The organism is Sphingomonas jatrophae, assembly GCF_900113315.1.
GTDB classification, from domain to species: Bacteria; Pseudomonadota; Alphaproteobacteria; order Sphingomonadales; family Sphingomonadaceae; genus Sphingomonas_P; species Sphingomonas_P jatrophae.
On record NZ_FOZG01000003.1, the window covers coordinates 573,093 to 749,797 of the forward strand.

General features: G+C 68.8%; 152 protein-coding genes, 4 tRNA genes and 1 rRNA gene (1 of these 157 only partly in view). 85 read left to right on the top strand and 72 right to left on the bottom strand.

From position 1 onward, the window contains the following. From miaB to BM360_RS18290, 6 genes are all read left to right on the top strand, one after another. A protein-coding gene (miaB, locus tag BM360_RS18265; RefSeq protein WP_093316985.1) for a tRNA (N6-isopentenyl adenosine(37)-C2)-methylthiotransferase MiaB crosses the window boundary here: on the top strand, window positions 1-439 show its end. 878 nt of this gene lie to the left of the window's left edge; only the last 439 of its 1,317 coding nucleotides appear in the window; the start codon falls outside the window, past its left edge; its stop codon occupies window positions 437-439. 103 nt (window positions 440-542) lie between these two features. Then, window positions 543-1,541 (top strand): PhoH family protein, encoded by a 999-nt coding sequence (locus BM360_RS18270; protein WP_093316988.1) that lies wholly within the window; start codon window positions 543-545, stop codon window positions 1,539-1,541. Further along, window positions 1,534-2,046, top strand: a complete 513-nt coding sequence (gene ybeY / locus BM360_RS18275; RefSeq protein WP_093316990.1) for an rRNA maturation RNase YbeY — start codon at window positions 1,534-1,536, stop codon at window positions 2,044-2,046. The genes BM360_RS18270 and ybeY overlap by 8 nt, the downstream gene beginning before the upstream one ends. Window positions 2,047-2,081: 35 nt before the next feature. After that, a complete protein-coding gene (locus BM360_RS18280; protein ID WP_278247478.1) occupies window positions 2,082-2,603 on the top strand; it encodes an antibiotic biosynthesis monooxygenase in 522 nt (173 codons plus the stop codon). Between the two features lie 78 nt (window positions 2,604-2,681). Next, window positions 2,682-3,572 (top strand): hemolysin family protein, encoded by an 891-nt coding sequence (locus BM360_RS18285; RefSeq protein WP_093316994.1) that lies wholly within the window; start codon window positions 2,682-2,684, stop codon window positions 3,570-3,572. A gap of 54 nt (window positions 3,573-3,626) precedes the next feature. Further along, the gene (locus BM360_RS18290; protein ID WP_093316997.1) at window positions 3,627-4,982 is read left to right on the top strand and encodes a PQQ-dependent sugar dehydrogenase; all 1,356 of its coding nucleotides are present in this window, start codon (window positions 3,627-3,629) and stop codon (window positions 4,980-4,982) included. Between the two features lie 21 nt (window positions 4,983-5,003). Here the strand turns inward: BM360_RS18290 and BM360_RS18295 are convergent, their stop codons facing one another. After that, window positions 5,004-9,638: an NAD-glutamate dehydrogenase domain-containing protein gene (locus tag BM360_RS18295; protein ID WP_093317001.1), complete on the bottom strand. Its 4,635-nt coding sequence runs from the start codon at window positions 9,636-9,638 to the stop codon at window positions 5,004-5,006. 123 nt (window positions 9,639-9,761) lie between these two features. Next, entirely contained in the window at window positions 9,762-11,009 is a 1,248-nt protein-coding gene (locus BM360_RS18300) for a PAS domain-containing protein (protein WP_093317003.1), read from the bottom strand. A gap of 125 nt (window positions 11,010-11,134) precedes the next feature. On the opposite strand from BM360_RS18300, the gene BM360_RS18305 reads away from it, so the two are divergent. The 3 genes from BM360_RS18305 (at window position 11,135) to BM360_RS19815 (ending at window position 13,090) form a co-directional block, all read left to right on the top strand. Further along, a tRNA-Thr gene (locus BM360_RS18305) sits at window positions 11,135-11,210 on the top strand. Window positions 11,211-11,740: 530 nt separating this feature from the next. After that, on the top strand, window positions 11,741-12,214 hold the full coding sequence (locus BM360_RS19810) for an ATP-binding protein (protein ID WP_207544654.1): 474 nt from the start codon (window positions 11,741-11,743) through the stop codon (window positions 12,212-12,214). Between the two features lie 81 nt (window positions 12,215-12,295). Beyond that, a complete protein-coding gene (locus BM360_RS19815; protein WP_278247479.1) occupies window positions 12,296-13,090 on the top strand; it encodes an ATP-binding protein in 795 nt (264 codons plus the stop codon). Window positions 13,091-13,238: 148 nt separating this feature from the next. Here the strand turns inward: BM360_RS19815 and BM360_RS18315 are convergent, their stop codons facing one another. The 13 genes from BM360_RS18315 to BM360_RS18365 all read right to left on the bottom strand — a co-directional run bounded on the left by BM360_RS18315 (window position 13,239) and on the right by BM360_RS18365 (window position 19,926). Next, complete coding sequence (locus BM360_RS18315; RefSeq protein ID WP_093317006.1) at window positions 13,239-14,198, bottom strand: L,D-transpeptidase; 960 nt, start codon at window positions 14,196-14,198, stop codon at window positions 13,239-13,241. 31 nt (window positions 14,199-14,229) lie between these two features. Then, entirely contained in the window at window positions 14,230-14,718 is a 489-nt protein-coding gene (locus tag BM360_RS18320) for a hypothetical protein (protein WP_242653565.1), read from the bottom strand. 107 nt (window positions 14,719-14,825) lie between these two features. Then, complete coding sequence (locus BM360_RS19705) at window positions 14,826-14,981, bottom strand: hypothetical protein (RefSeq protein ID WP_165611367.1); 156 nt, start codon at window positions 14,979-14,981, stop codon at window positions 14,826-14,828. 112 nt (window positions 14,982-15,093) lie between these two features. Continuing rightward, window positions 15,094-15,375, bottom strand: a complete 282-nt coding sequence (locus tag BM360_RS18325; RefSeq protein ID WP_093317009.1) for a hypothetical protein — start codon at window positions 15,373-15,375, stop codon at window positions 15,094-15,096. 14 nt (window positions 15,376-15,389) lie between these two features. Beyond that, entirely contained in the window at window positions 15,390-15,632 is a 243-nt protein-coding gene (locus BM360_RS18330) for a hypothetical protein (protein WP_093317012.1), read from the bottom strand. Further along, window positions 15,574-15,933 carry a hypothetical protein gene (locus BM360_RS19400; RefSeq protein WP_131819300.1) on the bottom strand — a complete coding sequence of 120 codons (360 nt, stop codon included), beginning with the start codon at window positions 15,931-15,933 and terminating at the stop codon, window positions 15,574-15,576. The genes BM360_RS18330 and BM360_RS19400 overlap by 59 nt, the downstream gene beginning before the upstream one ends. Then, window positions 15,930-16,334 carry a hypothetical protein gene (locus tag BM360_RS19710; protein WP_093317015.1) on the bottom strand — a complete coding sequence of 135 codons (405 nt, stop codon included), beginning with the start codon at window positions 16,332-16,334 and terminating at the stop codon, window positions 15,930-15,932. Before BM360_RS19710 ends, BM360_RS19400 begins: the two co-directional genes overlap by 4 nt. Next, window positions 16,331-16,720, bottom strand: coding sequence for a hypothetical protein (locus BM360_RS19715; RefSeq protein ID WP_093317017.1), 390 nt, complete (start codon window positions 16,718-16,720; stop codon window positions 16,331-16,333). Before BM360_RS19715 ends, BM360_RS19710 begins: the two co-directional genes overlap by 4 nt. After that, the gene (locus tag BM360_RS18345; protein ID WP_093317020.1) at window positions 16,720-16,962 is read right to left on the bottom strand and encodes a hypothetical protein; all 243 of its coding nucleotides are present in this window, start codon (window positions 16,960-16,962) and stop codon (window positions 16,720-16,722) included. The genes BM360_RS19715 and BM360_RS18345 overlap by 1 nt, the downstream gene beginning before the upstream one ends. Before the next feature lie 3 nt (window positions 16,963-16,965). Beyond that, entirely contained in the window at window positions 16,966-17,211 is a 246-nt protein-coding gene (locus tag BM360_RS18350) for a hypothetical protein (RefSeq protein ID WP_093317023.1), read from the bottom strand. Window positions 17,212-17,525: 314 nt separating this feature from the next. Next, window positions 17,526-17,678, bottom strand: coding sequence for a hypothetical protein (locus tag BM360_RS19720; RefSeq protein ID WP_165611368.1), 153 nt, complete (start codon window positions 17,676-17,678; stop codon window positions 17,526-17,528). A 119-nt stretch (window positions 17,679-17,797) separates the two neighbouring features. Beyond that, window positions 17,798-18,556 (bottom strand): SDR family oxidoreductase, encoded by a 759-nt coding sequence (locus BM360_RS20150; protein ID WP_093317029.1) that lies wholly within the window; start codon window positions 18,554-18,556, stop codon window positions 17,798-17,800. Window positions 18,557-18,579: 23 nt separating this feature from the next. Next, window positions 18,580-19,926 carry an FAD-binding oxidoreductase gene (locus tag BM360_RS18365; protein ID WP_093317032.1) on the bottom strand — a complete coding sequence of 449 codons (1,347 nt, stop codon included), beginning with the start codon at window positions 19,924-19,926 and terminating at the stop codon, window positions 18,580-18,582. Window positions 19,927-20,549: 623 nt separating this feature from the next. Between BM360_RS18365 and BM360_RS18375 the strand changes: the two genes are divergently transcribed. Continuing rightward, complete coding sequence (locus BM360_RS18375; protein ID WP_093317038.1) at window positions 20,550-23,045, top strand: calcium-binding protein; 2,496 nt, start codon at window positions 20,550-20,552, stop codon at window positions 23,043-23,045. 153 nt (window positions 23,046-23,198) lie between these two features. On the opposite strand, the gene BM360_RS18380 is transcribed toward BM360_RS18375, so the two are convergent. The 5 genes from BM360_RS18380 to BM360_RS18405 all read right to left on the bottom strand — a co-directional run bounded on the left by BM360_RS18380 (window position 23,199) and on the right by BM360_RS18405 (window position 29,981). After that, window positions 23,199-24,041, bottom strand: coding sequence for a hypothetical protein (locus tag BM360_RS18380; protein WP_093317041.1), 843 nt, complete (start codon window positions 24,039-24,041; stop codon window positions 23,199-23,201). Continuing rightward, window positions 24,032-25,882, bottom strand: a complete 1,851-nt coding sequence (locus tag BM360_RS18385; protein WP_131819301.1) for a hypothetical protein — start codon at window positions 25,880-25,882, stop codon at window positions 24,032-24,034. Before BM360_RS18385 ends, BM360_RS18380 begins: the two co-directional genes overlap by 10 nt. A 1,439-nt stretch (window positions 25,883-27,321) precedes the next feature. After that, the gene (locus BM360_RS18395) at window positions 27,322-28,818 is read right to left on the bottom strand and encodes a DUF389 domain-containing protein (protein WP_242653566.1); all 1,497 of its coding nucleotides are present in this window, start codon (window positions 28,816-28,818) and stop codon (window positions 27,322-27,324) included. A gap of 95 nt (window positions 28,819-28,913) precedes the next feature. Then, entirely contained in the window at window positions 28,914-29,327 is a 414-nt protein-coding gene (locus tag BM360_RS18400) for a BLUF domain-containing protein (RefSeq protein WP_165611369.1), read from the bottom strand. Between the two features lie 99 nt (window positions 29,328-29,426). Then, window positions 29,427-29,981 (bottom strand): hypothetical protein, encoded by a 555-nt coding sequence (locus BM360_RS18405; RefSeq protein WP_207544645.1) that lies wholly within the window; start codon window positions 29,979-29,981, stop codon window positions 29,427-29,429. A 120-nt stretch (window positions 29,982-30,101) separates the two neighbouring features. On the opposite strand from BM360_RS18405, the gene BM360_RS18410 reads away from it, so the two are divergent. Further along, window positions 30,102-30,767: a response regulator gene (locus BM360_RS18410; protein ID WP_093317455.1), complete on the top strand. Its 666-nt coding sequence runs from the start codon at window positions 30,102-30,104 to the stop codon at window positions 30,765-30,767. Then, complete coding sequence (locus tag BM360_RS18415; RefSeq protein ID WP_093317056.1) at window positions 30,764-32,119, top strand: sensor histidine kinase; 1,356 nt, start codon at window positions 30,764-30,766, stop codon at window positions 32,117-32,119. The genes BM360_RS18410 and BM360_RS18415 overlap by 4 nt, the downstream gene beginning before the upstream one ends. Before the next feature lie 51 nt (window positions 32,120-32,170). On the opposite strand, the gene BM360_RS18420 is transcribed toward BM360_RS18415, so the two are convergent. From BM360_RS18420 to BM360_RS18435, 4 genes are all read right to left on the bottom strand, one after another. Further along, window positions 32,171-32,623, bottom strand: a complete 453-nt coding sequence (locus BM360_RS18420) for a response regulator (protein WP_093317059.1) — start codon at window positions 32,621-32,623, stop codon at window positions 32,171-32,173. Beyond that, the gene (locus BM360_RS18425) at window positions 32,623-33,723 is read right to left on the bottom strand and encodes a PAS domain-containing protein (RefSeq protein ID WP_093317062.1); all 1,101 of its coding nucleotides are present in this window, start codon (window positions 33,721-33,723) and stop codon (window positions 32,623-32,625) included. Before BM360_RS18425 ends, BM360_RS18420 begins: the two co-directional genes overlap by 1 nt. A gap of 101 nt (window positions 33,724-33,824) precedes the next feature. Further along, complete coding sequence (locus BM360_RS18430; RefSeq protein WP_093317066.1) at window positions 33,825-34,082, bottom strand: hypothetical protein; 258 nt, start codon at window positions 34,080-34,082, stop codon at window positions 33,825-33,827. Between the two features lie 6 nt (window positions 34,083-34,088). Continuing rightward, on the bottom strand, window positions 34,089-34,865 hold the full coding sequence (locus tag BM360_RS18435) for a transglutaminase-like domain-containing protein (RefSeq protein WP_093317069.1): 777 nt from the start codon (window positions 34,863-34,865) through the stop codon (window positions 34,089-34,091). A gap of 224 nt (window positions 34,866-35,089) precedes the next feature. Here BM360_RS18435 and BM360_RS18440 point away from each other — a divergent pair, with 224 nt between their 5' ends. The 17 genes from BM360_RS18440 (at window position 35,090) to BM360_RS18520 (ending at window position 68,404) form a co-directional block, all read left to right on the top strand. Next, window positions 35,090-36,373 carry an extracellular solute-binding protein gene (locus BM360_RS18440; RefSeq protein ID WP_165611370.1) on the top strand — a complete coding sequence of 428 codons (1,284 nt, stop codon included), beginning with the start codon at window positions 35,090-35,092 and terminating at the stop codon, window positions 36,371-36,373. Next, entirely contained in the window at window positions 36,370-37,263 is an 894-nt protein-coding gene (locus BM360_RS18445) for a carbohydrate ABC transporter permease (RefSeq protein ID WP_093317076.1), read from the top strand. Before BM360_RS18440 ends, BM360_RS18445 begins: the two co-directional genes overlap by 4 nt. Continuing rightward, entirely contained in the window at window positions 37,263-38,138 is an 876-nt protein-coding gene (locus BM360_RS18450) for a carbohydrate ABC transporter permease (protein WP_093317079.1), read from the top strand. The genes BM360_RS18445 and BM360_RS18450 overlap by 1 nt, the downstream gene beginning before the upstream one ends. Window positions 38,139-38,140: 2 nt before the next feature. Then, window positions 38,141-38,431, top strand: a complete 291-nt coding sequence (locus BM360_RS18455) for a hypothetical protein (protein ID WP_093317081.1) — start codon at window positions 38,141-38,143, stop codon at window positions 38,429-38,431. Further along, window positions 38,428-39,132: a polysaccharide deacetylase family protein gene (locus BM360_RS18460; protein WP_093317084.1), complete on the top strand. Its 705-nt coding sequence runs from the start codon at window positions 38,428-38,430 to the stop codon at window positions 39,130-39,132. The genes BM360_RS18455 and BM360_RS18460 overlap by 4 nt, the downstream gene beginning before the upstream one ends. Window positions 39,133-39,266: 134 nt before the next feature. Beyond that, complete coding sequence (locus tag BM360_RS18465; RefSeq protein WP_242653586.1) at window positions 39,267-42,092, top strand: TonB-dependent receptor domain-containing protein; 2,826 nt, start codon at window positions 39,267-39,269, stop codon at window positions 42,090-42,092. Between the two features lie 2 nt (window positions 42,093-42,094). Continuing rightward, window positions 42,095-43,153, top strand: a complete 1,059-nt coding sequence (locus BM360_RS18470; RefSeq protein ID WP_093317089.1) for an ABC transporter ATP-binding protein — start codon at window positions 42,095-42,097, stop codon at window positions 43,151-43,153. Window positions 43,154-43,208: 55 nt separating this feature from the next. Then, a complete protein-coding gene (locus tag BM360_RS18475; protein ID WP_093317091.1) occupies window positions 43,209-44,714 on the top strand; it encodes a YcaO-like family protein in 1,506 nt (501 codons plus the stop codon). 172 nt (window positions 44,715-44,886) lie between these two features. Beyond that, complete coding sequence (locus tag BM360_RS18480) at window positions 44,887-45,264, top strand: RcnB family protein (RefSeq protein WP_093317095.1); 378 nt, start codon at window positions 44,887-44,889, stop codon at window positions 45,262-45,264. 69 nt (window positions 45,265-45,333) lie between these two features. Further along, window positions 45,334-46,050: a response regulator gene (locus BM360_RS18485; protein WP_093317098.1), complete on the top strand. Its 717-nt coding sequence runs from the start codon at window positions 45,334-45,336 to the stop codon at window positions 46,048-46,050. Further along, the gene (locus tag BM360_RS18490; protein WP_093317100.1) at window positions 46,047-47,396 is read left to right on the top strand and encodes a sensor histidine kinase; all 1,350 of its coding nucleotides are present in this window, start codon (window positions 46,047-46,049) and stop codon (window positions 47,394-47,396) included. Before BM360_RS18485 ends, BM360_RS18490 begins: the two co-directional genes overlap by 4 nt. Window positions 47,397-47,627: 231 nt before the next feature. Continuing rightward, window positions 47,628-58,907 carry an Ig-like domain-containing protein gene (locus BM360_RS18495; protein WP_131819302.1) on the top strand — a complete coding sequence of 3,760 codons (11,280 nt, stop codon included), beginning with the start codon at window positions 47,628-47,630 and terminating at the stop codon, window positions 58,905-58,907. A 113-nt stretch (window positions 58,908-59,020) separates the two neighbouring features. Beyond that, on the top strand, window positions 59,021-59,716 hold the full coding sequence (locus BM360_RS18500) for a DUF2490 domain-containing protein (protein ID WP_093317107.1): 696 nt from the start codon (window positions 59,021-59,023) through the stop codon (window positions 59,714-59,716). A gap of 107 nt (window positions 59,717-59,823) precedes the next feature. After that, window positions 59,824-62,169: a TonB-dependent receptor gene (locus BM360_RS18505; protein WP_242653567.1), complete on the top strand. Its 2,346-nt coding sequence runs from the start codon at window positions 59,824-59,826 to the stop codon at window positions 62,167-62,169. Between the two features lie 237 nt (window positions 62,170-62,406). Further along, the gene (locus BM360_RS18510; protein WP_093317110.1) at window positions 62,407-65,775 is read left to right on the top strand and encodes a VPS10 domain-containing protein; all 3,369 of its coding nucleotides are present in this window, start codon (window positions 62,407-62,409) and stop codon (window positions 65,773-65,775) included. A 68-nt stretch (window positions 65,776-65,843) separates the two neighbouring features. Next, window positions 65,844-67,874, top strand: coding sequence for a TonB-dependent receptor (locus tag BM360_RS18515; RefSeq protein WP_093317112.1), 2,031 nt, complete (start codon window positions 65,844-65,846; stop codon window positions 67,872-67,874). A gap of 5 nt (window positions 67,875-67,879) precedes the next feature. Next, window positions 67,880-68,404, top strand: coding sequence for a PepSY-associated TM helix domain-containing protein (locus BM360_RS18520; protein WP_093317114.1), 525 nt, complete (start codon window positions 67,880-67,882; stop codon window positions 68,402-68,404). Between the two features lie 98 nt (window positions 68,405-68,502). Here the strand turns inward: BM360_RS18520 and BM360_RS18525 are convergent, their stop codons facing one another. After that, window positions 68,503-69,933, bottom strand: coding sequence for a hypothetical protein (locus BM360_RS18525; RefSeq protein WP_131819303.1), 1,431 nt, complete (start codon window positions 69,931-69,933; stop codon window positions 68,503-68,505). Window positions 69,934-69,977: 44 nt separating this feature from the next. On the opposite strand from BM360_RS18525, the gene BM360_RS18530 reads away from it, so the two are divergent. Next, entirely contained in the window at window positions 69,978-70,394 is a 417-nt protein-coding gene (locus BM360_RS18530) for a MerR family DNA-binding protein (protein WP_093317120.1), read from the top strand. Window positions 70,395-70,404: 10 nt separating this feature from the next. Here BM360_RS18530 and BM360_RS18535 read toward each other — a convergent pair whose 3' ends face one another. Next, on the bottom strand, window positions 70,405-70,719 hold the full coding sequence (locus BM360_RS18535) for a hypothetical protein (protein WP_131819304.1): 315 nt from the start codon (window positions 70,717-70,719) through the stop codon (window positions 70,405-70,407). 52 nt (window positions 70,720-70,771) lie between these two features. Next, window positions 70,772-71,590, bottom strand: a complete 819-nt coding sequence (locus BM360_RS18540; protein WP_093317125.1) for a ferredoxin--NADP reductase — start codon at window positions 71,588-71,590, stop codon at window positions 70,772-70,774. A 333-nt stretch (window positions 71,591-71,923) separates the two neighbouring features. Here BM360_RS18540 and BM360_RS18545 point away from each other — a divergent pair, with 333 nt between their 5' ends. After that, window positions 71,924-72,577: a Crp/Fnr family transcriptional regulator gene (locus tag BM360_RS18545; protein ID WP_093317127.1), complete on the top strand. Its 654-nt coding sequence runs from the start codon at window positions 71,924-71,926 to the stop codon at window positions 72,575-72,577. Here the strand turns inward: BM360_RS18545 and mobA are convergent. Together mobA and fdhD are read right to left on the bottom strand one after the other, a co-directional pair. Continuing rightward, the gene (gene mobA / locus BM360_RS18550) at window positions 72,574-73,101 is read right to left on the bottom strand and encodes a molybdenum cofactor guanylyltransferase (RefSeq protein WP_093317130.1); all 528 of its coding nucleotides are present in this window, start codon (window positions 73,099-73,101) and stop codon (window positions 72,574-72,576) included. The genes BM360_RS18545 and mobA overlap by 4 nt on opposite strands. Further along, window positions 73,098-73,868 carry a formate dehydrogenase accessory sulfurtransferase FdhD gene (gene fdhD, locus BM360_RS18555; RefSeq protein WP_093317463.1) on the bottom strand — a complete coding sequence of 257 codons (771 nt, stop codon included), beginning with the start codon at window positions 73,866-73,868 and terminating at the stop codon, window positions 73,098-73,100. The genes mobA and fdhD overlap by 4 nt, the downstream gene beginning before the upstream one ends. 67 nt (window positions 73,869-73,935) lie before the next feature. Between fdhD and BM360_RS18560 the strand changes: the two genes are divergently transcribed. Genes BM360_RS18560 through BM360_RS18570 form a run of 3 tightly spaced genes read left to right on the top strand, consistent with a single transcriptional unit; the run spans window position 73,936 to window position 77,128 of the window. Further along, window positions 73,936-74,277, top strand: coding sequence for a hypothetical protein (locus BM360_RS18560; protein WP_207544646.1), 342 nt, complete (start codon window positions 73,936-73,938; stop codon window positions 74,275-74,277). Beyond that, window positions 74,274-76,331, top strand: a complete 2,058-nt coding sequence (locus BM360_RS18565; RefSeq protein ID WP_093317132.1) for an NAD(+) synthase — start codon at window positions 74,274-74,276, stop codon at window positions 76,329-76,331. The genes BM360_RS18560 and BM360_RS18565 overlap by 4 nt, the downstream gene beginning before the upstream one ends. Further along, on the top strand, window positions 76,328-77,128 hold the full coding sequence (locus BM360_RS18570; protein ID WP_093317135.1) for an EcsC family protein: 801 nt from the start codon (window positions 76,328-76,330) through the stop codon (window positions 77,126-77,128). The genes BM360_RS18565 and BM360_RS18570 overlap by 4 nt, the downstream gene beginning before the upstream one ends. A 162-nt stretch (window positions 77,129-77,290) precedes the next feature. On the opposite strand, the gene BM360_RS18575 is transcribed toward BM360_RS18570, so the two are convergent. Next, on the bottom strand, window positions 77,291-77,521 hold the full coding sequence (locus tag BM360_RS18575) for a hypothetical protein (protein ID WP_093317137.1): 231 nt from the start codon (window positions 77,519-77,521) through the stop codon (window positions 77,291-77,293). Continuing rightward, on the bottom strand, window positions 77,521-77,700 hold the full coding sequence (locus BM360_RS18580) for a hypothetical protein (protein WP_131819305.1): 180 nt from the start codon (window positions 77,698-77,700) through the stop codon (window positions 77,521-77,523). The genes BM360_RS18575 and BM360_RS18580 overlap by 1 nt, the downstream gene beginning before the upstream one ends. 118 nt (window positions 77,701-77,818) lie before the next feature. Here BM360_RS18580 and BM360_RS18585 point away from each other — a divergent pair, with 118 nt between their 5' ends. From BM360_RS18585 to BM360_RS18605, 5 genes are all read left to right on the top strand, one after another. Then, window positions 77,819-78,586: an ImuA family protein gene (locus BM360_RS18585; RefSeq protein ID WP_093317142.1), complete on the top strand. Its 768-nt coding sequence runs from the start codon at window positions 77,819-77,821 to the stop codon at window positions 78,584-78,586. Further along, window positions 78,507-80,690: a Y-family DNA polymerase gene (locus BM360_RS19980; RefSeq protein ID WP_242653568.1), complete on the top strand. Its 2,184-nt coding sequence runs from the start codon at window positions 78,507-78,509 to the stop codon at window positions 80,688-80,690. Before BM360_RS18585 ends, BM360_RS19980 begins: the two co-directional genes overlap by 80 nt. Window positions 80,691-80,709: 19 nt before the next feature. Next, window positions 80,710-84,000 carry an error-prone DNA polymerase gene (locus BM360_RS18595; protein ID WP_093317145.1) on the top strand — a complete coding sequence of 1,097 codons (3,291 nt, stop codon included), beginning with the start codon at window positions 80,710-80,712 and terminating at the stop codon, window positions 83,998-84,000. Between the two features lie 72 nt (window positions 84,001-84,072). Continuing rightward, complete coding sequence (locus BM360_RS18600) at window positions 84,073-84,783, top strand: alpha/beta hydrolase (RefSeq protein ID WP_242653569.1); 711 nt, start codon at window positions 84,073-84,075, stop codon at window positions 84,781-84,783. Between the two features lie 49 nt (window positions 84,784-84,832). Next, entirely contained in the window at window positions 84,833-86,899 is a 2,067-nt protein-coding gene (locus tag BM360_RS18605; RefSeq protein ID WP_093317147.1) for an EAL domain-containing protein, read from the top strand. On the opposite strand, the gene BM360_RS18610 is transcribed toward BM360_RS18605, so the two are convergent. After that, entirely contained in the window at window positions 86,900-87,295 is a 396-nt protein-coding gene (locus tag BM360_RS18610) for an acyl-CoA thioesterase (RefSeq protein WP_093317150.1), read from the bottom strand. Continuing rightward, the gene (locus BM360_RS18615) at window positions 87,292-89,418 is read right to left on the bottom strand and encodes a S9 family peptidase (protein ID WP_423228919.1); all 2,127 of its coding nucleotides are present in this window, start codon (window positions 89,416-89,418) and stop codon (window positions 87,292-87,294) included. Before BM360_RS18615 ends, BM360_RS18610 begins: the two co-directional genes overlap by 4 nt. A gap of 80 nt (window positions 89,419-89,498) precedes the next feature. Here BM360_RS18615 and BM360_RS18620 point away from each other — a divergent pair, with 80 nt between their 5' ends. Both BM360_RS18620 and BM360_RS18625 read left to right on the top strand, forming a co-directional pair. After that, a complete protein-coding gene (locus BM360_RS18620) occupies window positions 89,499-91,310 on the top strand; it encodes an aminopeptidase P family protein (protein WP_093317152.1) in 1,812 nt (603 codons plus the stop codon). Then, on the top strand, window positions 91,307-91,909 hold the full coding sequence (locus tag BM360_RS18625) for a glutathione peroxidase (RefSeq protein ID WP_093317155.1): 603 nt from the start codon (window positions 91,307-91,309) through the stop codon (window positions 91,907-91,909). Before BM360_RS18620 ends, BM360_RS18625 begins: the two co-directional genes overlap by 4 nt. A gap of 140 nt (window positions 91,910-92,049) precedes the next feature. Here BM360_RS18625 and BM360_RS19725 read toward each other — a convergent pair whose 3' ends face one another. Continuing rightward, window positions 92,050-92,223: a hypothetical protein gene (locus BM360_RS19725; RefSeq protein WP_165611322.1), complete on the bottom strand. Its 174-nt coding sequence runs from the start codon at window positions 92,221-92,223 to the stop codon at window positions 92,050-92,052. Window positions 92,224-92,266: 43 nt separating this feature from the next. Here BM360_RS19725 and BM360_RS18635 point away from each other — a divergent pair. Continuing rightward, window positions 92,267-92,341, top strand: a tRNA-Thr gene (locus tag BM360_RS18635). 386 nt (window positions 92,342-92,727) lie between these two features. Here the strand turns inward: BM360_RS18635 and BM360_RS18640 are convergent. Together BM360_RS18640 and BM360_RS18645 are read right to left on the bottom strand one after the other, a co-directional pair. Then, window positions 92,728-92,804, bottom strand: a tRNA-Asp gene (locus BM360_RS18640). An 80-nt stretch (window positions 92,805-92,884) separates the two neighbouring features. Then, window positions 92,885-94,084: an AI-2E family transporter gene (locus BM360_RS18645; protein WP_093317161.1), complete on the bottom strand. Its 1,200-nt coding sequence runs from the start codon at window positions 94,082-94,084 to the stop codon at window positions 92,885-92,887. Between the two features lie 308 nt (window positions 94,085-94,392). Between BM360_RS18645 and BM360_RS18650 the strand changes: the two genes are divergently transcribed. After that, complete coding sequence (locus tag BM360_RS18650) at window positions 94,393-95,037, top strand: cell wall hydrolase (RefSeq protein WP_093317163.1); 645 nt, start codon at window positions 94,393-94,395, stop codon at window positions 95,035-95,037. Window positions 95,038-95,076: 39 nt separating this feature from the next. On the opposite strand, the gene BM360_RS18655 is transcribed toward BM360_RS18650, so the two are convergent. The 4 genes from BM360_RS18655 to BM360_RS18670 are packed head-to-tail and all read right to left on the bottom strand — an operon-like array spanning window position 95,077 to window position 99,492. Further along, window positions 95,077-95,391 (bottom strand): hypothetical protein, encoded by a 315-nt coding sequence (locus tag BM360_RS18655; RefSeq protein ID WP_093317165.1) that lies wholly within the window; start codon window positions 95,389-95,391, stop codon window positions 95,077-95,079. Window positions 95,392-95,401: 10 nt separating this feature from the next. After that, a complete protein-coding gene (locus BM360_RS18660) occupies window positions 95,402-96,811 on the bottom strand; it encodes an MBOAT family O-acyltransferase (RefSeq protein ID WP_093317168.1) in 1,410 nt (469 codons plus the stop codon). Continuing rightward, the gene (locus tag BM360_RS18665) at window positions 96,812-98,176 is read right to left on the bottom strand and encodes an SGNH/GDSL hydrolase family protein (RefSeq protein WP_242653570.1); all 1,365 of its coding nucleotides are present in this window, start codon (window positions 98,174-98,176) and stop codon (window positions 96,812-96,814) included. Beyond that, complete coding sequence (locus BM360_RS18670) at window positions 98,173-99,492, bottom strand: DUF459 domain-containing protein (RefSeq protein ID WP_093317170.1); 1,320 nt, start codon at window positions 99,490-99,492, stop codon at window positions 98,173-98,175. The genes BM360_RS18665 and BM360_RS18670 overlap by 4 nt, the downstream gene beginning before the upstream one ends. Before the next feature lie 159 nt (window positions 99,493-99,651). On the opposite strand from BM360_RS18670, the gene BM360_RS18675 reads away from it, so the two are divergent. Then, on the top strand, window positions 99,652-100,536 hold the full coding sequence (locus BM360_RS18675) for a hypothetical protein (protein ID WP_093317172.1): 885 nt from the start codon (window positions 99,652-99,654) through the stop codon (window positions 100,534-100,536). Window positions 100,537-100,659: 123 nt separating this feature from the next. Here BM360_RS18675 and BM360_RS18680 read toward each other — a convergent pair whose 3' ends face one another. The 13 genes from BM360_RS18680 to flgB all read right to left on the bottom strand — a co-directional run bounded on the left by BM360_RS18680 (window position 100,660) and on the right by flgB (window position 111,293). Beyond that, window positions 100,660-101,592: a flagellar motor protein MotB gene (locus BM360_RS18680; protein ID WP_093317175.1), complete on the bottom strand. Its 933-nt coding sequence runs from the start codon at window positions 101,590-101,592 to the stop codon at window positions 100,660-100,662. A 3-nt stretch (window positions 101,593-101,595) separates the two neighbouring features. Beyond that, window positions 101,596-102,459: a flagellar motor stator protein MotA gene (gene motA / locus BM360_RS18685; protein ID WP_093317178.1), complete on the bottom strand. Its 864-nt coding sequence runs from the start codon at window positions 102,457-102,459 to the stop codon at window positions 101,596-101,598. Between the two features lie 172 nt (window positions 102,460-102,631). After that, the gene (locus BM360_RS18690) at window positions 102,632-103,447 is read right to left on the bottom strand and encodes a flagellin (RefSeq protein ID WP_093317180.1); all 816 of its coding nucleotides are present in this window, start codon (window positions 103,445-103,447) and stop codon (window positions 102,632-102,634) included. Between the two features lie 8 nt (window positions 103,448-103,455). Then, the gene (gene flgK, locus BM360_RS18695) at window positions 103,456-104,799 is read right to left on the bottom strand and encodes a flagellar hook-associated protein FlgK (RefSeq protein WP_093317183.1); all 1,344 of its coding nucleotides are present in this window, start codon (window positions 104,797-104,799) and stop codon (window positions 103,456-103,458) included. Then, window positions 104,796-105,131: a rod-binding protein gene (locus BM360_RS18700; protein WP_423228920.1), complete on the bottom strand. Its 336-nt coding sequence runs from the start codon at window positions 105,129-105,131 to the stop codon at window positions 104,796-104,798. The genes flgK and BM360_RS18700 overlap by 4 nt, the downstream gene beginning before the upstream one ends. Continuing rightward, window positions 105,128-106,216: a flagellar basal body P-ring protein FlgI gene (locus BM360_RS18705; RefSeq protein WP_093317481.1), complete on the bottom strand. Its 1,089-nt coding sequence runs from the start codon at window positions 106,214-106,216 to the stop codon at window positions 105,128-105,130. Before BM360_RS18705 ends, BM360_RS18700 begins: the two co-directional genes overlap by 4 nt. A 9-nt stretch (window positions 106,217-106,225) precedes the next feature. Beyond that, window positions 106,226-106,987, bottom strand: coding sequence for a flagellar basal body L-ring protein FlgH (locus BM360_RS18710; protein ID WP_093317185.1), 762 nt, complete (start codon window positions 106,985-106,987; stop codon window positions 106,226-106,228). A 1-nt stretch (window position 106,988) separates the two neighbouring features. Continuing rightward, window positions 106,989-107,777: a flagellar basal-body rod protein FlgG gene (gene flgG, locus BM360_RS18715; RefSeq protein ID WP_093317188.1), complete on the bottom strand. Its 789-nt coding sequence runs from the start codon at window positions 107,775-107,777 to the stop codon at window positions 106,989-106,991. A gap of 11 nt (window positions 107,778-107,788) precedes the next feature. Next, window positions 107,789-108,538 carry a flagellar basal body rod protein FlgF gene (locus tag BM360_RS18720; protein WP_093317190.1) on the bottom strand — a complete coding sequence of 250 codons (750 nt, stop codon included), beginning with the start codon at window positions 108,536-108,538 and terminating at the stop codon, window positions 107,789-107,791. Between the two features lie 28 nt (window positions 108,539-108,566). Further along, a complete protein-coding gene (locus BM360_RS18725; protein ID WP_093317193.1) occupies window positions 108,567-109,847 on the bottom strand; it encodes a flagellar hook protein FlgE in 1,281 nt (426 codons plus the stop codon). A 23-nt stretch (window positions 109,848-109,870) separates the two neighbouring features. Continuing rightward, window positions 109,871-110,518: a flagellar hook assembly protein FlgD gene (locus BM360_RS18730; RefSeq protein ID WP_093317195.1), complete on the bottom strand. Its 648-nt coding sequence runs from the start codon at window positions 110,516-110,518 to the stop codon at window positions 109,871-109,873. After that, window positions 110,515-110,919 carry a flagellar basal body rod protein FlgC gene (flgC, locus tag BM360_RS18735; protein ID WP_093317198.1) on the bottom strand — a complete coding sequence of 135 codons (405 nt, stop codon included), beginning with the start codon at window positions 110,917-110,919 and terminating at the stop codon, window positions 110,515-110,517. Before flgC ends, BM360_RS18730 begins: the two co-directional genes overlap by 4 nt. A 5-nt stretch (window positions 110,920-110,924) precedes the next feature. Beyond that, the gene (gene flgB / locus BM360_RS18740) at window positions 110,925-111,293 is read right to left on the bottom strand and encodes a flagellar basal body rod protein FlgB (RefSeq protein ID WP_093317201.1); all 369 of its coding nucleotides are present in this window, start codon (window positions 111,291-111,293) and stop codon (window positions 110,925-110,927) included. 209 nt (window positions 111,294-111,502) lie between these two features. Between flgB and BM360_RS18745 the strand changes: the two genes are divergently transcribed. The 8 genes from BM360_RS18745 (at window position 111,503) to BM360_RS18780 (ending at window position 117,381) form a co-directional block, all read left to right on the top strand. Next, window positions 111,503-112,159 (top strand): MotA/TolQ/ExbB proton channel family protein, encoded by a 657-nt coding sequence (locus BM360_RS18745; protein ID WP_093317204.1) that lies wholly within the window; start codon window positions 111,503-111,505, stop codon window positions 112,157-112,159. After that, window positions 112,156-112,623 carry an OmpA family protein gene (locus tag BM360_RS18750; RefSeq protein ID WP_093317206.1) on the top strand — a complete coding sequence of 156 codons (468 nt, stop codon included), beginning with the start codon at window positions 112,156-112,158 and terminating at the stop codon, window positions 112,621-112,623. Before BM360_RS18745 ends, BM360_RS18750 begins: the two co-directional genes overlap by 4 nt. Before the next feature lie 161 nt (window positions 112,624-112,784). Next, on the top strand, window positions 112,785-113,273 hold the full coding sequence (locus tag BM360_RS18755) for a flagella basal body P-ring formation protein FlgA (protein ID WP_093317209.1): 489 nt from the start codon (window positions 112,785-112,787) through the stop codon (window positions 113,271-113,273). 77 nt (window positions 113,274-113,350) lie between these two features. After that, the gene (flgM, locus tag BM360_RS18760) at window positions 113,351-113,668 is read left to right on the top strand and encodes a flagellar biosynthesis anti-sigma factor FlgM (protein WP_093317211.1); all 318 of its coding nucleotides are present in this window, start codon (window positions 113,351-113,353) and stop codon (window positions 113,666-113,668) included. Next, window positions 113,665-113,982, top strand: coding sequence for a hypothetical protein (locus tag BM360_RS18765; protein WP_093317214.1), 318 nt, complete (start codon window positions 113,665-113,667; stop codon window positions 113,980-113,982). Before flgM ends, BM360_RS18765 begins: the two co-directional genes overlap by 4 nt. A 180-nt stretch (window positions 113,983-114,162) precedes the next feature. Continuing rightward, window positions 114,163-116,274, top strand: a complete 2,112-nt coding sequence (gene flhA / locus BM360_RS18770; protein ID WP_093317216.1) for a flagellar biosynthesis protein FlhA — start codon at window positions 114,163-114,165, stop codon at window positions 116,272-116,274. Further along, entirely contained in the window at window positions 116,274-117,002 is a 729-nt protein-coding gene (locus BM360_RS18775) for a FliA/WhiG family RNA polymerase sigma factor (RefSeq protein WP_093317219.1), read from the top strand. The genes flhA and BM360_RS18775 overlap by 1 nt, the downstream gene beginning before the upstream one ends. 91 nt (window positions 117,003-117,093) lie before the next feature. Continuing rightward, the gene (locus tag BM360_RS18780) at window positions 117,094-117,381 is read left to right on the top strand and encodes a GIY-YIG nuclease family protein (RefSeq protein WP_242653571.1); all 288 of its coding nucleotides are present in this window, start codon (window positions 117,094-117,096) and stop codon (window positions 117,379-117,381) included. Between the two features lie 117 nt (window positions 117,382-117,498). Here BM360_RS18780 and BM360_RS18785 read toward each other — a convergent pair whose 3' ends face one another. Beyond that, window positions 117,499-118,632: a flagellin N-terminal helical domain-containing protein gene (locus tag BM360_RS18785; RefSeq protein WP_093317224.1), complete on the bottom strand. Its 1,134-nt coding sequence runs from the start codon at window positions 118,630-118,632 to the stop codon at window positions 117,499-117,501. 263 nt (window positions 118,633-118,895) lie between these two features. On the opposite strand from BM360_RS18785, the gene BM360_RS18790 reads away from it, so the two are divergent. The 16 genes from BM360_RS18790 (at window position 118,896) to BM360_RS18865 (ending at window position 132,210) form a co-directional block, all read left to right on the top strand. Then, a complete protein-coding gene (locus tag BM360_RS18790) occupies window positions 118,896-120,134 on the top strand; it encodes a sigma-54 interaction domain-containing protein (RefSeq protein WP_093317227.1) in 1,239 nt (412 codons plus the stop codon). A 14-nt stretch (window positions 120,135-120,148) separates the two neighbouring features. Continuing rightward, window positions 120,149-120,487, top strand: a complete 339-nt coding sequence (gene fliE / locus BM360_RS18795; protein WP_093317229.1) for a flagellar hook-basal body complex protein FliE — start codon at window positions 120,149-120,151, stop codon at window positions 120,485-120,487. Window positions 120,488-120,490: 3 nt separating this feature from the next. Then, a complete protein-coding gene (fliF, locus tag BM360_RS18800; RefSeq protein WP_093317232.1) occupies window positions 120,491-122,302 on the top strand; it encodes a flagellar basal-body MS-ring/collar protein FliF in 1,812 nt (603 codons plus the stop codon). Further along, a complete protein-coding gene (fliG, locus tag BM360_RS18805) occupies window positions 122,295-123,305 on the top strand; it encodes a flagellar motor switch protein FliG (protein WP_093317234.1) in 1,011 nt (336 codons plus the stop codon). Before fliF ends, fliG begins: the two co-directional genes overlap by 8 nt. Before the next feature lies 1 nt (window position 123,306). Beyond that, window positions 123,307-123,960, top strand: a complete 654-nt coding sequence (locus tag BM360_RS18810; RefSeq protein ID WP_093317237.1) for a FliH/SctL family protein — start codon at window positions 123,307-123,309, stop codon at window positions 123,958-123,960. Next, window positions 123,957-125,282 carry a FliI/YscN family ATPase gene (locus BM360_RS18815; RefSeq protein ID WP_093317239.1) on the top strand — a complete coding sequence of 442 codons (1,326 nt, stop codon included), beginning with the start codon at window positions 123,957-123,959 and terminating at the stop codon, window positions 125,280-125,282. Before BM360_RS18810 ends, BM360_RS18815 begins: the two co-directional genes overlap by 4 nt. Further along, window positions 125,279-125,698 (top strand): hypothetical protein, encoded by a 420-nt coding sequence (locus BM360_RS18820; RefSeq protein WP_093317242.1) that lies wholly within the window; start codon window positions 125,279-125,281, stop codon window positions 125,696-125,698. Before BM360_RS18815 ends, BM360_RS18820 begins: the two co-directional genes overlap by 4 nt. Continuing rightward, window positions 125,695-126,957: a flagellar hook-length control protein FliK gene (locus BM360_RS18825; protein WP_131819307.1), complete on the top strand. Its 1,263-nt coding sequence runs from the start codon at window positions 125,695-125,697 to the stop codon at window positions 126,955-126,957. The genes BM360_RS18820 and BM360_RS18825 overlap by 4 nt, the downstream gene beginning before the upstream one ends. After that, window positions 126,954-127,595, top strand: coding sequence for a flagellar basal body-associated FliL family protein (locus BM360_RS18830; RefSeq protein WP_093317247.1), 642 nt, complete (start codon window positions 126,954-126,956; stop codon window positions 127,593-127,595). The genes BM360_RS18825 and BM360_RS18830 overlap by 4 nt, the downstream gene beginning before the upstream one ends. A gap of 9 nt (window positions 127,596-127,604) precedes the next feature. Further along, window positions 127,605-128,489 (top strand): flagellar motor switch protein FliM, encoded by an 885-nt coding sequence (locus BM360_RS18835; protein WP_093317249.1) that lies wholly within the window; start codon window positions 127,605-127,607, stop codon window positions 128,487-128,489. A 1-nt stretch (window position 128,490) separates the two neighbouring features. Further along, a complete protein-coding gene (gene fliN / locus BM360_RS18840) occupies window positions 128,491-128,802 on the top strand; it encodes a flagellar motor switch protein FliN (RefSeq protein ID WP_093317251.1) in 312 nt (103 codons plus the stop codon). Window positions 128,803-128,807: 5 nt separating this feature from the next. Continuing rightward, window positions 128,808-129,095 (top strand): FliO/MopB family protein, encoded by a 288-nt coding sequence (locus BM360_RS18845; RefSeq protein ID WP_093317254.1) that lies wholly within the window; start codon window positions 128,808-128,810, stop codon window positions 129,093-129,095. Beyond that, window positions 129,088-129,909 (top strand): flagellar type III secretion system pore protein FliP, encoded by an 822-nt coding sequence (gene fliP / locus BM360_RS18850; protein WP_093317256.1) that lies wholly within the window; start codon window positions 129,088-129,090, stop codon window positions 129,907-129,909. The genes BM360_RS18845 and fliP overlap by 8 nt, the downstream gene beginning before the upstream one ends. A gap of 100 nt (window positions 129,910-130,009) precedes the next feature. Further along, complete coding sequence (fliQ, locus tag BM360_RS18855) at window positions 130,010-130,279, top strand: flagellar biosynthesis protein FliQ (RefSeq protein WP_093317259.1); 270 nt, start codon at window positions 130,010-130,012, stop codon at window positions 130,277-130,279. 10 nt (window positions 130,280-130,289) lie between these two features. Then, window positions 130,290-131,078, top strand: coding sequence for a flagellar biosynthetic protein FliR (gene fliR / locus BM360_RS18860; RefSeq protein ID WP_278247474.1), 789 nt, complete (start codon window positions 130,290-130,292; stop codon window positions 131,076-131,078). A 1-nt stretch (window position 131,079) separates the two neighbouring features. Then, window positions 131,080-132,210 (top strand): EscU/YscU/HrcU family type III secretion system export apparatus switch protein, encoded by a 1,131-nt coding sequence (locus tag BM360_RS18865; protein WP_093317261.1) that lies wholly within the window; start codon window positions 131,080-131,082, stop codon window positions 132,208-132,210. A 21-nt stretch (window positions 132,211-132,231) separates the two neighbouring features. Here the strand turns inward: BM360_RS18865 and BM360_RS18870 are convergent, their stop codons facing one another. Next, complete coding sequence (locus BM360_RS18870) at window positions 132,232-132,420, bottom strand: hypothetical protein (RefSeq protein ID WP_093317264.1); 189 nt, start codon at window positions 132,418-132,420, stop codon at window positions 132,232-132,234. A gap of 85 nt (window positions 132,421-132,505) precedes the next feature. On the opposite strand from BM360_RS18870, the gene rpe reads away from it, so the two are divergent. The 3 genes from rpe to purH all read left to right on the top strand — a co-directional run bounded on the left by rpe (window position 132,506) and on the right by purH (window position 137,824). Next, entirely contained in the window at window positions 132,506-133,168 is a 663-nt protein-coding gene (gene rpe, locus BM360_RS18875; RefSeq protein WP_093317267.1) for a ribulose-phosphate 3-epimerase, read from the top strand. Then, the gene (locus BM360_RS18880; protein WP_093317269.1) at window positions 133,165-134,880 is read left to right on the top strand and encodes a heparinase II/III family protein; all 1,716 of its coding nucleotides are present in this window, start codon (window positions 133,165-133,167) and stop codon (window positions 134,878-134,880) included. The genes rpe and BM360_RS18880 overlap by 4 nt, the downstream gene beginning before the upstream one ends. 1,372 nt (window positions 134,881-136,252) lie before the next feature. After that, window positions 136,253-137,824 (top strand): bifunctional phosphoribosylaminoimidazolecarboxamide formyltransferase/IMP cyclohydrolase, encoded by a 1,572-nt coding sequence (purH, locus tag BM360_RS18885; protein WP_093317272.1) that lies wholly within the window; start codon window positions 136,253-136,255, stop codon window positions 137,822-137,824. A 22-nt stretch (window positions 137,825-137,846) separates the two neighbouring features. On the opposite strand, the gene BM360_RS18890 is transcribed toward purH, so the two are convergent. From BM360_RS18890 to BM360_RS18900, 3 genes are all read right to left on the bottom strand, one after another. Continuing rightward, window positions 137,847-139,367 carry a lipopolysaccharide biosynthesis protein gene (locus tag BM360_RS18890; RefSeq protein ID WP_093317486.1) on the bottom strand — a complete coding sequence of 507 codons (1,521 nt, stop codon included), beginning with the start codon at window positions 139,365-139,367 and terminating at the stop codon, window positions 137,847-137,849. Between the two features lie 47 nt (window positions 139,368-139,414). Next, window positions 139,415-142,153, bottom strand: coding sequence for a DNA polymerase I (polA, locus tag BM360_RS18895; RefSeq protein ID WP_093317274.1), 2,739 nt, complete (start codon window positions 142,151-142,153; stop codon window positions 139,415-139,417). 73 nt (window positions 142,154-142,226) lie between these two features. After that, window positions 142,227-142,805, bottom strand: a complete 579-nt coding sequence (locus tag BM360_RS18900; RefSeq protein ID WP_242653572.1) for a TetR/AcrR family transcriptional regulator — start codon at window positions 142,803-142,805, stop codon at window positions 142,227-142,229. Between the two features lie 145 nt (window positions 142,806-142,950). Between BM360_RS18900 and BM360_RS18905 the strand changes: the two genes are divergently transcribed. From BM360_RS18905 to BM360_RS18915, 3 genes are read left to right on the top strand one after another with little or no spacing between them, the layout of a single operon-like run. After that, window positions 142,951-144,345, top strand: a complete 1,395-nt coding sequence (locus BM360_RS18905; protein ID WP_242653573.1) for an efflux transporter outer membrane subunit — start codon at window positions 142,951-142,953, stop codon at window positions 144,343-144,345. 22 nt (window positions 144,346-144,367) lie between these two features. Further along, window positions 144,368-145,525 carry an efflux RND transporter periplasmic adaptor subunit gene (locus BM360_RS18910; protein ID WP_093317489.1) on the top strand — a complete coding sequence of 386 codons (1,158 nt, stop codon included), beginning with the start codon at window positions 144,368-144,370 and terminating at the stop codon, window positions 145,523-145,525. A gap of 8 nt (window positions 145,526-145,533) precedes the next feature. After that, complete coding sequence (locus BM360_RS18915; RefSeq protein WP_093317279.1) at window positions 145,534-147,075, top strand: DHA2 family efflux MFS transporter permease subunit; 1,542 nt, start codon at window positions 145,534-145,536, stop codon at window positions 147,073-147,075. Here BM360_RS18915 and BM360_RS18920 read toward each other — a convergent pair. Then, window positions 147,072-148,430, bottom strand: a complete 1,359-nt coding sequence (locus tag BM360_RS18920; protein ID WP_093317281.1) for a cation:proton antiporter — start codon at window positions 148,428-148,430, stop codon at window positions 147,072-147,074. The genes BM360_RS18915 and BM360_RS18920 overlap by 4 nt on opposite strands. A gap of 196 nt (window positions 148,431-148,626) precedes the next feature. Between BM360_RS18920 and BM360_RS18925 the strand changes: the two genes are divergently transcribed. The 4 genes from BM360_RS18925 (at window position 148,627) to BM360_RS18940 (ending at window position 151,732) form a co-directional block, all read left to right on the top strand. Beyond that, window positions 148,627-149,328 (top strand): PepSY-associated TM helix domain-containing protein, encoded by a 702-nt coding sequence (locus BM360_RS18925; protein WP_093317284.1) that lies wholly within the window; start codon window positions 148,627-148,629, stop codon window positions 149,326-149,328. 9 nt (window positions 149,329-149,337) lie between these two features. Then, on the top strand, window positions 149,338-149,835 hold the full coding sequence (locus tag BM360_RS18930) for a DUF2271 domain-containing protein (protein ID WP_093317287.1): 498 nt from the start codon (window positions 149,338-149,340) through the stop codon (window positions 149,833-149,835). A gap of 14 nt (window positions 149,836-149,849) precedes the next feature. Further along, window positions 149,850-150,734, top strand: a complete 885-nt coding sequence (locus tag BM360_RS18935; RefSeq protein WP_093317289.1) for a DUF4198 domain-containing protein — start codon at window positions 149,850-149,852, stop codon at window positions 150,732-150,734. A 122-nt stretch (window positions 150,735-150,856) separates the two neighbouring features. Further along, window positions 150,857-151,732: an FAD:protein FMN transferase gene (locus BM360_RS18940; protein WP_093317494.1), complete on the top strand. Its 876-nt coding sequence runs from the start codon at window positions 150,857-150,859 to the stop codon at window positions 151,730-151,732. Here the strand turns inward: BM360_RS18940 and cobT are convergent. The 5 genes from cobT to BM360_RS18965 form a co-directional block, all read right to left on the bottom strand. Next, window positions 151,729-152,745 (bottom strand): nicotinate-nucleotide--dimethylbenzimidazole phosphoribosyltransferase, encoded by a 1,017-nt coding sequence (gene cobT / locus BM360_RS18945; RefSeq protein WP_093317292.1) that lies wholly within the window; start codon window positions 152,743-152,745, stop codon window positions 151,729-151,731. The two genes, BM360_RS18940 and cobT, sit on opposite strands and share 4 nt — an antisense overlap. A gap of 31 nt (window positions 152,746-152,776) precedes the next feature. Further along, window positions 152,777-155,269, bottom strand: a complete 2,493-nt coding sequence (locus BM360_RS18950) for a pectate lyase family protein (protein WP_093317295.1) — start codon at window positions 155,267-155,269, stop codon at window positions 152,777-152,779. Between the two features lie 142 nt (window positions 155,270-155,411). Beyond that, window positions 155,412-157,505 (bottom strand): GumC family protein, encoded by a 2,094-nt coding sequence (locus BM360_RS18955; protein ID WP_093317297.1) that lies wholly within the window; start codon window positions 157,503-157,505, stop codon window positions 155,412-155,414. Window positions 157,506-157,534: 29 nt separating this feature from the next. Then, entirely contained in the window at window positions 157,535-158,851 is a 1,317-nt protein-coding gene (locus tag BM360_RS18960; RefSeq protein WP_093317300.1) for an outer membrane beta-barrel protein, read from the bottom strand. A 28-nt stretch (window positions 158,852-158,879) separates the two neighbouring features. Beyond that, entirely contained in the window at window positions 158,880-159,458 is a 579-nt protein-coding gene (locus BM360_RS18965) for a polysaccharide biosynthesis/export family protein (RefSeq protein ID WP_165611372.1), read from the bottom strand. 191 nt (window positions 159,459-159,649) lie between these two features. On the opposite strand from BM360_RS18965, the gene BM360_RS18970 reads away from it, so the two are divergent. Both BM360_RS18970 and BM360_RS18975 read left to right on the top strand, forming a co-directional pair. Next, window positions 159,650-161,032 (top strand): O-antigen ligase family protein, encoded by a 1,383-nt coding sequence (locus BM360_RS18970; RefSeq protein WP_093317306.1) that lies wholly within the window; start codon window positions 159,650-159,652, stop codon window positions 161,030-161,032. After that, entirely contained in the window at window positions 161,032-161,832 is an 801-nt protein-coding gene (locus BM360_RS18975; protein WP_093317308.1) for a glycosyltransferase, read from the top strand. Before BM360_RS18970 ends, BM360_RS18975 begins: the two co-directional genes overlap by 1 nt. On the opposite strand, the gene BM360_RS18980 is transcribed toward BM360_RS18975, so the two are convergent. Beyond that, window positions 161,829-162,659 (bottom strand): hypothetical protein, encoded by an 831-nt coding sequence (locus tag BM360_RS18980; protein ID WP_207544647.1) that lies wholly within the window; start codon window positions 162,657-162,659, stop codon window positions 161,829-161,831. The two genes, BM360_RS18975 and BM360_RS18980, sit on opposite strands and share 4 nt — an antisense overlap. Window positions 162,660-163,136: 477 nt before the next feature. Here BM360_RS18980 and BM360_RS18985 point away from each other — a divergent pair, with 477 nt between their 5' ends. The 4 genes from BM360_RS18985 (at window position 163,137) to BM360_RS19000 (ending at window position 166,989) form a co-directional block, all read left to right on the top strand. After that, a complete protein-coding gene (locus BM360_RS18985; protein WP_165611373.1) occupies window positions 163,137-164,117 on the top strand; it encodes a calcium-binding protein in 981 nt (326 codons plus the stop codon). Between the two features lie 163 nt (window positions 164,118-164,280). Beyond that, complete coding sequence (locus BM360_RS18990) at window positions 164,281-164,562, top strand: hypothetical protein (RefSeq protein WP_093317316.1); 282 nt, start codon at window positions 164,281-164,283, stop codon at window positions 164,560-164,562. A 145-nt stretch (window positions 164,563-164,707) separates the two neighbouring features. After that, window positions 164,708-166,009 (top strand): UDP-glucose dehydrogenase family protein, encoded by a 1,302-nt coding sequence (locus tag BM360_RS18995; RefSeq protein WP_093317318.1) that lies wholly within the window; start codon window positions 164,708-164,710, stop codon window positions 166,007-166,009. Continuing rightward, entirely contained in the window at window positions 166,006-166,989 is a 984-nt protein-coding gene (locus BM360_RS19000; protein WP_093317320.1) for an NAD-dependent epimerase/dehydratase family protein, read from the top strand. The genes BM360_RS18995 and BM360_RS19000 overlap by 4 nt, the downstream gene beginning before the upstream one ends. A gap of 17 nt (window positions 166,990-167,006) precedes the next feature. Here BM360_RS19000 and BM360_RS19005 read toward each other — a convergent pair whose 3' ends face one another. Genes BM360_RS19005 through BM360_RS19025 form a run of 5 tightly spaced genes read right to left on the bottom strand, consistent with a single transcriptional unit; the run spans window position 167,007 to window position 173,837 of the window. After that, window positions 167,007-168,455, bottom strand: a complete 1,449-nt coding sequence (locus tag BM360_RS19005) for a TolC family outer membrane protein (RefSeq protein ID WP_165611374.1) — start codon at window positions 168,453-168,455, stop codon at window positions 167,007-167,009. A gap of 32 nt (window positions 168,456-168,487) precedes the next feature. Beyond that, a complete protein-coding gene (locus tag BM360_RS19010) occupies window positions 168,488-169,834 on the bottom strand; it encodes an HlyD family type I secretion periplasmic adaptor subunit (protein ID WP_242653576.1) in 1,347 nt (448 codons plus the stop codon). A gap of 2 nt (window positions 169,835-169,836) precedes the next feature. Beyond that, window positions 169,837-171,573, bottom strand: coding sequence for a type I secretion system permease/ATPase (locus tag BM360_RS19015; protein WP_207544648.1), 1,737 nt, complete (start codon window positions 171,571-171,573; stop codon window positions 169,837-169,839). 7 nt (window positions 171,574-171,580) lie between these two features. Beyond that, window positions 171,581-172,735 (bottom strand): glycosyltransferase family 4 protein, encoded by a 1,155-nt coding sequence (locus BM360_RS19020; RefSeq protein WP_093317328.1) that lies wholly within the window; start codon window positions 172,733-172,735, stop codon window positions 171,581-171,583. Beyond that, the gene (locus tag BM360_RS19025; protein ID WP_093317330.1) at window positions 172,728-173,837 is read right to left on the bottom strand and encodes a glycosyltransferase family 4 protein; all 1,110 of its coding nucleotides are present in this window, start codon (window positions 173,835-173,837) and stop codon (window positions 172,728-172,730) included. The genes BM360_RS19020 and BM360_RS19025 overlap by 8 nt, the downstream gene beginning before the upstream one ends. Window positions 173,838-174,316: 479 nt before the next feature. Here BM360_RS19025 and BM360_RS19030 point away from each other — a divergent pair, with 479 nt between their 5' ends. Continuing rightward, on the top strand, window positions 174,317-175,651 hold the full coding sequence (locus BM360_RS19030; protein ID WP_093317333.1) for a lipopolysaccharide biosynthesis protein: 1,335 nt from the start codon (window positions 174,317-174,319) through the stop codon (window positions 175,649-175,651). A gap of 700 nt (window positions 175,652-176,351) precedes the next feature. Here BM360_RS19030 and BM360_RS19035 read toward each other — a convergent pair. Next, window positions 176,352-176,428: transfer RNA gene (locus BM360_RS19035), tRNA-Met, on the bottom strand. Window positions 176,429-176,526: 98 nt separating this feature from the next. Beyond that, window positions 176,527-176,641 (bottom strand): 5S ribosomal RNA (gene rrf, locus BM360_RS19040). Window positions 176,642-176,705: the final 64 nt, after the last annotated feature.

Consider the following 176,705-nt stretch of genomic DNA (forward strand, 5'->3'; position numbering starts at 1 on the left):
GGACATCGCGCTGTCGGGCGACTTCATCGTCGGCTTTCCCGGTGAGACGGAGGCGGACTTCGCCGCCACGCTGGCGATCGTTGCCGAGGTCGGCCACGCGCAGGCGTTCAGCTTCAAATACAGCCCGCGCCCCGGCACGCCCGCGGCGGGGCTGGCGGACGCGGTGCCGGCGGAGGTGATGGACGAGCGGTTGCAGCGATTGCAGGCGCTGCTCAACGCGCAGCAGCATGCGTTCAACCGCGCGACCGTCGGCCGCCACACCGAGGTGCTGATCGAGCGGCGCGGCAAGCTGCCTGGGCAGATGCTCGGCAAGTCGCCCTGGCTGCAATCGATTCACCTTGCGACCGATGCGCCGATCGGCGCGCTGGTGCCGGTGGAGATCGTCGCGGCCGGGCCGAACAGCGTCAGCGGGGTCGAGCGGGTGGCGGTGGCTGCCTGAACCACCTGCCGTGGTGCCGCTTGGCGCCTTTTCCTTTCTGCTGGCGTTCCTACCTTGCCGTCGTCAATCTGGCGTCGACTCGGCGACCCGCTGAAAGGACCGAATGAGCCGCAAGCCCGTCCCCGCCCGCGCCGGCGAGCGCGCCCGCCTCGAAGTGCTGTTCGACAAGCCGCAGCTGCTCGGGCGGCTGTTCGGCGAGTTCGACCAGAATCTGATCGCGATCGAGCAGCGGCTCGGCGTCTACATCTCGGCGCGCGGCAATCGCGTGGTGATCGAGGGCGAGGCCGAATCCGCGGCGCGCGCACGAGACGTGCTGACCGGGCTCTACAATCGCATCGCGCAGGGGCAGGATCTCGATGTCGGCGCGGTGGAGGGCGTGATCGCCATGTCGGCCGAGCCGACGCTGGACGGCATCATCCGCGCCGACGTGTCCGATCCGCCGCCGGCGATGATCCGCACGCGCAAGAAGACGATCGTGCCGCGATCGGGCACGCAGATCCGCTACATGGATGCGCTGGCGCGTTCGGACGTGATCTTCGCGCTCGGGCCTGCGGGCACGGGCAAGACCTATCTGGCGGTGGCGCAGGCCGTGCAGCAGCTGATCGGCGGCTCCGTCCAGCGGCTGATCCTGTCGCGGCCTGCGGTGGAGGCGGGCGAGAAGCTCGGCTTCCTGCCCGGCGACATGAAGGAGAAGGTCGATCCCTATCTCCGCCCGCTCTACGACGCGCTGCACGACATGCTGCCTGCCGAGCAGGTGGAGCGCCGCATCTCCTCCGGTGAGATCGAGATCGCGCCGCTGGCCTTCATGCGCGGCCGCACGCTGGCGGATGCGTTCATCATCCTCGACGAGGCGCAGAACACCACGCCCGCGCAGATGAAGATGTTCCTCACCCGCTTCGGCATGAACAGCCGCATGGTGGTGTGCGGCGATCCGAAGCAGGTCGACCTGCCGGGCGGCGTCGGAGCGTCGGGCCTCGCCGATGCGGTCAGGCGGCTGGAGGGCGTGGACGGGATCGACGTCGTCCGCTTCGATGCGAGCGACGTGGTGCGCCATCCGATCGTCGGCCGGATCGTCAAGGCCTATGAGGGCGAGGATGCTTGAGGTCGCCGCCTCGGTAGAGCCGGGCTGGTCCGAGGGCGTCGACTGGGAGGCGCTGGCGCAGCGCGCGGCCGAGGCGGCGCTGGCCCGCACGCCGCACGCGCAGCTGGCCACCTTGCCGACCGCGGTCGAGGTGTCGGTCCGCTTCGCGGACGATGCCGAGGTGCACGCGCTCAACCGCCAGTATCGCGGCAAGGACAAGCCGACCAACGTCCTGTCCTTTCCGATGGTGCAGCGTGACCTGCTCGATGCGGTGACCGAGAATAGCGACGATGGCGAGGTGCTGCTCGGCGACATGATCCTGGCAGCCGGCGTCTGTGCGGCGGAGGCGGCGGAGAAGGGCGTGCCGGTCGAGACACATGCGACGCACCTCGTCGTCCACGGCATGCTCCACCTGCTCGGCTACGATCATCTCGAAGACACCGAGGCGGACGACATGGAGGCGCTGGAGATTGCGGCACTGGCCGGTCTCGGCATCGACGATCCCTATCTGGTGAGGGAGGACTGAGCGACGACGCCGCGGCGGACGGCCCCGCCACGCTGATCGCCAGCCGCGTCGTCCGCGCGGACCGGACCGAGGCGTTCGAGGCGTGGGCGGCGAGGATCGACCAGGCGGCGGCGGAGGCGCCGGGCCATCTCGGCACGGTGCGGCTGGAACAGACGGGTGGCGTCGTCCACCTCCTCTACCGCTTCGAGGATGCCGCCGCGCTCGAGCGGTGGGAAGCGTCGGACCGGTATCGAGCACTTCAGGCCGAAGGCGACGAACTGGCCGTACCGCGGCGCGTGACGGGGACCGGCACCAGCGTCCGCTTCGCGCTGCCCGGCGAGGCCGATGCCGCCAACTGGAAGAAGTGGCTGCTGACCTGGATCGCGGTGTTCCCGCTGCTGGTGGCGTTCAACACGGGCCTGCGCGCCCTGCCGGTCGAGCTGCCGCTGATCGTCCAGCTCGCGCTCACGTCTCTGGTGGTAACGGCGACGCTGACATGGGTGATCCTGCCGCGCGTGACCCGCTGGGCCAAGCCGTGGATCCTGTCCGAAGATGGCGAGGCCCGCACGCCCGGATGATCCGCCTCGGCGCTCCGGTGGACGAAGCACCTCCCCTCCCCTACATTGCCGCGCAACAGGGACGGCAATACGAGCATCATGCCCGACGATTCCAGTACCGACAGCGGCGGCCGCCTCTGGAACGGCCTCCGCAACCTCCTGTTCGGCGGCGAGGCCGAACCGACTCTGCGCGACCAGATCGAGGAGGCGATCGAGGAGCATGAGGGGGATGCTCCGGCCAAGGGCGACCTTTCCCCGGTCGAGCGGCAGATGCTGCGCAACCTGCTCCATTTCGGCGAGCGGACGGTGGGCGACATCGGCGTGCCCCGCGGCGAGATCATCGCCGTGCCGGAGACGATCGCCTTCCCGGACCTGGTCGCCGCCTTCCACGAGGCGGGGCACAGCCGCCTGCCCGTCTATCGCGGCGATCTCGACCATGTGATCGGCATGATCCACGTCAAGGACGTGTTCGCCATCCTCGCCGCGGGCGCCGCGCCTCCGGCGGATCTCGCCGCGCTGATCCGCCAGCCGCGCTACGTGCCCGAGTCGATGGGCGTGCTCGATCTGCTGGCCGAGATGCGCGCCAGCCGGACGCACCTGGCGATCGTGCTCGACGAATATTCGGGCACCGAAGGCTTGGTGACGATCGAGGACCTTGTCGAGGAGATCGTCGGCGAGATCGAGGACGAGCATGACGAGGAAGCGCAGGCGCTGCTCGTGCCGATCGAGGGCGGCGCGTGGGATGCGGATGCGCGCGCCGAGCTGACCGACGTTGCCGAGACGATCGATGCGCGGCTGGCCGACGTCGAGGAAGATGTCGACACGCTGGGCGGCCTCTCCTCGGTGCTCGCGGGCCATGTGCCGCAGCCGGGCGAGATCGTGACGCACGCGAGCGGGTGGCGGCTGGAGGTGACCGAGGGCGATGCCCGCCGCGTGACACGGCTGCGGCTGCATCCGCCTGTCCCGGAGCCGCTGGACGAACGCGACTAGGAACGACCGGGTGGTGCCATGCCACCTTTTCGCCATCGGAACGTTTCGGCGCGCATGAAGCGCATCCTTCGCCTGCTCGGCATCCTCCTCGTCCTGCTGCTGATCGCGGGAGGCGCGATCTGGCTGTTCGGGCGTGAAAAGGCGGATGTCCCTTATGCCGAGGTGGTCGGGCCCAAGCCGCGCATCACCGATCCGAAAAGGGCATGGGTGCCGACGCTCAACATCGCGCCCGCGGTCGGCTGGAAAGCGGGCGAGGCGCCGACGCCTGCGGCAGGGCTGACGGTCAACGCCTTCGCCGCCGGGCTGGACCACCCGCGCTGGATGCTGGCGCTGCCGAACGGCGACATCATGGTGGCGGAGAGCGATGCGCCCGAGCGGCCGAAGGGCAGCGAGCAGGGCTTCAGCATTCGCAACATGGTGCAGAGCGTGGTGATGCGCCGCGCCGGATCGCACCGCCCCTCGGCCGACCGCCTGACGCTGCTGCGCGATGCGGACGGCGACGGCGTGGCGGAGGCGCGCTCCGTTTTCCTCACCGGGCTGAAATCGCCCTTCGGCATGGCGCTGGTGGGCGACCGGCTGTACATTGCCAATGCGGACGCGCTGGTGAGCGTCTCTTATCGCCCGGGGATGACCAAGGCCGCGGACAAGCCGGTCAAGCTGGTCGACCTGCCGGCCGGCATCAACCATCACTGGACCAAGAACGTCGTCGCCTCGGCCGATGGCAGCAAGCTCTACGTGACCGTCGGCTCGAACAGCAATGTCGCTGAGAAGGGCATGGAGATCGAGAAGGACCGCGCCGCCATCTGGGAGGTGGATCGCGCCACGGGCAAGCACCGCATCTACGCCTACGGCCTGCGCAACCCGAACGGCATGGCGTGGGAGCCGGTGACCAAGCAGCTGTGGACGGTCGTGAACGAGCGGGACGAGCTCGGCTCCGACATCGTGCCCGATTACCTGACCGCGGTGCAGTTCGGCGGCTTCTACGGCTGGCCGTGGTATTATTGGGGCGGCTATATCGACAAGCGCGTGCCGGCGGACACGCAGGAGCTGCAGCAATATGTGATCCGGCCCGATTATGCGCTCGGGCCGCATACCGCCTCGCTCGGCCTCGCCTTTGCGAACGGCACGAAACTGGGTCCGCGCTTCGCCAGCGGCGCCTTTATCGGGCAGCACGGATCGTGGAACCGGAAGCCCAAGTCCGGCTACAAGGTCATCTTCGTGCCCTTCGCCAAGGGCCGGCCAATCGGCCAGCCGGTAGACGTGCTGACCGGCTTCCTCGATGCCGACGAGGATGCCCGCGGCCGGCCGGTCGGCGTCATCGCCGATCGCACCGGCGCTCTGCTGGTGGCGGACGACGCGGGCAACCGCATCTGGCGGGTGAGCGCCGCCACGCAGGCGGCGAGCCGCTAGAGCAGCCCGCCGCCCGCCAAATTAGCGGCCGAGCAGCAGCCGCGCCTGGTTCGAGATCTGCGCCAGCATCGCGGCGCTGACCTGCGGCGCGGCGCGCGCGCGGTCGATCAACGCACGGAACTGGCCGATGCGGGCGGCATGCGCCTCGATCCAGCGCTCGACCATGCCGGGCATGTCGCCGTCGGCATGGACCGCGAGGAAGTCGAGTCGCACCTGCTCCAGATCGCGCGCCACGCCTGCCGCCAGCAGCCGCTCCCACGGATCGACCGCGGTGAAGCGGACCGCCGCGGACTTCGCCCAGTCGAGCGCCAGCGCCTCGCCCAGCCGGACATAGGCACGGGTTGCGACCACGGCATCCGCCCCCGCCCGCGCGGCGAGCCCGGCAATGCCGGCCGCACCGTCCATCTCGTCCAGCCGGACGATGCGGTTGACCAGCTCCGGCGGCGCACCCAGCCCGGCGAGCCGCTGGCGCAGCACATCGGCCTGTGCCCGCGCCTCGTCGCGCAGCAGCGCCTCCGCCTCACGGTCGAGCGCGGCGATGCCTTCGCCCAGCCGGGCTGCGATCTCGCCCGGACGCGCCAGATCCGACGCGGCGCGCAGCAGGTCCGCCATGTGCAGCCGCACCGTCGCCTGTGCCGCCTCGAACAGGTCGAGCTTCGCGGCCTCGCCCACCTGGGCCGTCTCGATCGCGGTCCACAGCGCCTCCAGCCCGAAGACCAGATCGGCGGCGGCATAAGCCGCGGCGACCTGCGCCAGGCTGACGCCCTCCTCCTCCGCCAGCAGCAGCGGCGCGGTGAGGCCGATCCGGTTGACCACGCGGTTGGCCAATTCGGTCGCGACGATCGGCCCGCGCAGGCGATGCGCGTCGATCGCCTCGGCGAACCGCTCCTGCATCTGCCGCGGGAAGGCGGCGTGTAGCAGCGGGCGCAGCGCCGGGTCCTCACCCATGTCGGTCGTCTCGATCGCAGCCTGCAGCGCGAGCTTCACGTGGCTGAGCACGATCGCCAGTTCGGGCCGGGTCAGCCCCTGCCCGTCCTGCACGCGGCGCGACAGCTCCTCGTTGCTGCCAAGGCCGTCCACCGCACGGTCGATCCGGCCGGCTGCCTCCAGCATGTCCACCGCACGCAGCACCGCGGGCAGACCCGCCGCACCGCCGCGCTCGGCCAGGCTGAGGGCCAGCGTCTGGAGGCGGTTATCCTCCAGCACCAGCGCGGCGACCTCGTCGGTCATCTCGCGCAGCAGCACGTTGCGATCTTCATAAGACAGCCGCCCCGCCGCCATCTCGGCATTGAGCGCGATCTTGATGTTCACCTCATTGTCCGAACAATCGACGCCCGCCGAATTGTCGATGAAGTCGGTGTTCAGCCGCCCGCCGTTCAGCGCGAAGGCGATGCGCCCGGCCTGCGTGACGCCGAGGTTCGCACCCTCGCCGATCGCGGTCGCGCGCACCGCGTCGCCGGTGATGCGGTGGGCATCGTTGGCGGGATCGCCCACCTCGGCATTGCCCTCGCTTTTGGCCTTCACATAGGTGCCGATGCCGCCGAACCACAGCAGATCGGCCGGCGCCTTGAGGATGGCGGCGATCAGCGAGGACGGATCGAACGTGCCGGGCTCCACGCCCAGAGCGCGCGCCGCCTCGACCGACAGCGGGATCGCCTTCTGCGTGCGGGGGAAGATGCCGCCGCCCGCCGAGATCAGCTTCGCGTCATAATCCGCCCAGGAGGAGCGCGGCAGGTTGAACAGCCGCTCACGCTCCGCCCAGCTGCTCGCGGGATCGGGGTCGGGATCGAGGAAGATGTGCCGATGGTCGAACGCGGCGACCAGCTTCAGCGCCTTGGACAGGAGCATGCCGTTGCCGAACACGTCGCCCGACATGTCGCCGCAGCCGACCACGGTGATGCTGTCGCTCTGCACGTCCACCCCGCGCTCGGCGAAGTGGCGCTGGACGGAGACCCACGCGCCGCGCGCGGTGATCGCCATCGCCTTGTGATCATAGCCCTGCGATCCGCCGCTGGCAAAGGCGTCGCCCAGCCAGAAGCCGCGTTCCAGCGCGAGCGCGTTGGCGACGTCGGAGAAGCTGGCCGTGCCCTTGTCCGCCGCGACGACGAAATAGGGATCCTCGCCGTCGCGCACCGTCACACCCTCGGGATGGACGACGCGGCCCTCGACGATGTTGTCGGTGACAGAGAGAAGCGAGCGGATGAAGATGCGATAGCTCTCGGTGCCCTCCGCCATCCAGGCGTCGCGATCGGACACGCTCGGCAGCGCCTTGGGGTAGAAGCCGCCTTTCGCGCCGGTCGGCACGATCACCGCATTCTTCACCACCTGCGCCTTCATCAGGCCGAGGATCTCGGTGCGGAAATCGTCACGCCGGTCGGACCAGCGCAGGCCGCCGCGAGCGATCGGGCCGGAGCGCAGGTGGATGCCCTCGACACGCGGGCTGTAGACCCAGATTTCGCGCCACGGCACGGGCGCGGGGAGGCCCGGCACCAGCTTCGAATCCAGCTTGAACGCCAGCGCTTCGGCACGGGCGGGCGAGAAGGCGTTGGTCCGGAGCGTCGCCTGCACGACCGCCCGGATGCGGCGCAGAATGCGATCGTCGTCGATGCCGGATACCTGCGCCAGCGCCGCGTCGATCGCCGCATTGGCGCCCGCCGCGCGCTCGTCCGAGGCGTTGGCATCGTGCAGCGCACAGAACAGGTCGATGATCCCGCGCGCGGCGGCGGGCGCACGGCGGAGCGCCTCGACGACGGTGGCGAGACCGTAAGCAAGGCCCGTCTGGCGGAGGTAGCGGAACCAGGCGCGGAACAGCACCACCGCCTGCGGATCGAGCCCGACGGCGACGATCAGGCGGTTGAACTCGTCATTTTCCGCGCGGCCCTCCAGCACCGCGGCCAGCGCCTGCTCGGTCGTCTCGGCGCGCGCCATCAGCGCGTCGACGGTTGCCGGGCTGTCCACCTCCAGCAGGAAATCGTGGATCGTGCCCAGCCGCCCGCCCTCGAGTGCGGTGGCGTTCTCGGCAAGCACGCGGAAGCCGAAATTCTCGAGCACCGGCACCGCATCGGACAGCGCGATCAACCCGCCCTGGCGGTAGGTCTTGAGCCGCAGCGCCACGCCGCCCGCTTCGCCCCGCACCAGCCGCGTGGCGCGCGCGCCCTCGTCGTTCAGCGCAGCGATGCGCAGCACGTCGTCGGCCGCCTCCGCCGGATCGTAGCGGTTGCGATAATTGACCGGGAAGGCGCCGGCATATTGCAGCGCCAGCCGCGCGCCGCGCGTCGCGCCGACCATCGGCACCAAGGCGGCCTCGACCGCGGGCGCCCAGCCGCGCAGCATCTCGCTCAGCTGCCGATCGAGCACCGCCATGTCGGGTGCTGCCGCGTCGGGCGACGCACGCAGCTGATACCGGATCAGCGCCAGCCCGGCATCGTCCAGCTCCAGCGACCAGCCGACCAGCACGCCCTGCGCCGCCTGCGCGATCATCTCACCGATGGCGACGCGGCGGGCAGTCGAGAGGTCGTCGCGCGGCAGCCAGACGAAGGCGAACAGGTGCCGCCGGAGCGGACCGTGGACCAGCACCAGCTTCGGCCGCGGCCGATCCGCCAGCGACATGGCGGTGAGTGCGAGCAGCTCCAGCGCCGGCCGATCGAAGGCGACAAGCAGATCGTGCGGCAGTGCCGAGAGGACGTGGCGCAGCGCCTTGCCGGCATGGCCGGTCGGGGCGAAGCCGTATCGCTCCTCCAGCGCCGCCAGCCGCGCGCGCAGCACCGGCACCTTGTCCGATGCAGTGCGCAGCGCAGCGGAGGTCCACAGGCCGGCATGGATGGACAGGCCCGTGATCCCGCTGCCGTCGCGCACGGGGACGATCAGCAGATCGATCGGCACGCGGCGATGCACCGTCGCATCGACATCGCCCTTGAGGATCAGCGGCGCCTCGCCACCGGCTGCAAACCATGCGCGCGCGCCCGAAAGCGTCTCCGCCGTCCAGATGCCGCAATCGCCGCTGCTCAGCACGCCGAGGCCGTGCTGGATCGCATCGCCCTCCCCCACCTGGGCATGACCAAGCAGCGTGAAATGGCGCTCAAGGAACCAGCGGAGCAGCGCCGCGCCTTCACCGTCGGGCAGACGAGCGGCATCCTCGCGCAGGGCGGTCTGCATGTGCGGCCAGTCGCCGACGGCGCGGCGCACATCTTCCAGGACGGAGGCCAGCGCGCCTTCAAGGTCGCGTCGCAGCCGCGCGTCGGCACGCTCCACCTCAAGGTAGATCAGCGATTCTCGCCGTGCCCCGGCATCGTCGGCAGGCAGCAGCTCGATCAGGCGGCCCTCTTCATCGCGACGGACGGCGAGAACAGGGTGAAGCAACCGCTCGATCGCAAGACCATGCGCACCGATCGCCGCGGCGACCGAATCGACGAGGAAGGGCATGTCGTCATTGACGACGGCGATGCGCATGCGGCGCCGGCCGCCCTCGCCTTCGGTGCCGCCCACGCGGATCGCCGGGGTGCCGGGCTGGCGCACCGACGCCGCCTCCGCGACGAACGCTGCGGCGGCATCGCGCTCGGCCGGGTCGAAGCCGGCAACCTCACCGGGCAGGGCGCCCGCGGTCAGCGCCGCGGCAAAGGCGGATTCAAGTTCGGACTGCGAAAGGGGATTGGCCATGACTCTCGTACTGCTCCGTCCGCTCCTGAGGCGAGGGCGGTCTGCTGCCGCCCGTCAGCCGATGGGGCGGGCCTATGCGCCCGCCATGGCAACGGGGCAAGCGGTGCCGGGGGAGCCTGTCGTTCAGTCCCGCGCGGCGTAGCGCAGCGCGCGCTCGACCAGCCCGGAATCGTCGGTGACGCCGAGGATGGCGACCTCCCCCGGCCCGGCACGGCGGCCGAGCAGCAGCACGAACTCCGGCTCGACCGAGAAGGCGAGCGTGGCCGCAGCCGGCGTCTCGCGCAGCCGCTCGCGCGGGTCGGGCCGCGCCGCGGCCGGGCGTCGTGCGGCACGCTCCGCGGCGACAATCGCCTTCAGCCCGCCGGAGAACCGGTCGAGGAACCGCGTCATGCCATCCGGCTGCACGGCATGGCGGCGCGCATGCGCCAGCACCGCGGCATATTCGGCCAGCCGCGTCTTGTCGCAGGCGGCACCGAAAACCAGTTTCGCGATCGGCGTCATCGGCGCGCGTGCCTGCGCCTTGAGGCCGGCATCCTCGAGCAGTTCGGCATAGGCCTCCGGTGCATCCTCGGTGGCGCAGGCGAAGGCATAGGCATGGCAGATGGCGCGGTAGAGCGCGGCGCGGGAGCGGAGATCCGAACTCGCCGCCGTCGACGCGCTTTCACGGGCGAGCGCGAGTGCATCTGCGAGATCGCTTTCGTCCCCCACCTCCACGGCCGGCGAGGACGGGCTGGCGAAAGAGCGGCTGGGACCATCCGCCCACGAGGGCGCCACGGCGGGCGTGGGCGCAGGCACCAGAGCCTCCGCGCGCAGCGCCGCCATCGCCCGATCGGCAGCGGCGACGATATCGGCGGTCAGAGCGGCGTCGGCCAGCTCCTTCCAGTTGATGACGCCGTAGATGTAATCGATCGTCTCGCCGTCCGACGAGAAGGGCATCAGGATGCCGCGATAGAGCGCGCTGTTGCCGCGAACGTTGACGAATTCCGCCTCGAACCCGATCGGCGCGCGGTTGGCGATGATCTGCAGGAAGTGGTCGGTCAGCCGCGAGACGAGCGAGCGGCCGGGCACGTCGGCAAGCGTCCGCACATCCGCGCCAAGCTCACCCTCTTCACGAAGCGCCCGGCCAAGCCACGCAATGCGCGGATTTGATTCGTCCGCCGTGAAATCGAGCAGCACGCTGTTTGGCCCGAAATCGCCGATGCTGGCGGGATCGAGATCGTCGATCGACGGAAATGCCCGCCCTCCCAGCAGCGAAACCCAGAAGTTGTAGGCGCGGACATGCATCCGCCGCTCATCGGTCCCGATTGCGGGCGGCGGATCGGCAAGCGCCTCGTCGGCCGCGCCGCCCTGCTGACTATCCTGTGTGCGCACGCGCCTCTCGCCCCTCGGGTCTGTCGATCAGGATCGACGATGCGCCACCCATGGTTGACGAACCGTAAAGCGCCAGGAGGCTTGCGCCCCTCCCAACCCGCTGATAAAGGCCCGCGCTCCGGTCGGCCGCCTTAGCTCAGCTGGTAGAGCATCGCATTCGTAATGCGGGGGTCACAGGTTCGAGTCCTGTAGGCGGCACCATTCGACGGCAGCTAAGCTCTTGATTTCTTGGCGGAGTTCCCTCCCGCTTGAGATCGCGTTCCCTCACCGGAACCCACCCTTCTGATCGGAATGGCTGTAGCTGGCGGCGAGGCGGGCGAGATCGACAAACATGCGCCGGGCTTCAAGTCGCGACACAGCCTTCTCCATCATGAGCGCTCGCGGCGCGAAGCCGCGTCCCATTTGATAGGGCCCTCAACCAAGGTGGTAGTCGCAGCCAACCTAAGCGGGGCCTAGATGACGCGGGCTTGTTAGAACCCGACCCTGTTTAACGGACGGCATTTCTTGCCTTTGTTTCAAGGGGTTATGCAAGTTTTACCCTTTAGAGATACGGTCGTATCTTTAACGGCATGCGCGCCATCTCTACCAACGACATCCAAGCTCGGATCAGCCGGGATAACCCATGGTGGTCCGATCCAGCCTAAGAACCCCCGGAGGCCGAGTACCCTCGGCGCACCTACTTCGCGCCTTTCGCAGAGCTCGCTCTCGATCGAAGCGTCAGACGGGCTACGATCCTTCTTGGGCCGCGCCGGGTTGGCAAAACCGTGATGATCAAGCAACTGGTGCATGAGGCTCGTCAAGGAGGCTGGAGCCCGAAGCGCATTCTCTATGCGAGCATCGACACTCCGGTTTACTCCGGAACGTCTCTGGAGGAGTTTCTCTCTCTGCTGCCGAACAGTGAGCCAGGGCCGGCACTGATCGTTTTCGATGAAATCCAATATCTTAAAGGCTGGGAGTCGCACCTTAAGGATCTGGTCGACACATATCCGACCGTCAAGTTCGTTGCTACGGGCTCAGCGGCAGCGGCGCTTCGCCTCAAAAGCCAAGAATCAGGGGCGGGTCGGTTCTCCGACTTCATGCTCCCTCCGCTAACGTTCCACGAATTCCTACAGTTTATAGGCAAGGACGAAGAACTAGTTGGCTACGATGGTCACGAGTATTCCATTCGTGATCTAGGCGCCCTAAACTCATCCATTATCGATTAACTTAATTACGGCGGGTACCCAGAAGCGGTCCTTAACAAGACCGTTCGCGCCAACCCCGATCAGTTCGTTCGGTCAGATATCATTGATAAGGTTCTACTTAAGGATCTCCCCGCCTTGTACGGGATTAGCGAGATTCAAGAACTCAATAAGCTTTTTACTTTTCTAGCATACAACACCGGAAATGAGGCGAGCCTAGAAAACATCTCTAAAGAGTCTGGTTTAGCTAAGCCCACAATTAAAAAGTATATAGAATATCTTGAGTTGGCATTTTTGATAATTAAGGTTTCAAATGTCGATCAGAACTGCAGAAGCATGACGCGTGAGCGTAATTTCAAGATCTATTTAAATAATCCGTCTATGCGCGCAGCTTTGTTTAGCCCTGTTTCAGCTGAAAACAGCAACTTGCTCGGGCATTTGGCAGAAAGTGCTATCTTCTCACAGTGGCAGCATTCCCCTGGAACCACAACTCTCCGGTACGCGCGATGGAAGAACGAAGGAGAGGTGGATATTGTCAATCTCATGCCCGGCCAACAGCGGCCGCAATGGGCAGTTGAGATAAAGTGGTCTGACCGGGCTGCAGGGAAATCGTCTGAGATAAAGGGACTGCTCTCGTTTTGCCGCTTGCACGGACTTAGCAATGCAAGCTGCACAACAAAAACGGTTCGACGATCAGAGCTTGTCAACAATGTTGCGCTAAATTTCGTTCCAACTGCGTTGTACTGCTATATGGTAGGGCGAAATATTACATCTTTCGTTACTGACCCAGCTAACGCTAAACTTCTACGGCCAGCAGAGTTCTTTTCCTACGCAGAGGAAAGCGACGGCCAAGCAGATGAGGAGCCAGAGTTCGCGTTCGACCAGGATGCTATGGAATAGTAGTGTGCTTAGTCCGATCGACACTTTCGTGATGATGGGCCCGCCTCACGCATCCACCATCGCATCCACCAGCGCCCACATCAGCACCGTCCGCGGCACCGGTACGCGGACCAATACATAGCCGGGGTTCTGTGCCCGGCGCTGGCGGTCAGCGACTATCGTCCGATTCCAGCACTCGCAGCTTCGCGCCCGTCCCGCTGCTCGCAATCGACTCGCGCAAAACAAGCAGGGTCGCGCCGGGCTGCAGCGCTTCGGCGAGACGAGAGCGAAAGCCCTCCGGCAGATGAACTCGCCCGCGCTCCGCTTCTGACACCTCCCCGTCGGTGAACGGCTGCCCAGGAAGCGCAAGCCGAAGCCAGTGCACGCCAGCCTCATCGATGCTGCCAAGCGTGTAAGCGGAAGTCTGATCCACCGGCTCGTCGATCCGGACTTCACTGGAACCGATCTCCACTCCATCGCGCAGGACGATAATCCGCTTGTCCTTCGCGCTGATCAGGACGGAGATCGGCCCATTTGGCGCACGCTCAGGCCGCCAATGATATGCGGTCGGGCTGGCGTGCCGATCCTCCAGTGGCGCAAGCAACGGGCCCGTGGGTGCAATCTCAGGTACGTTCGGCTGATCAGTGATGACGACCGTCAGGCCAAGCTGAGTGACGCCGAACAGGGCCCTCGCGAAGGCGAGCGGCAGCCGAACGCAGCCATGACTTGCCGGGTAGCCCGGAAGGTTGCCCGCGTGCAGCGCGATTCCGTCCCATGTCAGCCGCTGCATGAACGGCATCGGCGCGCTGGAATAAAGGTTGGATTTGTGGTCCTTCGCCTTCTGGAGGATCGTAAAGACGCCCGTCGGCGTCTCATGCCCCGGTTTGCCGGTTGAGACAGTGGTGACGCCGATCGGTATACCGTTCCGGTAAACGTATGCTCGCTGGGCCGCGAGGCTGACGATGACGATCACCGGCCCGGCTGGCGCCACCTGCGGCGCCCAGAACGATTCGCCAGGTTTTAGCTGCTCCATGCGCTTCCCGGTGGGCGCCGGCACGGCAGCTACGACGGCGACACAAGGCTGAAAGGCCACTTCGGCAGCCACGGCGATCAAGAGCAATCGGTTCATGCGCCGACGCAACTCAGGGAGGACGTGGGTGTCAATAGGCCGGCACCGGCGCTGACAGGATCATAGCCTCGGCGATCGCCACCAGCAGCACGGACCGAGGCACAGGGACATTCGCCGTGACATAGCCAACGTTCTGCGCGCGGCGTGTGCCATATCGCTTGATCCAGTCTCGCCCGTTTAGACGCCAAGCGCGCTGGAGCGGTACCACGGGTAGCAGGTAGCAGACACCACTCGGCGCATAGGCATAGGCAATGAAGTCGCAGGCGAGCGGCTTCTGCACCCAGCCAGGGACCCGCCGTGACTCGTCACTCCACTGCTCCAAGAGGATGTCCGGCCACTCCTCGGCCCTCACCTTCTCGTCGACCGTGAAGGTCCGCCCGCACGCTAGCGTCAGCACCCGGTCCACGCCGGCCCGCTGCGCCCAACCATCCTGCCGCACCGCCACGGCTGATCGGAGCCGCGGGAAGGCGCGGCGATAGGTATCCATCCACCAGTCGCTGTCTGCATGCGCCTCGGACATGGCGAGGCTGTCACGAAAGCGGTGCACGCGCGGCGAACGCGGTAAACCCGCCGCTCGCTTGTCGCGGGCGACGGGCTGCTGGTGCCGGGATTGGTGGCGCTGGGTGGCTAGTCGTAGACGCTCTCCCGATCGTGGCCGTCCTCGTTGTCCTCGTCGAATTGTTCGAGGTCCGGATCGCCGTCGATCTCGTCCATGCGGTCGATCATCCGCTGGGTGAGCTGTGCGAGCGTGGACCGCGGCAGCGACGGGATCGCCGACAACATAGACTCGGGTGAGGGCAGGTGAGCGGGGCGCACCCATCGGCGTCTTCGAAGCCGTCTCCACCCCCAATGCGGTGCACGCAGCGGCGGCGCTGTATAGGCCAGGCTAGCCACGTCAGGCCCCCATGGCCGCTAAGGCGTCCAGATCGCGCGCAGGGGCGTCGATATAGTCGCCGCTCATCTCGAACCCTTCGGCGCGCTCCTCGGCTAGCCGCAGCTTGTAGATGACCGCATGCAGGTCCGGCGCCGCCGTCAGCATGATGAGGCTGTCGGCGGCTTCGCAATACGCGTCCACAGAGGCATCCATCTCTTCGTGCCCGCTGCCGAGCGCATCGGAGAGGGCGCGGAGTCGCTGGTAATCGGCAAGCGCATCCGCCCACCCGATCGGTGTTTCCATCGGAGAGCCGGGCGTCATTGCACCAGCTCCCCAGCCTGCCGTGCTTCTATCGCGCTCTTGAGGGCTTCCTGCCGCTCCGGATGGCCGACGATCTGCCGCATGGTCAGGGCGAGGTCGTCGGCGCTGCACTCGCTGACGAGGAAGCACAGCTTTCGGCCGGACATCAGGACGTAGCTGCCACCAACGGGGGCGAAGGCGTCAAGCCAAAGCGAGGGGTCGAACGCGGCGCCAGCGTCGTGGCTGATCAGGGTCGCCATGGCTCAGCCCTCCCCCACGCTGGAACTCGAACCGGCCACACCAGTCGGCCGTATGGGTGACCGGCCAGCAGGACGCCTGCGCGAGCGGGATCGTGCCCATGTGCATCTCGACCTGCTCGTTGTAGTCGGGGCGTGGCATGACCGCTCGCGCTACGCTGTCGATCAGGCGGGGCGGCTCACGCCGGCAGTCGCCGAACGCCCAGCTGTCATCGTTCGGGTCCGCTGTCGCGGGATCGACCGACCAGAAGCGGCAGCGCTGGCAATGGTCCGTCACCTGAGGTGCGTTGAGACGACCGCTCATGATTGCGCCTCCCCATTCGACCGGCGCAAGTCGGCGAGAACCCAGCTCACCTCGCCCACACCGCCGTTCGCCAGAATGATCTCCAGCTTGCGCGAGACGGCGGCGATGTTCGGCGCAGCGGTCCTGTAAATCCGCTGCAAGGCGTCGTCGTCAGCGTTCATAGTTTCGGGCACTGCCGCCTGCACCTCAGCCTCAGGATGGGCAGTCGGAAGCCTCAAGTCGACAGCATTCTGGAGGTCCAGTGCGGCATTGTAACGCGCACGTGCCGCATCGAAGTCGTGCAGTGCCGCTTCCCACTCGTCAGAGTTGGGGCGGGCAGCGGGAAGGCTCGCCGCGGCGGCAGCGATCGGCGCGAGCAGCGCGGAGCCGAGCAGGGCGCGGCGGCTGGTTGCGGCGTTCATGCCTGCGCCTCCATGCGGACGGCATCGGCGGCTGCCTCCCTTGCCCGCTGGTCCTCGGGTGCCAGATAGCCCATGTCGACAAGCTTCGGCATGCCCAGCAGGCCAGCGGCCTCCTCGACGACGGGCCACGCCATTTCTTCCGAAACTTCGTGACCTACTGCCGTCATCTGGAGCAGCACCAGCATCTTGATCGCGGCGCCCTCGGCGGTGGCGGCAGGCGTGCGCACGACGAGGTTCTCGGCAGCGGCCGCCCAGCCAACCAGATCGTCGGCCTGTCCGTCCGTTAGCGAGGAGTCGTGGTTGACGGTGGTCACAGCCTCATGGCGCGGGACTAGGAAGTCGCGGTGCGGATCGACCGCAACAGGAGCGGAGAGGAGGACGGCCATCACGCCGCCTCCCGAACGCGTTGCGCAGCGACGATCTCGTTTGCATCATCGACCAGCCGCTTTGCTTTGTTGGCGAGCTCCATCGCGCCGTAGAGCGCGGATGAGGGCGCGGTGCCGAGTTGGTCGTTGCGATGGTCGATGTAGTCGGAGACCATCAGCAGGACGGCTTCGATCTGCTCCAACAGGCAGGAGACGTCATCCAGTTGCCCCCGGCTGTTCGCGGGTGCGTTCGTGTCCGCCATTGCTCAGCCCTGCCGCGCCAGCAGGCAGCCGTTGCCGACGTGCCGCGTGAACAGGTGCGTCGTCGCGTCCGACGCGATCACCGCCTCGATTGCGCGCTGCTGGCGCTCGCTGCTGCTGCGATGCAGGCCGGCGAGGCTGCGGGCGTAGGCGCCCGGGTTGCCGGTGCGCAGGTGCACGCGGGCATTGTCCACGCCCGACTGGCAGGACTTGGTCAGCGAGATCGCACGCGTGGGGTTGGCCGGGCGCATGCCAGCGGTACAGTCGTTATAGCCTATCACCTCATCACAGGTGTTGCGGTCAGAGCCGGGGTTAAGGTTGGCGCTTTGCTCCGGTTCGCATTTGTGGTATCCCTAAACGATGAAGCCGTCAATTAGTGCTGGCACAAAGAAGAGAGGCCGTCCGGTGACGACTGGAAAGGGCCAGCAGATCGGTGTTCGCCTCCTGCCGGACACCCTCCAGCCGCTCGACGAATGGATTGAGGATCAGCCCGAGCCCAAGCCGTCGCGGCCCGAGGCGATCAGGCGCCTAACCCGGAAAGCTCTCGGGCTAGACGCCTGACATTTCACCCGGCCAGCGACGCCGGAAAGCTCTCCTCGATCGCGTCGTCGATCTGCGACCAATCGAGATAGCGGTCGAACAGCGCGTCGGCGAGAACGTCGCGACTCGTCAGGAGGAACCGCTGACGATCGACATAACCACCATCACCGCCCTGCAAGCTGATGGGCTTGGCGTAACCGCAATCGCTGAACGGCTCGGCATCTCGCGGGCGAGCGTCTATTGTTTGCTTAGATCATGCGTGACTTCAACAAAGCCGGCTGCGCCTTGATCACAGCGTTAGCCTTTGCGCCTCACAGCTAAGTTCATCCTCCGGAAGATGGGGCTCGGCACATGTACTAGTATCAACATAATCAGTCGCCACAGTGGCTTGACGTATATGGTCTGCTTCGCAGAGCGGTGTGCTCGGTATACGGCATCAGCAACTTGCTTGGGTTGAGCTGTAAGCCAGGGGTTAAGCGAAAGTCCCTCTGACATTCTGGTAATTACGGGTCCAGGCTTCACTGTAATTACGTTTATTCCTTTACCTATGAGCCGATCCGAAAGTCCGGCCAAGAAGGTTGCGAAGCCTGCCTTAGCGCTTCCATAAACATAGTTTGCGGCGCGCCCCCGATCACCGGCAACCGAGCCTATTCCAATGATCGTGCCGCGACCGCGTTTCTCGAACGCCTCGGCGGCCATCAACAAAACCGGTACCAAGCCAGTGAAGTTTACCCGCATAATCGTTTCAGCGAGAGAAAAGTCGTACTGCGCAGCAGCCGGATCACCCCCGCCGCCGATAGCACAGAGAACAGCGTCCGGGCAGCATGGTAGCTTGTCCCAAAACTCGCCATGATTCTGTGTCTGAGCCGCGTCAAAAACAAACGAGGCGAAAGCATTCTGATCTCGGCCTGCCCTTAGCGCCAAATCTCGTGCGATCGACTCGGTTGCGTCTAAGTCCCTCCCAGCGAGCAGCAACTCCCAACCTTGCTGACAGAACTTCGCGGCAACGGCTCGTGCAATATCCGAAGTCGCCCCTAGTATGAGCATAACAGGCATCTACAAGCCTCTCTTCCGAAGTATCAATAGAGCTGCAGGCGCATGGACTGCAACGATCGAAATCGATTATCTGGGTCCCACTTTCGTTTTACGGCGAGAAAGTTCTCAACTTTGTCACCGTAACCGCGACGGACACTCTTCGGTTCAAGGCAAACGTCTTTGGAGAGATAATGCCGGCCGCCGTAGTCAAGAACTATTGAGTCTAGCTCTCGAAAAAGAGTGAACATCTTTCGGCTGACCCGAAAGTCTATTCCAAGATTATAGCCCCGCTGTGGGAAGGAGATATTTTCTGGATGCTGCGGTTGGGGCCCGAACAGTTTCAAAACGGAAATCAGAGAGCCCAATCCACTATCAACTATACGGCGAAAAATAGAGCGGAACGCTTCATGTGCTAAAAAGGGCACCGTAAACTGATACGTAACGTGACTTCCACCGAACAGACGAAGATCTAGGGATTGGATCGGTGAATGAAAGGCTTCAGCGCATATCAGCCTTCCGGACGATCCTCGCAAACCTTTCAATGTGTACAGCATATTGATTGATTGCGTCAAAACGCGAGAGTCTATTGTAGCAACAGGCACGAACGCAGGCACTCGGAAGCTTTTGCTTCCTTGCTTCGAAGCCCGGCTTCGACTCGCGGCTCCCTCGAAAGCGTGCGCATCTACCGGCTCGCCACACATAACATAACCTCGCCCCATTGAGCTACCGTCAGCATGTGGGTCAATCCAAGCAACCAGATAGGGGTAGGAGTATAGCTCTGCGCACAAGTCCAAGGTTTGTGACAGACATCGAGTTTTGAACCCAGTTTCTTTGATCCAAGCGCCGCACACCCGAACCAGCTGGACGGCACCTGCCAGTATCAACCCGGTTAATCCCATCCCGCCGCACGTGGCGTGGAACAGTTCGGCCTCTTGAGTTGGGGAGCAGCGGACTATTCCCTGCGCTGCGGTGAGGACATCCAGCCATAGAACATGGCGATCAAACGAACCAGACGTGTGATGATTCTTACCATGAACGTCCGAAGCGATCGCTCCGCCCAGCGTGATCTGGTTTGTACCTGGCACAGTCGAAAGAGACCAGCCACGCGGTACGAACGCGGCCGCTATATCGGCGAGAATAACTCCAGCCTCAGCAACGAGGATGCCGGTTGCAGCGTCGAAGGAGACAAATCGATTGAGGTTGCGCGTAGATACGATGTGCGCGTCGTTGAGCGCTCCATCGCTAATGCTAAGACCTGCCCCTCGTGCAATACAGTTATCAAATGCGCAGACGGCGTCCTCAGCGCTGATTCGGGATGCCGGAAATACGACTTCAGTGTCTATAAAAGGATAGTTACCAGGATTACTAAGTCTCTGCACGCTTAGAGACACGTCTCATTATCACACCAGCACAGAAGCAGAACGCGCCCAGCCTGTGCGTGTGTCATATCGCAAGAAGTTCCTTCACAACGTGTTAGTGGCAGAGCGCCCCGTATGCCGCAACCCAAATGGCCGCACCGGGCATCGTTCCTGATTGTCGGATCGGCACGTGCGATGACCATCTGCGCTCTGCACACCCGCTTTCCTACACGTTCCCACTGTGTTCTCATCCCGCCAGGGGTGCGAACCTCAGACCGAAGGCGATAGGGCAGTTCGCTTGGCGCGACGCAGACGTGGGCGTGGGCGTGGGCGTGGGCGTGGGCGTGGGCGTGGAATGCCTGCGCTGCGGGCTGGTGACGGTCTATTGCGACTTCGCGGCTGCGAGGTGCTTCATCGAGCGCGGGTTGCTCGCCGCTGACAATGCGATCAAGCTGTTCTCTTGCCCAAGCGGAAGCGGGTACCTGCACTCAACCTGTCGCCATGTTGATGCGCTCTGAGCGTTCTTCCGAAGGTTTGACGCGGCTGAGTCGGAGATGAAGCATGGAGCGACACCGATCCTCCCGCTCCGCCAAGTCAGTCAATTTGCCTTAAGTCGGCGCTAGAACTAAACTCCCGTAGAATCAGGGAGAATAAGAGTGGCCCAGGCGATCAGCAGCCTTGTCAGCGGGCGCCCCTCGGACGCCATCTTCAGCGCGGACGGTCAAAGCCTATTCGTCGCTCAAGGCAACACGATCAGCCGTTATGATGTGGCGAGCGGCACGGTCACTGCCAGCTACTCGGCAGGCACGTCGCTCGGCGGCCTCAGCGCCTCTGCCGAGGGCCGCTACGTTGTCGCGGTCGATCTCGATAATCCGTTCAGCGATTCTTATTACACCGTCCGCGCGCACACCTTCGATCTGACGGCGGGCAGCGTCGCCACCGCTTCCTACGAATCCTTCCGGGAGGCGACCCGCGCCGGCTACGTCCGCAATTTCGACGACAGTCTCGTGCTGACCGGCGATCGGGCGCTGGTCACCGGCTCCAATGCCGGCCCGGGCTTCGGCCAGAAGATCCTCAATCTCGATTTCGCGACCAACACGCTGGTGACGACGAACATGCTGTCCGGGGTCAACATCGTCGTGTCGTCCGTCGACGGTGCGGTCTCCTTCATCAGCGCGTCGAATCGCTCGGGCGGCACCGCGCTGTCCGTCCTTGATGCGGCTGGCACGATCACCGCATCGCTGACCCTATACGGCGGTCAGGCCGCAGCGGTTTCCGGGACCGCCGGCAAGGCGCTGGTGGCCGCTTATGACTCGCTTACCGTCTACGATCTGTCGCTCAACGCGGTCATCGATCTGTCGGCAGCGCATAGCGAGTGGCGCGCGTCTATCCCGGGTGCGGCTTTCTCACCCGATGGGCGGACGCTCTACCTGCTCGATGCCAGCGACGACACGGTGGTGGCGCTGTCCACCGCCGATTGGAGCATCGTGTCGGAGTTCGCGGTGGGCGCGCCGATCACGTCCTCCAACGATGGTTCGCAGCGCGCGTTCGGCGATCGTCTGACGATCAGTGCGGACGGACAGCATCTGAGCATCATCGCCGACGATCGGCTGGTGCTGGTCGATCTCACCGACGCGCCGGCACCGATAGCCAATCTCTACGGCGATGCCGGCAACAACGACCTTACCGCCACGGCGGCCACGCCCAACGTCTTCGGCCTTACTGGCAACGATATCATGCGCGATGGCGAGATCGCCGCCAGGCTGCACGGCGGCCTGGGCGACGACACATATTATCTCACGAACGCCGGCACCGTAATCGATGAGAGCGACGGCGGCGCGAACGATCGCGACACCGCCTATGTCAGCCAGTCCGGCGCTACGCTGATGGCGGGCGTCGAAGTGCTCGCCTTCGTGCAGGGGGCGAGCGGGACGCTCAATACCGGGGAGCGGGAGGGCGTGCTGATCGGCGCTAACGGCGACGACGTGTTGAACGGCGCGGGCCGGGATGACTCGCTCATCGGAGGCGGCGGCAATGATCGCCTGTTCGGCAATGCGGGCAATGATTACCTCACAGGCAGTTCGGGCAATGATCTGCTCGATGGCGGCGATGGCTTCGACGTGGCGATCATCAACGCTACGTCCGGATCGGGCACGCTGACCTATGGCGAAGGCGGCAGCTTGATCGTCACCACCGGCGACGGAGTCGATACGCTGCGCGGGATTGAGCGGATTCAGTTCGTCGACGGCTGGCTCTCGCTTGCCAACATCCAGGCAATCAACGGCCTGTACGTGGAGCTGGGCGGCCGCCCGGCGAACCTTGGCGAGTTGATGTTCTGGTCGCAGCGGCTCGACAGCGGCCGTCCGCTCAACGAAGTGCGGATCGCCATCCTCGACGATCCGCTCGGCCGCGATCATGGCGTCGCTACGATCACCACGCTCTACCAGGATTTTGGCGGCCGCAGCCCCAGCGCGGCCGAACTCGATTTCTGGTCCGGCCAGATCCGCGACGGGTCGAGCTACGCCAACGTCCGCGCCGCGATCATCGACGATCCGCTCGGCCGCGACCACACCACCGAGGTGGTGACCGCGCTCTACAACGAATATGGCGGCCGCGATCCGAACGCCGCCGAGCTCCAGGTGTGGCAGACCAACGTCCGTGGCGGCGCGACCTATGCCGATGTGCGCGTCGCGATCATGAACGATCCGCTCGGCCTCGATCACAGCGGGGCGACGCTGGGCACGCTCTACCAGGAATATTTCGGCCGCGCGCCTGCCAACGGCGAAGTCGCCGTCTGGCAGGATCTGCTGCGCCACGGCGCCGATTACGGCAGCGCCATCGATGCGCTGATGAGAGACGCAGGCAGCGCCGCCATCGTCGATCGCCTCACCGGCACCGCCCAGGCCGACACGTTCGATTTCGGCACCGATCCGGGCCACGCCACCGTTGCCGGCTTCCAGCCCGGCATCGACAAGCTTGATCTCGACCGGGCAGGTTATGACGGCGTGAACCCGCTCGACATGGACCATGCCCGCGAGGTGCTCGCGCTAGACGGCAGCACCGACGTACTGCTCACCTTCGGTGCGCACGACACCATCCTGCTCTACGACGTGTCGCTGCATCAGCTCGCCGCGTCCGACTTCATGGTCTGACGCGCCCGTTGAAACGCCGTGACGCGACCACCATCAGCTGCGACGGGAAGCCCGACGCCCTCCCCGCGGACGCCACGTCATCAAGCACGCACTGCTTATCTGCGCGTACCAGGATCGCAGACGAACCTTAGTCGGCGGCCGAGGCTCGGCCTATCAGCGCACTATGGTCCACCGACCGTCCAAGAGGCTAAATTGCAGGTTTAGCGCGTGACGCCGGTCGGAGGTGCCAATGGTGAGGATCGGTTCGCCTTGCCCATCCACCCAGTCGAACAACCGCCCGTCCGCCTGCACCCGGAAATGGGCTCGCGTGCTTGGCAGCAGTTCGGCAGAGAAGCCCGGCTTGGCACGCATACTCACGATTGCAGCCACGTCGTCCTGCTGCTGTTGCGCAGCGTCAGGGCCAAGCGGGTAGCAGCGAGCCATATGCTCGCGCCGTCGTGCCGTCGCCCATGCGAATCCATCGAGGTTGCCCGATTGCAGCAGCCCGGCGACGCGACGCAGTTCAGCATAGGTGGCATCCGCTGCCTCCCGCGGATCAGCGCGCTGCCCCGCCGCCCACGGCGCGGACGCGGTGAGATGATCGGGCTTGAAGGCGATACGTAGCCGGTGCGGCAGCACAATCGGCGGCTCCGCTTCCCTGGCGTCCCAGCGGTCCCGAGCTAACGGGTGCGATGTCACCGTCAATTGATCGCCATCGATCCGCGTCTCGTCACCCTGTAGCTCCACCATGCCATGCGCACCGGACGGAGGAGCCCCGGGGAAGGCGACAGGCAAAGCGGAGAGATCGCGGCCCGGCGGGCCTAGCACTACCTCCACTAGATTCTCACCGACCACCAAGTCGTGGTGGATTGGAATGGACTGCGCAGCCGCCTTTCCGGGCTGCGTGCGCCCTAGCATGACGCGGTTCAGCCACGTTTCCGCGACCAGAGCATCGCCGCTTTCGATCTCCAGCCCGTAGAGCACGGGGCCGCGGAACGGATCCGGGTTCAGCTCCAAAACTCGCGCTCCTTGAGGATCATGCAGGGCTTCACCAGTTCGATCGGCTCGATATCCTCGCGCGGAGGCACCTTGCTCGAATTATAGAAATAGCCAGTGATGCAAATACCCTTGTCCAGCCCCACGCTTGCCTTGAGCGAAGGGGGAGCTGCCATCGACACGGTGAGGCTCGCTGCCGCCTTGAAGATGCCGGCCAGCTCGAAATTTAGCTCCCGCCGATATCCGAATACACGAGCGGTGCCGTTGCCCTTGGCCTTTGGGGTGATCGAGAGATCGAGGTCGGTCTGGTAGGATACGTCGGTCGGCTGCGCCGTTTTGTAGTTGGTGTAGGTTAGTTTGCATTGCGGCGCGAGGTGCAGCCCCATCGTAATCGAAAGCTCGACGATGGCGCGGACGCCCGCCGGCAACCAGCCCTTATCAAAATCGAGCCCCACGAACAGCGACAGCGATCCTTCGATCAGCGTGATATCGCCCGCGAGCGTGACGAACCGCTCCACGTAGTAGACGCGGCTTTCCTCCTTATAGTCGGCGGGCCAGCGATACCCCCAGCTAGCGCTTAGATCGCCTTCGAACATCTTGTAGTCATAGCCGTAGCTGACGCCTGCCTTGAAGGAGGACAGCAACTTGGCCATGTCCTTCAGGATTTCGCCAGCTTCGTAGAAGCGGTCTACCCAGACGCTCGGCTGAAAGGTGGCCGTCTCGCCTGCCGATTTTACCTGCAGCGAGAACATCTCGCTAGCCTTGTAGCGCGTCTTGGCAGAAATGGGTTTGACGCCGTCCTTGGTAGACTCAGTTTGCGAAACAGAAAAAGTGCGCGATCCGATCGGCCCTTCATCGGCCTGGGTCAGCGTGGTCGTCTCGCTGTAATCGCCCTTGTTAGTCGTCTCGCTATATGTCGTGCCCGCACCGTCCTTGTCGGTGTAGTTGATGGACTCCTGATGATAGTCGCGTCCCGTGGTCACGGTAGTGGAGTGAGAAGCGCCGTCCTTGTCCGTCTCCGTGCGGTTTTCGGATTTGAAATCGCGTCCGGTGCTGGTTTTGGTGCTGATCGAGGCACCAGCACGCTCGATCGTCGTGGTGACGCTTTTCGCACCCCACCCTCCGGACTCCCGATCACCGGCTCGCTTTATCTGAAGACGTTCCGTGCTCTTTGATCCACTCTTGCTGTCGAGCTTCGGAAAGGTGCTGCCCTTGCCCTTGATCCCCTTGATTTGAAAAGACCATTCTTCCTCGGGCATGACAATCAGCAGCATGTCAAGCTGCCCAAGCGCCGGCGCAGGTGCCACGTTGCTGCCAATCACCGTGTGGCCGCACGCTTGGCCGCTCACGACATGCTCGCGCTGTCGCTCTGCGCGGAATGGCCAGATAGAGAGCCAGCTCTGCAGGCCGCTTCGCTCCGGCACGCGCAGATCAGCGGACGCGGGCTTGCCACCGTTAGTGGTGGCTGCCGACCCGATCCGCGTTTCCGGATGTGGCGGCTGAAACGTGTGGTGTACGCTAGAATTGATGGCCATCGCCCGCGTGCGAAGGTGGGTTCCTCTCCTACCCAGATCAACCGAGCTCAGCGCTTCGATTACAAGGTCGTGCCGCTTCAACGGCTCGACGTAATCATCGAACACTTTAGCATCGACCGCCTCGTGGCGGCGCTGTGCGGTGAGATCAAATTTCTTGTAGTTGCCGCCATCACTAATCTCGAGGATCAGTTCCTTTAGAACGCAATCCTCGTATCGCTCGCGCGGCACCTTGGCTCCACAGGGCAAGGTGATCATGTCGGGACCGCCGCTGCTGCTGAGCCCAGATTGTTCCGCACGGTGCGCCGCAGCGGGAAGCTTGCTATCCACTAAGCCCCCTTAGTCGAAGGGTGTGCTAGAAGCTTCTCTAGCGTCATAAGTTTTGACGGAGCCGACGGTTCAGGCGCTTCAAGTACCCGAATGATGTCGGGCTCGGTCGTCGCACGGTGTAGACCATTCGGCGTCATCAGCAGGAGCAGCGCTAGCAGCGCATAATCTGTCTCGACGCGCATACCGATTCGGCGGCCGTAAGCAATAATACGCCGCAGATGCTGCTCTCGCTCAACGCGATCGCGCTGACGCCACCCAACCAGTTCGGTCTCTAGCCATATGGAGATACGCGACCCAAGGAGATCGGCACGCCCCTCCCCCATCTGGTCTACCGTGCGTTGCGATATGAGCAGCATAGTTCCGGCTTCTACAGGGGTGCGTGGTTTCCAGCTTGATCACCGCCTCGATGGCGACAGATCCGATTCTGGACCGCTATGCCCATCGCCTCAGACTGCATCACGATCGCGCTCTTGATCCATCTTTGAGTGTCTCGTGGTTGCCCGCATCAGTGTTAATTCGCATCACCCGATCGGGTGATGCAAGCCGTTCCGGATCGGTCCATCTGAGAGCCGCGACCTGACTGGTGGCGCTGGCCCTGCAGCCAGCGCCACCCTCTCGAACGTAACGCTAGCGCAGGACAGATCCCGAGCGATCTCCCGCCGGCTTATCGAGCATCACCCCGATGCAGGCTCTCACAGCCTGCCCCACACTGTCGGCCGGAAATCGAAAGGACTGCGATGGACCCGGCCGCCGGTCTCGCGGTGCGTGCGATCTTCCGCGCGCTCACTCCTCGCCAGCAGGCAACGTGCTGGAGGAACTCGCACGCGAGAAGGAGAGCCCAGCCAATGACTGTTTCGTCCCCGCCTAGACGAGGTGATCGCGAGCTTGCGGGCTGAGTGTGGCGGCAAACTGCCTGGAAGGGCATCCGCGACTAGTGTGAGAGCTGCCGAGCAGCCGCTAGCAGCCGGGCGGCACCAGCGAGCCCGTCCGCGGTGAAGATCGTTGTACCCACCGCCATCATCTCAGCGGCCTGCTCACTCCCGCCATCAGCAGCGGCTTCGGTTATGGCGATTGCCTCAGCCTCCGCCTGGAAGGCCGCAGGAAGGTTGTCGTGAAGCAGCTGAAGCCCGTCCTCGAGAAGAGGACCGTAGCAAGACGAAGGGCAATGTCGTGCGTCTCCACGCTATACGCCGCGAGCGGGGTAAACAGCTCAGCACCGAAGAGCGTCATTGTCGGATCCCCCAATTCCCTCCTGATGGAGCCGCATGTACTTTTCCGCGACCTGCAACTGGGCGTGGGAGTCACACATCTGCAACTGCGCCCGCGGAACCACCCTAACGTGATTCATCGCCAGTCTGTGCCGCAGGGTGACTGCACAGCACCGGGAGCACGTGAGCTTTGCAGACGATCATTCTTCTCAAACCAGATTGCCAAGCCGATCACCGGTTCGAGATCGTCTCACCCGCTTCCTGCGACCAGCGCAGCGACAGCCGGCCACCGGCTCGCCCCGGCTCGGCGGTGCCGCCGCGGGCGACGATGCCCTCTGCCACGGCGGCGCGTTGTCCACTTGTGCCGCCGTCCACCAATACGGCTCGGGACAGGCGGGCCGAGCCCCATGCGGCAAGCCCTAGCGCCGCGTCGTCGAGGACGCCCTGGCGGATCGTCATGGCGGGCAAGGGCGTGTCAGTCGGAGGAGCGAGCGCGACCGTCCAGTCGGGCAGCTGGCGCCGGGCGCGATCTTCGAGGGCGCGGTAGCCGTCCAGCCCGAGCCCGGGCAGCGGCGCGACGACAGCTGAGAGGCTGTGGGCACTGCCATCCACCCGCACCGCTGCAGGTTCGACCCCGGCGATCAGCGCCAGATCCGCAACCGCGCGGCTCTGCTGCCGAGAATCCGCCAGTTCCGGCCCCTCGCCCGCGCGGGCGATCTGGGCAGCTTCGGCCGCTCCGCTGTCCAGGGAAACGCGAAGCTGGTCGATGTGGATGTTGACCGGGCGGGCCAGCCGCTCTTGCAAGTCCGCCGTCAGCAGCCGATCGGCCTGCGGCACGAGGCGCGGCGTCACCATCACCGCGCGCACCCGCATGGGCTGGGCGGAATAGTCGATATCCAGCTGGCTCAGCCGGGCCTCCGGCGCGAACCGTGCGCGCACCGTATCGCGCACCTGCCGCTGGGCGACGGATTCGAAGGCGATCTGCCGCAGGCCGGCGACGAGCGGCAGAGCGAGGAGACCCACGGCGACGATGAACAGCGTGACCTGCCAGCCGGTATGATGCGGCGACAGGTGGCTGCCAAAGCCATAGGCGCGCGCGACCAGCGCGACCGTCAGCGCGATCGTCACGGCATTGGTGAGGAACAGCAGCAGCGAGCCCATGAACACGGTCATGTTGCCGGTCGCGATGCCGAAGCCGACGACGACGAGTGGCGGCATCAACGCGATCGCGATGGCCACGCCGACCACAGTGCCGCCACGCCCGCGAATCAGCGCATAGGCGCCCGCGACGGCGGACAGCAGGGCGACGAGCAGATCGAACAGGGTGGGTCGGGTGCGCCCGGCAATCTCGCTGGTGATCGTCTGGATCGGCGACACGGACACCAGCACGATCGACAGGAGCACCGCGATCAGCGCGCCCGCCGCCAGCGCGCTGGCGGAGCGGCGTATCTCCTGAAAATCGAAGGTGGCGATGCCGAAACCCATGCCGATGATCGGCATCATGAGGGGGGAGAGCAGCATCGCACCGATCAGCACGGCGACGGACGGCATGAGCAGGCCGAGCAGCGAGATCGCAGCCGATATGACGATCAAGAAGGCATAACGGCCCGACCAGCCGGCTTCGTCTGCGATCTGGCGGAGGACGGCGTCATGATCGACATCGTTCGCGAACCAGGCTTTCCAGCGATGCAAGCTGCCGCCGCGATCGCCATCGAACGCCACTGACACCCGGCGTTGCTCCTTCATGATGGCTGGAGCGGCCACATAGACGAGCAACGACCTTGAAGGCGACCCCGACGCCGCATGAGCTGGACGGCGGCGGCCTACCCGCTCCTGCCGGCGTGCGCACTGCCTCGCCTGACGATGCCGGCGAACGCATCGCCGAGTGCCGGCGGCAGGCGCTGCAGGAATTGGATCAGGCGTTGTTCGTAGAGCTGCGCCAGCACGTCCTCGGCGGGCATCACCATGGACCATGCACCGAAATGCCGCTCGGTCGAGACCTCGTCCCAGATAACGTGCATGTCGGCATGGCGATCGTCCGTACGCAAGCGATCGAGCAGCGACGCGATCGCCTCCTCGCCACCCTCCAGCGCCTGGGCGAAGCGGACATTGTCGGTCCACAGCAGTCCGGTGATGCCGTCCACCGCATTGTTCGTACGGCACTGGACCATCAGCGCGTCCAGCGCCCGCTGGTCCTCCGCGATGAGGTTCGTGCTGGTGTAGAGAAGGAGGCGCATGTCCCTCGACATGTACAAAGCCGCTGTGCGGGAAGCTAGCCGGCCCAAAGGACAGGGCACGGCGGGACGGAGCGAAGCCCGGCTTCGCTCCGCTGCCATTCACTGGCCGCTGGCGGGCGCAGCCGGCTCCGCATCGACCGGTGCAGGTGGCGGCGTATCGCCGGTCGGCGCCGGCATGGGCGCGCCCGGCTGCCGCGGCCCGGCGGCAGGGCGCGGCGGATGCGACTTGTGCGGCGGCGGGGCCGGCGGGCCGAGCACGATCACCTTGTCGTCGGCGCCGACCAGGAAGGCGGCGTGCATGAAGCCGCGCCCGAACCGGCCCTGCACCGTGACAGGCGCGTTGACGGTGACCAGCGGGCGGCTGTCACCCTGCGGGCCGGTCTCGACCAGGACGCGTCCGGTGCCGTCATCTACGATGAACTTGTTGCCGTAGATTTCGGCCACGCGCCCACGGATGCTGACGACGTCGGAGTCGGAGGCGAGCGAGCGGATCGCGACCGGCCGCACCGGGGCCATCGTCACGCTCGGCCGCGTCTCGGCCATGGCAACGGCACCACCAACGCCACCAACCGCCAGCAGCGCCGCGGCGATCATCGTCAGCTTCAGCTTGCCATTTGGCGCGGGGCGGAAAAGAGGCAGGACACGATCAGTCATGGGGACACTCCATCGCTGTTGATGGCGTCCTTCTACGCAGCGGTGCCACCGCCCCGCTGAACCGGATCGTTCAGTTTCGGTTTGGCTGCGGCCTCTAGGCGGAGGTTGGAGGAAGACCGCATGCGCATCCTGCTCGTAGAGGACGACACGACCCTGGCAGGCGGCATCGCACGGGCGTTGCGGGCGGAGAATTTCGCAGTCGATGTCGCCGGCGATGGCGAGGATGGCGGCCATCTCGGCTCGACCGAACTGTATGACGCGGTGGTGCTCGATCTCGGCCTGCCGAAGAAGGATGGCGTGACCATCCTGCGCGAATGGCGGGCGGAGGGCCGCGACATGCCGGTGCTGATCCTGACCGCGCGCGATGGCTGGTCGGAAAAGGTCGCCGGGTTCAAGGCGGGCGCCGACGATTACCTGACCAAGCCGTTCCGCGTGGAGGAGGTGATCATGCGCTTGAGAGCGCTGGTGCGCCGCGCGGCGGGGCATGCCGGCGCGACCATCACCTGCGGCGGCCTCAGCTTCGATGCGCAGCTCGGCACGGTCGAGTGCGACGGATTGCCGCTGAAACTCACCGCCATGGAGTGGCGCGTGCTCACCACGCTGATGCTGCGCAAGGAGATCGTCGTCGATCGTGCCGACCTGATCGAGCGGGTCTATGAAGGCGATGCCGATGTGGACTCGAACTCGGTCGAGGTGATCATCGGCCGCCTGCGCAAGAAGATCGGGGCGGAGCGGATCGAGACCGTGCGCGGCCGCGGCTACCGCGTCACGGCGGGCGCGACGTGAGGCTGCTGCCGCGCTCGCTCGCCGGGCGCCTGCTCGCCATCTCCACGCTCGCCATGGCGCTGGCGCTGGCGCTGGCCGCGATCGGCATCGGCCACGTGCTGGAGCGGTTCGTCATGCGCGGGCTCGACCAGCAACTGGACACGCAGATCGGCATGCTCGCGCGTGCGGTGCGGCCGGACGGCACGCTGGACGCCGCCCGTGTGGTCGACCTGCCGAGCTTTGCACGGGCCGAGCCGGGGTGGGGCTGGCGTGTCGATGGCCCGCGCGGCCGCTGGCAAAGCGGCGACGGCATTCGGGCCGAGGACCGCCGCCTCATCGCGCCGCCGCATTCCCATCCCGAGCCCGGCGGCACCAGGCCCGTGGAGGGGATGACGCGGTCGGGGGAGCGCGTGCACCTGCGCATGCTGTCGGTGGAGACGGCGGCCGGTCCCGTCCGGATCGTCGCGAGCGTACCGCGCCGCATGCTGCGTGCGCCGCTGCGAGAGGCAATGGTGCCGCTGCTCGGCTCGCTCGCGATCCTCGGGGCCGTGCTCGCTCTGGCCATCGTGCTGCAGGTCCGCCTGGGCCTTCGCCCGCTGCGTCGGCTCGGCGCCTCGATCGCCGACGTCCGGTCCGGCCGTGCGCGCACGGTGCCGGTCGACCAGCCGGATGAGCTTCGGCCTCTTGCGACGGAACTGAATGCGCTGGTCGAGCAGAATGCGGCGCAGCTCGATCAGGCGCGGCGGCACGTCGCCAATCTCGCGCATGGGCTGAAGACGCCGCTTGCCGCCTTGTCGCTGAAGCTGGCGGAGAGCGGTGCCGATGCGGATGGGAGCCTGCGCGCGCTTATCGCCGATCTCGACGCGCGCGTTCGCCACCATCTCGGCCGTGCCCGTATCGTATCGCCTGGAGGTGGCCGCCGCGAAGGCGCGATGCTCGCGCCCGCCGTCACCGATCTGCTGAAGGTGATGGAGCGGGTGCATGCGGACCGGAACATAGCATGGCACGCCGCAGTGGCGCCGGATCTCGCGGTTGCGGCCGACCGCCAGGATCTCGACGAAATGCTCGGCAATCTCCTCGACAACGCCTTCCGCCACGCCACCATGCAGGTGAGCGTGCATGCCGAGCGGCAAGGCCCTTTGATCGCGATCACTGTGGACGACGATGGCGCGGGACTGACCGGGCAGGCGATCGCCGAGGCGCTGGTGCCGGGGCGTCGGCTCGACGAACGGGGCGATGGGCACGGCTTCGGCCTGCCGATCACGCAGGAACTGGCCGAACTGAACGGTGGCAGCCTTGCCCTTCACCCCGCCCTATCGGGGCGTGGCCTGCGTGCGACGCTGATGCTACCGGCCGGGGCAGTGGCTTCATAGAGACAGGCGCCATCCCGCCGCGTCGATGCTCAGCTATCGGGCTACGCGACCTTACTTCCAGCTCGCGGCAAAGGCGGGGGCCGCGATGAAGCTGGCTGGCTGCGGCGACGTGGGCGGCGGATCGCACACCCCCTCCTCGATGTAGCGCATCGCCGAGAGCAGGCCATTGCGCGAGAAGGGTTTGGGGATCACGCCGTGCCCGCCGGCATAATCCTCCGGGATCTTCAGCGGATTGGCGGTGACGAACACCACGAACGCATCCGACCAACGCTCGCGGATCAGGTGGCAGACGTCGATGCCGTTGGTGCCCTGGGCGAGCTGGACGTCGACAAAGGCGAGGTCCGGAACCAGCGTGCTGTCGAGGTCCTCGACGTCGAACAAGGATGCCGCCTCGGCCACCACCTTGTGGCCGGCATCCTCCACCATCGCTTCGATATCCATGGCGAGGAGCGCCTCATCCTCGACGATCAGCACGTTGAGCGGCGCGCAGGGACGGTTGATCATCACTTGTCCACCGGGAAGGTGAGCGTGAAGCGCGCGCCCGGAGCCGCATCGGACCAGATCGGGGTTGCCCCCACCTGTTTGGACAGGCGCGCGATCAGCACGGTGCCAAGCCCGCTCGACTCTGCGCCCGATCTCTCGAAGCCCGGTCCGTCATCGCCGATCTCGATGGAGGCGCAGCCTTCCGCCACGCTGGCGCGCAACATGATGGTTCCGCTCCTTCCACCCGCGAAACCGTGCTTGATCGCGTTGGTGACGACTTCGTTGAGGATCAGGCCCAAGGCCGCCGCCTGGCTGGAGGGCACCTCGATGCAGGCGACATCCGCGTCGATGACGATGTCGCTGCGCCCGCTTGCCCCGACCACGTCGGTGACGAGGTTCTCCGCAAACGCGCCGACGTCGAACCGGGTGATGTCCTCCGATTGATAGAGCCTGCGGTGGACCGTTGCGAGCGCGTCCACCCGCTCCAGCATCGCCTCCAGCTTCGATGCGATCGCCGGATCGGGAATGTTGCGCGCCTGTAGCCGCAGGAGCGACCCGATCATCGTCAGGTTGTTCTTGACGCGGTGATCCACCTCGTGGAGCAGCAGCGTCTTGGCGGCGAGGGCAGCCTCAAGGTCCGCCGTGCGCGCCTCCACCTCGCGCTCGATCGCTTCCTTCTGCCCGGCGATGATGCGCTGCGCCTCCACCCGGTCGGTCACGTCGAGCTGCGATGCGAAGAAGAACACCACCGTGCCCGCATCGTCGCGCACTGGGCTAAGATAGAGCGCGTTCCAGAAGGTCGTGCCGTCCTTCTTGTAGTTGAGGAGATCGACCGAAACGTCGGTCTCCTCCTCGATCGCGGCCCGGACTTTGGCCACCGACGCCCGATCGGTGTCAGGCCCTTGCAGAAAGCGGCAGTTGCGGCCGACAATCTCCTCGCGATCATAGCCGGTCAGCGTCTGGAACGCCTCGTTGCAGAAGACGATCGGATTGTCGGGCTGGGCGGGATCGGTGATGACCATCGGCATCCGCGTCGCACGCACGGCGGCGGCGAACGGATCGCCCCGGCCATGCTCGTAGGCCAGCGCGTCGGTGAGGTGCCAATCGTCCTTCTGCCGCATCGAACCTCCACCCTTAAGCAGGCCAGCCACGCCTCACCATGGGGAGGCAGGATCGACACGCCTACAAATCACACGCAACGCACGCAGCCTCGCTGTCCGGCTCAGGTCCGCGCGGCCATCGGTCCGGCTTGCGAAGAACCGCACACCGCACCCCGCGGCGTGCCGGTGCGGCCCATGGTCCAATTGCCCTGCATCCGCACCTGCGGGTTCGGCGCGCACCAGATCTCTCCGCTGTCGTTCAGGGCCGTCACCCAGATCAGGTTGTGCTCCTGGCCATAATCGATGATCCCGACGGCATAGCCCTTGCCCTTGTCGAGCACGGTGACCGGGATGGGCGGATTGAGCTGCGTGAAGGACATGAGCGGTCAGGCCGGCTCGACTTCGACGGACTGGTTGTTCATCTTGACCGCGCCGTAGGCTGTCAGGAAGGCAACGTCCGCCGCGTCTCGGCCGACCCCGATCTTGGCCATGCCGCCCTCGCGCGCCATTCCGGTCGCATCGACCAGATGCCATTCGCCACCGAGGAACACCTCTGCCACGGCGTGGAAATCCTGCGGCTCGACGCCGAGCGCGTAGACTGCCGCAACGCGTGCCGGAATGCCGCACGCCCGCACCAGCGTGACCATGACGTGCGCATAATCGCGGCACACGCCTTGCCGCTTGACGAAGGTGTCGAGCGCCGTCGTGCTGCCCGTGCTGACGCCCGGAACATAGTCGAAATGGCTGCTCACCCAGTCGCGGATCGCGGCAACGCGCTGCCCGCCTTCGAGCCCGCCAAACTGCGATGCGACGAACGTCTGAAATTGGTCGGACTGGCAGAAGCGCGACGGCATCATGTACTGCACGGTCTCGCCGGGCAGCAGATGCGGCTCGATCCTTGGCAGGGTGCTGACATCGGCAAGGATGCGATTGATCGTAACCGTCGAGGTATAATCGACGATCAGCCGCCCTTCCGCGCGCAGCCAGATCCTGTCGCCGATCCCATCGTGCCCCGTCACCCGCGCGAAATGCTCCAGCTTGGGCAGATCGATATGGGCGTCGTCGATCGTCTGCTCCGGGATCATCGCCGCTTCGACCTGAAGCAGGATGTCGGTTGGCTGGCTGAGCTGATAGTCCAGGTGCGCGTGGATCTTGATCTGCATCGTCGCCAAACTGACGTCGGTTAAGTTCGATCCTCCCGGCCGCTGCCTCCGAACGATTCCGCACATTGCGGCATGGCTTCTGGCGGCGCGACGATGCGGGGCTTGCCTTCCCGTCGACAAGCGCCTCAAACCCGCTTGCGCGCCGACGGAGATCGAATGGTGCGGGGTGAACCAAAGGGGGGCGGCGCTGTTTTGGCCGGGATCGTCATGAATCGCACATCCCGTTGATCCAAACGCTTCGCACGCTGCGCTTCGTCCTCGCCACATGCCTGACGCTTGCCGGGGCAGTCGCGCCCGCATCGGCGGCGAGCCCACCGACGACGCTGCGCGTGGCGGCGCATTACACCGCCAAGCAGGCCGCGCCGCTGCTCGCCTGTTTCAAGCGCTATGAGGCGGCGCATCCCGGCCTCCGGATCGACTACCAACAGGTCTCCTACCGCGATTACCTCCAGACCGTGCTCATCTCGCGGGTCGGGCGGTCACCGGCAGACATCTACAACCTGTATTCGATCTGGGCGCCGCAGCTGATCGGGGTGGGTGCGCTCGATCGGCCTCCGCCATCGCTGGAGCGCCTGGTGCGCGCCGCCTACACGCCCGCGACGGTGCAGGCGGCGACGATCGGCGGGCGCTTGTGGGGCATGCCGTCGGCCGTCAGCGTCTATCAGCTCGTCTATAATCGCCGCATGCTCGCAGCCGCAGGCTACCGCGCGCCGCCCAGGACCTGGGCCGAGCTGGCGACGATCGGTGCGGCCACGGTGCGGCGAAACCGGCAGGGCAATGTCGTGCGCGGCGGCTACGCCTTCGGCACGACCACCGCGAACATCGCCCACACCTTCTACGCACAGATGTACGCGGCAGGCGTCCCGCCGTTCACCGCGGACGGGCGCGGCACCAACCTCCGCTCGCCCGCCGCCGCCCGTATCGTCCGGGAAGGGGCGATGCTGTTCCGGCGGGGGATCACCAGCCACGCCATGACGGTCGGCAATTTCGCGGGTCGCGCGGCGGCGATGACGGTGCTCGCCAACTGGCAGAAGAGCGCGCTCGCCGAGGCGTTCGGAGACCGCTTCTCGAGCGAAGTCGGCGTCGCGCCTATTCCGACGGACGGACCGGGCGGAACCATGATCTATTCCTTCTTTTGGGGCGTGGAACGCGCCAGCCCGTCAAGGCCGCAGGCTTGGGCGCTGATCCGCTGGCTCAACGAGGCGCGCGGGCGTGACGGGCTGACCTGCACGGGGCGGATGCTGGGCGGCATGGGGGACCTGACCGGCAACCGCGCGGATCTCGCCGCCATGCGGGGCCAGCTCGCCGACCCGTTCAGCCGCGGCTTCGTCGCGGCGCTTGAGGCACCGGGCGCGCGACCGCAGGCCAATGTGTGGCATGCCGAGGAGATCGACCGCTTGCTCCGCTATTATATCGAGCTTGCCTGGTATGGCCGTATGAGCCCGCCTGCCGCGCTCGCCACCGCCGATCGCGAGATCCGCGCGATCCTTGCCGAGCAGCCGCGATGAGCGCGGGATCGTCGTCCGCCTTCGCCGCGCGGGGGCTCGCGCCTTACCTGTTTCTCGCCCCCGCGGCCCTGTTCGCGCTCGTCTTCCTGGTCGGGCCGCTCGGCTTTGCGCTGTGGGTCAGCACCACCGACTGGAACGGCATCGGTGCCGCCAGGCCGGTCGGCTGGGGCAATTACCGTTATTTGTTCGAGCAGGACCCGTTCTTCATGCGGTCGCTGCTCAACACCTTCCTGTTCGCCGCCGGATCGCTGATCGTCGGCGTGCCGCTGGCGCTCGGCATTGCGGTCCTGATCGCGCGCAGCCGGCTCCAGTCGATGTGGCGCATGCTGTTCTGGCTGCCGATGATCACCAACATCGTCGCGATCGCCTACATCTGGCGCTTCCTGCTGAACGACACAAACGGCCTGCTCAACCGTGCGCTGGACCTGCTCGGCCTGCCGGGGCCTGACTGGCTGACCGGGATCAACTGGGCGATGCCGTCGCTGATCATGGTGTCGGCATGGATGACGCTCGGGCACAACGTCCTCCTGTTCCTCGCCGGGCTGAACGAGATCGACCACAGCTATCACGAGGCGGCCGAGCTCGACGGGGCGGGTCCGCTCCGCCTGTTCTGGCATGTGACGCTGCCGCTGCTGCGCCCCACCCTCCTGTTCGTGACCGTCACCAGCCTGATCACCGCGCTGAGTTCGTTCGCGCTCATGCTGGTGATGACAGAGGGCGGCCCCGCCCGCGCGACCACGGTGGCCGGGCTCTATCTCTACGACATGGCCTTCACCGATCTGCGGCTCGGCCGCGCGTCCGCGGCGGCCTTTGTCCTCGCGGCGATCATCCTCGCCTTCAGCCTGGCGCAGTTCCGCCTGCTGCGCCGCGGCGGGGTGGAACGGCATTGATGCGCCCGCCTCATCCCCTCGCCCTCTTGAGATATGCGGCGCTGACGCTCGGCGCGCTGGCGATGGCGCTGCCTTTCGCCGACATGTTCCTGGGGGCGCTCCGCACGCCGCAGGAGCTGTTGGCCGTGCCGCAGGTCTACTGGCCGCGCGATCCGCAATGGCGCAATTTCGCCCGCGTGTTCGATGAGCTGCCGATGGCGACATGGCTCGCCAACAGCGTGTTCGTCACCTCCGCAATCACCCTGCTCCAGCTCATCACCAGCGCGATGGCCGGTTACGCGCTGGCCAAGTTCCGCGTGCCGGGCACGACCCTGATGCTCAGGCTCGTGCTCGGGGCGCAGATGTTCCCCTTCTTCCTGCTGATCATCCCGATCTTCTTCCTGCTGCGCTTCGTGCCGCTGCTCGGCGGCAACGATCTGTGGGGCCAGGGCGGATCGGGCCTGCTCGGCTCCTATGCCGCGCTGGTCCTGCCCTTTGCGGTCAGCTGGTACGGCATCTTCCTGATGCGGCAATTCTGCCTCGGCGTACCCGACGAGGTGATCGACGCAGCCCGGCTGGACGGCGCGGGCGAGTTCCGCATCTTCCTCACCATCGTCCTTCCACTGATCCGGCCGGGGCTCGCGACGCTCGGCATCTTCGTGTTCGTCTATCACTGGAACGAAGTGATCTGGACGATCACGGTGACGCGCGGCGCGTCGGGGCTGCAGACTTTGCCCGTCGGCATCTATCTCCTGCGCGGCGCCTTTGCCGATCAGTCGACCGAGGCTTTGCAGCGGGCGGCCATCTGCATCTCGGTGCTGCCGGTCATGCTGGTGTTCCTGGGGCTGCAACGCTTCTATGTCCGCGGGCTGACCGCGGGCAGCGTGAAGGGATGACGATGGACCGGCACGATGCGGCGGCGCTGGCGGCGGACATGGCCCGGCTGGGCGCCCGGCCCTATTCGGAAGTGGGCGTGCCGATGTTTCTCGTCGCGGAGGATCTGCGCGGCGACCTGGCGGTCAAGGATGAGGGCGAGCCCAAGCTGGCCGCCGCGCTGCGCGACATGGCAGTGGAGCGGCCCGAGCCGGCCGACACCGCACGCCTGATCGAGGTTCTCGCCGATCGCCACATCCTCGGCGCGGACGGGCCCGCCTTCACCCGCCTGTCCGACGAGGAGGTGCGGCGTTGAGCCTCGCTTCCCAGATCGCCGACAGCTTTGCCGCCGCGCCGCCGATCCGCGTCGTCAATTACCACAACACGCCCGCTTACCGCGCCGACGACTATGATCGCGAGCTCGCCGCGCTGGCCGAGCGTTATGCGCCGGTCACCGAGGATGATCTCGCCGCTTTCTTTGCCTCCGGTCACTGGGCAGGGGGGCGGCCGGGCGTGATCGTCGCGCTCTACAACGGCTATCGCAACAATCACGACGTCATGCGCCCGCTGCTCGAGCGGCACGGGCTGGTCGGCTGGTTCTTCGCCGTAACCGGCTGGACGAGCTGCCCGCCCGACGATCAGCGCGCCTTCGCCGCCAGACGCACGCTTGCGCTGGTGCCCGGCGAATATGCCGATGGTCGCCACGCGCTCAGCTGGGATGAGCTGAAGAGCCTCGATCAGGGTCACGTCGTCGCCAGCCATACCCGCAACCACGCCCGCATTGCCGCCGACGATGCCGACGGCCAGCAGGCGGAGATCGTCGGCGCGCAGGACGATTTCCGCGAGCATCTGGGGCATCCCGTCCGTTCGTTCGCCTGGCTGCTGAGCGGCACCTGGGGCCATTCGGCGCCGACCGACGCCTGCCTGGAGCGGGCCGGATACGAGTTCCTCTTCTCCGACTTCAAACTCCAGCGGCTTCCGCACGCCCGCAGCTCCGCCAACGAAAAAATAATCTAAATCAGTATTTTTGCACCGGTCCACTGGCGCTGAGCCCGCCGCCTGCTACGGAGGAGCAGGCCCGGATAGTGGCCAAAGGGGGAACGGGGATGTTTGCGGGAACAGGCTGCCGCGGTGGACGCGGTGTGGCTTTGATGTCGTCGGCGGCGCTCGCCGCTCTGGTCATGAGCGGCGGAGCAGCCGCGCAGACCATCGCGCAGGAGGACCCGCCCGCTGCGCAGGGCGAAGTCGTCGTCACCGGCAGTCGCATCGTCCGCGACGGCTTCGACGCGCCGACACCGGTGACGGTGCTGAGCGCGGCGGATCTCGCCGCCCGCTCCGACATCAACGTCGCCGATGGCCTCAACCTGCTGCCGCAGATCAACACGTCGGTAACCCCGTCCAGCCAGCCGACCGCGATCAGCGGCGGCGCGATCGGCGTCAATCTGCTCAGCCTGCGCGGTCTCGGCCCGACGCGGACTCTGGTGCTCCAGGACGGCAAGCGCGTCATCAACACGTCGTTCAACACCGCTGCGGCCGCGCCCGACATCAACCACATTCCGCAGAACCTGATCCAGCGGGTCGACGTGGTGACCGGCGGTGCCTCGGCGGTGTACGGATCGGACGCGCTGGCCGGTGTCGTCAATTTCGTCCTCGACCGCGATTTCACCGGCGTGAAGGGCGAGGCCACCGGCGGCGTCACCACCTATGGCGACAATGGCGGCTGGGACGTGTCGCTGGCCGCCGGCGCGAAGTTCGGCCCCGAAGGGCGCGGCCATGTCCTTCTGTCAGGGCAATATGCCGGCAATCGAGGCGTCGGCGGCAATGATCGGCCGTGGAACCCGGGGGGCGGCGCGGTCTACGTCAACCCCGCCTATACTGCGGCGAACGGTCAGCCCTTCTACCTGATCGGCGACCGCATCGGCTCCAGCAATGCGACGCCGGGCGGGATCGTCACCGCAGGCCCGTTGCGCGGCACATATTTCGGCCAGGGCGGCGCCGTCGGCACGTTCAACTTCGGCACCGTCAGCACCAACAATGCGATGCAGGGCGGCGATTACCAGATCTCGCGGTTGGATAACGTCTTCAATCTCGTCGCGCGCGACCGGCGGCACGTACTGTTCGGCCGCGCGAGCTATGAGCTGGCCGAGGCGCTCAACCTCTATGTCGAGGGGCAATGGTCCCGCTCGGTCGATTCCACGCTGACCCTGCCTTACCGGCGCCAGGGCAATCTCACCATCCGGGGCGACAATGCGTTCATCCCGGCCTCCGTCCAGCAGCGCCTCGCGGCGGCGGGCCTGACCAGCCTGACGCTCGGCACCACCACCGGCGACATCGGCCAGATCCGCGTCCGCAACACGCGTGAGCTGACGCGCTGGGCGGTCGGCGGCGACGGCCGCTTCGACATCGGCGAGGGCACGTGGCGGTGGGACGCTTATTACCAGCGCAGCCGCAACGAGATCGAATCCACTGCGGGCAACAACGTGATCGTTGCGCGCTTCCTCCAGGCGACGGATGCGGTGCGCTCACCCGCAGGCACGATCGTCTGCCGCTCCACCCTGACCAGCCCGGCAGACGGCTGCGTGCCGTTCAACGTCTTCGGCCAGGGCGTGAACAGCGCCGCCGCGGTGAACTACGTCACCGGCACCGCCATTCGCAACGACGTGCTGAAGCAGAACGTCGCTGCCGCCAACCTCACCGGCTCGCCCGTATCGACCTGGGCCGGCCCCGTCTCGATCGCTCTGGGCATCGAGCACCGATTTGAGAGCGTCAGCGGCCTCGCCTCCCCGACGGACGAGGCCAACGGCTTCGCGGCGGGCAATTATCATGCGAGCTTCGGCAGCTACAAGGTGACCGAAGGCTATGTGGAGGCGGACGTGCCGCTGCTGCGCGACTCCGCGCTCGGCAAGTCGCTCGACGTCAGCGGCGCGGTGCGGCGGACGGACTACAGCACGTCGGGCGGCGTCACGACGTGGAAGCTGGGCGTGGTCTATGCGCCGATCGCCGACATACGTTTCCGCGCCACCCGCTCGCGCGACATCCGTGCGCCGAATCTTGGCGAGTTGTTCTCCGCCGGCCAGTCGGCCTCGGGCGCCAACGTGATCGACCGGCTGAACGGCAACCAGACCAACTCTACCTTCATCGCGCTGCGGCGTGGCAATCCCCTACTCCAGCCCGAGGTCGCCGATACGCTCGGCCTCGGCGTCGTGCTGACGCCCAGCTTCCTGCCCGGCTTGCAGGCGTCGATCGACTATTTCGATATCGATATCGACGATGCGGTGAAGATCCCCAACGAGCAGACGGTAATCGATCTGTGCGCCGCCGGGGATCAGGCCGCCTGCGCGTTCATCACCCGCAATGCCGCGGGTCAGATCACGATCATCGCCACGCCGCCGGCCAATTATCTGTCGCAGGATGCGCGCGGCATCGATGGCGAGATCGCCTACCGCCTGCCACTCGCCGGCGCGGCGGACGGCCCGGCCATCACGCTGCGGGCGCTCGGCAGCTATCTCATCTCGCTGAAGAATGTCGACAATATCGCGACGTCGCAGGGCGCCGGCGTGACGGGGGATTTCGGCGGCATCGTCGCCTCCGGCCCCTATGCGCCCAAGTTCCGCTCCAACGTGACGCTCGCCTATGACGATGCGCGCTTCACCGCAGGCGTCACCTGGCGCTACATCGCGCCGGCCAAGCTGAACAAGCTGCTGACGGAGTGCACGTCGGCTTGTCCGGCGGGCAACGCGCTGACGATCAGCGACAATTCGATCCGATCGAGCTCGCTGTTCGACCTGTCGCTGCGCTTCCGCCCCGTGGCAAGCAAGCCGCGTGCGGAGTTCTTCCTGGCGGTGGACAATGTGTTCAATGCCGTGCCGCCGTTCGTGCCGGGCCGCGTCGATATCGGCTTCTACTCGGGCCAGTACGGCTATTATTACGATCGGATCGGGCGCACCTTCCGAAGCGGTTTCCGCTTCGCTTATTGAGCGTGGCGACGGTCAGCCTCAGCGGGGTCGGAAAGGCGTTCGGCCCCGCTACGATCCTGCACGACGTGTCGATCGAAGTCGCGCATGGCGAGTTCGTCGCGCTGGTCGGCCCGTCGGGCAGCGGCAAATCGACGCTGCTGCGAATGATCGCAGGGCTGGAGGAGGTGACGTCGGGCGAGATCCGCATCGACGGGCGCGTCGTCAACGACGTGCCGGCCAAGGCCCGCGACGTAGCGATGGTGTTCCAGAATTATGCGCTCTACCCGCATATGACCGTCGCGCAGAATCTCGGCTTCGCGCTGCGGATGCGGCGCCTGCCTCGGGCCGAGATCGGGCGGCGCGTGGGCGAAGTGGCGAGGTCGCTCAATCTCGAAGAGCTGCTGGATCGTTATCCGCGCCAGCTCTCGGGGGGCGAGCGGCAACGCGTCGCCACTGGCCGCGCGATCGTGCGGCAGCCGCAGGTCTTCCTGTTCGACGAACCTTTGTCGAACCTGGATGCCGCGCTGCGCGTCCACGTCCGCGCCGAACTGCGCGCGCTGCACCGGAAGGTGGGCGTCGCGTCGATCTACGTCACGCACGATCAGGTCGAGGCGATGACGATGGCGGATCGCATCGTCGTCCTGCGGGGCGGCCGGATCGAGCAGATCGGTGCGCCGCTCGACCTCTATGACCGGCCCGCCAGCATCTTCGTCGCCACCTTCATCGGCTCGCCGGCAATGAACCTGCTGTCTGGCATCCGCACCGGCGATACGCTGGTGACGCCGGATGGTGTCGCCCTGCCGATCCGGACCGACTGCCTCGGCAAGGAGGGCGAGCCGCTGACGCTCGGCATCCGGCCCGAGCACGTCCTTCTTGCGGCGGACGGCGTCGCCCTCCGGGTCGAGGCGGTGGAGCAGACCGGCGCGGACACGATGATCATGGCCCGGCTCGGCGCGGCGGAAGTCACCGTCGTGCGGCGCGAGCGGATCGATGTGGCGCCCGGCGCGCACGTCCACGTGCAGCTGCCGCAAGAGCACCACCATTACTTCGATGCGGAGGGACGGCGCCTGCCCGCCCTGTAGCGCATCGTTCGAACGTCATGTGGTGGCGTAAGCGTCGCCTGCCAGGAGACTATCCGTGATCACGTCCGCGTTGCCCGTTCCCGCGATCGCCCGCGCCTATATCGATGCGGCACCCCCCGGCGACTGGTTCCTGTTCGACATGAGCCCGCTCGACGTGACCGGCATTCCGGCATGGAAGGCCGCCTTCTTCCCGGAAGATCCCGCGGCGGTGGGCTGCGAGGTGCAGCAGGGCACCGGCTATGGCCAGACGCCCGAGCAGGCGATGATCGCGGCCGTCGCCGAATGCCATGAGGAGGTTCACGCCCGGCTGGGCTTCGCCCGCATGCAACAGGTCCAGGGCAGCTACGACGCGCTGGTGGCGGCGCGGGGCTCCGCCGGCGTGGTGGATCCGCTGCTTCTGTGCCTGCCCGCCGGTTCGCCGGTCGGCCGTGACACGCCGCTCAGCTGGGTGGAGGCACGCCGCTGGTTCGGGGGCGAGCCGGTGCTGGTGCCGGTCGACGTTGCCGCGCTGTCTGGCGACCATCTGCCCAAAGGCTACACGCCGTTCACGACGCTGATCACCAACGGCCTCGGCGCCGGCCCGACGCTCGAATGGGCCGCCTCGCACGGTTTGTTCGAATGCCTTCAGCGCGATGGCAACGGCCTGCGCCTGCGGGCGCTCGATTCCCGCATTGCCCTCACCTTCGACGATGCGCTGCCGTCCGAAGTCGCCGCGAGTGCGCGCCGGATCGCGGATGCGGGCATCGATCTCCTGCCCAAGTTCGCCACCGACGAGTTCGGCATCGCCAATGTCTTTGTCGTCGGTGCGGACCGCGATCCCTCCCGCCTGGCGGTGCCGATCGCTCTGTCCGGTTGCGGCGAGGCGGCGGATCCGGACCGGGTGAAGGCGCTGCGCAAGGCGATGCTGGAATATGCCCACGCCCGCGCGCGCAAGGCATTCGCCTTCGGCCCGATCGACACGGTGCGCCGGGTCGTACCGCCGGGCTATTGGGAGCGCGTCGAGCCGCGTGCCCGCCGCGCTGCGCGCCATACCGAGCCGCGGCAGGTGGAGGCTTTCCGCCACTGGCTGGATCTCGACGGCGGGCAGTTGCGCGTCCTGCTCGCCGATCCGGTGTTCACCGTAGCGGCGGAAAAGCCGTTCGCCGATCTGCCGACGGCGGCTGTCTCGACACCCGAGGCGACGGGCGCCGACGCCGCCGGTCGGCTGCGCGCGGCCGGCCTCGATCCGCTCATCCTCGATTTCACGCCGCCTAACGCTGCCATGCACGCGGTCCGCGTGGTCGTGCCGGGCCTCGAGGTGGAAACGATGAGCTATTATCGCATCGGCGAGCGCAACGCCGCCAAGCTGCTCGCTGCCGGCAGCGATCTGGTTCGCCGCGGCGAGGCGAGCGACACGCGCCGCCCCATCCGCCTATCGCCCGCGGCGGAGGATCGCCTCGGCGGGCCGCTGCTGCTCGACATTGAAAAGGTGGATGCCCGCGTCGGCGCGCTCTACCCGCTCTACCGTGAGCCGGGCGCCCACGAAATGGCGTTCCATCGTGCCGGGTCGGAAGGTGGCTGAACGAAGCGCAGCGGTCCGGGACGTTCCCCTACCCTGGTAGACTTGTCGCGCAGCCGGGCTGACGGCCGATACAATTTGCGACAATTTCGTGCGCTCGCCGGGATAAGCTCGCGACAGCCGGGGTCCAGTTTCTCCTCAACGCCAGCCACGGCGTCCCACGAGGAGAGACACCATGAAGAAGTTGATCGCCGCCGCCCTCGCCGCCTCCGTCCTGACCGCACCGGTGATGGCCGCCCCGCAGCACGGCCGCAACGATGGTTGGGGCCGGACCGAACAGAACCACCGCGTCGACAATCGCCGCGTCGTCAAGAAGACCGTGATCGTCCGCAAGGACGTGCGCCGTCCGCAGGTCCAGTATCGCACCTGGCAGCGCGGCCAGCGGTTCGAGAGCCGCTATGCCCGCAACTACCGGGTGATCTCGAACCCGCGTCAGTATCGCCTGCATGATGCGCCGCGCGGCTATCGCTGGGTCCAGTCGGGCAATGATGCGGTGCTGGTCGGCATCGCCAGCGGCATCATCGCCTCGGTCCTGGCGAACACCATCCGCTGACCGGTCGGAGCCCCGGAGATCGCATCTCCGGGGCTTCCGCCGTCCCGCTGTTCACCGCTAGGCTCCCCTATGGCCGACGAACCCCGCATCCTTCTGGTCGACGACGAACGCGACATTCGCGAGCCGCTGGCCGCCTATCTCGGCAAGAACGGGATGAAGGTGACGCAGGCCGCGCATGCCGCCGCCGCGCGTGAGATCCTGGCCGTCCACGCCATCGATCTTGTCCTGCTCGACATCATGATGCCGGGCGAAGACGGCCTGTCGCTGGCGCGCTTCCTCCGTGCGACCACAGAGATCCCGGTCATCCTGCTCACCGCCAAGGCGGAGGAGATGGACCGGATCATCGGGCTGGAGATCGGCAGCGACGATTATGTCACCAAGCCATTCTCCCCGCGTGAGCTGCTCGCCCGGATGAAAGCGGTGCTGCGCCGCTCGGCGGGGGGCACGGCCGTCCACGCGCCCGACGCGCAGGGTTTCGCCTTCGGGCCATGGATCCTGCGCACCGGGGATCGTGAGCTGGTCGATGCGCACGGCGTGGCGACGCCCCTGTCCACCGGCGAGTATAATCTCCTTCACGCGCTGGTCACGCACCCTCGCCGAGTGCTGACCCGCGATCAGCTGCTCGATCTGAGCCAGGGCCGCGAGCTTGCCGCGTTCGAGCGGAGCATCGACAACCACATTAGCCGGCTGCGCCGCAAGATCGAGGCCGATCCCGCCAGCCCGCAACTGGTGAAGACTGTCTGGGGCGGCGGCTACATGCTCGCCAGCGACGTGCGCAGGATATGAAGCGCCTGCTGCCCCGCAGCCTCGGCGGCCAGATGGCGCTGCTGCTCGGGCTGGCGCTGTTCGTCGCGCAGCTCATCAACTTCGCGCTGATCCTCAACGAGCGGCAGAAGCTAACGCTGGCGCAGAACCAGGGGCCGGCGATCACGCGCTTTGCCGGTGTCGCCGCCGATCTGGCGCGGGCCTCGCCCGATTTCCATGCCGCCATCGTCGCCGATGCGTCTCACCGTGGCGCCCGCTTCGACCGCGCGGCCGACAGCGGCATCGCACCGGCGGAACGCGACGCCGCGCTGGAGACGGCGGTGCGCCGCGCGCTAGCAGAGGCGGGCGTCAGCCCTCGCACCATCCAGGCGACTGCGCTGCCTGCGCGGCGCAGCGCCGAGCGCGGCCGCACGCCCCCGCCCCGCCGGGACATGCAGGTGCTGCGCATCGCCATATACGGGGTGGACGGGGGATGGCTGACCGCGCGGCTGATCACCCCTCGGCGCGATCCCTGGCTGGGCGCGCGGCTCGCTGTCGCCACCCTGCTCCTCTACCTGATCGTGCTGGGTGTGACCGTCTGGATCGCGATGCGCCTTGCGCGGCCGCTCCGCGAACTGACGCGCGCGGCGGAGGCCTTTGGCGGGCGCCAGGCGCCCATGCCTGTCGCGCCGAGCGGCCCGACCGACCTGCGGCTGGCGATCGATGCGTTCAATGCGATGAACCTGCGCGTGCTGGCACTGCTCGACGAAAAGGACCGAATGCTCGGCGCGATCGGCCACGATCTGCGCACGCCGCTCGCTGCGCTGCGCATCCGCGTCGAATCGATCGACGATGACGAGGATCGCGACGCCGCCATCGCCAAGATCGCCGAGATGACGGCGATGCTGGAGGACATTCTCGTGCTCGCCCGCACCGGCCGGTCGCGGGAGGAGGCGCGCCCGATCGATGTCGCCGCGCTAGCCGAGGCTGTGGTCGAGGATTTTGCCCGCCTCGGGCACGATGTCGCCTTCGCGCCCGGCGCGCCCGTCATCGCGCGGGTACAGCCCAACCTCGTCCGCCGCGCGCTGTCCAATCTGGTCGACAATGCCATCTGCTATGCCGGGCAGGCCACCGTCTCGGTGGTCGCATCGGGAGATTGGCTCGAGGTGCGGGTGGTGGATCACGGCCCCGGCATTCCGGCGGCGGAGCGGGCGCTCGTCCGGCAGCCCTTCTACCGGATCGAGGGATCGCGAAACCGGGAGACGGGCGGCGGCGGACTTGGCCTCGCCATCGCGCAAAGCGTTGCCGAAAGCCATGGCGGGCGGCTCGAGCTGACCGGGACCGAGCCGCACGGGCTGACCGCGATCATCACGCTTCCGCTGCGCTGAAGCCGCCTGCCCCTTCGACACGGTGCGCAATCTGTTTTCAACAAAAGATATCAAGTGTTCTTGGAGCGCGCGCGTCTTTTCTTCACGTCCAAGAACTTCCTTGAGAATCTGATCCATTTCGGTAAGAGCAGGCTGCGGGAGCCAGCCTAAACAGATCAGCTGCAATCGCGTGCGGGATGGCCCTGCGCGGGGTGCGGGGAAGGGCTGGCCATGGTCTCGCCGGGGGGCAGCATGGTGAATCTGGTACGTCGCGTTGGCGGTGAGCTTCTCGTCAACACGCAGGTCAACGGCGCGCAGCAGGCCCCGACGGTGACGTGGCTGGCCGGCGGCGGGTTCGTCGTGACGTGGCAGGACACCAACTCGCTAAGCGGTGCGGACAGCACCGCCAGCATCAAGGCGCAGATGTTCGACGCGGCCGGCACCAGGGTGGGCGCCGAGCTGCTGGTCAACACTGCGGGCACCGGCTTCAAATATGAGCCGACCACCACCGGGCTCGCAAATGGCGGCTTCGTCGTCACGTGGCACGATGGCAGCAACACGCTGGGCGACGCATCGGGCACCAGCATCAAGGCACAGATCTTCAGCGCGAGCGGGGCGAAGGTCGGCAGCGAGTTCCGCGTCAACACGCAGGTGAACGCCGATCAGTCGATGGCGACGATCACCAATCTCGCGGGTGGCGGCTTCGTCATATCGTGGCAGGACAGCAGCGGAACGCTGGGCGACACGAGCAGCAGCAGCGTAAAGGCGCAGATCTACAACGCCGCGGGCACGAAGGTGGGCGGCGAGTTCCTCGTCAACACGCAGACCGCCTCCGCCCAGTTCCAGCCCTCGATCACCAGCCTGGCGGGTGGCGGCTTCGTCGTCAGCTGGCGGGACGAGAGCACGTCGCTTTATGGTGGGGATTACACCATCAAGGCGCAGCTGTTCAGCGCGACCGGCGCCAAGACCGGCGCCGAGTTCCTGATCGACGCCACCGCCTCCCGCGGCAATTACGGCGTTCCCCAGCTCGCTCGCCTGGAAAATGGCGGCTTTGTCGCCACTTGGCTGGCGCTCGAGGGCGTCAAGGCGCAGGTGTTCGACGCGTCGGGCGTAAAGGTCGGTGGGGAGACGCTCGTCACGCCGGGCATCCGCACGGGCATCCAGCTCAATATCGGCCCCGCGGTGACCGGCACAGCAGATGGCGGCTTTGCAGTGACGTGGGTTCAGGCGCAGGCCGGTGCCGGCGAGCCCACCGGTCAGAACATCCACGCACAGACGTTCGATGCGACCGGCGCTCGCGTCGGCAGCACCTTCATGGTGAACTCGGAGACGCTGAGCAGCCAGGACCTGCCGACCATCGCCGGCATCGCCGGAGGCGGCTTCGTCGTCAGCTGGCAGGATCAGAGCGGCACGCTCGGCGATGCCAGCAGCCTCAGCATCAAGGCGCAGGTGTTCGGCATGGCCGCCGCAGCCGCTCCAACGGCACTCGCCTTGTCCTCGACGAGTGTGGACGAAGGCGCCGGCACTCTCACGGGCGCGACCGTCGGCACGCTCAGCGTGACGGACGCGGATTTCAACGACGTGCTCACCTACACGTTGCTCGCCGACTCCAGCGAGGGCGGCTTCGCCATTTTGGGCGGCAAGCTCGTCGTCGCGGACGCCGCCAAGCTCGATTACGAGACCAACAGCACGCCGACCGTCACCGTCCGTGCGACCGATGCGGGCGGCCACACGATCGACCGCACTTTCACGATCACGCTGCGCGACGTGGACGAGACGCGCCCGGCGACGAAGGTGGGCGGCGAGTTCCTGGTCAACACGGTGACCGCCGGCAGCCAGAGCGATCCGGCGATCGCCCGTCTGGCCGACGGTGGCTTCGTCGTCACCTGGGCCAATGGCAATGACGTGCTGGCGCAGCGTTTCGACGCGGCGGGCGCGAAGCTCGGCGGCGAGTTCGTCGCCAATACCAGCACGCATGGCTATCAGGCGGCGCCCACAGTCGGCGCGCTGAGCGGCGGTGGCTTCGTCATCGGTTGGGAGGACTTCACCCCGCTGGGTGCCGACACGAGCGGCACGTCCGTCCGCGTGCAGGTGTTCGGCGCGTCTGGCACCAAGGTGGACGGGCCGTTCGTCGCCGCCACGCAGACAGCGGGCGACCAGCTCGCGCCGAGCATCGTCGGAATGGCCGACGGTAACTTCGTGGTCACGTGGCAGGATGGCAGCGCCACTCTTGGCGATGCCGAAGGGACCAGCATCAAGGCGCAGATCTTCACGTCGGGCGGTGCGAAGGTCGGCTCCGAGACCCTCGTCAACACGAAGACGGACGGTTGGGAGAATATGCCCAGTGTCGCGGCGCTGGCCGGGGGCGGCTTCGTCGTCACCTGGTATTACGGCGCCACTGCCGGCCGGCCCGCGCCGGGCAGTTCGCTCGAATCGAACATCAAGGCGCAGCTGTTCGATGCGGCGGGCAACCGTGTCGGCGGCGAGCTGCCCGTCAACACGCAGGGTGCCAACTTCCAGGGTATGCCCGTGGTCGGTGCGCTGGCCGGGGGCGGCTTTGTCGTCAGCTGGACCGATTATAGCGGCACGCTGGGCGATACGAGCGAGGACAGCGTCAAGGCGCAGCTGTTCGACGCCGCCGGCAACCGGCTGGGGGGTGAGTTCCTCGTCAACACCATGACCGCCAGCAGCCAGCTGGCGCCGACGATCAGCGCATTGCCGGATGGCGGCTTCGTCATCTCTTGGCAGGACGGCAGCGGCACATTGGGCGATGCCAGCGCCACCAGCATCAAGGCGCAGGCCTTCACCGCCAGCGGCAGCCGCATCGGCCGCGAGTTCCTCGTCAACACCAACACCGCGAATGCGCAGGGAGCGCCCGCAATCGCCACACTGACGAACGGCAAGATCGTCGTGGCATGGCAGGATGGCAGCGGCACACTGGGCGATACGAGCGGCACCAGCATCAAGGCACAGATCGTCGCGCTGGTCGGTCCCGCCGCCCCCGTCGCCGCGGCCGACAGCTTCACGACCACCGAAGACACCGTGCTCACCATTGCGGGCCCCGGTGTGCTCGCCAACGATACGGATGCGAACGGCGATGTGCTGACCGCGCAGCCCTTTTCCGGCCCGGCGCACGGCACGCTGACGCTCGATCAGAGTGGCGGCTTCGTCTACACGCCGTTTGCGGATTTCACCGGCACCGACAGCTTCACCTATATGGCGCATGACGGCACCTCCCTGGGAAATGCCGCCACCGTCACCATCACGGTCACCGCGGTGGACGATGCGGCCGTCGCCGTCGCGGACAATGCTGCGATCCTCGAGAACCAGACTGCGACGATCGCGGTGCTGGCGAACGATCGAGATCCCGATTCCCCGCTCGCGATCGCCAGGATCGACGGCACGGCCATCGTGGCCGGCGCGAGCGTGACGCTCGCCTCCGGCGCGATCGTCACGCTCAATGCCGATGGTACGATCGGCTATGATCCGCATGGCGCATTCGACACGCTGATCTCGCCCGGCACCGGCCCCGGCACGACGGCCGCGACCGACAGCTTCACCTACACGCTGGCAGGCGGCGGCAGCGCGACCGTGTCGGTCGGCATCACCGGCGTCGGCGTTGCGGACGACGGCACCGGCGGGCTCGTCCGCCGCCACGGGGACGAAGTCCTCGTCAATACGGAGACCTGGTCCTATCAGACCGAGCCGAGCATCAGCTGGCTGGCCGATGGCGGCTATGTCGTCACCTGGCAGGACCTTAGCGGCACGCTGGGAGATGCGGACGGCGCCAGCATCAAGATGCAGCGCTTCGACGCCGCCGGCAACAAGGTGGGCGCGGAGACGCTGGTCAACACGGCGACCGCCAGTGCGCAGTCCACGCCCTCTGTAACCGGCCTGCCGAATGGCGGGTTCGTCACCACATGGCAGGATTTCTCGCGGGCCGGTAATCCGGCGGATTACGACGGCAGCGGCATCAAGGCGCAGCTGTTCGACGCGGCAGGAGCGAAGGTCGGCAGCGAGCTGCTCGTCAACACGCAACTTCCCGGCAACCAGGAAGCGCCGGTCGTTACCGATCTGGCCGGCGGCGGCTTCGTCATCACCTGGTCCGATCCGAGCGGCACGCTCGGCGATACCAGCTACACGAGCATCAAGGGCCAGATCTACAACGCCACAGGCGGCAGGATCGGCAGCGAGTTCCGCGTCAACACGCAGACCGCGCAGCAGCAGGAAAGGGCGGTCGTCCAAGGGCTGACCAACGGCGGCTTCGTCGTCACGTGGGAGGATCGCAGCAAGACGCTGGGCGACAGCAGCGAATCGAGCATCAAGGCCCAGCTGTTCGGTGCGTCGGGTGCCAAGATCGGCGGCGAGTTCCTCGTCAACACGGTGACGGAAGGCAATCAGTCCAACCCGACTGTCGCCGAGCTTGCCGATGGCAGCTTCGTGATCGGCTGGTCCGGTCCCGATGGCCAGCAAGCGCAGCTCTTCAGTGCCACGGGCGCGAAGCTCGGCGGCGAGTTCGCCATCGGCAGCGGCCAGCAGCTGACGCTTTCCGCTGCTACGGGCGGATGGTTCGTCGCCACGTGGACGCAGGTCAATGGCGAAGGCGGGAACGCCACCGGCAACGATGTGGTCGCGCAGGTGTTCGATGGAAGCGGCGCCCGGCTCGGCGGCACGTTCGTGGTCAGCGCCTCGGCCGCCGGGCATCAGGGCAACCCCGCGGTCAGCCGCCTGCCCGCCGGCGGCTTCGTCGTCACCTGGGAGGATGCGAGCCCCGGCAATGGCGACGGATCGTATAACGGCCTCAAGGCGCAGGCCTTTCGGTTCGAGACGGCCGGGGCACCGACCGACATGTCCCTGTCGTCCACGGTAGTAGACGAGGGCCGCGGCACCGTCGCAGGCTTTGCCATCGGCCGGTTCGGCATCACCGATCCGGACGTGAACGACAGGTTCACCTACACGATCCTGAGCGACGCGACGGGCGGCGGCTTCGCCATCGCGGGCGACCAGCTCGTCGTCGCCGATCCGGCCAGGCTCGATTACGAGACGAACGCCGCACCCGCCATCACCGTGCGCGGCACCGATGCCGCCGGCAACGTGATCGATCGCACCTTCACCATCACGGTACGCGACGGGGACGAGACGCGGCGCGTCGAGAAGGTCGGCGGCGAGGTCCTCGTCAACACCGGCACGTTCGGCGCGCAGAGCGATCCCACCGTCACCCGCCTCGCGGGTGGTGGCTTCGTCGTCACCTGGACGGACAATTACGACAATGTCCGCGCGCAGCTGTTCGACAATGCCGGCGGCAAGGTGGGCGGCGAGCTTTCCGTCAACACGCAGACCGCGAATACACAGGATGGTGCGGCCGTCGCCGCCCTTGCAGGGGGCGGTTTCGTCGTCAGCTGGCAGGATGGCAGCGGCACGCTCGGTGACAATGACGGGACCAGCATCAAGGCGCAGCGCTTCGACGCGACCGGCGCGAAGGTGGGGGGCGAGTTCCTCGTCAACAGCCTGACGGCAGGCGGACAGTCCGACGTTGCCATCGCCGGGCTTGCCGGGGGTGGCTTCGTGGTCACCTGGTACGATTGGACGCAGCCGCATGAGCCCGCAGACGGCAGCGGCGAAGGTGTCCATGCCCAGATCTTCGACGCAGGCGGCAATCGCGTGGGCGGGGAGTTCAACGTTAACACTTACTCGCTGAACAGCCAGTTCGATGCCAAGGTGACCGGCCTCGCCGATGGCGGCTTCGTCGTGACCTGGACGGACGGGAGCATGACGCTCGGCGATACCGCCGGCTACAGCGTCAAGGGGCAGCGATACGATGCCGCGGGCGCGCCTGTCGGCAGCGAATTCCTCGTCAATACGACGACCAGGTCGGTACAGGCCGAAGCCGATGTCACCGCGCTGCCCGGCGGCGGCTTCGTCGTCGTCTGGCGCGACACAAGCTACACGCTCGGCGATGCCGACGGCACGTCGATCAAGGCGCAGCTGTTCGGCGCATCGGGCGAGAAGCTTGGCGGCGAGTTCCTCGTCAACGCCACAACCGCCCATGACCAGACAGCGCCGAGTGTCGCCGTCCTATCCGACGGCGGGTTCGTCGTGACGTGGGACAATCGCGGCTCCGACAACGGTTTCAACAGCAATGCGTCGGAGGTTCGTGGTCAGGCCTTTACCGCCACCGGCAACAAGGTGGGTGGCGAGTTCCTCGTCAACACGCAGAGCGCGGGCGATCAGAGCACCTCGGACGTCGTGGCGCTGGCCGACGGTCGCTTCGTCGTCGTCTGGCAGGATGACGGGCAAACCGGCGGCGACGACAGCTATCTTGCCATCAAGGCGCAGATTCTGGCCGTTGCGGCGCCTACCCCGCCGGTCGCATCGGCCGACGCCTATGTGGTGGACGAGGATGGCAGCCTCGTCGTCCCCGCCGCCTCCGGCGTGCTGGCCAATGATGGTGGCGGCGATGGCCCGTTGACAGCGGTGCTCGTCTCCGGCCCGGCGCACGGCGTGCTGTCGCTCGCCCCCTCGGGCGGGTTCACCTACGCGCCCGTGTCCAATTACGCCGGCAACGACAGCTTCACCTATCGTCCGTTCGATGGTGCCCTCTACGGCGCGCCGGTGGCCGTGATGATCTCGGTGGCCGCAGTCGACGACCCCGCCGTCGCCGGCAATGACGTGGCGACCGTCGCCGAAAACCGCAGCGCGACCATCGCGGTGCTGGCGAACGACGCGGATCCCGATTCCGAGCTGGCGGTCGCGGCGGTGAACGGCACCGCGATCGCCCGCGGCCAGACGGTAACGCTGGCATCAGGCGCACTCGTCCGCCTCAATGCCGACGGCACGCTCGACTATGATCCCAATCAGAAGTTCGACGCGCTGGTCGCGCCCGGCGGCGCCGGCGCCAGCACGGCGACGGACAGCTTCAGCTATACGCTGGCCAGCGGCGGCAGCGCGACGGTGACGGTGACGATCACCGGCGTCGACCAGACGACCGAGACCTATGTCGGCACGGCCGGCGCCGACACGTTCAGCATCAACATCGCCACCCTCTCCTCGCAGGACACCGTAAGCGGCGGGGCCGGCAACGATACGCTGGCGCTGTCCGGGACGGGCGCCCTCCCCGCCTCGGCGCTGGCGGGGATGAATTCGATCGAGGTGCTGACGCTGCTCAACGGCGGCATGTCGCTGGCGTTCAACGATGCCGTGGCAGCCGCCAATGGCCCGACGCTGACGGTCAACGGCTCCGCCGGCAATGACGCGGTGGATTTCTCCGCGGTAACGCTGGCGACACGCACCCTCGCGGTCCGCTCCGGCGGCGGCAATGACGTGTTCCGCGGTGGTGGGGGCAATGACGTGTTCCGCTTCGCCGCGGCCGAGCTGACGGCGGCGGACACGGTGGTGGGCGGGGGCGGGACGATCGACCAGCTCGTCTTCGAGACGGCGGGGGCGGTTAGTGCCGCGAGCATGGCCGGCGTGTCCGGGATCGAGCGCTATGTGCTCGCCGCTGGCGGTAACGCTCTGACCTTCAATGCAGCCAATGCAGCGGGGGTTGCGGGTGGCGTGATCCAGGTGATCACCAGCGTCGGCAATGACAGCGTCAACGGCACGGCACTGACTGATGCTGTCCTTGAAATCAGCGCCAGCGGCGGCCTCGACACCATCTACGGGACCAGTGGCGGCGATACGGTGCGGATCGGCGGCAGCGATCTTGCGGGCGACACGATCAACGGTTTCAGCGGCTACGACAATATCGTCGTGACCAGCGCCGACACGCTGAGCGTCGCCGATCTCGCCGGGCTCGCCAATGTCGACCAGATCACGCTGAACGCGGCGGGCACGTCCGTGACGATCAACAATGCGATCGCGGGCGCCAATGCCGGTGTGCTGGCCGTCTACGGATCGAGCGGCAACGACATCGTCGACGGCAGCAGCGTGACGCTGGCGACGCGCAGCCTGGCGATCACTGCGCTCGGCGGCAACGACGTGTTCCGCGGCGGTGTCGGCTATGACGTGTTCCGCTTCAACATGGCGGAGCTGACCAGCGGCGACACGGTCGCGGGCGGTAGTGGCGCAGGCGTCGATGCGATCAACTTCATGACGGCAGGCACGCTGGCTGCGGGGGCGCTGGCAAATGTGTCGGGCATCGAGCGACTGACCTTCGTCGCGGGTGCCAACGCCGTCACGCTCGGCGACGCCTTCGTCGGCAGTGCGACCGGGCAGCGCGTCGTCGTTTACGGCAACAACGGTAGCGACACGGTGGATGGCGCGGGGCTGACCGGCGCCAACCGGATCGAGATCTACGCCGGTCTGGGCAACGACGTCCTCCGCGGTGGCGCAGCCAACGACCTGTTCCGCTTTGCTGCCGCGGGTCTCGACGGGAGCGACCTTGTGGCGGGCGGTGCTGGTTACGACGAGCTTTCGATCTCCACCGGCGGGCAGCTGAGTGCGGCGCAGCTGGCGAACGTATCAGGGATCGACCAGATCACCTTCGCCACCGGCGGTTTGTCCGTCACGCTCGACAATGCCGTGGCTGCGGCGAACGGCGCGACGCTGACCATGTTCGGTTCGGCCGGCAATGACAGCGTCGATGCCAGCGCCGTCACCGACACGACGCGCGGGATCAACGCCGTGGCCGGCGCAGGCAATGACAGCTTCCGAGGGGGGCTGGGAGCTGACACGTTCCGCTTCGCAGCCGGCGATCTCACCGCCGCCGATATCGTTTCGGGCGGCGGTGGCAGCGCCGTCGACGCGCTGCAGATCACCACCGCCGGTACCGTTGCCGCGGCCGCTCTGGCGCGCGTCAGCGGCATCGAGGCGGTGTCACTGAACGTGGCCGACATCCGCCTGTCGCTGTCCGACGCCTTCGTCGGCTCGGCAAGCAATCGCGCGGTGACGATCTACACCTCTGCCGGCGCCGACTATGTCAACGCCGCCGCTGTCACCACCGTCGGCAACCGCATCGACGTGGCGCTGACCACAGGCGACGACACCGTCATCGGCGGCGCCGGCGACGACACCATCCGCGTCGCCGCCGCGAACCTGACGGCCGGCGATACGCTGTCCGGCGGTGGCGGGCGTGACACGCTGGTCCTCAACGGCACCGGCATGATCTCGCTTGGCGGCAATGTCAGCGGCATGGAGGCGCTGACGCTGGCGAGCGGCCTGCAATTGACGGTGAGCAGCGCGTTCGCCGCCGCCAATGCCGCCAGCTTCACGATCAACGCCTCGGGCGGCAGCGACCAGATCGATCTGGCGGCGGTCTCCTCCGCCACCTCCTACACGATCAATGCAGGGTTCGGGAACGATCGCATCCTGGGTGGCGACGGTGCCGACATCTTCAACTTCGCCGCTACCGAACTCAACGGCGCCGACACGATCCGCGGTGGCGAGGGCAGTGCGATCGACACGCTGCGCATGACCACGGCGGGCACGATCGTGCTGACCGGCATGGCCTCGTTCGAGGCGATCATCCTCGCCGATGGCACCAACAATCTGGCGCTGACCAACAATCAGCTGGGCAGCGCTTATGGCGGGCGTATGACGGTGGCGGGCGGCAGCGGCAACGACACGCTGTCGACCACCGGGGTCAGCAGCGCGTCCAACCGGATCGAATTCGGCGCCGGTGCGGGCAATGACAGCTACATCGGCGGTGCGGGAATCGACGTGCTCAAGATCGCCGCGGCCGAGCTGACCGCCGGGGACAGCTTCACCGGTGGCGGAGGCAGTGCCGTGGACGTGGTGGAGTTCACCACGGCGGGTGCGGTCGGCGCAACGTCCGGCGTCACCGGGGTGGAGCGCTTCCAGCTCAATGCCGGCGGCAACAGCCTGGCCATCGGCGATGCCACAGTCGCCTCCGCGACGAACGCGACGCTGACCATCGTCGGCGCGGGCGGCGACGACGTGATCGACGCGTCCGCTGTCGCCTCTGGCCGGCGCGTCATCGTCTCCGCAGGTGTGGGCGACGATGTGCTGGAGGGCGGCGCCGGCAGCGATACGCTGGACGGCGGCACGGGCGACGACCGGGTCTGGTACGACGCGGCCGACACCAGCGCTTCGGGCGGCACGCATGTCGAGGGCGACACGCTGATGGTGCGGACCGCAGCGACGATCGACCTGCGCCTTGCCGATCAGGTCAGCGGCGATGCCGGCACCACGACCGGGTTCGAGCATGTCGACGCCTATCATGCCACCGCCGGCGTCACGATGCGCGGTTCGGACGGCTTCTTCAGCCGGCTGACCGGCGGGCACGGGCAGGACACGATCACCGCCGGCGCATCGGGCGCCTTGATCAGCGGTGGCGCGGGTGCGGACACGCTGATCGGCGGCCAGGGTGAGGACACGTTCCTGTTCGATGCGGGCGATGTCGTCGCGGGCGAAACGGTGTCGGGCGGCAGCGGTGCGGCCAACGAGGCCTATTTCTACGCCGACGCCGATTTCAGCACCGGCAGCTATCGCCAGATCACCAACACGGTGCTAACCGGCTTCCGCGATGGCGCTTATGCGGATGTCAGCCTGACGCTCCGCATGGAGGACATCTACGCCTTCACCCCCGGAGGGCAGATCACCGCCAATCAGGTGACGTCCGATACGGTCGAGACCTTCGTGGTGCAGATGGCGGGCATTCAGGGGGGAGAGTTCCACAACTTCCACCTGGTCGGCTTCGAGGCGAACGACCGCTTCGTGATCAATGGCGGATCGGGCGCGACCCAGATCGTCGGAACCGATCTGGCCGTGACAATCGTCAATGCCGGGGACGGCGATGATGTCATCCAGAACAGTACTCACGGCAGTTGGCTGTCCGGCAGCGTGATCAATGGCGATGCGGGCAATGATCGCATCGGCTACACCGCGGGCGCCGGCGTGACGCTCGACGGTGGGGCCGGTACAGACACGCTCGTCTTCGGCACGCACAACGACTATCTCCCGCCGCTCGGCCTGCGGATCGAGCTTGGCGCGGCAGACCAGACTGCCGGCGACGAGGCCGACGTCCGCGGTTTCGAGAATGTCGACTGGACCAATGGCGTAGACGTCGAGATCGTTGGCTCCTCTGCTGCCAACGTCATCCACGGTGGCCGTTATGGTGACGTCATCGAAGGCGCAGGTGGCGCCGATAGCCTGACCGGCGGCGAAGGCGGCGACACGTTCGTCTTCCGCGCCCGCTATGCCGAGGGCGACACGATCCTCGACTTCGACGCCGCCGACGGCTTCCTGTTCGATCAGGACGCCTATGGGACGGACGGGCAGATCGACCGGCTGATCGACGACACGACCGGCCAGAGCGGGCTGATCGGCGCCGACATCGTCCGCTATCTCGCGACCAGCCTCGACGATGTCGATGATGTGGAGACCTATCTCGCCGCCAACGGTACGGGTGGCCCGGCGGGCCTGTTCGTCGTCGGCCAGAGCGCCGCGGGGCACACGATGCTGTTCCATGCGGCGAACGGCAGCGGTGCCGATGGCAGCGTGACGCTGATCGCAGACCTGATGTCCGCCTCCGCAAGCGCGATCAGCCTGAACGACTTCGCCTGGCTGACCTGAGGATTGCCGGCGCGCAGGCGACCTGGCAGCGCTGCGGGCGGCAGCGCTGCCACTGGCCCGGACTGACGAAAATCGCTTACCTGCGGCACCGAAACCGCGCATCTGGCGCACCGATGCGACCTCCGATTCCTTCGCCGACATTCCTCACCGCGATCGCGGCGCTGCTGATCGCTGGCCCGGTGCATGCGGCGCAGCAGGACGAGCAGCTCTGGCTGCAGGCCAACACCAACCTGCCCTTGGCAGCGAAGCTCCGCGTGACGCTGGAGCAGATCGCCCGCTTCGGCGACCGGCCGGGCGGCCTCTATCAGACAGAATTCGGCGCGCTGCTGGGTTACCGCATCAGCAAGCAGGTCGAGCTTGGTTTCGGCTATCGGCGCGTTGGCTTGTACAACAGCTCGGCGCGCGACGAGGACCGCCTGCGCCAGCAGGTCGTCGCCACCTTCGGACGGATCACCACGCGCTTCCGCGTAGACGAACGCTTCCATCCGGAAGGCAGCGAGATCGGCTTCCGCATCCGGCCGCTGATCCGGTACAATCATCCGCTCGGACCGAAGGGTCTCGCGGCGTTCATCAGCCACGAAAGCTTCCTGCTGCCGAACGCCACCAGCTGGGGCCAGCGCAGCGGTTATGAGCGGATGCGCAACATCATCGGCCTCGCCGTACCGATCGGCCGGCGCATGTCCGCCGACATGGGCTACCTCAACCAATATCGTCCACCCCGGAGCGGCGCCTCCGCGCAGATGGATCATGCGCTCAGCGTGCAGCTGACGATCAATCTTCCCCAACTCCACGCCATCGTCACCGACTGACGCCCTGGAAACCGCAAAACCGCCAGCTTGGCAGCGCAGCAACCTCTATATACGGCTGTATATAACGAGTCGGCGCCTCTGCAGGCTCGCCAAGCGGGGCTCCAGGCATGCGGTTCGGATCGACGATGATCGCCACGCTCGCGCTGCTTGCCGGCGGCTCAGCCCAGGCCGCAGAGGCCGTTCCGGATGGCGCGTCCGAGGTGATCGTCACCGCGCGCCAGCGGGCGGAGGATGCGCAGCGCGTGCCCGCGGCCCTGTCGGTCGTCGGCGGTGAGCTGCTCGACCGCAGCTATACGGTGAACCCGCAAGCGCTGGCGCAGCTGGTGCCCGCGCTGAACTACTCATCCGCCAATCCGCGCAACACCGCGATCACGCTCCGCGGCCTCGGCTCCAGCGTCGTCGCGGTCAGCCAGTCGAATGACGGGCTGGAGCCGGGTGTCGGCTTCTACGTCGATCAGGTCTATCACGCCCGCCCCGCCACCGCGGCGTTCGACTTCACAGACATCGAGCGGATCGAGGTGCTGCGCGGCCCGCAAGGCACCCTGTTCGGCAAGAACAGCACCGCCGGCGCGGTCAGCATCACGAGCCGCCTGCCCACGTTCCAGCCGGAATCGCAGGCCGAGATCAGCGTCGGCAGCTACGATTTCCTGCAGGTGAAAGGCGCGGTCTCCGGTCCGCTCGTCGACGATCGCCTCGCCATCCGCCTGTCCGCGCTCAGCACCATGCGGGACGGGGTGATCCGCAACGTCAGGCTGAACCGCCGTCACAACGGGATCGACAATCAGGCGATCCGTGGCCAGCTGCTCTGGACGCCGACCGAGACGCTCACCGCGCGCCTCATCGCCGATTACACGAGGTTCGACAGCGAATGCTGCACGCAGGTTTTCTACCGGGTCGGCACCTCGCTCCGCCCGGCCGCCCGGCAATATCCGGCGCTGGCGGCGGGGATCGGCTACCGCCCCGCCAGCACCGACCCTTATGACCGGCTGACCGACATCGACGCGCCCGTCGGATCGGACACCAACGAAGGCGGCGTGTCCGCCATCGTCGAGATGGATCTCGGCACGGCCACGCTCACCTCGGTCTCGGCTTGGCGATTCTGGAACTGGTCGGCGCAGAATGACCGGGATTATACCGGCGTGCCGATCCAGCTGGTTCAGGGCATCCCCTCGCGGCAGGATCAGTATAGTCAGGAAGTGCGCCTCGCCTCCCAGGGCGAGCGGCGCCTCGGCTATGTCGCCGGGCTCTATTTCTTTCGCCAGACGATCGTCGGCCGGCCGGTGTCGATCTACGGCCCGGCCGCGGCCTACTGGCTGATCGGCGCCACCACGGGCGCGAACGGCACGGCCGTCACCGCCAACCTGCTCGACGGCTATGGCCAGGACGGCCGCACCCGCTTCGCCAGCAACAGCTATGCCGCCTTTGCCGAGCTGAACTGGCGCGTGTTCGACCGCGTGACGCTGACCGGCGGCCTGCGCTACACCTACGAGCAGAAGCGGGGCGACTATGCCACCACCGTCTCGGGCGGGCTGGTGACCAGCGATCCGGCGCTGACCGCCGCCAAGCTGTCGGTGCTGCGCCCGCAAAGCTATTCCGCGCGCGACCGGGACGGCAGCGTCTCCGGCCGCGCCAACATCGCCTGGCAGGTGAGCGACCGCATCCTTGCCTATGCCGGTGCCGCGCGCGGCTTCAAGTCGGGCGGGATCAACATGTCCGGCCTGCCGCTCGACGCGTCCAACCGCCCGGTGCTGGCGACCGCGGTGGTGGCGCCCGAGCGGAACACGACGTGGGAGGCGGGCGTCAAGACGCGCCTGCTGGGCGACCGGCTGCTGCTTAATCTCGCCGCCTTCCACACGCGGGTAAAGGATTTTCAGGCCACCATCGTCGACAGCAGCCAGACGGTGGCGCTGCGCGGCTATCTGTCCAACATTCCCGAGGTAACGGTGAAGGGCGTCGAGGGCGATGCGGTCGCGCGCATCGCTCCCGGCCTCAGCCTGCGCGCCTCCTTCGCCTATGCGCACGGCACCTACAGCGATTATCCGAGAGGGCCCTGCCCGCTGGAGCGGCAAGGCAGCGCCACCAGCGCCTGCGACCTGACCGGCGGCCGCCTGTCGGGCCTGCCCCGCTGGTCGGAGACGCTGGGCGTCGATCACGCCGTCCCGCTGGCGCCGCTTGACGGCGATCTCGTGCTGCACGCCGATGCCGGCTGGCGAAGCGGCTATAACGGTGAAGCCGCCTTGTCCCGCTTCACGCGGATCGGCGGCTACAGCCTCGTCAATGCAAGCCTCGGCTACCGCTCGAACAAGGGGTGGGAGGTGGCGCTGTTCGCGCGCAACCTGTTCGACCGGACCTATATCCAGAACGTCACCGTGCAGGCGGGCAACTCGGGGCTGATCCTCGCGACTCCAGGTGATCCGCGCCTGATCGGTGCCACCTTGCGCGTGCGGCGGTGAACGGAGCAGGAGGGCCGTCAACCCCGCAAATACGCCAAGCTGCGTTGCTCTATGTTGCTATAGGTTCATTCATTCTACGGAGCGGGGCAGAAGCGGCGTGATCGATCCAATTTTCGCACGGATCGGCCGGTCGATTTGGCAGGACATGCCAGTCACCTGCATGTAGCTTCCCTTTCGGGGGCGGGGCGGGAAGCCAAGCGAACAGCTCGTGCCGCCAGCGTCCAAAGGGGGACAGACATGCCACGTGCATTTGCCGTCGCGTTGATCGCGACCAGCCTGCTGACCGCACCGGCCATCGCCGCTGCCGCAACGCCGACCCGTACCGCCGCACCTGCGGCATCGCCCTTCGCGGGCATGCAATATCGCCTGATCGGCCCGTTCCGCGGCGGCCGTGTCAGCGCGGTCGCCGGTGTCGTGCAGGAACCGGATACCTATTACATGGGCGCAGCCGGCGGCGGCGTCTGGCGCACCAACGATGGCGGCAACAGCTGGAAGCCGCTGTGGGACAAGTTCCCCGAGGCATCGCCCTCGATCGGCGGGATGGCGGTGGCGCCGTCCGACCCGAAGACGATCTACGTCGGCACGGGTGAGGGCAACATCCGCGGCAATGTCATCATGGGCAACGGCCTCTACAAGTCGACCGACGAGGGCAAGACTTGGAGCTATGCCGGCCTGCGCGACACGCAGGTGATCGGCAAGGTGGTGGTGCACCCCACCGATCCGAACACCGTGTTCGCCGCGGCGCTGGGCCATGCCTTCGGCGACAATCCCGAACGCGGCGTGTTCCGCACGCGCGACGGCGGCAAGACGTGGCAGAAGGTGCTGTTCGTCGACAACAAGACCGGCGCGATCGACGTCGCCATGGATCCGAGCAACCCCAACGTGCTGTGGGCCGGCATGTGGCAGGCGCATCGCAAGCCGTGGATCCTGGAGAGCGGCGGCCCGGGCAGCGGCCTCTACAAGTCCACCGACGGCGGCAATACCTGGCAGAAGCAGACGGGCAACGGCCTGCCCGCCGGCATCCTCGGCAAGATCGGCGTGGCGCCGACCTCCAACCCGCAGCGCATCTACGCGCTGATCGAGGCGCAGGAGGGCGGCCTTTATCGCACCGACGATGGCGGCGCAAACTGGCAGCGGATCAGCGATCGCGGCGATTTCCGCCAGCGCGCCTGGTATTATTCGCACGTCATCGCGGATCCGAAGGATCCCGATAAGGTCTACGTGCTGAACACCGGCGCCTACAAGTCGACCGACGCCGGCAAGACGTTCAAGACGATGCCGACCTTCCACGGCGACAATCACGCGCTGTGGATCAACCCCAACGACACCGATCGCATGGTGGAGGGCAATGACGGCGCGGCCAACGTGTCGGTCAATGGCGGCGAGACGTGGACGACGGGCGCCAATCAGGCGACCTCGCAATTCTACCACATCTCGGTCGACAAGCAGGTGCCCTACCGCATCTACGGCGCGCAGCAGGACAACACGACCGTCTCGATCGCCAGCGGCAACGTGCGCGGGCCGATCGGGCAGGAGAGCTTCTGGGCGGCCGGCGGCGGCGAGAGCGGCTATGTGATCGCGGACCCGAAGAACCCGGACGTGACCATCGCCAACAGCTATGGCAACCAGGTCACCCGCTACGATCACAAGACGGGCCAGCTCTACGCCATCGGGCCGTTCCCGCGCGAGGCGATGGGCTGGGCGGCGAAGGATCTCGAGCATCGCCCGCAGTGGACGGAGCCGTTGCTCTATTCGCCGCACAATCCGAACGTGCTCTACAACGCCACCGAAGTGCTGTGGAAGACCACGGACGAGGGCAAGAGCTGGACGCAGATCTCGCCAGATCTGACGCGCAACGACAAGTCCAAGCAGGTCGCCTCCGGCGGTCCGCTGACGAAGGACAATACCGGCGTCGAATATTACAACACGATCTTCTCGGTGAACGAGTCGCCGGTGCAGAAGGATCTGATCTGGGTCGGCACCGATGACGGCCTGATCCACATCACGCGCGACGGCGGCGCCAACTGGCAGAACGTCACGCCGAAGGGCATGCCGGAATGGGCGACCGTCAACATGGTCGAGCCCGATCCGCGCAAGGCCGGCACCATGTATGCGGTCGCCGATCGTCACCGGCTGGACGACTTCACGCCCTACGGCTTCCGCACCGACGATTATGGCAAGACGTGGACGCCGATCACCGCCGGCCTGCCTGCCGACGCCTATCTGCACGTCATCCGCGCCGATCCGGCGCGGCCGGGCCTGCTTTATGCCGGCACGGAGAACGGTGTGTTCGTCTCGTTCGACAGCGGCAAGGCATGGCAGCCCTTCCAGATGGCGCTGCCGCGCAGCCCGGTGCACGACTTGGCGGTCGCCGGGGCCGGCGATCTCGCCGTGGCCACGCATGGACGCTCCTTCTGGGTGCTCGATGATCTGAGCGCGGTGCGGCAATGGTCGCCCGAGGTGGCGCGCAAGAGCTTCCACCTGTTCGCGCCGCGCGACACGACCCGCATCCTCTATGCGGGCCGCGGCAATTCGATGGGCGGGCCGACCGCGGCCAACCCGCCGCAGGGCGTGATCATCTATTACAACCTGAAGGAAGGTCAGGCGGAGCCGAAGGCCGAGCCCAAGCCTGGGCCGATGGGCGCGCAGGCCGGCAAGGACAAGTCCGAGCAGGCGCCGTCCGCTGGCACGGTGCAGACCGCCTCTGCGGCAAAGCCGGAGGAGAAGGATAACGGCCTCAAGCTCGAGATCCTCGATGCCTCCGACCGGGTGATCCGCACCTATCCCTCGCCCAATCCGCCGGCCGGTGGCGACGACGAGGAAGAGGACGGCCCACGCAACCGCAAGCCGGCGAAGCTCACCCGCAATGCGGGCGTCAACCGCTTCGTCTGGGATTTCCGCGAGGAAGCCGCCGTCACCGTGCCGAAGGCGGCGGTCTGGCATGCGATGAACGGCGGCGCCACCGTCGTGCCCGGCACCTACAAGGTCCGCCTGACGGTGGACGGCAAGAGCGAGACGCAGACCGTCCGGATCCTGCCCAACCCGAACCTGCAGACCACGCAGGCCGAGTTGCAGCAGCAATATGATCTGGTCGCCGCGATCAATCGCGAGCTGCGGCTCGTCAATGATGCGGTGCTGGAACTGCGCGCGCTGCACACGCAGGTCGCGGCAGCAAAGGCTGCGGCGGCAGGCAAGGCGAATGCGGCGCAGATCGTCGCGGCGGCCGATGCGGTGGAGGCCAAGGCCGGCGCGGTCGAGGCTGTGCTGATCCAGGTGAAGAATATCTCCTCGCAGGATCCGCTCAATCATCCGGTGCGGCTCAACAACATGCTCGCCTCGCTCGCCACCACGGTGGCGCAGGGCGACACGGCGCCCGCCAAGCAGCATCATGAGGAATATGCCAAGCTGAAGCAGGTGGCGGATCAGCAGCTCGGCACCTGGGGGCAGATCAAGTCCCAGGATGTCGCCGCGCTGAACGCGATGCTGCAACAGCAGCAGCTGAAGCCTGTGACGCTGGTCGCCGCCAATCAGCTGGCGGCGGACCGCGCCGAGCAGCTCGCCTCGATGAAGATCGAGGACGAGGAAGTCGGCAGCGGCACCGAATAAGCTGATCCTTCCCGGGCGGTCGCCTTACGGCCGCCCGGACCTTCTTTTCTGATTTCGGAGCGACGCGGATGCGCCTGCTTAATCGCGTGCGGCTGATCCGCGTGCTCATGCTGCCGCTCGGCACCGTCTCGGTGCCGCTCGCCGCGCAGGCGGTCGATAGCTCGGGCGAAGCCACGACGGCGAGCCTGCGCACGCAGCAGGCCTTGCCGGGCGATCCCACCGCACCGATCACCGTTTATGGCCGCAGCGGCCCCGGCCTCCCGCCGGATGAGACGCGCCACGCGCTTGACCCCCGCCAGATCGACCTGATCGCGGCGGGCAGCGCGGACGAGATCGTCCGTCGCCTCCCCTCCGTCCACGTGCCGGTCAACTCGCGCGGCGAGGCGATCGCCTTCGTCCGCTCCGCTGCCGAGCGGCAAGTGGCAATCTTCTACGACGGCGCGGCGATCAACGTGCCGTGGGACAATCGGCTGGATCTGAGCCTGCTGCCCGCCGCCCTGATCGGCTCGGCCCGCACCGCCGCCGCGCCGCTCGCGCCGCTCTACGGCGTCAATGCGCTGGGCGCCGTCAGCTTCTCGCCGCGCGCGCCAGACGGCATCGCTGCGCGCGCGCTGGTCGGCAGCGGGCGTGCCCGCGAGGCGCAGGGCATCGCGCCGCTCCTCACCGGCACCACCCGGCTCGACATCGGCGGCAGCTATGCCGATCGCCGCGGCGAACCGCTGTCCGACGATGCCGCTTTGCCCTTTTCGCAGATCGGTGACGACCGCCGCACCAACACTGACCGCGAGCTGGCCAGCGTCTTCGCCCGGCTCGGCAGCGAAGCGGGCGGCCATCGCCTGTCGCTCACCGCCTTCCACGTCTGGGGCGAAAAGGGCATCGCGCCCGAGAGCGACCGCCCGTCGGGCGCCCGCTTCTGGCGCTATCCCGACATCCAGCACACGCTAATCTCCGCCAATGGCGGGCTGGCACTCGGCGATGCGACCGCGCTCGATCTAGTCGGCTGGGTGCAGCGCTTCCGCCAGACGATCGACAGCTATACCGACGTCACCTACGACCGCCGGGACACGCGCGAGGTGGATCACGATCTCACCTTCGGCACCCGCGCGCTGCTGACGCAGCAGCTGGGCGGCGCGCGACTGACGGGCTCCATCAACCTGCTCGACTCGGTCCACAAGCAGCAGGACATCACCTTCACCGCGGGGCGCCCGCCCGCGGCGCTGCCCGGCTTCATTCGCTATCACCAGCGAAACCTCAGCGTGGGAGCGGATCTCGACTTGCCGCTCGGCGGTGGCCTCACCGCTCAGCTCGGCGCGGGCTACGACAAGGTCGATTATCTCGACACGGGCGACAAGCCCGCCATCGCCGACGCCGATGGCTGGACCGGCCGCGTCGGCCTTGCCTGGGATGTCGGGAGCGGCGTCCGCCTGCGCGGTGCCGCCGGCCGCAAGATCCGCGCGCCAACCATGCGCGAACTGTTCGGCCAGGCGCTCAATCGCTTCCTCATCAACCCCGATTTGAAGCCGGAGCGCATCATCAGCGCCGAGGCGGGCGCGGAATGGCGCGGCGATGCAGGCGGGCTGTTCCTCGTCGGCTTCATCCAGGATCTGGACGGCACGATCGATCAGCGCAACGTCGGCCGCCTGCGCCAGCGGATCAACCTTGCAGGCTCCAAGGTGCATGGGGTCGAGGCAGGCGGCGACTGGCGGGTGGCGCCGGAAATCTCCATCGGCGGCAGCGCCACGCTCAGCCGCGTCCGCCGCAAGGAGAACCCTGCCGGTCAGATCAACCGGCTGGCGGAAAAGCCGTCGGCGCTCGCCCGCGCCTATGTCGACTATGCGGGGCAGAGCGGCTTCGGCGCGCTGGCCGAGGTGCAGCATATCGGCCGGGCTTATTCGGCCGACGTGAACGGCGTGCTGGTGCCGCTGCCGCGCTCCACCGCGCTCAACCTGCGCGCCAGCCAGCGCATCGCCGCAGGCGCTACCCGCTTCGAGCTGTTCGCCCGCGTCGACAATGTGACCGACACGGACATCGTGCCGCAGTTGGGGCTGCCCGCGCCCGGCCGGGCCTTCCGCATCGGCCTGTCGGTCGGCGCGCCCTGACGGCCATGTCTGCCGCCCGCACGCTCCGCAAGGTCCATTATTGGGCGTCGCTATTCCTGCTGGTCAGCGTGTTCACCATCGCGATCAGCGGCTGCCTGCTCGCGCTCAAGAAGGACTTCGCCACGCTCCAGCCGCCGACCCGTGACGGTTCGGCTCAAGGCCTGTCCGATCGACCGATCGACTCGATCCTCGCTTCCGTCACCCGCGTGCCGGGGCATGAGCGCACGCGCTGGCAGGACATCGACCGGATCGACATCCGCCCCAAGGACGGCATCGCCAAGGTGATCCTGAACTCACGCACCGAGGTGCAGGTCGACATCTTCACCGGCGAGGCGGTGGAAACCGGCTATCGCACGTCGGACCTGCTGGAGACGATCCACGATTTCAGCGTGCTGGGCGGCTGGGCGAAATATGTCCTGTCGTTCGGGTCGGGGCTCGCTTTGCTCGTCATGGGCGGCACCGGCGTCTATCTTTTCGTCCTGCCCTTCCTCGTCCGCCGGGCGAAAAGGGCGAAGGGCGGCCGGCTCTAGAGCGGTTCGATCCGGTTGCACCGGATCGCCGCTCGAGTCCTTTGTTTGTTTTCCGCGGGTTCCGAGCCGGCAGGTGATCCACCTGCCTCGAAACCGCTCTAGCGGATGCGCCGGTCGCCGAAGCTGGCGCGCAGATAGACGAGGAAGCTCTTGATCCCGTCGCGCCCGTAAGCCGGCTCGAGCGCGGAGGCATAGCCATAGGCGCTTGCCAGCCCGCCCACCGCCAGGCGCAGGTCGCTCGTCACCGGCAATTCGTACTGATAGCCGAGCGACAGCTTGTTTACCGTGAACACGTCGTGGTGCAGCGGCTCGTCCTCGCCGAACAGCTCGCTCTCCTCCACCCGCTCGGCGCGGGCATAAACGGTGTGCCGGTCCGCCCAGCGAACCGCCGTTTCCGCCAGCCAGCCATTGTAGGACCCGCCCGGGCGGATGTCCTTCAGGCTCCACGCCACCGTTGTCGCCCAATTGGCGCCGGGGCCAAGCGGGCGGTTCCACGTCGCGGACAGCGTGGTGCGCTGTTCGTCCTCGTCCGGGTGCAACTGCTCGGGCGACTCGATGTGCCCGGTCGACGCCTGGAGCGACAGGTTGGCGGTCGGGTTCCAGAAGGCACGGACGGACCAGCTGTCCAGCCGCGGCATCTCGAAATCCCAGCGCTTCTCGTCCGGCTCGCGCCCCTTGAACGCGCTCGCCTCCACCTTCCAGAGGTTGGTGGAAAAGCCCGCCGTTACCACACCCCACGTGATGTGCGTGCTGTCGAACCAGTGATGGCCGATCGGCGCCTCGGGATTATCGAGGCCGGAGATGCGGTGCATGAAGGCGGGCGGCCCCAGCGCCGGCTCGCCCGGCAGGCCGGCATACAGGTAGGCCGCGCGGCCGCCGCCCAGGTCGTGCGAATAGCTGGCGGCCAGCTCCATGACGAAATCGTGCGGGTGCTGGCGGTCGACCAGCTTGGTGACGCCGTCCGCCGTCTCGCCGGTGGCGAACAGATTGGGATAGCCGCGCCGCCCCATTAAGGGATCGAGCGACAGCATCGCGCGCAAGCCCAACCGGCCATGCTCGCCGACCGCCCGGCTGCCCATCACCATCGCCATCGACGGCACGAACGTCTTGGCTGCGCCGCGCCGCCCGCCCTGATCGGTATAGGCCAGCGTGGCATTGGCCTGCGCCATGCCCGACCAGCCGCCGCTGTGAAACATGGTCGCGTACATGGGCGAGCTTTCCGGCTGCCACGACGTGCCCGATGCCTCGCGGTTCATCGCATAAGGGCCGAGCAGAGCGGGCATGGTGTGGCCGCCCATGTCGTGACCGGCCATGGCGTGCCCCGCCATGTCGTGCCCTGCCATGTCGTGCGCCGTCATGCCCTGCCCCGGCGCTGCGTCGCCCGCGGTCGCGGCTGCTGCAGCCGGCGGCATTGCGTGCCCCTCATGGCCGGTCTGCGCCAGCGCCGCACCGCCCTGTACGGCGCAGGCCAGCGCGAGCGCGATCCGGCGCGTGGGGATGGCAAGAGCGGAGGCGGGCTTGCTGTGCATCAGGCGGCGATCCATAGCCTCCGTACCATGGTCCGGAGTCAAGCATGGCAGAGATGACGATCGCCCGCCTCGCCCGCGCCGGCGCGGTCGGCGTGGAGACGGTGCGTTACTATCAGCGCCGTGGCCTCATGCCGCAGCCGGCGCGGCCGGCGGGCGACGGCACCAGCGGCGGCGTGCGGCGCTACGACGGCGAGGATGTCCGTCGCCTCCGCTTCATCCGCTCGGCGCAGGCAGCAGGCTTCACGCTGGACGAGGTGGGCGAGCTGCTCCAGCTCGACGCAGTCGACGATCGCGCCCGTGCCCGCGCGCTCGCCCGCAACCGCGTGGCGGAGCTGGACCGCCGCATCGCCGAACTCAGCGCCGCGCGCGCCGCGCTCGCCCGGCTGGCCGATGCGTGCGGCAAGGGGGAAGGGGGCGCCTGCCCGATCCTGTCCGCCTTCGACGGATCGAACGAGACCTAGCCCGACGAGGTCAGCCGCCTGCCCGGCAGGCGGTCGGCGCAGCCGTGCCGTGGGCGAGCATGCCGCCGGCCGGGCCGTCCGCCCGCCAGCGCCAGCCGCCGCCGGTCCAGCCGCCGCCCGCCGTGGGTGTCAGCTCGACCGTCTCGCTGCCGACCGTCAGCACCGCCGATCCGTCACCGCCGTAGAGGATCTCCACCGCGCGTCCGTCCGAACAAAGGTAGCGCGCGCTGCGGGCCTCCGCCGCGGCGCCGGGCGACGCGGCCGGCCGCGGCGTGGTGGTGCAGGCGGCGGCCGCGAGCAGGCACGGAAGGATCAGGGGGCGCATGGCCTCTGAGCGGCCGGCGCGCGCGAGAGTTCCCCCGCGCACCGGCCGCAAGTCAGCCGACGAAGGCGCGCTCGATCACATAATCGCCGGGCGACGCGTTCGAGCCTTCGGTGAAGCCCATGCCGTCCAGCCTCTCCGCCAGCGTCTTGATCATCGCGGTGCTGCCGCACAGCATCACCCGGTCCTGCTCGGGATCGAGCTTCGCCGGGCCGGTCAGCGCGGGGCCGAACAGCGTGCCGCTGTCGATCAGCGCATCGATCCGGCCCATGCGCGGAAATTCCTCGCGCGTGCAGGTCGGCAGATAGTCGAACTGCGCCTTGGCCTGATCCTCGACCAGCGGATCGCCCGCCAGCTGGCTTTCCAGCATCTCGCGATAGGCGAAATCGGACACGCGGCGCACCGAATGGACCAGCACCACGCGGTCGAACAGCTCGTAGACGTCCGGGTCGCGCACCAGGCTGAGAAAGGGCGCAAGACCGGTACCGGTGGAGAAGAGGAACAGCCTCTTGCCGGGCTTCAGCGCATCGGTGACGAGCGTGCCGGTGGGCTTGCGGCCGAGGAACAGCTGGTCGCCCGGCTGGATAAGCTGCAGCTTGGAGGTGAGCGGGCCGTCCGGCACCTTGATGGAGAAGATCTCGATCTCCTCGGCCCAGGACGGGCTGGCGATCGAATAAGCGCGCAGCAGCGGCTTGCCATTGTCGCCCGGCAGACCGAGCATCACGAACTCGCCCGAGCGGAAGCGGAAGCTGGCGGGGCGCGTGATGGTGAAGCTGAACAGATGCTCGTTCCAGTGACGGACGGACAGCACCGTCTCGACCGTCAGCGCGGCGGTGGGCGCCAGCGTCTGTCCGGCGGCGACGGGGTCACTCATGCTCAATCTCCTCGGTCGTCAGGCCCTTGGTGCCGGGCTCTTAGACCGGCGCGGGCAATGCTGCAGCGCGGCGACATATGGCCCCGCACAGCGCGCTCGCCATATCGATGCTGGCGATTTCGACAACCATCGTCCGTCTTTTCCGGCTGATAGCGGCCGACTACGTCAGAAATGGCCGCTTCGGGAACTAATCTTCCGCTTGGCCGTCATTCCGCTTCCGCAATGCGCGCTTAACTATCCGGGATAGCCCACATTTCCGACCTCCCCTCGCCGATCGTCCGCCTCGCTGCCTTCAGCCGCCTGAAGGCCGAGGAGACGAGCCTGCTGGAATCCATGGCCGGCAAACCGCTGCTGCTGGAGCGCGGCGAGGTGCTCCAGACGGAGGGCGAGGCCGATACGATCCCGCACCTCCTCATCGACGGATGGGTCGCCAGCCATGTCACTTTGCACGATGGCGCGCGCCAGATGATCAAGGCGCATCTGCCCGGCGACATGATGGGTTTGCCGAGCCTCGCCTACAAGAATGCGGTGGATACGCTCACCGCGCTCACCCCCGCGCGGGTGGTTCCCGTGCCGCGGGAGGCGATCGGCGCGATGTTCGCCAAGCAACCGCGCTTGGCGGCGTTGCTGTTCGTCGTCTCGCAGGAGGAGCGGGGCATGCTGATCGATCGGATGGCGGTGATGGGCCGGGCGGATACGGCCCGGCGCGTGGCCGCGCTGATCGTGCAGTTGCACGAACGGCTGCGGCGCAACGATCCCTCGGTCGGCCTCACCTTTGCGACCCCGATCACGCAAAGCCACGTCGCCGACATGATCGGCGCAACCCTGGTCCATGTTAGCCGGGTGCTGCTGCAGTTGCGCGCCAGCAATCTGGTGCGCTGGATGCGCGGCTCGATCGCGATCCTCGATCTCGAGGGGCTGCGTCGCTTCGCCGGGCTGCCCCAGCGTGAGTTGGATCGCCAGCCTGCCTGGCTGCCCGCCGCCTAAGCCTCCCCCGTCAGCCGGGCGAGATCCTCCGGCGTGTTGACGTTGGGCAATTCGATCGTGACCGGCCGTGCCCCCGCCACCGCCACCCAGCCTCGCAGCGATCGCCGCGGATCGCGCGCGATATGCGCGTCAAGCACGGCACTGAGCGCCGCCGGCCAACGCCCGACCACCGGCTGACCCTCGACATAAGCCGCCCCCGCCTCGCCCAGGCGGAGAACCAGATCGGGCGGCACCCGCGCCACGTCGCATGGCAGGCTGACCACTGCGTCGAAACCGTGGCCGGCGGCATGGTGCAGCGCCGCCGCCAGCCCGCCGAGCGGCCCCAGCCCCGGCCCCGGCCGGTCGGGCAGGCCGATCCCGCCCGGCCAGTCGCGCCCGCACACCACCATTGCATCCACCTGTGCGTCGAGTGCCGCCAGCGCATGCGCGATCAGCGGCCGTCCGCCCAGCAGCGCCAGCGCCTTGTCCTGCCCGAACCGGCGCGAGGCCCCGCCCGCCAGCACCGCACCGAGAATGCGCGTCACGATTCGAGCACCGCATCGGCACGCGCCAGCGTCACCAGCCGCAGGCCCGCTTCACGCGCCCGCGCCAGCGCCAGCCCGGTCGCGGCGGAAACCGTGACGAGCAGCGGGCAGCCCGCCAGCGCCGCCTTCTCGACCAGCTCGAACGAGCAGCGCGACGACAGGAGGGCAAAGCCGCCATCCCAGCCGAGCCCACCCGCGGCCATCGCGCCGATCAGCTTGTCCAGCGCATTGTGCCGCCCGACATCCTCGCGCACCAGCCGGATCGCTCCATCGGCGCCGCACAGGGCCGCGGCATGGACGGCGCCGGTCGCCTGGGCCAAGGGCTGGTGATCGCGCAACGCCGCCAGCGCGGCGAACAAGGCCGCGTCGCCGGCCTGCGAGACGGCGGCAATGCGCGGCAAGGGGCGCAGCGCCTGATCGAGCGACTCCACGCCGCACAGCCCGCACCCGCTTTCCGTCGCGCGGTGGCGCACGCGGTCGAGCAGCCGGTCGCGCCGGCCAACAGGCAGGCTCGCGCGCAGCACGATGCCGCGCGCCGTCTCGTGCGCCTCGGCGGGCACCGGCTCGTCCATCCCGTCCACCAGCCGCTCGGCGATGGCGAAGCCGCGCGCCAGATCGGGCAGGTCCGAAGGCGTGGCCATCAGCACGGCATAGCCGATCCCGTCATATTCGATCGCGACGGGTACTTCGGCGGCAACCGGGCGCTCGATCTTGGTGCGCTCCCCCGATGCGGCGATCCGGGTGAAACAGGCGGGCACATGGTCCATCGCACCGTCATAGGCACCCAAAGCGGCAACGGCACGTTCTTCCGCAAAATGGCGACAGGAGCATGCCTTGGCCGACACGTTCACCCCCACCGTCAAGATGGCCGCCGCCGCGAAGAAGGGCCTGAAGCTGCGTGAGGCATTCAATCGCGGCGGCACCGATGTCGGCGTGAACCGCGCCAACCAGCTTGCCGCGCGCGAGCCGCTGGGCGCGGACGACGTGAAGTCGATGCACAGCTATTTCGCCCGTCACGCCGTCGACAAGGACACGCACACGCACGAGTGGGGGAACGACAAGGATCCGTCCGCCGGCTACATCGCCTGGCTGCTGTGGGGCGGCGATGCGGGCAAGACCTGGGCCGATTCCAAGCACAAGGCGCTCGAGAAGAGTAAGGAGAAGAACGGGAAATGAGCGAGACGCGCAGCTTCGGGGCGATCCACAATCACGGCCTCGTCCGCGTCGCCGCGGCGACGCCGCTGGTCGCCACCGCCGATCCGGCGAAGAATGCCGCCGCGGCGATCGAACTCGCCGCTCAAGGCGATGCGGACGGCGTCGACGTGATCGTCTATCCCGAGCTCAACCTCTCGGCTTATGCCAATGACGATCTGCACCTGCAGGATGCGCTGCTGGATGCGGTGGAGCAGGCGGTGGCGGCGGTGCGCGATGCCAGCCGCGATCTGTCGCCGCTCCTGCTGCTCGGCGCGCCGCTCCGCCGCAACGGGCGGCTGCACAACACGGCGATCGCGATCAGCCGCGGCCGCATCCTCGGCGTCCAGCCCAAGACCTACCTGCCCAATTACCGCGAATATTATGAGAAACGCTGGTTCGCGTCCGGCGCGGGGCATGAGGGCGAGGACATAATCGTCGCGGGCGACACCGTGCCGTTCGGCACCGACCTGCTGTTCGCCGCCAGCGACCTGCCCGATCTCGTCGTCGGCATCGACATCTGCGAGGATTACTGGGCGCCGATCCCGCCCTCCTCCTATGCCGCACTCGCCGGCGCGACGCTGATCGCCAACCTGTCCGCCTCCAACGTCACCGTCGGCAAGTCGGCGGAACGCTCGCTCCTCTCCTCCGCCCAGTCGGCGCGCGCCATCTGCGCCTATGTCTATTCGGCGGCGGGCACGGGCGAGAGCACGACCGATCTCAGCTGGGACGGCCAGGGCACGATCCACGAATTGGGTGAGCTGCTCGCCCAGTCGTCGCGCTTCTCGGAGGAGCCGGTGCTGTTGATGGCGGACGTCGATCTCCAGCGCGTGCGGCTGGAGCGGATGCGGACGCCGACGTTCAACGACAATGCGGTGGTCGCGAATAACCCTGAGCGCCGTTATCGCCGCATCGCCTTTGATCACCGGCCGCACCGCCGCGACGTCGGGCTGAAGCGCGCGCAACGCCGCTTCCCCTATGTGCCGACCAATGCCGAACGGCTGGATCAGGACTGCTACGAGGCGTTCAACATCCAGGTCCACGGCCTCGTCCGCCGCTTCCGCTCGACCGGGGGCAGCAAGATGGTGATCGGCGTGTCGGGCGGGCTCGATTCCACGCACGCGCTGATCGTCGCGGCCAAGGCATGCGACCGGCTCGGCATCCCGCGCACCTCGATCCTCGGCTACACGATGCCGGGCTTCGCGACCGGCGACGCGACCAAGAGCAATGCGTGGAAGCTGATGCGCGCGCTCGGCATCACCGGCGCTGAGATCGACATCCGCCCCGCCGCCAACCAGATGCTCGCCGACATGGGCCACCCCGTCGCGCGCGGCGAGAAGGTCTATGACGTCACCTTCGAGAATGTGCAGGCGGGCCTGCGCACCGATTATCTGTTCCGCCTCGCCAATCAAAATGGCGGCTTCGTCATCGGCACGGGTGACCTCTCCGAGCTGGCGCTCGGCTGGTGTACCTATGGCGTCGGCGACCAGATGAGCCATTATGCGGTCAATGCGGGCGTGCCGAAGACGCTGATCCAGTATCTGATCCGCTGGACGGTCACCTCCGGCCAGTTCGACGCGGCGACGGGCGAGCTGCTCACCGACATTCTCGGCACCGAAATCTCGCCCGAGCTGGTGCCCGCGGACGAGCATGGCCAGATGCAATCGACCGAGGACAAGATCGGCCCCTACGAGCTCCACGATTTCTTCCTGTTCCACATCCTCCGCTTCGGCCTGCCGCCGTCCAAGGTGGCGTTCCTCGCCTGGCATGCGTGGAAGGATGCGGAGGCCGGGCGCTGGCCGGCGGGCTTCCCCGATGACGGGCGCCACGCCTACGACATCGCCACCATCGTGAAGTGGCTGCGCGCCTTCCTTGACCGCTTCTTCCGCACCGCGCAGTTCAAGCGCTCCGCCATCCCCAACGGGCCGAAGGTTTCCGCCGGCGGCTCGCTATCCCCGCGTGGGGACTGGCGCGCCCCGTCCGATTCGACCGCGACGGCGTGGCTGGACGAGCTGGACCGCAACGGCCCGCAGCTATGAGCGGAGCGGATTCGGGCAATGCCTGCGCGGGCCTGCCCGGCGAGGTTCTGGCCGAACTCCGCGCCATCGCCGCGCTGCACGAGGGCGCGCGCGGGCCGCTGATGCGGCTGGTGGCGCAGGCATCGGGCGCAGCCGGGTCAGTGATCGAGCGACTGCCCGAGAGCTGGCGCGGCACGATCGAGACGGCGAGTGCCGCCGCGCTCGAACAGGCGTGGCGCCTCGCCGCGGTCAGCCAGCCGCAGGCGGACGGCGCCGGCTGGCTACACCGCGCCCGCGCCTGGGCGGCGGGCGAGCAGTGGCATCGCGTCACCGCTGCCGTGTCGGGTGCGCTCGGTGGCGCGGGCGGCATCGCCACGACCCTGGTCGATCTGCCGGTGACGACCACGCTCATCCTCCGCTCGATCCAGGAGATTGCGCGCGAGCATGGCGAGGATCCGGCCGATCCTGCGGTGCGCAGCGCCTGCATCGCCGTGTTCGGGCTCGGCGGGCCGCTCCGCGACGATGACGATGCGGACACCGGCCTGTGGGCGGCGCGCCTCGCGCTCGGCGGCAAGGTGGGCGCGCAAGCGGTCGCGGCGGTGCTGCCGCGCTTCGGCGTGATGGTCAGCGAGAAGCTGCTGGCGCAGGCGACACCGCTGATCGGCGCGGCCATCGGGGCGGCGATCAACCCGCTGTTCACCGCTTACTATCAGGCGATGGCACACGTCCATTTCCGCCTGCGCGCGCTGGAGCGGACGCATGATCCGGAAGCGCTGAGTGCCTGTTTCGAGCGGATCGTGCGGAGCAGAGCGACTTAGGTCATTCTTCCGACATGCCGGACTTGTTCCGGCATCCACCGCGCGGCGCAGCCAGCGGCCGATCAACCTGGCGGAGGCGTGGACCCCGGAACAAGTCCGGGGTGACGAAGGAAGTGCAAGTGCGGCCCGGCAGCGACAAGCCGCTCTTGCACTGGAACCTGCCTAGCGCGCGCCGTCCGGCGCCGCGGTGCCCGAAACCTCCTCGATCTCGATCGGCCCGGCCGTGCCCTGGATGGTGCGACGGACATGCTCGACATGGCCGCTATCCTCGGCTGCCTGCGGCTCGGCATTGCCGCGGCTGCTCTCGCTGCCGCGCGTGGGGTGGTTGACGCCAGCGCCGTCCTGCTTGCGCGCCTTTTCGGGCTCGGCGGTGCCTTGCGGGGATTCAGCCATTACCGGCCTCCATCATTGTTGAGCTTGTTGTCCTCGTTGCCGTCGAAATCTTCCGGCGCGCCGTCGCCGCCGGCCCCGGCACCGCTGCCCGTCACCGGGCCGCTGCCCTCGGCCGGCGCGGGCTTGCCGCGGTTGGCGGCGCCCTTGTCCCAGCTCTCGTCCATCGTGCCCTTGGCCATGGCGCTCTCCATCTGACTGTGGAGAACCAACGGCTTGGCGAGGGCGAGCGTTCCGGCGCGGCTTGACTCGAGGCCGCGCAAACCGGAACATAAGAAGAACAAGTGAGTCGAGTCCCTTATGCCTAGCCCATCCGCCGCCCGCTCCGAAAGGCTTGCCGCCATCCGTGCGGAGGTTCGCGCGATCGAACGCGTCGGCACGCTGGCGGAGGTGCCGGCGCTGCCGTTCGGCCTGCCCGAGATCGATGGCCGGATGGCCGATGGCGGCATCGCCGCGGGCGCGCTGCACGAGGCGGCGGGGGCGGAGGATCATCTGGCGGACGAGGCGGCGGCCACCCTGTTCCTGGCCGGCATCGCCGCGCGCTTCGACGGCACCGTGCTGTGGGCGCTCGCCCGGCGCGATCTGTTCGCCCCCGCGCTCCAGCAGGCGGGCCTGCCGCCCGAACGCGTTCTCTATGCCGAGGCGCGCACCGATGCCGACGTGCTGGCGGTGATGGAGGAGGGGCTCCGCCACGGGAGCCTGGGCGCGGTGATCGGCGAGGTGACGCGCGCCGGCCTCACCGCCAGCCGCCGGCTTCAGCTTGCCGCGGAGGAGAAGGGCGTGCCCGCCCTGCTGCTCCGCCGCCGCCGCCGCAGCCAGCCCGAGCCCTTCGTCGAACCTTCCGCCGCTGCCACCCGCTGGACGCTCGCCCCCGCGCCCTCGCCGCCGCTCGCCGCCGGCGTGCCCGGCCTCGGCCGCGCGCACTGGCACCTCCGCCTCGTCCGCCAGCGCGGCGGCGACCCCTTCGATCTGACCGTGGAGGCCAATGATGGCGCGGGTCGCCTCGCTCTACCTGCCGTTCCTCGCCACCGAGCGAATCGTGCGCGCCGAACGGCGGCAGCGGCCTGAGATCGCGCCCGCCCCGGCTCTGGCAGCGGACGGCGATGCCGTCACCGGCTGGCGCCCCGGCGCGCGCTGGGCGCGGACCGACCCTGCGGCCCCGCTGACGCGGCAGGAGGATGTGGCACGCGTCGAGGCGGAGATCGCCGCCTTGCCGCTCCACCAGCGCCCGCAGATGCGCGAGCTCGGCCGCCGCAGCGAAGCCGCGCCGATGCCGTTCCGCGCCATGCCGCCGGATGAGGGGGTGCCTTCGCGCGCCAATCCCCCGTTCGTGGAGCCCCGTCCCCGCCATCGCCCGTCCGATCCGCCGCTCCAGCCGGACAGCGGCGCCGCGTTGCGCCATGCCTTTGCCGACACGACCAAGCTCAGGCGCTCCGGCTCGAACAGCTGCGATGCGGGCGAGGCCAAGGGCCTGCCGCTCCGCCAGATGGTGCGCGAATTCCCGACCATGCCCGAGCGCGGGCGCTGGGATCGCGACGCGGGCAGCACGCGCCGCACCCCCTCCAGCAAATCCACGCTGGAATTGTGCGGCTACGATCTGGAAGGCGCCTTCTGGCAGAGCCCGCACGCCATTGCCGGCGAGGTGCGCCACCGCTGGGACGATCCCGCGCGCTTCGCCGGGCCTGACCGGCCGCCGCCGCGCCCCGCTGCCGCGCCCGCGCCTTCACCCGCCCCCGCCGGCCCCGCCCCGCTCGTCACCCGCATCCGTGACGGCGCGCGGCTGACCATCGCCGCCGCCTGCCCTGCCGCGCAGGCGCTTGGCCTGGCTGCCGGCCAGCCGCTCGCCAGCGCGCGCGCGCTGGTGCCGGGGCTCGACGTGCGCGACGCCGATCCGGCGGGCGACATGGCCTTTCTCCACCGCCTCGCCGTCCATGCCGTGCGCCACTGGACCCCGCTCGCCGCGGTCAGCGATCCCACGGGCCTCTGGATCGAGGCGAGTGCCGCGCACCTGATGGGCGGCGAGGCGGCCTTTGCCACGCGCATCCTGCGCACGCTCCGCCGTCACGGCCATGACGCGCGCATCGCCATTGCCGACACGCCCGGCGCGGCGCATGCGCTCGCCCGCCACGGCGGCGCCGCGATCACGCTCTGCCCGCCGGGTGCGCAGGCCGAGGCGCTCGCCCCGCTGCCCATCACCGCGCTGCGGCTGGACGAGGCGGCCGAGGCGCGGCTGCGGCGGCTGGGCGTGACGCAGGTCGGCGCGCTCGCCGCCATCCCGTCCGCCCCGCTCGTCCGCCGCTTCGGCCGCCTGACCGCGGACCGGATCGCGCAGGCGCTGGGCGCACGCGGCGAGCCGATCGAGGGCGTGCTGCCGCCCGAGACGCCCCTGGCGTCGTGCCGCTTCCTCGAACCGATCCTCACCGCCGAGGCCATCGCCACCGCGCTGGCCAAGCTCGCCGGCGAGCTGTGCGACCTGCTCACCGCGCGCGGCCTGGGTGCGCGCCGCATCGCCATGCTGTGCCGCCGCGTCGACGGGCGAGACGAGGTGGCGACGATCGGCACCGCGCGCGGCACGCGCGATCCGGCGCACCTCCGCCGCCTCATGGAGGCGCGGATCGAGACGATCGATCCCGGCTTCGGCATCGAGGCGATGCGGCTGGTGGCGCCCCGCTGCGACCGGCTCGATCCTTATGCGATCGGCGGGCTGGAGCCGGCGCCGCCCGATCTCGCCGCCTTGGTCGACATGCTGGTGACGCGGCTCGGCCCCGGCCGGCTCTACCGCGCGACGGGCCGCGAGAGCGACGTGCCCGAGCGCGGTGCCCGCCGCGCCGGCCCGCTCGCCCGCCCCGCCCCGCTGCCTGCCTCATGGCCGCGGCCGCTGCTGCTCCTCACCCGGCCCGAACCCCTGACGCAGGTCATCGCCGAATTGCCCGATCAGCCGCCCGTCCGCTTCGGCTGGCGGGGGCAGCTGCACCGCGTCGTCCACGCCGACGGACCCGAGCGCATCCACGGCGAATGGTGGCGCTCGACCGCGGAGGCCGATGCGGTGCGCGACTATTTCGCCGTGGAGGACGAGGTTGGCCGCCGCTTCTGGCTGTTCCGCCGCGGCGACGGCACCGACCTGCGCACCGGCGACATGAGCTGGCACCTCCACGGCCTGTTCGGCCAGTAGCGGATCGCCGCTCTCTGCCATGACCTACGCCGAACTCCAGGTAACGACGCACTTCTCCTTCCTGCGCGGCGTCTCGTCCTGCGACGAGCTGTTCGCCGCCGCCGCTTTGCTCGGCCATGACGTGCTGGGCATCACCGATCGCAACTCGGTCGCCGGCCTCGTCCGCGCGATGGTGGCGGCGCGCGCGACGGGCATCCGCGCCCTGCCGGGCTGCCGGCTCGACCTGATGGACGGCGCCTCGCTGCTCGTCTGGCCGGAGGATCGCGAGGGCTGGCGCCGCCTCGTCCGCCTGCTGACGACGGGCAAGGGGCGCGCGGACCCGAAAGCGGGCGAGAAGGGCCAATGCTTCCTCCACTGGGAGGATGTCGCCACGCTCGATCGCGGCCTCGTCGCCGCGCTGGTGCCGGGGGAGGCCGATGCCGCGACGCAGGCCGGCCTCGCGCAGATGGCCGACATCTTCGGCAAGGGCGCACACCTCTGCCTCACCCACCGCCGCCGTCCGGGCGAGGCGGCCCGGCTCGCCGCGCTGGCGGCGATGGCGGAGCGCTTCGGCGCGACGCCGCTCGCCACCGGCGACATCCTCTATCACACGCCCGACCGGCGGCTGCTGCACGATGTCGTCACCGCCATCCGCCACAAATGCACCATCGACGATCTCGGCTTCCGCCGCACGCGCTTCGCCGACCGCCATCTGCAATCGGTCGAGGAGATGGAGCGCCGCTTCGCCCGCGTGCCCGACGCCATCCGCGCCACCCGCGCCATCGTCGAGCGCTGCACCTTCCGCCTGACCGACCTCAGCTATCAATATCCCGACGAGCTGGTGATGACCGGCCAGACGCCGCAGCGCGCGCTGGAGAAACTGGCCTGCGCCGCGCTGCGCACGCGGTTCGGCGGCCGCCCCCCGCCCGACTATGTCCGGCTGATCCGGCACGAGCTGCGGCTCGTCCGGCAGATGCGCTACGCCCCCTATTTCCTGACGGTGAATTCGATCGTCGCTTATGCGCGCAGCCAGGGCATCCTCTGCCAGGGCCGCGGCTCGGCGGCCAATTCGATGATCTGCTTCGTGCTCGGCATCACCTCGATCGATCCGGTGCAGCACCAGCTGCTGTTCGAGCGGTTCATCTCCACAAACCGCGACGAGCCGCCCGACATCGATGTCGATTTCGAGCATGAGCGGCGCGAGGACGTGATCCAGTGGATCTACAACACCTATGGCCGCAATCACGCCGCGCTCACCGCCGTGGTCAGCCGCTTCCGTGCGCGCGGGTCGGTGCGTGAAGTCGGCAAGGCGCTCGGCCTGTCGGAAGACCTGACCGGCGCGCTCGCCGGCCAGGTGTGGGGCTGGTCGGTCGAGGGCGTCGGCGAGAAACATGTCGAGGCGCTCAACATGGATGCCGGCGATCCGCGCATCGCGCTGACGCTTGATCTCGCCCGCCAGCTGATCGGCACGCCGCGCCATCTGTCGCAGCATCCGGGCGGCTTCGTGCTGACGCGCGACCGGCTGGACGATCTCGTGCCGATCGAGCCGGCCGCCATGATCGACCGGCAGGTGATCGAATGGGAAAAGGACGATATCGAGGAGCTTAAGTTCATGAAGGTCGACGTGCTCGGCCTCGGCATGCTCGGCTGCATGCGCCGCGCCTTCGATCTGCTGCGCGCCCATCGCGGGCTGGACATGACCCTCTCAAGCGACGCGCTGCAGAGCGACGACCCGGCCACCTACAGGATGATCCAGAAGGCCGACACGCTCGGCACCTTCCAGATCGAGAGCCGTGCGCAAATGTCGATGCTGCCGCGGATGAGGCCCGTCACCTTCTACGACATCGTCATCCAAGTCGCGATCGTGCGGCCAGGGCCGATCCAGGGCGACATGGTCCATCCCTATCTCCGCCGCCGCGAGGGGCGGGAGGCGGCGGAATATCCCAAGCCCGAGCTGAAGGCGGTGCTGGAGAAGACGTTCGGCGTGCCGCTGTTCCAGGAACAGGCGATGAAGGTGGCGATCGTCGGCGCAGGCTTCACGCCGGCCGAGGCGGATGGGCTGAGGCGCGCGATGGCGACGTTCAAGATGACCGGCGGCGTCGCCCATTATCACGACAAGATGGTCGAGGGCATGGTGGCCAACGGCTACAGGCGCGACTTCGCCGAGCGCACGTTCAAGCAGATCGAAGGCTTCGGCAGCTACGGCTTCCCCGAGAGCCACGCCGCATCCTTCGCCAAGATCGCCTACGCCTCGTCGTGGGTGAAGTGCCACCATCCCGACATCTTCTGCGCCGCCTTGCTCAACGCGCAGCCGATGGGCTTCTACGCGCCGGCACAGATCGTCCGCGATGCGCGCGCACACGGTGTCGAGGTGCGGCCGCCCTGCATCAACGACAGCGGCTGGGATACGCGGCTGCTGGACGGGGACCAAGGCCGCTACCTGCCGCTGCGCCTGGGCCTGCGCGTGACGCTGGGGCTCGCCGAGGACGAGGCGGTGAAGATCGTCGTCGAGCGCGAGGCGAACGGCCCGTTCACCTCGGTCGAGGATGTCTGGCGGCGCGCGCGCGTGTCGCGGGGCACGCTGGAACGGCTGGCCGATGCGGATGCCTTCGCCTGTTTCGGGCATGACCGGCGGCAGGCGATCTGGCGCGTGCGCGGCCTTGCCGCCGCGGCCGAGCTGCCGCTGTTCGCCGCCGCCGCCCTGCGCGAGCAGGAGCGCGAGCCTGCCGTCGCGCTCGCCCCCATGACGGAGGGGCGCGAGGTGGTGGAGGATTACCGCGCCACCCAGATGAGCCTGCGCGCCCATCCGCTCGCTTTCCTCCGACCCGAACTGAGGCGTCGCGGCATCCGCACCTGCGCCGATCTGCTGGGCATCAAGGATGGGTCACGTGTCGAGGTCGCCGGCATCATCCTCGTCCGGCAGAAGCCGGGCAGCGCCAAGGGCGTGCTGTTCATCACCATCGAGGACGAGACGGGGATCGCCAACGGCATCCTCTGGCCCGACCGATTCGAGGCGCAGCGCCGCACCGTGCTGTCCGCGGCGATGATCGGCATCGTCGGCCGCGTGCAGAAGCAGGATCAGGTGATCCACGTCATCGCCGACCGCGTGGTCGACCATACCGACCTGCTCCGCCGCGTCGGCGAGATGGACTTTCCCCATCGCCCCGGCCCCGGCGACGGCGCCACGCATGGCGGCGCACCCGACCGCGGCGAGAAAGCGGGCGAGCGCGAGGCGTGGGAGCGCCGCGTGCGCGACAGCTATCACAAGCCCTTCCGCACCGGCGCCGATCCCGAGGACCTGATCCGCCAGCCGAGCCACGATTTCCACTGAGCCGGCCTGTCGCCGATCTGAAATCTCCGGCTGCGCTTGAAAGCCTGTCACGCGCTTGTCACATACTGCCCGATGGCTTCGCTCGCTCCCTTGTCTGCCGATTCGCGACCGCCCTCCTTCCGCCTGATGCTGGCGGAGGCGGGCGTGCTGGCGGATTGGCTGCGCGTCCGGCGCACGCCGCTGCCGGAGATGGTGGCGGGCAATGGCCGCCCCGTCATGGTGATCCCCGGCTTCCTCACCAGCGACGTGCGCACCGCGGCGCTGCGCCGTGCGCTCACCGCGGCCGGCTATGATGCGCATGGCTGGGGCCTCGGCCGCAATCTCGGCGTCACCCCGCATCTGCTCGACGCGTTGGAGGATCGCATCCGCACGGCCGGCGACGGCCGCCCCGTCGCGCTGGTCGGCTGGAGCCTCGGCGGCCTTTATGCGCGCGAGCTTGCCGCCCGCACGCCCGATCTGGTCGAGCGCGTGGTGACGATGGGCTCGCCCTTCTCGGGCGATCCGCGCGGCAACAATGCGTGGCGCCTGTATGAAAGCGTCGCCGGCCACCCCGTCGATGCACCGCCCATCCCGCGGCACGGCGCACCCAAGCCGCCCGTGCCGACCATCGCCCTCTGGTCGCGCCGCGACGGCATCGTCGCGCCGGCCTGCGCGCGCGGCGACGAGGCCGAATCGGATCGCCGGATCGAGGTGGATTGCCTCCATATGGGATTCATCGTCAGCCCCGCGGCGATCCGCGCTGTGCTGGCGGCGCTCGATGCGCGAATTGAGTCCACGCATTAACCAGATTTCCTGACGGGGGCGAAACGCGCCATGGGGCACAGGCTGCACCATGGCATCCGCCCGCCCCGCTTTGCCCACCGGCCTCCGCCGCCTTCTCGGCGGTGGCGGCGATCTTCCACCCCAGCTGGCGGAGGATCCGGAGCGGGAGCAGGGCCGCCTCGCGCAGGTGCTGGTCCGCGAGTTCGAGGATCAGGGCAGCGGCTGGTTCTGGCAGACCGACCGCGATGGCAGCATCACCTATCTGTCCGCCAAGGTCGCGCGGATCGTCGCCGACGGGCCGGCCATCGGCCTGACGCTCGCCCGCCTGTTCCAGTCGCAAAGCGGTGCGGCGCAGAGCGAGCGCACGCTCAACTTCCATCTCTCCTCGCGCACCTCCTTCACCGATCTGTCCGTCCGCACTGCGGCGCAGCCCGAGGAGCGCTGGTGGTCCATGTCGGGCCGGCCGATGTTCGACGATCTCGGCAACTTCCAAGGTTTCGTCGGCTCCGGCAGCGACCTGACCGAGAAACGCCGCGCGCAGGCGGAGATCACCCGCCTGGCGCTGTTCGACGGGCTGACCGGCCTCGCCAATCGCCAGCGCATGCGCTCCACGCTCGATCAGGCGCTGGCGCACAGCCGCCTGTCCTACCGTGCCACCGCACTGATGCTGCTCGATCTCGACCGGTTCAAGGCGGTCAACGACACGCTCGGCCACCAGACGGGCGACGCGCTGCTGCAGCAGGTGGCGACACGGCTCCAGCGCTGCGTCGGCGAGGCGGGGCTGGTCGGGCGGCTCGGCGGCGACGAATTCCAGGTGCTGCTCTCGGGCGATGTCGGCCGCGACCGGCTGACCGCGCTTGCCGGCACCATCATCGAGGCGCTGTCGCAGGCCTATCTGCTGTCGGGCTCGTCCATCTCGATCGGCTGTTCCATCGGCATTGCGGTGGCACCGCACGACGGCGACGATTCGGACGTGCTGATCCGCAATGCCGATCTCGCCCTCTATGCCGCCAAGGCCGACGGGCGCGGCGTACACCGTTTCTACCGGCCCGAAATGCTCGCCGGTGCGCAGAGCCGCCGCCAGCTGGAAGACGATCTGCGTGTCGCGCTGCGCGAGGATCAGCTCTACGTCGCCTACCAGCCCGTCGTCAGCCTGAAGCAGGGGCGGATCGCCGGCTATGAGGCGCTGCTGCGCTGGAACCATCCAGAGCGCGGGCTCGTCTCGCCGGCCGAGTTCATCCCCGTCGCCGAGGATTGCGGGCTGATCGAGGCGTTGGGCGAATGGGTGCTGCGCACCGCGGTAGCGGAGGCCGCCAACTGGCCGGCCGGCGTGCGCGTCGCCGTTAACGTCTCGCCCATCCAGTTCGCCAATCCGGCGCTTCCCGCGCTCGTCACCAGCGCGCTCGCCGCCGCCGGCCTGCCGTCCGACCGGCTGGAGCTAGAGATCACCGAGAGCGTCTTCCTCAACGACGGCGCCGCGTCGGAGGAGATGTTCCGGCGCCTGAAGTCGCTCGGCGTGCGGCTCGCGCTCGACGATTTCGGCACCGGCTACTCGTCGCTCGGCTATCTGCGCACCGCGCCCTTCGACAAGATCAAGATCGACCAGAGCTTCGTACGCGGGGCGGCGGAGCCCGGCAGCCGCAATGCCGCCATCATCCAGGCGATCGTCACGCTCGCCGACACGCTCGGCATGGAGACGACCGCGGAAGGCGTCGAGCTGCAGGACGAGATCGAGCTGATTCGGAAGCTCGGCTGCTCGCACATCCAGGGCTATGTCTATGGCCGTGCCGTGCCCGCCGCGGAGGTGCGCGCGCAGCTCGGCCAGAGCGAGGCACCGGCCCCCTCCGGCCACAAGATCAGCCGCCGGCCGCGCCTGAAGGTGCTGCGCCGCGCGCGCGTGCAGATCGGAAATCGCACCAGCGAGGTCCGCATCCGCAATCTCTCCGCCACCGGCGCGATGATCGACGGAATCGACTTCGCCGTGCCGGAGCCCGGCACGCAGCTGCTGATCGAGCTGAGCGACGACAAGATGATCGCGGCGACCCTGCGCTGGTGCCGGGGCGGGCAGGCCGGCCTCGAATTCGCCGAGCTGATCAACCTCGAACTGCTGAACGCCCCCGCCCGCCGCGCGGCGTGATCAGCCGGCGCTGAACGGCGCCACCACGTGCGGCGGCACACGCAGCGGCCGGCCGCTCGCCTTGTCGACGATCGCCCATGTGGTCCGCGCCTTGACGTGGATGCGGCCGCCCTCGCCGACGAACTCCATCAGGCGGTCCATCCGCGCGCCCTGCGGCGGATCGGGCACCCAGGTCCGCGCGGTCACCGTGCCGCCGGGGCCGAGCGCGCGGAGATAGTCGATCTCGTGCCGCGTCACGACCCAGACATAGGCCTCGACATGCGCCGGATAGGCCAGCGCATGCCAGTGCGCGGTGGCGACCTCCTCCATCCAGCGCACCCACACCGCATTGTTGACGTGGCCGAGGATGTCGATGTCTGCCGGGCCTGCGGTGAGGGTCAGCTCGAACGGAGTCACTGGGCGCTCGCGGGCCCCGCCCCGCCCATCTGCGTCAGCACGAAGGCATAGGCTTCCGCATCCTCGCGCAGATTGTCGAACCGGCCGGACTTGCCGCCATGGCCCGCCCCCATGTTGATCTTCAGCAGCAGCAGATTGTCGTCCGTCTTGGTCGCGCGCAGCCGCGCGGCCCACTTGGCCGGCTCCCAATAGGTCACGCGCGGATCATTGAGGCCGCCCGTGATCAGCATGGGCGGATAGGCCTTGGCGGTCACGTTGTCATAGGGGCTGTAGGACCGCAGCAGCTCGAACGCCGCCTTGTCGGTGATCGGATTGCCCCATTCCGGCCACTCGCCGGGGGTGAGCGGCAGGCTCTCGTCCTGCATGGTGTTGAGCACGTCGACGAACGGCACGTCCGCCACCACCGCTCCCCACAGATCGGGATCGGTATTGGCGACGACGCCCATCAGCTCGCCGCCCGCGGAGCCGCCGTTGATCGCGATCCCGCCGGCCTTGGTGAAGCCCGCCGCGATCAGCCCCTTGGCCGCATCGGAGAAGTCGTGGAACGTGTTCCAGCGCTGCTTGGCCTTGCCCTGGAGATACCAGTCATAGCCGAGATCGTCGCCGCCGCGGATATGCGCGATGGCATAGGCCCAGCCGCGATCCAGCAGCGAGAGGCGGATCGTCGAGAAGCTCGGCGGAATGGCATGGCCGTAGGCGCCGTAGGCGTAGAGGAAGACCTTGCCCGATCCGTCCTTCGGGAAGCCCTTTGGGTAAACGATCGACACCGGGATCGTCTTGCCGTCGCGCGCCGGCACCATCAGCCGCTCGGTCGCATAGCGGCTCGGATCGTAGCCGGAGGGGATCTCCTGCACCTTCAGCGCGGTCAGCTGCGCGGTCGCCGGATCGTAATCGAACACCGTGGATGGCGTCACCATCGACGAATAGCCGAGCCGGTAGGTCGCGGGATCATATTCGGGATTGCCGCCCAACGACGCGGTATAGCTCGCCTCGGGGAAGGGCACGCGACGCTCGGCGCCCGAATAGTCACGCAGCCGGATCTGATCGAGCCCGTCCACCCGCTCCTGCACGACGAGGTGCCGGGCGAAGGCGGTGATGCCGCGCAGGTAGACGCGGTCCGATCCGGGGATCACCGTCGTCCACCGGTCGGCCGCCTTGGGGTCGGCTGTCGCGACGCGGAAATTGACGTGATCGTCGTTGGTCAGGATCCACAATTTGCCGTTGGCGGAATCGACCGAATATTGCCGCTCCACCTTGCGCGGGCTGACCAGGATGGCCGCCGCCGCAGGGTCGGCGGCGGGCACCAGCCGCACCTCGGTGGTCTGGTTGTCGCCCGCCGATATGGTGATCCACTGGCGATCCTGCGTGCGGCCGACATGCACCTGGAAGCCGTCGTCCGGCTCCGAATAGAGCAGCCGGTCCGTCTTGGGATCGGTGCCGAGCCGGTGCAGCTTGGCCCGGTCCACGCGCCAATTGTCGTTGACCTCGCCATAGACGAGCGCCTGCGAATCCGAACTCCACGCCACCCCGCCGTTCAGGATCGCGGTGACCGTCTCGATGTCGCGCCCCGTCGCCAGATCGCGGATCTTCAGCGTGAAGCGTTCTGCCCCGCTCGTATCCGCCGCCCAGGCCAGCAGCCGGCCGTCGGGCGAAACGGAGGCGACCGACAGGCGGAAATAATCCTTGCCCGCCGCCTCTGCCGGCTCGTCGAGGAACAGCTGCGCCTCGCCGCCGCCAACAGGCTTGCGGAACCACTGCCGATATTGCGCCCCCGGCTTGAACGCCCACCAGTAGAGCCAGTCGCCATCCTTCTGCGGCACGGACGAATCGTCCTGCTTGAGGCGGCCCTTCATCTCCTCGAACAGCGTCTCGACGAGCTGCTCGTGCGGCTTCATCGCCGCGTCGAAATAGGCGTTCTCCGCCTTGAGATAGGCCAGCACCTCCGGGTCATCGACCTTGGGATAGCCCTGATCCTTCAGCCAGAAATAGGGATCCTCGATGGTGATGCCGTGGCGGGTCGAGCTGTGCGGTTTAAAGGCGGCAACCGGCGGCGGCGGCAGGGTCTGGGACAAAAGGGCCTCGCTGGAAAACAGGGCAAGCAGGAGAGCAAACGGCAGGCGCATCCAAGGAGTTTCCCCGCGGCTGGCGCCCGGGGCCCCGCGCGCCTATCCTTGGGAGCAGATAGATAGAGGGAAGGGACCCCATGTCCACCTATGCCGACCGGCTGGCGGCGCTGCGTGCCGAGCTGGCCCGCCGCCGCCTCGACGGCTTCGTCGTGCCGCTGACCGATGAACATATGAGCGAATATGTCGGCGCCTACGCTCAGCGCCTTGCCTGGCTGACAGGCTTCCAAGGCTCCGCCGGCTCCGCGGTGGTGCTGCCCGAGCAGGCGGCCATCTTCGTCGATGGCCGCTACACGCTCCAGGTGCGCGAGCAGGTGTCGGCCGATCACTGGTCCTACCAGTCGGTGCCGCAGACCAGCATCGCCGACTGGCTGGCGGGCAACGTCACCGGCGGCGCGCGCATCGGCTACGATCCGTGGCTCCACACCAAGGGCTGGGTCGAGAGTGCGACGCGCGCGCTGGCGGAAAAGGGCGCGGAACTGATCGCCGTCGATACCAATCCGATCGACGCGGTGTGGCCCGATCGCCCGCTGCCGTCCGACGCGCGCCTCGTCGTCCAGCCCGATGCGCTGGCCGGCCGCTCGTCGGCCGAGAAGCGCGCCGCCATCGCCGATTGGCTGGGCGAAAAGCGAGCCGACGCCGCCGTCCTCTCCGCGCTCGACTCAATCGCCTGGACGTTCAACGTCCGCGGTCAGGATGTGGAGCGCACGCCCGTTGCGCTGGCCTATGCGCTGGTCAATGCGGACGGCACCGCCGACCTGTTCGCGGCGCCCGAGAAGATCGACGAGACGGTGGCGCAGCACCTCGGCAATGCCGTGCGCGTCCATGATCGTGCCGCCTTTGCCGGCCACCTCGCCGGCTTCGCGGGAAAGCGTGTCGCCGCCGACCCGGACCGCGCCGTCTCCGCCATCTTCGCCGCGCTGAAATCGGCTGGCGCGACCGTGCTGGAGCTGCGCGACCCCGCGGTGCTGCCCAAGGCGATCAAGAACGAGGCCGAGATTGCCGGCACCAGGGCCGCACACCTGCGCGACGGCGCCGCCCTCACCCGCTTCCTCCACTGGCTGTCGGTCGAGGCGCCCAAGGGCGAGCTGGACGAGCTGTCCGCACAGGAGAAGCTGCGCGCCTTCCGGGCGGAGACGGGCGAGCTGCGCGACCTTTCCTTCGATACGATCTCCGGCGCCGGCCCCAATGGCGCGGTGGTCCACTACCGCGTGTCGGAGGAGACGAATCGCCGGATCGAGCCGAACAGCCTCTATCTCGTCGATTCGGGCGGCCAGTATCAGGACGGCACCACCGACGTGACGCGCACCATCGCGGTCGGCGCGCCGACGGCGGAGATGCAGGATCGCTTCACCCGTGTGCTGAAAGGCCATATCGCGCTCGCCCGCGCCATCTTCCCGGCGGGCACGCGCGGCAGCCAGCTCGATACGCTCGCACGCCAATATCTCTGGGCGGCGGGCCTCGATTATGCGCACGGGACCGGTCACGGCGTCGGCAGCTATCTGTCGGTGCACGAAGGGCCGCAACGCATCGCGCCCGGCGGTTCCGGCTTCGCCGGCGGGGACGAGCCGCTGGCCGCGGGCATGATCCTCTCCAACGAGCCCGGCTATTACAAGACGGGCGCCTATGGCATCCGCATCGAGAACCTCGTGCTGGTCGCCCCGCGCGACATCGCAGGCGCGGAGAAGGCCTGCCTCGGCTTCGAGACGTTGACCTTCGCGCCGATCGACCGCACGCTTGTCGATCTCGGCCTGCTCGACTCGCAGGAACGCGCGTGGCTCGATGGGTATCATGCCGACGTGCTGCGCCTGATCGGTCCGCTGGTGCCGAAGGATGTGCGCGTCTGGTTGAACGCGGCGTGCGCGCCGATCGAGGGGGAACAGGGTCGATGAAGCGCAGTATCGCACTGGGGATTGCAGGGTTCGTGCTGGCCGGCGCCGCCGTTGGCTACGCCCAGTTCCCGAAGACGCCGCCCACCCCGCCGCTGCCGACGGCGCAGGCCGCGCGGCTGACCGCATGGGATTTCCGCCTGACCGCGATCGACGGCGCGCCGATGCCGCTCAGCCAGTATCGCGGCAAGGTGGTGCTGCTGGTCAACACCGCCAGCTTCTGCGGCTTCAAGAAGCAGTTTGCCGGCCTCCAGCAGCTGCAGGACACCTATGCGAAGCGCGGCTTCGTGCTGATCGGCGTGCCATCGGGCAGCTTCAAGGACCAGGAATACGGGTCCAACAAGGAAATCGCCGATCACTGCAACACCACCGGCATCCGCTTCCCCATGGCGGAGAAGGCGCCGGTGGTCGGCCCGGGCGCCTTGCCCATCTATCGCTGGGCGGCGGCCAAGGTCGGCGGAGACAACACGCCGCGCTGGAACTTCCACAAATATCTGATCGGCCGCGACGGCCGTCGCGTGACCCCGTTCGGCACGATGACCGACCCGTCCGATCCCAAGCTGCACGAAGCGATCGAAGCCGCGCTGAAACAGCGCGCCTGAACAGCGTGATCCAGCCGTCCCGCGATTGATGGGGGCGGCTGGATCACCTGCTCGCCTTTCCCCGTCGCCCCGGCGCAGGGCCTCGGTCGGCAGAGCACCCCGCCTCGCCTTCAGCACCCCACCCATGCCGCGGCGGCGACTCAGCTCTCCGCTGACCGCTCTGCTGCCGCCTGCTCCCCCGCCGCGTCAGCCTCCCGTGCCTGCGCCTTCCTGCGCCGCAGATTCGCCCGCAGCGCCTCGGCCAGCCGGCGCTCCCGTTCCGGATCGTCCTTGCTCATCGTCACCGAATATCGCGGTGGGTTGACCTCGCCCACCGCTTTCTCCATAGGCGCGGACCTTCGCGGACAAGTCCGTCGTGCTGCCGTAGCTCAGTGGTAGAGCGCATCCTTGGTAAGGCTGAGGTCGTGAGTTCAATCCTCACCGGCAGCACCATTTTTCCAGCCCCGGCCATGGCGCCGCTGGTGATGTCGGAAATGCGCGATTAGGAACCGGGCCGGTTCCTTCTCAGCCCGCGCGCGCCGCCCCCACATCGATTTTCATGCAATACCCTAGGGCAGCGCCTGTCCGTCCTACAGCCTTACCGGACAAGGGCCTCTAGGTGTCCACTTTGTCCTCTTAAGCGCGGCTGTGCCCATTCGTGCTGAGCTTTTCGCAGCAGCGCCCCCATTGCCCTGCTCAGACCGGCAGGCCCAAAGCGAACGGAGCCGAATTCGGCGAGGCGCGCTCGAAGAGACCCAGCAGCGGGCCGCAAAGGCTCGCCAATTACTTGATCCGGAGCTGTCGAAATCTCTGCCTACAGCCGCCGACCCTCTGGGGGGTGGCGCGAGTGACGGGGCTCGAACCCGCGACCTCCGGCGTGACAGGCCGGCGCTCTAACCAACTGAGCTACACCCGCATTCGCCGTCCCGGCTGTGCGAGGCGCGCCGACTATGCGAGCCGCGAGGTGGTGTCAACAGCCTTCGCGTGGGAGGGCGATCAATCTGTCGATCGGCGCCCGCGCGGATCGGCGGCGGCATCCTCGTGCATCGTCTTGGTCAGCGTGCCGTCCTCGAACAGGAAGCCGGCGATATCGGGCTTTCCCGCCGCATCCAGCACCGTTTTCAGGATGATCAGGAGCGGCACCGCCAGCAGCGCGCCCGTCGTCCCCCACACCCAGCCCCAGAAGCTCAAGGCGACGAGGATCAGCAGCGGGCTGATCGTCAGCCGCCGTCCGACCAGGGTCGGCGTCAGGACGTTCGCCTCGACGAGGTGCAGCGCGACGAACACGGCGGCGGGCACCAGCGCATACCAGGGATCGGGAAAGGTCATCAGCCCGCCCAGCGCCAGCAGCAGCGCCGAGGCGATCGGCCCGAAATAGGGGATGTAATTGGCCAGCGCGACGATGCCGCCCCACATGAGCGGCGACGGCATGCCCAGCATCCACAGCGCGAAGGCGAGCACGGCGCCCAGCGAAATGTTGATGACGGTGATCGTCGCCAGATAGGCCGAGGTGCGGTCCACCACCTCCTGAATCACCCGCGCCGTCGCCATGGCGGAGGAGAAGCTGCCGCGGCTGGTGATCGTCCGCCGCCGCATCCGCGTCCAGCCCGACAGGAAGAAGAAGATGACGAGGATGGCGAAGAAGGTCTGCACGATCGCGTAAGGCGCGGCGGTGGTCAGGATATCGATCAGGGAGGTCGGCGTCTCCGCCACCACCGTCCGCCGCGCGGCCGCCGGCGTGCGGGCGACCATCTTCACCGTATCGTCGATGAACCGCTCGAGGCTGGAATAAAGCTCCAGCACGGGCGAGAGATTGTCGCGGATCAGGCCGATGCGCGTCGGCAGGCGGCGGAACCAGTCACTCGCCGGCACCACGATCGAGCCGATCGCGAAGACGGCCACGGCGATGAACAGCAGCACGCAGAGGAGCGCCGAAATGCCGGACGGCACGCGCCGCCGCTCAAGCCACTCCAGCGCCGGCACCAGCGCCACCGCGATCACCAGAGCGGCGGTGACCGGCAGGAAGAACTCCGCGCCAGAGCGGAGTGCGAACGGCACCGCAAGCGCAAGGCCGAGCCCGGCGATGAGCGTCAGCGCCGCCAGCAGACGGTCACGGCGGAAGGCACTCTCGTGCGAGTCCGCGATCAGGGGCGAGAGGTGGGCAAGATCGGGCTGTGGATCGGCAGGCAAGGTCATGACGGGCGCGATTCGTTCGAGGTGCACCCGATCTAGCACGGCGTCGCGGCTTCGGCAGGCGAGTCGGGCTAAGAAATGCCCTGTTCATCGTCTTCGTTGCGCGAATGTTGCTCAAGCGGGCGCGGCACCGCCTCCGTTCATCGCGGGGCATTTGCATCGCTGCGATGCGCGCCCGTAACGGACGGCATCCGGTCGTTGGGGCACGACTAGACCAACTCCAGCCCTTACACGACAAGACGTGAACGTCATCCGCGCGCATTGGTTGCGTACGCGCGCGGGGCAGCGTTGGCGCATATCCGGAGTGAAGGATGCGCACCGCGCGTCGACAGAATGCCAAGCCGCTCGCCAGCCTCGCGGCCCTTGCCGCCTTCGTGGCGATCCCGGCGACCCTCAGTTTCATGGCCGAAGCCGCTGATGCCCAGTCGCTCGCCGCCGGCCTGCTCCCCGCCGCCGCCCTGCCCACCGCAGATGCCGCCGCAACCCGCGCCACCCTCCGCCTCGCCGACGATGCCCTGCCCGCGCTGCTGGCGGGCGACAGCGTCGTCACGGGCGTCGATCTGGGCGATGCCGAACAGCGTGCCAGCGCGTCCGACGCCGATCTCGTCTGCATGGCCAAGGTGATCGTGCACGAGGCGCGCAACCAGCCGCGCGCCGGCCAGCTTGCCGTTGCCCAGCTGATCATGGCGCGCGTCCGCACCGGCCGCTTCGCCGACAGCGTCTGCGGCGTCGTCAACCAGCCCGGCCAGTTCTTCAACACCGCCGCCTATGAGCCGGCCCGCGAAGGCGCCGCCTGGGCGACCGCGGTCGCTGTGTCGCGTGAGGCGCTGGAGGGCGCGGCCGATCCGGTCGCCCCCGGTGCCTTGTTCTACCACGCCGCCTATCAAGCGCCGACGAGCTTCTTCCGCGGCCGCCAGCGCGTCGCGACACTCGGGGATCACATCTTCTACCGCTGAGGCTGCTGCACCGCCCTAAGGCGGGTCAGCGGGCGGACGTCACTCCTCCGCCGCGGCCTGGCCCGGCAGGTGCGCGGCCTCGGCCTTCTTCCATTCGGTATGCAGCGCAGCGCGTGGGGCACCCAGCCCCACGCGGTCGGTCGCCGCGCGCCACCAGGCCGTCGCCGCGTTCAGCCGGGCGACGGCGGGGGTTGGCTCCAGCTCCGCCGCCCAGCCATCGATCGCAACGGCGTTGGTCGCCGCCAGGAACAGGGTCGCGGTGGCGATCGCGCCGCTCGCCCAACGCAGCGGATGGCCGCCGAGCACGGTGTGGCCGGGCAGGTCGACTGGGAACTCCTCATCGCGTCGCGCCATGCCGCTGCCCTCAGAACTGATAATAGATGAACGGGGCCACGCCCTCGAAGCGCATGGCATCGATGATCAGGATGGCGACGCCGACGGCCAGCCCGGCGGCCGCTGCCGGCAGGCGGCGGAGCTGGAGCGCGATGGCCGGCATCAGCCGGGGCGGCGCGAAGTGCATCGCCAGCCCGAAGGCGATCAGCACCAGCGCCAGCGGCGTGGCGGTAAGCGCTCCCCAGCCGCGACCGAAACCCGCCAGGTAGGCGGCAGCATCGGCAAAGGTCGGCGCGCGGAAGAAGATCCAGCCGAGCACGACGATGTGGAAGGTGAACAGGATCGTCAGCCAGCGCGGCAGACCCGGCCAGCCCTGCGGACGATATTCGCGCCAAAGCCGCTCCGCGCCCAGCACCAGCCCGTGCAGGCCGCCCCAGATGACGAAGGTCCACTTGGCGCCGTGCCACAGCCCGCCGAGCAGCATCGTGATCGCGAGATTGCGGCAGATATAGGCCACGCCGCCGCGGTTCCCCCCGAGCGCGTCGATATAGAGATAGTCGCGCAGCCAGCTCGACAGGCTGATGTGCCAGCGCCGCCAGAACTCCTGGAGCGAGGCGGAACGATAGGGCTGGTCGAAATTGCGCGGGAAGCGGTAGCCGAGCAAAGCGGCCAAGCCGATCGCCATGTCGGAATAGGCCGAGAAGTCGCAGTAGATCTGCACCGCATAGCCATAGGCCGCGACGATCAGGTCTGCCGCGCCGTGCGCGCCCGGATCGTTGAACACGGGATCGACGAAGCCGGTTGCCAGCTCGGAGGCGATCACCGCTTTCTTGAACAGGCCCCAGACGATCAGGCACAGAGCCATCGCGACCATGCCCCGCTCCAGCCGCGGGCGTGCCTGGAATTGCGGCACCAGGTCCGCCGCACGCACGATCGGCCCGGCGACGAGATGCGGAAAGAAGGACATGAGCAGGGTGATGTCGAGCAGCCCGGCGGGCGGCACGCGGCCCTTGTAGACGTCGACGACGTAGCTGATGCCCTGAAAGGTGAAGAAGGAGACGCCGACGGGCAGGATCACCTGCATCAGCGGCAGATCGCGCTCCACGCCCCCGGCGCGCAGCAGATCGCCCAGCTGCTCGAGGAAGAAGCCGTAATATTTGAAGAAGCCGAGGATCGCGAGATTGGCGATCACGCCCCAGGTGAGCAGCGCCTTCCGCCGCCCGAGCGCCTCCGGATCGGTCCGCGCGATCAGCGCGGCCGTGCCCCAGTTGAGCACCGCCGAGCCGATCAGCAGCGCGACGAAGCGGCCGTCCCAGGCGCCGTAGAACACCCAGCTGGCGAGCAGCAGGATGATCTTGCGCCACTCATTGTCCCGCGCGGCCCAGGCGGCGGTGAAGACGACAAGGAAGAACAGCCCGAAGGTGAGCGTGGGAAACAGCATCTAGCGCGCCGCCGCGTCCAGATCGGCCTGGAGCAGCCGCGCGATGTCGCGCCCGCCCTGCGACTTGAAGTGGATGAAGTCGCCGCGCATCCGCCCGTCCGCCACCCACTTCGCCGCCGCGCAGCCGCCGCCCATGCGCGCCTGCCAGTCCCAGTAGGCGACGCGCAGTTCGCCCGCGATCTTGCGCTGGATCGCGCGCACCTGCGCCAGCGCAGGGGGCGCGAAGAGCGGGCGGGAGGACGGCGGCGTGGGGGCCGGCTGCGCAGGTGGCGGCGCTGCGGGCGCCTCCCCTTCCGCGCGCGCCTGCATGGCGAAGCCGGCGATCGCGTCGGCAAAGGGGTCGGCAGCCGGCGGCGGGGCTGCCGCCACTGCCGGGCGATAGCTGACGCGACAATCGAGCGGCGCGCCCGGCGCATTGGCCTGAAGCGCGGTGTTGCGCGTCAGCGCGTCGGGCGCGCCCAGTAGCAGGATCGGCACGTTACCGGCCAGCCGCCGCAGCCGGCCGATCTGCGTGCGGAGCGTCACCTCGTAGGAGAAGGCGTTGAACGTCGGCGTGAAGCCCTCATTGGTGCCGAAGGCGAGGACGATCATGTCCGGCCGGTAGGCGCGCAGCTCCTCCGCCACCACCGCATCGTCGGCACGGCCGAAATGGACGAGTTGCGAGCCGACGATGCCGACGTTGGAGAGCACCGCGCCGCCATCGTCGCGGAACGTGGCCCAGCTGGTGATCGTCACCGGATCGTCCTCCGCCGTCACCTGCAATTGCGATTGCGGGGCGGAGGTCTCGACGGTGCGGCATTCGGGGCGGGCAGTGGGCGAATCGAAGTCGAGACGCTGCTCGGGCTCGTTGCCGACGCGCAGGATCAGCGCGCCCGCCTGCGGGTTCGCCAGCGCGCAGATCGTCACGCGGTTGAACATCATGTTCGGCTCGGCGACGAGGCCCAGGGTCGCGCCCGGCCGGGTGGAGGTGAGGCTGAACCCCGACACGCCGATGGCCGGCCGCGGGCTGGCCGAGCCACGGCCGAAGCCTGCGGCGATCGACCAGCCGGGCGACATGCTGGCGGTGACGCCGCGGGTCAGATAGCCGTCATAGGGCCGCCCCGCCGCCAGCACGCCGCGTCCGCCGCTGCCACCGCGCGCCTGCAACAGCTCACGCCAGCCGCCGGTTACCGCGTCGCCGGCGGTATGGCTGTCACCGATCTGGAGGATGTGGACCGGGCGGCTGCCCCGCGCCCCCCGCGCGGCGGCGACGCGGGCGAGCACCGGGCGCAGCAGATCGAGATTGCAGGCCGGCCCGGTGCAGGGCGCTGCCGCGGCAGGGGCGGCGAGAGCGGCGGCGGCGAGGAGCGGGATCGCGCGTTTCACCTGTCGCTCCCATTGCCGGGTGCCTGGCCGAGATCGGCGGGCGTCAGATCGAAGGATGGCTCCGGCAGGCGCCGGGTCGGGCTCGGTGGGGTGCGGGCGGGCTCGGCGCGGGCCGGGTCGCGCGGCCGTTCGGTGCGGGCCGGCTCGGTGCGGCTCGGCTCACGGACACGCTCGGCGCGGGGCGGCTCCGTCCGGCTCGGCTCGGGTCGTGACGGTTCGGCGCGCGCAGGCGCCGGTCGCACAGGCTCGCTGCGGACGGGTTCGACGCGCGCGGGCTCGGGACGGGGGCGCTCCGGCCGGGGCGGCGCCGGGGGCACGATCGCAACCGGGGCAGGCGCGGGGGCCACGGGTGCCGCCATGGGCTGGCCGCTCGCCACCTGACGCGCCGCATCGACCAGCGCGCGGATGCGCTGCGCCAGGCTGCGCGTGATCCAGACATAGCCGTTCATCGACATGTGGATGCCGTCGTCCGCGCGGATCAGCACGCGGTGGCCGTCCTTGGGATCGGGCAGATAGGCCGCGTAAGCGCCGCTCGCGTCGGACGAGAAGGGCCGCGTATCGATGAACGGCACGCCCAGCTGCGCCATCTTCGCCGTGTAGAAGGCGTTCATCCGCTGGATGTCGCTGTCGAACGCGGTCTTGCGCATCCGCGGCAGGCCAACCCAATAGACCTGCGCCCCATGGGCGCGCAGCAGCGCGACGAAGCGCTCGACGCGCGCACCGATCTCCGCCTGCCAGGCCGGTGTCAGCAGCGCGGCGGCGCGGCCATTGCCCGTGTAGACGCCCTGCGTGTCGTTCGCCCCGTAGGAGATGACCGCGATGTCGAGCGGCCCCTGCCCCAGCTGCGCGGCGGCGTGGCTTTCGAGGTTGAGGCTCTTGTAGCGGGTGAAGCCGGTCGCCTGCTGGCTGTACTTGATGACGCGGTAGCCGTCCTTGGCCGGCAGCAGCCGGTTGAGGCCCGACCACACGCCGTCGCCGAAGCTGTCGCCGAACACGCCGACGCGGACCGGCCGGTCGGTCCTGACCGTCTCGAACAGCTGCTGGCCGGCGGCAGTCCGCGCACCCAGCACCGCCGCCACCTCTGGCGCGGCCTGCGGGGCGGCAGGCGCGGTCGGCGTCTCAGCGGGTGTCTGGCCGGGTGCGGCGGGGCCATTGGGCGGTGGTGGCAGCGTGCCGGGCTCCACCCCCTGCGGCGCGGGCAGGCCGGGCAGCGGCGCAGGCGCCTCATCCTTGAAGGAGAGACCGATCAGCACGCCCGCGGCGATCCCGAGGAACAGCACGGCGGTCCGATCCACCACCGCCAACCATGGCTTCATCTTGCTGTCGTCCGCCCGTCGCCGCTGTCGAAATGTTCGGCCGCGGCGCCTGTCGCCCGGCTGAACCGCGGGCGTTAAGCCGCGCGGCGGGCGCTGTCGAGCGGCGCGCGAATCGGCTTGGCTTACCTTTGGTTAACCTTGTCCGTTCATGGCTGTGGCATGAGCAGGCAGACGATCCGCCCAACGCTGGATCAGACCGGTGACGCGCAGGCGATCCGCCGCGCGATCGGCCGTGCGGCGAACCGCACGGGCGTGGATTTCACTTATCTGCTCAACCAGGCCAAATCCGAAAGCGGGCTGAACCCGACAGCCAAGGCGGGCAACAGCTCGGCCACCGGCCTCTACCAGTTCATCGACCAGAGCTGGCTCGGCGTGATGAAGCAGCACGGAGCAGAGCATGGCTATGGCTGGGCGGCGGATGCGATCCACCGCCAGGGCGGCCGCTGGACGGTGAAGAGCGAGTATCGCGAGGCGGTGTTTGCCTTGCGCAAGGATCCGGAGGCGTCGTCCTTGATGGCGGCGGCCTATGCCAGCGACAATGCGGCAGGGCTGAAGCAGAGCCTCGGTCGCGACGTCGGCTCGACCGATCTCTATTTCGCGCACTTCCTCGGGCTGCACGGCGCCAAGAAGTTCCTGAAGGCGGCGGACCATGCCCCGGGCGCCACCGCCGCGGCATTGTTCCCGCGCGAGGCGGCCGCCAATCGCACCATCTTCTATACCAAGAGCGGCGAGGCGCGGTCGCTGGGGCAGGTCTATGCCCTGATGGGCAGGAAGATCGGCGGACCCGCAGAGGCGCCGCCCGTCGCCGACGATCCTGGCCCGACGCTGATGGCGGAGGACCAGGCGCTCAGCCCGACCCCGCCCGAGGTCGCGACCGTGCAGCTTGCGGCGCTGACCACCGAGGGGGCGAGCGCGCCCTCGCCGCTGGAGGCGATGCTGGGGCAACAGGCGCAGGCAAGCGCGGGGATCGACCTGCTCAAGCCGCAGCCGGGGCAGGCGCGGCTGGCCTATCTGATGGTGCTGAACCAGCTGGGCACGGTTTAGGACCGCCTGCCCTTCTTCGTCATGCCGGGCTTGTTCCGGCATCCACAGTGACGCACTTCTTGCGGCCGATTGGCCTGGCGGAGGAGTGGACCCCGGACCAAGTCCGGGGTGACGACAGGCTTCTCAGTGCGCGGAAGCCTTCTCTTCTGTCACGCCCGCAGGCTCGACGGCAGGCACGTCCGCCCCACCCTTCTCCCATGCCAAGGTCACCGACATGCGGCGGTTGCGCGGATCGTAGCGGTCGGCGGGCACATAGGGCTCGCGATCGGACACGCCCTCGATCCGGGCGAAGCGGCGGGGCGCGACGCCCGCCACGTCGAGCGCGCGACGGGTCGCCTCGGCGCGGGCGGAGGAGAGCGTCCAGTTGTTGACCGCACGGCCCGCGGCATAAGGCAGCGCATCGGTGTGGCCGCGCACGATCACGTCGTTGGGCGAGGCGGAGATGACGCCCGCCACCGTCCGCACCAGCGCCTGCGCATCCGGCAGCAGCCGATCGGTGCCGAGCGCGAACATGGCGAAATCGGACTGATCGACGAGATCGATGCGCAAGCCCTCGCGTGTCTCGACGAAACGGACCGATTTCACCAGCCGCCGAAGCCGCGCATCCTTCTGCATCTTCTCGACGATCTGGCGGCGGAGCGCGGCGAAGCGGGCGCGATCGCGCTGCTTGGCCGCCATGGCGCCCTCCATCTTGCCGCCGGTCGCATCGCGCGGGATGGTGATGGACTTGGTGCCGGTGCCGCCGGACTTGGGATATTTGTCCTTCGCGGTCAGCGAATCGCCGCCGAGCGGGCCGTTGCCGCCGCCGGATTTCTGCCGCGTCTCGACAAGGGTCGGCGAGAAGTAGTCGGCGATGCCCTTGCGCTGCTTCTCGGTCGTGGCGCCGAGGATCCACAGCAGCAGGAAGAAGGCCATCATCGCCGTCACGAAATCGGCATAGGCGACCTTCCACGCGCCGCCGTGATGGCCGCCATGACCCTCGACGATGATCTTCTTGACGATGATCGGGCGAACGGGCTCCGGCTCGGGCGCCCGCTTGCGCGCTGCACTGGCCACGGCTTACCGCCCCCGCATACCGTCGAACACCTCGGCGAAGGCCGGCTGGTTCGAGTGGGTGATGCCCGAGCGCGCGGCCTCGATCACCAGCGGCAGCGGATGGCCCTGGAGCGAGGCGACGATGATCTGCTTGACCACCTCATAGATGGCGGCATCCGCCTCGATCACCTGGCGGCAGCGATTGGCAAACGGCGCGACGATGCCATAGGCGAGCAGCACGCCGAGAAAGGTGCCGACCAGCGCCGAGCCGATCATGCCGCCGAGGATCGACGGCGGCTTGTCGATCGAGCCCATCGTCTTCACGACGCCGAGCACCGCCGCGACGATGCCGAGCGCGGGCAGCGCATCCGCCAGGTTCTGGAGCATGTCAGCGGGGCGCACCGCATCGTGATGATGCGTCTTGAGGCTGTTGTTCATCACATCCTCGACCGCCATCGGATCGAGCGTTCCGCTGGAGACGACGACCAGTCGCAGCGTATCCGCGATCATGTGGATCAGCGTGTCGTCCTTCAGGAGCTTGGGATATTCCTGGAAGATGGTCGAGTTCTTCGGATCCTCGATATGCGGCTCCAGCGCGACGGGGCCGTCGGTGCGCAGCATCTTCATCAGGCGCGAGACGAGGAAGATCGTGTCGAGGAAATCCTGCCGCTTGTAGCGCGGACCCTTGAACACCTTGGCGAGGCCGCCGCCGAGCTGCTTCAGCTCCTTCATCGAATTGCCCGCCAGCACCGCGCCGACCGCGGCACCGCCGATGATGAGCATTTCGTGCGGGATGGCGTGCAGCACCGGCGCGAGATCGCCGCCGGTGAAGGCGAAGCCGCCGAACACCATCGCGAGAAGGACGACGAGGCCGATTGCTGCGAACATGGGACGGGAACGCCTTGGGTTAACTGACTGGAGACCGGCTTTAGCGTGGAGGCGTTAAGCAAGGCCTAGCGGCTGGAGCCGAAGAGAAGGACGGCGCTTCGACAGGCTCAGCTCGAACAGAGTTAGAGCCACCCTTCGTCATGCTGAAACGAGTTCAGCATGACGGAAAAGATTACAGCAGGTCGAACAGCGTCTTGGCGTTGAGCTTGGCGAAGACGGACTGGGCGGCCTCCAGCGTCAGCATCTGCGATTGCAGCTGGGCGATGGCGGCGGGCAGATCGGTGCCTTCGAGCGCGACCCGCTCCTCCTCCAGATCGAGTGCGGAGGATTTGAGCGCCTCGCGCGCATCGTCGAGCCGGTCGGCACGGACGCCATGTTCGGCGCGGACGCGGGTGAGGCTGTCGCTCTGCGTGACCAGCGCGTCGAGGCCGGTCTGCATCGCGGCGGGGTCGCCATCGCTCACTGCCTTCGCGGCAGCGCGCAGCATCTCCTCCATGCCGCCGAACGCATCGTCGCGGGAGACGGTGGCGGCCGTGGTCACGCCCTCGCCGATCGGGAGCTGGAGCGGCGTGCCCTCCGGGAACAGCGGGCGGCCGCGCGAATCGGTGGCGGTGCGCGCGGCGGCGACATCGTCGGCGATGGCGGCAAGCTCGGTCGCGATCGCGGCGCGGCTTTCGGCCGACTGGGTGCCGTTGCGCGCGCTCATCAACAGCTCGCGTGCGCGGTCGAGCCCGGTTGCGGTCGACTCCAGCGCGCCGTCGACGCGGGTCGCCGTGGCGGCGCCTGCCTGGACGTTGGCGGCATAGACGGCCTGGTTCGCCTCCGAGCGGCGGATGTCGGCGACGCGGGCGGCGGCCGCGGGATCGTCCGATCCGGCCTGGAGCCGCTTGGTCGACGAGATGTCGGTCTGCAGCCGCGCGATGGACTGGGCGAGCTTTCCCTGACGGGCGATCTCGGCGGAGATGCGGGTGGAGGTGGCGCCGATCATGGAAGCCCTCAGAACAGCTGGAGGATGGATTGCAGCGTCTCGCGCGCGACCTGGACGATCTTCGCGGACGCATCATAGGCTTGCTGGAAGCGGATCAGCTCCGCCGCCTCGCGGTCGAGATCGACGCCGCTGCCGGCATCGCGCGCCGCGGCCGAGCTGTCGGCGCGGGTGGCGGCGGAGGCGCTCTCCACCTTGGCGGCGGCGACGCTCTGCGAGAGGCCCGAGACGAGTGCTGCGGCACGCGCTTCGATGCCGCCGGCCCCCCGCGTGGCGGCGAGCGCGAGGGCATTGCCGTTGGCGCTGCCGCCTTTGGCAGCGGCGAGTGCGGCGGGATTGTCGGTGGCGAGCGCGATGTCGCCCGCCCCGGTCGCGGCGAGCAGGGCCGCGCCGGCAGTGCCGGCCCGGGTGGTGCCGCCTGCATTCCACGCGTTGATCTGCGCGGCGAAATCAACCGCCACTGCGTCGAGCTGACGCCGCCGGCCGGCGATGCTGGCCGCCGCATCGACCAGCCCCGACAGGCTGCCGCCCGACGGCGCCAGCGCTGAGACGGCGCCGTCCCGCTCGACGGAGAGCGACAGGCGGCCATCCTCTGCCGCGGCGAGGCTGACGAGCGCGGGGCCGCGGCCGTCGAGCAGGGTGGTTCCGCTCGCGCCCGCCGCGGTGATGCCGACGGCACCCGCCGCGTCGAACGAGACATCGATGCCGACCGCGCCCGCAATGCCGTCGAGCAGCCGGTCCCGCTCATCGAGCGCTGCGGCCTTGGCACTGCTGCCCTCGGGCAGGCGGCGGAGCGTGGAATTGAGCTGCGACAGCGCGGACAGGCTGGCGTTCAGCCGGTCGGTCAGGTCCTTCGCCTCGGTGCCGATGCCGGCGGAGACACGCGCAAGACCGTCGGCGCTGGTGCGCAGGCCGCTGGCGGCATCGTCCAGCGCGGTCAGCATGGCCTGGCGCGGCAGATTGCCTTCGGAATCGGCGGCGAGCGCGTCGGCAGCGGTGTAGACGGCGGTAAGCTTCATCGCCACGCCCTTGCTACCGTCCGGCAGTTGCGTCTCGGCGGTGGCCAGCCAGCGCGCGCGCGCATCGGCACGCGCGGCATCAGCGGCCGTCAGGCGCGCGTCGGCGATCTTGTAGGCATCCGCCGCGCGCGCGACGCCGAGCACGCGCACGCCGCCGACCGCCGAGCCATCGCGATAGAGCGGGTTGGCGCCGCCGATCGTGGCCGCAGCGCCGAGGGTCACGTCACGACGGACGTAGCCGGCGGTGTTGGCGTTGGCGACATTGTCACCGATGGTCGACAGGCCCGTCCGGTAGGAGGACAGGCCCGACGCGCCGATGCCGAGCAGGTCTGTCACTTGGGCAGCTCCTCACCCGTTGCCGGCAGCGTCTTGCCGCCCGGCACCGTCTTGCCGAGCTGCGCCATCAGCAGCTCGGCGATGCCGAACGTGCCCTTGGCGGCCATGCCATCGGCGGTGCGCGCGTCGGCGAGGTCGCGGAACTGATCGCCGGCCGACGAGCCGAACATGTCGTCGCCGAGGCTCGCCGAGCGCATCGATGCCATGATCTGGCGGATGAACACCGCCTCGAACGCCTGCGCGGTGGCCTTCAGCTTGTCGGCGGGCTGGCCCGCCTGCGGCGTGGCGACGCTGCCGCCGATGATCGACGGGCCAGAAGCCGAACTACTCACAGGACCACCAGATCGGCGGTCATCGCGCCGGCCTGCTTCAGTGCCTCGAGGATGGCGACGAGATCGGCAGGCGAGGCGCCGATCGCGTTCACCGCTTTCACGATGTCGGCGAGATTGGCGGTGCGCTTCACCTCGAACATCGGGCGATGCTCCTCCGAGACGGAGACGGCGGACTGATTCTCGTCGCGCGTGCGGCCCTGGCTGAACGGCTGCGGCTGGCTGACGCGCGTCTGCTCCTGCACCGCAACGGTGAGCTTGCCGTGCGTGACGGCGGCGGCCTTGATCCGCACCGCGCCGTTGATCACGACGGTGCCGGTGCGCGCATTGACGATGACGCGCGCGGGCGCTTCGGCGGGATCGACCGAGAGGTTTTCGATCATGCTCATCAGCATCGCGCGCGCCTCGGCCCCCGGCGGGGCGGTGACGCTGATGGACACCGCATCGGTCGCGCGGGCCTGCGCGCCGCCCGCGTTGATCGCCGCGGCGACGCGCTGCGCGGTGGTCAGGTCCGCCTCCGACAGGTTGAAGACGAGCGTGGGGGCGGTGGCGAAGCCGGCGTCCACCGCGCGTTCCACCGTGGCGCCGCCGGGGATGCGGCCCGCGGTCGGCACGTTGACGATGACCGAGCTGCCATCCTTGCCGTCGACGCCGAGCCCGCCGACCGCAAGGCTGCCCTGGCTCATCGCGTAGATCTGGCCGTCGGCACCGCGGAGCGGCGAGATGAGCAGAGTGCCGCCACGCAGCGACTTGGCCTTGCCGATGGCGGAGACGGTGATGTCGAGCTTCTGCCCGGGCTTGGCGAAGGCAGGCAGATCGGCGGTGATCATCACCGCCGCGGCATTCTTCAGCGCCGGGTTGATGCCGGGCGGCAGATCGAAGCCGAAGCGCTGCGCCGTGCCCTTCATCGCCTGCGTGGCATATTCGAGGCTGTCGTCGCCCGTGCCGGCGAGGCCGACGACGATGCCGTAGCCGGTCAGCTGGTTGGCACGCAGACCCGACCAGGTGCCGAGATCCTTGATCCGCTCCGCCGCGGCGGGTGCGGCAAGGCCGACCAGCAAGGCAAGTGTGAGAAGCAGGCGACGCATCGTCATCCTCTAGAAAGGCGAGACGACCGAGAAGAAGCGCTGGAGCCAGCCCTGACGGCTGGACCGCGCGACTTCGCCGGTGCCGGTATAGGTGATCCGCGCATCGGCGACGCGGGTGGAGAGGACGCGATTGTCCGGGCCGATGTCCGACGTGCGGACGAGGCCGGCGAGCCGGACATGCTCGTCGCCGCGGTTGAGCGTGACCATCTTCTCGCCGCGCACCAGCATCGTGCCGTTGGGATAGACCTCCGCCACGGTGACGCTGATCTCGCCCGAAAGCGCGTTGGACTGGGTCGCCTGGCCCTTGCCGTTGAAGCTGCCGCCGCCGCCCAGCGACACGTCCGACTTCTTGATGAAGTCGAGCGGACCGGTGGTCGGCGGGGTCAGGCCGATATTGCCCTGCCGGTCGGAGGTCTGCGTCGAGCTCTTGGTGGCGAGCGTGCGCTCGACCAGCGCGATGGTCAGCACGTCGCCGACGCGGGCGGCGCGATTGCCCTGATAGACAGGAGCGTAGCCTTGGGCGACCTGGAAGATGGCGCCGTTGCCGGGCTCCGGCACAGGCGCTGGCATGGGAGCGTAGGTCGGCATCCATTCGGGATCGCGCGGCTTCGGCTTCTTGCGCGCGTCGGCGGGAGTGGCGGTGACGACGGCAAGCACCGCCAACGCAAGGACACCGTTCGCCCTGAGCTTGTCGAAGGGCCGGCCTCCCTTCGCCGAAGAAGAGCAGGGCTTCGACAGGCTCAGCCCGAACGGAGTGGGGTGCGGGGTCATCTCAGAGCTGCTGGTTGACATATTGCAGCATCTCGTCGGTCGACTTGATCATCTTGGAGTTGACCTCGTAGGCGCGCTGCGTCTCGATCATGTCGACGAGTTCCTCGACGACGTTGACGTTGGAGCCTTCGAGGCTGCCCTGGCGGATCGCGCCGCGCCCCTCGGTGCCGGCATCTCCGACCTGCGGCGCGCCCGATGCCGCCGTCTCGCCGAGCAGGTTGTTGCCGAGCGATTCAAGCCCCGCCGGATTGGTGAAGCGCGCCGTCTGGATCTTGCCGAGCTCGGTCGCCTCGGTCTGCCCGGCGACCTTGACCGACACGGTGCCATCGGTGCCGATGGTGACGCTCTCGGCGCCTTCGGGTACGGTCATCTCGGGGATGAGCGGCATGCCGTCCGAGGTGACGATGCGGCCTTCCGCCGTCAGGTTGAAATTGCCCGCGCGGGTATAGGCCGTCTTGCCGTCGGGCATCTGCACCTGGAAATAGCCGGCGCCCTCGATGGCGAGGTCGTAGCTGTTGCCAGTGGTCTGGAGCGAGCCCTGCGTGTCGATCCGCGCGGTGCCCTGTAGCTGGACGCCGGAGCCGAGCTGCGTGCCGGTGGCATAACGATTGTCGCCGGCCGATGGCGAGCCCGGCGCGGTCATCGCCTGATAGGCGAGCGTCTCGAAATTGGCGCGATCGCGCTTGAACCCCGTCGTGTTCACGTTGGCGAGGTTGTTGGCGATCACGCGCATCCGGGCGGACTGCGCGTCGAGGCCGGTGCGGGCGACGTGGAGGGCGGCGCTGGTCATATCCTAGATCCTCAATCCAGCTTCATCAGTTCGGCGGCGGAGACGTCGATCTGCTTGGCCTCCTGCATCATCTTCACCTGGGCTTCCCAGGAGCGCGCGGCGTCGATCATCTGGACAAGCGCCTGCGCAGTGTTGACGTTGGAGGCTTCCAGCGTCTCCGCGGTCACCTTGGGCTCGGGAGAAGCAGGAAGCGTGCCACCTTCGGCGGCATGGAACAGGCCGTCCTCGCCCTTGGCGATCTTGACGCCCGCGGTGCCCACCACCTTGAGACGATCGACCATGACCGGCGGCAGCGACGGATCCTGCCCGGCCGGCACGATGTTGATCGTACCATCCTTGGCGATCATGATCTTGTCGGCCGGCGGCAGCATGATCGGGCCGCCCTCGCCCAGCACCGGCTTGCCGTCGCCCGTGGTCAGCAGGCCGCTGTCGGTCTGCTGCAGGTCGCCGCGGCGCGTATAGGCCTCCTGCCCGTCCGGCCCCTGGACCGCGAGCAGCTGGCCTTCGCCGAACGCCACGTCGAGCGGGCGGCCGGTGGCGTTCATCGCGCCCTCGGTCATGTCGGCGCCGTGCACCTGTTCGCCCGCATAAGCGCGCGAATCCATGCCCGAGGCGCCGCCGCGGACCCACAAGGCCTGCTGCGCCTCCATGTCGGCGCGGAAGCCGGGCGTCGCGGCATTGGCCAGGTTGTTCGCCACCGCCGTCTGCCGCGCCATGAGCGAGCGCATGGCGGACAGCGAGGAATACATCACGCGATCCATGGATCAGCCTCCGTCCGATCTGCCGGAATCAGCTGCCGCGCAGGTTGACCGCGATTTGGGTCATCTGGTTGGCGGTATCGATCGCCTTGGCGTTCGCCTGGAAATTGCGCTGCGCCTGGATGAGCGCGACGAGTTCCTCGGTGATGTCGACATTCGCCTGCTCGAGCGCGCCCGACTGGATCACGCCGAGCCCGTCCGAGCCGGCCTCGCCGACGAGCGGCTCGCCCGAATTGCCGGTGATGCCCCAGCGCGCATCGCCCAGCTGGCGCAGGCCCGAGGGGTTGGCGAAGGTGGCCATGGCGAGCTTGCCCAGCTTCTGCGTCGTGCCGTTGGAGAAGGTGGCGGTGACGAGGCCGTCGCCGCCGACCGAGACGTTGTCGAGCTGGCCTGCGGCGAAACCGTCCTGCGTGAACGCCTTCAGCGTAAAGGGCGACGCCGCCTGCGACGTGGCCGTGCCGAAATCGAGGTTGAGCGTCAGCGGCGCGGTGGCGCCCGCGGGCTGCGTCGCAGGAAAGGTGACGGGACCGTTCGGCTGCGTCAGCTTGCCGTTCGCATCGAAGCTGAGCAGCGTCGGCGTGCCGACCTCGCTCGACCCGACGAACAGCCGCGCTTCCCACGTCGAGCCGGCATTGCCCGCATCGGGTGCGGCGGTGCGGGTGTAATAGAGCGTCGCCGGCAAGGCATTGCCGGTCGCGTCATAGACGGTCGTCGCGGTCGAATAATTGTAGCTGTTCGGATCGAAGCGGTCGAAGGCGTAGGGCGTGGAGGCGTAGGCTGCGCGCTTGGACGGCAGGTCCGCATCCGCCGGGAAGGTGACCGACAGATTGACCTTACCCGTCGCCTGCGCCTCGCCCGAGGTGGCCGGCACCTGGAGATTGCGCGTGGCGGCAAGGCCCGTCGCCGTCACGTTCCCGGTGTCGTCGACCGGCAGCACCTGCAGGTAATTGCCGTCGCCATCCGTCACGTAACGCTGCGCATCGAGGCCGAACGCGCCATTGCGGGTGAAGGCGACGTTGCCGCCCGTCGCATCGGAGCGGGTGACGAAGAAGCCCTGGCCGGAGATGGCGAGATCGAGGCTGCGATCCGACGTCTGGAAGCCGCCTTGGCCGAATTCCTGCGTGATCCCCTTCAGCCGCGTGCCCTGCCCGGGGATCGAGCCCGACTGGAAGGGCGAGGCGGAGAAGATATCGCCGAACTCGGTCCGGCTCTTCTTGAAACCGATCGTGCCGACGTTCGCGACGTTGTTGGAGATGGTGGACAGATCGGTCTGCGCGCCCTTGAGGCCGGAGAGCGAGGTGTAGAAGGACATGGAACTGCTCCTGACGGAAGGGCTTAGCCGAGACGCTGGACGTCGGCGGGATCGAAGGTGCCGATCGGCGTGACGAGCTTCGTCGCGCCGCTGGCGGGGGACTGGACGCCGGTGACGCCCGTCCAGGTGGCGATGGCGGGCGTGACCTTGCCCTCGGTGGCGGTCGCGTTGACGACGACCTTGAGCGGACCGGCAACGGCCTTGCCCTGCGCGTCCTTGCCGTCCCACTGGAACTGGACGGTGCCAGAGGGCTGGGCCCCCAGATTTTCGCTGTGCTGCACCGCGCCGTTCGCATCGACGAGGCTGAGCGTGACGCCGGTCGCCGCCTTGTCGAGCGTCACCTCGCCGCGATAGCTGCCGTCGCCAAGCGCGCCGGCGGTGTCGGAGGGCACGAGCGCGCCCTTGCCGATCCAGCCCGCGGCATCGCCGATGCGACTGCCGCCGATCGTGTCGACGATCGACTTCAGGCTCTGGTTCATCTCGGCAATGCCGGCGACGGACGAGAATTGCGCCATTTGCGCGACCATCTGGCTGTTGTCGACCGGATCGAACGGATCCTGCGTCTTCAGCTGTGTCGTCATCAGCTTGAGGAAATCCTCCTGGCCGAGCGACGACTTCTTGGTCGTCGCCGACGCGATGGAGAGCGTGTCGGTGGGGTTCACGGTCGTCATTTGCCGAGCCTCAGCGTATCGAGGGTGAGGGTCTTGGCGGTCTGCAAGACCTGGACGTTGTTCTGATACTGGCGCGCCGTCTCCAGCATCTCGACCATCTCGGCCGCGCTATCGACGGCGGCCTCCCACACGTCGCCATTGCGGTCGGCGAGCGGGCTTTCGGGATCGTGGCGCCTGGTCGGATCGGCGGCGGTGGTGACGACTTCCCTGACGCGCACCGTGGCGACGCCGGGCCGCTCGCTCACGGTCTCGAAGACGGGCTTCATCGCGCGGAAAGCCTGCGCCTTGGTGCCGGCGACCGAGTTCGCATTGGCGAGGTTGGACGCGGTGGTGTTGAGCCGCACCATCTGGGCCGACATCGCCCGGCCGGCGATGTCGAACACGCTCATGGGATTCGCCATCGCCCTCACTCCCCGCGCAGGGCCGTCATCACGGTCGAGATGCGGCCTTCGAGGAAGGAGAGCGTGGTGCGATATTGCACGGCGTTCTCGGCGAACTTGGTCTGCTCGGTGTTGAGCTCCACCGTATTGCCGTCGAGCGCCATCTGCAGCGGCACGCGGTAGCCGGTGGCGCCGGACACCGCCCGATCCACTGAACGGCTGTCGATGCCCTGATCCTTGGTGGCGGCGTCGAGCGCCTTGCCGAAATCGAGATCGCGCGCCTTGTATCCGGGCGTCGCGGCGTTCGCGATGTTCGACGCCAGCAGCGCCAGCCGCTGGCTGCGGATCGCCAGCGCATCGCCGTGGATACCGAACAGGTTCGAGCCCTGGCCCATGAGGCCGCCTCCTTAATCTTCGCCAGCCGCTGCCGTTTTGAGGGGCGAGCGGGCCGACCTTGCTTGATCACGACCACCGATAAGCAATGGCCGTGCCAAATGCCGCTGGACCACATGCAAACCGGCAAAGCGGAGGCGAGGCGGCAGGGGCGGCAGGAATTTGCCGGTGGGCGGCAGCGTGTTGCCGGGTGCCGGCGGGGGATCGGGGGATGACGCAATTCTGGGCCGAGATCGGCCGCTATCTCGATCCGCTGGCGCTCCTGCTGGTGATCGGCGGTGCGTTCGCCATCGCCTGCTTCCGCTCGACCGGAGAAGATCGCGCGCGCGCCTTTGCCGCGCTCGGCCCCCTGTTCCGCGCGGACCCGGCGCGCGACGGGCTGGCAGCGCTGCGGGCGCTCAGCCGGATCGAGGCGCGCGTGCAGCTGCGCACGCTGGCGCAGGTGGACCGGGTGGCGGCGGAAGGATTCCTGCGCCGTGCCGCGCGGCGGCTGGCCGATGCGCCGAGCGCGGCGGCGTTCGTGGCGTGGGGCGAGGAGGCGCTGACCGTCCGTTCGGAGCGGCATGCCGGCGCGATCGGCTTCTGGCGGGCGGTCGCGGATGCGGCCCCGGCCATGGGGATGATCGGCACGGTGGTGGCGCTGGTCGCCATGTTCGCGCGGATGGAGGATGCCGCGGCGATCGGCCCGGCCATGGCGCTGGCGATGCTGACGACGCTCTACGGTGTCGTCCTGTCCGGCGCGATCGCCGGCCCGATCGCGGCGCGGCTGGAGCGCCTGTCCGAGGCGGAGGCGGCGTGGCAGCGCCGCGCCGTCGCCCGGCTGGCGCGGCTGGCGCATGACGCGTTCGACCTCAGGGCCGCGGCATGAGGGCGGCGGCCGCGCAGACGCGCTGGCTGATGAGCTTCGTCGACCTGTGCCTGCTGCTGATCGCCTTCTTCGTGCTGCTGCACGCGCGGAGCCTCGACCCGCGGCAGCTGGCGGCGGGGATGCGCGCGGGCTTCGGCGCGGAGGCGGCGGCGGGGACGCTGCCGCTGGAACTTGCGGCGTCGGACCTGTTCGAGCCGGGCGAGGCGGTGCTGCGGCCTGACGCGGCGGCGCGGCTGCGTGCGGCGGGCGCGGCGGCCGTGCAGCGGGGCGAGCGGGCGTTTGTCACAGGCACCGGCGGCGATGCGGGTGGCGCGCGGCTGGACCGGTGGGAGCTGGCCGCGGCGCGGGCGGCGGCGGTGGCGCGGGCGCTGCGGAGCGGTGGTCTGGGCGAGGCGCGGATCGAGGTGGCGCTGCCGGGGGGCGGCACGGGGCCGCAGCGGTTAAGGGTGGCGTTCGCGGGCTAGTCCTCCGTCATGCCGGACTTGTTCCGGCATCCACCCATCTGCCCGGACAAGCGGCCGACGGATGCGCCGCACGGTGGATCCCGGACCAAGTCCGGGATGACGCGGGGGCGGGTTGGCCCGTCCCTTGCAACGCGCGCGGCACGTCCATCGGAGTGCCCTTCATGCGCCTGTTCCTGCCTGTCCTGCTGCTCGCCGCCCCGGCCGCCGCCGCGCCGTTCCAGAATCTTGCCGCGCTCGAGACGCGGCTGACTGGCGCGCTGGGCGCCGGCATCGGCGAGGTCGGCGGGCCGGCCGCGCCGATCGACCGGCGGCTGAAGCTGGCCGCCTGCCCGCAACCCGTCAGCATCGAGCCGCCCGCGCTGGGCGCGGTGACGCTCGCCTGCCCGGCGATCGGCTGGAAGCTGCGCGTGCCGCTGAAGCGCCTCGCCATGACCTCCGCCGCGGGATCGCCCGCGATGCGCGCCGCGCCCGTGATCAAGCGCGGCGATCCGGTCGAGCTGGTGGCGGAGCGGGACGGCTTCGTCGTTTCGACCCAGACGGTCGCGCAGGAAGATGGCGTGGCCGGCGGCCGCATCCGCCTGCGCGCCGACGCCAAGGCGCCCGTCGTCATCGCCGAGGTGGTGGAGCTTGGGCGGGCGCGGATTCCATGATTTAATCTTTCGGCAATCCCGCCGTAATCACAGGCGTGGAGGCCGGCGACGAGGCCGGCGAACGAAGGTGACGAGCGATGGTCGACGGGATCGGACCGACCGGTGCAGGCAGGATAGGCGCCACCCAGAGCGTGGCGCCGGTGGCGAAGGTATCGCGCACGGGGCTGATCAGCCGCGCCGCAGCCAGCGGCACGGTGCCCAATCCCGCGGCCGACCTTGCCGCCTTCGGTCCGCCGGTGGATGCGACCAAGGTGGCCCAGCTGAAGAAGGCGATCGCCGCGGGAAGCTATGCGGCGGACCCGAGCGCCATTGCCGACAAGATGATCGAACTCGATCTGCCCGCCCCTGCCCCGGCAAGCCCCGGCAAGACGGACGGCAAGGCGGGCGGCAAATGATTGCCGCCCTTGCCGGCCTGGCCCGCGCGCAGGAACAGCTCGTCTTCGCGCTCGACAGCGGCCGGGTGGAGCCGATCGAGACGGCGACACGGGCGCTGGGCGAAGCGCTGGCGCAAGTAAAGCGGCAGGGGGGGCTGGAGACGACGCCCGAGGCCCGCGATGCCGTGGCAGGCGCGCTGGGGCTGGTGGATGCCGCGGCGATCCGGACCAACTTCCTGGCCGAACAGGCCCGCCGCCGCTTGGACGCGCTGATGCGGGCGCGCGGTGCGCCGCCGCGGATCGGCTATACGCGGGCGGCGCAGCACAGCGCCTAAACCTGGCCGAGCGGCCGATGACCTTGCCGGCCGGTGGATGCTGAAACGAGTTCAGCATGACGGCCCTTCGAAGGTCTGGCACACCCCTTGCTTCATACGTCCTCGTGCAATCGACGAGGACTTCCGGCATGATCTGCTCTCCCCTCCCCGCCGCGACTGCGGCTACGGGAGCCTGAGACGATGGCGACGCCCGCGCTGACCAAATCGGTCTGGGCCGGATCGGCCAAGTCCGCGATCCTGCCCTTCGCCACGCTGATGCTGGTCGGCCTGATGGTCGTGCCGGTGCCGTCGACGGTGCTGGACCTCGGCTTCATCCTCAACATCGTCATCTCGCTGGCGGTGCTGATGGTGGCGCTGAACGCGGCCAAGCCGCTCGATTTCTCCGCCTTTCCGACCGTGCTGCTGTTCGCGACCCTGCTGCGCCTGTCGCTCAACGTCGCGTCCACGCGCGTGGTGCTGGTCGATGGGCATACCGGGCCGGCGGCGGCGGGGCATGTGATCGAGGCGTTCGGCAGCTTCCTGATCGGCGGCGACTATGCCGTCGGCCTGTTCGTCTTCGCGATCCTGATGATCATCAACCTCGTCGTCATCACCAAGGGCGCGGGGCGCGTCTCCGAAGTGTCGGCGCGCTTCACCCTCGACGCGCTGCCCGGCAAGCAGATGGCGATCGACGCGGATCTGAACGCCGGGCTGATGACGCCGGACGAGGCCAAGGTGAAGCGGCAGGAGGTCGCGACCGAGGCGGATTTCTACGGATCGATGGACGGCGCGTCCAAGTTCGTGAAGGGCGATGCGGTCGCCGGCGTGCTGATCCTCGTCGTCAACATCCTCGGCGGCCTTGTGCTCGGTGTCGTCAGCCATGGGCTGAGCATCTCGGAGGCGGCGTCCAACTATATCATCCTGGCGATCGGCGACGCGCTGGTCGCGCAGGTGCCGGCGTTGCTGCTGTCGATCGCGGCGGCCGCCATCGTCACGCGCGTCTCCTCGCCGCTCGACCTGTCGGGCCAGATCACGCAGCAATTCGCCAGCGCGCGCGCGTGGACGCCGGTGGCGGCGATCCTGTTCATTCTCGGCTGCGTGCCGGGCATGCCGCACCTGATCATCCTGCCGGCCGCCGCGCTGTGCGGCTATGTCGCGTGGAAGCTGCGCAAGGCCGCGCAGGCCGCCGCCGCGGTGCCGACCGCCGAGCCCGAGATCGATCCGACCGCGGCGCCCGGCATGATCGGCTGGGACGAGGTGTCGGAGGGTGCGAGCCTCAGCCTCGAGCTCGGCTACGGGCTGCTCGGCCTGGTGGACGAGCGCAAGGGTGCGCCGCTGATGGCGCGGATCACCGGCATCCGCCGCCAGCTCAGCCGCGAACTCGGCTTCGTCGTGCCGATGGTGCGCGTGCGCGACAATCTGTCGCTCGGCCCCAATGCCTATCGCGTCACGCTGGCGGGCGTCGTCGTCGGCGAGGACGAGGTGTGGCCGGAGGATCTGCTGGCGCTCGACAGCGGCGACATCATCATGCCGGTCGACGGCCGGCCGGTGAAGGATCCGTCCTTCGGGCTGGACGCGCTGTGGATCGGCGCGGACCAGCGCTCCGAGGCGGTGATCGCCGGCTATACCGTGGTCGATCCCGCGACGGTGATCGCGACGCACCTCAACCGCCTGGTGACGGAGGGCGCGGCCGACCTGTTCGGGCTGGACGAGACGCAGAAGCTGCTCGACGCGCTGAAGGACAATGCGCCACAGCTGGTCGCGGGGCTGACCCCCAATCCGCTGCCGCTCGCCTCGCTCGCCGCTCTGTGCCGCGCGCTGCTGGCGGAAGGCGTCAGCCTCAAGGAATTCCGCCGCATCGCCGAGGCAGTGATCGACGCCGCGCGCGAGGAGGCCGATCCGACGCGGCTGGTGGAGGCGGTGCGCTCGCGGATCGGCGCGCTGATCGTGCAGGGCGTGGTGCCAGCGCGGATGCCGCTGCCCGTCGTCACGCTGGATGCGCAGCTGGAACAGATGCTGGCACAGGCGATCCGCACGCAGCCGGGCGCCAGCCACCCGTTCGAGCCGGCGCTGGCGGCGCGCATCGTGCAGGCGGTGGGCAGCGCGGCGGCGCCGCTGATGGCCGAGGCGCGGCGCTTCGCCGTCGTCACCTCGCCCGCCGCCAGGCGGCCGCTCGCCCGGCTGCTCAGGCCGCATCTGGCCGATGCGCCGGTGCTGTCCTTTCTCGAAATTCCCGACGGCAAGGGGGTCGAGGTGGTCGCGGTGGTCGGCGGTGCGCAGGCCGCGCCGCGCATCGCGGAAGGAGTGCTGTGATGCTGCTTCAGACGATCGACCCGCCCGCCACCTACGGCCGCCGCCCGGCCCGCCCGGACGCGACGCAGCTGGCGCAGGCGCATATGGCGCTGGTCCGGCGGATCGCGTGGCACGTCCATGGCCGCGTCTCGAACGCGGTGGATGTCGAGGATCTGATCCAGGTCGGCATGGTCGCGCTGGTCGAGGCGGCGCAGGGCTTCGAGGATCGCGGCCACGCCTTTGCCACCTATGCATCGATGCGCATCCGCGGCGCCATGATCGATGAGCTGAGGCGCCACGCCACGCTGGCGCGCGGCGCGATGAGCCGGCGGCGCGATCTCGCCCGGGCACGTTCCGGCCTGGAAACACGGCTGGGGCGGGCGCCGACCGAGGCGGAGATGGCCGAGGCGATGGGGCTGGACGCCGCGGCCTACCGCGCGCTCGCCGACAGCGCGGAGGCGGTGCGGCAGGAATCGCTCGACGAGGTCTATTCTGATCAGTCGATGTGGTTCGCCGACGTGGAGGAACGCGCCGATGAGGCGATCGACCGCCGCGCTCTGTCCAGATTGCTGGCGGACGGCATCGGCAAGCTGCCCGAGCGCGAGGCGATGGTGCTGCAGCTTTATTTCGTCGAGGAGCTGAACCTCGAGGAGATCGGCCAGGTGCTGGGCGTGACCAACGCCCGCGTGTGCCAGATCAAGAAGAGCGCGCTGGACAAGCTGCGGGCCGGGTTGAAGGGGCGGGTTTAGCCTACGGCCCAGCCGTCATGCTGAACTTGTTTCAGCATCCACCGGGCGGCATGCTCGCTCCATGCGACAAGAGCGCCAGCCGTGTGTCTACATGCTCGCGAGCGGCTTCAATGGCACGCTCTGTATCGGTGTGACCAGCGACCTGCCCTGCCGCCTGCATCAGCATAGGGCCGGTACGGTGCCGGGCTTCACCTGCCGCTATGGTGTGCACCATCTGGTCTGGTTCGAGATGGCCGACACAATGGAGGCGGCGATCGCGCGCGAGAAGCAGCTGAAGGCGTGGCGCCGCGATTGGAAGATGAACCTGATCGAGCGTGACAACCCGGGTTGGCGGGATCTCTCCGTCGAACTGGGGCTCACGCCGCGTGGTGGATGCTGAAACAAGTCCAGCATGACGATGAGAAGGGCGGAAGGTCGCTTCCCAAAAGGAAACCCCCGGCGCGCGGGGGGACTGCGCGCCGGGGGCCCATGAAGCCGCTAGAAGGGGACCAATCCTTTAGCGGAGCAGGCTGAGCACGCCCTGCTGGCTCTGGTTCGCCTGGGCCAGCATCGCCGTCGCGGCCTGCGACAGGATCTGCGACTTGGCGAGGTTCGTGCTCTCGACGGAGAAGTCGGCATCTTCGATGCGGCTCTTCGCGTCCGTCATGTTGGTGACGTTGTTGGTCTGCGAGTTGACGACCGATTCCAGGCGGCTCTGCGAAGCGCCGAGATCGGCGCGGACGGTGTTCACCGCCTTCAGCGCAGCGTCGATATTGTCGAGCGTGGTGCTGTTGTTGGTCGCGGCGCTCGTGTTCACCGCCGCCTCGGCGCTGGTCTGCGCGGCGATCTTCTCGGACAGCGCCAGCTTGGAGCCCTTGTAGTTGGCGTCCGCAGGATCGTTGCTGGTCTTGGTGCCCTTGCCGTCGATCGCGGCCTGCGCAGCGGTCACCGCGTCGGCGTCGGCGGTGACGTTGGTGCCGGCCGCGGTCTTCTGCGCGAGCGTCGCCTGCGCCTCGGCGAGCGCCTTCACATTTGCGTCGTTCGTTGCCTGGGCGCCCGCCGCTGCGGTCTTGGTCGCCTCATAGGCGGCCTGCGTCGTCGCGCTGCCCTGCACGTTCAGGCCGGTCGCGTTGATCTTGGTGCCGTCGAAAGACTTGAGCTTGATCGACACGTTGTCGCTGGAGGCCGAGCCGGTCTGGATCGCAATCGTCTTGTCGTTCGCCGACGAACCCGTCTTGTCGAACAGCTTGACGCCGTTGAACGCGGTCTTGTCGAGCACGTCGTTGATCTGGCTGGTCAGCGCCGTGACTTCCGCCTGGATGTTCGAGCGGTCGTCGGCCGAATAGGTGCCCGACTTCGACTGAATGGTCAGCTCGCGGACGCGCTGGAGCATGTTGGTCACCTCGGACAGCGCGCCTTCGGCGGTCTGCGCCAGCGCGATGCCGTCATTGGCGTTGCGGATGCCCTGGTTCATGCCGCGGATCTGCGAGTTCATCGAGGATGAGATGGCGAGGCCGGCGGCGTCGTCCTTGGCGGAGTTGATCCGCTTGCCGGACGAGAGGCGCTCCATCGCGCTCTGCAGGCCCTGCGCCGCGATCCGCGAATTGTTGTTGGCGCGCATCGCCGAGATGTTGCTGTTGATGACGGTCACTGATGTTCCCTTCCGCTCTCATGGGTAGCCGGCGCGAACTGGAACTCCCCTGCGGCGGCTCGAAGCGGGTAACGGCAGGGTTTCGCCGCGATTAAGCCCGAAAATACGCAGACCGGCACGATCCTGCCGGAAGGCTGCCGGACGGCGGCAAAGCTAACGGGTCGTTAACCAATTGCCCCCATATCCATAAAGGCACCCGCACGACGCGCGGGGGCGATTGAACCCGCGGTCCTGACCAGACCGCGCTTTCGGGGGGAAACGGGATGGCGATCATCGGTCTCAGCGAGACGGCGCATGGCCGCCATCCCACCTTGCTGGCGTGGCTGGCGGGTGCGGGGCTGGCCGTGTCGCTGGTCGATCCCAAGGGGGTGACGGGTCGCGACGCGATCCGCATCCTCGACGCCTCCGAGCGCGCCATCGCCACGCACCGCGACATCCTGCTGGAAGCCGCCGACGGCGCGCCCGACTTCACGCCCCGCGCCAACGGATTTCCTGCCACGATCCGCTACGGCTTCGCCGACATCGCCTTCGCCCACGCGCTCGTGGCCGAGCTGATCCGCCCCGCGCACCGCCCCGCCTGCGGCGAGCCGGCGTCCGCTGCGCTGCTGCGGCTGGCCGAGCGGGTGGCGGACAGCGACGCGACCGTGCTGATCCTGGGCGAGACGGGCACGGGCAAGGAGGGCTTCGCCCGCTTCGTCCATGCCGCGAGCCCCCGGGCGGCCGGCGCGTTCGTCGCGGTCAACTGCGCGGCGCTGCCCGAGACGATGCTGGAGGCGATGCTGTTCGGCCACCAGAAGGGCAGTTTCACCGGCGCCGGTGCCGCCTCGGAGGGGCTGTTCCGCGCGGCGGAGGGTGGCACGCTGTTCCTCGACGAGGTGGCGGAACTGCCGCTGCCGCTCCAGGCCAAGCTGCTGCGCGCCATCCAGGAGCGCGAGGTGCTGCCCGTCGGCGCGACGCAGGCAGTGGCGGTGGACGTGCGCATCGTCGCCGCGGCGAACCGCGACCTTGCCGCGGAGGTCGCCGCCGGCCGCTTCCGCGCGGACCTCTACTGGCGGCTGAACGTGATGCCGCTGACGCTCCAGCCGCTCTCGGCGCGGCGCCAGGACGTGCGCGCCATCGCCGCTGCGCTCATGCTGCGCCACCTCCGCCCCGGTTTGCCTTTCCCGTGGCCGACCACGGACGCGCTCGACACGCTGATGGCGCACAGCTGGCCCGGCAACGTGCGCGAGCTGGAGAATGTGATCCAGCGCGCGCTGCTGCTGCGCGCCGGCCCGCGCATCGACGCGGACGACCTTGCCATCGACCCGACCCATGCGCTGGTCGAGCCCGCAGCGCCGACCGCGCCGGCGCGGCTGGCCGAGACCGCCAAGGCGGCACAGGCGCGCGCCATCGCCGAGGCGCTGGCGGCGACCGGCGGGCATCGCCTGCGCGCCGCCGAGCGGCTGGGCATCAGCGAGCGCACGCTCCGCTACCGCCTCGCCGACATGCGCGCCGCGGCGTGAGCGGATAGCCCGAGATGAACACGATCACCCCCTCCTCGCTGCTGGCGATGCGGACGCAAATCCTGCAGCAGAACAGCGCGCTGCAGAAGGTGGCGGGCGCCGCCGCCGCGCCCGCCCCCGCGCAGGCCGCGCCGACTGATTTCTCGACCACGCTGAAGGGCGCGCTGGAGCAGGTGAACGGCCTGCAATCCAAGGCCGAGGCGGTGTCGAGCAGCTATGAGCGCGGCGAGACCACCGACATCGCCGCCGTCATGCTCGCCCGCGAGCAGGCGTCGGTCGGCTTCCAGGCCACGTTGCAGGTCCGCAACAAGCTCCTTGCCGCATACAAGGACATCATGAGCATGCCGGTCTAAGCCATGGCAGATCTCGTCGCCTCCGGGGCCCAAGTGATCCCCTCCAACGCCGCCACCCCGCCCTTGGTCCGCATCGGCGGCCAGGGCCCGGCCGGCCCCATTCTCGAGAAGGTCCGCGCCTTCACCGCGCAGCCGGCGGTGGCGAAGAGCCTGCCGATGGCAGGCCTCGTCGGCCTGCTCGGCGCCGGGGCGCTGGTCTGGTCGACGCTGTCGGCGCCGCCGCAGAAGGACCTGTTCGCAGGGCTGGGCGACGCGGACAAGGCGGCCGTGGCGGACGCGCTCAAGGCCTCCGCCATCGACTATGCGGTGGATCGCTCGACCGGCGCGATCACGGTCTCCGAAAGCGATTATTACCAGGCCAAGATGCTGCTGGCGCAGCAGGGCCTGCCCAAGGCCGCGCCGGAGGCGGACAGCGTGCTGACCTCCCTGCCGATGGGCGCCAGCCGCGCCGTCGAGGGCGAGCGGGTGCGCGCGGCGCAGGAAGCGGACCTCGCCCGTACGATCGAGGCGATCGACTCGGTCGAGAAGGCGCGCGTCCACCTCGCGGTCGAGGCGCCGAGCGTGTTCCTGCGCGAGCGTTCCGCCCCGGCCGCGTCGGTGATGCTGAAGCTCCGCTCGGGCCGGCAGCTCTCCGACACGCAGACGCGCGCCATTGCGCAGCTGGTCGCCGCCTCCATCCCCGGCATGTCGGCGGACGGCGTGTCGATCGTCGACCAGTCGGGCCGGCTGCTGTCGGGCGGCGCGAGCGACCCTGCGGCGCAGGCGACGATGCGGCAGATCGAGATCCAGAACGGGATCGAGGGCCGCTATGCCGACGCGCTGACCAAGCTGCTGACGCCGCTGGTCGGCGCGGGCAACTTCACCGCGGAGGTGCATGCCGATCTCGACTTCACCGAGACGCAGGCGACGCGCGAAAGCTTCCCCAAGGCGGATGCGGTGGTCCGCTCCGAACAGGGGCAATGGTCCAAGGAAGGGGCGCAGGGCGCCAATCCGTCGGGCATCCCGGGTTATCTCTCCAACCAGGCGCCCGGCGGCGCGCAAGTGTCGGGCGAAGCGCCGGCGCAGCCTGCCGCCGCGACCCCGGCAGCACCCGGCACGCCCGGTGCGCCCGGCACCCCCGGCGCGGCGACGCCCGGCACGCAGCAGGCGCAGGGTGTCGCGGTGACGCCCGGCATGGTGCCGTCCGACCGCACCTCCGAGACGTTCAACCGCACGTTCGAGCTCGGCCGCGAGGTCGCTGTCATCAAATCGCCCTCGGGCACGGTGAAGCGCCTGTCGGTCGCGGTCGCGCTGAAGCAGCCGGAAGGCGGCAAGCCGCGCAGCAAGGCGGAGATCGCCGCGCTGGAGCAGCTGATCCGCGGTGCCGTCGGCTATGATGCGCAGCGCGGCGACCTGATCGCCGTCTCCGCCCGCGATTTCGCGCCCGACACGATCGAGGCGGCGCCCTGGTACGAGGCGTCGTGGGTGGCGCTGCTGGCGCGCAACCTGTCCGCGCTGCTCGTCGCCGCGCTGCTGGTGTTCGGCATCGGCCGGCCGCTGCTCGCCGGGCGCAAGGCGGCAGCGGCGAAGAAGGCGGAAGCGGCGAAGGAGGAGCGCTCGAAGCTCGGCAACGAGATCGGGACGGCGCTGGCGCAGGCGCCCGCAGTCGATCCGGAGAAGCCCGTGACGCTCGACATGATCGAGGCGGCCCCCTCCTACCAGCACCGCGCCGCGCTGATCCGCAACTTCGTCAAGCAGGATCCGGCCCGCGCCGCTTTGGTGGTGCGCGACCTGATCCGCGCCGACATGGCGCCTGCGGAGGCGGCCAATGGCTGATCCGTTGAACGCGGTGCCGCAGGGCGGCGAGGCCGCGGCGATCCTGCTGATGCTGCTGCCCGAGGAGGAAGCGGCGGAGGTGCTCTCCCGGCTCGATCCGGAGGAGGTGCAGCATCTGGGCGGCGCGATGTTCGGCGTGGCCGACGTGTCCGAGGGGCAGGTGAACGGCGTGCTCGACATGTTCGTCGAGCGGGCCAGGCAGCGCACCACCCTGGGCTTCGAGAGCGATGCGCAGATCCGCGGCATGATGAGCCGCGCGCTGGGCGCCGACCGCGCCGAGAACGTGCTGGCGCGCATCACGCCGCAGACGCGCGCCTCGACGTTGGACACGCTGAAGTGGATGGACCCGCGCACGATCGCCTCGCTGGTGGAGCATGAGCATCCGCAGGTCGTGGCGCTGGTGCTGGCGCATCTGGAAGCGCCGGTCGCCGCCGACGTGCTGCAACTGCTCGATCCCGAGCAGCAGCCCGATATCGTCTACCGCGTCGCGACGCTGGGGCCGGTGACGGCGGAGGCGCTGGACGACCTCGAGCGCATCCTGCTGCGCCAGGTGGCGCGCAGCAATTCGGGCACCACCTCCAAGCGCGGCGGCGCGTCGGAGGCGGCGAAGATCGTCAACAATACGCGCAAAAGCGCGGAGCAGCGCATCGTCCGTGCGCTCGGCAAGCTCGACAAGACGCTGGCCAAGACGATCGAGGACGAGATGTTCGTGTTCGAGAACCTGCTCGACATCGACGAGAAGGGCCTCGGCACGCTGCTGCGGACGGTGGACAACGAGGTGTTGATCGTCGCGCTGAAGGGTGCGGACGAGCGGATCAAGACGCGCATGTTCGGCTGCATGTCCAGCCGCGCGGCGCAGTCGATCCAGGACGAGATCGTCGGCCGCGGCCCGATGCGGCTGGCCGAGGTGCAGGATGCGCAGCGCGAAGTGCTGTCCGTCGCCAAGCGGCTGGCGGATGCGGGCACGATCATGCTGGGCGGACAGGGGGACGACTTTGTCTGAGGTGTGGCGGCTAGACAGGGCGGGGCTGGCGGCGGCATCGTCCGCGGCGCCGGTGCGCGGGGCGGACATTGCGTTCGTGCCGCTCGCTGCACGCCTGCTGCGCAGCGAAACGCCGGCCGCAGTGTCGCCGATGCGCGAGCCGGCGGCGCCGACCGAAGTGGATCTCGCCATGGCCGAGGCCGCGGCGTGGGAGCGCGGCGTGGCGGAGGGCCTGCGCCAGAGCGGCGACCTGCTGGCGGACGAGCGCGCCGCCCTGGTCGAGGAGCGCGAGGCGCTGCGGCGGCTGGCGCAGACGCTGGTCGCGCTTTCCCCGCAGCCGTCGGGCGACCTTGCGCTGCTGCTCGCCGCGACGGTGGAGCGGCTGGTGCGGCAGGTGGTGGGCGAAGTCGCGATCGACGGGCTGACCCTGCTCGCCCGCGCCAAGGCGGCCGCGGCGCTGATCGCGGACGAGGCTGTGCCCGGGCGCATGCGGCTGCACCCGCAAGACGCGGCGCGGCTGGCCGAGGCCGACCTGCCGGTCGAGCTGGTGGCGGATGCGACGCTGTCGCCCGGCAGCGTGCTGCTGGAAACGCGCGACGGCTGGATCGAACATGGCGTCGATGTGGCGCTGGACCGGCTGGATGCCGTGCTGGACGGCCTGGGGGTGGCACGATGACGCTGGCCAGCGACGCGGCGGGGCTGCTCGACCGGATCGATCTCGGAGCCGTGACCCCGCGGCGGGTCGGGCGGCTGGCCGCTTATGACGGGCTGATGCTGGAGGCGACGGGGCTGTCGCAGCCGGTGGGTGCGGCGGTGCGCGTGATCGACGACGAAGGGCGGCCGGCCCGCGCCGAGGTGGTCGGCTTCAAGAATGGCCGGACGCTGCTGATGGCGCTGGACGGCGATGCGCCGCACCGGGCGGGCGCGCGGGTGGAGCCCGACGCGCGCGGCGGATCGGCGGAGGTGGGCGAGGCGCTGCTCGGCCGCGTCGTCGATGCGCTGGGCAATCCGCTCGACGGACTGGGGCCGATCGGCGCGCATCACCGCGCGCCATTGGCGGGTCGCCGCAGCAACCCGCTCGACCGCGCGCGCGTGACCGAGGCGTTCGACATGGGCGTGCGCGCGGTCAACGCGCTGTTCACCGCCGGCGTCGGGCAGCGGATCGCGATCTGCGCGGGCTCGGGCGTCGGCAAGTCGGTGCTGATGGGGCAGATGATCCAGGGCGCGGATTGCGACGTGGTGGTCGTCGGCCTCGTCGGCGAACGATCGCGCGAGGTGAGCGACTTTCTCGCGACCAAGCTATCGGGCCCTGTCCGCGACAAGTCGGTCGTCGTCGCGGTGCCCGCGGATCACCCGCCGGTGCTGCGCCTGCGCGCGGCGATGCGCGCGACCGCCATCGCCGAATATTTCCGCGACCAGGGCCTCAAGGTGCTGCTGCTGATCGACAGTTTGACTCGCGTCGCCCATGCGCAACGCGAGATCGGCCTTTCGCTGGGCGAGCCGCCGACGATGAAGGGCTATCCGCCCTCCGCGCTCGGCCTGATCCCAAGGCTCGTCGAGCGCGCGGGGGCGGACAGCCGCTCGGGCGGATCGATCACTGCGCTCTACACCGTGCTGGCGGACGGCGACGATACGGACGACCCCATCGTCGATGCCGCCCGCTCGATCGTGGACGGGCATATCGTGCTGTCGCGCGCGCTGGCGGAGCGGGGCGTGTTTCCGGCGATCGACGTCGGCAAGTCCTTGAGCCGCGTCATGTCCGACATCGTCGCGCCCGAGCATGCGGCAGCGGCGGCGATGTGCAAGCGGCTCTGGTCGATCTACGAGGAGAATCGCGATCTGGTGCTGATGGGCGCCTACGCCCAGGGCTCCGACCCGATGATCGACGCGGCGATCGCGCACCAGCCGGTCATCCTCGACTTCATCTCGCAACCGGCCAAGGCGCAGATCGACATGGCGCAATCCATCGCCGATCTGGTCGAGCGGTTCGGCGGATGAGCGGCCTCGCCCACAGGCGCGAGCGGATCGTGCGCGTGCGCCGTATCCAGCACCTTCAGGCGGCGGCGGCCGCGGCGAAGGCGGAAGCGAAGGCGGAGAGCCTCGTCTCCACCGCCGAGCGGCTGGCGGCGCTGGCCGGATCGATGGCGCCCGCGCCCGGCGCGACGAGCGGCGCGACGCTGCGGACGGCGAGCGGCATGGCCGAGCGGCTGAACGCGATGCGCGACGGGCTGGCGGACGCCATCGTCGGCGCGCGTGCCGCGGCGGAGCGCGAGGCGGCGCTCAGGCTGGCCGCGCGCATCCAGCAGGAAAGCGCCGAGCGGCTGGAGCAGCGCGCGCGCGCGGCGGCGGCCAAGGCAGCGGAGAAGCGCATGCCGATCCCGCGCCTGCGCCGGCCCGAGGAGGAGTGGGCATGATCGCGACCCTGCCCCCACTGACGATCGAGCCGCTCGCTTTGGCCCGCGCGGTGCCGGCGCATGGCGACCAGTTCGCCGCTCTGCTCGCCGCCATGGCGGAGACGCCGGTGGGGACGGACGGGACCGCCGCGGCGGAGACGCCTGAGGTTGTGGCGGATGGGACCGCCGATCCGGAGAGCCCCGCGCCCCCGGCGGATGCCAGGCCCGCGCTCTCACCCGAGATCCTCGCGCTGCTGGCGCTGCTCGCCCCGGCGGCGGCGCCGCGCACCGCTCCCGAGGTGCGCGCGACGGCCACCGACGGCTCCACCGCGCCGCGTCGGATGCTGACGGCACAGCTCACGGCGACGAGCCCGCAGGCGGTGGCGGCGGCCGATCCCGCGCTGGAACGCACCGCGGCCGCGCTGACGGCCGCGCTTTCCGATGGTGCTGTTGCGCCCGCCGCCGACGCTGAGCTTCCCGCGATGGCGGCGCCCGCAACCGCGCCTGCGGCCGTCGTCGTCCTTGATTCCAACGCTCCCGCAAACGAGCCATCAAATGCGATGCGGAGCACGGCGGCGCTCGTCGACAAGACGGTGAAGACGATCGCGCGACAGCCGGTCGCTCCCACCCGCGATGGTGCGCGACAGGAGGCCGCCACACCCTCCGGGACGGATCGTGCGCCCGCCGAGCCCGATGTCGCACAGGCGGCCGAGACGCTTTCGCCCGCCGATCCGGCGGGGCCGCAAGCCACCCTGGCCGATGCCGCAGCCGCATCGGTGCCGCATGCGGCGCACGGCCCGGCCGAACCCGTCCGAAGCCCCGCGCCGGCACCACCCGCGGCAACGCAGCCCGCACCCGACCCCGGCCACCACCAGCTTGCCGCCGCCCGGGATGCGGCGTGGCTGGACGGGCTGGCGCGTGACATCGCCTCGGCCGCCGCGCCGGACGGCACCGCCCGCTTCGCGGTCGCGCCTGAGCGGCTGGGCGAGGTGCGCGTCGAGATTGCGCGTGGGGACGAGGGCGCCTCCGTCCGCCTCGCCACCGCGGACGAGCGGGCGCATGCGCTGCTCGCCGATGCCGCGCCGACGCTTCAAGCCGAAGCGCGGGCGAGCGGCGTGCGCATTGCCGAGACGCAGATCGACCTGTCCGGCGGACGGAGCGGCCAAGGCGGCGACCAGCGCGCGCCCGCGCCTGCCCCGATCCTCCGCACCGCCGCGGCGGCAGCCCCAACCTCCCCGGCGCCGGTGAAGCGCCACCAAGCCCAGGACCGTTACGCATGAGCAAGACCGAAGCCCCCGCCGATGGCGCCCCTGCCCCCAAGAAGAAAGGCAAGCTGAAGCCGCTGCTGCTGTTCGGCGTCGGCGGCGCGCTGCTGCTCGGCGGCGGGGTCGGCGCGGGCCTCTATGCCGCGGGTGCGGGCGGCGGCGGCGCGCATGCGGAGGAGAAGGACGTGCCCAAGCTCGTCCCCAAGGGCGAGGGCGAGCACAAGGCCGAGAGCGGCGAGGGCGGCGGCGGCCACGAGAGCGGCGGCGAAGGCGGCGAGGCGACCGCGGGCGCGCATGGCGCACCGCTGACCGACGCACATCCCGATCCCAGCAAATATGAGGCGACCTATTTCGCCATGGAGCAGCCGTTCACGTCGAACCTCCAGGATTCGGACGGGCTGATCCAGGTTTCGCTGGGTGTTTCGACCTATTATGACGGGCGCGTGATCGACAACCTCAAGCGCCACGAAATGCCCGTCCGCTCGGCCATCCTGATGGTGCTGGCGGATCAGGATCCGAACGTCATCGGCACGCCGCCCGGCAAGAAGGCCTTGCAGACCGCCTTGACCAAGTCGATCAACGACGTGCTTCGGCAGAAGGAAGGCTTTGGCGGCATCGATGACGTCTATTTTTCCAGCTTCATCGTCCAATAAGGCCAGCATTTGAGCGCCGAGCCCGCCCCGTTCCGCTTCGGCGAGGCGCCGGTGCGCACCACGGTGCGGCTGGCCGGGCTCGACCGGCTGGGCGACCGACTGGCGCGGCGCGTGCGGCTGGCGATCGAGCCGATCGCGCGGACCAAGACGCAGGTCGTCGCCGAACCCGTCGTCACCCAGCGCTTCGAGGCGTGGACCGCGACGCTGCCGCCCTTCATGTCGCTCAGCCTCTACCGGCTGCGGCCGCTGAAAGGCTCGATGCTGCTGGCGATCGAGGCGGATTTCGTGACGCGCATGGTGGACGCCTTCTACGGCGGCAGCGGCACGGGGCCGGCCGCGACGCAGGCGCGCGAGTTCACGCCTGCCGAGGAACGGCTGCTCGGCCGCATCGCCGACACTTTGGTCGAGCGGCTGGCCGAGACTTGGAGCGAGGTGACGCCGCTGGAGCCCCAGCTGGCCGCGCGCGAGACCAATATCGATTATGCCGGCCTCGTCCGCGGCGACGAGACGGTGGTCGTCCAGACGCTGACGGTGACGCCCGGCACGATGGCGCCGACGCGCATCTCGATCGTCTACCCCTTCACCGCGCTCCGCCCGCTTGAGCCGCTGCTCGCCGCCAAGACGCATGAGGAGAGCGGGCCAGGCGACGGCGAGTGGCGCGCGCAGCTGACCGAGGCGGTGATGGCGGTGCGGCTGCCCGTCCGCTCGGTGCTGGCGCGGCCGGAACTGTCGGTTGCCGAGCTGATGGCGCTGAAACCGGGCGACGTCATACCGATCACGCTTGCCAGCACCGTGCCGCTGACCGTAGCGGGCCGCAGGCTCGCCTCCGGCACCATCGGCGAGCGCGAGGGGCGCGCGGCGCTGATGATCGAGCAGATCGAGGGGCAAGGCTGACATGACGGACGACCTGCCGATGGCGGAGGACGGCGCGGCCGCCGCGCGCAATTTCCGGCTGCTTGCGGATATACCCTTGCGGCTCTCGGTCGAGGTCGGCTCCACCTCGCTGCGGCTGTCCGAGCTGCTCGATCTGGCCGAAGGATCGGTGGTCGAGCTGGACCGGCAGGCGAACGAGCTGCTCGACATCCTCGTCAACGGGACGTTGGTGGCCAAGGGCGAGGTGGTGACGGTGAACGGCCGCTTCGGCATCCGCGTGGTCGAGGTGGTCGCCGCGGAGAACCGGCTGGCAGGCCTCGAGCGGCGGTCCTGACGGGCATGATGGGCGAATATCTGCTGCGGCTGATCCCGCTGCTGCTGCTGGTGGCGGGGATGGCGGTGGGCAGCCTGTGGCTGTGGCGCAAGGTGCAGCCGGGCATGGCGCTGGGCGGCAATCGCCCGCGCGCCGTGCGCGTCGTCGATGCGGTGCCGATGGGCGCGACATCGCGGCTGGCGGTCGTCGAATTCGGCGGCAGGCATTTGCTGCTGGCGGTGAGCCGGGGCGGGATCACGCTGATCGCGGAGGGCGAGCCGGGGACGGTGACGCTGCCCGACGCCAATGGGTGAGACGGCGCTGAAGCTGCGCCACGGGCGGTTCCCCGGCTGGCTGGCGCTCGCGCTGATCTTCGCGCTCGCGCTCCTGCTCGCCGGCCCAGCCTTCGCGCAGGCCGCCGCGCCGCCGCCGGCCGCCGCGGCCGCGCCGGGCGCGCTCGACCGGGCGCTCACGACCATCGGCGGCGATGGACGGCCGCTGTCGCTGTCCTTGCAGATCCTGCTGCTGATGAGCCTGCTGACGGTGCTGCCGTCGCTCCTGCTCATGATGACGAGCTTCACCCGCATCATCATCGTGCTGTCGATCCTGCGGCAGGCGCTGGGCCTGCAGCAGACGCCGCCCAACCAGGTGCTGGTCGGCCTCGCGCTGTTCCTGTCGATCTTCGTGATGCGGCCGGTGATCAGCGAGATCAACGCCACCGCTTACACACCCTATGGCGAAGGACGCGTCCCGATCGAGACGGCGGTGCGGAACGGCGGCAATGTGCTGCACGGCTTCATGGTGCGGCAGACGCGCCAGACCGACCTCAAGCTGTTCAGCGACATGGCGGGCGCGCGCGGCTTCGCCCGGCCGGCGGACGTGCCCTTCTCCATCCTGCTGCCCGCCTTCGTGACGAGCGAGCTGAAGACCGCCTTCCAGATCGGCTTCCTGATCTTCCTGCCCTTCCTGATCATCGACCTCGTCGTCGCGACGACCCTGATGGCGCTCGGCATGGTGATGCTGAGCCCGTCGATCATCTCGATGCCGTTCAAGCTGCTGCTGTTCGTTCTGGTCGACGGCTGGGCGCTGACAATGGGATCGCTCGCCGCCAGTTTCGGGACAGGGTGATGAGGCACGCCCGTCATGCCAGCGCAGGCTGGCATCTCTCACCGGATCGCGTGGCCGCACGAGACCCCAGCTCTCGCTGGGGTGACGGTCCTTCGCGCTGATGGATCAGGATTATTTCATCGGCGTGGCGCAGCAGGCGCTGTGGATCCTGGCGCTGGCGACGACGCCGATCCTGCTGCCGGCGCTGGTTGCCGGGCTGATCCTCGGCATGGTGCAGGCGGCGACCTCGATCAACGAGCAGACGCTGAGCTTCGTCCCCAAGCTGATCGTCGTCGGCATTGCGCTGGCCATCTTCGGCGGCGCGATCCTGGTGCTGCTGGCGGACTTCACGCGCGACATCTTCGCGCGCATCCCGGATCTGGTGCGGTGAGGGTGCGCCCGTGAACGCGCTCATCCCCGGCGGGTTCGCCGGGCTGGAGGCGCAGCTGTGGCTGTGGCTGGTGGCGATGATCCGGCCGGGCGCGGCATTCGTCGCCGCGCCGGTGTTCGGCGCGCCGCAGGTGCCCTTGCAGGTGCGGCTGGTGATCGCGCTGGCGGTCGGCATGCCGGGGCTGGCGGCGGGCGGCTTCGACCTGCCGGCAGCGGGCGTCGTCTCGCCGGAAGGCGTGCTGATGATCCTCGGTGAGGTGCTGATCGGCCTTGCCATCGGCTTTGCCGTGCAGATCGGCTTTTCGGCGGCTCTGGTGGCGGGCGAGACGATCTCCAACGCGATGGGGCTCGGCTTCTCGTCGATGATCGATCCCTCGACGGATCAGGGCACGCCGGCGCTCGGCAGCTTCCTGTCGGTGCTGGGGACCTTGCTGTTCCTCAGCCTCGGCGGGCACCTGATGCTCGCCGCGATCCTGCTGGCGAGTTACCGCACGCTGCCGATCGGCGGGCCGCTGATGGGCGCGGAGCCGCTGCACGATCTCGTCCTGTTCGGCGGGCAGCTGTTCGCGGCGGGGCTGATGATCGCGCTGCCGGTCGGCTTCGCGCTGATCCTCGTCCAGCTGGTCATGGCGATGCTCGCCCGCTCGGCCCCTGCGCTCAACCTGTTTGCGGTGGGCCTGCCGGCGGCACTGATGGCGGGCATCGTCCTGCTCGCGATTGCGGCGCCGGTGATCGCCGACGGCATCGTCCTGTCGCTCCAGGCGGGGCTCGCCACCGCCGAGCGGATCGCGGGCGGCTGACATGGCGGAGAGCGAACAGGACAAGACCGAAGCGCCGACGCCCAAGAAGCGCGCCGACGCCGCCAAGCAGGGCGACGTCCTGCAATCCAGGGATCTCGCGACCGCTTTGGTGATCGTCGGCGGCGCGGCGTGGCTGGCGCTGGCGGGGCCGTGGATGCTGGGTGCGCTGAAGGACATGCTCGCCTCGGCCCTGTCGTTCGATGCAGGCGCGGTGGAGGGCTTCGATCCGGGCCGCGCGGTCGTCCGGCTGCTGCTGGTCGTCGCGCTGCCGCTGGCGGCGCTGCTGGGGATCACGCTGATCGCGGCGGTGGCCGCGCCCGCCCTGCTCGGCTCGCTCGGCTTTCGCACCGATGCGCTGGGCTTCAAGCCGAACAAGATGAACCCGATGGCGGGCCTTTCCCGCATGTTCGGCAAGCAGGGACTGGCGGAGCTGGTCAAGTCGCTCGCCAAGGTCGGCGTGCTGGGCGCGGTCGGCGTGTGGCTGCTGATGGGTCGGGCGCGCGAGATCGTGCACATGGGCACGCGCGATGCGGCGGGCGCGCTGGCGGAGGTCGGCTCCGTGTTCGTGCTGGCGATCCTCGTCATGGCGGTGGCGCTGGCGGCGATCGCGATGATCGACGTGCCGACGCAGATCTTCCAGCGCATGTCGCGCCTGCGCATGACCAAGGAGGAGGTGAAGGAGGAGCACAAGCAGAGCGAGGGCTCGCCCGAACTGAAGGCGCAGATCCGCCGCCGCCAGCACGAGACGCTGCGCGCCTCCGCCCGCGGCGCGATCGCCGAGGCGACGGTGGTGCTGGCCAACCCGACGCACTTCGCGGTCGCGCTCCGCTACCGCCCCGGGCAGGACGCCGCGCCGATGGTGGTGGCGCGCGGGCGCGGGGACACGGCGCTCGCCATCCGCGCGCTGGCGGACGAACATGCGGTGCCGGTGCTGCGCTATCCGCAGCTGGCGCGTGCGCTCTATTTCACCGCGCGCACGGGGCAGACGGTGCGCGAGGATCTGTATCTGGCGGTGGCGACGGTGCTGGCGTTCGTGTTCAACCTCGACCGCTCCCTCGATGCCGAGTCGCGCCAGCCCGACGTGACAGTGCCGCCGGATGCGCGGTTCGACGAGGATGGGCGGCGGGAGTAGACTCCTGCCGTCCGGCCCGGCTCAATCCTTGTGCGGGGTCATGTCCACGGGGTCGCTCGCCGGGAAGGTCTCGTCGACCGCCTCGTCCTGCTCGTCCCAGTTTTTCTGCGGGTCGCGCATCGATTCGGCGCCGGCGGGGCGGACGGGGTTGGCTTCGCCCTCGCCGTCATGGTCGGAGAAGGCGGCGTCGCGCGGGGTCGGATCGGTCATGCTCGTCTCCTGTCTTCGGGCGTATAAGCGCATGACGCGCTCGGCAGTTGCCCCGCCTGCCTTCGCGCAATAGACCCCTGCCCCCATGCAACAGCCTGTCCGCATCGCCCCGTCCATCCTGTCCGCCGATTTCGCCCGACTGGGCGAGGAGGTGCGCGCCATCGATGCGGCGGGGGCCGACTGGATCCATGTCGACGTGATGGACGGGCATTTCGTGCCCAACCTGACGATCGGACCGGCGGTGGTGAAGGCGCTGCGCCCGCACACGGCCAAGCGCTTCGACGTGCACCTGATGATCTCGCCGGTGGACGAATATCTCGACGCCTTCGCCGAGGCGGGGGCCGACCAGCTGACCGTGCATCCCGAGGCGGGGCCGCACCTTCACCGCACGATCCAGCGGATCAAGGCGCTCGGCAAGCGCGCGGGCGTGGCGCTCAATCCCGCGACGCCGGCCAAGATGCTCGACTATGTGCTGGAGGAAGTGGATCTGGTGCTGGTGATGAGCGTCAATCCGGGCTTCGGCGGGCAGAGCTTCATCGAATCGCAGTTCCGCAAGATCGAGGCGATCCGCAAGTCGATCGACAAGCTGGGCAAGCCCATCGATCTCGAGGTGGACGGCGGCGTCGATCAGGCCAATGCCGCGCGCGTGATCGCCGCGGGCGCCGATGCGCTGGTCGCCGGCACCGCGACGTTCAAGGGCGGGCCGGACGCCTATGCTGCCAACATCCGGGCGCTGCGCGGGGCATGACGGCGGAGCGCCCGGTCGACGGGATCGAGCCGGGCCGACGGCTGATCCGCGTCGAATCGGAGCGCGGCCTGTCGCTGGCCGAGCGGCTGACCAACCAGCTGGCGCGGTTGAGCTGGCGCACGCCGTTGCATGCGGTGCGCCTGCGCGGACGCTATCCGCTCAAGTTGCTCGGCGTGCCGGAGGACCCGCTGCCGGGATCGGCGGCGGCAGGGCGCGAGATGCTGGCGGGCAGCATCGCCCATCGCGGCGAGACGACCGAGATCGAGCCGCTCGACTTCGCCCGGATGCCCGGATCGGCCGCCTTCGCCGATCATCTCCAGAGCTTCGCCTGGCTGCGCGACCTCGCCGCGGCGACGGACCGCGTGAAGGGCGCGCCCATCGCCGAACTGCTGATGCGGCGCTGGCTGGCGGCGCATGGCTCGACCGTCGCCGATGCGGCGTGGCGGCCGGACCTGTGGGGGCGGCGCATCCTGTTCTGGGGCGCCTATGCCCCCTACATCCTGTCGTCGACCGACATCGTCTATCGCTCCGCCGTGCTGAACGGGCTGGCGCGGGGCGCGCGGCACCTCGACCGGAGTGCCGACAAGGCGCCGCTCGGCCTGCCGCGGATCGCCGCCTGGGCGGGCGTGATCGCGGCGGGGCTGCTGATCCCCGGCGGCGACGGGCGCGTGGCGCATGGCGAGGCGGGGCTCGGCCGCACGCTGGGACTGGCGCTCTACGCCGATGGCGGGCTGACCAGCCGCTCGCCGCTCGACCAGATCGAGGCGATCGAGCTGCTGGCGATGCTGGCGCAGGTCTATGCGGTGCGACGGCGCGAGCCGGCCGCGGCGATCGCGCAGGCGCTGGCGCGGGCGGTGCCGGCGCTGCTCGGCGTGACGCTGGGCGATGGCGGGCTGTCGAGCTGGCAGGGCGGCGCGCCTCTGCGGGCGGCACGCGTGGCGGCGGCGGTGACGGCCTCGGGCGTGCGGGGACGGCCGCTCCGGCAGGCGCGCGACTGGGGCTATCAGCGGCTGTCCGCGGTGCAGACTTTACTGGTGCTCGACGCCGCGCCGCCGCCGATCGCGCGCGGCGCAGGCGGCTGCGCCTCGACGCTCGCCTTCGAGCTGTCGGACGGGCCGCACCGGCTGATCGTCAATTGCGGCGGCGCAGGCGGCGGCATGGCGCTGCCGGCGGAGCTGGCGCAGGCGCTGCGCGCGACGGCGGCGCACTCCACCCTGGTGCTGGCGGACGCCAACTCGACCGCGATCCACGCCGACGGCTCGCTCGGCCGGGGGGTGAGCGAGGTGGAGCTGGACCGGCAGGAGCTGGAGGCGGGATCGCGGCTTGAGGTGAGCCATGACGGCTATGTCCGCCGCCACGGCCTGATCCACCGGCGCAACCTGCTGCTGGCCGCCGATGGCCGCGAGCTGAAGGGCGAGGACATCCTCCTCCCCTCGGGCCGCCGCCGCGCGACCGACCTGCCCTTCGCCATCCGCTTCCACCTGGCGCCCGGCGTCGAGGCGAGCGCGACCGCCGACGGGCTCGGCGCGCTGCTGCGCATCACGGAAGGCGCGCTGTGGCAGTTCCGCTGCCGCGGCGGCACGCTCAGCGTCGAGGAAAGCCTGTGGGTGGACCCGACGGGGCGGCCACGGGGGACGAGCCAGCTGGTGGTGACGGGAATGAGCCCCGCGGGCGGGGCGAGCGTCGGCTGGGTGCTGAAGCGGGCGGGGTAGAACCGCCGCTCTCCTGCGTCATGCCAGCGAAAGCTGGCATCTTGTGAGGCTTGGCCCAGGCTGTCGGAGTGCCAGGCCCTTGGGAGACCCCAGCTTGCGCTGGGGTGACGGGAGGCGCGTAGGACGCTGCCGCGGATTTTGCCCGTAATGACAAGGAGTAGAGGCCGACCGGCGCGTCCTGGTGCGCGCATCCGGGAGGGGGTCGCCCTTGGAAGGGCCGCCCGCCTCAAGGTTATGGCGCGTCTGCCTTCGAGACGCTGCCGGTTCGGATGCGGGATGGTGACGGGGACAAGCGACCATGCCCCGCGACTGCCCGCATCCCGGCCCGGGGTATCGCCCGCGCCGTTCAGTCTATTTCGCGAAGCTTCGGCTGGGAGCCGGATGTCTTCGCGCCGGTCGGTGCCCGAAAGGCTGCCTCTTGCCCGCTGCCGCGATCACTGGTGGCGAGCGGGTGGGCTGGTAGCCGATCTGGTTCGTTTTGTCAAGATGGGGAGGGTTGGCGTGGGCGGGTTGATCCAGCGGTGGCGCGGGTCGGCTGCCTGGTGGACCCCGGAACAAGTCCGAGGCGACGAGCGATAAGGCGACGTCCGCTGACGCGCGATTGCGGACATTTGCGGTTGAGGGCACAGTCAGGGCTATGAGCAGCAAGCCGCCAAAAACTCCGCAGCAAAAGAAAGCTTTGAGCCTCCGACTCGATCGCCGGAACACTTACGGTGAAAGCCCGCATGGAGCACGCAAAGCAATCCCGTTGAGGAAGGCGAAAGAGAATCGCCGCATACGTCACGAGAACAATCAAGCTCTGGCTGGGCTTGAGCGTCTAGATGAGGCTTCTTCCGATCTTATCGAAAGCTCAGCCAGGCAGAACTCGACGAAGACTGGTGGGTGGAAGAAGTCTCCGGACGCGCCGCTTTCTGAGGCGCTCGATCGCACATCAGAGAAGCGAGAGGGCCGTGTCGGTCGGAAATCCGCCGCTCGGCTGTCGGAGACGAACGTCCGGTAATCACCATTTCAGACGTCAAAACGCTCTATCCGGATGTCGCCGAGATCCGGGTAATGTATCAAGCCGGCCTGATCATCCACAACAAGGATGCCCGTCTCTAGGTAGTCCCACTCCGAAGCCGGATAATCCGAAGCGAAGGCTTGCTCCTCGATGAGCGCTACGAGGGTGCCCGCACAGCCGTCTACCTTGACCCTATCGCCAACCCGCAGCTCTCCGCCTCTTGCGCTGCCTGCCTGCTTCTACCCGGTATGTCCGCTTTCCACCAACTCCGGACATCGGGCCAAGCCTGCGGCGTCGACCGTCACGGCGGATGACAGAACGCCGCCCCTTCCCGCTTTCGCTTGGCGGCTTGGCCGACTACAGGCTCGCGCCATGACCGATATCGCCATCCGCCGCGCGCTGCTTTCCGTCTCGGACAAGAGCGGGCTTGTCGACCTGGGCCGTGCGCTGGCGGACAAGGGGGTGGAGCTGGTCTCGACCGGCGGGACGGCGAAGGCGCTGCGCGAGGCGGGGCTGGCGGTGCGGGACGTGTCCGACCTGACCGGCTTTCCCGAGATGATGGACGGGCGCGTAAAGACGCTGCACCCGATCGTGCATGGCGGCCTGCTGGCGGTGCGCGACAATGCCGAGCATGTCGCATCGATGGAGGCGCACGGGATCGGCGCGATCGATCTGGTGGTGGTCAACCTCTACCCGTTCGAGGCGACGGTGGCGAAGGGCGCCGCGCGCGACGAGATCATCGAGAATATCGACATCGGTGGCCCGTCGATGGTGCGCTCGGCGGCGAAGAACCATGCGTCGGTCGCGATCGTGACCGATCCGGCGGATTACGCGCTGGTCGGCAGCGGCACCACGACGCTGGAGGATCGCCGCCGCTTCGCCGCCAAGGCCTATGCGGCGACGGCCGCTTACGATGCGGCGATCGCGACGTGGTTCGGCCGGGTCGATCAAAGCGAGGCCTTCCCGCCGGTGCAGGCGGAGGCGCGGCGGCTCGCCATGCCGCTGCGCTATGGCGAGAATCCGCATCAGGCGGCGGCGCTCTATTTCCCGGCAGGCGCGCACGCGGCCGGCATCGCGCAGGCACGGCAGGTGCAGGGCAAGGAGCTGAGCTACAACAACCTGAACGACGCCAATGCCGCGCTGGAGCTGGTCGCCGAGTTCCGCGACGGGCCGCCGACGGTGGTGATCGTCAAACATGCCAATCCGTGCGGCGTGGCGACGGGCGACACGCTGGCCGAGGCGTTCAAGGCGGCGCTGGAGTGCGACAGCGTGTCGGCCTTCGGCGGCATCGTCGCGGTCAATCGCCCGCTCGACGGGGCGACGGCGGAGGCGATCAGCGCGATCTTCACCGAGGTGGTCGCCGCCCCTGATGCGGACGAGGCGGCGAAGGCGGTGTTCGCGCGCAAGAAGAATTTGCGCCTGCTGCTGACGGGCGACCTGCCCGATCCCGCGCGCGCCGGCCAGACGGCGGTGCCGATCGCCGGCGGCATCCTGGTGCAGGATCGCGACAATGGCCGCGTCACGCGCGACATGCTGAAGGTCGTGACCAAGCGGCACCCGACCGAGCAGGAAATTGCCGACTGCCTGTTCGCGTGGACCGTGGCCAAGCACGTCAAGTCGAACGCGATCGTCTATGCCAGGGACGGCATCACCGCCGGCATCGGTGCGGGCCAGATGAACCGTCGCGATTCGAGCCGCATCGCCGCCGCCAAGGCGGTCGAGGCGGCGGAGACGCATGGCTGGGGCACGTCACGCGCGGTCGGCTCGGCGGTAGCGTCGGACGCCTTCTTCCCCTTCCCCGACGGGCTGCTGGCGGCGGCCGAGGCGGGGGCGACGGCGGTGATCCAGCCGGGCGGCTCGATCCGCGATGCGGACGTGATCGCCGCGGCCGACGAGGCCGGGCTGGCGATGATGTTCACGGGCATGCGCCACTTCCGCCACTGACGGGCTGAGACGCCCGCCGCCATCAGGCGGCGGCGGGCTCCGCCGCCACGTCCTTGGGCTTGAGGCGGAACAGCTCGCGATCCTCGTGGCTGAAGCCGCGGCGCCAGATCACCCAGCCGTAGGCGCCAAGGATCAGCGCGACGCCGAGGCTGAGCTGCGTCCATTCGGGGGTGAGCAGCACCAGCGCGCCTGCCGCCGCCGCCGCCAGCGTGGCGGGGAGCAGCGCCCAGCGCCAGCCGGACACGCGCGCGCCCAGCAGCCGCGCCGCCAGCCGCGACTTGGCGATCGAGGCGAAGGCGAGCGCGACCATGAGGCCGATGGCGACGCCCGCCGCCGAGATCGGATCGGCGCGCGGATCGACCTCCGGCCGGGTCGACCAGCCCCAATCCCGCAGCAGCGGCACCGCTTCGCGCAGCGCATAGATCAGCCCGACCGAGACGAGCACCTGCACGATCACCATCGCCAGCGAGATGACAAGATTGCGCCAGCGGGCGACGTAGATCAGCGCCGCCTCGCTCACCGCCGCCGTCGCCGCAATCGCCTCCGCGCCGAGCAGGAAGGCGAGCGCGGCGGTGCCGCCGACGAAGGTCGGGCCGACCAGCCCCATCACCGCCTCGCCCGGGATGCCGAGCGCGAGCGCGATGCCGAGCTGTGCGGCGATGATCCAGAAGCCGACCTGGCGCACCTGCTTGGCGACGGCGGGCTTGTCCCCCTCCCCCAGCTTCTGCGTGATGACGGGGCCGAGGATCGGATCGAAGCTGGTCTTCAGCTTTTGCGGCAGCGAGGCGACCTGCTGCGCGACATAATAGATGCCGACGATATCGGGCAGGAAGAAGCGGCCGAGGATGTAGATGTCGAGCCGGCGCGAACCCCACTCGATCGCGTCGGCGCCGGCCAGCGGCACGTTGCGCAGCGCGAGCTTGGCCAGCACCGCCGGCTTCGGCGCCCAGCCGCGCGGGTGCCCGTAGCTGCGCAGCAGCGGCACGATCGAGGCGGTCAGCGCGGCGATGGTGGAGAGGACATAGGCCAGGATCAGCCCGTCGCGGCGCGAGTAGAAAGCGAGGGCGGCGGCGGCGATGCTGATCGTCCACGGCTCGACGATGGCGCGCGCCTTGACGGTCGCCGCCACGTCGCCGCGATAGGCGAGCGCGGCGAGCGCGATGTCGCTGAGCGCCCAGCCGAAGATGGTGAGCGGCAGCAGCCAGTCGAGCCCGTAGATCGGCGAATTGGGGAACATGAGCTGCGGCATGGCGATCAGCACGCCCGCCGCCACGACCGAGCCGAACATGGTGAGCAGCAGCGCATCCCAGACGATATGGACGTGCGGGCGCTTCTCCTCCGACAGCTGGCGCGCCAGCCCGCGCTTCAGCCCGAGCGTGGCGAGCTGTGCGGCGAACTCCACCGTGATCGTCGCCAGCGCGAACCGGCCGAGCGCGTCGGCGCCGTAGACGCGTCCGGCGATGAACAGGAAGGGCAGCCGCGCGGCCAGGCGGATGAGGAAGCCGAACACGTTGGTGCGCCCGCCCTTGGCGAGCGCGGCCATGTCGGCGCCGGGGGCGTGAAGGTCGAGCCCCTCGGCGGCAGGCTTGCTCAATGCGCGTCGCCCCAGTTCGCCGCGACGCCGATCTCGACGCCCAGGGGCACGTCGAGGCGGATGGCGGGTTCGGCCGCGCGCTCCATGGTCTCGCGGATCACCGCGGTGGCGGCGTCGACCTGCGCCTCCGGCAGCTCGAAGACGAGTTCGTCATGGACCTGGAGGAGCATGCGCACGTCGCCCAAGCCCGCGGCGGCGAGGTTCGGCCCCATGCGCACCATCGCGCGCTTGATGATGTCCGCACTGGTGCCCTGGATCGGCGCGTTAATCGCCTGCCGCTCGGCGCCCTGCCGCTCGCCCACCGTCTTGCCCTTGATCGCGGGCAGATGCAGCTTGCGGCCGAACAGGGTGGTGACGAAGCCGTGCTCGCGCACCTGCGCGATCGTCTCGGCGATGTAGCGGTTGATGCCGGGGAACCGCTCGAAATAGCGGTCGATCATCGCCTGCGCGTCCGCCCGGTCGGTGCCGAGGCGGGCGGCGAGGCCCCAGGACGAGATGCCGTAGAGGATGGCGAAGTTGATCGTCTTGGCCCGCCCGCGCGTGTCGCGATTGACCTCGCCGAACAGCTCTGTGGCCGTCAGGCTGTGGATGTCGGTGCCCTCGGCGAAGGCCTGCTTCAACTGCGGCACGTCGGCCATGTGCGCGGCGAGGCGGAGCTCGATCTGGGAATAGTCGGCGGAGATCAGGACATTGCCCGGCCCCGCGACGAAGGCGTGGCGGATGCGGCGGCCGACCTCGGTGCGGATCGGGATGTTCTGGAGGTTCGGCTCGTTCGACGACAGCCGCCCGGTCTGCGCGACGGCGAGCGAATAGCTGGTGTGGACGCGCCCCGTCTCCGGGTTGATCTCCTGCTGAAGCGCATCGGTGTAGGTCGACTTGAGCTTGGTCATCTGGCGCCAGTCGAGCACCTTGCGGGCGATCTCCGCCCCTTCGCCGGCCAGCCGCTCAAGCTCGGTCACGTCGGTAGACCAGGCGCCCGACTTGCCCTTCTTGCCGCCCTTCAGGCCCATCCCCTCGAACAGCACCTTGCCGAGCTGCTGCGGCGAGCCGATGGCGAACTTCGTGCCGGCAATCTCGTGCACCTCGCCTTCCAGCCGCAGGATCTCCTGCCCGAACTCGGCGGACAGGCGGGCAAGCTCGGCGCGGTCGACGAGGATGCCGGCGCGCTCCATCTCGGCAATGACGGGCACGAGCGGGCGATCGACCAGCTCGTAGACGCGGGTGGCGGCTTCGAGGCCCAGCCGCGGCTTCAGCTTGCGCCACAGGCGGAGCGTGACGTCCGCATCCTCGGCGGCATATTCGGTCGCCTTGTCGAGCGGCACCTTGTCGAAGGTGATCGCGCTCTTGCCCGTGCCGCAGACCGTCTTGAACTCGATGCAGGCGTGGCTGAGGTGGCGCTTGGCGAGATCGTCCATCCCGTGGGCCCCGAGACCCGCGTCGAGATCGTAGGACAGCAGCATCGTGTCGTCATAGGGCGTCACGTCCACGCCGTGGCGGCGGAACATGATGAGGTCATATTTGAGGTTCTGGCCGATCTTGAGGATCGATGGATCCTCCATCAGCGGCTTGAGCTTGCCCAGCACCGTCTCGCGCGAGAGCTGCGCGGGCGCTTCCGCCAGCAGGCCGTCGCCGCCATGTGCGATGGGGATGTAGCAGGCCTTGCCGGGCGCGGTAGCGAGGCTGATGCCGACGAGCGTCGCGCGGATGCAGTCGAGGTCGTTCGTCTCGGTATCGACCGCGACGGCGCCCGCCGCAAAGGCGTCGGCGATCCAGCGGTCGAGCGCGGCCTCGTCGGTGACCGTCTCGTAATCCTTGTGCACGAAGGCGGGCTCGTCCGCGGGCCGGGGCGGCGGCGGGGCGGCATCGGCGGTGGCGCCGCCGAGCTTGGTGAGCAGCGAGCGGAAGCCCTGATCCTCAAGGAAGGCGCGCAAGGGCTCGGGGGGCACGCCCTGCATCGCCAGCTGGTCGAGCGGCTGGGCGAGCGGGCGATCGCACACCAGCCGGACGAGTTCGCGGCTCATCCGCGCGGCATCGGCATGATCGATCAGCGACTGGCGGAGCTTCGGCTTCTTGATCCCATCGGCCGCGGCCAGCACGTTCTCGAGGTTGCCATGCTCCTGGATGAGCTGCGCCGCGGTCTTGGCGCCGACGCCGGGGACGCCGGGCACATTGTCGACGCTGTCGCCCATCAGCGCGAGCACGTCGCCGAGCTGTTCGGGGGGCACGCCGAACTTCTCGACCACTTCGGCAGCACCGATGCGGCGGTTGTTCATCGTGTCGAGCAGGTCGAGCCCCGGCTCGATCAGCTGCATCAGATCCTTGTCGGACGAGACGATCGTCACCTGCCAGCCCTCGGCCAGCGCGGCCTTGGCGTAGCAGGCGATGATGTCGTCCGCCTCCAGCCCCTCCTCCTCGATGCACGGCACCGAGAAGGCGCGGACGGCATCGCGAATCACCGGGAATTGCGGCGTGAGATCAGGCGGCGGCGGCGGGCGGTGCGCCTTGTACTGATCGTACATCGTGTTGCGGAACGTCTTGGACGAGGCGTCGAAGATCACCGCGAGGTGGCTCGGCCCGTCGGCCCGGCCGAGATCGTCGAGCAGCTTCCACAACATGGTGGTGAAGCCGTAGACGGCGCCGGCCGGCTGGCCATGGCGGTTGGTCAGCGGCGGCAGCCGGTGATAGGCGCGGAAGATGTAGCCCGAGCCGTCGACGAGATAGAGGTGGTTGGCCATGCCCGCCGCTGCCTAGCAGGCGGCGGGCGACGCGGGAACGGGGTTGCCGCACGATCGCCCGCCAGCGCACGGTTCAGGCGACGGCGGGGGCCTGCCGCTCCAACCCCGGCGCGATCAGGGCGACGGCATGATCGATCTGCCGCTCGATCTCCTCGGGCGTCAGCGACGGCGCGAGGCCGCAGATGACGCGCATGTGCAGCTCGCCCTTGGTCATGGCGAGGAACTGCTGCGCGGTGAGCAGCGGATCGGAACAAGCGATCACGCCGCGGGCGTCGAGCGCCGCGAGCCGGGCGGCCAGCTGGCGCTGCACCCGCTCCGGCCCCTGCGCGAAGAAGATGCGCGCGATTTCGGGAAAGCGCACGCTTTCCGCCATGACGACGCGGTGGAGCGCCAGGGCATCGGGCTGGAAGATCACCTCCAGCATCCGCCGCCCGATGGTGCGCAGCAGATCGCGCACGTCGCCCGTCGGCGGATCGGGATCGTAGAGCGTGGCGAGGATGGTCGCGCATTTCCGCTCCATCACCGCCTCGAACAGGGCCTCCTTGGAGGGAAAGTATTTGTAGAGCGTCGCCTTGGAGCCGCCGAGCCGCGCCGCGATGGACGACATCGACGCCGCGGCGAAGCCTTCCGCCACGAACAGGTCGCGGGCCACATCGAGGATGTGCTCACGCCGGCACTCGGGTGCGGATCGGGCGAGGCGCGTGCTAGTGACCATCCCGTACACATAGCGCTTGACGGCCCGACGGCAAGCGGTGCAGGGGCGAATAGTGACCTTCCCGTACAGTAAATCGACTCGGGTGCTGCCCCTTGCCGTCGCCGCGCTGATGGGCGGCTGCGCGGCGGTGCCCGATCTCGGCCCGACGCCCACCCCCGCGACCCCCGCGCGGTTCGCCACGACGCAGAGCCTTGCCGGCCCGGTGGCCGCGTGGCCGGAGGATCGCTGGTGGCAGTCGCTCGGCGATCCGCAGCTGGCGCAGCTGGTCGAGGAGGCGCTGGTCGCGTCGCCCGATCTCGCCTCCGCCGACGCGCGGCTGCGGCGGGCGCAGGGTCTGGCCGAACAGGCGGGCGCGGCACGGCTGCCGACGCTTTCCGCCACCGCCACGCCGGAGCTGGCCAAGCAGAGCTACAATAACGGCATTCCGGCGCAGTTCGTGCCCAAGGGCTGGAACGATTATGGCCGCGCCACGATCGATCTGCGCTACGAACTCGACTTCTTCGGGCGCAACCGTGCCGCCTTCCGCGCCGCCACGTCCGAGCGGCAGGCGGCCGAGGTGGAGGCGCGCGCCGCGCGGCTGGCCGTCGCCGCATCGGTGGCGGAGGCCTATGCCGACCTCGCCCGCCTGTTCGCCGAGCGCGACGCCGCCGAGGCAACGCTGCGCGTGCGCGGTGAGACGGCGTCCTTGGTGCGCCGCCGCGTCGAGAACGGGCTGGATACGCGCGGCGAGCAGAGCCAGGCGGAGGCGGGCGTCCGCGCGGCGCGCGCGCAGCTGGCCGCAGGCGACGAGGCGATCGCGCTGACCCGCAACCGCCTGGCCGCGCTGCTGGGAGCGGGCCCTGACCGCGGCCTCGCAATCGCGCGCCCGCCGCGCATCGCGCCGCGGGCGGACGGGCTGCCGCCGTCGCTGGCGCTCGATCTGGTCGGCCGGCGGGCGGACATCGTCGCCGCGCGGCTGCGGGCGGAGGCGGCGGCGCAGCGGATCAAGGTGGCGCGGGCGAACTTTTATCCGAACGTCAACCTCGCGGCGCTGATCGGCGTCCAGTCGCTCGGGCTCGACAATATCGTGCGCTCCGGATCGACCATCGGCAGCGTCGCGCCGGCGATCAGCCTGCCCATCTTCCAGGGCGGGCGGCTGTCCGGCCAGTATCGCGAGGCGCGCGGCGACTATGACGCGGCGGTGGCCCTCTACGACCAGACGCTGACGCGCGCGCTGAACGAGGTGGCGGATGCCGCCGCCAGCCGCCGCGCGCTAGCGACGCGGCTGGCGGAGACGCGGGCGGCGGTGGCCGCATCCGAGGACGCCTATCGCATCGCCCGGCAGCGTTACGAAGGCGGCCTCTCCACCTTCCTCAACGTGCTGTCGGCGGAAGATGCGCTGACCCAGAATCGCCGCCTGCTGGCCGAGCTGGATGCGCGCGCCCTCGCCCTCGACGTCCAGCTCATCCGCGCGCTGGGCGGCGGCTTCGCTGCCTGATGCGCCGATACGGAAGCCCGATATGCCCGATGCCGAACCCCATGCCCCCGCAGGCCCAACCGTGAGCGACGACACGCCCCCACCCGTCCAGCCGAACAAGCGCAAGCGGCTGTTCCTGATCTTCGCCGCGGTGATCGCGGTGGCGGCGCTGGCCTATGGCCTGCACCGGCTGATCGTGGGCGACCGCTGGGTGTCGACGGACAATGCCTATGTGAATGCCGAGGTGGCGCAGATCACGCCGCTGGTGGCCGGCGCGGTGACCGCGGTGCGGGTGAGCGATACGCAGGCGGTCCGCCGCGGGCAGGTGCTGGTCGAGATCGACCCGGCGGACGCGCGCATCGCGGTCGCGCAGGCGGAGGCGCAGCTGGCCCAGGCCGAGCGGCGCGTGCGGCAGACGCTCGCCACCGGCAGCGCGCTCGGCGCGCAGGTGACGGGGCGGCAGGCGGACATTGCACGCGCCCGCGCGCGGATCATCACCGCACAGGCCGATTTCGAGCGGGCGCAGATCGACCTCAGGCGGCGGCAGGCGCTGGCGAGCGGCGGCGCGGTGTCGGGCGAGGAGCTGACGCAGGCGCGCAACGCCTTTGCCGCGGCGCAGGCGGGGCTGGGCGTCGCGCGGGCCGATCTGGCGCAGGCCAATGCGACGCGGGGGGCAGCCGAGGGCGAGCGGGCGGCGAACGACGCGCTGGTGCGCGGCACCACCGTCGCGACCAATCCCGACGTGCTGGCGGCCCGCGCGCGGCTGGATCAGGCGCGGCTGGACCTTGCCCGTACGGTGATCCGCGCGCCGTTCGACGGCGTGGTCGCGCGGCGGCAGGTGCAGGTGGGCCAGCGCGTCGCGCCCGGCGCGGCGCTGATGAGCGTCGTGCCGGTGACGCAGGTCTATGTCGATGCGAATTACAAGGAAGTGCAGCTGGCGGACGTTCGCCCCGGCCAGCCGGTGGAGCTGACCTCCGACCTCTACGGCGATGACGTGATGTTCCACGGCCGGGTCGCCGGCTTCTCAGGCGGCACCGGCGCGGCCTTTGCCGTCATCCCGGCGCAGAATGCCAGCGGCAACTGGATCAAGGTGGTGCAGCGGCTGCCGGTGCGCGTGACGCTCGACCCGCGCGAGCTGGCGGCGCATCCGCTCCGCCTCGGCCTGTCGATGGAAGCGACCATCGACACCAAGCCGCGCTGAGCCGAACCATGGCCGGCCCTTCCGCCCCCGCAATCCCCGGCCCCCCGCCGCTGAAAGGGCTTAAGCTGGCGCTGGCCGGCTTCGCCATCGGGCTCGCCAACTTCGTCGTGGTGCTGGACATCACGATCGCCAACGTATCGGTGCCGCACATCTCCGGCAGCCTCGCCGTCGCGCCCAGCCAGGGCACGTGGGTGATCACCTCCTATGCGGTCGCCGAGGCGATCAGCGTGCCGCTGACGGGCTGGCTGGCGGGCCGCTTCGGCGCGGTGCGGCTGTTCATGGCGGCTTTGTTCGGCTTCGGCTGCTTCTCCTTCCTGTGCGGCTTCGCGCCGAACCTCCAGACGCTGCTGCTCTGCCGGATCTGCCAGGGCCTGTGCGGCGGGCCGATCATGCCGATGGCGCAGACGATGATGCTGCGCATCTTCCCGCGCGAGAAAGCGGCGCAGGCGCTCGGCATGTGGAGCATGACGATCGTGCTGGGGCCGATCGCCGGACCGATCCTGGGCGGCCTGATCTCCGACAACTGGTCGTGGCCATGGATCTTCTTCATCAACCTGCCGGTGGTGGCGCTGAGCCTGACCGTCGCGTGGCGTATGCTGCGCCCCTATGAGACGCCGACCGTCAAGAACCCGATCGACTATGTCGGCCTGATCCTGCTGGTCGTATGGGTCGGCGCGTTCCAGATCATGATCGACAAGGGGCGCGAGGAGGACTGGTTCGCCAGCACGCTGATCTGGCAGCTGGCGATCGTCGCCGCGATCGGCTTCGTCGCCTTCCTGATCTGGGAGCTGACCGACGAGCATCCGGTGGTGGATCTGAGCGTGATGCGCCACCGCGGCTTCACCGTCGGCATGTTCGTCGCCGCGATCAGCTTCGGCGCCTATTTCGCGACGGTGGTGCTGGTGCCGCTCTTCCTCCAGCTGAACCTCGGCTACACCGCGACCTATGCCGGCTATGCGACGGCGGTGACGGGTTTCTTCGCGCTGATCCTGTCCCCGGTCGCGGCGGCGCTGCTGAGCAAGCTGGATGCGCGGCTGATGATCTCGGGCGGGCTGCTGTGGCTCAGCTTCGTGACGTGGATGCGCACCGGCTGGACGAGCGACATCAGCTTCTTCTGGGCCGCGCTGCCGCAGTTCGCGCAAGGAATGGGGATGCCGTTCTTCTTTGTCGCCTCCACCTCGCTCGCGCTCGGCGCGGTGCTGCCGCAGGAGACGGCGTCGGCGGCGGGGCTGATGAACTTCCTGCGGACGCTCTGCGCCGCGATCGGCACCTCGCTGGCGACGACCTTTTGGGACCGCGACGCCAGCTCCGCGCGGGAATCGCTGGTCGGCACGCTCAACGATCCCGGCTCGCTGACGCGGGGCGCGGAGGCGGGCGGCCTGTCACCCGCGCAGGCGACGGGCGTGCTCGACCGGCTGGTCCAGTCGGAGGCGGTGACGCTGGCGACCAACCATGTCGTGTCGGTCTGCGCGGTGCTGTTCCTGTGCACCGCGACGCTGGTCTGGCTGGCGCCAAAGCCCAAGCGCGCGGGGCCGAGCGCGGCGCACTAAGCGCCGGCGCGGGCGGGCGTTGTGGCGGGGTCGTCCCGCGCCTTGTCCTCGTCGTCCGTCTGCCCCTCATCCTCCGGGTGGACGATGGCGTGATCGGCGTCGGGATCGCGCCCATGCAGGCGATCCACGGTGCGCATGATGGGCGTGACCGTCAGCCCGTGCAGCAGGATCGACAGGAGCACGACCAGCCCGACGATCGCCCAGACGCGCGCCTCGTCGGCAATCTCCATCCGCGTCGCGGCGAAAGCCATGTAATAGAAGGAGCCGACGCCGCGAATGCCGAAGAAGGCGAGCGTCAGCTTCTCGCTGCGGGTCGCCTTCAACCCGATCATGCCGAGCAGGCCGGTAGCGGGGCGCACCACCAGGAGGATCAGCAACGCCGCCGCCCATTCGCGCCAGCCGACCGGCGCAAGCAGCCCGGTGAGAAGCGCACCGCCGAACAGCAGCAGCAGGCACATCATCACCAGCCGTTCCACCTGCTCGGTGAAATCGTGCATGTCGCGCTGGAAATCGTGATTGCGGTGGGCCGCCCGCAGCGTCAGTGCGCAGATGAACACCGCAACGAAGCCATAGACGTGGAGCAGCTCGCCCACGCCATAGGTGAAGAAGGTGGCGGCCAGCGCGATGAGACCATCGCCGGTCTGCGCGATGCGCGTTTCGGCGGGCATGTGGAAGGTGAGCCAGCCGGTGGCGCGGCCGATCAGCCAGCCGACCGCGACGCCGCCGATGCCCTTCCACAATATGTCGAGCGCGAACCAATGCGTGACCCACTCGGTTTCGAACGACCCGGAGGCAGCGGCGAGCGCGATGGCGAAATAGACGAAGGGGAAGGCGAGCCCGTCGTTCAGTCCGGCCTCCGAGGTAAGGCCGAAGCGAACCTCATCCTCCTCCCCCGTCTTGGGCGGGCCGACCTGCACGTCGGAGGCTAGCACCGGATCGGTCGGTGCCAGCGCCGCACCAAGCAGCAGCGCGGTGGCGGCGGGCAGCGCCAGCAGCGCGCCGCCGACCCAGGCGATGGCGAAGATGGACAGCGGCATGGTGACCGCCAGCAAGCGCCACGTTACCCGCCACTCGCGCCAGTCGAACGAGCGATCGAGCTTCAGCCCGGCCCCCATCAAGGCGATGATGACCACCACCTCGGTCATGTGCTCGGTGAATTTGGGGAAGATCATCGGCGAGGGCGTGAAAGGGATGCCGGGCAGCGCGAACAGGCCGAGACCCAGGCCGATGCAGCAGATGGGCAGCGACAAGGGCAGCCGCCGCAGCGCCAGCGGCAACCATGCAACCAGCGCGACCAGCACGCCGAAGCCCGTCATGGCGAGAATGTAAGGCTCGGGCGAGGCGAGGTTCGGCATCGCCCCACAACAACCGGCCGACGCCCTCGTTCAATTATTCCCAACTGACTGAAACCCAAGCAGGAAGTAATTCGCGGCCGCCCGCATCGTCTTTCCGATCAGCCGCCTTAGTTTCACCTCTCCAGCCAAGTGGAAGCCACGGGACGGCACCTCCGGCGCGCGCCTTTGACGATTATTCGCCTTCCCCAACCTGCGAATGCCTCGCATTATCTTGTCGGAGGCGAAACGCTGGCTTAGGGGGCGTACCGTGACTCAGGCCTCCTCCCCCCAGCGCCGCCCGGCAAACAAGCGCAAGGCATGGCGGAGCGCCTATCTGAAGCAGCTGCACACCTGGCATTGGGTGAGCGCCGCCGCGTCGCTGGTCGGCATGATGCTGTTCGCGCTGACGGGCATCACGCTGAACCATGCCGCCTCGATCAGCGCCACGCCGGTGGTCGCCGAGAAAGCGGGGCAGCTGCCCGCACCGCTTTTGGGGCAGATCGCGCAGACGCCCTCGGCCGCCGCGCCGCTGCCGCCTGCGGTGGCGCGCGCCGTCGCACAGGCGGTGGGCCTCGATCCGGGCGGGCGCGCGGCGGAATGGTCGGACGGCGAGGTCTATGTCGCGCTGCCGCGGCCGGGCGGCGACGGCTGGGTCAGCATCGACCGGGCGAGCGGCAGGATCACCTCGGAGACGACCGACCGCGGCTGGATCTCCTACCTGAACGACCTCCACAAGGGCCGGAATGCGGGCGACGCCTGGTTCTGGTTCATCGACATCTTTGCCGCGGCATGCGTGATCTTCACGCTGACCGGCCTGCTGCTGCTCCAGCTCCATGCGCGCCACCGGCCGTCCACCTGGCCGCTCGTCGCGCTCGGGCTGGTGGTGCCGGCGCTGATCGCCATCCTGTTCATCCACTGAGGAGATCCAATGCGCTCGACCTCCCTCCTGCTGCCCGCCGTCCTGACCGGGGCGGGCGCGCTGGCCACGCCTGCCGCGGCGGCCGGCACGATCAGCGTCACCATCCCGCGGCTCAGCGTCGCGGAATATCACCGGCCCTATGTGGCGGTTTGGCTGGAGCCCGCCGGCGGCGGCGCGGCGCGGACGCTGGCGGTGTGGTATGACGTCAAGAAGGGCGGCAACGAGCCGGGCACCAAGTGGCTGGCGGACCTGCGCACCTGGTGGCGCAAGGGCGGCCGCAGCCTGAAGCTGCCGGCGGACGGGGTGAGCGGCGCGACCCGTGCGCCCGGCACGCACCAGATCCCGATGCCCGCCGGCATCGCGCCCGGCCAATATGTGCTGAACGTCGAGGCAGCGCGCGAGACCGGCGGGCGCGAGCTCGTCTCCGTGCCCGTTTCCGTGCCTGCCGCCGCCGCCCGCGCCACGGGCAAGGGCGAGCTGGGCGCTATCACCCTGTCCGCCCGCTGAAGGGAGCTTCCGCAATGACCCGCCTGCCCCGCCTGCTTGCCGCCGCCGCGCTGGCCGCCCTTGCCACCGCCGCGCCCGCGCACCGCCAGTGGCTGCTGCCATCCGGCACCGTCTTCTCCGGCACCGACAGCTGGGTGACGGTGGACAGCGCCGTGTCCAACGACCTGTTCTATGCCGATCACCAGCCCGGCCGGCTCGAAGGCATCAAGGTGTGGCAGCCCGACGGCACGCCCGGCCAGATCCAGAATGGCAGCACCGGCCGCTACCGCTCCGTCTTCGACGTGAAGCTGGACAAGCCCGGCACGTGGAAGATCGGCAGCGAGATGTCGAACGTGATGGGCAGCTTCAAGGTGGATGGCGTCGAGAAGCGCATCGGCCGGCGCGGGCCGCCGCCGGGCGGCATGGCGCGGCCGGGTGGCCCGGGCGCACCCGCCGATGCGCCCGCCACGCCGCCCGCGCCGCCGCTGACGGTGGCGGACATCCCGGCCAACGCCACCGACGTGAAGCTGACCGAGGTGATCGGCCGAAACGAGATCTTCGTCACGACGGGCGAGCCGACGCAGACCGTGTTCAAGCCGACCGGCAAGGGCCTGGAGCTCAGCCCCATCACGCATCCGGACGAGCTGGTCGCGGGCGAGGCGACGCGCTTCCGCTTCCTCGTCGACGGCAAGCCCGCGGCGAACCTGAAGGTGACGGTGGTGCCCGGCGGCAAGCGCTACCGCGATGCCGAGGGCGCGATGGAGCTGACCACCGGCGCCGACGGCGTGCTGAGCGTCACCTGGCCGAATGCGGGCATGTACTGGCTGAACGCGACGACGACGGACGCCAATTCCTCGATGCCGCGCGTCACCCAGCGGCGGCTGAGCTACACCACCACGGTCGAGGTGATGACGCCCTGAGCCCCGAGCGGGTGAGCGACACGGCGGGCGACGTCCGCATCGCGCTGCCGCCGCACATCGACGCCGCCGCCGTCGCCGCGCGCGACGCGGCGGCGCGGGTGGAGCGACTGGCGGGCGTGACGATGGGGACGAGCTGGTCCGTCCGCTTCGCCCTCCCGCGCGGCGGCGATGCGGCGGCGCTGGGCCGGGCGATCGAGGCGCGGCTGGACGGCATCGTCGCGGAGATGAGCCACTGGGCGGCGGAGTCGCTGCTGTCGCGCTTCAACCGTGCGCCCGCGGGCATGTGGATGGCACTGCCTGCGGATTTCGCCTGGGTGATGGCGCGCGGGCTCGCCATTGCGGCGGCGAGCGGCGGTGCGTTCGATCCCGCCATCGGCCAATTGACCGACCTATGGGGCTTCGGCCCGCACGGGGCGCGGCCGACGCCGCTCGGGGCGGAAGTGGCGGCGGCGCGCACGCTCTCGGGCTGGCAACAGCTCGCCTGGGACGGGGCGGCGCGGCGACTGCGCCAGGCAGGCGGCGTCGCGCTCGATCTGTCGGGGATCGCCAAAGGCTTCGCGGTGGACGCGGTCGCCGCGCTGCTGACCGAGCGCGGCATCGGCCATGCGCTGGTCGAGATTGGCGGCGAACTGGTCGGCCGCGGCGTGCGGCCGGACGGCGAGCCGTGGTGGGTCGATCTGGAAACACCGCCAGGCCTGACGCTGGCGCCGATCCGGATCGCGCTGCACGAGCTCGCCGTCGCGACCTCCGGCGATTATCGCCGCGGCGCGCATACGCTGGATCCGCGGACCGGACGGCCGGCGCTGAACGGGGTCGTCTCGGTCAGCGTCCTCCACGCGCAGGCGCTGGATGCGGATGCGTGGGCGACCGCGATCGCCGTGCTGGGCGCGGAGGAGGGCATGGCGCTGGCGGTGCGCGAGCGGCTGGCGGCGCGGGTCGTGATGGCGGACGGCACGGAGCACCTGTCCCCCCTGCTCACCGCCATGCTCGCGGATTAGGCGGCGGCGACGCCCGCTTCGGCAAAGGTCGCCATCTCGTCATGCGTGGCGAGCGCGGCGCGGATCACGCCCACCGCCAGCGCCGCGCCGCTGCCCTCGCCCAGCCGCATGTCGAGCGCGAGGAGCGGCCTGAGGCCGAGGCGATCGAGCAGGCGGCGGTGGCCGGGCTCGGCCGAGACATGGCCGGCGAGCAGGTGATCGACGATGCCCGGCACCGCCCGAGCGAGCGGCGCAACCGCGGCGGTGCCGATGAAGCCGTCGATCACCACGGGCACGCGGGCGTGACGCGCCGCCAGCAGCGCGCCCGCCATCGCGGCGATTTCGCGCCCGCCGAGCCGGCGCAGGATCTCGAACGGCGTGTCCAGCGCACCGGCATGGGCGGCGAGCGCCGCGTCCACCGCCCCGACCTTGCGCGCGATGCCGGCGGGATCGACGCCAGTGCCGGGGCCGACCCAGTCGGCCGCACTGCCGCCGAAGCTGGCGGCGGCGAGCGCGGCGGCGGCGGTGGTGTTGCCGATGCCCATTTCGCCCAGCACGAGCAGATCGGCATCGCCCACCGCCTGCGCACCGGCATCGAGCGCGGCGAGGCAGTCCGCCTCGTCCATCGCCGGACCTTGGGTGAAATCCGCGGTCGGCCGATCGAGCTCGAGCGGGACGACCGACAGCGCGAGCCCGGCGGCGCGGGCGAGCGCGTTGATCGCGGCACCGCCGCCTGCGAAGTTGGCGACCATCTGCGCGGTCACCTCGACGGGAAAGGCGCTGACGCCGCGGGCGGCGACGCCGTGATTGCCCGCGAAGACGACGGCGCGGCCGCGCGCGATCCGCGGTCGCTCGGCGCCGTGCCAGCCGGCGAGGAACAGGGCGATCTCCTCCAGCCGGCCGAGCGAACCCGCTGGCTTGGTGAGTTGCGCCTGCCGCGCCGCCGCCGCCTCGCGCGCGGCGAGGTCGGGGCCGGGCAGCGCGGCGAGCGCGGCATCGAAGGCGGCACGGGAGGAGAAGCGGAGGCTGGTCATGCGCGCCCGCTAGCAGAGCGCGCTGCCCCCGTCAGCCGAGCATGCCGCCGTGGAACAGGGCGTCGTTCAGCCCGGCATACATCAGCGTGATCGCGCCATCGATGACGTGATCGGCATTGCTGTCGGTGAACAGCCACACGTCCCGCGCGCCGCCGACGGCGACCATGTCCTCCCCCGCCGCGATCAAACCCTTGGCGAAGTCGAGCGCGGGCGCGAACGTCTTGAAGCCTTGGTCGAAGAAGGGGATGGCGCTGAAGTCGAGCGTGAGGCCGTCGAGCGAGAGGGTGTCGCCAAGCTCGAAATCGTTGATCACGTCGTTGGTGGCGGTGCCGGTGAAGCCGCTGTCGCCGCTGAAGAAGACGAAGTGGTCGCGCCCCGCCCCGCCGAACAGCGAGTCCGCGCCCGTGCCGCCGACCAGCGTGTCGTCGCCCTCATTGCCTTCCAGCCGATCGTTGCCGGCGCCGCCGACGACGAGGTCGTTGCCCGCCATGCCGCGGAGCTGATCGGCGCCGTCATGGCCGAACAGGCGGTTGGCCAGCTCGTTGCCGGTCAGCTTATTGTCGAGATCGTTGCCGGAAAGCTGCGTGGCGTTACCCTTCAGCGAGCCATTCTCGACAAAGGCGCCCAGCCGGTAATCGGCATAGGCGACGACCTGATCGACACCACCCGTCGCGGTCTCGGCGGTCGCCTGCGCGGAAGAGCGGATCGTGTAGGTGTCGGCCGCGGCACTTGCCTTGAGCGCGGGCAGCGCCGCGGTGGGCGTGGCGGCGACGAGCGTGTCGGCGAAGGCGGACGGCAGAGGCGCTGGCGCCGCCACCTTCACCGCCGCGGCCGGCGCAGGCGCCGCGACGATCGCCGGAGCGCTCGCGACGGTGGCGCCCGGCCCCTTCAGGTCGGCCAGCGTGACGTGCGCGGATTCGATCACCGCGATCAGCGCCTTGGCCGTGCCGGCGCCCGCACCATCTGCATCGATCGAGATGTAGCTGCTGCCATTCGCATAGGCGATCTCCACCCGGTCGGCGAGCGGACGGGTGTCGCCCTTGAACGTGGCGAGCGCGGCGGTCAGGTCGAGCTTGGCGGTGCCGCCGGGGACGAAGCCGGTCACGTCGACCGGACCGGCACCACCCGGCATCTGGATGACGAGGCCCTTGGCACCGTTGACGACAGGGCCGAGCTTCGGACTGCCGAGATCGAAGCCGGTGATCAGGCCGTTGATATATTCCTCGAGGTTGGTGAAGCCGTCGCGGTCCCGATCGCCCTTGTCGTCGGCGGTCAGCTTGGCGAAGCCGTAGAGATCCTCGAACCAGTCGGGCATGCCGTCGCGGTCGCTGTCCGTCGCGCCGACGGTGAGCGTGCGGGCCACCTTGGTGGCGAGCTGCGCGGGGGAATCGATGATGCCGCCCGTGCCCCTCGCCGCCTCATCGACGATGCGACGGTCGATCGCGTCGCGGCCGGCCCCGTTCACCGCGCCCGCATTGGCGAGCACGCTGGCGGCGACATCGCGCGTCGCGAGGATGCTGGTCAGGCTGTTCAGCGCGGCCGAGCCGGTGACCTTCGCCTGCGGGCCGCTGGCGCTGTAATAGCTCCAGACGGTCGCCTGATCCTGGGCGAAGCTGCCGCCGCTCTCCGCGGTCAGCACGTTGCCGGCGATGGCGATGCGGCTGTCGACGGCCATGTTCTCGACATTGACCGGGTTGCTGCGGATGCCCGCCTTGTTCGCGGCCGACGTGGAGGGGCCGGCGGTGATGACGTTGTTGACGATGGCGATGTCGGTCAGCAGCGTGCCGTTGTTGCCGCCGCCGACGCTGATCGCGGCATGGCCGAGGCCGTAATTGTAGATGTAGTTGTTGACCACCTCGACATTCTGGCCGGCGCGGATCTCGGGATTGCGCTGGGCATTGTCGGAGAAGAGGTTGCCGACGATGGTGATGTTCCTGTCGTCGCCCGCCGCGCCGCCCCAGTTGGAAACGGTCATCCCCTTGCTGTGCGCGCCTTTGGCGTGAAGGCTGTTCTGCAGCCCTTCGGCGATGATGTTGGACGACACGGTGATGCCGTTCACCCGGCCGTTGATGTCGAGATTGGTGTCGGTCGCCCACGAAAAGCTGTTGTGATCGACGATGACGTTGTTGACCTCGAAATCGGTGGTGCCGATCATCAGGCCGTCGCGGTCGCTCGGGTCCATGCCGACGGCGCCGTCGCCGGGGCGGAAATGGATGCCGCGGACGATCACCTCGTCCGCCTTCACGCGGATGCGCGAGCCTTCCAGCGTGATGCCCTCGCCCGGCGCGGTCTGGCCGGCGATGGTGACATTGCCCTGCTCGACCAGGATCTGCGTCTTCAGCGTGATCGTGCCGCCGACGTCGAACACGACGGTGCGCGGCCCCTGCACCCCCTCAAGCGCCCAGCGCAGCGAGCCTGCACCGGAATCCGCCAGGGTCGTGACGTGGACGACCTGACCGCCGCGCCCACCGACCGTTTCCGCACCATACCCAACCGCACCAACGAACGCCAACTGACCCGTCACGACCCTGCCTCCAAATTGCGGCGGCCGGATGGTGGGAGCAGCGGTAATGGCGGGTAACGCGTTTAGGTAAAAATCCGTTTGAAGTCCGATAATTAGTCCGAAATGGAGGAATAACGCAGCGCAGGCCAGTGCAAGCCGGCGCTCAAGCCGGCGCACCGTAATAGTCCTTGTAGCTGCGGTAATAGAAAGTCGGGTCGCCATAGCCGAAGCGGGCGAGTGCCTTCAGGTCGACACGGGTCAGCGTGACACCGGCGATCGGCGCGCCCGTGCGCCCGATCATGCCGAGCGCCGCCGCCACGGCCCGCCGCGCGGTGCTGCGCCAGCGGCAGACGAGCAGCACGGAATCAGCATAGCCGACGATCAGGCGGGTATCGACGATCGGCAGCACCGGCGCGCAATCGAGCAGGACGAGATCGTAGCTGTCGCGCACCGCCGCCAGCAGCGTGGCGAAGGCGGGCAGGCCGAACAGATCGACCTGATCGGCCTGCACCGGCGATGCGGGCAGCAGATCGACGCCGGGCACCGGCCCCGCGGCCAGCACGCCGCGCCAGGCCGCGCCGCCGACGAGCACCTCGTGCAATCCCTGTTCCGCACCGCTGGCGGCCGCCCGCGTCACGCCGCGGCGGCGCTGGTCGCAATCGATCAGCAGCACGCGGCGCCCGCCGAAGGCGGCGGCGGTGGCGAGGCAGAGCACGGCCGTGGTCTTGCCTTCCTTCGGCAGCGCGGAGGTGACCGCCACGACGCGGTTCGGCCGCCCGTCCACCGGCCGGTCGAGCGCGCCCACCAGGCTCTTGTGCATCTCGGCAAAGGCGCTGGTGGGATCGGCGATCATCGCGGCGAGGATGGCCGCGGTGTCGGCCCGCCCGACCGACAGGCCGGCGGAGCCGGCGGTGGGGAGCGACGGCAGGCCCTCCACATCCAGCTCCTCCTCCACCTGCGCGGCGGTGCTAAAGTGCGATTCGAACAGGATCACGCTGGTCGAGATGGCGATGCCGGCGGCAAGGCCGGCGAGCAGCCCGAACAGCACGTTGCGCAGGGTGGACGGCTTGTACGGCCGCTCGGGCACCGTGCCCGCGGCGATCAGCTCCGCCTTGGACTGCTCAGTGCCGAGCTGCGTCAGCGTCTGCTGGTAGCGCTGGAGATAGGTCTCGTAGGTGGAGCGGAGCGCCGCGGCCTGCCGCTCGAGGTCGGCCAGCCGGGTGGCGGCGCGGCTGTTGCTCGCCAGCCCGGCCGCATTCGCCCCCGCGCTCGTCTCCAGCGAGCGGCGCAGGTTCGTGGCGGCCGCGGCGCGCGCCTCCAGCTCGTCGATGCGCTGCCCCTGCGTGGCGGCGATGCCGGCGCGGGCACGCTGCGTCTCCGCCTCGACCGCCTGGTTGATCTCGGCGAGGCGGCGCGCGGCGGCGATGTAGCGGGGATGGCTGGGGCCGAACTGCCCCTGCGCCGCACTCATCTCCTGCATCGCGCCCGCCTGCTGCGCGCGGAGCGTGCCGAGCGACGCCTGCGCGTTCGCCAGATCGAGCGGCACGCCGGCGCTGCGGGCGGCGGCCAGCTCCGCCAGCGCGGCCCGCTCCGCCGCGCGGCCGGCGGCGAGACGATCGCTGATGTTGGCGGAGGTCTGCTCGGCCAGCGTGGTGCCGTTGACGCTGAGGAGGTTGTTGCCGACACGGAACTGCTGCACCGCAGCCTCCGCCCGGCGGACCTGCCCGGCCATGTCCGCCACGCGTGCGCGCAGCAGTCGGTTCGCGTCCAGCGTGGTGCGGCGCTTCCGCTCGCGCTCCAGCGTCATGTATGCCTCGGCGGTGCGGTTGGCGAGTTGGGCGGCGCGCTGGGGCGAGCGGGACTCGACCTTGATGTCGATGAGCTCGGTTTCCCCCACGCGGCTGATCGACAGCGCCTCGGCGAAGCGGCGGACCGACTGGTCGAAGCTGTCGCCGCCGAATTCCGGATCGGACTGGAGCCTGGCATCGCGCACCACGCGCGCGGCGACGGCGCTGGATTCGAGGACCTGCACCTCGGTGTCGACCGCGGAGGGATCGCGCTGGCCCTGCCGCTCGACCACGTCGGGATCGGAGGTGATCGGGCGCACCTGCGCCTCGACGATCACGCGGGCGGTGGATTGATAGATGCGCGGTGAGGCGAGGCTGACGATCAGGCCGATCAGCCCGAGACCGATCATGCCGATGGCGACGATCGGCAGCGCCCGGCGGAAGATCGCGAAAATCTGCTCAAACGTCACCGGTCATCCTTCCGCAGGGTCATCATGGCTCACATCCCCAGCCGCAGGCCGAGCTGGAGCATCGCGCGCTTCAGCCGCTCGCGCCCGTTCGTGCCCGCCGCGGTGCCGCGGCTGCGCAGCAGATCGACGGTGCCGAACAGTTCGAGCGCAGGGGTGTGATAATAGGTCAGCGCCGCGCCTCCGAGCATCTGCCGGGTCTTGAACTGGACGTCCTGGACCTCGCTCAGGCGGTATTCGGCGCGCAGGCTGGCGCGCAGATCGCGCCGGATCTCCCGATCGTAACGGGCCTCCACCCGCGTGCGGCGCGCACCGCCGAGCTGGAATGCCCCCGTTTCGGAGATGTCGCGCAGCGCCGTCAGGCGGACGCTGCTGGCGCGCGACGGGCTCCACTCCGCCGTCACGCGGGCGTAGAGGCCGGAGGGGCCGTTCAGCGGCGCCTTGTAGCGCTGGCGCTGATAGCCGGCGGCGATGTCCAGCCGGGTCAGCGGCGTCGGCTGGAAGCGCACCCCGCCATAGACGGCATAGCCCTTGGAGTCGCGATCGAAACGGAGGATCTGCCCGTCCGGCTTCAGATCGTAATCGCGCCGATCGTAGTCCGCGGCGGCATAGAAAACGGTGCCTGCCACGGGCACATAGCCGATGGTGAGCGACGGATTGAGCCGAACGAAGCTGCGGTTGCGCTGGACGAGGATCTGCGTCGGATCGGAGGCGCGCCGCGCATCGTGATAGGCGTAGCGGGTGACGTTCAACGTGGGCGACACCACCAGCCGCCCGGCCGTGTAGGTCGCGCCGAGCGACCCGAGCATCCGCTCGAACCGCACGGGCTTGCGCACGTCGGCGGGGGTGAAGGCGGCGGCGCGATCCTCGATGAAGCGGCCCGCCTCGGCGCTGGCGCGCACGGTGAGCGCCGGGCTGAAGATGCGCGCGAGCGAGACGCCGCCCGATCCTTCCGCCAGATTCTCCCGCTTGTGCCCGGCAAAGCCGACGAGATTCCCGCGCAGATAGGCCTGGAGGTCGAGCCCTGGCCGGTCGCCGTCGATCGTCACCTCGGGCGCGATCACGCCGGCAACGTCCGCCGCACCGCGATAATCGGGGGCGAGCAGATCGCTCACACCCCGCGCGCCGAGCGCGACGGTCGGCCGCACGACGAAGCTGCCGACGCGCACGCCGCGCTCGGCAAGCCCGGGCGGCGGCGCGAGCCGGAAGATGTCGCCCTCCTCCGGGCGATCGAGCCGGTCGTCCGCTGCGAAGACGGTGACGGGCGCCTCCTGCGCGGCGACGGGCATGGACAGCGCGGCGACCAGCACGCCGCCGAGCCGCCCGCCTGCCAGACGACGAAAGGTCATCGCGCCCTCACGCCCACGCGCCGCCTGCTCAGAAGCTGCGTTCGGGGATGCGCACGGTGTCGCCAGGCGCGAGCGGCAGCGCCTGATCGGCGACGACGGTGACCTCCTGCCCGCCGTTCGCGCGACGGATGAGGACCGCCTTGGGATTGGCGCGGTAGGTGTAGCCGCCGGCCAGGGCCGCCGCCTTGCCCAGCGTCAGATCGGGCGCATAGGGGAAGGCGCCGGGGCGGCCGACCTCGCCATAGACGTAGATGGGCAGCACATCGACCAGCTGCACCGACAGGCGCTTGCTGGCATCGGCGTAGAAGCCGTTGGCCAGCTGCGCCTCCGCCGCGCGGCGAAACTCCTCCACCGTCAGCCCCGCGGCCTTGATCGGGCCGAGCAGCGGCAGCGACACCGTTCCATCCGGCGCGACCTGATATTCGCCGGTCATCGCCTCATCCCCGTAGAGGACGAGGCGGATGCGGCTGCCGGGAGAGAGGGCGGTGGCCGCCACCGGATAGCGCGCCTGGAACTCGCCGGCGGAGAGCGCCGGGCCAAGCGACGGAGCGCAGGATGCGAGCATGCCCGCCGCCGCCAAGACCAGCCAGCCCAGATCTGCCCGCATCGCAACCCCCACACGTCCGACGACACCGCCACTCGGCAGGCCGTGCCCTGTGCTGCCGTTAGCAGAGGCGAAGCACCGTCTGATCGGGGACATGGACCAGTTCGGACCTGCTCGAAGTCGTCAGCCCCGGCTTGGTCGAATATGGTGCTGCTCCGAGACGCCATGACCATCGCCCTGCAGGATCCCGACAGATGTTGAGCGCGGCACCCGGGGGCGGACCGGTCGCGGCGCCGCGCCGCGCGCCTGTGCGGCCTGCGGCGGCCAGCCGGGCGGTTCAGGTGGGCGGGATGCCGGGCGCGCGGCTGAGCGCGTCGGACAGGCTGGCGCTGGGGCTGGCGTCGGCGTCGATCCTCCTTTCGGTCGTGGCGGTGAAGCTCGGGCCCGGGCCGCTGCCGCTGCGCAGCCTGGCGCTGCTCGCCTGCGGCGCCGTGCTGGTGCTATCGGACCTGCGCGGGTTGCTGGCGGCGCTGCGGGTGGTCGCCCGGCCGATCGTGCTCGTCGTCGCGATGACGCTGCTTGGGATTGCCGTCAGCCTGGCCGTATCCACCGACGTGGCGGGCGCCTTTCGCGCCGTGCTGGAGGAGAATGTCCAGTTCCTCCTCACCATCGCCATCGCCGCGGGGCTCATCCGGCGGGTGGGGGTGGTGCCGGTGATGGTGGCGCTGCTGATCGGCTGGGGCATCAGCAGCCTGTTCGTCCTCGCGCAGGCGCTGAACATCGATGCCGCGTGGCAGGCGCGCGCGCGGATCGGCGATCTGATGCACGATTCGGCGCTCGTCCGGATCGGCTATGAGCGGCGGGAGCGGCCGTTCGGCCTGTCCTTCTCCGCCATCCACTATGCGCTGCAATCCTGCCTCGCCATTGTGGCGGTCGCCTATCTGCGCATGGCGCGCCGGAGCGAGGCGGCGCCCGCCTTCGATCCCGCGGTGCCGGCGACCGCAGTGGTGGCGGCGATCGGCTGCGTGCTCTCGGGCAACCGCTCGCCGCTGATCGGCGTGACCCTGTTCCTCGCCATCTACCTGATCGTCACCGCGCCGCGGCTGCTGGCGCTGGCGCTGCCTTTGGTCTTCGTGGCGGGCGTGGGGGCGTGGACGGCGCTGGATCAGCTGGGCGATGCGGGCGTGCGGGTGGCGCGGCGCGACGATGGTTCGTCGAACAACCGGCCGACCCTGCGCACCTACGCCTATCACCTGATCAAGGACCAGCCGATCGGCCACGGGCTGGACTTCGACTCGCGCGACCTTGGCTACGCCTATCTCGACAAGGTCAAATATATGCCCAACTCGATGGCATTGGTTCAATGGGGCCTGCACAATTACTACAACAACATGCTCACCAAATATGGCGTGCTGATCCTGTTGCTGGTGCCGTTCCTGCTGCCGACGAGCCGGGCGGCAGCGATGGCGTGGCTGCCCTTCCTGCCGTATCTGATCCACGCCTTCTACCATAATGACGGGCCGCCGACCGACATCCTGATCGGCTATCTGATCGCAGCGGGCGGCATCCTCGTCGCCGGAGCGAGGCAGCGCGAGCGGGCGGTGCCGACGCCGCGCTGGCGGCGGGCCTTCGCCTGATGCGCACCGCCGTCCTGATGACGACGCTGGGGGAGGCGGGCTGGGATCGCTCGCTGCCCAGCCTGCTCGCGCAGACCCGCCCCGCCGACCGGATCATCGTGGTGATCGACCGGGCGAGCGACGGTGCCGAGCAGGCGGCGATGACGGCGGCGTGGCCGGGCGTCACCTTCCTGTTCAACGCGGCGAATATCGGCATCACCGCCTCGCTCAACCGCGCGCTGGCGGCGGCGGACGGCGCCGACATCTGCTTCCGCGCCGACGACGACGACGTGTCCGCCCCGACGCGGTTCGAGCGGCAGATCGCCTGTTTCGAGGCGACGGGCGCCGATCTGGTCGCCGCCTGGGCGACGGGCACAATCGAGACGGGCGCGACCTATGCGATACGCTGCCCGACGGAGCATGACGCCATCGTCGCCGCGCTGGCCGAGCGCAACGTGCTGGTCCACCCCACCCTCGCCTTCCGCCGCGCGAGCATCGTCGCGCTCGGCGGATATGACGAGACGTTCCGCAACGCGCAGGATTATGCGCTGTATCTCGCCGCGATCCGCGCAGGCTGTCGCTTCGCCGCGGCCGGCGAGCCGCTGGTGACGCGGCATTACCATGCAGGCAACATCTCGGTGAAGCGGCGGATGAACCAGCTGATGTACAGCTGCGCCGCGCGCTGCGTCCACGTCGCCGCCAGCGGCGATCGGCGCGCCTTCCTGCGCACCTTGCGCCATTATGCCGCGCTGGCGATGACGCCGATGTGGGCGCGTGCGGCGCGGCGGCGGCTCTTCTCGCTGGGGGGCCGCGGCCGCTAGGCCGACGCGGTCGCGGCCTGCCCGCGATGCTTGCGAACAAGGAGCCGCGGCGGCCGCCGCTCCTCCGCCACCTTGTAGAGCTGCTGCGTGCGGTTGACGTAATTGGCCACCGCGCTCAGCCCCTGAAGATATTCGTTCAGCTCCGGCGTGCGCTCCGCCTCGAACATGCGCAAGGGACGGCCCGGATCGTGCGTCTCGAAGCGCAGGGAGAACCATGGCTCACCGCGGCGGAGGACCAGCGGCCGGGCGACATCCCACCATTCGAACGCCCACATCATGCGGCGCGGCCAGATGTGGATGGGCAGGCGCCCGCCGATCAGGATGCCCGGCCACGGATCACGGAAATGATGCGTGATCGGCGGCAATTGCGTCATGTAGACCGGCTCGTCCGCGAGGAACGTATAGGGCGTGATGATCTGAAGCACCGGCCGCTCCGGATGGCGCCACTCCCGCTCCGAGATCATGCTGAGCATGGCGTTGAGATGCTTGGTGCGGATGGTCGAGCGGTCGCCGTCGGCATTGACCAGCACGGGCGCACCCTTGTCGTCGCGGCGGAAGACGAGGTTGAGGTCGATCGGGCAGGTCACCTCGAACAAGCGCGCCTCATGGTCGAGCACGGACGGACAATGATTGACCGACTTGGCATGGGTTGGCGGCGGATCGTCACGCCGGACGCGGCGGGGCTCCGCCCAGATGAACTGCGCCTTGTCGGTATCGAGCAGCCAGCCGACATCGACCATGCGCCGCTCCGGCGAGGGGGCGGCTGCGGCCGGCGACTGTGCCTGCCCTCCGCGTAGCCGCGCCCACAGCCCGCTCAGACCCTGCATTCCGCCTCTCCTCCGCCCCGCGGCGCACCCTGACTGCTGGCACGGCGGCGCTCTAACAAGATTGCATCTGTTCCGGATCGATATGTGCCTTGACTAACCAAGACAGTGGTTATCCCACCTGCCAAGCCGCAAGCGTCAAGCGAGCATAAATCCTCCAGAGTGGATGATTGCCCAGAGACAGCAGGCTTGATTGCGTGGATATTCAGCACATAGATCATAAAAAGGGCAGCGACTTGGTCTATCCTTGTTCATCAAGCGACCTGCCTGGTCGATCACTTGACTCCACCCGGTTGCTAGGACATCCTTAAGCATCAGGGGGCGGGGGAGGCAGGCTGCGACCGGGACAAGTCGGATGAAAGTCCGCGCCAGTCGTCGCTACCGCATGCACTCGAACCGTTCGCCAACAGGCGAAGACTCCGGATTTCGGATGGAAGCGCGTGAACAATGATGTTCGCGCGAAATGCGGTGGAGGCAGATATGGCAACTGTTCCAGGTGACGACGACAACAATACGCTGACCGGAACGTCCGGCGCTGACATGATCTACGGCCAAGGCGGCAACGACGTTCTGTCGGGTGGCGACGGCAACGACGTGCTTTACGGCGGCAGCGGCAATGACCGGCTGTTCGGCGGCGAGGGCAATGATCAGCTGACCGGCGGCGAGGGCGCCGACTATATGGTCGGCGGCGCCGGCAACGACACCTATTATGTCGACAATACGGCTGACGTGGTGATCGAGGATACGGATGGCGGCATCGACACCGTCGTCTCGACGCTCTCCGGCTACACGCTGCGCGACAATTTCGAGACGCTGCGGCTCGGCGGGTCCGACAACATCAACGGCACGGGCAATGCGCTGAACAACACGCTGTCGGGCAATGCCGGCGGCAACAACCTGAAGGGCCTGGCCGGCAACGACAGCATCTACGGCTATGGCGGTGACGACATCATCGACGGCGGCGAGGGCAATGACATCCTCAATGGCGGCGACGGCTTCGACATCGTCAGCTACAAGTCGGCCACGTCCGGTGTCACGGTCAGCCTCGCCAATACGGCCAACCAGAACACCGGCGGCGCGGGCATCGACAAGCTCGCCGGCTTCGAATCGCTCGAGGGCAGCCAGTTCAACGACGTGCTGACGGGCAGCAGCGCCGCCGACAAGATCAGCGCGCTTGCCGGTGACGACACCATCCGCGGTGGCGGCGGCAATGACGACCTGACCGCCGGCGCCGGTGCCGACACGTTCGTGTTCGAGGATTCGGCGGCGGCGAACGGCGTCGACATCATCCGCGGCTTCCAGAGCGGGAGCGACAAGCTCCAGTTCAGCGACGCGGCCTACGACTTGGCCGGCTTCAGCTATGACAGCGCGACGCACATCCTGTCCTATCAGGGCGCGGCCTTGGCCGAATTCCTACCGGGCAGCGGCATCGATCCGACGACGGACATCGTCCTGGTCTGATCCAGCCGGCAGCATTGCGGTGCTGAGGGAACGGGCGTCCGCCATGCGGGCGCCCGTTTCTGCGTGAGGTGCGGCCGTAGTGACAGCGCTGCTGTCAAGTGAAACATCTTTATGAGTTTTCTTAACCCGGCCAGTGTATCGCCCGGTCGGAGAAAGGTTGCTCATGATGAAGCCGCACGTGCACACCTCCCCGATCGATGCCGTCGCCCAGCCGGGCGGCTGGGCCGGTGACGCGATCGCGACGCCGATCGACTTCGCCCGCGGGCACCAGCCGGACTCGACCTATGACCGCCCGTCGCCCAAGGGGCTCGGATCGCCGAGCGTGGGTGAGGTCGTGCTGACCGCCGCTTTGTGCGTCGCGGGCGGCGCGATGTTCCTCGTCTATGGCAGCTATGCCCTTGTCGCGGGCGAGATGCGCAAGCGGTTCGGCCGGCGCACGCGCTGACAAATCCGTAACGGACGCGCTTGCGGCGATTGCCGCCGCCGCGGCATTTACTTGGCTCCATCGATCGTGTTGCCCCGACATCAGTCGCGGGGCCCGTTGATTATCGTCACCCGCTTGTCTCAGCCTTTCAGGGACGGAGAAAGACGTGCGGTTGACGATTGTGGGGTCCGGCTATGTCGGGCTGGTATCCGGCGCGTGCTTCGCCGATTTCGGGCATGACGTGACCTGCGTCGACAAGGCGGAGGACAAGATCGCCCGCCTCAACCGGGGCGAGATGCCGATCTATGAGCCCGGGCTGGACGATCTGGTCGCGCGCAACGTCGCGGCGGGGCGCCTGACCTTCACGCAGGATCTGGCCGCATCGATCAAGGGCGCGGATGCGGTGTTCATCGCCGTCGGCACCCCCTCGCGCCGGGGCGACGGCCATGCCGACCTCAGCTACGTCCATGCCGCCGCGAAGGAGATTGGCGAGCAGATTGACGGCTATACCGTCGTCGTCACCAAATCGACCGTGCCCGTCGGCACCGGCGACGAGGTGGAGCGGATCATCCGCGCGGCCAATCCGGCCGCCGAGTTCGGCGTCGTCTCCAACCCCGAATTCCTTCGCGAAGGTGCGGCGATCGACGACTTCAAGCGGCCCGACCGCATCGTCATCGGTGCGGAGGATGAGCGCGCGACCGAGGTGATGCGGCAAGTCTATCGCCCGCTCTATCTCAATGCCGCGCCTTTGCTGGTGACGCGGCGGCGCACGGCCGAGCTGATCAAATATGCCGGCAACGCCTTCCTCGCGACCAAGATCACCTTCATCAACGAGATTGCCGACCTGTGCGAGAAAGTCGGCGCCAACGTGCAGGATGTCGCGCGCGGCATCGGGCTGGACAATCGCATCGGATCCAAATTCCTCCATGCCGGGCCGGGCTATGGTGGATCCTGCTTTCCCAAGGACACGCTGGCGCTGCTGAAGACGGCGCAGGATCATGAGGCGCCGCAGCGCATCGTCGAGGCGGTCGTCGCGGTGAACGACAATCGCAAGCGGGCCATGGGCCGCAAGATCGTGCAGGCGATGGATGGCGACGTGCGCGGCAAGACCGTCGCGGTGCTGGGCCTCACCTTCAAGCCGAACACCGACGACATGCGCGATTCCCCCGCGCTCGCCGTGATCCAGACGCTGCAGGATGCGGGTGCGACCGTCGTCGCTTTCGATCCGGAAGGCATGGAGCAGGCCCGGCCGCTGCTGAGCGACGTCACCTACGCGACCGGCGCCTATGAGGCGATCGACGGGGCCGATGCGGTGGCCATCCTGACCGAGTGGGATGCGTTTCGCGCGCTCGACCTCGATCGCGTGCGGACGCTGCTGAAATCGCCGGTGCTGGTCGATCTGCGCAACATCTACCCGCCGGAAGAGGTTGCGGCGAAGGGCTTCCGCTACGTGAGTGTCGGTCGATGAGCCGCGGCGATCCCGTTCTCGTCACCGGCGCCGCCGGCTTCGTCGGCCATGCCGTGTCGCACCGCCTGCTCGACCGCGGCGAGCGGGTGATCGGCGTCGATATCGTCAACGATTATTACGAGACGTCGCTGAAGGACGCACGGCTCGCCACGCTGACCGCGCGCGAGGGCTTCGCCTTCCACCGGCTCGACATCTCGGATGCGGCCGCCATGCAGGCGCTGGTGCGGGACAACAAGGTGGTGCGGATCGTCCACCTCGCCGCCCAGGCGGGGGTCCGCTACAGCATCGACAATCCGTTCGCTTATGAGAAGTCGAACCTCGCCGGCCACCTCGCTTTGCTGGAGGCGAGCCGCCATGCCGAGGGGTTCGAGCATCTCGTCTATGCCTCGTCCAGCTCGGTTTATGGCGACAAGCCAATGGGTGGCGCGGGGTTCAGCGAGGAGGAACCGGCGACCAGCCCCGTCTCGCTCTATGCCGCAACCAAGCGTGCCTGCGAGCTGATGAGCGAGGCTTATGCCAAGCTCTATCGCTTCCCGCAGACGGGGCTGCGCTTCTTCACCGTCTATGGTCCGTGGGGCCGGCCGGACATGGCCTATTTCAGCTTCACCCGGAAGATCCTCGCCGGCGAGCCGATCGAGGTGTTCGGCGGCGGCGAGATGGCGCGCGATTTCACCTATATTGACGATATCGTCGAAGGCGTGATCGGCGCGCTGGATCATCCGCCGACCGCGGGGGAAAACCGCGTGCTCAACATCGGTGACAGCCGTCCGGTCGGCCTGATGGCGATGATCGAGGCGCTGGAGGCGGCGCTCGGCGTAACGGCGGAGAAGGTGATGCGGCCCATGCAGCCAGGCGACGTCACCGCAACCTATGCCGACGTGTCGAAGCTGGAGGCGCTGACCGGCTATCATCCGCAGGTGATGCTGGAAGAGGGGCTGAAGCGCTTCGCCGACTGGTATCGCAACTATTATCGCATCTGAGCCCGCGCCCGCGCCGGTCAGCGATCCGGCGCAGGCTCGGGCGGCAGCGGCGCGCTGGCGGGCTTGGCCAGCGACGCCGCGGGATCGACCGGCACGCGCGGCGTGACCGGCCCCTGCACGATGCCATCGACCGCCCTGAGAACGGGGGCGTGGGGCGCCCACAGATCGCCACGCACCTTGCGGGCGTATCGCTCGGGATCGTAGCGTTCGGCCCCCGTCAGCAAAGGCGCTTCCAGCGCGCCGAGCGCCGCAAGCAGCCGGGCGCGCGCGAGATATTCGTTCGCCTGCGCGTTGGTCAGCCCGGTTCGTGCATCGAGCAGGTCGCGCGCCTGATCCAGCACGTCGAGCGTGGTGCGCAGGCCCGCCCTCTCCTGCTCGCGCGCACCGGAGAAGGCGGTCTCGGCGTGCAGCACCGCCTCGCGATAATCGCCGATGGTGCCGCGAAAGCCGATCAGCTGCTCCCAATTCTGTGCGATCGTCTGACGCACTTCGCGGCGGATCTGATCGAGCAGGTGCACATCCTGCTCGTTGCGCGCCTGCGCCTCGCGGATGCGGGATGAGGTGATCCCCGAATTGTAGAGGGGCAAGGTGGCGGTGACGTTTGCCTGAAAGAAGGTGCGGCGATCGTCGAGATAGGGCGAGGAGGTGCCGCGCCCGCCGCTCGCCTGCGCGGCGACATAGGGGCCGAACTCCGCACGGGCGGTGCCGATCGCGGCGCGCGAGATCCGCTCGCGCGCAGCGGCTGCCTCCAACCGCGGATTGGCGGTGTCGGCGGTGGCATAGGCCTGCTCGACGCTCGGCGGGATGCCGGGCAGCGAGGGTTCGGGATCGAGCGTGCCGGGCAGATGGCCGACGCTGGCGAGATAGAGGCTGCGGCTGCTCTCCAGCGAGGCGGCGGTTTCCTTCAGCCGTGCCTGTGCGAAGGCATAGCGGACGGCGGCCTGGTCCGCGTCCGTCGCGGTCGCCTCGCGCGCACGGCGGCGGGCCTCGGTGTCGCTCAGCTGCCGGGCGAGCAGGTCGACATTTTCCGCGGTGATCGCCAGCAGCTGCTGATCGCGGCGGACGAGGACATAGGCGCCGATCACGTCGAGCAGCACCTCCGCCTCCACCTCGCGCAGCGTGCCGCGCGAGGCATCAACGGCGGCGCGCGCCTGCCGGGCAGCGCCGCTCAGCCGCCCGGAGGTGAACAGGGGCTGGTCCGCCACGCCGGCGACCGAATCGCTCCACGCACTCGCCCGCGCCGACAGATCGCCCGAGCGGACGCTCTGCCAGTTATAGGCGCGGCTGGCGGTGGCGGAGACGGTCGGCCCGTAAGCCGCACGCGCCTGCACCAGCCGCTCGTCGGTCGCGCGGGCATCGGCGCGTTGCGCCTCCAGCAGCGGATTGGAGGCGTAGGCGCTGCGGATCGCATCGGCGAGCGTCTCGGCAGAGGCGCCCTGCCCCACAGCCAGAAGCAACCCGCCCATCGCTATCCGTGCCGCCACCCCCCGCATCCGGCTCAATCCTGCCGGAAGGATCGGCTGAGCTGATCGCGCAGCGGCTTGACGATGTAGGACAGGAGCGAGCGATCCGCCGTGCGGACGAACACCTCCACCGGCATGCCCGGCACCAGCTTCAGCCCACCGAGCCGTGCCGTCTCCGCCTCGTCCACCTCGACCTCGATCGTGTAGAAGACGGAGCCGGTCCGCTGGTCCTCCGCGCGCTCCGCCGAGATGCGCGTCAGCCGGCCGGCAACTTCAGGCGTGGTCGCCGCGCTGAAGGCGGAGAAGCGGACGACAGCCGGCTGCCCGACGGCGATGGCGTCGATGTCGCTGGGGCTGACGCGCGCCTCCACCGTCAGATCCTCGCTGTCGGGCACGATCTCGAGGATCGTCTGCCCCTGCGGCACCACCCCGCCGACCGTGGTGAAGGCGAGCTTGTCGACCACGCCCGCGCCCGGCGCACGGATGATCGAGCGGCGGAATGTGTCGCCGGCGTTTGTCTTGTTGACCTGCTGCTCGGACAGCTTGCGCGTGACCTCCGCCAGCTCGGCTCCCGCGGCGGTGCGGCTGTCCTGATCGAGCAGGAGGATCTGCTGGCGCGTCTCGGTGATGCGCGCGCGGGTCTGCGCGATGTTCGCCTCCAGCGAGGCGGCATTGCCCTCCAGATCGACGGCCGCGCGCTCCAGCTGATTGAGCCGCGCGGTGGTGACGAGCTGCTTTTCGTAGAGGCCGCGCACGCTGTCCCGCTCGGGCCCGATCAGCGCGACCTGCTGGCGGTTGGCGGCGATCTGGCGGCGATAGCTCTCGATCAGCTGTTCCTGCTGGCGGATGCGCTCGCTCAGCTGCGCACGCTGCCCGGCAACCGACGCGCGCTTGAGCCGCAGGAGACGCTGCGCCTCCGCAATGGCGGCGCGGGCGGATACGTCGTGCCGGGCAAGCAGCTCGCGCGGAAAGGCGATGCCTGCCGTCCCGTCGCGCTCCGCCGTCAGCCGGGCCTTGTCGGCGAGCAGCTGGTCGAAGCTTTCGCCCGTCACCTCGGCGCTGACGCTGCTGACCGTCGAATCCAGCCGCATCAGCGGCTGGCCGGCGCGGACCCGGTCGCCATCGCGCACATAGACCTCGGCGATCACGCCGCCGGTCGGGTGGGCGATCTTCTTGACCTTGCTCGCGACCGTCACGTCGCCATGGCCGATCACCGCACCGCTGATCTGGACGAGCGTGGCGAGCGCGACCAGCACGAGCACCAGCGCGCCGACGACGATCATGCCGATGCGCATGTTCCGCCGCAGCGCGCTGTCGGGATCGGGAATGTCGTGCGGGAGCGCGGCCGCCGCGTGGATGCCGCCCGGCAGCTGATAGACCATGTTCAGGCGTCCTCGAGCGGCGGATGGCCGGCGGCCGGCAGCGCCCCGGCCCGGCCCGACACACGCTTCAGCACTTCGTCCCGCGGCGCAAAGGCCTGCACGCGCGCATCCTGCATCAGCAGCACCAGATCGACCGAGCGGAGCGCCGACGGGCGATGGGCCACCAGCACGACGATGCCGCCCCGCGCGCGCACCTGCAGGATCGCGGCGGCGAGCGCAGCCTCCCCCTCGGTGTCGAGGTTGGAATTGGGCTCGTCCAGCACGACGAGGAAGGGATCGCCGTAGAGCGCGCGGGCAAGCGCGACGCGCTGCCGCTGCCCGGCGGACAGCGCCTCGCCGCCGCGGCCGACCTGCGTCTCATAACCGTGCGGCAGGCGCAGGATCAGCTCGTGCAGGCGCGCCTGATGTGCCGCTGCGATGATCGCATCGGGCGAGGCGGCGGGATCGAAGCGGGCGATATTCTGCGCGACGCTGCCGTCCATCAGCGACACGGATTGCGGCAGATAGCCGATATGCCGGCCGAGATCGTCGGACGCCCATTGATCCAGCGTTGCGCCGTCGATCCGCACCGCGCCGCGCGCAGGCGCCCACACGCCGACCAGCCCGCGCACCAGCGACGACTTGCCCGACGCACTCGGCCCGATCACGCCGACCGCCTGCCCCGCCTCCAGCACGAAGCTGGCGTCCACCACGCTGGGCGCCTCCGCTCCCGGCGGGATCAGCGTCAGATGCTCCACCGCCAGCCGAAGCCGGGGCGGCGGCAGCGCGATCCGCGCCGGCTCGGCCGGGAGCGCGCGGAGCATGTCGGACAGCCGCGCCCAGCCCTGCCGCGCGGTGATGAAGCTGCGCCAATTGGCGATGGCGAGATCCACCGGCGCCAGCGCCCGCGCGGTGAGGAAGGAGCCGGCGAAGATCACGCCGCCGCTCGCCTTGCCCTCGATCACCAGCAGCGCCCCGACCGTCAGCACGCCCGATTGCAGGAACTGGCGGAAGATCTTGCTGGCGCTGCCCAGTGTACCGCTCACCTCCGTCAGCCGTTGCTGCGCGGCGAGGAAGTGGCGGCTGATCTCGTCCCACCCCGCCGCCGCGCGCCGCCGCATGCCGAGCGCGTGGACCGTCTCGGCATCGCGCCGCACCGTCTGCGCGAGCGTGGCGCGGGTGGCGCCCAGCATCGTGGCGGCGGCGGTCGGCCGGCGGCTCAGCCGGTCGGTGGCGAAGGTCAGCCCGATGAGGATCAACCCGCCCGCAAGCGCCGTCACGCCCAGCCAGGGATGGAACAGGAACAGCACGCCGATGAAGAAGAACAGCCACGGCAGGTCGATCAGCGCGGCGGGGCCGCTGCCGACGAGGAAGTTGCGGATCTGGTCGAGATCGCTGATCGGCTGCGTGCCGTCGCCGTCGGACGCGCGCCGCAGGCTGAGCCGGTGGACGAGATCATAGACCCGCCCGCGCATCTGCGCATCGAGCGAGGCGGCGATGCCTGCCAGCATGCGGCTGCGGATCACCTCCAGCACGCTCTGGAAGACGTAGACGATGGCGACCATCAGCAGCAGGCCGAGCAGGGTCGGCACGCTGCGGCTGGGCAGCACCATGTCGTAGACCAGCATCATGTAGATCGAGCCGCCGAGCAGCAGCACGTTGAGCGCGGTGCTGAGCACGCCGACGCCGATCAGCGCGGTCCGGCAGCGCGACAAGGCGGCGCGCAGTTCGGATCGCTCCTCCGAAAGCCCGCGTGCCACGCCCATGTCAGGCCAGGAACAGTTCGGCCTCACGCGCGGCATAGCGCTGGAGGCTGAAACGATCCTGCACCACCGCGCGGGCATTGCGGCCGATGGCGGGATCGGCAGCGGCGAGCGCGCGGCGGATCGCCCGCGCGATCGCCTCCGGCTCGAACCCGTCGATCAGATAGCCGGACACGCCATCCTCGATCAGGTCGGTGACGCCGGGGATGTCGGAGGCGACGCACGTCATCCCGCAGGCCATCGCCTCGATCAGCACCTTGGGCAGGCCTTCGTGCAGGCTGGGCAGCAGGAACAGGCTGTGCGCGCGCATCAGCCCGGGCAGCGCCTCGTTCGGCACGAGGCCGCGGAAGGTGAGCGGCGCGCGCCCCTCCTCCGCAGCGATGGCGCGCATGGCGTCTTCCAGCGATCCACGTCCAGCCACGTCGAGCGCCAGGTCGAGGTGCTGGCAGGCGCGCACCATGTTGAGCACGTTCTTCTGCGGCTCGAACCGGCCGACCCAGAGCGCTGGCGCGGTGAAATCCGGCACGTCCGCCGGGCGGAATTGCGCGACATCGACATAGGTCGGCGCGAGCATGACCTTGCCCCGCCCCGCCGGTCGCTGCTCAAGCTCACGCGCCGTATCCTCGGCGGTGACGACGACGTGCGTCGCGGCGGCAAGGCCGAGATCCTCCATCCGCCGGGCGAGCGCCGCCCGCCGGGTCGAGCCGTTCAGCCGGAAGCGGCGCGACAGCAGATAGCCCATGCGGAACAGCAGCTTCGCGCCGGTCAGTCGGTGCGCATAGACCGCCGCCCAGGCGCCCGACACCTGATTGGTCTTGATCCAGGCGGCAGCGCCAAGCGCGCGCCGGTGGACGCGAACACCCCGCAGGCCCCACGCCGCGGCCCCCAGCCCGGTCAACCGGCGCGCGGGCGTCAGCGGCTCCACCCGGTTGTAGAGCGGCTCGGCAGCGGCGAGTTCGCGTACCAGCAGGTGATCCGCCGGATCGTAGGAGAAGACGAGGATGCGATCGAACACCCCATCCCGCAGATATTGCAGGTAGAGCAGCATCTCGCGGCTGAGGATCGCCTCCGCCCGCCAGCGTGTGAGCGAGCCCCCGTTCGACAGGAAGAGGGCGAGCACCCGCTTGCCGGGGGGCAGCGCCCCCCTCCCGTCAGGCATGGCGCATCGCCGGGGCACGGCGCGGCCGGCTGTGCTTCATGGCCTCGTCATAGATGGCGCGCGTCTGCTCGGCGACGGCGGTCCACGTCATGAAGCGCGAGAGATCGGCGACGTGGTGCTCTGGCCGGCGGAGCGCCGCCTCCAGCGCCTTTGCGATGGCCGCAGGATCATCCTGGTCGAAGTAGAAATGATCCGGCAGGCCGAAATCCCGATTTTCGCGGATGCCGCTCAGTTGCAGCGGGCAGCCCCAGCTGATCGCCTCCAGCACCGCGTTGGAGCTGCCCTCGTGCACCGAGGCGTTCACATAGAGCGTCGCCGCCTTGTAGAGCGCGCCGAGGCTGCTGCGCGGCAGCTTGCCGAGCAGGACCACCCGGTCCCCCAGCAGCGGCTTCAGCTGATCGACATAGGCCTCGTCGTCGACGCCGCCGGCGATCAGCAGACGAACGCCCGGCACCCGCTCCGCCATCAGGTTGAACCCGCGGATCAGCCGGTCGACATTCTTCTGCACGGTCAGCCGGCCGACCGCGAGGATGAAGGGCTCGCTGGGGAGCCTCACCGCATCATCCTCGGTGAAGTCGGCCCGGTCGTCCAGTGCATTGGCGATGACGTGGACGTTGCCGACGATCCCGCGCTCCCGCAGCCGGTCCGCCAGGCTGGGCGCGACGGCGATCACCGCATCGGCGAAGCGCAGCTGATATTCCGCCGCGAGGAAGCCGAGCTTTCCGAGGAAGCCCCATTTATCGAGGATGTAATCCGCCGAGCCGTAGCGCACGACCGTCCTGATCCCGAGCAGCTTGTAGGCCCACAGCATGATCGCGGAGCCGAGCCCCTGGAGGTGGACGATATCGGGGCGCAGCCGCACCGCGGCGAGGACGGCGGAGAAGTAGTAGAGCAGCTTGTCCGTCTTGAAGATGCGCGATTCCGGCGCGCCGACCAGCTCGACACCGCGATACTCCGCTTGGTGGATGTTGCGCCGCAGCCCCATCAGCACGACGCGCAGCCCCTGCGCTGCGATCAGCGGGAACAGCCGCTCCGCATTCTTCTCGGCTCCGCCCTCGCAATCGGGAATACCGCGCGCGCCCACGACAAGGATGGTCGGCATAATCGTCTCCCTGGCGCGGATCGCGCCTCCGCGCCGATCCCCGCCCCCCGTTTGTCGAACGTCTCGGGCCAGTCCGCCCACCGCTTCTTTCGCGGTCGAGCCATGCTTACAGGAGGCTTAACCTCGCCAGCAACCCGAATGGCACAGTACATCCGTAATGGACCTCGATTTACCACCTTGTGGATTATTTGGTCCGCCCCACTCATAACAGCGGCTCTCGGGCGGGCCTTCGCACGGCCTCTTTGTGTATATTGCGTGTGATCTTATCGGATAGGATCTGTTCGTAACGGGTCAAGAACAGGCGGCAGCCTGCTCGCTTATAGGACTGCCTAATGGCGGTCCCTCCGCTGCAAGAGCGCAAACGCAAGATCCGGCACGCTACCCATCCGGATCGTGCCGCTCACCGGGTATCGCTCGAAGGATGATGCCCCGAAATCGCGTCTGCTGCACGAGCAAGTCACGCCATTTCGGACGGATGCATGGACGGTGCCCGCCCGCATGTTGTTAAGACGCACCATGACCTTCCCGAGCAGCAATATGCGCAGGCCGGCAGTGCGGCAGGCTCGATGCACGATCGGGTGAGACGGTCGCGCGCAGCGCAGGGCCGGCGCTATTTCGCGCTCAACGCGCCGCTCGCCATCCTGTCCTCCGTCCTACCCGGCTTGAGCCTCTACGCGGCGACGCTGTTGCTCGGCTCGCGCGGGGATTTCGCGACAGCGGGCGAGCTTCGCCTTTACGCCTCCGTGTTCGGGCTGGTCGGCATCCTGTTCCTGAACGAGATGGGAAAGTTCTTCGTCCGCCATGTCGTGGCGGGCGACATGGGTGAAGTGGCGAAGTTATTCTACTTCCGGCTCGTCCTCGCCGTTCTGGTGGGGGGCGGCGCAGGGATTGCGATCTGCGTCGCACTGGTCGCGGGCTACCCTGACGTCGCCGCCATGGCCGCGACGATCGCGATCTCGGCCGTCTTCTATCCGGCGGATTTCTTCCTGACCCTGCTGACGGCGCAGACCCGGTTCGCCCTGCTGACCCGACTGAATGCGATCCGCTATGTGTTCGCGACGGGTGCGCTGATCGGTGTTCTGGTCCAGCATGGCTCCGCGCTGCACGCCTTCCTCGCCTATACGCTCGTGCTCGCGGGCTTCGGGCTTGGGTATACGTGGCGGTACGGCCGGCCCGCCCTGGCAGGCCTGCGCCGCTTTTCGTGGCAGGAGGTGGCCGCGTCGGACGTACGCAGCGCCGCCGGCCTCTCGGCCGCGAATGCGCTGCCCAACGCGCTGGAGCATGTCGACAAGTTCATCGTCGGCACGCTGTTCGGGCTGCACGTGCTGGGCATCTACGCGCTCGCTTTCTCGACGGGGCGGATCATCTACAACGCAATGAAGCCGGTGACGACGATCTACTATCGCTGGCTGGTCGATCACCGCATCGAACGGCACACCGCGCTGCGGCTGTTCCTTATCGGCAGCGGCATAGGCATGGGGTGCATGGTCGCGATATGGGCGGCCTACAGCTTCATCCCCGCGCTCGACTTCTTCCGCCCCGCCGCGGCCATGTCGGCGATCATCTTCGCCGGCTACGGCCTCGCCCTCGTCAACACGGGCGAGCTGCAGTCCGAGGCGTTGCATCACGGCGGCAGGTTGCGGCGGGTGTTCTGGGCCAATGCGGGGTCGGGCCTGGCCTGCTACGGCCTGTTCCTGATCGCTGCGCTGTTGCCCGAGAGCGTGGCGTTGCTGGCTCTGCCGGGCCACTTTGCCCTGCGGCATGGCGTCAGCCTGCTGATCCTCTATCGGTCGAGGCGAGCGTCTGCTGGTTGAGAAGCGGGTTTCGCCGAAATCATCGCGTTGAGCGATGTCCGCCTCACAGACAAGATTGTTAGCCGAGCATGGCCGCATATCGCCAGTGCCACCTTGATGAGGTCGACCAATGGAGATCATATGGACGGCGCGAGAGGTGCTTACGGCAAGTGGTCCTACACGTTCGACGGTCCGAACGCCTTCGAGCGTCGCCCAGCGGCTGATCCCTAAGCTCGCCGGCCCAGCCACGAGCCGACCGCAGAACGCTAGACTCGCTTTTCACAAATCCCGCGCCGCACTTCCACCTAGCCTCGGGATTGGACGCTGCGGCCATAGCGTTTCCGGACGGATCTGACCGCTACGAGACATCGCAAGCCGATAGGTGCGGGTTACACCATACCTAATGCTCGTCGGACGATCTGATCATGCAGAGCCTTCGATGCCCATCCGCACTCCATCAGCCAGATGCTTGAAGCGCTACATCGGCGGCTCGGCCACCGGAGCTTTGGCAGAGCTTCGTAGCTAATTGCGTGATCGGGAGCCGTCCGGAACGAGCGACTAGCCGACAGCGCACATTAGCGCGTCGCGCGGGTCGAGCCATTCGGTGGGCCGGGCAGCCGCTCGGCGGTGCGGCGCTCCCGCCCCCCGCTTCCGTCGTCGGATCGTCTGGACTGGACGCGCGAACGGCCCGGCCTCTTGGAGGCCGGGCCGTTGTGTGCGATGGTTGCGGGGACAGGATTTGAACCTGTGACCTTCAGGTTATGAGCCTGACGAGCTACCGGGCTGCTCCACCCCGCGCCAACTGGAACAGCCGCCTTTGTCGGGCGGCTGGATCCTCCCTTTTGGGGGAGGAGACGTGTGAATGGGCTATCCTTGTGCCACGCGCCGGCGTCAAAGCCTGGCGACGACCTACTCTTCCATCGCTTAGGCGATAGTACCATCGGCGCTGTCCGGTTTCACGGCCGAGTTCGAGATGGGATCGGGTGGGTCACGGACGCTATGGCCACCAAGCTATGAGGCCGGCGCGTGTCGAGGATGTTCTAGAAACCGATGCACCTGATGCTTGAGCTTTGAA

Bases quoted from the DNA above. Each gene is read 5' to 3' on its own strand.
- BM360_RS18315 (WP_093317006.1), bottom strand. From the start codon at position 14,198: ATGAACCGATTGCTCTTGATCGCCGTGGCTGCCGAAGTGGCCTTTCAG.
- BM360_RS18285 (WP_093316994.1), top strand. From the start codon at position 2,682: ATGCCCGACGATTCCAGTACCGACAGCGGCGGCCGCCTCTGGAACGGC.
- BM360_RS18830 (WP_093317247.1), top strand. From the start codon at position 126,954: ATGAGCAAGACCGAAGCCCCCGCCGATGGCGCCCCTGCCCCCAAGAAG.
- BM360_RS18425 (WP_093317062.1), bottom strand. From the start codon at position 33,723: ATGCGGCAGAAGGACGATTGGCACCTCACCGACGCGCTGGCCTACGAG.
- BM360_RS18580 (WP_131819305.1), bottom strand. From the start codon at position 77,700: ATGGCCAAGGGCACGATGGACGAGAGCTGGGACAAGGGCGCCGCCAAC.
- BM360_RS18690 (WP_093317180.1), bottom strand. From the start codon at position 103,447: ATGATCGGCGCCACCTCCACCCGCATCTCCGCCGAGATCGCCCGTCAG.
- BM360_RS19025 (WP_093317330.1), bottom strand. From the start codon at position 173,837: ATGCCGACCATCCTTGTCGTGGGCGCGCGCGGTATTCCCGATTGCGAG.
- flgG (WP_093317188.1), bottom strand. From the start codon at position 107,777: ATGACCAGCGCCGCCCTCCACGTCGCCCGCACCGGCCTCGACGCGCAG.
- BM360_RS18455 (WP_093317081.1), top strand. From the start codon at position 38,141: ATGGACCGGCACGATGCGGCGGCGCTGGCGGCGGACATGGCCCGGCTG.
- BM360_RS18780 (WP_242653571.1), top strand. From the start codon at position 117,094: ATGCTCGCGAGCGGCTTCAATGGCACGCTCTGTATCGGTGTGACCAGC.
- cobT (WP_093317292.1), bottom strand. From the start codon at position 152,745: ATGACCAGCCTCCGCTTCTCCTCCCGTGCCGCCTTCGATGCCGCGCTC.
- BM360_RS18940 (WP_093317494.1), top strand. From the start codon at position 150,857: ATGGGGACGAGCTGGTCCGTCCGCTTCGCCCTCCCGCGCGGCGGCGAT.
- BM360_RS18345 (WP_093317020.1), bottom strand. From the start codon at position 16,962: ATGGCGGACACGAACGCACCCGCGAACAGCCGGGGGCAACTGGATGAC.
- BM360_RS18710 (WP_093317185.1), bottom strand. From the start codon at position 106,987: ATGACCCCGCACCCCACTCCGTTCGGGCTGAGCCTGTCGAAGCCCTGC.
- BM360_RS18660 (WP_093317168.1), bottom strand. From the start codon at position 96,811: ATGCTGTTTCCCACGCTCACCTTCGGGCTGTTCTTCCTTGTCGTCTTC.
- polA (WP_093317274.1), bottom strand. From the start codon at position 142,153: ATGGCCAACCACCTCTATCTCGTCGACGGCTCGGGCTACATCTTCCGC.
- BM360_RS18600 (WP_242653569.1), top strand. From the start codon at position 84,073: ATGGCTTCGCTCGCTCCCTTGTCTGCCGATTCGCGACCGCCCTCCTTC.
- fliP (WP_093317256.1), top strand. From the start codon at position 129,088: ATGGGTGAGACGGCGCTGAAGCTGCGCCACGGGCGGTTCCCCGGCTGG.
- BM360_RS18540 (WP_093317125.1), bottom strand. From the start codon at position 71,590: ATGAGTGACCCCGTCGCCGCCGGACAGACGCTGGCGCCCACCGCCGCG.
- BM360_RS18595 (WP_093317145.1), top strand. From the start codon at position 80,710: ATGACCTACGCCGAACTCCAGGTAACGACGCACTTCTCCTTCCTGCGC.
- BM360_RS18970 (WP_093317306.1), top strand. From the start codon at position 159,650: ATGTTGAGCGCGGCACCCGGGGGCGGACCGGTCGCGGCGCCGCGCCGC.
- BM360_RS18565 (WP_093317132.1), top strand. From the start codon at position 74,274: ATGAGCGAGACGCGCAGCTTCGGGGCGATCCACAATCACGGCCTCGTC.
- BM360_RS18605 (WP_093317147.1), top strand. From the start codon at position 84,833: ATGGCATCCGCCCGCCCCGCTTTGCCCACCGGCCTCCGCCGCCTTCTC.
- BM360_RS20150 (WP_093317029.1), bottom strand. From the start codon at position 18,556: ATGCCTGTTATGCTCATACTAGGGGCGACTTCGGATATTGCACGAGCC.
- flgB (WP_093317201.1), bottom strand. From the start codon at position 111,293: ATGGGCCAGGGCTCGAACCTGTTCGGTATCCACGGCGATGCGCTGGCG.
- BM360_RS18505 (WP_242653567.1), top strand. From the start codon at position 59,824: ATGCGGTTCGGATCGACGATGATCGCCACGCTCGCGCTGCTTGCCGGC.
- BM360_RS18965 (WP_165611372.1), bottom strand. From the start codon at position 159,458: ATGCGGGCAGATCTGGGCTGGCTGGTCTTGGCGGCGGCGGGCATGCTC.
- BM360_RS18985 (WP_165611373.1), top strand. From the start codon at position 163,137: ATGGCAACTGTTCCAGGTGACGACGACAACAATACGCTGACCGGAACG.
- BM360_RS19705 (WP_165611367.1), bottom strand. From the start codon at position 14,981: ATGTTGTCGGCGATCCCGTCGCTGCCGCGGTCCACGCTCGCACAGCTC.
- BM360_RS18675 (WP_093317172.1), top strand. From the start codon at position 99,652: ATGAGCAGGCAGACGATCCGCCCAACGCTGGATCAGACCGGTGACGCG.
- BM360_RS18670 (WP_093317170.1), bottom strand. From the start codon at position 99,492: ATGAAGCCATGGTTGGCGGTGGTGGATCGGACCGCCGTGCTGTTCCTC.
- BM360_RS18545 (WP_093317127.1), top strand. From the start codon at position 71,924: ATGGCCGGCAAACCGCTGCTGCTGGAGCGCGGCGAGGTGCTCCAGACG.
- BM360_RS18570 (WP_093317135.1), top strand. From the start codon at position 76,328: ATGAGCGGAGCGGATTCGGGCAATGCCTGCGCGGGCCTGCCCGGCGAG.
- BM360_RS18825 (WP_131819307.1), top strand. From the start codon at position 125,695: ATGATCGCGACCCTGCCCCCACTGACGATCGAGCCGCTCGCTTTGGCC.
- BM360_RS19710 (WP_093317015.1), bottom strand. From the start codon at position 16,334: ATGAACGCCGCAACCAGCCGCCGCGCCCTGCTCGGCTCCGCGCTGCTC.
- BM360_RS18330 (WP_093317012.1), bottom strand. From the start codon at position 15,632: ATGGCGACCCTGATCAGCCACGACGCTGGCGCCGCGTTCGACCCCTCG.
- BM360_RS18500 (WP_093317107.1), top strand. From the start codon at position 59,021: ATGCGACCTCCGATTCCTTCGCCGACATTCCTCACCGCGATCGCGGCG.
- BM360_RS18585 (WP_093317142.1), top strand. From the start codon at position 77,819: ATGCCTAGCCCATCCGCCGCCCGCTCCGAAAGGCTTGCCGCCATCCGT.
- BM360_RS18790 (WP_093317227.1), top strand. From the start codon at position 118,896: ATGGCGATCATCGGTCTCAGCGAGACGGCGCATGGCCGCCATCCCACC.
- fliN (WP_093317251.1), top strand. From the start codon at position 128,491: ATGACGGACGACCTGCCGATGGCGGAGGACGGCGCGGCCGCCGCGCGC.
- BM360_RS18820 (WP_093317242.1), top strand. From the start codon at position 125,279: ATGAGCGGCCTCGCCCACAGGCGCGAGCGGATCGTGCGCGTGCGCCGT.
- BM360_RS18480 (WP_093317095.1), top strand. From the start codon at position 44,887: ATGAAGAAGTTGATCGCCGCCGCCCTCGCCGCCTCCGTCCTGACCGCA.
- BM360_RS18870 (WP_093317264.1), bottom strand. From the start codon at position 132,420: ATGACCGATCCGACCCCGCGCGACGCCGCCTTCTCCGACCATGACGGC.
- BM360_RS18915 (WP_093317279.1), top strand. From the start codon at position 145,534: ATGGCCGGCCCTTCCGCCCCCGCAATCCCCGGCCCCCCGCCGCTGAAA.
- BM360_RS18720 (WP_093317190.1), bottom strand. From the start codon at position 108,538: ATGGATCGCGTGATGTATTCCTCGCTGTCCGCCATGCGCTCGCTCATG.
- BM360_RS18815 (WP_093317239.1), top strand. From the start codon at position 123,957: ATGACGCTGGCCAGCGACGCGGCGGGGCTGCTCGACCGGATCGATCTC.
- BM360_RS19005 (WP_165611374.1), bottom strand. From the start codon at position 168,455: ATGGGCGGGTTGCTTCTGGCTGTGGGGCAGGGCGCCTCTGCCGAGACG.
- BM360_RS18430 (WP_093317066.1), bottom strand. From the start codon at position 34,082: ATGTCCTTCACGCAGCTCAATCCGCCCATCCCGGTCACCGTGCTCGAC.
- BM360_RS18705 (WP_093317481.1), bottom strand. From the start codon at position 106,216: ATGCGTCGCCTGCTTCTCACACTTGCCTTGCTGGTCGGCCTTGCCGCA.
- BM360_RS18745 (WP_093317204.1), top strand. From the start codon at position 111,503: ATGACGCAATTCTGGGCCGAGATCGGCCGCTATCTCGATCCGCTGGCG.
- BM360_RS18435 (WP_093317069.1), bottom strand. From the start codon at position 34,865: ATGCAGATCAAGATCCACGCGCACCTGGACTATCAGCTCAGCCAGCCA.
- BM360_RS18865 (WP_093317261.1), top strand. From the start codon at position 131,080: ATGGCGGAGAGCGAACAGGACAAGACCGAAGCGCCGACGCCCAAGAAG.
- BM360_RS18420 (WP_093317059.1), bottom strand. From the start codon at position 32,623: ATGATCAACCGTCCCTGCGCGCCGCTCAACGTGCTGATCGTCGAGGAT.
- BM360_RS18520 (WP_093317114.1), top strand. From the start codon at position 67,880: ATGTCTGCCGCCCGCACGCTCCGCAAGGTCCATTATTGGGCGTCGCTA.
- BM360_RS18890 (WP_093317486.1), bottom strand. From the start codon at position 139,367: ATGGCCGCGCTCGCCAAGGGCGGGCGCACCAACGTGTTCGGCTTCCTC.
- BM360_RS19020 (WP_093317328.1), bottom strand. From the start codon at position 172,735: ATGCCTGACGGGAGGGGGGCGCTGCCCCCCGGCAAGCGGGTGCTCGCC.
- BM360_RS19010 (WP_242653576.1), bottom strand. From the start codon at position 169,834: ATGGTCTATCAGCTGCCGGGCGGCATCCACGCGGCGGCCGCGCTCCCG.
- BM360_RS18410 (WP_093317455.1), top strand. From the start codon at position 30,102: ATGCGCATCCTGCTCGTAGAGGACGACACGACCCTGGCAGGCGGCATC.
- BM360_RS18485 (WP_093317098.1), top strand. From the start codon at position 45,334: ATGGCCGACGAACCCCGCATCCTTCTGGTCGACGACGAACGCGACATT.
- BM360_RS18290 (WP_093316997.1), top strand. From the start codon at position 3,627: ATGAAGCGCATCCTTCGCCTGCTCGGCATCCTCCTCGTCCTGCTGCTG.
- BM360_RS18575 (WP_093317137.1), bottom strand. From the start codon at position 77,521: ATGGCTGAATCCCCGCAAGGCACCGCCGAGCCCGAAAAGGCGCGCAAG.
- BM360_RS18750 (WP_093317206.1), top strand. From the start codon at position 112,156: ATGAGGGCGGCGGCCGCGCAGACGCGCTGGCTGATGAGCTTCGTCGAC.
- BM360_RS18325 (WP_093317009.1), bottom strand. From the start codon at position 15,375: ATGGAAACACCGATCGGGTGGGCGGATGCGCTTGCCGATTACCAGCGA.
- BM360_RS18975 (WP_093317308.1), top strand. From the start codon at position 161,032: ATGCGCACCGCCGTCCTGATGACGACGCTGGGGGAGGCGGGCTGGGAT.
- BM360_RS18625 (WP_093317155.1), top strand. From the start codon at position 91,307: ATGAAGCGCAGTATCGCACTGGGGATTGCAGGGTTCGTGCTGGCCGGC.
- BM360_RS18990 (WP_093317316.1), top strand. From the start codon at position 164,281: ATGATGAAGCCGCACGTGCACACCTCCCCGATCGATGCCGTCGCCCAG.
- BM360_RS18620 (WP_093317152.1), top strand. From the start codon at position 89,499: ATGTCCACCTATGCCGACCGGCTGGCGGCGCTGCGTGCCGAGCTGGCC.
- BM360_RS18295 (WP_093317001.1), bottom strand. From the start codon at position 9,638: ATGGCCAATCCCCTTTCGCAGTCCGAACTTGAATCCGCCTTTGCCGCG.
- BM360_RS18650 (WP_093317163.1), top strand. From the start codon at position 94,393: ATGCGCACCGCGCGTCGACAGAATGCCAAGCCGCTCGCCAGCCTCGCG.
- BM360_RS18775 (WP_093317219.1), top strand. From the start codon at position 116,274: ATGCTGCTTCAGACGATCGACCCGCCCGCCACCTACGGCCGCCGCCCG.
- flhA (WP_093317216.1), top strand. From the start codon at position 114,163: ATGGCGACGCCCGCGCTGACCAAATCGGTCTGGGCCGGATCGGCCAAG.
- fdhD (WP_093317463.1), bottom strand. From the start codon at position 73,868: ATGGACCATGTGCCCGCCTGTTTCACCCGGATCGCCGCATCGGGGGAG.
- BM360_RS18450 (WP_093317079.1), top strand. From the start codon at position 37,263: ATGCGCCCGCCTCATCCCCTCGCCCTCTTGAGATATGCGGCGCTGACG.
- BM360_RS18350 (WP_093317023.1), bottom strand. From the start codon at position 17,211: ATGCGCCCGGCCAACCCCACGCGTGCGATCTCGCTGACCAAGTCCTGC.
- BM360_RS18880 (WP_093317269.1), top strand. From the start codon at position 133,165: ATGACGGCGGAGCGCCCGGTCGACGGGATCGAGCCGGGCCGACGGCTG.
- BM360_RS18510 (WP_093317110.1), top strand. From the start codon at position 62,407: ATGCCACGTGCATTTGCCGTCGCGTTGATCGCGACCAGCCTGCTGACC.
- BM360_RS18845 (WP_093317254.1), top strand. From the start codon at position 128,808: ATGATGGGCGAATATCTGCTGCGGCTGATCCCGCTGCTGCTGCTGGTG.
- BM360_RS19000 (WP_093317320.1), top strand. From the start codon at position 166,006: ATGAGCCGCGGCGATCCCGTTCTCGTCACCGGCGCCGCCGGCTTCGTC.
- BM360_RS18530 (WP_093317120.1), top strand. From the start codon at position 69,978: ATGGCAGAGATGACGATCGCCCGCCTCGCCCGCGCCGGCGCGGTCGGC.
- ybeY (WP_093316990.1), top strand. From the start codon at position 1,534: ATGCTTGAGGTCGCCGCCTCGGTAGAGCCGGGCTGGTCCGAGGGCGTC.
- BM360_RS18655 (WP_093317165.1), bottom strand. From the start codon at position 95,391: ATGGCGCGACGCGATGAGGAGTTCCCAGTCGACCTGCCCGGCCACACC.
- BM360_RS19980 (WP_242653568.1), top strand. From the start codon at position 78,507: ATGGCGCGGGTCGCCTCGCTCTACCTGCCGTTCCTCGCCACCGAGCGA.
- BM360_RS18490 (WP_093317100.1), top strand. From the start codon at position 46,047: ATGAAGCGCCTGCTGCCCCGCAGCCTCGGCGGCCAGATGGCGCTGCTG.
- BM360_RS18400 (WP_165611369.1), bottom strand. From the start codon at position 29,327: ATGCGCCTCCTTCTCTACACCAGCACGAACCTCATCGCGGAGGACCAG.
- flgM (WP_093317211.1), top strand. From the start codon at position 113,351: ATGGTCGACGGGATCGGACCGACCGGTGCAGGCAGGATAGGCGCCACC.
- motA (WP_093317178.1), bottom strand. From the start codon at position 102,459: ATGTTCGCAGCAATCGGCCTCGTCGTCCTTCTCGCGATGGTGTTCGGC.
- BM360_RS18755 (WP_093317209.1), top strand. From the start codon at position 112,785: ATGCGCCTGTTCCTGCCTGTCCTGCTGCTCGCCGCCCCGGCCGCCGCC.
- BM360_RS18645 (WP_093317161.1), bottom strand. From the start codon at position 94,084: ATGACCTTGCCTGCCGATCCACAGCCCGATCTTGCCCACCTCTCGCCC.
- BM360_RS18270 (WP_093316988.1), top strand. From the start codon at position 543: ATGAGCCGCAAGCCCGTCCCCGCCCGCGCCGGCGAGCGCGCCCGCCTC.
- BM360_RS19030 (WP_093317333.1), top strand. From the start codon at position 174,317: ATGGACGGTGCCCGCCCGCATGTTGTTAAGACGCACCATGACCTTCCC.
- BM360_RS18320 (WP_242653565.1), bottom strand. From the start codon at position 14,718: ATGTCCGAGGCGCATGCAGACAGCGACTGGTGGATGGATACCTATCGC.
- BM360_RS19400 (WP_131819300.1), bottom strand. From the start codon at position 15,933: ATGAGCGGTCGTCTCAACGCACCTCAGGTGACGGACCATTGCCAGCGC.
- BM360_RS19715 (WP_093317017.1), bottom strand. From the start codon at position 16,720: ATGGCCGTCCTCCTCTCCGCTCCTGTTGCGGTCGATCCGCACCGCGAC.
- BM360_RS18765 (WP_093317214.1), top strand. From the start codon at position 113,665: ATGATTGCCGCCCTTGCCGGCCTGGCCCGCGCGCAGGAACAGCTCGTC.
- BM360_RS18465 (WP_242653586.1), top strand. From the start codon at position 39,267: ATGTCGTCGGCGGCGCTCGCCGCTCTGGTCATGAGCGGCGGAGCAGCC.
- BM360_RS18730 (WP_093317195.1), bottom strand. From the start codon at position 110,518: ATGACGACCGTGAACCCCACCGACACGCTCTCCATCGCGTCGGCGACG.
- BM360_RS18495 (WP_131819302.1), top strand. From the start codon at position 47,628: ATGGTGAATCTGGTACGTCGCGTTGGCGGTGAGCTTCTCGTCAACACG.
- BM360_RS18725 (WP_093317193.1), bottom strand. From the start codon at position 109,847: ATGTCCTTCTACACCTCGCTCTCCGGCCTCAAGGGCGCGCAGACCGAT.
- rpe (WP_093317267.1), top strand. From the start codon at position 132,506: ATGCAACAGCCTGTCCGCATCGCCCCGTCCATCCTGTCCGCCGATTTC.
- flgC (WP_093317198.1), bottom strand. From the start codon at position 110,919: ATGGCGAATCCCATGAGCGTGTTCGACATCGCCGGCCGGGCGATGTCG.
- BM360_RS18910 (WP_093317489.1), top strand. From the start codon at position 144,368: ATGCCCGATGCCGAACCCCATGCCCCCGCAGGCCCAACCGTGAGCGAC.
- BM360_RS18615 (WP_423228919.1), bottom strand. From the start codon at position 89,418: ATGCGCCTGCCGTTTGCTCTCCTGCTTGCCCTGTTTTCCAGCGAGGCC.
- fliF (WP_093317232.1), top strand. From the start codon at position 120,491: ATGGCAGATCTCGTCGCCTCCGGGGCCCAAGTGATCCCCTCCAACGCC.
- BM360_RS18405 (WP_207544645.1), bottom strand. From the start codon at position 29,981: ATGACTGATCGTGTCCTGCCTCTTTTCCGCCCCGCGCCAAATGGCAAG.
- fliG (WP_093317234.1), top strand. From the start codon at position 122,295: ATGGCTGATCCGTTGAACGCGGTGCCGCAGGGCGGCGAGGCCGCGGCG.
- BM360_RS18960 (WP_093317300.1), bottom strand. From the start codon at position 158,851: ATGACCTTTCGTCGTCTGGCAGGCGGGCGGCTCGGCGGCGTGCTGGTC.
- fliE (WP_093317229.1), top strand. From the start codon at position 120,149: ATGAACACGATCACCCCCTCCTCGCTGCTGGCGATGCGGACGCAAATC.
- purH (WP_093317272.1), top strand. From the start codon at position 136,253: ATGACCGATATCGCCATCCGCCGCGCGCTGCTTTCCGTCTCGGACAAG.
- BM360_RS18980 (WP_207544647.1), bottom strand. From the start codon at position 162,659: ATGCAGGGTCTGAGCGGGCTGTGGGCGCGGCTACGCGGAGGGCAGGCA.
- BM360_RS18935 (WP_093317289.1), top strand. From the start codon at position 149,850: ATGACCCGCCTGCCCCGCCTGCTTGCCGCCGCCGCGCTGGCCGCCCTT.
- BM360_RS18525 (WP_131819303.1), bottom strand. From the start codon at position 69,933: ATGCACAGCAAGCCCGCCTCCGCTCTTGCCATCCCCACGCGCCGGATC.
- BM360_RS18925 (WP_093317284.1), top strand. From the start codon at position 148,627: ATGCCTCGCATTATCTTGTCGGAGGCGAAACGCTGGCTTAGGGGGCGT.
- BM360_RS18930 (WP_093317287.1), top strand. From the start codon at position 149,338: ATGCGCTCGACCTCCCTCCTGCTGCCCGCCGTCCTGACCGGGGCGGGC.
- BM360_RS18515 (WP_093317112.1), top strand. From the start codon at position 65,844: ATGCGCCTGCTTAATCGCGTGCGGCTGATCCGCGTGCTCATGCTGCCG.
- BM360_RS18920 (WP_093317281.1), bottom strand. From the start codon at position 148,430: ATGCCGAACCTCGCCTCGCCCGAGCCTTACATTCTCGCCATGACGGGC.
- BM360_RS18535 (WP_131819304.1), bottom strand. From the start codon at position 70,719: ATGCGCCCCCTGATCCTTCCGTGCCTGCTCGCGGCCGCCGCCTGCACC.
- fliQ (WP_093317259.1), top strand. From the start codon at position 130,010: ATGGATCAGGATTATTTCATCGGCGTGGCGCAGCAGGCGCTGTGGATC.
- BM360_RS18445 (WP_093317076.1), top strand. From the start codon at position 36,370: ATGAGCGCGGGATCGTCGTCCGCCTTCGCCGCGCGGGGGCTCGCGCCT.